218 protein-coding genes, 2 tRNA genes, 1 other RNA gene, 3 pseudogenes and 1 other annotated feature (2 of these 225 only partly in view) are annotated in these 230,686 nt (G+C 48.6%); of the genes and pseudogenes, 95 read left to right on the forward strand and 129 right to left on the reverse strand.

Annotated elements, in window-relative coordinates; genetic code table 11:
• The 3 genes from ompN to ttcA all read left to right on the forward strand — a co-directional run.
• Positions 1–561, forward strand: the 3' end of a protein-coding gene (gene ompN / locus EFER_RS08180) for a porin OmpN (RefSeq protein WP_000824339.1). It extends 573 nt beyond the left edge of the window; the window shows 561 of its 1,134 coding nt (coding positions 574–1,134); the start codon falls outside the window, past its left edge; the stop codon is at positions 559–561.
• 139 nt (positions 562–700) lie between these two features.
• The gene (gene uspF, locus EFER_RS08185) at positions 701–1,135 is read left to right on the forward strand and encodes a universal stress protein UspF (RefSeq protein WP_000091708.1); all 435 of its coding nucleotides are present in this window, start codon (positions 701–703) and stop codon (positions 1,133–1,135) included.
• A gap of 269 nt (positions 1,136–1,404) precedes the next feature.
• Positions 1,405–2,340, forward strand: coding sequence for a tRNA 2-thiocytidine(32) synthetase TtcA (ttcA, locus tag EFER_RS08190; RefSeq protein WP_000081411.1), 936 nt, complete (start codon positions 1,405–1,407; stop codon positions 2,338–2,340).
• A gap of 112 nt (positions 2,341–2,452) precedes the next feature.
• Here the strand turns inward: ttcA and dbpA are convergent, their stop codons facing one another.
• The 3 genes from dbpA to zntB all read right to left on the reverse strand — a co-directional run bounded on the left by dbpA (position 2,453) and on the right by zntB (position 5,287).
• Positions 2,453–3,826, reverse strand: a complete 1,374-nt coding sequence (gene dbpA / locus EFER_RS08195) for an ATP-dependent RNA helicase DbpA (RefSeq protein ID WP_000123664.1) — start codon at positions 3,824–3,826, stop codon at positions 2,453–2,455.
• A 28-nt stretch (positions 3,827–3,854) separates the two neighbouring features.
• Entirely contained in the window at positions 3,855–4,028 is a 174-nt protein-coding gene (gene ynaL, locus EFER_RS24425; RefSeq protein ID WP_015953424.1) for a proline-rich small protein YnaL, read from the reverse strand.
• A 275-nt stretch (positions 4,029–4,303) separates the two neighbouring features.
• Entirely contained in the window at positions 4,304–5,287 is a 984-nt protein-coding gene (gene zntB / locus EFER_RS08205) for a zinc transporter ZntB (RefSeq protein ID WP_000387363.1), read from the reverse strand.
• Between the two features lie 238 nt (positions 5,288–5,525).
• Here zntB and EFER_RS08210 point away from each other — a divergent pair, with 238 nt between their 5' ends.
• Complete coding sequence (locus EFER_RS08210) at positions 5,526–6,758, forward strand: GGDEF domain-containing protein (protein WP_024256445.1); 1,233 nt, start codon at positions 5,526–5,528, stop codon at positions 6,756–6,758.
• A gap of 50 nt (positions 6,759–6,808) precedes the next feature.
• Here the strand turns inward: EFER_RS08210 and pcaC are convergent, their stop codons facing one another.
• From pcaC to EFER_RS08240, 6 genes are read right to left on the reverse strand one after another with little or no spacing between them, the layout of a single operon-like run.
• Positions 6,809–7,195, reverse strand: a complete 387-nt coding sequence (pcaC, locus tag EFER_RS08215) for a 4-carboxymuconolactone decarboxylase (RefSeq protein ID WP_001204101.1) — start codon at positions 7,193–7,195, stop codon at positions 6,809–6,811.
• On the reverse strand, positions 7,185–7,949 hold the full coding sequence (pcaD, locus tag EFER_RS08220) for a 3-oxoadipate enol-lactonase (protein ID WP_000701084.1): 765 nt from the start codon (positions 7,947–7,949) through the stop codon (positions 7,185–7,187). Before pcaD ends, pcaC begins: the two co-directional genes overlap by 11 nt.
• Positions 7,939–9,291, reverse strand: a complete 1,353-nt coding sequence (locus EFER_RS08225; protein ID WP_000279884.1) for a 3-carboxy-cis,cis-muconate cycloisomerase — start codon at positions 9,289–9,291, stop codon at positions 7,939–7,941. The genes pcaD and EFER_RS08225 overlap by 11 nt, the downstream gene beginning before the upstream one ends.
• 9 nt (positions 9,292–9,300) lie before the next feature.
• Positions 9,301–10,503, reverse strand: a complete 1,203-nt coding sequence (pcaF, locus tag EFER_RS08230; RefSeq protein ID WP_001070521.1) for a 3-oxoadipyl-CoA thiolase — start codon at positions 10,501–10,503, stop codon at positions 9,301–9,303.
• A gap of 9 nt (positions 10,504–10,512) precedes the next feature.
• Positions 10,513–11,169: a 3-oxoacid CoA-transferase subunit B gene (locus EFER_RS08235; protein WP_000736635.1), complete on the reverse strand. Its 657-nt coding sequence runs from the start codon at positions 11,167–11,169 to the stop codon at positions 10,513–10,515.
• Positions 11,170–11,179: 10 nt separating this feature from the next.
• A complete protein-coding gene (locus EFER_RS08240) occupies positions 11,180–11,869 on the reverse strand; it encodes a 3-oxoacid CoA-transferase subunit A (protein ID WP_000565944.1) in 690 nt (229 codons plus the stop codon).
• A gap of 170 nt (positions 11,870–12,039) precedes the next feature.
• Here EFER_RS08240 and EFER_RS08245 point away from each other — a divergent pair, with 170 nt between their 5' ends.
• Entirely contained in the window at positions 12,040–12,846 is an 807-nt protein-coding gene (locus EFER_RS08245) for an IclR family transcriptional regulator domain-containing protein (RefSeq protein ID WP_000410929.1), read from the forward strand.
• On the opposite strand, the gene smrA is transcribed toward EFER_RS08245, so the two are convergent.
• Complete coding sequence (smrA, locus tag EFER_RS08250) at positions 12,847–13,410, reverse strand: DNA endonuclease SmrA (protein ID WP_001046843.1); 564 nt, start codon at positions 13,408–13,410, stop codon at positions 12,847–12,849.
• A gap of 194 nt (positions 13,411–13,604) precedes the next feature.
• Between smrA and ogt the strand changes: the two genes are divergently transcribed.
• Together ogt and fnr are read left to right on the forward strand one after the other, a co-directional pair.
• A complete protein-coding gene (gene ogt / locus EFER_RS08255; protein ID WP_000956793.1) occupies positions 13,605–14,120 on the forward strand; it encodes a methylated-DNA--[protein]-cysteine S-methyltransferase in 516 nt (171 codons plus the stop codon).
• Positions 14,121–14,314: 194 nt separating this feature from the next.
• Positions 14,315–15,067, forward strand: a complete 753-nt coding sequence (fnr, locus tag EFER_RS08260; RefSeq protein ID WP_002431524.1) for a fumarate/nitrate reduction transcriptional regulator Fnr — start codon at positions 14,315–14,317, stop codon at positions 15,065–15,067.
• Positions 15,068–15,187: 120 nt separating this feature from the next.
• Here the strand turns inward: fnr and EFER_RS08265 are convergent, their stop codons facing one another.
• Positions 15,188–18,193, reverse strand: coding sequence for a Tn3-like element Tn3 family transposase (locus tag EFER_RS08265; RefSeq protein ID WP_001143760.1), 3,006 nt, complete (start codon positions 18,191–18,193; stop codon positions 15,188–15,190).
• Between the two features lie 163 nt (positions 18,194–18,356).
• Between EFER_RS08265 and EFER_RS08270 the strand changes: the two genes are divergently transcribed.
• From EFER_RS08270 to uspE, 3 genes are all read left to right on the forward strand, one after another.
• Positions 18,357–18,914: a recombinase family protein gene (locus EFER_RS08270; protein WP_001235713.1), complete on the forward strand. Its 558-nt coding sequence runs from the start codon at positions 18,357–18,359 to the stop codon at positions 18,912–18,914.
• Between the two features lie 182 nt (positions 18,915–19,096).
• The gene (locus EFER_RS08275) at positions 19,097–19,957 is read left to right on the forward strand and encodes a broad-spectrum class A beta-lactamase TEM-1 (protein WP_000027057.1); all 861 of its coding nucleotides are present in this window, start codon (positions 19,097–19,099) and stop codon (positions 19,955–19,957) included.
• Positions 19,958–20,172: 215 nt separating this feature from the next.
• Positions 20,173–21,123: a universal stress protein UspE gene (gene uspE, locus EFER_RS08280; RefSeq protein ID WP_000035068.1), complete on the forward strand. Its 951-nt coding sequence runs from the start codon at positions 20,173–20,175 to the stop codon at positions 21,121–21,123.
• 51 nt (positions 21,124–21,174) lie between these two features.
• Here uspE and EFER_RS08285 read toward each other — a convergent pair whose 3' ends face one another.
• Positions 21,175–21,435 carry a DUF2534 family protein gene (locus EFER_RS08285; RefSeq protein WP_000638314.1) on the reverse strand — a complete coding sequence of 87 codons (261 nt, stop codon included), beginning with the start codon at positions 21,433–21,435 and terminating at the stop codon, positions 21,175–21,177.
• A gap of 238 nt (positions 21,436–21,673) precedes the next feature.
• On the opposite strand from EFER_RS08285, the gene EFER_RS08290 reads away from it, so the two are divergent.
• Positions 21,674–22,708: a mechanosensitive ion channel family protein gene (locus EFER_RS08290; protein ID WP_000632634.1), complete on the forward strand. Its 1,035-nt coding sequence runs from the start codon at positions 21,674–21,676 to the stop codon at positions 22,706–22,708.
• A 101-nt stretch (positions 22,709–22,809) separates the two neighbouring features.
• Here the strand turns inward: EFER_RS08290 and EFER_RS08295 are convergent, their stop codons facing one another.
• A complete protein-coding gene (locus tag EFER_RS08295) occupies positions 22,810–24,423 on the reverse strand; it encodes a peptide ABC transporter substrate-binding protein (RefSeq protein WP_001216570.1) in 1,614 nt (537 codons plus the stop codon).
• 184 nt (positions 24,424–24,607) lie between these two features.
• Here EFER_RS08295 and mpaA point away from each other — a divergent pair, with 184 nt between their 5' ends.
• Entirely contained in the window at positions 24,608–25,336 is a 729-nt protein-coding gene (gene mpaA / locus EFER_RS08300; protein ID WP_024256446.1) for a murein tripeptide amidase MpaA, read from the forward strand.
• Here mpaA and ycjG read toward each other — a convergent pair.
• Entirely contained in the window at positions 25,311–26,276 is a 966-nt protein-coding gene (ycjG, locus tag EFER_RS08305; RefSeq protein ID WP_001258055.1) for an L-Ala-D/L-Glu epimerase, read from the reverse strand. The two genes, mpaA and ycjG, sit on opposite strands and share 26 nt — an antisense overlap.
• A 113-nt stretch (positions 26,277–26,389) precedes the next feature.
• On the opposite strand from ycjG, the gene tpx reads away from it, so the two are divergent.
• The gene (tpx, locus tag EFER_RS08310; protein ID WP_000084377.1) at positions 26,390–26,896 is read left to right on the forward strand and encodes a thiol peroxidase; all 507 of its coding nucleotides are present in this window, start codon (positions 26,390–26,392) and stop codon (positions 26,894–26,896) included.
• A gap of 52 nt (positions 26,897–26,948) precedes the next feature.
• Here the strand turns inward: tpx and tyrR are convergent, their stop codons facing one another.
• From tyrR to pspA, 8 genes are all read right to left on the reverse strand, one after another.
• Positions 26,949–28,490 carry a transcriptional regulator TyrR gene (gene tyrR / locus EFER_RS08315; protein ID WP_001235477.1) on the reverse strand — a complete coding sequence of 514 codons (1,542 nt, stop codon included), beginning with the start codon at positions 28,488–28,490 and terminating at the stop codon, positions 26,949–26,951.
• 147 nt (positions 28,491–28,637) lie between these two features.
• Entirely contained in the window at positions 28,638–29,699 is a 1,062-nt protein-coding gene (locus EFER_RS08320; RefSeq protein WP_000138740.1) for a YcjF family protein, read from the reverse strand.
• Complete coding sequence (locus EFER_RS08325; protein ID WP_000825848.1) at positions 29,696–31,093, reverse strand: YcjX family GTP-binding protein; 1,398 nt, start codon at positions 31,091–31,093, stop codon at positions 29,696–29,698. The genes EFER_RS08320 and EFER_RS08325 overlap by 4 nt, the downstream gene beginning before the upstream one ends.
• A 124-nt stretch (positions 31,094–31,217) precedes the next feature.
• On the reverse strand, positions 31,218–31,535 hold the full coding sequence (pspE, locus tag EFER_RS08330; RefSeq protein WP_000276955.1) for a thiosulfate sulfurtransferase PspE: 318 nt from the start codon (positions 31,533–31,535) through the stop codon (positions 31,218–31,220).
• Positions 31,536–31,610: 75 nt separating this feature from the next.
• A complete protein-coding gene (pspD, locus tag EFER_RS08335; protein WP_001065407.1) occupies positions 31,611–31,832 on the reverse strand; it encodes a phage shock protein PspD in 222 nt (73 codons plus the stop codon).
• 8 nt (positions 31,833–31,840) lie between these two features.
• A complete protein-coding gene (pspC, locus tag EFER_RS08340; RefSeq protein WP_000146618.1) occupies positions 31,841–32,203 on the reverse strand; it encodes an envelope stress response membrane protein PspC in 363 nt (120 codons plus the stop codon).
• Positions 32,203–32,427 (reverse strand): envelope stress response membrane protein PspB, encoded by a 225-nt coding sequence (pspB, locus tag EFER_RS08345; RefSeq protein WP_001274967.1) that lies wholly within the window; start codon positions 32,425–32,427, stop codon positions 32,203–32,205. The genes pspC and pspB overlap by 1 nt, the downstream gene beginning before the upstream one ends.
• 54 nt (positions 32,428–32,481) lie before the next feature.
• Positions 32,482–33,150, reverse strand: coding sequence for a phage shock protein PspA (gene pspA / locus EFER_RS08350; protein ID WP_000511040.1), 669 nt, complete (start codon positions 33,148–33,150; stop codon positions 32,482–32,484).
• Between the two features lie 165 nt (positions 33,151–33,315).
• Here pspA and pspF point away from each other — a divergent pair, with 165 nt between their 5' ends.
• The 13 genes from pspF (at position 33,316) to osmB (ending at position 47,816) form a co-directional block, all read left to right on the forward strand.
• Entirely contained in the window at positions 33,316–34,290 is a 975-nt protein-coding gene (gene pspF, locus EFER_RS08355) for a phage shock protein operon transcriptional activator (RefSeq protein ID WP_024256448.1), read from the forward strand.
• A gap of 114 nt (positions 34,291–34,404) precedes the next feature.
• A complete protein-coding gene (gene sapA / locus EFER_RS08360) occupies positions 34,405–36,048 on the forward strand; it encodes an ABC transporter substrate-binding protein SapA (protein ID WP_015953432.1) in 1,644 nt (547 codons plus the stop codon).
• Entirely contained in the window at positions 36,045–37,010 is a 966-nt protein-coding gene (gene sapB, locus EFER_RS08365) for a putrescine export ABC transporter permease SapB (protein ID WP_000583290.1), read from the forward strand. Before sapA ends, sapB begins: the two co-directional genes overlap by 4 nt.
• Positions 36,997–37,887 carry a peptide ABC transporter permease SapC gene (sapC, locus tag EFER_RS08370; RefSeq protein ID WP_001146143.1) on the forward strand — a complete coding sequence of 297 codons (891 nt, stop codon included), beginning with the start codon at positions 36,997–36,999 and terminating at the stop codon, positions 37,885–37,887. Before sapB ends, sapC begins: the two co-directional genes overlap by 14 nt.
• Positions 37,887–38,879 carry a peptide ABC transporter ATP-binding protein SapD gene (sapD, locus tag EFER_RS08375; RefSeq protein WP_001128850.1) on the forward strand — a complete coding sequence of 331 codons (993 nt, stop codon included), beginning with the start codon at positions 37,887–37,889 and terminating at the stop codon, positions 38,877–38,879. Before sapC ends, sapD begins: the two co-directional genes overlap by 1 nt.
• Before the next feature lies 1 nt (position 38,880).
• Positions 38,881–39,687 (forward strand): peptide ABC transporter ATP-binding protein SapF, encoded by an 807-nt coding sequence (sapF, locus tag EFER_RS08380; protein ID WP_000230466.1) that lies wholly within the window; start codon positions 38,881–38,883, stop codon positions 39,685–39,687.
• Positions 39,688–39,808: 121 nt separating this feature from the next.
• On the forward strand, positions 39,809–40,597 hold the full coding sequence (gene fabI, locus EFER_RS08385) for an enoyl-ACP reductase FabI (protein ID WP_000506495.1): 789 nt from the start codon (positions 39,809–39,811) through the stop codon (positions 40,595–40,597).
• A gap of 221 nt (positions 40,598–40,818) precedes the next feature.
• Positions 40,819–41,973: a CMD domain-containing protein gene (locus EFER_RS08390; RefSeq protein ID WP_000437922.1), complete on the forward strand. Its 1,155-nt coding sequence runs from the start codon at positions 40,819–40,821 to the stop codon at positions 41,971–41,973.
• Between the two features lie 67 nt (positions 41,974–42,040).
• Positions 42,041–43,975 (forward strand): exoribonuclease II, encoded by a 1,935-nt coding sequence (locus EFER_RS08395; protein WP_000484962.1) that lies wholly within the window; start codon positions 42,041–42,043, stop codon positions 43,973–43,975.
• A 223-nt stretch (positions 43,976–44,198) separates the two neighbouring features.
• A complete protein-coding gene (pdeR, locus tag EFER_RS08400; RefSeq protein WP_000706843.1) occupies positions 44,199–46,190 on the forward strand; it encodes a cyclic di-GMP phosphodiesterase in 1,992 nt (663 codons plus the stop codon).
• 154 nt (positions 46,191–46,344) lie between these two features.
• On the forward strand, positions 46,345–46,521 hold the full coding sequence (locus EFER_RS22950) for a YciZ family protein (protein WP_000462225.1): 177 nt from the start codon (positions 46,345–46,347) through the stop codon (positions 46,519–46,521).
• A gap of 52 nt (positions 46,522–46,573) precedes the next feature.
• The gene (gene yciT, locus EFER_RS08405; protein WP_001088600.1) at positions 46,574–47,323 is read left to right on the forward strand and encodes a DNA-binding transcriptional regulator YciT; all 750 of its coding nucleotides are present in this window, start codon (positions 46,574–46,576) and stop codon (positions 47,321–47,323) included.
• A gap of 274 nt (positions 47,324–47,597) precedes the next feature.
• The gene (gene osmB / locus EFER_RS08410) at positions 47,598–47,816 is read left to right on the forward strand and encodes an osmotically-inducible lipoprotein OsmB (protein WP_000498252.1); all 219 of its coding nucleotides are present in this window, start codon (positions 47,598–47,600) and stop codon (positions 47,814–47,816) included.
• 121 nt (positions 47,817–47,937) lie between these two features.
• Here osmB and yciH read toward each other — a convergent pair whose 3' ends face one another.
• The 5 genes from yciH to pgpB form a co-directional block, all read right to left on the reverse strand.
• Positions 47,938–48,264: a stress response translation initiation inhibitor YciH gene (gene yciH / locus EFER_RS08415; RefSeq protein WP_001000060.1), complete on the reverse strand. Its 327-nt coding sequence runs from the start codon at positions 48,262–48,264 to the stop codon at positions 47,938–47,940.
• Positions 48,264–49,001 carry an orotidine-5'-phosphate decarboxylase gene (gene pyrF / locus EFER_RS08420; protein ID WP_000204706.1) on the reverse strand — a complete coding sequence of 246 codons (738 nt, stop codon included), beginning with the start codon at positions 48,999–49,001 and terminating at the stop codon, positions 48,264–48,266. The genes yciH and pyrF overlap by 1 nt, the downstream gene beginning before the upstream one ends.
• A gap of 190 nt (positions 49,002–49,191) precedes the next feature.
• A complete protein-coding gene (lapB, locus tag EFER_RS08425) occupies positions 49,192–50,361 on the reverse strand; it encodes a lipopolysaccharide assembly protein LapB (RefSeq protein ID WP_000891386.1) in 1,170 nt (389 codons plus the stop codon).
• A 6-nt stretch (positions 50,362–50,367) separates the two neighbouring features.
• On the reverse strand, positions 50,368–50,676 hold the full coding sequence (locus EFER_RS08430) for a LapA family protein (protein WP_000876276.1): 309 nt from the start codon (positions 50,674–50,676) through the stop codon (positions 50,368–50,370).
• 150 nt (positions 50,677–50,826) lie between these two features.
• Positions 50,827–51,591: a phosphatidylglycerophosphatase B gene (pgpB, locus tag EFER_RS08435; protein WP_000948638.1), complete on the reverse strand. Its 765-nt coding sequence runs from the start codon at positions 51,589–51,591 to the stop codon at positions 50,827–50,829.
• 188 nt (positions 51,592–51,779) lie between these two features.
• Between pgpB and ribA the strand changes: the two genes are divergently transcribed.
• Positions 51,780–52,376, forward strand: a complete 597-nt coding sequence (ribA, locus tag EFER_RS08440; protein WP_001176286.1) for a GTP cyclohydrolase II — start codon at positions 51,780–51,782, stop codon at positions 52,374–52,376.
• Between the two features lie 60 nt (positions 52,377–52,436).
• Here ribA and acnA read toward each other — a convergent pair whose 3' ends face one another.
• From acnA to topA, 6 genes are all read right to left on the reverse strand, one after another.
• Positions 52,437–55,112: an aconitate hydratase AcnA gene (acnA, locus tag EFER_RS08445; protein WP_000099441.1), complete on the reverse strand. Its 2,676-nt coding sequence runs from the start codon at positions 55,110–55,112 to the stop codon at positions 52,437–52,439.
• Positions 55,113–55,286: 174 nt separating this feature from the next.
• Positions 55,287–55,382 (reverse strand): small membrane protein YmiC, encoded by a 96-nt coding sequence (gene ymiC / locus EFER_RS24565; RefSeq protein ID WP_223663846.1) that lies wholly within the window; start codon positions 55,380–55,382, stop codon positions 55,287–55,289.
• 290 nt (positions 55,383–55,672) lie between these two features.
• Positions 55,673–55,840, reverse strand: a complete 168-nt coding sequence (locus EFER_RS24430; protein WP_000258625.1) for a hypothetical protein — start codon at positions 55,838–55,840, stop codon at positions 55,673–55,675.
• Between the two features lie 3 nt (positions 55,841–55,843).
• Positions 55,844–55,972 (reverse strand): YmiA family putative membrane protein, encoded by a 129-nt coding sequence (locus EFER_RS08450; protein ID WP_001139018.1) that lies wholly within the window; start codon positions 55,970–55,972, stop codon positions 55,844–55,846.
• A gap of 320 nt (positions 55,973–56,292) precedes the next feature.
• Positions 56,293–57,267 carry an HTH-type transcriptional regulator CysB gene (gene cysB, locus EFER_RS08455; RefSeq protein WP_000776238.1) on the reverse strand — a complete coding sequence of 325 codons (975 nt, stop codon included), beginning with the start codon at positions 57,265–57,267 and terminating at the stop codon, positions 56,293–56,295.
• A 208-nt stretch (positions 57,268–57,475) separates the two neighbouring features.
• On the reverse strand, positions 57,476–60,073 hold the full coding sequence (topA, locus tag EFER_RS08460; RefSeq protein WP_000513601.1) for a type I DNA topoisomerase: 2,598 nt from the start codon (positions 60,071–60,073) through the stop codon (positions 57,476–57,478).
• A gap of 381 nt (positions 60,074–60,454) precedes the next feature.
• Between topA and EFER_RS08465 the strand changes: the two genes are divergently transcribed.
• Complete coding sequence (locus EFER_RS08465; RefSeq protein WP_001224304.1) at positions 60,455–60,706, forward strand: YciN family protein; 252 nt, start codon at positions 60,455–60,457, stop codon at positions 60,704–60,706.
• 34 nt (positions 60,707–60,740) lie between these two features.
• Here EFER_RS08465 and sohB read toward each other — a convergent pair whose 3' ends face one another.
• Positions 60,741–61,790: a protease SohB gene (gene sohB, locus EFER_RS08470; protein WP_000422030.1), complete on the reverse strand. Its 1,050-nt coding sequence runs from the start codon at positions 61,788–61,790 to the stop codon at positions 60,741–60,743.
• 223 nt (positions 61,791–62,013) lie between these two features.
• On the opposite strand from sohB, the gene EFER_RS08475 reads away from it, so the two are divergent.
• Both EFER_RS08475 and cobO read left to right on the forward strand, forming a co-directional pair.
• Complete coding sequence (locus EFER_RS08475) at positions 62,014–62,772, forward strand: YciK family oxidoreductase (protein WP_000559252.1); 759 nt, start codon at positions 62,014–62,016, stop codon at positions 62,770–62,772.
• Entirely contained in the window at positions 62,769–63,359 is a 591-nt protein-coding gene (cobO, locus tag EFER_RS08480; RefSeq protein WP_001278875.1) for a cob(I)yrinic acid a,c-diamide adenosyltransferase, read from the forward strand. The genes EFER_RS08475 and cobO overlap by 4 nt, the downstream gene beginning before the upstream one ends.
• A 107-nt stretch (positions 63,360–63,466) precedes the next feature.
• Here the strand turns inward: cobO and rluB are convergent, their stop codons facing one another.
• From rluB to rnm, 4 genes are all read right to left on the reverse strand, one after another.
• Entirely contained in the window at positions 63,467–64,342 is an 876-nt protein-coding gene (gene rluB, locus EFER_RS08485) for a 23S rRNA pseudouridine(2605) synthase RluB (protein ID WP_001291206.1), read from the reverse strand.
• Positions 64,343–64,554: 212 nt separating this feature from the next.
• On the reverse strand, positions 64,555–66,450 hold the full coding sequence (locus EFER_RS08490) for a DUF2207 domain-containing protein (protein WP_015953438.1): 1,896 nt from the start codon (positions 66,448–66,450) through the stop codon (positions 64,555–64,557).
• Between the two features lie 27 nt (positions 66,451–66,477).
• Positions 66,478–67,098, reverse strand: coding sequence for an L-threonylcarbamoyladenylate synthase (locus EFER_RS08495; protein WP_001295575.1), 621 nt, complete (start codon positions 67,096–67,098; stop codon positions 66,478–66,480).
• Positions 67,095–67,976 (reverse strand): RNase RNM, encoded by an 882-nt coding sequence (gene rnm, locus EFER_RS08500; protein WP_015953439.1) that lies wholly within the window; start codon positions 67,974–67,976, stop codon positions 67,095–67,097. The genes EFER_RS08495 and rnm overlap by 4 nt, the downstream gene beginning before the upstream one ends.
• 136 nt (positions 67,977–68,112) lie before the next feature.
• Between rnm and trpL the strand changes: the two genes are divergently transcribed.
• The 6 genes from trpL to trpA all read left to right on the forward strand — a co-directional run bounded on the left by trpL (position 68,113) and on the right by trpA (position 74,779).
• Positions 68,113–68,157, forward strand: a complete 45-nt coding sequence (gene trpL, locus EFER_RS22955) for a trp operon leader peptide (protein WP_001700591.1) — start codon at positions 68,113–68,115, stop codon at positions 68,155–68,157.
• Positions 68,134–68,227: a sequence feature (Trp leader region), on the forward strand. (Overlaps the previous gene by 24 nt.)
• Before the next feature lie 21 nt (positions 68,228–68,248).
• Positions 68,249–69,811 (forward strand): anthranilate synthase component I, encoded by a 1,563-nt coding sequence (gene trpE, locus EFER_RS08505; RefSeq protein ID WP_001194573.1) that lies wholly within the window; start codon positions 68,249–68,251, stop codon positions 69,809–69,811.
• A complete protein-coding gene (gene trpD / locus EFER_RS08510) occupies positions 69,811–71,406 on the forward strand; it encodes a bifunctional anthranilate synthase glutamate amidotransferase component TrpG/anthranilate phosphoribosyltransferase TrpD (RefSeq protein ID WP_000763524.1) in 1,596 nt (531 codons plus the stop codon). Before trpE ends, trpD begins: the two co-directional genes overlap by 1 nt.
• The gene (gene trpCF, locus EFER_RS08515; RefSeq protein WP_000983876.1) at positions 71,407–72,768 is read left to right on the forward strand and encodes a bifunctional indole-3-glycerol-phosphate synthase TrpC/phosphoribosylanthranilate isomerase TrpF; all 1,362 of its coding nucleotides are present in this window, start codon (positions 71,407–71,409) and stop codon (positions 72,766–72,768) included.
• Positions 72,769–72,779: 11 nt separating this feature from the next.
• Complete coding sequence (gene trpB, locus EFER_RS08520) at positions 72,780–73,973, forward strand: tryptophan synthase subunit beta (RefSeq protein WP_000209509.1); 1,194 nt, start codon at positions 72,780–72,782, stop codon at positions 73,971–73,973.
• Complete coding sequence (trpA, locus tag EFER_RS08525; RefSeq protein WP_000443105.1) at positions 73,973–74,779, forward strand: tryptophan synthase subunit alpha; 807 nt, start codon at positions 73,973–73,975, stop codon at positions 74,777–74,779. The genes trpB and trpA overlap by 1 nt, the downstream gene beginning before the upstream one ends.
• A gap of 50 nt (positions 74,780–74,829) precedes the next feature.
• Here trpA and ompW read toward each other — a convergent pair whose 3' ends face one another.
• Positions 74,830–75,483, reverse strand: a complete 654-nt coding sequence (gene ompW, locus EFER_RS08530; protein WP_000737215.1) for an outer membrane protein OmpW — start codon at positions 75,481–75,483, stop codon at positions 74,830–74,832.
• 281 nt (positions 75,484–75,764) lie between these two features.
• Here ompW and EFER_RS08535 point away from each other — a divergent pair, with 281 nt between their 5' ends.
• The 4 genes from EFER_RS08535 to yciA all read left to right on the forward strand — a co-directional run bounded on the left by EFER_RS08535 (position 75,765) and on the right by yciA (position 78,015).
• Positions 75,765–76,169 carry a YkgJ family cysteine cluster protein gene (locus EFER_RS08535; RefSeq protein ID WP_002431519.1) on the forward strand — a complete coding sequence of 135 codons (405 nt, stop codon included), beginning with the start codon at positions 75,765–75,767 and terminating at the stop codon, positions 76,167–76,169.
• Positions 76,170–76,195: 26 nt separating this feature from the next.
• Positions 76,196–76,939: a YciC family protein gene (locus EFER_RS08540; RefSeq protein WP_000028520.1), complete on the forward strand. Its 744-nt coding sequence runs from the start codon at positions 76,196–76,198 to the stop codon at positions 76,937–76,939.
• Positions 76,940–76,969: 30 nt separating this feature from the next.
• Positions 76,970–77,509, forward strand: coding sequence for a septation protein A (locus tag EFER_RS08545; RefSeq protein ID WP_000808659.1), 540 nt, complete (start codon positions 76,970–76,972; stop codon positions 77,507–77,509).
• A 107-nt stretch (positions 77,510–77,616) separates the two neighbouring features.
• Positions 77,617–78,015: an acyl-CoA thioester hydrolase YciA gene (yciA, locus tag EFER_RS08550; RefSeq protein ID WP_000214055.1), complete on the forward strand. Its 399-nt coding sequence runs from the start codon at positions 77,617–77,619 to the stop codon at positions 78,013–78,015.
• Between the two features lie 44 nt (positions 78,016–78,059).
• Here the strand turns inward: yciA and tonB are convergent, their stop codons facing one another.
• Positions 78,060–78,785 (reverse strand): TonB system transport protein TonB, encoded by a 726-nt coding sequence (gene tonB, locus EFER_RS08555; protein ID WP_024256450.1) that lies wholly within the window; start codon positions 78,783–78,785, stop codon positions 78,060–78,062.
• Between the two features lie 223 nt (positions 78,786–79,008).
• On the opposite strand from tonB, the gene EFER_RS08560 reads away from it, so the two are divergent.
• On the forward strand, positions 79,009–79,305 hold the full coding sequence (locus EFER_RS08560; RefSeq protein WP_000967601.1) for a YciI family protein: 297 nt from the start codon (positions 79,009–79,011) through the stop codon (positions 79,303–79,305).
• Positions 79,306–79,344: 39 nt separating this feature from the next.
• Here the strand turns inward: EFER_RS08560 and EFER_RS08565 are convergent, their stop codons facing one another.
• A complete protein-coding gene (locus EFER_RS08565; RefSeq protein WP_032242938.1) occupies positions 79,345–79,518 on the reverse strand; it encodes a YciY family protein in 174 nt (57 codons plus the stop codon).
• A gap of 141 nt (positions 79,519–79,659) precedes the next feature.
• On the opposite strand from EFER_RS08565, the gene cls reads away from it, so the two are divergent.
• Together cls and EFER_RS08575 are read left to right on the forward strand one after the other, a co-directional pair.
• Positions 79,660–81,120, forward strand: a complete 1,461-nt coding sequence (gene cls, locus EFER_RS08570; protein ID WP_000206880.1) for a cardiolipin synthase — start codon at positions 79,660–79,662, stop codon at positions 81,118–81,120.
• Between the two features lie 33 nt (positions 81,121–81,153).
• On the forward strand, positions 81,154–81,483 hold the full coding sequence (locus EFER_RS08575) for an HI1450 family dsDNA-mimic protein (protein WP_000366965.1): 330 nt from the start codon (positions 81,154–81,156) through the stop codon (positions 81,481–81,483).
• A 182-nt stretch (positions 81,484–81,665) separates the two neighbouring features.
• Here the strand turns inward: EFER_RS08575 and EFER_RS08580 are convergent, their stop codons facing one another.
• The 7 genes from EFER_RS08580 to EFER_RS08610 all read right to left on the reverse strand — a co-directional run bounded on the left by EFER_RS08580 (position 81,666) and on the right by EFER_RS08610 (position 89,657).
• Positions 81,666–82,514 carry a potassium channel family protein gene (locus tag EFER_RS08580; protein ID WP_000919075.1) on the reverse strand — a complete coding sequence of 283 codons (849 nt, stop codon included), beginning with the start codon at positions 82,512–82,514 and terminating at the stop codon, positions 81,666–81,668.
• Positions 82,515–82,564: 50 nt separating this feature from the next.
• Positions 82,565–83,569, reverse strand: coding sequence for a murein tripeptide/oligopeptide ABC transporter ATP-binding protein OppF (gene oppF / locus EFER_RS08585; RefSeq protein ID WP_000994660.1), 1,005 nt, complete (start codon positions 83,567–83,569; stop codon positions 82,565–82,567).
• Positions 83,566–84,579, reverse strand: a complete 1,014-nt coding sequence (oppD, locus tag EFER_RS08590; RefSeq protein ID WP_000110929.1) for a murein tripeptide/oligopeptide ABC transporter ATP-binding protein OppD — start codon at positions 84,577–84,579, stop codon at positions 83,566–83,568. The genes oppF and oppD overlap by 4 nt, the downstream gene beginning before the upstream one ends.
• Before the next feature lie 11 nt (positions 84,580–84,590).
• Positions 84,591–85,499: an oligopeptide ABC transporter permease OppC gene (oppC, locus tag EFER_RS08595; RefSeq protein WP_000979647.1), complete on the reverse strand. Its 909-nt coding sequence runs from the start codon at positions 85,497–85,499 to the stop codon at positions 84,591–84,593.
• A gap of 14 nt (positions 85,500–85,513) precedes the next feature.
• Complete coding sequence (oppB, locus tag EFER_RS08600; RefSeq protein WP_000911078.1) at positions 85,514–86,434, reverse strand: oligopeptide ABC transporter permease OppB; 921 nt, start codon at positions 86,432–86,434, stop codon at positions 85,514–85,516.
• An 84-nt stretch (positions 86,435–86,518) separates the two neighbouring features.
• Entirely contained in the window at positions 86,519–88,150 is a 1,632-nt protein-coding gene (gene oppA / locus EFER_RS08605; RefSeq protein WP_000609319.1) for an oligopeptide ABC transporter substrate-binding protein OppA, read from the reverse strand.
• Between the two features lie 859 nt (positions 88,151–89,009).
• Positions 89,010–89,657, reverse strand: a complete 648-nt coding sequence (locus tag EFER_RS08610) for a YchE family NAAT transporter (protein WP_000616557.1) — start codon at positions 89,655–89,657, stop codon at positions 89,010–89,012.
• Between the two features lie 476 nt (positions 89,658–90,133).
• On the opposite strand from EFER_RS08610, the gene adhE reads away from it, so the two are divergent.
• Positions 90,134–92,809: a bifunctional acetaldehyde-CoA/alcohol dehydrogenase gene (adhE, locus tag EFER_RS08615; RefSeq protein WP_000301635.1), complete on the forward strand. Its 2,676-nt coding sequence runs from the start codon at positions 90,134–90,136 to the stop codon at positions 92,807–92,809.
• Between the two features lie 56 nt (positions 92,810–92,865).
• Here adhE and EFER_RS22960 read toward each other — a convergent pair.
• Positions 92,866–94,193 (reverse strand): annotated as a pseudogene (locus EFER_RS22960) (IS4-like element IS4 family transposase).
• 223 nt (positions 94,194–94,416) lie between these two features.
• Positions 94,417–95,037, reverse strand: coding sequence for a thymidine kinase (gene tdk, locus EFER_RS08630; RefSeq protein ID WP_002431517.1), 621 nt, complete (start codon positions 95,035–95,037; stop codon positions 94,417–94,419).
• Positions 95,038–95,728: 691 nt separating this feature from the next.
• Between tdk and hns the strand changes: the two genes are divergently transcribed.
• Positions 95,729–96,142 carry a histone-like nucleoid-structuring protein H-NS gene (gene hns, locus EFER_RS08635; RefSeq protein WP_001287376.1) on the forward strand — a complete coding sequence of 138 codons (414 nt, stop codon included), beginning with the start codon at positions 95,729–95,731 and terminating at the stop codon, positions 96,140–96,142.
• 132 nt (positions 96,143–96,274) lie between these two features.
• Here hns and galU read toward each other — a convergent pair whose 3' ends face one another.
• The 3 genes from galU to rssA form a co-directional block, all read right to left on the reverse strand.
• On the reverse strand, positions 96,275–97,183 hold the full coding sequence (galU, locus tag EFER_RS08640; RefSeq protein ID WP_000718984.1) for a UTP--glucose-1-phosphate uridylyltransferase GalU: 909 nt from the start codon (positions 97,181–97,183) through the stop codon (positions 96,275–96,277).
• A 202-nt stretch (positions 97,184–97,385) separates the two neighbouring features.
• The gene (gene rssB / locus EFER_RS08645; protein ID WP_000193436.1) at positions 97,386–98,399 is read right to left on the reverse strand and encodes a two-component system response regulator RssB; all 1,014 of its coding nucleotides are present in this window, start codon (positions 98,397–98,399) and stop codon (positions 97,386–97,388) included.
• Between the two features lie 91 nt (positions 98,400–98,490).
• Entirely contained in the window at positions 98,491–99,396 is a 906-nt protein-coding gene (rssA, locus tag EFER_RS08650; RefSeq protein WP_001226468.1) for a patatin-like phospholipase RssA, read from the reverse strand.
• Positions 99,397–99,509: 113 nt separating this feature from the next.
• On the opposite strand from rssA, the gene EFER_RS08655 reads away from it, so the two are divergent.
• The 5 genes from EFER_RS08655 to EFER_RS22495 all read left to right on the forward strand — a co-directional run bounded on the left by EFER_RS08655 (position 99,510) and on the right by EFER_RS22495 (position 101,405).
• On the forward strand, positions 99,510–99,968 hold the full coding sequence (locus tag EFER_RS08655) for a YchJ family protein (RefSeq protein WP_015953446.1): 459 nt from the start codon (positions 99,510–99,512) through the stop codon (positions 99,966–99,968).
• A 52-nt stretch (positions 99,969–100,020) separates the two neighbouring features.
• Positions 100,021–100,863 (forward strand): formyltetrahydrofolate deformylase, encoded by an 843-nt coding sequence (gene purU / locus EFER_RS08660; RefSeq protein ID WP_000555843.1) that lies wholly within the window; start codon positions 100,021–100,023, stop codon positions 100,861–100,863.
• Positions 100,864–101,023: 160 nt separating this feature from the next.
• Positions 101,024–101,108, forward strand: a tRNA-Tyr gene (locus EFER_RS08665).
• Positions 101,109–101,142: 34 nt separating this feature from the next.
• Positions 101,143–101,227: transfer RNA gene (locus EFER_RS08670), tRNA-Tyr, on the forward strand.
• A gap of 46 nt (positions 101,228–101,273) precedes the next feature.
• Positions 101,274–101,405: non-coding RNA, RtT sRNA (locus tag EFER_RS22495), on the forward strand.
• Positions 101,406–101,421: 16 nt separating this feature from the next.
• On the opposite strand, the gene EFER_RS08675 is transcribed toward EFER_RS22495, so the two are convergent.
• The 12 genes from EFER_RS08675 to narK form a co-directional block, all read right to left on the reverse strand.
• Positions 101,422–102,513: a fatty acid desaturase family protein gene (locus EFER_RS08675; RefSeq protein ID WP_001048205.1), complete on the reverse strand. Its 1,092-nt coding sequence runs from the start codon at positions 102,511–102,513 to the stop codon at positions 101,422–101,424.
• Entirely contained in the window at positions 102,500–103,624 is a 1,125-nt protein-coding gene (locus tag EFER_RS08680; protein WP_001281629.1) for a sterol desaturase family protein, read from the reverse strand. Before EFER_RS08680 ends, EFER_RS08675 begins: the two co-directional genes overlap by 14 nt.
• Positions 103,617–104,219 (reverse strand): phosphatase PAP2 family protein, encoded by a 603-nt coding sequence (locus tag EFER_RS08685; protein ID WP_024256456.1) that lies wholly within the window; start codon positions 104,217–104,219, stop codon positions 103,617–103,619. The genes EFER_RS08680 and EFER_RS08685 overlap by 8 nt, the downstream gene beginning before the upstream one ends.
• On the reverse strand, positions 104,216–105,502 hold the full coding sequence (locus EFER_RS08690) for a F390 synthetase-related protein (RefSeq protein ID WP_000612467.1): 1,287 nt from the start codon (positions 105,500–105,502) through the stop codon (positions 104,216–104,218). The genes EFER_RS08685 and EFER_RS08690 overlap by 4 nt, the downstream gene beginning before the upstream one ends.
• Entirely contained in the window at positions 105,499–106,305 is an 807-nt protein-coding gene (locus tag EFER_RS08695) for an MBL fold metallo-hydrolase (protein WP_001074299.1), read from the reverse strand. The genes EFER_RS08690 and EFER_RS08695 overlap by 4 nt, the downstream gene beginning before the upstream one ends.
• A complete protein-coding gene (locus tag EFER_RS08700) occupies positions 106,283–107,299 on the reverse strand; it encodes an NAD-dependent epimerase/dehydratase family protein (RefSeq protein ID WP_000699363.1) in 1,017 nt (338 codons plus the stop codon). Before EFER_RS08700 ends, EFER_RS08695 begins: the two co-directional genes overlap by 23 nt.
• Positions 107,296–108,303, reverse strand: coding sequence for a 3-oxoacyl-[acyl-carrier-protein] synthase III C-terminal domain-containing protein (locus EFER_RS08705; RefSeq protein WP_000375817.1), 1,008 nt, complete (start codon positions 108,301–108,303; stop codon positions 107,296–107,298). The genes EFER_RS08700 and EFER_RS08705 overlap by 4 nt, the downstream gene beginning before the upstream one ends.
• A gap of 111 nt (positions 108,304–108,414) precedes the next feature.
• A complete protein-coding gene (gene narI / locus EFER_RS08710; protein ID WP_001160119.1) occupies positions 108,415–109,092 on the reverse strand; it encodes a respiratory nitrate reductase subunit gamma in 678 nt (225 codons plus the stop codon).
• Positions 109,092–109,802, reverse strand: a complete 711-nt coding sequence (gene narJ / locus EFER_RS08715; RefSeq protein WP_000571676.1) for a nitrate reductase molybdenum cofactor assembly chaperone — start codon at positions 109,800–109,802, stop codon at positions 109,092–109,094. Before narJ ends, narI begins: the two co-directional genes overlap by 1 nt.
• Positions 109,799–111,337, reverse strand: coding sequence for a nitrate reductase subunit beta (gene narH / locus EFER_RS08720; RefSeq protein ID WP_000702650.1), 1,539 nt, complete (start codon positions 111,335–111,337; stop codon positions 109,799–109,801). Before narH ends, narJ begins: the two co-directional genes overlap by 4 nt.
• Positions 111,334–115,077, reverse strand: coding sequence for a nitrate reductase subunit alpha (locus tag EFER_RS08725; protein WP_000032951.1), 3,744 nt, complete (start codon positions 115,075–115,077; stop codon positions 111,334–111,336). The genes narH and EFER_RS08725 overlap by 4 nt, the downstream gene beginning before the upstream one ends.
• A 392-nt stretch (positions 115,078–115,469) precedes the next feature.
• Positions 115,470–116,861, reverse strand: coding sequence for a nitrate transporter NarK (gene narK, locus EFER_RS08730; protein WP_000019836.1), 1,392 nt, complete (start codon positions 116,859–116,861; stop codon positions 115,470–115,472).
• 338 nt (positions 116,862–117,199) lie between these two features.
• Here narK and narX point away from each other — a divergent pair, with 338 nt between their 5' ends.
• Positions 117,200–118,996 (forward strand): nitrate/nitrite two-component system sensor histidine kinase NarX, encoded by a 1,797-nt coding sequence (gene narX / locus EFER_RS08740; protein ID WP_000918085.1) that lies wholly within the window; start codon positions 117,200–117,202, stop codon positions 118,994–118,996.
• Complete coding sequence (gene narL / locus EFER_RS08745) at positions 118,989–119,639, forward strand: two-component system response regulator NarL (RefSeq protein WP_000070482.1); 651 nt, start codon at positions 118,989–118,991, stop codon at positions 119,637–119,639. Before narX ends, narL begins: the two co-directional genes overlap by 8 nt.
• On the opposite strand, the gene EFER_RS08750 is transcribed toward narL, so the two are convergent.
• Complete coding sequence (locus tag EFER_RS08750; RefSeq protein ID WP_000087117.1) at positions 119,640–121,031, reverse strand: YchO/YchP family invasin; 1,392 nt, start codon at positions 121,029–121,031, stop codon at positions 119,640–119,642.
• A 191-nt stretch (positions 121,032–121,222) separates the two neighbouring features.
• Here EFER_RS08750 and EFER_RS08755 point away from each other — a divergent pair, with 191 nt between their 5' ends.
• A complete protein-coding gene (locus EFER_RS08755; RefSeq protein WP_001169657.1) occupies positions 121,223–121,576 on the forward strand; it encodes a DsrE/DsrF/TusD sulfur relay family protein in 354 nt (117 codons plus the stop codon).
• Positions 121,577–121,628: 52 nt separating this feature from the next.
• On the opposite strand, the gene EFER_RS08760 is transcribed toward EFER_RS08755, so the two are convergent.
• Positions 121,629–122,324, reverse strand: coding sequence for a gamma-glutamylcyclotransferase (locus tag EFER_RS08760; protein ID WP_000957738.1), 696 nt, complete (start codon positions 122,322–122,324; stop codon positions 121,629–121,631).
• 157 nt (positions 122,325–122,481) lie between these two features.
• On the reverse strand, positions 122,482–122,712 hold the full coding sequence (gene chaB / locus EFER_RS08765; protein WP_001146439.1) for a putative cation transport regulator ChaB: 231 nt from the start codon (positions 122,710–122,712) through the stop codon (positions 122,482–122,484).
• A 270-nt stretch (positions 122,713–122,982) separates the two neighbouring features.
• Here chaB and chaA point away from each other — a divergent pair, with 270 nt between their 5' ends.
• On the forward strand, positions 122,983–124,083 hold the full coding sequence (chaA, locus tag EFER_RS08770) for a sodium-potassium/proton antiporter ChaA (RefSeq protein ID WP_000189418.1): 1,101 nt from the start codon (positions 122,983–122,985) through the stop codon (positions 124,081–124,083).
• Positions 124,084–124,117: 34 nt separating this feature from the next.
• On the opposite strand, the gene EFER_RS08775 is transcribed toward chaA, so the two are convergent.
• From EFER_RS08775 to hemA, 6 genes are all read right to left on the reverse strand, one after another.
• Positions 124,118–124,504, reverse strand: a complete 387-nt coding sequence (locus tag EFER_RS08775; protein ID WP_000118250.1) for a hypothetical protein — start codon at positions 124,502–124,504, stop codon at positions 124,118–124,120.
• 228 nt (positions 124,505–124,732) lie between these two features.
• The gene (kdsA, locus tag EFER_RS08780) at positions 124,733–125,587 is read right to left on the reverse strand and encodes a 3-deoxy-8-phosphooctulonate synthase (protein WP_000811059.1); all 855 of its coding nucleotides are present in this window, start codon (positions 125,585–125,587) and stop codon (positions 124,733–124,735) included.
• Positions 125,588–125,622: 35 nt separating this feature from the next.
• Positions 125,623–126,432, reverse strand: coding sequence for an invasion regulator SirB1 (gene sirB1 / locus EFER_RS08785; protein WP_000838070.1), 810 nt, complete (start codon positions 126,430–126,432; stop codon positions 125,623–125,625).
• 206 nt (positions 126,433–126,638) lie between these two features.
• Positions 126,639–127,469, reverse strand: a complete 831-nt coding sequence (prmC, locus tag EFER_RS08795) for a peptide chain release factor N(5)-glutamine methyltransferase (RefSeq protein ID WP_000456442.1) — start codon at positions 127,467–127,469, stop codon at positions 126,639–126,641.
• A complete protein-coding gene (prfA, locus tag EFER_RS08800) occupies positions 127,469–128,551 on the reverse strand; it encodes a peptide chain release factor 1 (RefSeq protein ID WP_000804726.1) in 1,083 nt (360 codons plus the stop codon). Before prfA ends, prmC begins: the two co-directional genes overlap by 1 nt.
• 41 nt (positions 128,552–128,592) lie before the next feature.
• Positions 128,593–129,849: a glutamyl-tRNA reductase gene (gene hemA, locus EFER_RS08805; RefSeq protein WP_002432222.1), complete on the reverse strand. Its 1,257-nt coding sequence runs from the start codon at positions 129,847–129,849 to the stop codon at positions 128,593–128,595.
• A gap of 213 nt (positions 129,850–130,062) precedes the next feature.
• On the opposite strand from hemA, the gene lolB reads away from it, so the two are divergent.
• The 4 genes from lolB to dauA all read left to right on the forward strand — a co-directional run bounded on the left by lolB (position 130,063) and on the right by dauA (position 134,457).
• The gene (lolB, locus tag EFER_RS08810) at positions 130,063–130,686 is read left to right on the forward strand and encodes a lipoprotein insertase outer membrane protein LolB (RefSeq protein ID WP_001130705.1); all 624 of its coding nucleotides are present in this window, start codon (positions 130,063–130,065) and stop codon (positions 130,684–130,686) included.
• Positions 130,686–131,537 (forward strand): 4-(cytidine 5'-diphospho)-2-C-methyl-D-erythritol kinase, encoded by an 852-nt coding sequence (ispE, locus tag EFER_RS08815; protein WP_001260316.1) that lies wholly within the window; start codon positions 130,686–130,688, stop codon positions 131,535–131,537. The genes lolB and ispE overlap by 1 nt, the downstream gene beginning before the upstream one ends.
• A gap of 150 nt (positions 131,538–131,687) precedes the next feature.
• Positions 131,688–132,635, forward strand: coding sequence for a ribose-phosphate diphosphokinase (gene prs, locus EFER_RS08820; RefSeq protein WP_001298109.1), 948 nt, complete (start codon positions 131,688–131,690; stop codon positions 132,633–132,635).
• A gap of 124 nt (positions 132,636–132,759) precedes the next feature.
• Positions 132,760–134,457 (forward strand): C4-dicarboxylic acid transporter DauA, encoded by a 1,698-nt coding sequence (gene dauA / locus EFER_RS08825; RefSeq protein ID WP_001033328.1) that lies wholly within the window; start codon positions 132,760–132,762, stop codon positions 134,455–134,457.
• 56 nt (positions 134,458–134,513) lie between these two features.
• Here the strand turns inward: dauA and ychH are convergent, their stop codons facing one another.
• Positions 134,514–134,792 carry a stress-induced protein YchH gene (gene ychH / locus EFER_RS08830; protein ID WP_000823881.1) on the reverse strand — a complete coding sequence of 93 codons (279 nt, stop codon included), beginning with the start codon at positions 134,790–134,792 and terminating at the stop codon, positions 134,514–134,516.
• A 273-nt stretch (positions 134,793–135,065) separates the two neighbouring features.
• On the opposite strand from ychH, the gene pth reads away from it, so the two are divergent.
• From pth to EFER_RS08845, 3 genes are all read left to right on the forward strand, one after another.
• On the forward strand, positions 135,066–135,650 hold the full coding sequence (gene pth, locus EFER_RS08835; RefSeq protein ID WP_000152953.1) for an aminoacyl-tRNA hydrolase: 585 nt from the start codon (positions 135,066–135,068) through the stop codon (positions 135,648–135,650).
• Positions 135,651–135,766: 116 nt separating this feature from the next.
• Positions 135,767–136,858, forward strand: coding sequence for a redox-regulated ATPase YchF (ychF, locus tag EFER_RS08840; RefSeq protein WP_000505847.1), 1,092 nt, complete (start codon positions 135,767–135,769; stop codon positions 136,856–136,858).
• Positions 136,859–137,053: 195 nt separating this feature from the next.
• Complete coding sequence (locus tag EFER_RS08845; protein WP_000856476.1) at positions 137,054–138,757, forward strand: alpha,alpha-trehalase; 1,704 nt, start codon at positions 137,054–137,056, stop codon at positions 138,755–138,757.
• Between the two features lie 37 nt (positions 138,758–138,794).
• On the opposite strand, the gene EFER_RS08850 is transcribed toward EFER_RS08845, so the two are convergent.
• Positions 138,795–139,049 carry a GlsB/YeaQ/YmgE family stress response membrane protein gene (locus tag EFER_RS08850; protein WP_002431512.1) on the reverse strand — a complete coding sequence of 85 codons (255 nt, stop codon included), beginning with the start codon at positions 139,047–139,049 and terminating at the stop codon, positions 138,795–138,797.
• Positions 139,050–139,396: 347 nt separating this feature from the next.
• On the opposite strand from EFER_RS08850, the gene ycgR reads away from it, so the two are divergent.
• Entirely contained in the window at positions 139,397–140,131 is a 735-nt protein-coding gene (ycgR, locus tag EFER_RS08855) for a flagellar brake protein YcgR (RefSeq protein WP_000020185.1), read from the forward strand.
• 11 nt (positions 140,132–140,142) lie between these two features.
• Here the strand turns inward: ycgR and emtA are convergent, their stop codons facing one another.
• Positions 140,143–140,754 carry a membrane-bound lytic murein transglycosylase EmtA gene (gene emtA, locus EFER_RS08860; protein WP_002431511.1) on the reverse strand — a complete coding sequence of 204 codons (612 nt, stop codon included), beginning with the start codon at positions 140,752–140,754 and terminating at the stop codon, positions 140,143–140,145.
• 98 nt (positions 140,755–140,852) lie between these two features.
• On the opposite strand from emtA, the gene ldcA reads away from it, so the two are divergent.
• Both ldcA and EFER_RS08870 read left to right on the forward strand, forming a co-directional pair.
• The gene (gene ldcA, locus EFER_RS08865; protein ID WP_000051593.1) at positions 140,853–141,767 is read left to right on the forward strand and encodes a muramoyltetrapeptide carboxypeptidase; all 915 of its coding nucleotides are present in this window, start codon (positions 140,853–140,855) and stop codon (positions 141,765–141,767) included.
• Between the two features lie 96 nt (positions 141,768–141,863).
• The gene (locus EFER_RS08870; protein WP_000340219.1) at positions 141,864–143,597 is read left to right on the forward strand and encodes a potassium/proton antiporter; all 1,734 of its coding nucleotides are present in this window, start codon (positions 141,864–141,866) and stop codon (positions 143,595–143,597) included.
• Positions 143,598–143,645: 48 nt separating this feature from the next.
• On the opposite strand, the gene dadX is transcribed toward EFER_RS08870, so the two are convergent.
• Together dadX and EFER_RS08880 are read right to left on the reverse strand one after the other, a co-directional pair.
• The gene (gene dadX / locus EFER_RS08875; protein WP_000197922.1) at positions 143,646–144,716 is read right to left on the reverse strand and encodes a catabolic alanine racemase DadX; all 1,071 of its coding nucleotides are present in this window, start codon (positions 144,714–144,716) and stop codon (positions 143,646–143,648) included.
• Between the two features lie 11 nt (positions 144,717–144,727).
• Positions 144,728–146,026 carry a D-amino acid dehydrogenase gene (locus tag EFER_RS08880; RefSeq protein ID WP_001266928.1) on the reverse strand — a complete coding sequence of 433 codons (1,299 nt, stop codon included), beginning with the start codon at positions 146,024–146,026 and terminating at the stop codon, positions 144,728–144,730.
• Between the two features lie 321 nt (positions 146,027–146,347).
• Between EFER_RS08880 and EFER_RS08885 the strand changes: the two genes are divergently transcribed.
• On the forward strand, positions 146,348–147,880 hold the full coding sequence (locus EFER_RS08885) for a SpoVR family protein (RefSeq protein ID WP_000190826.1): 1,533 nt from the start codon (positions 146,348–146,350) through the stop codon (positions 147,878–147,880).
• A 66-nt stretch (positions 147,881–147,946) separates the two neighbouring features.
• On the opposite strand, the gene fadR is transcribed toward EFER_RS08885, so the two are convergent.
• Positions 147,947–148,666, reverse strand: coding sequence for a fatty acid metabolism transcriptional regulator FadR (fadR, locus tag EFER_RS08890; RefSeq protein WP_002431510.1), 720 nt, complete (start codon positions 148,664–148,666; stop codon positions 147,947–147,949).
• 221 nt (positions 148,667–148,887) lie between these two features.
• Here fadR and nhaB point away from each other — a divergent pair, with 221 nt between their 5' ends.
• Both nhaB and dsbB read left to right on the forward strand, forming a co-directional pair.
• A complete protein-coding gene (gene nhaB, locus EFER_RS08895; RefSeq protein ID WP_000406421.1) occupies positions 148,888–150,432 on the forward strand; it encodes a Na(+)/H(+) antiporter NhaB in 1,545 nt (514 codons plus the stop codon).
• 141 nt (positions 150,433–150,573) lie between these two features.
• Complete coding sequence (dsbB, locus tag EFER_RS08900; protein ID WP_000943469.1) at positions 150,574–151,104, forward strand: disulfide bond formation protein DsbB; 531 nt, start codon at positions 150,574–150,576, stop codon at positions 151,102–151,104.
• Positions 151,105–151,168: 64 nt separating this feature from the next.
• Here the strand turns inward: dsbB and EFER_RS08905 are convergent, their stop codons facing one another.
• From EFER_RS08905 to EFER_RS08925, 4 genes are all read right to left on the reverse strand, one after another.
• Positions 151,169–154,726 (reverse strand): inverse autotransporter beta domain-containing protein, encoded by a 3,558-nt coding sequence (locus tag EFER_RS08905; protein WP_000180012.1) that lies wholly within the window; start codon positions 154,724–154,726, stop codon positions 151,169–151,171.
• Positions 154,727–155,192: 466 nt separating this feature from the next.
• Positions 155,193–155,639, reverse strand: a complete 447-nt coding sequence (locus EFER_RS08915) for a YcgN family cysteine cluster protein (RefSeq protein ID WP_001280223.1) — start codon at positions 155,637–155,639, stop codon at positions 155,193–155,195.
• A gap of 102 nt (positions 155,640–155,741) precedes the next feature.
• Positions 155,742–156,401, reverse strand: a complete 660-nt coding sequence (locus EFER_RS08920) for a fumarylacetoacetate hydrolase family protein (protein ID WP_000284290.1) — start codon at positions 156,399–156,401, stop codon at positions 155,742–155,744.
• 50 nt (positions 156,402–156,451) lie between these two features.
• Complete coding sequence (locus EFER_RS08925) at positions 156,452–156,745, reverse strand: YcgL domain-containing protein (RefSeq protein WP_000882814.1); 294 nt, start codon at positions 156,743–156,745, stop codon at positions 156,452–156,454.
• A 124-nt stretch (positions 156,746–156,869) separates the two neighbouring features.
• On the opposite strand from EFER_RS08925, the gene minC reads away from it, so the two are divergent.
• The 3 genes from minC to minE are packed head-to-tail and all read left to right on the forward strand — an operon-like array spanning position 156,870 to position 158,683.
• The gene (gene minC, locus EFER_RS08930; protein ID WP_000072530.1) at positions 156,870–157,577 is read left to right on the forward strand and encodes a septum site-determining protein MinC; all 708 of its coding nucleotides are present in this window, start codon (positions 156,870–156,872) and stop codon (positions 157,575–157,577) included.
• A gap of 23 nt (positions 157,578–157,600) precedes the next feature.
• Entirely contained in the window at positions 157,601–158,413 is an 813-nt protein-coding gene (gene minD / locus EFER_RS08935) for a septum site-determining protein MinD (RefSeq protein WP_000101046.1), read from the forward strand.
• Between the two features lie 3 nt (positions 158,414–158,416).
• Positions 158,417–158,683, forward strand: coding sequence for a cell division topological specificity factor MinE (minE, locus tag EFER_RS08940; protein WP_001185664.1), 267 nt, complete (start codon positions 158,417–158,419; stop codon positions 158,681–158,683).
• Positions 158,684–159,054: 371 nt separating this feature from the next.
• Here minE and EFER_RS08945 read toward each other — a convergent pair whose 3' ends face one another.
• The 8 genes from EFER_RS08945 to EFER_RS08980 form a co-directional block, all read right to left on the reverse strand.
• Positions 159,055–159,642 carry an ATP-binding cassette domain-containing protein gene (locus EFER_RS08945; protein WP_000947447.1) on the reverse strand — a complete coding sequence of 196 codons (588 nt, stop codon included), beginning with the start codon at positions 159,640–159,642 and terminating at the stop codon, positions 159,055–159,057.
• 13 nt (positions 159,643–159,655) lie between these two features.
• Entirely contained in the window at positions 159,656–160,429 is a 774-nt protein-coding gene (locus tag EFER_RS08950) for an ATP-binding cassette domain-containing protein (RefSeq protein WP_000950214.1), read from the reverse strand.
• On the reverse strand, positions 160,423–161,235 hold the full coding sequence (locus EFER_RS08955; RefSeq protein ID WP_000966652.1) for an ABC transporter permease: 813 nt from the start codon (positions 161,233–161,235) through the stop codon (positions 160,423–160,425). Before EFER_RS08955 ends, EFER_RS08950 begins: the two co-directional genes overlap by 7 nt.
• Positions 161,225–162,199 (reverse strand): ABC transporter permease, encoded by a 975-nt coding sequence (locus tag EFER_RS08960; RefSeq protein ID WP_000984493.1) that lies wholly within the window; start codon positions 162,197–162,199, stop codon positions 161,225–161,227. Before EFER_RS08960 ends, EFER_RS08955 begins: the two co-directional genes overlap by 11 nt.
• The gene (locus EFER_RS08965; protein ID WP_000626974.1) at positions 162,199–163,785 is read right to left on the reverse strand and encodes an ABC transporter substrate-binding protein; all 1,587 of its coding nucleotides are present in this window, start codon (positions 163,783–163,785) and stop codon (positions 162,199–162,201) included. The genes EFER_RS08960 and EFER_RS08965 overlap by 1 nt, the downstream gene beginning before the upstream one ends.
• Positions 163,786–163,918: 133 nt before the next feature.
• Positions 163,919–164,164, reverse strand: a complete 246-nt coding sequence (ymgF, locus tag EFER_RS08970; RefSeq protein ID WP_001038935.1) for a cell division-associated protein YmgF — start codon at positions 164,162–164,164, stop codon at positions 163,919–163,921.
• 185 nt (positions 164,165–164,349) lie between these two features.
• Positions 164,350–167,088: an autotransporter outer membrane beta-barrel domain-containing protein gene (locus EFER_RS08975; RefSeq protein WP_015953455.1), complete on the reverse strand. Its 2,739-nt coding sequence runs from the start codon at positions 167,086–167,088 to the stop codon at positions 164,350–164,352.
• Positions 167,089–167,475: 387 nt separating this feature from the next.
• Complete coding sequence (locus tag EFER_RS08980; protein WP_000773432.1) at positions 167,476–168,777, reverse strand: M20 metallopeptidase family protein; 1,302 nt, start codon at positions 168,775–168,777, stop codon at positions 167,476–167,478.
• A gap of 367 nt (positions 168,778–169,144) precedes the next feature.
• Here EFER_RS08980 and pliG point away from each other — a divergent pair, with 367 nt between their 5' ends.
• Positions 169,145–169,546 (forward strand): g-type lysoyme inhibitor PliG, encoded by a 402-nt coding sequence (gene pliG / locus EFER_RS08985; protein ID WP_000693754.1) that lies wholly within the window; start codon positions 169,145–169,147, stop codon positions 169,544–169,546.
• Positions 169,547–169,641: 95 nt separating this feature from the next.
• Here the strand turns inward: pliG and EFER_RS08990 are convergent, their stop codons facing one another.
• Both EFER_RS08990 and EFER_RS24570 read right to left on the reverse strand, forming a co-directional pair.
• Positions 169,642–170,358 (reverse strand): YebC/PmpR family DNA-binding transcriptional regulator, encoded by a 717-nt coding sequence (locus EFER_RS08990; RefSeq protein ID WP_000532934.1) that lies wholly within the window; start codon positions 170,356–170,358, stop codon positions 169,642–169,644.
• A gap of 625 nt (positions 170,359–170,983) precedes the next feature.
• A pseudogene (locus EFER_RS24570) lies at positions 170,984–171,127 on the reverse strand (RusA family crossover junction endodeoxyribonuclease); the annotation flags it as partial.
• A gap of 382 nt (positions 171,128–171,509) precedes the next feature.
• Here EFER_RS24570 and EFER_RS09000 point away from each other — a divergent pair.
• Positions 171,510–174,779 (forward strand): inverse autotransporter beta domain-containing protein, encoded by a 3,270-nt coding sequence (locus EFER_RS09000; protein WP_001005012.1) that lies wholly within the window; start codon positions 171,510–171,512, stop codon positions 174,777–174,779.
• 238 nt (positions 174,780–175,017) lie between these two features.
• A complete protein-coding gene (locus tag EFER_RS09005; RefSeq protein WP_024256458.1) occupies positions 175,018–175,614 on the forward strand; it encodes a glutathione S-transferase family protein in 597 nt (198 codons plus the stop codon).
• A gap of 337 nt (positions 175,615–175,951) precedes the next feature.
• Here EFER_RS09005 and EFER_RS09010 read toward each other — a convergent pair whose 3' ends face one another.
• Positions 175,952–176,743: a PhzF family phenazine biosynthesis protein gene (locus tag EFER_RS09010; protein ID WP_024256460.1), complete on the reverse strand. Its 792-nt coding sequence runs from the start codon at positions 176,741–176,743 to the stop codon at positions 175,952–175,954.
• Between the two features lie 92 nt (positions 176,744–176,835).
• Here EFER_RS09010 and EFER_RS09015 point away from each other — a divergent pair.
• A pseudogene (locus tag EFER_RS09015) lies at positions 176,836–177,432 on the forward strand (tyrosine-type recombinase/integrase); the annotation flags it as partial.
• Positions 177,433–177,545: 113 nt separating this feature from the next.
• Here the strand turns inward: EFER_RS09015 and icd are convergent.
• Positions 177,546–178,796: an NADP-dependent isocitrate dehydrogenase gene (gene icd, locus EFER_RS09020; RefSeq protein WP_000444487.1), complete on the reverse strand. Its 1,251-nt coding sequence runs from the start codon at positions 178,794–178,796 to the stop codon at positions 177,546–177,548.
• A 171-nt stretch (positions 178,797–178,967) separates the two neighbouring features.
• Here icd and rluE point away from each other — a divergent pair, with 171 nt between their 5' ends.
• The 8 genes from rluE (at position 178,968) to EFER_RS09060 (ending at position 186,811) form a co-directional block, all read left to right on the forward strand.
• Positions 178,968–179,621: a 23S rRNA pseudouridine(2457) synthase RluE gene (gene rluE / locus EFER_RS09025; protein WP_001248684.1), complete on the forward strand. Its 654-nt coding sequence runs from the start codon at positions 178,968–178,970 to the stop codon at positions 179,619–179,621.
• A 9-nt stretch (positions 179,622–179,630) separates the two neighbouring features.
• A complete protein-coding gene (gene nudJ, locus EFER_RS09030) occupies positions 179,631–180,092 on the forward strand; it encodes a phosphatase NudJ (RefSeq protein WP_000476093.1) in 462 nt (153 codons plus the stop codon).
• A 53-nt stretch (positions 180,093–180,145) separates the two neighbouring features.
• On the forward strand, positions 180,146–181,252 hold the full coding sequence (gene mnmA / locus EFER_RS09035; protein WP_001353282.1) for a tRNA 2-thiouridine(34) synthase MnmA: 1,107 nt from the start codon (positions 180,146–180,148) through the stop codon (positions 181,250–181,252).
• 35 nt (positions 181,253–181,287) lie between these two features.
• Complete coding sequence (gene hflD, locus EFER_RS09040; RefSeq protein WP_001297479.1) at positions 181,288–181,929, forward strand: high frequency lysogenization protein HflD; 642 nt, start codon at positions 181,288–181,290, stop codon at positions 181,927–181,929.
• 3 nt (positions 181,930–181,932) lie between these two features.
• Positions 181,933–183,303, forward strand: a complete 1,371-nt coding sequence (purB, locus tag EFER_RS09045) for an adenylosuccinate lyase (RefSeq protein ID WP_000423737.1) — start codon at positions 181,933–181,935, stop codon at positions 183,301–183,303.
• 165 nt (positions 183,304–183,468) lie between these two features.
• On the forward strand, positions 183,469–184,140 hold the full coding sequence (phoP, locus tag EFER_RS09050) for a two-component system response regulator PhoP (protein ID WP_001265485.1): 672 nt from the start codon (positions 183,469–183,471) through the stop codon (positions 184,138–184,140).
• Positions 184,140–185,600: a two-component system sensor histidine kinase PhoQ gene (gene phoQ / locus EFER_RS09055; protein ID WP_000735365.1), complete on the forward strand. Its 1,461-nt coding sequence runs from the start codon at positions 184,140–184,142 to the stop codon at positions 185,598–185,600. The genes phoP and phoQ overlap by 1 nt, the downstream gene beginning before the upstream one ends.
• Positions 185,601–185,689: 89 nt before the next feature.
• A complete protein-coding gene (locus EFER_RS09060; protein WP_002431504.1) occupies positions 185,690–186,811 on the forward strand; it encodes a ribosomal protein uL16 3-hydroxylase in 1,122 nt (373 codons plus the stop codon).
• A gap of 48 nt (positions 186,812–186,859) precedes the next feature.
• On the opposite strand, the gene EFER_RS09065 is transcribed toward EFER_RS09060, so the two are convergent.
• Both EFER_RS09065 and mipA read right to left on the reverse strand, forming a co-directional pair.
• Positions 186,860–187,714: an aldo/keto reductase gene (locus tag EFER_RS09065; protein WP_001170128.1), complete on the reverse strand. Its 855-nt coding sequence runs from the start codon at positions 187,712–187,714 to the stop codon at positions 186,860–186,862.
• Between the two features lie 89 nt (positions 187,715–187,803).
• A complete protein-coding gene (mipA, locus tag EFER_RS09070; protein WP_000163785.1) occupies positions 187,804–188,550 on the reverse strand; it encodes a scaffolding protein MipA in 747 nt (248 codons plus the stop codon).
• Positions 188,551–188,985: 435 nt separating this feature from the next.
• Between mipA and yeaG the strand changes: the two genes are divergently transcribed.
• The 5 genes from yeaG (at position 188,986) to EFER_RS09095 (ending at position 196,208) form a co-directional block, all read left to right on the forward strand.
• Positions 188,986–190,920 carry a protein kinase YeaG gene (yeaG, locus tag EFER_RS09075; protein ID WP_001019857.1) on the forward strand — a complete coding sequence of 645 codons (1,935 nt, stop codon included), beginning with the start codon at positions 188,986–188,988 and terminating at the stop codon, positions 190,918–190,920.
• A gap of 112 nt (positions 190,921–191,032) precedes the next feature.
• A complete protein-coding gene (locus EFER_RS09080; protein WP_000219701.1) occupies positions 191,033–192,316 on the forward strand; it encodes a YeaH/YhbH family protein in 1,284 nt (427 codons plus the stop codon).
• Between the two features lie 278 nt (positions 192,317–192,594).
• Positions 192,595–193,941: a sensor domain-containing diguanylate cyclase gene (locus EFER_RS09085; protein WP_015953457.1), complete on the forward strand. Its 1,347-nt coding sequence runs from the start codon at positions 192,595–192,597 to the stop codon at positions 193,939–193,941.
• 182 nt (positions 193,942–194,123) lie between these two features.
• Positions 194,124–195,614, forward strand: coding sequence for a diguanylate cyclase DgcJ (gene dgcJ, locus EFER_RS09090; protein WP_024256461.1), 1,491 nt, complete (start codon positions 194,124–194,126; stop codon positions 195,612–195,614).
• A gap of 42 nt (positions 195,615–195,656) precedes the next feature.
• Positions 195,657–196,208, forward strand: a complete 552-nt coding sequence (locus tag EFER_RS09095) for a YbaK/prolyl-tRNA synthetase associated domain-containing protein (protein WP_000141321.1) — start codon at positions 195,657–195,659, stop codon at positions 196,206–196,208.
• On the opposite strand, the gene yoaI is transcribed toward EFER_RS09095, so the two are convergent.
• Positions 196,168–196,272 (reverse strand): small membrane protein YoaI, encoded by a 105-nt coding sequence (gene yoaI, locus EFER_RS09100; RefSeq protein ID WP_032242820.1) that lies wholly within the window; start codon positions 196,270–196,272, stop codon positions 196,168–196,170. The two genes, EFER_RS09095 and yoaI, sit on opposite strands and share 41 nt — an antisense overlap.
• A 204-nt stretch (positions 196,273–196,476) precedes the next feature.
• Here yoaI and EFER_RS09105 point away from each other — a divergent pair, with 204 nt between their 5' ends.
• From EFER_RS09105 to EFER_RS09115, 3 genes are all read left to right on the forward strand, one after another.
• Positions 196,477–196,923, forward strand: a complete 447-nt coding sequence (locus EFER_RS09105) for a DUF441 domain-containing protein (protein ID WP_000460717.1) — start codon at positions 196,477–196,479, stop codon at positions 196,921–196,923.
• A 107-nt stretch (positions 196,924–197,030) separates the two neighbouring features.
• A complete protein-coding gene (locus tag EFER_RS09110; protein WP_000099315.1) occupies positions 197,031–198,218 on the forward strand; it encodes a CynX/NimT family MFS transporter in 1,188 nt (395 codons plus the stop codon).
• 54 nt (positions 198,219–198,272) lie between these two features.
• Positions 198,273–198,620: a DUF488 domain-containing protein gene (locus tag EFER_RS09115; RefSeq protein ID WP_001025382.1), complete on the forward strand. Its 348-nt coding sequence runs from the start codon at positions 198,273–198,275 to the stop codon at positions 198,618–198,620.
• 18 nt (positions 198,621–198,638) lie between these two features.
• On the opposite strand, the gene EFER_RS09120 is transcribed toward EFER_RS09115, so the two are convergent.
• On the reverse strand, positions 198,639–198,896 hold the full coding sequence (locus tag EFER_RS09120) for a putative hemolysin (protein ID WP_000761968.1): 258 nt from the start codon (positions 198,894–198,896) through the stop codon (positions 198,639–198,641).
• A gap of 195 nt (positions 198,897–199,091) precedes the next feature.
• Here EFER_RS09120 and EFER_RS09125 point away from each other — a divergent pair, with 195 nt between their 5' ends.
• The 3 genes from EFER_RS09125 to yoaJ are packed head-to-tail and all read left to right on the forward strand — an operon-like array spanning position 199,092 to position 200,338.
• Positions 199,092–200,132, forward strand: a complete 1,041-nt coding sequence (locus EFER_RS09125; protein WP_001280778.1) for a sensor domain-containing diguanylate cyclase — start codon at positions 199,092–199,094, stop codon at positions 200,130–200,132.
• A 30-nt stretch (positions 200,133–200,162) separates the two neighbouring features.
• Positions 200,163–200,261 carry a YoaK family small membrane protein gene (locus EFER_RS09130; RefSeq protein ID WP_001219351.1) on the forward strand — a complete coding sequence of 33 codons (99 nt, stop codon included), beginning with the start codon at positions 200,163–200,165 and terminating at the stop codon, positions 200,259–200,261.
• 2 nt (positions 200,262–200,263) lie between these two features.
• The gene (yoaJ, locus tag EFER_RS23725) at positions 200,264–200,338 is read left to right on the forward strand and encodes a protein YoaJ (protein WP_072271652.1); all 75 of its coding nucleotides are present in this window, start codon (positions 200,264–200,266) and stop codon (positions 200,336–200,338) included.
• 52 nt (positions 200,339–200,390) lie between these two features.
• Here the strand turns inward: yoaJ and EFER_RS09135 are convergent, their stop codons facing one another.
• The 24 genes from EFER_RS09135 to yceD form a co-directional block, all read right to left on the reverse strand.
• The gene (locus EFER_RS09135) at positions 200,391–200,639 is read right to left on the reverse strand and encodes a GlsB/YeaQ/YmgE family stress response membrane protein (RefSeq protein WP_000512150.1); all 249 of its coding nucleotides are present in this window, start codon (positions 200,637–200,639) and stop codon (positions 200,391–200,393) included.
• A 165-nt stretch (positions 200,640–200,804) separates the two neighbouring features.
• Positions 200,805–201,443 (reverse strand): leucine efflux protein LeuE, encoded by a 639-nt coding sequence (gene leuE, locus EFER_RS09140; protein ID WP_000457150.1) that lies wholly within the window; start codon positions 201,441–201,443, stop codon positions 200,805–200,807.
• A 202-nt stretch (positions 201,444–201,645) separates the two neighbouring features.
• A complete protein-coding gene (locus EFER_RS09145) occupies positions 201,646–202,185 on the reverse strand; it encodes a glycine zipper 2TM domain-containing protein (protein ID WP_001043461.1) in 540 nt (179 codons plus the stop codon).
• Positions 202,186–202,354: 169 nt separating this feature from the next.
• Positions 202,355–203,659, reverse strand: coding sequence for an NADH-quinone dehydrogenase (gene ndh / locus EFER_RS09150; RefSeq protein ID WP_002431502.1), 1,305 nt, complete (start codon positions 203,657–203,659; stop codon positions 202,355–202,357).
• A gap of 240 nt (positions 203,660–203,899) precedes the next feature.
• Positions 203,900–204,442 carry an alpha/beta hydrolase YcfP gene (ycfP, locus tag EFER_RS09155; RefSeq protein ID WP_000587924.1) on the reverse strand — a complete coding sequence of 181 codons (543 nt, stop codon included), beginning with the start codon at positions 204,440–204,442 and terminating at the stop codon, positions 203,900–203,902.
• A gap of 23 nt (positions 204,443–204,465) precedes the next feature.
• Positions 204,466–205,491 (reverse strand): beta-N-acetylhexosaminidase, encoded by a 1,026-nt coding sequence (nagZ, locus tag EFER_RS09160; protein ID WP_000529328.1) that lies wholly within the window; start codon positions 205,489–205,491, stop codon positions 204,466–204,468.
• Between the two features lie 21 nt (positions 205,492–205,512).
• Positions 205,513–206,325 carry a thiamine kinase gene (gene thiK, locus EFER_RS09165; protein ID WP_001200322.1) on the reverse strand — a complete coding sequence of 271 codons (813 nt, stop codon included), beginning with the start codon at positions 206,323–206,325 and terminating at the stop codon, positions 205,513–205,515.
• Entirely contained in the window at positions 206,306–206,947 is a 642-nt protein-coding gene (gene lpoB / locus EFER_RS09170) for a penicillin-binding protein activator LpoB (RefSeq protein WP_000590813.1), read from the reverse strand. The genes thiK and lpoB overlap by 20 nt, the downstream gene beginning before the upstream one ends.
• Before the next feature lie 13 nt (positions 206,948–206,960).
• A complete protein-coding gene (locus tag EFER_RS09175; protein ID WP_000086289.1) occupies positions 206,961–207,335 on the reverse strand; it encodes a YcfL family protein in 375 nt (124 codons plus the stop codon).
• A 2-nt stretch (positions 207,336–207,337) separates the two neighbouring features.
• Positions 207,338–207,697 (reverse strand): purine nucleoside phosphoramidase, encoded by a 360-nt coding sequence (gene hinT / locus EFER_RS09180; protein ID WP_002431499.1) that lies wholly within the window; start codon positions 207,695–207,697, stop codon positions 207,338–207,340.
• A 335-nt stretch (positions 207,698–208,032) separates the two neighbouring features.
• Entirely contained in the window at positions 208,033–209,466 is a 1,434-nt protein-coding gene (gene ptsG / locus EFER_RS09185; protein WP_000475694.1) for a PTS glucose transporter subunit IIBC, read from the reverse strand.
• Positions 209,467–209,759: 293 nt separating this feature from the next.
• A complete protein-coding gene (locus EFER_RS09190) occupies positions 209,760–210,557 on the reverse strand; it encodes a metal-dependent hydrolase (RefSeq protein WP_000480263.1) in 798 nt (265 codons plus the stop codon).
• Positions 210,558–210,567: 10 nt separating this feature from the next.
• Entirely contained in the window at positions 210,568–211,572 is a 1,005-nt protein-coding gene (gene holB, locus EFER_RS09195) for a DNA polymerase III subunit delta' (RefSeq protein WP_000872464.1), read from the reverse strand.
• Positions 211,569–212,210 carry a dTMP kinase gene (gene tmk, locus EFER_RS09200; protein WP_001257366.1) on the reverse strand — a complete coding sequence of 214 codons (642 nt, stop codon included), beginning with the start codon at positions 212,208–212,210 and terminating at the stop codon, positions 211,569–211,571. The genes holB and tmk overlap by 4 nt, the downstream gene beginning before the upstream one ends.
• Positions 212,200–213,222, reverse strand: a complete 1,023-nt coding sequence (yceG, locus tag EFER_RS09205) for a cell division protein YceG (RefSeq protein ID WP_000734596.1) — start codon at positions 213,220–213,222, stop codon at positions 212,200–212,202. Before yceG ends, tmk begins: the two co-directional genes overlap by 11 nt.
• Positions 213,219–214,034 (reverse strand): aminodeoxychorismate lyase, encoded by an 816-nt coding sequence (pabC, locus tag EFER_RS09210; protein WP_000478696.1) that lies wholly within the window; start codon positions 214,032–214,034, stop codon positions 213,219–213,221. Before pabC ends, yceG begins: the two co-directional genes overlap by 4 nt.
• Before the next feature lie 117 nt (positions 214,035–214,151).
• Complete coding sequence (gene fabF / locus EFER_RS09215) at positions 214,152–215,393, reverse strand: beta-ketoacyl-ACP synthase II (RefSeq protein ID WP_000044673.1); 1,242 nt, start codon at positions 215,391–215,393, stop codon at positions 214,152–214,154.
• 88 nt (positions 215,394–215,481) lie between these two features.
• Complete coding sequence (gene acpP, locus EFER_RS09220; RefSeq protein ID WP_000103754.1) at positions 215,482–215,718, reverse strand: acyl carrier protein; 237 nt, start codon at positions 215,716–215,718, stop codon at positions 215,482–215,484.
• Between the two features lie 275 nt (positions 215,719–215,993).
• Positions 215,994–216,728: a 3-oxoacyl-ACP reductase FabG gene (gene fabG, locus EFER_RS09225; RefSeq protein WP_001008545.1), complete on the reverse strand. Its 735-nt coding sequence runs from the start codon at positions 216,726–216,728 to the stop codon at positions 215,994–215,996.
• A gap of 11 nt (positions 216,729–216,739) precedes the next feature.
• Positions 216,740–217,669, reverse strand: a complete 930-nt coding sequence (gene fabD / locus EFER_RS09230) for an ACP S-malonyltransferase (RefSeq protein ID WP_000191394.1) — start codon at positions 217,667–217,669, stop codon at positions 216,740–216,742.
• Positions 217,670–217,684: 15 nt separating this feature from the next.
• A complete protein-coding gene (gene fabH, locus EFER_RS09235) occupies positions 217,685–218,638 on the reverse strand; it encodes a beta-ketoacyl-ACP synthase III (protein ID WP_000288144.1) in 954 nt (317 codons plus the stop codon).
• Positions 218,639–218,713: 75 nt separating this feature from the next.
• The gene (plsX, locus tag EFER_RS09240) at positions 218,714–219,790 is read right to left on the reverse strand and encodes a phosphate acyltransferase PlsX (RefSeq protein ID WP_015953459.1); all 1,077 of its coding nucleotides are present in this window, start codon (positions 219,788–219,790) and stop codon (positions 218,714–218,716) included.
• An 80-nt stretch (positions 219,791–219,870) separates the two neighbouring features.
• Complete coding sequence (gene rpmF, locus EFER_RS09245; protein ID WP_000290724.1) at positions 219,871–220,044, reverse strand: 50S ribosomal protein L32; 174 nt, start codon at positions 220,042–220,044, stop codon at positions 219,871–219,873.
• A gap of 51 nt (positions 220,045–220,095) precedes the next feature.
• A complete protein-coding gene (yceD, locus tag EFER_RS09250; RefSeq protein ID WP_001174474.1) occupies positions 220,096–220,617 on the reverse strand; it encodes a 23S rRNA accumulation protein YceD in 522 nt (173 codons plus the stop codon).
• Positions 220,618–220,814: 197 nt separating this feature from the next.
• Between yceD and EFER_RS09255 the strand changes: the two genes are divergently transcribed.
• Entirely contained in the window at positions 220,815–221,399 is a 585-nt protein-coding gene (locus tag EFER_RS09255) for a Maf family protein (RefSeq protein ID WP_000274293.1), read from the forward strand.
• Between the two features lie 108 nt (positions 221,400–221,507).
• On the opposite strand, the gene rluC is transcribed toward EFER_RS09255, so the two are convergent.
• Positions 221,508–222,461, reverse strand: a complete 954-nt coding sequence (rluC, locus tag EFER_RS09260) for a 23S rRNA pseudouridine(955/2504/2580) synthase RluC (RefSeq protein WP_002432246.1) — start codon at positions 222,459–222,461, stop codon at positions 221,508–221,510.
• 573 nt (positions 222,462–223,034) lie between these two features.
• On the opposite strand from rluC, the gene rne reads away from it, so the two are divergent.
• Positions 223,035–226,214 carry a ribonuclease E gene (gene rne, locus EFER_RS09270; RefSeq protein ID WP_000827435.1) on the forward strand — a complete coding sequence of 1,060 codons (3,180 nt, stop codon included), beginning with the start codon at positions 223,035–223,037 and terminating at the stop codon, positions 226,212–226,214.
• Positions 226,215–226,361: 147 nt separating this feature from the next.
• Here rne and flgL read toward each other — a convergent pair whose 3' ends face one another.
• The 4 genes from flgL to flgI form a co-directional block, all read right to left on the reverse strand.
• The gene (gene flgL / locus EFER_RS09275) at positions 226,362–227,315 is read right to left on the reverse strand and encodes a flagellar hook-associated protein FlgL (RefSeq protein WP_001223037.1); all 954 of its coding nucleotides are present in this window, start codon (positions 227,313–227,315) and stop codon (positions 226,362–226,364) included.
• Between the two features lie 15 nt (positions 227,316–227,330).
• Positions 227,331–228,977, reverse strand: coding sequence for a flagellar hook-associated protein FlgK (flgK, locus tag EFER_RS09280; protein WP_000096528.1), 1,647 nt, complete (start codon positions 228,975–228,977; stop codon positions 227,331–227,333).
• Between the two features lie 65 nt (positions 228,978–229,042).
• Positions 229,043–229,984, reverse strand: coding sequence for a flagellar assembly peptidoglycan hydrolase FlgJ (flgJ, locus tag EFER_RS09285; protein ID WP_015953460.1), 942 nt, complete (start codon positions 229,982–229,984; stop codon positions 229,043–229,045).
• Positions 229,984–230,686, reverse strand: the 3' portion of a protein-coding gene (flgI, locus tag EFER_RS09290) for a flagellar basal body P-ring protein FlgI (protein WP_002431495.1). The gene runs 395 nt beyond the window's last position; the window shows 703 of its 1,098 coding nt (coding positions 396–1,098); its start codon lies beyond the right edge, outside the window; it ends in the stop codon at positions 229,984–229,986. Before flgI ends, flgJ begins: the two co-directional genes overlap by 1 nt.

Here is a 230,686-nt window from a genome sequence, read left to right on the forward strand (position 1 = left end):
ATTCGTCATGAAAACGGTGATGGCTGGGGTCTTTCCACCACTTACGATTTAGGCATGGGCTTTAGTGCTGGTGCCGCTTATACCTCATCTGACCGTACCAATGACCAGGTGAATCATACTGCTGCTGGTGGCGATAAAGCTGATGCGTGGACCGCAGGTTTGAAATACGATGCCAACAATATCTATCTCGCAACTATGTATTCTGAAACACGCAATATGACTCCGTTTGGCGACAGCGATTATGCCGTGGCAAATAAAACTCAGAACTTTGAAGTAACCGCACAATACCAGTTCGATTTTGGTTTGCGTCCGGCTGTTTCATTCCTGATGTCCAAAGGCCGTGATTTGAATGCTGTTGGTGGTGCGGATAACCCGGCAGGTGTCGATGATAAAGATTTGGTGAAATATGCTGATATTGGCGCGACTTACTTTTTCAACAAAAATATGTTTACCTATGTTGATTATAAAATCAACCTGTTAGATGAAGATGATAGTTTTTACGCTGCTAATGGTATCAATACCGATGATATTGTAGCGTTGGGACTGGTTTACCAGTTTTAAACCTATAGCCCGCCGGCAACGGCGGGTTTTTTCCTGTTGCCTTTTCCTGTTGAATTAATGTGAAAATGTGACCGTGGTCATTGTACATAATGTCGGATAAGGCGTTACACTTTATACGGATTTGTAAACAGGAGGTTTTATGAGTAGAACGATTCTTGTCCCAATTGATATCTCTGATTCAGAATTAACTCAACGGGTGATAAGCCATGTTGAGAACGAAGCAAAAATAGATGATGCACAGGTTCACTTTCTGACTGTTATTCCATCTTTGCCCTATTACGCTTCTCTGGGGCTGGCCTATTCCGCTGAATTACCCGCAATGGATGATCTGAAAGCGGAAGGCAAATCGCAACTGGAAGATATTATTCAGAAGTTTAATATTCCCACCGACAGAATACATATCCATGTTGCAGAAGGTGCACCAAAAGACAAGATTCTTGAGCTGGCGAAAACCTTACCTGCCGATTTGATCATTATTGCTTCTCATCGTCCGGATATTACCACCTACCTGCTTGGTTCCAACGCAGCTGCCGTTGTGCGCCACGCCGAATGTTCGGTGCTGGTAGTGCGTTAATTATTCAGCCCGCCATTACGTGCGGGCTTACTCTCCGACAATTATTGCCTGCCCCGCCAACATTTTGGGCGCGTCCAGCGCATACGTAAGCTTCATTGGGGCAGAATGACAAATAAAAGAGCCTGATGGGACAGGTTCTAAATGTGCTGACATTTACTGCACTAATCCGTACCATACACGCCACAGTTTTATATCAGACTTCTTTTGCCGGATTTTCCGGCGTGATGCATACTCTTCTGATGCCACATAATGAATTGAGCCACTATTAAATGTCGCAAAATCAAGAATTTAGTAAGAAAGAAATCTACAACCTGAACAAATTGCAGAAACGTCTGCGCCGTAACGTGGGCGAAGCGATTGCTGACTTCAATATGATTGAGGATGGTGATCGCATTATGGTTTGCCTTTCCGGTGGCAAAGACAGTTACACCATGCTGGAGATCCTGCGCAATTTACAACAAAGCGCGCCGATCAGTTTTTCGCTGGTGGCGGTGAATCTTGATCAAAAACAACCAGGATTCCCTGAACATATTCTGCCGGAATATCTGGAAAAGCTTGGTGTTGAATACAAGATTGTCGAAGAAAATACCTACGGTATCGTTAAAGAGAAGATCCCGGAAGGTAAAACGACATGTTCTCTGTGTTCACGTCTGCGCCGTGGTATTTTGTACCGTACCGCTACCGAACTCGGTGCAACCAAAATCGCGCTGGGCCACCATCGCGACGATATCCTGCAAACGCTGTTTTTGAACATGTTCTATGGCGGTAAGATGAAAGGTATGCCGCCAAAACTAATGAGCGATGATGGTAAACATATTGTGATTCGCCCGCTGGCCTATTGTCGTGAGAAAGATATCCAGCGTTTTGCGGATGCCAAAGCATTCCCCATTATTCCATGCAACCTGTGTGGATCGCAGCCAAACCTGCAACGCCAGGTTATCGCAGATATGCTGCGCGACTGGGACAAACGCTATCCGGGGCGTATCGAGACCATGTTCAGCGCAATGCAAAACGTGGTGCCTTCACATTTGTGTGATACCAATTTGTTTGATTTCAAAGGCATTAAACACGGTTTTGAAGTGATTAATGGCGGCGATTTGGCATTTGACCGCGAAGAGCTCCCACTGCAACCTGCGGGATGGCAACCAGAAGATGATGAAAATCAACTTGATGAGTTGCGATTGAACGTGGTGGAAGTCAAATAACTGACCTGTCATTCATTGCCCGATGCGCAAGATTATCGGGCATGAATACCAGTATTAATCCAGTTATGTGTATGCCGGAGAAAATGCTTCTGTATTGCTTCCGGCATTCAGGTTACTTCAGCAATCGTACCCGGCAAGTCTTGCCTTTAATTTTCCCGTCCTGTAATTGCTTCCACGCTTTATGAGCCACTTCTTGTCGTACTGCGACATAAACATGCGCCGGATGCACGGTAATTTTACCAATATCGGCACCATCCAACCCGATATCCCCGGTTAATGCCCCAAGGACATCGCCAGGACGCATTTTGGCCTTTTTCCCACCATCGATACATAAGGTAGCCATTTCAGCAGCCAGTGGCACGATGGTAGTAACCGCAGGTGGCATTTGCCAGTTCAGTTTCAATTGCAACATATCGGAGATGATATTGGCACGCTGAGCCTCTTCCGGCGCGCAAAAGCTGATTGCCAGACCACTTTTCCCGGCTCGGGCAGTACGCCCGATGCGATGAACATGTACTTCTGGATCCCAGGCCAGCTCAAAATTAACGACCAGCTCGAGTGATTTAATATCCAGACCACGCGCGGCGACATCTGTGGCCACTAATATCCGTACACTCCCGTTAGCGAAACGCACCAGGGTTTGATCACGATCGCGTTGTTCTAAATCACCATGTAACGCTATTGCGCTTTGCCCCACGTCGTTTAGCGCATCACAAACCAACTGACAATCTTTTTTGGTATTACAGAACACCACACAAGATGACGGTTGATATACGCTCAGCAGACGTTGCAATAGTGAAATCTTTCCTGATGATGACGTCTCGTAAAAGTGCTGTTCAACCGGCGGTAATGCATCGGTGCTATCAATTTCAATGGTGAGTGGATCACGCTGTACACGCCCACTGATGGCGGCAATAGCTTCTGGCCAGGTAGCCGAGAATAACAGCGTCTGTCGTGACGCCGGGGCAAAGCGAATGACTTCATCGATGGCATCACTAAATCCCATATCAAGCATTCTGTCAGCTTCGTCCATAACCAGCGTATGCAGTGCTTCAAGCGAGACGGTGCCTTTTTGCAGGTGATCTAACAAACGCCCCGGCGTAGCTACAATAATATGCGGAGCGTGTTGTAATGAATCACGCTGAATGCCGAACGGTTGACCTCCACATAAGGTCAGGATTTTAGTATTGGGCAGAAAACGTGCCAGGCGACGCAGCTCCCCCGCAACCTGATCTGCCAGTTCACGCGTCGGACACAACACTAATGCCTGTGTCTGAAATAAAGTGGCATCGATATGCTGTAATAATCCGAGACCAAAGGCCGCCGTTTTGCCACTACCGGTTTTCGCTTGTACGCGAATATCTTTCCCGGCAAGAATTGCAGGTAGCGCCGCAGCTTGCACGGGTGTCATGGTTAAATAGCCCAACTCATTAAGATTTGTAAGTTGGGCGGCAGGCAAAACGTTAAGGGAGGAAAAAGCGGTCACAATTATTCTCTTGGTCATCGGCGCAAAGTTAGCAGGCGCGTATCCTCGCAGATCTGCGCTCACGATGCGACAATTTAATCGGTTCTTCATCTGGTGGTGGGTCCGGCATTGGCTGTGGACGTGGAATCGGATCAGGCACCGGAATGGGATCACCAGGAATAGGTTCAGGCGTTGGAATTTGCAAATGGATGAGTGTTGTCATCGTTACCCTCCGGTCAATGGTTGACTCTTAAAGGGTAGTCGCTGAAAAAATATCAGGTAAAAAAAAGCCGACTTATCTAAGTCGGCGTCGTACGAATCAATTGTGCTATGCAGTAATTCAAAAAAGGAAGTAAGACAATATGGAGCGCAACGCCCATCGCTTGACGTTGCATTCACCTGCGAGAGAGATATTGCCCTGAATAGGTAGAGAGTTTATTGACTTCGCTCAATTTTTCTGGCGTTTTCCTGTACAGAGCATCACAGAAATCGCTTTTGTTACAACCATTTACTACGATGCAACCATAAAGCAACACCACCAATAAGAACGACTAACAGTATACAAAACAGCGAGAAACCAAATCGCCAACCTCCACCTGGAATACCACCAAGGTTCACGCCGAATAACCCTGTCAGAAAAGTGCTGGGCAAAAACACCATTGCCATCAGTGACATGGTATAAGTCCGACGCGCCAGGTTTTCTTGCATCACCTGTGCAATCTCATCAGCCATCACCCCTGTACGAGCAATACAGGCATCTATTTCGTCTAAGCCCCGACCCAGGCGATCGGCAATATCCTGCATTCTCCGCCGCTGATCATCATTCATCCATGGTAATCGTTCACTGGAAAGTCGGGCGTAAACGTCACGCTGTGGTGCCATATATCGACGCATCACAATCAATTGTTTGCGCAGCAGTGCCAGAAATCCACGCGGAGGAATTTGCTGATCGAGCAGATTATCTTCAAGGTCGATAATTTTATCGTGTAGTTGCTCGATAAACTCGCTGGCATGATCGGTCAGCGCATCACAAACATCCACCAGCCATCCACCACAATCTTCAGGGCCAGTGCCCTCTTCCAGATCGCTGACAACGTCATCCAGCGCCAGCACTTTGCGCTGGCGAGTTGAAACAATCAGGCGCTCATCCATATACACCCGCATGGCCACTAACTGATCTGGTCGTTCGTCAGTGCTGCCATTGATACAACGAAGTGTAATGAGCGTTCCCTCCCCCATACGGTTCACTCGTGGGCGGGTACTTTCTCCAGCCAGCGCATCACGCACGTTGTTCGGCAATAAAGGCGTCGTTGCCAGCCACTGAGCGCTTTCAGGATGCGTGTAATTAAGATGTAACCAGCACGGATGTTCACTGTCGATAACATCATTGTCAGTAAGCGGTTTTACGCCGCCATTTCTGTCCAGTATCCAGGCGAAAACCGCATCAGGTACGTTTACGTCTGCTCCCTTAATTGCTTCCACAGAGCCTCCATATTCATCTGATTCTCTTGCTAGTCTAGTTCCCTGTCACGGTTACGCAATATTGTTTTCTGGCATCACCATGAATTAATTCAGAAAATTATATCTCAACTGACAGGCATTCAGACTTTTATGCCTGACAAAGAATTAACGTCTACTATTATCGGGATAGCCATTTCATACATTACTACTATTTCCCTTTTTCAAAACAATAATTGTTCATAAAAATAACGAGTTGCCAATGATTACACACAACTTCACTCCCCTGGATTTATTATCCATTCCAGTCTGGATTGTCTCGCCCGCTACGGAAGAATTATTGTTTGCAAACGCCGTAGCACGGAAGCTTTCCCAGAATCAATCTTTCAACCAGATGCGAAACAACATTTATTCCGTCGGCGCACAACAAACACTGACGCAATATCTTACTGATCTCTATCATCGCCATGACATTGTGGAACTACTGACGGTCTGGCGTGATGGGGAAAAAATACCCCTTTCCTGTCGTTTGTCATTAAATCACCTGGCTGATATTGGCGAAGTTATTGTTTTCGAAGGTATGGAGTTGCCTGCGACCCAGGGTCTGAAAGCCAGTCGCTCAGCGAATTACCAACGTAAAAAACAGGGTTTCTATGCTCGCTTTTTTCAAACCAACTCAGCGCCAATGTTACTGATTGATCCCGCTCGTGATGGACTAATCGTCGATGCAAATCTGGCTGCCCTCAATTTTTATGGTTATGACCATGAGAATATGTGCCAGCGACATACATGGGAAATCAATATGTTAGGCCGTGACGTATTACCAGTGATGCAAGAGATAGCCCGTCTACCTGGCGGACATAAGCCGCTTAATTTTGTGCATAAGCTTGCAGATGGTTCCACTCGTCATGTGCAAACATACGCAGGACCGATTGAGATATATGGCGACAAACTTATGCTCTGCATTATTCATGACATCACTGAACAAAAGCGGCTGGAGCAGGAGTTGGAACAAGCTGCCATGCGTGATGCCTTAACCGGGCTGCTTAATCGTCGGCAATTTTTTCTGCTCACTGAGCATAATTCTTCGCAGCCGGGATTAATGAGTCAGGATTACAGCTTGTTGTTGATCGATACAGATCGTTTTAAAAGTGTGAATGATCTCTACGGCCACCAGAAAGGAGATGATGTGCTGTGCGTGTTAGCACGTACGCTGGAAAGTTGTGCCCGTAAGGGCGATCTGGTTTTTCGCTGGGGAGGTGAAGAGTTTGTTTTATTACTGCCACGCACTACCCTCGATGACGCTCTGGCGCTGGCCGAAACAATCCGCGCTCAGGTGGCGAAAATTACCCTCACGGGTTTGCCACGATTCACGGTAAGTATTGGTGTAGCGCGTCACGAAATCGATGAAACAATCGATGCCTTGTTTAAGCGGGTTGATGATGCGTTGTATCGGGCAAAAAATGATGGTCGTAATCGGGTGTTAGCAGCCTGAAGTTTGCGCCAGGTGCTGATTACTGGCACCCTGGCGCGATAAAGTCATGCTTATTCGGCAGCCTCACGCTCAGCGAAAATTTGCTGAGCGAGATGCATTGAGGCGTTTGCCGCTGGCAGCCCGCAATAAAGAGCTGAGTGCATAATCAGTTCTTTCAACTCTTCTTTTGTCACGCCATTATTGAACGCTGCATTGAGATGCATTTTGAGTTCGGCTTCGCGGTTGAGTGCAATCAACATAGCAATAGTAATCATACTGCGGGTATGGCGCTCCAGACCCGGACGACTCCAGATATCACCCCATGCAAAGCGGGTAATAAAATCCTGAAACTCTTCGTTCAGCGAAGTGAGATTTTGCAATGTACGATCAACATGCTCATCACCCAGCACACCACGGCGGACTAACATCCCTTGCTGATAACGTTCTTCATCGCGCATTGTTGCCCCCACAAAACTCAATTAATAAAGCATTTACCACTTCCGGCGCTTCGATGGAGGACAAATGTGACGCTGTCACAATTTCCAGGCGAGAGCCGTCTATTTTCTGCTGCATGAACTGTGCGTCGGCTACGGTTGTCACCGGATCAAGCTCACCGGCGATCAACAATACCGGAAGATCGATAGCACTAAGTTCAGCGCGTAAGTCTGCATTTGCTAATGCTTCGCAACAGCTGGCATAGCCTTCAGGAGAAGATTCTGCTAATTGCTGACACAGAAATGCCACATGTGTAGCGGCTGTCAGGCGATAACTCTCACTGAACCAACGTTCTGGTGCTGTTGCGGCGATCGCCTGCATCCCCTTTTCTCGCACTGCTTGTGCACGGCTAAGCCAGCCTGTTGCTTCTCCAATCTTAGCCGCGCTATTGAGCACCGTTACGCTATGAAATCGTTGCGGTTTATAGCGTGCCAGCCAGAGTCCAGTCAGCCCGCCCATAGAAATCCCGCAAAAGTGAGCTTTTTCAATCGCAAGATGATCAAGCAATGCAACGACATCTTCACCTAATTGCGCCAGGGTAACCGTCTCGTTTTTTTCTGTTTTTCCATGGCCATGCGTGTCGTAGCGCAATACACGAAAATGCGAAGTCAGTGCGGATATTTGTGGTTGCCACATCGAAAGCGTGGTGCCCAGTGAATTCGACAGCACAATAACCGGCGCATTCTCCGGCCCTTCTATCTGGTAATTAATTTTCATTTTGTTGTTCCTTATAGCGAGCCAGCACCCGGTCGATAAAGACCTGTGCACTGCCGGTCGCTGCGGTAGGTTCCAGCAAATTTTTAATTTGGGTGGCGTTAAGCCATGAGGTAATACGCGTATCGTTTACCAGTACGTCGTACAAGGCGTGTTGCTGTTCGATTGCTTGCCGACAAAGCACTTCCACCAGATGATGGGCATCCTGTTTACCAATAAACTCCGCCAGCGCCAAAGTCACTGACTCCGCCATCAATAACCCGTGGGTAATATCGAGATTTTCACGCATCTTTTGTGGGTACACTTGCATTCCCTGCACCAGTTCCTGGCTTTGCGCGATAATATTCCCTGTCAACATAATCAGCTCTGGTAAGGTTTCCCACTCAGCTTGCCAGCCACCAAGTGCGCGTTCATGCTGTTGTAACTGGCTGGCATACAGGGTAGCCATTAAACCCGGGGTACGCTGTGCAGCGGTAAGAATAGAGGCACAAATGACAGGGTTACGCTTATGGGGCATTGCGGATGAACCGCCTCGTCCGGCAACGGCAGGTTCACTCACTTCTGCAACTTCCGTCTGCATTAACAGTGCAAAATCCTGCGCAAATTTTGCCAGTGTCGCCCCTGTGCCCGCATACCAGGCGGCAATTTCCAGTAAGCGATCCCGTTGCGTATGCCATGGCAAATCCGGCAGCGTCAATCCCAGGACTTTCGCCAGTTCGGCAGCCACCGGTAGTGCATCCTGCTTAAGCGAAGCCAGAGTTCCTGCCGCACCACCAAATTGCAGCACCAACACACGCGGCAGTAACTCCTCTAAACGCACCTGCCAGCGAAGTAATGCATCCAGCGTTCCGGCAAGTTTTAAGCCCAGGGTCACCGGGAGCGCTTGCTGCATCCATGTACGACCTGGCATTACCGTCTTCTGATAACGAAAAACCTGTTCCGCGAACGTAGCAAGCAACTGGTTTACACTCTGTTGGGTAAGTTGAAGTGCCTGGCGTAATTGCAGTATTAACCCGGTATCAATGACATCCTGGCTGGTTGCTCCCCAGTGAACGTAACGTGCCGCTGCGGCATTATTTTTCTTCACCTGCGCGGTTAATTGCTTCACCAGTGGGATAGCCAGATTCCCCGCCAGCGCCGCATCCCCCCCCAGCGCCTGAACGTCAATATTTTCAGCTCTGCATGCAGCCGCAATTGCCGCGACCGCAGATGGCGGGATCACCCCACAACGTGCCTGAGCCAGTGCCAGGGCTGCCTCGAAATCCAACATCCCCTGCAATAAGCACTCATCGGTAAAACAGTCCGTTAGCGCACTGCCACGCATCAGCGGAGTCAACACTGCCATCACTTCTCCTTACACTCGTTCAATAATCAGGGCGATCCCCTGCCCGACACCGATACACATAGTGCATAGCGCATAACGCCCCCCGGTACGTTGCAGTTGTCGGGCCGCTGTCATCGCCAGCCGCCCACCAGATGCACCCAACGGATGCCCCAGCGCAATCGCCCCGCCATTCGGATTCACATGTGTCGCGTCATCCGGTAACCCTAAATCACGCATTACCGCCAGCGCCTGAGCGGCAAAGGCTTCATTGAGTTCTATAACATCCATTTGATCCAGCGTTAACCCTGTCTGCGCCAGAACTTTGCGCACCGCAGGCGCGGGTCCAAACCCCATAATACGCGGTGCAACGCCTGCGGTTGCAATACCCACCACCCGAACTAACGGTTGCAAATCATGCTGCCGCATTGCTTGTTCACTGGCGAGCAATAATGCACATGCGCCATCGTTGACACCGGAGGCATTCCCCGCAGTGACGGAGCCACCTTCACGTACCACCGCCTTCAAACCTGCCAGCGCCTCCAGTGAGGTTGCACGGGGATGCTCATCGCGGATAAAGAGTTGCGCCGGGCCTTTACGCTGCGGCACGCTAACTTCCGTCAATTCTTCTTCAAACAGACCATCTTGCTGTGCCTGAGCAGTACGTTGCTGACTACGCAGGGCAAAAGCGTCTTGATCCGCACGACTGATGCTAAATTGCCCGGCGACGTTTTCGGCTGTTTCTGGCATTGAATCAACGCCATACCGCGCTTTCATCTGAGCGTTAATAAAGCGCCATCCAATGGTGGTATCTTCCATCTTCATGTTGCGATTCCATGCGGATTCCGCTTTCCCCATGACAAACGGCGCTCGCGACATGCTTTCCACGCCACCGGCGATCATCAAATGTGTTTCACCGCTTTTAATCGCCCGGGCAGCAACACCAATGGCATCAAGACTTGAACCACAAAGTCGATTTATAGTGCTTCCCGGCACGCTTTCCGGCAGCCCGGCTAACAGTAATGCCATTCGTGCCACATTACGGTTATCTTCCCCTGCCTGGTTGGCACAACCGTAAATCACATCGTCAATAAATGCCGGATCGAGTCCTGGATTGCGTGATAACAGCGCTTTAAGCGGAATTGCAGCCAGATCATCAGCCCGAACCGTTGCCAACGTGCCACCAAATCGACCAAAAGGAGTTCGCACTGCATCGCAGATAAATGCCTGATTCATATTAGTTCCTTATGCGCTTTCCGCCAGTTGTTCAAAGCTGAGCGTGACAGGCGTCAGACGTTGCAGTTCTTCAAACGACATGCCGTTAAAGATTTCTCGCACCACGGGACCGTTATTGGTGATATCAATGACTGCCAGGTCAGTATAAATACGGCTAACGCAGCCGATGCCCGTCAGTGGATAACTGCAACGCTCAACCAACTTGCTCTGCCCGTCACGGGTCAAATGATCCATCATCACAAAAACCTGACGAGCACCAATGGCTAAATCCATCGCACCGCCGACAGCGGGAATGGCGTCCGGTGCACCGGTGCTCCAGTTAGCTAAATCACCTGTTGCGGAAACCTGATAAGCCCCCAATACGCAAATATCCAGATGCCCACCGCGCATCATGGCGAAGGAATCCCCATGGTGGAAATAACAACCACCCTGTAACAATGTCACGTACTCTTTACCTGCGTTAATCAGTTCAGGATCTTCATTGCCTTCTTTCGGCTTCGGCCCCATTCCCAACAAACCATTTTCGCTATGCAGAAAAATTTCTTTATCGGCAGGCAGATAATTGGCGATACGGGTCGGCAGACCAATCCCAAGATTGACGTATGCGCCTTCCGGGATATCCTGGGCAACGCGTTTCGCCATTTCATCACGCGAAAGCTTTTTCATTATTGACTCCTTAGGCGCTCAGTGCGTTATCTTGCAGATTTTCAAGGGAAAAAACGCGTTGGACGAAGATGCCTGGCGTAATGATATGTTCTGGATCCAGTTCTCCCAGCTCAACAAACTGGCTGACTTCCACAACGGTGGTTTTCGCCGCAGTGGCCATAATCGGACCAAAATTACGTGCAGCTTTGCGATATACCAGATTTCCCCAACGGTCAGCCTGATGCGCTTTGATCAGGGCAAAGTCAGCTTTGATAGGGTATTCCAGTACATAGTCACGTCCGTCGATGTGGCGTGTTTCTTTACCTTCTGCAAGCGTAGTACCGTAACCTGTTGGGGTAAAAATCGCGCCCAGCCCTGCCCCCGCAGCCTGGATACGTGCCGCCAGGTTACCCTGTGGCACAAGTTCAAGCTCTATTTCTTTATTGCGGTATAAGGCGTCAAAAATTTGCGAGTCCACCTGACGGGGAAACGAGCAAATCATTTTCCTTACTCGTTTTGCTTTAAGTAGCGCCGCCAGTCCTACTTCACCGTTGCCGGCATTGTTGTTAATAATGGTGAGATCGCGTGCCCCTTGATCGATCAGGGCATCGATCAGATACGTGGGTTGTCCGGCGGTGCCAAATCCACCAATCATTATGGTGTCGCCATCCGCAATCCCGGCGATGGCCTCTTCGAGCGATGACACACGTTTATCAATCATCAGGTTGCTCCTTGTCGTGCGGATTTCGCACATTTATACGTTGTTCGCACAAAATGTGACCCACATAACGAATGCAATCAAGGGCGATAATCGAAATATGGTGCGATTATCGAACATCAGATATATTTGTTAGCAGAATGTGATCTAAGGCGAACAGTGAGGAAAAAACAGTGGAAAAACATCCTGATGATCGGCTGAACAGTGATGCCGATCCTTTTAAAGGCGATCCAAATTTTATGGCCTCGCTGGCGCGTGGACTGGACGTTATTCAGGCATTTACCCCGCAGCGACGGATGATGTCTATTTCACAAATTAGCCAGAAAACAGGCATCCCAAGAGCAGCTGTCAGGCGCTGCCTTTATACACTGGGGAAATTGGGATTTGTTTATGCGCAGGATGGTAAAAATTTCGAACTACGTCCGCGAATTCTGGCACTCGGTCATGCTTATCTTGCTTCAACACCACTGGCAAGAGCAGCACAACCGGTCCTTAAACACTTAAGCGAAATGCTTAATGAATCCTGCTCTATTGCCACACTGGATGGTGACGATATTTTGTATATTGCCAGAGCGTCCAGTTCACGCATAATGACCATCGACCTTGATATTGGCAGTCGTTTACCCGCATGGGCGACCTCGATGGGCCGCGTATTACTAAGCCATTTGCCCGAAGAAAATCTCAATGACTTACTGGGCAGAGTGACGATGATTCGCTACACCTCACAGACGGTGGATTCCGTTTCAGCGCTACGTGAAGAGCTGAAAAAAGTACAACAACAAGGTTACGCCCTGAACGATCAGGAACTGGAGATGGGCTTGCGATCTATTGCGGTGCCATTAAGCAATACCCGAGGGCAAGTGCTGGCAGCATTGAACGTTGGCGTACATGCCGGACAAGTCTCTGCTGATGAATTATTAAGCCGGGTACTGCCGGAGCTACAAAAAGCGGCGCAGGAACTCTCGCTCCTGCTGGATTAGTTACCGACTGCGTTTGGCGTGGCGCTCCCAGTTTTCCTGTTTTGCCTGGGCAGTTTTACGCAATGCAACATAACATGCCCCGCTGCCACCGTGATGTGGCAGTGCGGTGCAATACGCCTGAACGTCGTCAAATTCCGTCAACCAACGGGCAACATAGCTGCGCACGATATTGGCATGAGATTTATCCTCACGGCCTTTGCCATGGATAATCAGCACATTACGTAAGCCGTCAGCCAATGCCTGATGAATAAAACTAAACACCATTTTCCGGCACTCTTCTACCGGCTGGCGAAGCAGGTTTAAACTGGCTTGCTGCGGATATTTACCACTGCGTAATTTATCTATCACGCCGTGTTGTAACCCTTCGCGACGGAACTCCAATGGTTGGCTGAGGGGAATAATGTCCAGAAACCCGGTAGTGAGGAAATTATCAAGTTGCAGAGTATCAATACGTTGCGGTGCACGTTGATTACGTGTGGGATGCCAGAGAACATCCGTTGAGCGTTTCAGCGGCTGGACATCTTCCATGGCGTCAAGAAACAGCGATTTGTCGTCAAGGTTCATACTACATCCTCCCGCAATTAAAAGCGCATTATCATAACCACGTCACTGTCCACCAACAAGAACGTACTGCTGTGTGTATTGTAGAGTCTGCGGATGTCGACAGACTCGATTTTGTTATTCCACTTCGTAAGTATGGTGACGAATGCCCGCCGCGTGATATTTTGTAGCCCCCATTCTGCATACAGGGTTGAAAAATGCTGACATTACTCGAAGATAAAATTGCCACGCCGCTGGGAATGCTTGCGGTAATTTGTGATGAACAATTTCGCCTGCGTGCAGTTGAATGGGAAGAGTATCGTCACCGCATGATGCAATTGCTGGATATTCATTACCGGACTGAAGGGTATGAACTGCGTGAAGCTAACAATCCCGGCGGGCTCTGCCAGCATCTGACAGATTACTTTGAGGGCAATCTGTCGGTAATTGACAACCTGCCTACCGCCACGGCTGGAACACCGTTTCAACGCGAAGTATGGCAGGTATTGCGAACCATTCCCTGCGGACAAGTGATGCACTATGGACAACTAGCCGAGAAGTTAGGGCGTCCTGGTGCTGCCCGCGCAGTAGGCGCCGCCAACGGCTCCAACCCCATCAGTATTGTTGTACCTTGCCATCGGGTTATTGGACGAAACGGCACAATGACCGGCTATGCCGGCGGAGTGCAGCGAAAAGAGTGGTTATTGCGCCACGAAGGTTATCTCCTGCTGTAATGACCAGGCTATTTGTGCCTTCTTACATCCTTGTTAACGTAAAGTTACCGTTAACAATGTACGGTTATTCAACAAGATATCGTTATTTCTGAAGCAAATATAAGAATAATCCGCTATTGAAGGATTTGCGCCCTTACGTGCTCACCAAAAAGATGTTAAAATTGACAAATATCAATTACGGCTTGAGCAGACCTATGATCCCGGAAAAGCGAATTATACGGCGCATTCAGTCTGGCGGTTGTGCTATCCATTGCCAGGATTGCAGCATCAGCCAGCTTTGCATCCCGTTCACACTTAACGAGCATGAGCTTGATCAGCTTGATAACATCATCGAGCGTAAAAAGCCCATTCAGAAAGGCCAGACACTGTTTAAAGCTGGCGATGAACTGAAATCGCTCTACGCCATCCGATCCGGCACGATTAAAAGCTATACCATTACCGAACAAGGCGATGAACAGATCACCGGTTTCCATTTAGCAGGCGATCTGGTCGGTTTTGATGCCATCGGCACTGGACATCATCCGAGTTTCGCCCAGGCGCTGGAAACCTCGATGGTATGCGAAATCCCGTTTGAAACACTGGACGATCTGTCCGGGAAAATGCCGAATCTGCGTCAGCAGATGATGCGCCTGATGAGCGGTGAGATCAAAGGCGACCAGGATATGATCCTGTTGTTGTCGAAGAAAAATGCCGAAGAACGTCTGGCGGCGTTTATATACAATCTTTCCCGTCGTTTCGCCCAGCGTGGTTTCTCTCCTCGCGAATTCCGTTTGACGATGACGCGTGGTGATATCGGTAACTATCTGGGGCTGACCGTTGAAACTATCAGCCGTTTGCTGGGGCGTTTCCAGAAAAGTGGTATGCTGGCAGTAAAAGGCAAATACATCACCATTGAAAATAACGATGCGCTGGCACAACTTGCCGGTCATACACGCAACGTTGCCTGATTAATCCACAAACCTTCCGTTATGTTTCTGTCAGATCGATAAATTATTTGTATTTATTGATCTGACAGAAGATTCCCCCCTGTTTCAGGGGTCTGACGCTCAGTGGAACGAAAACTCACGTTAAGCAACGTTTTCTGCCTCTGACGCCTCTTTTAATGGTCTCAGATGTCCTTTGGTCACCAGTTCTGCCAGCGTGAAGGAATAATGGCCGAGCATATTGATATGTCCGTGGCAAAGCGGGGAGAGGCGTGCGATATCTTCATCATTCAGTGTTTCACCCTGCGCCCGGAGATGATCCAGGGCTGCCTGCATATAAATAGTGTTCCATAACACGACGGCGTTAGTGACCAGCCCCAGTGTGCCCAGTTGATCTTCCTGACCGTCGGTATATCGTTTTCTTATCTCACCTTTTTGACCGTGACAGATGGCTCTGGCAACGGCATGGCGACTTTCTCCCCGATTAAGCTGGGTCAGAATGCGCCGGCGGTAATCTTCATCATCAATATAATTAAGCAGATACAGCGTTTTGTTGATGCGCCCCACTTCAATGATTGCCTGAGTCAGTCCGGAAGGACGTTCACTTTTCAGCAATGAACGGACCAGCACTGAAACCTGTACTTTGCCCAGCTTCAGGGAGCCAGCGGTCCGGATCATTTCGTCCCACTGAAGGACTATTTTTCGGGGATCTGATTGCCCTCTGGCAATATCATTCAGCACGCCATAGTCGGCATCATGGTCCATTCGCCAGAAAACCGAAGCACCGGCATCAGCCAGGCGTGGAGAAAACTGGTATCCCAGCAGCCAGAAAAGGCCAAAGACAAGTTCGCTGGCACCTGCTGTATCGGTCATAATTTCGGTTGGATTCAGCCCGGTCTCCTGTTCCAGAAGACCTTCCAGCACAAAGATAGAGTCCCTCAGCGTCCCCGGTATAACGATGCCATGAAAGCCGGAATACTGATCGGACACAAAGTTGTACCAGGTGATCCCTCTGTTATTACCAAAGTATTTGCGGTTCGGTCCGGCATTGATTGTTCTGACTGGCGTAACAAAGCGCATTCCATCTGCAGATGCCACTTCTCCTCCACCCCATATCTGTGCCAGTGGCAGCGTTGCCTGAAAATCAACCAGTCTGGCATTAGCGCTGGTGATAGTTTCAGCCCGCAGATAGTTCGCTTTTGTCCAGTTCAGCCGGTGTCGGGTCAGTGCAGGAACATTTGATCTGATCAGTGGTTCCAGACCGATATTGCAGGCTTCAGCCATCAGCACGGCGCTGATGCTGACGGGCAGATCATCAACTCTGGCACTGGCTTCACTAGCATGGAAAAACTCATCAGCAAATCCGGTATGGGCGTTAATTTCGAGCAGCAACTCCGTTAAATCCACCGGAGGGAGTAGATCACTGATCATTTTGCTCAGTCGTTTCAGACTGTCCGGCTCATCAAGACTGGCGAGGGGAGAAATTGTCAACCGGGGCTTCGGGCCAGAAACATCGAGTTCGACAGCCTCATTTTCGCAAAGACGTGCAGCAACCTGTCTGTAACGACTATCAAGCTGATGACCCAGAGATTTTATTGCTTCCTGCGGGTCTGTCGGGTGCCCCAAAGAACGATAAACCTTAATCCGGTTTGCCTGCCAGTCAGCACCCTGTAGTAATCTTGCACGAGGATCTCCCCACCGGTTACTGCCGGTAACGTAGACATCCCTCCGCCTCAGACTATCCTGCAGTTTACTGAGAAAGCAGAGCGTGTATCCCCTGCGGGTGATATGTTTTTCCTTGTTAATCACCAGCCGTTTCCATGACCGACTGATAATTTCCGTTGGTGCGTCGTCAAAAAACTGCCGCCGTGAGCTGAACTCCCGGCTGAGGTAGTCACAGGCATTCAGAGTGGTAACCCCGGCAGGTGCGGATGAAAATTTAACGGTATTCAGCAGATGGGGCAGGAAACGACGAACGCGCCCGTACTGCTCCACCATTTCTTCATGAAAATTATCGTCTGAGGGCCGGGCAATTTCACGGACAAGCGTGATGATTTCAGCCAGCTTTTGCCTTGGGATGTAGCTGAACACCTCAGCACGAATCGATTCGTCCGGTGTTTCTTCTTTCAGCAGGTACGAACATGCGCTGGCGAGCGCCAATGCAGATTTATCCAGATCCTTCAGCGAGCGGAGCCGTTTTTTCTGCCCAATCTTTCTGGCGTCACGGATGATAACGGCCAGCATGGCGTCCAGAACGTCCAATGCATCATCCAGCGCCAGCGTTTCCCATGCAAGGACAAAGGCAACCAGAACCGCCATCCTTTTCTGCGGTGACATCCTGGCAATATTGAACACCGAAGTCATACCAGCATAACGTGCGAGATTTTTCAGGCGCACAGCCGGGAGTGTACTCAGGTTTTCAGCATGCAGGCCAAAATCGTTCAGAGTTTTCCAGCGTTCAATTGCTTCATTAAACGCCGGACCACTGATGGTCACAGGGCCCTTTTTCAGTGATTCCAGTAAAGACAGGCGGCTGCAATCAGTTGGCCCCAGCAGCATCTCCAGCTGTGAACGCTGTTCGGCTGACGGTATCAGTGCCAGTTTGTTCCACAGGCGCAACGTCGCCTTTTCCCTTACCTCTGAAATCAACCGGGTCAGCGTAGTGGCTCCGGGGAGAATAATACGATGTTGCATAAGCCACCCTGTCGCCAGATCGAAAAGCAGGCCAGGACGTTCGTTGCTTATCCAGCTCCGGGTATATAAAAGACGGGTAAGGCGAAATGTCCAGGGCCAGGCAAATTCACGATACTGATAGTGCTGACGTATCAGCGCTGCATGCTCACGGCGGGTATTTTCCCTCTGACCGTATTCTGCAAGAACGGTGATATCACGAATCCCGAGCTGTCTGGCGGTAAAATGCCGGACGCCGGAAGGAATATGATTCATATCGGTGAGGAAGGTGCCCAGAAAACGGACACATCCAATTTGCAGGGCAATGCCCAGACGGTTGTGATCACCTCTGCTTTTTCCGATAAATTCCTTGTCTGCTTCATCAAGGTGAAAATATCGTGCCAGCTGAAGCTCATCCGGTTCACCGGTGAATCTGCCATAGCTTTCAGTCTGCTCAGTGGTCAGAAAGTCAACGGGCATATCGGCCTCCCTGCCTGACGGGCATTTAGTAACATTTTTCCAACCGTACGAAATGTTATAAATTATCGGACATCGTAAAACTGTTACATTAATATGTCTATTAAATCGTAAATTTGTAATAATAGACATGAGTTGTCCGATATTCGATTTAAGGTACATTTTTATGCGACTTTTTGGTTACGCTCGGGTCTCAACCAGTCAGCAGTCTCTTGATCTTCAGGTCAGAGCACTCAAAGACGCAGGTGTGAAAGCAAACCGTATATTTACCGATAAGGCATCCGGCAGTTCAACAGACCGGGAAGGGCTGGATTTGCTGAGGATGAAGGTGGAGGAAGGTGATGTCATTCTGGTTAAGAAGCTCGACCGTCTTGGCCGCGACACTGCCGATATGATCCAACTGATAAAGGAATTTGACGCTCAGGGCGTGGCAGTCCGGTTCATTGATGACGGGATCAGTACCGACGGTGATATGGGGCAAATGGTGGTCACCATCCTGTCGGCTGTGGCACAGGCTGAACGCCGGAGGATCCTAGAACGCACGAATGAGGGCCGACAGGAAGCAAAGCTGAAAGGAATCAAATTTGGCCGCAGGCGTACCGTGGACAGGAACGTCGTGCTGACGCTTCATCAGAAGGGCACTGGTGCAACGGAAATTGCTCATCAGCTCAGTATTGCCCGCTCCACGGTTTATAAAATTCTTGAAGACGAAAGGGCCTCGTGATACGCCTATTTTTATAGGTTAATGTCATGATAATAATGGTTTCTTAGACGTCAGGTGGCACTTTTCGGGGAAATGTGCGCGGAACCCCTATTTGTTTATTTTTCTAAATACATTCAAATATGTATCCGCTCATGAGACAATAACCCTGGTAAATGCTTCAATAATATTGAAAAAGGAAGAGTATGAGTATTCAACATTTTCGTGTCGCCCTTATTCCCTTTTTTGCGGCATTTTGCCTTCCTGTTTTTGCTCACCCAGAAACGCTGGTGAAAGTAAAAGATGCTGAAGATCAGTTGGGTGCACGAGTGGGTTACATCGAACTGGATCTCAACAGCGGTAAGATCCTTGAGAGTTTTCGCCCCGAAGAACGTTTTCCAATGATGAGCACTTTTAAAGTTCTGCTATGTGGTGCGGTATTATCCCGTGTTGACGCCGGGCAAGAGCAACTCGGTCGCCGCATACACTATTCTCAGAATGACTTGGTTGAGTACTCACCAGTCACAGAAAAGCATCTTACGGATGGCATGACAGTAAGAGAATTATGCAGTGCTGCCATAACCATGAGTGATAACACTGCTGCCAACTTACTTCTGACAACGATCGGAGGACCGAAGGAGCTAACCGCTTTTTTGCACAACATGGGGGATCATGTAACTCGCCTTGATCGTTGGGAACCGGAGCTGAATGAAGCCATACCAAACGACGAGCGTGACACCACGATGCCTGCAGCAATGGCAACAACGTTGCGCAAACTATTAACTGGCGAACTACTTACTCTAGCTTCCCGGCAACAATTAATAGACTGGATGGAGGCGGATAAAGTTGCAGGACCACTTCTGCGCTCGGCCCTTCCGGCTGGCTGGTTTATTGCTGATAAATCTGGAGCCGGTGAGCGTGGGTCTCGCGGTATCATTGCAGCACTGGGGCCAGATGGTAAGCCCTCCCGTATCGTAGTTATCTACACGACGGGGAGTCAGGCAACTATGGATGAACGAAATAGACAGATCGCTGAGATAGGTGCCTCACTGATTAAGCATTGGTAACTGTCAGACCAAGTTTACTCATATATACTTTAGATTGATTTAAAACTTCATTTTTAATTTAAAAGGATCTAGGTGAAGATCCTTTTTGATAATCTCATGACCAAAATCCCTTAACGTGAGTTTTCGTTCCACTGAGCGTCAGACCCCTTTCATTCACCATATATAGGTTACTCTTTTAATTACAAACTGCGATGACAGTTGTAAGGAGACCCTGTATGGCTAACTATCAAAATATGCTTGTTGTTATCGATCCCAATCAGGACGATCAGCCAGCATTGCGGCGAGCTGTTTATTTGCATCAACGGATTGGTGGCAAAATTAAGGCATTCTTACCGATCTATGACTTTTCCTACGAGATGACTACCCTTCTCTCGCCTGATGAGCGAACAGCGATGCGTCAGGGTGTTATCAGTCAGCGAACTGCGTGGATTCGTGAGCAAGCAAAGTACTACATTGATGCAGGCGTTCCTATTGAAATCAAAGTGGTCTGGCACAACCGGCCTTTTGAAGCCGTGATTCAGGAAGTTATCAGCGGCGGTCACGATCTGGTTCTGAAAATGGCGCACCAACACGACCGTCTGGAAGCCGTAATTTTTACCCCGACCGACTGGCACTTGTTACGTAAATGCCCATGCCCAGTGTGGATGGTGAAAGACCAACCGTGGCCAGAAGGTGGTAAAGCGCTGGTGGCGGTGAATCTTGCCAGTGAAGAGCCATATCATAATGCGCTTAATGAAAAACTGGTGAAAGAAACCATACTTTTGGCTGAAAAGGTTAATCACACCGAAGTCCATCTGGTGGGCGCTTATCCGGTAACACCAATCAATATCGCTATTGAACTCCCCGAATTTGATCCAGGCGTGTACAACGACGCGATTCGTGGGCAGCATTTGTTGGCAATGAAGGCGTTGCGACAAAAATTCGGTATTGATGAAAAAGTCACGCATGTCGAAAAAGGACTACCAGAAGAGGTTATCCCGGATTTGGCTGAACATTTACAAGCTGGGATTGTAGTTCTCGGTACTGTTGGACGCACCGGTATTTCTGCGGCGTTTCTGGGTAATACCGCCGAGCAGGTTATTGACCATTTGCGCTGTGACCTGTTGGTGATTAAACCCGACCAGTATCAAACGCCTATCGAACTTGATGACGACGAAGACGATTAAACACTGAACTTACCGGATGGCGAGTTTCATCAGCCATCCGGTTTATCACGATTATGCTTTATCTTCCCCGCCAAGCAGATAAATCCCCAGGGGAATGGCCAGCAGAACAGTGAATACCAGGCTATAGACAAAAATCATAGAAGACTGGATAAAATACATTGAAGTCGTCCACTCGGAGAGCGGGATATTGTACTGCTCAATCACGCCACCAATGGTTGCGCGTGTCACTATCGACGCCGCAATGACAAATACCCCCAGCAGACACAATAGAAATTTTTTCCCTTTTGCGGTTTTCAGCGTTGTCCAGATCATTACCCTACCCTTTTCGATAAAACATATGCTACATGACGATAACAATATCATGGCATTCACTCTCTGTCTGCCATTAAAAATTGACATTTAATTTACACTTTAAAGGTTGTCCGTACTTTGAGCTAATCGCGCTATTTCCCGACCTTTCGATAGATGACCTGAATGTTTGCACACGGTAAAATATTCTCGCCCAGAGTATTTCGGCTAATTAGCCGAGCATGGAGGAACAGAGATAATAATGATTACTCAAATATTTATCGTTAACGCCCTGAATCTGGCGATTGTTTTCGGAAGCTGTGCAGCATTGGTGTTGATGAGCTTTTGGTTTCGCCATGGGCAGAAAAGAAGAAAAGGCTTTGTATTTCATGCCGCTCAATTCTTTATCTATGCGGTCATTATCGGCGCAATTGGTAACATTGTTAATTATGTGATTGCAACGTATAAAATTAATTTTATCTCTTCCGATGCAATCGATTTTATTTGTACATCATTAATTGCGCTTATTTTAACCGTTAAACTGTTTTTGTTGATCAATCAATTTGAACGCAAACAGATCAAAAAAGGTCGAGATGTGACCAGTGCGCGGATTCTTTCGCGCATAATTAAGATCACGATAATTATGGTGATTGTATTGCTCTATGGTGAGCATTTTGGCATGAGCCTTTCTGGTCTGTTGACCTTTGGTGGTATCGGTGGTCTTGCTGTTGGTATGGCAGGGAAAGATATTCTAAGTAATTTCTTTTCCGGGATTATGCTTTATTTTGACCGCCCTTTCAGTATCGGCGACTGGATCCGTTCTCCTGACAGAAATATTGAAGGTACGGTCACCGAAATTGGCTGGCGGATTACCAAAATTACGACATTTAATAACCGCCCACTCTACGTGCCCAACTCCTTGTTTTCTTCTATTAGTGTGGAAAACCCCGGCAGAATGACCAACCGACGGATAACCACAACCATTGGTTTACGTTATGAAGATGCCGCAAAGGTGGGAACAATTGTAGAAGCGGTGCGCCAGATGTTGCAGACACATGAAAGCATTGATCAACATCAGACGTTACTGGTGTATTTCAATGATTTTGGTGATTCGTCATTAAACATTATGGTTTATTGTTTTACTAAAACCACCGTCTGGGCCGAATGGCTGGCAGCGCAACAGGATGTTTTCCTGAAGATTATCGATATTGTCCAGGCGCATGGCGCAGATTTTGCGTTCCCAAGTCAGACGCTGTATCTGGATAACTCGACACCCCAGCAAATTAACGAGAAATAACGTTAATTTTGTCTAGAAAAACTGGCGCCCAAATGCGCCAGTTTTACTTTGAAAGATGTCTACACTAAATAATTCGAGTCGCAGCACCTGCAACGAGTATATCAGTGCTCAACAACATACATTGTGCGGCTGTAGGCAACATCTTCTGCATTGTTGATCGGATAACCTTTCAGCCACGGTTTAATTAATCGACCATTAGTGTACTGATAGATTGGTGCAATAGGTGCCTGCTCCATCAATATTTTTTCCGCAGAATTATAATCAGCATTCCTTGCCTTTTCTGTATTCTCCAGCGAAGCCTGATTAATTACCTTGTCATAAGCCGGATTATTAAACCGTGAAATATTGCCTGAGTGCATTGAGGTTAACAATGACAGGAAAGTTGACGGTTCATTATAATCGCCTACCCAAGAAGCGCGGATGACATCAAAATTGCCGGTATTACGGCTATCAATATAGGTTTTCCATTCCTGATTTTGCAGTTTAACATCAACGCCGAGATTCTTTTTCCACATTGACGCGACCGCAATCGCGATCTTCTGGTGATTCTCAGAAGTGTTATACAGCAGTGTCAGTTTGAGCGGTTTTTGAGGGCCATAACCTGCCGCACTCAGCAATGTTTTTGCCTGTGCATTGAGTTCTTCCTGGCTCATCTGCTCAAATGGCGAAGGTTCAGGTGTAAATCCTGCGGTAACATCAGGGGTAAAATGCCATGCCGGTTTTTCACCTGTACCCAGTACTTTTTCTGCAATCAGACGTCTGTCGATAGTCATACTCAGCGCCATACGGACACGTTGATCCGCAGTTGGCCCCTTCTGAGTATTAAACGCATAATAGTAAGTACCTAACTGCGGCGGTGTATAAACCTGCCCCGGAATATCCTTCAGCAATTTTTGGTAGAGATTTTTCGGGAACGACTCGGTGATATCAATATCACCGGCCAGATAACGTTTTGTTGCGGCAGACTCCTGATTGATTGGCAGGAAAGTGACTTTTTGCAGCACCGTTTTACCGTTATCCCAGTAGTGGCTATTAGGAACAACAACCAGTTTTTCGTTGACCACCCGCTCTTTTAACACAAACGCGCCATTACCAACTAAATTGCCAGGCTTTGTCCACTCTTTGCCACTTTCTACATTCGCTTTTTTTACCGGATAAAAAGCAAAACTGGCGGTTAAATTAGCAAACCACGGTAATGGCTTATCGAGATGCACTTTAAGTGTACGGGCATCAACGGCTGTTACCCCCAGTTTATCTGGTGTGGTTTTACCGTCGATTATCGCCTGAGCATTGTTAATTCCGGCAAGTGCAGCAAACCAGGCAAAGGGAGATAATGTCTTCGGGTCAACCAGTCGCTGCCAACTATAAACAAAATCTTCCGCAGTCACTGGCGTACCATCAGCCCATTTTGCGTCATCACGCAGGGTAAAAGTCCAGATACGGTTGTCGTTGCTTTTCCACTGAGTAGCAACACCGGGAACAATTTCCCCCTTCTCATTCTGATTAACCAGCCCTTCAAACAGGTCCCGGATAACCTGAATCTCGGGTAATCCTACCGCTTTCGCCGGGTCTAATGTCGCTGGCTCATCCTTGATATGGCGCACAATCTCTTGCTTCTTTGCGAGCACTGTTCCATCGGGAACATCTGCCGCCCAGGACAAAGAAATGCTGCTAACCAACAGCGCACAACACGTTACTGAAACAGAGTGCCTCATCTGGGTTCCCTCAATCCGGCTTTTATTTAGATGCGTAATTATTTGTTTCGCCTTAAAGAATTGCAAATACCTTGTAATAAAAAATTGATATGACACGTAACATTCGCGCTACGTGAAATCAATTTGCTTCCTGACAAATTTTGCACAACACTGCGAGTAAATAATTGCAATGGTTGAGACGATGATGACTGTTACTCGCCCGCGCGCCGAACGTGGCGCATTTCCTCCCGGAACTGAACACTATGGTCGTTCTTTATTAGGTGCACCACTCATCTGGTTTCCGGCTCCCGCCGCCAACAGTGAAAGCGGATTGATTCTGGCTGGCACTCACGGCGACGAAAACTCTTCCGTGGTTACCCTTTCCTGCGCATTACGCACTTTAACGCCTTCATTGCGCCGCCATCACGTGGTGCTCAATGTTAACCCTGACGGCAGCCAGTTAGGGCTGCGGGCGAATGCCAATGGAGTTGATCTCAACCGCAATTTCCCGGCAGCTAACTGGAAAGCGGGTGAAACTGTATATCGCTGGAATAGTGCTGCGCCAGAACGAGACGTGGTACTGCTCACGGGGGATGCACCAGGTTCAGAACCTGAAACTCAGGCACTTTGCCAACTTATTCATCGTATTCAGCCTGCGTGGGTTGTTTCTTTTCACGACCCGCTGGCCTGCATTGAAGATCCACGACAAAGCGAATTAGGCGAGTGGCTGGCCCAGGCATTTGAGCTGCCATTAGTGACCAGTGTCGGTTACGAAACACCAGGATCGTTTGGCAGTTGGTGTGCAGATCTCAATTTACCCTGTATCACCGCCGAGTTTCCGGCCATCTCATCAGATGAAGCCAGCGAGAAGTACCTGTTCGCGATGTCCAACCTACTACGCTGGCATCCTAAAGATGCACTTGTCCGGTCGTAAAATGCAGATGTGGCTCCACATCCATTGCCAGCCAGGTGGGGCCATCAAGATCAGCAAAACTGACCTGAGGAACAAGCGGCAAAGCGGCGCTAATCGCACGTGAAGTGCAGAGCATACAACCTAGCATCAGACTGAATCCCTGCGCCTTAGCTTCGGTGGCCAGTGCCAGTGCCTCAGTCAAACCGCCAGTTTTATCCAGCTTGATGTTGACCATTTCATAACGCCCTTTCAGCGCTTTAAGGTTGCTACGGGTATGGCAACTCTCATCAGCACAAATTGGCAGAGGATGAATGAAGTTCTCCAGTGCGGCGTCGTCCTGGGCAGGAAGCGGTTGTTCAAGCATTGCCACGCCCAGATCTGCCAGCAACTGGCAACGTGCCGCCAGTCCCTCAGCGCGCCAGGACTTATTGGCATCGACAATGATCGTGGCTTCAGGTGCTGCTGCACGTATTGCCACCATTCGCTCACTGATCAAATGACTATCAAGTTTCACCTTCAGTAACGTCGCGCCCTTATTCCACAAAGCGGCAGCACTGGTGGCCATCTGCTCGGGAGTACCAATCACGACAGTCTGTGCCGTAGTAATGGTTGAATTTAGTTCAATGCCCAGTAACTCTTCCAGTGTTTGCTGTTGCTGCCGGGCCTGAAGATCCCATAACGCACAATCGACAGCGTTGCGTGCGGCGCCTGCCGGTAACAACTGCTGTAGCGCTTCACGGGTTAATCCCTTTTCCAGTTGCGGAACGATCTCCATGATTTGCGCCAGTACCGAAGCATCGCTTTCGCCATAACGCAGATATGGCGTACATTCTCCTACGCCTTTTACGCCATCCTCCTCCAGTTCGACCACCACAACATGCGCTTCGCTGCGACTGCCACGGGCAATCACAAACGGGGTATGTAATGGCCAGGCTTCTTCATAAACCTTTACAGATCTCATCTCTTCTCCTTCATGCGATACCAAAAGATCAGGCGTAAATAGCGTTTGATGTGTTATAGACTGTTGGCATAAAATAGTGGTGACGTTAACTATATGTAAATAGGAAGATAACCATGTCACAAACCGTTCATTTCCAGGGCAACCCGGTTGCAGTCGCAAACTCCATTCCTCAGGCGGGTAGCAAAGCGCAGCCTTTTACTCTCGTGGCAAAAGATCTGTCTGACGTCACACTGAGTCAGTTTGCTGGCAAACGCAAAGTGTTAAATATTTTCCCAAGTATCGATACCGGCGTATGCGCAGCATCGGTACGTAAGTTTAATCAACTGGTAACAGAAATCGACAACACGGTTGTGCTGTGCGTTTCTGCTGACCTGCCGTTCGCTCAGTCTCGTTTTTGCGGTGCAGAAGGTTTAAATAACGTCATCACCCTCTCTACTTTCCGCAATGCTGAGTTCCTCAAAAATTATGGTGTAGAAATCACCGACGGCCCGCTGAAAGGTCTGGCAGCACGTGCAGTTGTCGTTATTGACGAAAATGACAATGTTGTTTTCAGCCAGTTGGTAAATGAAATCACCACCGAACCGGATTACGACACCGCACTCACTGTGCTGAAAGCGTAAGAAGCGAAAAGCCTGATAAGCAACTCTGCTATCCTGCTATCAGGCTTTAACATTACTCTTCGCTTTTTTTCTGATTCAGACCATATTCACGCAATTTATTGGCGATGGCGGTGTGCGAAACCCCCAGCCGTTTTGCCAGCTTACGTGTGCTGGGATAATTACGATACAGTTGTGTCAGCACCGAACGTTCAAAGCGGCTGGTGATCTCATCCAGCGAACCTTCCATCGCATCTTCACCGACAGCCACCGTGGCGACATCATAGTCTGGTAACAGAATATCCTGCGAGCGCAGCTCATAACCATCCAGTTGCGTTAATGCTCGATAGATCGCATTTTTTAACTGACGCACGTTTCCAGGCCAGGCATAACGGGTCAGTACGGTATTGAGATCGGCGGCCAGTTTTGGTCTCGGCACGCCTTGCTCATCAGCAAAACGGGCCACGAACAACTCCGTCAAAGGCATAATATCTTGCGGGCAATCGCGTAGTGGCGGCAGATTTAGTGTCAAAACGTTAAGGCGATAATAGAGATCTTCCCGGAACAGGCCTTTTTGTACCAACTCAACCAGGTTTTTCTGCGTCGCGCAAATCACCCGTACATCCACATGAACTTCGTGGTCCTCACCAACACGGCGGAAAGTACCGTCGTTAAGAAAACGCAGTAGTTTGGTCTGCATACGTGGTGACATCTCGCCAATTTCATCCAGCAGAACAGAGCCACCATTCGCCTGCTCGAAGAAGCCTTTTTTGCCTTCCGGTGCGTGACCAAACAGTTCACTTTCAACGGCGTCTTCCGGGATAGAAGCACAATTAAGCGCCAGATAAGGTTTCCCCGCTCGTGGACTGGCCTGGTGGCACGCGTGAGCAAAGAGATCTTTACCTGTGCCGGTATCACCGGTAATCAACAGTGGCGCACTCAGCATCGCCAGTTTGCGCGCCTGCTCAACTACATGTTTCATTTTCGGGCTAACGGCGACAATCTGACTGAAAGCGCTAACATCTTGAGAGGTGATGTTTTGCAGCTGACGCCCCATCCGAATGGTAGAACGCAACATCACCACCGCGCCTGTCAGCACGTGCTGATCGTTTTCATCCTGCAAATACACAGGCGTGATTTCCATCAGGAAGTTTTGCCCGTTAATCACCACATGTTCGTTATGTGATGTTTGCGGATTACCTTCCAGCCAGCGCAGAAAATTAAAACCATTAATCAATTGCGCGGCGGTATGGTTACGCAGGCGATCGAGATGTTGACCAAAAAGTTGACAACTTGCCGGGTTAGCAATCTCAACCTTACTTTTCATATCCAGCGATAAAACAGGTTCCGGAAGAGCTTCAAGTAATGCGCTGAGCGCCAGATGCTCACGCTCAGAAGGCATCCAGGGAACAGTGCGAACATCTGTAACGCCGGAGATACGGCGAATTTCAGCCATCAGGCTACTGAATGTATTGAACTCCAGTTCAGCGAAGTTAAGGTAAATTCGCCCGATGGGATCGATCTCAATACCGCGTAAATCAATGCCACGTAGCACAAGAATATCGAGCAGTTCGCGGGTCAGACCGAGCCGGTCTTCACAAAAGACTTCCAGACGCATGGGAACCTTCACCTGAATAATGAATCATTAGATAAGATGATAAGCCACTCTGAGGGAAGCAGGAAGAACTCTGTCAACAAATATTGACAGAATGACGGAAAAATGGGCGTTGTGGCGTAAAGTTATACGTTTAACGCCCATTCTTAATTAATTTTCGCGTCTGGTTGGTGCTTTCTGTAACGTCTCCTTGAGTTGACCAATCAATTGACGGCGGAAATCCCCCAATCGCGGTTTATCATCATCAAGCCACGGCAATGGACGACACAACTCCATGGCCTTAATGCCCAGACGCGCAGTTAATAAACCTGCACCAATACCTTGTGCTGCGCGCGTTGACAGTCGTGCAGCAAGATCTTGCGACATCCAGTCCATCCCTACTTCCCGCACCAGCTCACTGGCTCCGGCAAAAGCGATGTTCAACAAGACCAGGCGAAATAAGCGCAAACGACTGTAATACCCCAACTCAATGCCATACAGCGTTGCGATACGGTTGATAAGACGTAAATTGCGCCAGGCAATGAAGGCCATATCCACTAATGCCAGCGGACTTACTGCAATCATCAATGTAGACTCTGCTGCACTACGGCTGATCTCCCGCCGCGCCTGAGCATCCAGCACGGGCTGCACCAAATGTGCGTACAAAGTCACGACCTCACGGTCATTTTGTGTTTCGTGAATCGAGGCATACCAGCGTTGCAGCGCCGGATGTGACTGATCGATTCCCGCCTGCTGCGCCAGTTTTTCGCAAAACGCGCGCCCTTTCCCGGCGCCGTGACTGTGCAACAAATCGCGCGCTTCATCGCGTTCATGAGCACGCTGGCGCAAGCGCCATAAGCGTCGCCACTCTGTCACCACAGACCCTACGCCTGCACCAATAATCAATGCTCCTGCGGCACAGCCGCCCAGGGCCACCCAGTCCTGAGTTTGCCAGGCGTTCATCGTCCACTGCACACCCTGACCAACAACGCTTGCACCAAACAGCGCCAGTCCGCCCATCACCATTTTGCGCCACAGACTGCGTTTCGGACGTAGCGCCGCATCCATCACTGCTTCAACTTGCCCTTCTTCTTCCGGCGCTTCGTCGAGTGTGGCTGGGGCAAAATTTTGCGCCTGATTTTCGTCAAAGGTCTGCTGCGCCTTAAATTTAGGGCTCTGATCGACCTCCAGTGGACCGTCGAAATCAATACGTGGTTTTAACGGTTCGGTCATCGCAATTTATCTCCTATTAAAAATTCCAGCGCAGCATCAAGGCGAATATGCGGCAACGGTTTGTCGACATCCATCACCTGCGGGCGAAACGCCTCAAACTGGAAGCCTTGCTTATCCCAGAACGCCTGGCCAGGCAAACGTGCGGGAACTTCGCCAGGATACACAGTGAGCGGTGCACCATCACTGAGCCGATTACCGCGCAGCGCCGGGATTTTCTCACCGTTAACATCAATAATGCCGCTAGTGGTCGCCTGAACTGACGCCAGCCCCAGGCAGTCCATACTGATCCCTTCGAACGCCGCATTTTGCCAGGCATCCTGAATCAGTTGTTGCAGTAATGAAACCATATTGGCGTGTTGATCGATGGTCACATGATCCGCTTTAGTGGCAGCAAACAATAGCTTATCGATAACCGGCGAAAACAAGCGCCGGAACAAGGTACGCTGCCCATAGTGGAAGCTTTGCATCAGCTGCGTCAGCGCCAGACGCATATCATTAAATGCTTGTGGCCCACTGTTGAGCGGTTGCAGGCAGTCCACCAGCACAATCTGCCGATCAAAACGCAGGAAGTGATTTTTATAGAACCCCTTCACCACTTTCTCGCAGTAATAATTAAACCGCTCGCGCAGCATTCCGGCATTGGTATGCTTATCGGCCTGCGCCAGTTTGGACTCGCCCCAGACATCGACATCCGGCCACGGGAAGAATTGCAACGCGGGCGCACCTGCCATATCGCCCGGCAAGACAAAACGCCCAGGCTGAATAAAGTGCAGCCCCTGTTGTTTGCAGTGGTGGAGATAATCGGTCCATGCGGCAGCAATGTCTGCAAGACGGTTTTCGTCGGCAGGTGCTAGTGGGTCCAGCCCTTCGCACATCATTCGCCATTTTGCCGACCATTCGCCGCGCTGACCATTGAGTAAGCCCGTCATCTGGCGCGACCAGCTTAAATAGTCCTGCGCCAACATCGGCAAGTCGAGCAGCCATTCTCCTGGGTAATCAACAATCTCCAGGTAAAGAGTCGAGGTGTCTTTAAAATGGCGGAGTAATGAATCATTGGATTTGTAACGCAAGGCAAGACGAATCTCGCTCACCCCACGTGTAGGTGTCGGCCAACCTGGAGGTTCACCATAAAGTTGAGCGATCCCTTCATCGTAAGTAAACCGAGGAATACCAAAATCACGCTGAGGAATACGCTTTACACCCAACAAGCGTTCTTCCCGTACCGCACTTAATAACGGTAAACGAGCGCCAGCATGAATATTGAGTAATTGGTTAACCATAGCAGTGATAAACGCGGTTTTACCGCTGCGGCTAAGACCTGTCACCGCAAGGCGCAAATGCCGATCGACACTGCGATTGACCAACGCATTAAATTCTGTTTTGAGTCGCTTCATTGCTGTCCTGTTATTTTTTAATCAACCGCAGGCATTACTGAGAAACCGATTCGGGAATTATCTGACTTAATGATTTGATGAGACAGAGCGGCGTATTTTACGCCGCCTGTTAGATCTGCGGAAATTACTGTTCTTTCACTTTCGGCATATCAATACGATCAATGCCCCCCGCATTCTGGGCGTTAGTGTAGCCCATATCGATCAAAATCTGTTTTGCCTGGCCCGACTGACGGCCACCATTACAATAGAGTTTTACGGTGTCGTTCTTATCCGGGACGACTTCTGCAATACGTGTTTTAACATCTTTTAGCGGAATGTTGGTCGCCCCTTCGATATGTTCCTTTTGATACTGCTCAGGAATACGAACATCAATCCAGTGTTCAGCAGCAAAAGTGGGTACAGAAAACGCCAGAGCCAGTACAAATAACCCTTTTTTATACATCTCAGCATCCTTATGGTGAGTAAAAAACGGCAATCACTATACGCCTTTTTGTTAATGAATAATGCGAATCGGAACTCAACGCTTATAGCGACGTGCCACTTTATTCGCTGTACGGGTTAACAATGGTTCCAGCGCAAACGCCAGCAACATTTTCAGTGGACGGCGGGCGACAGATTTTACCGCCCAGCCCGCAATACCTGCGGAGCCGTAGCGCAGAGCAGTCAGTAAGAGCAGCTTGCCTGCTAATTTAAAACCAGGCTTGACCTTTTGCCCGACATGTTGCCAGCGATTATTCATTCGTTACCTCACAATTGACGAAAACGGCTGCGTAGTGTGAATGTATCTGATGTCACGTAGCGTTCCATATCTCGCAGTCGTTGTTCGCCTTCAGCCAGTTGACGATCTACTGCATCCAACAATTCACTACTGGTGGGTTGCACTTCACCGGAAGCCATATTGTCCGGCATCGGGTCAAGGACAAACGATAAGACGATATAACCGACCAAAGTAAACAGGGCCATACCAAAGAATATTGATAACACCACGACCAGAATACGTACCCACTTCACAGGGACGTCTAAATAGTTGGCGATCCCGGCGCAGACACCCTGTAGCATCCCCTGCTGCGGAATACGCCAAAGTTTTTTATTGAGGTTGATACTCGCCATTAGCGATCCCTCCAGTTCGGATGTTCAGCATCAAGAATATCTTCCAGGGCCTGAATACGTTCGCGCATCCGTTTTGCTTCATCGCTCAGTTGCGCTAATCGTTGCTGTTCACTTTGCGACAATTCACCACGGTTAGCGCGGTTGCTGTAATGCAGCCACAACCAGACCGGTAACACAAACAGCACAAAAATGGTTAATGGAATAGCCAGAAATAGCGCGCTCATAAGTACTCCTTACAGGTGATGAGCGGCGGCGCTTTCAGACGCCGCCTTAAGTTATTATTGATTATCTTGTTTCATTTTGGCTTTTAACTGCGCCAGCTGCTCGCTGATTTCATCGTCAGCTTTCAGATCAGCGAACTGCTGATCAAGCGACTTTTTCTTCCCAAAACTGTGGCTTTCTGCTTCAGCTTCCATCTGGTCGATGCGACGTTCAAACGATTCAAATCGCGCCATTGCTTCATCCAGTTTGCCGCTGTCCAGTTGGCGACGAACATCACGTGATGAACTGGCTGCCTGGTGACGCAACATCAAAGCTTGCTGGCGAGCACGTGTTTCACTGAGTTTATTCTCCAGCTCGCCAATCTCTTTTTTCATGCGCGTCAGCGTGTCCTCAACCAGGGTCACCTCATGCTCAAGCGTAGCGATCAGGTCCGTCAGTTTCTGTTTTTCAATTAATGCTGCGCGGGCCAGATCTTCTCTTTCTTTACGTAATGCCAGTTCTGCTTTCTCCTGCCATTCCGCCTGCTGTGCCGTTGCTTGCTCAATACGACGCGTTAACTGTTTCTTTTCAGCCAGAGCACGAGCTGAGTTGGAACGCACCTCAACCAGGGTGTCTTCCATTTCCTGAATCATCAGGCGAACCAGTTTTTGTGGATCTTCGGCTTTTTCCAGCAGTGAGTTGATGTTGGCATTCACGATGTCGGCAAAACGAGAAAAAATACCCATAACGTTATCCTCATAATTTCTGTCTTAAGCATTGTCTGCTGATGAGCTAATACAAATTGCGTGCCAGTTTTATATCTTATTGATTTTGCATAAGGTGATTGATAATTCATCACGGCCAGAGTAAGGTGAGTTAGCGAAATAGACCAACATGTGGTGATTTTCATCATGGCAGAATACAAAGATAATCTTTTAGGGGAAGCAAATAGCTTTCTTGAAGTTTTAGAGCAGGTTTCCCATCTGGCCCCGCTTGATAAACCGGTATTAATCATTGGTGAACGCGGCACAGGCAAAGAGTTAATTGCTAACCGTTTGCATTATCTTTCTACTCGCTGGCAAGGACCCTTTATCTCCCTGAATTGCGCGGCACTTAATGAGAATTTACTTGATTCAGAACTTTTTGGTCATGAGGCTGGTGCATTTACTGGCGCACAAAAACGCCACCCCGGACGCTTTGAGCGCGCAGACGGCGGCACATTGTTCCTCGATGAGCTCGCAACAGCCCCGATGCTGGTACAGGAAAAATTACTGCGTGTGATTGAATACGGTGAACTGGAACGTGTCGGTGGTAGCCAACCGTTGCAAGTCAACGTTCGACTGGTTTGCGCAACAAACGCGGATCTCCCAGCAATGGTTAACGAAGGCACATTTCGCGCTGACCTGCTCGACCGTCTGGCTTTTGATGTTGTTCAACTGCCACCACTGCGCGAGCGTGAAAGCGACATTATGTTGATGGCGGAACACTTTGCCATCCAGATGTGTCGGGAAATCAAACTGCCTCTGTTCCCGGGGTTTACTGAGCGCGCCAGAGATACGTTGCTAAACTATCGCTGGCCAGGAAATATTCGTGAATTGAAAAACGTGGTGGAACGTTCAGTGTATCGCCACGGCACCAGCGAGTATCCGCTGGATGAAATTATTATTGATCCCTTTAAACGTTCACCCGCTTTACAGGCTGTTCCACAGGCCCCCTCTTCTTTGCCTCAATTACCTCTGGATTTACGTGAGTTTCAGCATCAGCAGGAAAAAGAGTTACTGCAAACCAGCCTTGCTCAGGCAAAATTTAATCAAAAACGGGCTGCTGAATTACTTGGACTCACCTACCACCAACTCCGGGCATTGCTAAAAAAACATCAGATTTAGCCTGTCATATACGCAGTTTGCTGACATTTGCGCCAGTTATCGGTAGACATTTTTACCTGGCAGGCCATAGTGCGATACACTTTGCAGATCGAAACTAAAAACCTCAAAAAAATTATGCGCCTGGTTATATCGTCCCTGATCGTAATCGCTGGACTCCTGAGCGGAAACGCCGCAGCTGCGCCTGAACAGACTCCCCCTGCCGATATTCGTGACAGCGGTTTTGTCTATTGCGTTAGCGGGCAGGTCAACACGTTTAACCCATCAAAAGCGAGTAGCGGGTTGATTGTTGATACCCTCGCAGCTCAATTTTATGACCGTCTGCTGGATGTAGATCCCTATACTTATCGACTGATGCCTGAGCTGGCCGAAAGTTGGGATGTACTGGATAACGGTGCAACTTACCGCTTTCATCTGCGCCGTGATGTCCCGTTTCAGAAAACTAACTGGTTTACTCCAACACGTAATCTGAATGCCGATGACGTAGTGTTTACCTTTCAACGCATTTTTGACCGTAATAATCCGTGGCATAACGTTAACGGCAATAACTATCCCTACTTTGATAGCCTGCAATTTGCCGATAACGTTAAAAGTGTGCGCAAAATTGACAACCACACTGTTGAGTTTCGTCTTGCGCAACCAGACGCCTCTTTCTTATGGCACCTTGCGACACACTATGCTTCGGTGATGTCAGCAGAATACGCCACCGAACTGGCAAAAGAAGATCGTGAAGAGTTACTTGACCGCCAACCTGTGGGTACCGGGCCATACAAACTTTCTGAATATCGTGCCGGGCAGTATATTCGTCTGCAACGTCATGATGCATTCTGGCGCGGTAAACCGTTGACGCCACAAGTCGTTGTGGATCTGGGCTCCGGCGGTACGGGGCGTTTGTCTAAACTGCTCACTGGTGAATGTGATGTTCTCGCCTGGCCTGCTGCCAGTCAGTTAACTATTTTGCGTGACGATCCACGTTTGCGCTTGACGCTGCGCCCAGGAATGAATATCGCTTATCTGGCGTTTAATACCGCCAAGCCACCGCTCAATAATCCTGCTGTTCGTCACGCTCTTGCACTGGCGATCAATAACCAGCGTCTTATGCAGTCTATTTATTATGGAACGGCAGAAACGGCTGCATCTATTTTACCGCGTGCCTCCTGGGCCTATGACAACGAGGCTAAAATTACAGAATACAATCCGGCGAAGTCGCGTGAGCAATTAAAAGCGCTGGGGCTGGAAAAGTTATCGCTGAAGCTGTGGGTACCAACACGTTCCCAGGCCTGGAACCCAAGTCCGCTTAAAATGGCGGAGTTGATTCAGGCTGATATGGCACAAGTGGGTGTCAAAGTGACAATTGTTCCGGTTGAAGGTCGCTTTCAGGAGGCACGGTTAATGGATATGAACCATGATCTGACGTTGTCTGGTTGGGCGACAGACAGTAATGACCCTGACAGTTTCTTCCGGCCATTGCTCAGTTGCGCCGCCATTAAGTCGCAGACTAACTTTGCACACTGGTGCGATCCGCAATTTGATGAAGTGTTGCGTAAAGCGCTCTCTTCGCAACAATTGTCTGCGCGTATCGAAGCCTATGATGAAGCTCAGGCAATTTTGGCTAAGGAATTGCCGATTCTGCCATTGGCATCCTCATTGCGTTTACAGGCTTACCGCTACGATATTAAAGGACTAGTGTTAAGCCCTTTTGGTAATGCTTCATTTGCCGGGGTTTATCGTGAAAAAGCGAAAGAGGTGAAAAAACCATGATTATTTTCACCCTGCGACGCATTCTACTCTTGCTGGTCACTCTTTTCTTTCTGACCTTTGTGGGCTTTAGCCTTAATTACTTTACACCCCACGCACCGTTACAAGGTGCATCGCTGTGGAACGCCTGGGTTTTCTGGTTTGATGGTTTATTGCATTGGGATTTTGGCGTTTCCAGTATTAACGGGCAACTTATCTCGGAACAACTGAAAGAAGTGTTCCCGGCGACGATGGAGCTGTGCATCCTCGCTTTTGGTTTCGCCCTGATTGTTGGTATTCCCATCGGTATGGTTGCTGGAATCATGCGTGGAAAATGGCAGGATCAACTTATCAACGCTCTGGCGCTGTTAGGTTTTTCCATCCCTGTTTTCTGGCTGGCGCTGTTGCTGACGCTATTCTGTTCGCTCACGCTGGGCTGGCTGCCCGTTTCCGGGCGGTTTGATTTACTTTATGAAGTGAAAACCGTCACTGGATTCGCCCTGATCGATGCCTGGCTTTCCGATTCGCCATGGCGTGATGAAATGATGGTAAGCGCCATGCGTCATATGGTGTTGCCAGTGATCACGCTGGCAGTCGCGCCAACAACAGAAGTGATACGTCTGATGCGCATTAGCACCATCGAAGTATTCGATCAAAACTACATCAAAGCGGCAGCAACACGCGGGCTTTCGCGATTTACTATTTTGCGCCGCCATGTTTTGCATAACGCCCTGCCGCCAGTAATCCCACGTTTAGGTTTGCAATTTTCCACTATGCTGACACTGGCGATGATCACTGAAATGGTTTTTAGCTGGCCTGGTTTAGGTCGCTGGCTAATCAACGCTATTCGTCAGCAAGATTACGCGGCGATTTCTGCCGGTGTAATGGTGTGTGGTTCGCTGGTAATTATTGTTAACGTGATATCTGATATTTTGGGTGCAATGGCTAACCCGCTTAAACATAAGGAATTTTATGCCTTACGATAGCGTATACAGCGAAAAGCGCCCGCCTGGTACGCTGCGTACAGCCTGGCGCAAATTTTATGCTGATACTTCCGCAATGGTCGGTCTGTACGGTTGTGCAGGCCTCGCGATACTGTGTATTTTTGGTGGCTGGTTTGCGCCATACGGCATCGATCAGCAATTTCTTGGCTATCAGTTGCTACCACCGTCATGGTCGCGGTATGGCGAAGTCTCTTTCTTTCTGGGTACTGATGATCTCGGTCGCGATGTTTTAAGTCGTTTACTCAGTGGTGCAGCTCCCACTGTCGGAGGCGCATTTGTCGTCACTCTGGCTGCAACTCTTTGTGGCCTGGTATTAGGTGTGGTCGCTGGGGCAACTCATGGCTTACGTTCAGCGGTACTCAACCATATTCTCGATACCTTGCTGGCGATCCCTTCATTGTTGCTGGCTATTATTGTGGTGGCTTTTGCCGGGCCATCACTCGGTCATGCGATGTTTGCTGTCTGGCTGGCACTTTTGCCGCGTATCGTACGCTCGGTTTATAGCCTGGTGCATGATGAACTGGAAAAAGAGTATGTCATCGCCGCTCGTCTCGATGGCGCAACCACATTGAATATTCTCTGGTTTGCTGTTCTGCCCAACATTACCGCAGGTCTGGTCACTGAAATTACCCGCGCCCTTTCGATGGCGATTTTGGATATTGCCGCGCTGGGTTTTCTTGATCTCGGCGCGCAACTCCCCTCACCTGAATGGGGGGCCATGCTTGGCGATGCGCTGGAACTTATTTATGTTGCGCCATGGACCGTTATGCTGCCAGGTGCAGCAATTATGATCAGCGTTTTGTTAGTTAACTTACTCGGTGACGGAATACGCCGGGCCATTATTGCGGGGGTGGAATAATGCCGTTACTCGATATCCGCAATTTGACCATCGAATTCAAAACTGGCGATGAATGGGTTAAAGCCGTTGACCGTGTCAGCATGACCTTAAATGAAGGTGAAATACGCGGCCTGGTAGGAGAATCTGGTTCAGGTAAAAGTCTGATTGCTAAAGCGATCTGTGGCGTTGCCAAAGACAACTGGCGCGTGACGGCTGATCGTATGCGCTTTGATGACATTGATCTGCTTCGTCTTTCCGCACGCGAACGCCGAAAACTGGTTGGGCATAACGTGTCGATGATTTTCCAGGAGCCACAATCTTGTCTTGATCCTTCTGAACGAGTGGGTCGGCAACTGATGCAAAATATCCCGGCATGGACTTACAAAGGCCGTTGGTGGCAACGTCCAGGCTGGCGGAAACGTCGTGCTATTGAGTTGTTACACCGTGTAGGGATTAAAGATCACAAAGATGCAATGCGCAGTTTTCCTTACGAACTCACTGAAGGTGAATGCCAGAAGGTGATGATTGCCATCGCCCTGGCAAATCAACCGCGTTTGCTGATTGCGGATGAACCGACAAACTCGATGGAACCGACAACTCAGGCGCAGATATTCCGTCTGTTGACGCGTCTGAATCAAAATAGCAATACCACCATTTTGTTGATTAGCCATGACCTGCAAATGCTTAGCCAGTGGGCGGATAAAATCAACGTTCTTTACTGCGGGCAAACGGTGGAATCTGCCCCGAGTAAGGAGTTAGTGACGATGCCACATCACCCTTATACTCAGGCGTTGATCCGCGCAATTCCTGACTTTGGTAGCGCAATGCCGCATAAAAGCCGTCTGAATACGATGCCTGGCGCGATTCCCTTGCTGGAGCAATTACCTATAGGTTGTCGTCTTGGCCCACGTTGCCCCTATGCTCAACGAGAATGTATCGTGACACCACGTCTGACTGGTGCGAAAAATCATCTCTATGCCTGTCATTTTCCACTGAATATGGAGAGAGAGTGAGATGGTCGAAACCCTACTCGAAGTACGTAATCTGAGTAAAACGTTCCGCTACCGGACCGGCTGGTTTCGTCGTCAAACCGTAGAAGCAGTCAAACCGCTAAGTTTTACGCTACGTGAACGCCAGACGTTGGCGATTATTGGCGAGAACGGTTCTGGCAAATCGACGCTGGCAAAAATGCTGGCCGGAATGATAGAGCCTACCAGCGGTGAATTGTTGATCGACGATCATCCGCTACATTTTGGGGATTATTCATTCCGTAGCCAGCGTATTCGCATGATTTTTCAGGATCCCTCAACATCGTTGAATCCACGGCAACGTATTTCGCAGATTCTGGATTTCCCGCTCCGTTTGAATACCGATCTGGAACCAGAACAAAGGCAAAAGCAGATTATAGAAACTATGCGGATGGTCGGTTTGTTGCCCGACCACGTAAGTTACTATCCGCATATGCTGGCACCAGGGCAAAAGCAGCGTCTGGGGCTTGCCCGGGCGTTAATTTTACGCCCAAAGGTGATTATTGCCGACGAAGCACTGGCGTCTCTGGATATGTCGATGCGTTCGCAGTTAATCAACCTGATGCTGGAGTTACAGGAAAAACAAGGTATCTCTTATATCTATGTCACCCAGCACATTGGGATGATGAAGCATATCAGTGATCAGGTACTGGTCATGCATCAGGGAGAAGTAGTTGAGCGTGGGAGCACTGCCGATGTGCTCGCTTCGCCATTACATGAATTAACCAAACGACTTATCGCCGGTCATTTCGGCGAAGCACTAACTGCAGACGCATGGCGAAAAGATCGCTAGTATCTTGATGCAGTGGTCGGATTAACTCTCCTGTAGTCTCGTGATAGAATCGCCGCGTTTTAACGACGGTCGGTCAGGAAATCTGTCTGACCGCCACAACAATTACATAAGGATTAAAGCTATGGGTTTTCTTTCCGGTAAGCGCATTCTGGTAACCGGTGTTGCCAGCAAACTGTCCATCGCCTACGGTATCGCTCAGGCGATGCACCGCGAAGGAGCTGAACTGGCATTCACCTACCAGAACGATAAACTGAAAGGCCGCGTAGAAGAATTTGCAGCTCAATTGGGTTCAAACATCGTTCTGCAGTGTGATGTTGCAGAAGATGCCAGCATCGACACTATGTTCGCTGAACTGGGTAATGTTTGGCCGAAATTTGACGGTTTTGTTCATTCCATCGGTTTTGCCCCTGGCGACCAACTGGATGGCGACTATGTGAACGCCGTTACCCGTGAAGGCTTTAAAATCGCTCACGACATCAGCTCCTACAGCTTTGTAGCAATGGCTAAAGCGTGCCGTTCTATGCTGAATCCAGGTTCCGCCCTACTGACACTCTCTTATCTGGGTGCTGAGCGTGCTATCCCTAACTATAACGTTATGGGTCTGGCGAAAGCGTCTCTGGAAGCGAACGTGCGTTATATGGCAAATGCGATGGGGCCGGAAGGCGTACGTGTGAACGCTATTTCTGCAGGTCCGATTCGTACACTGGCAGCTTCTGGTATCAAAGATTTCCGTAAAATGCTGGCACATTGTGAAGCCGTTACGCCGATTCGCCGTACTGTTACCATCGAAGATGTAGGTAACTCTGCTGCATTCCTGTGCTCTGATCTCTCCGCGGGTATCTCCGGTGAAGTTGTTCACGTTGACGGCGGTTTCAGCATCGCTGCAATGAACGAGCTGGAACTGAAATAAGTTTTATACCCTAAATAATTCGGGTTGCAGGACAAAACGCCAGTGGCTCTGAAGGGGCGATAACCCGCTGGCGTAGCACACGCAACTTATATGCCGGGCGACGATTCCGTCGCCCACATTTTGTATATACCATTCTGATATTTCATATCTCTTATCAATCTTTTATCACTTTCTCACCTTGCGTCAGGATATTCATCCCGCTTTAAGACCAAGGAAAGCCCATGGAACAACGCCGTATTACAGGCAAAAGCCACTGGTATCATGAAACCCAATCCAGCACATCACCTCACGATCCGCTGCCACTGGTGCCCGAGGCCGCTAACTGTACGGATAAATTTTTGCTGGATTTGGCGCTAAGCGAGAATGAACAAATGCCCTTTCAGGCGTGGCTTTCCCCATCCCGGCAACTGGCAAACCAATTATTCCCACAGGCAATAACACTGAGCAAATTGCATAGCTTCAGCCTTTACGAGCGAATGAGTACCGCTCTGACTGTCGCTCAGGTATGTGGTGTGCAACGGCTGTGTAATCATTATGCTGCGCGGCTGGCCCCTCTTCCTGGCCCGGATTCATCCAGAGAAAGTAATCATCGCCTGGCGCAAATCACCCAATACGCCCGACAACTGGCCTCATCACCTGCGGTAATTAATACACGGTCACGCCAACAATTAAACGATGTGGGTCTGTCGGAAAAAGATATGTTGATCATCAATTTGATTATCGGCTTCGTGGGCTTTCAGGCACGTGTGATTGCTGCTTTTCAGGCGTATCTGTCACAACCTGCACGGTGGCTCCCTGGACAGGATACACAACAGTTTGCCGATACTTCGCTCTTTCAACAACAGCACACCCGGTGGCGCTCAGCATTCCCTCTTGTGGACGAATCTAATGCCAGTCAACAGCAGTTGGATTCTCTTGCATCCTGCGCGGACATCCCAGACTTACGCCACCTTGCACCGGTACTGGCAAGGGAACCAGAACTGCTTACGCTGTCTCGTCAAATCGTGAATGCACTGGCGCTATTATTCCCTGCTTCACCTTTGGCAGATTTCACCGCACTGCTGGTTTCGCGGATTAATGGCAGTGTTGATTGCTTTAATAGCAGGATAACTTTATCTGAACTGTCTGAATTTAGATCGGTATTACGCGCAGACGAAAAAGAAATAAAACAATGGATCAATGGGCGCCTTGAATTGCGAAATGGCCTTCAGGCGATTCAGCTATTGACCATAGCTCCTGACCGCTTTAGCACTGATCAATTCGAGCTCTTATGTCATCAGGAGTTGTCCTCGGCAAACGCTATTCATGTGTTAGCTTGCTGTGGGCTATACGGATGGATTAATCGATTAAAAATCGGCTTGGGTGAAACATATTAGCCTTGCCGCAACAGACAGAATCGCGTAAAACTGTCAGCCGCTCTTTTGGCCACGAAAATAGACGAATATGTTTCAGGACAACCCGCTGCTAGCGCAGCTAAAACAGCAACTTCATTCCCAGACGCCACGTGCTGAAGGGGTGGTAAAAGCCACCGAAAAAGGCTTTGGCTTCCTGGAAGTCGATGCACAAAAAAGTTATTTCATCCCACCGCCGCAAATGAAAAAAGTTATGCACGGCGATCGGATAATTGCAGTGATCCATAGCGAAAAAGATCGCGAATCTGCGGAGCCGGAAGAACTGGTCGAACCGTTCCTGACTCGCTTTGTGGGCAAAGTTCAGGGCAAAAATGATCGTTTGTCTATTGTGCCTGACCATCCGTTATTGAAAGATGCCATTCCTTGCCGTGCGGCACGTGGTGTTGATCATCAATTCAAAGAAGGCGACTGGGCAGTTGCGGAAATGCGCCGCCATCCGCTGAAAGGCGATCGCTCTTTCTACGCCGAATTAACCCAATTTATTACTTTTGGTGATGACCACTTTGTACCGTGGTGGGTCACCCTCGCCCGCCATAATCTTGAACGTGAAGCACCAAACGGCGTGGCAACCGAAATGCTTGATGAAGGTCTGGTGCGTCAGGATTTGACCGCCCTTAACTTTGTCACTATCGATAGCGCCAGCACTGAAGACATGGATGATGCGCTGTATGCTGAAGCACTACCTGATGGCAAACTGCAATTAACAGTCGCAATTGCAGATCCTACTGCCTGGATTGCTGAAGGCAGCAAGCTGGATAACGTGGCAAAAATTCGCGCGTTTACCAACTACTTGCCGGGCTTCAATATTCCCATGTTGCCGCGCGAATTGTCTGACGATCTTTGCTCACTGCGTGCATTTGAAGTTCGCCCGGCGCTGGCATGCCGGATGACTATCGCCGCAGATGGCACCATCGAAGACGATATTGAATTCTTTGCTGCAACTATCGAGTCTAAAGCGAAACTGGTCTATGACGAGGTTTCTGACTGGCTGGAAAACAGTGGGAATTGGCAACCGGAAAATGATGCCATTGCAGAACAAATCCGTCTGCTGGCGCAAATCTGCCAGCGTCGCGGTGAGTGGCGTCATAACCATGCACTCGTATTTAAAGATCGTCCTGATTATCGCTTTATCCTGGGTGAAAAAGGCGAAGTGCTGGATATCGTTGCAGAACCGCGTCGTATCGCCAACCGTATCGTTGAAGAAGCCATGATCGCAGCCAATATTTGTGCTGCTCGAGTACTTCGCGACAAAATCGGTTTTGGGATCTACAACGTTCATATGGGCTTTGATCCCGCTAATGCTGATGCTCTGGCTGCGCTGCTGAAAACTCACGGTCTGCACGTCGATGCGCAAGAAGTGCTGACTCTGGAAGGTTTTTGTAAACTGCGCCGCGAACTGGATGCCCAACCGTCAGGTTTTCTTGACAGCCGTATTCGCCGTTTCCAGTCATTTGCTGAAATTAGTACTCAACCAGGGCCACATTTTGGCCTGGGGCTTGAGGCTTACGCCACCTGGACGTCACCTATTCGTAAATATGGCGACATGATCAACCATCGTTTACTGAAAGCGGCAATTAAAGGCGAAACTGCCAGCCGCCCTCAGGATGAAACGACTGTCCAAATGACCGAACGCCGTCGCCTTAACCGCATGGCTGAGCGTGATGTCGGTGACTGGCTGTATGCGCGATTCCTGAAAGATAAAGCGGGCACAGACACTCGCTTCGCCGCAGAAATCATTGATATTAGCCGTGGTGGTATGCGTGTACGGTTGGTTGACAATGGTGCAGTTGCATTTATCCCTGCCCCTTTCCTGCACGCTGTTCGTGATGAACTGGTATGCAGTCAAGAGAACGGCACCGTGCAAATTAAAGGCGAGACAGTGTACAAAGTGACAGATGTCATTGATGTCACCATCGCCGAAGTACGTATGGAAACCCGCAGCATTATTGCCCGTCCGGTCGCCTGATATCATTACTGAACGGTCTTCTTCCAGTGGGAAGGCCGTTTAATTCCTCGTTCACTCCTCATTCCATAAGTTACACAAAACTATTTTTCCCCGTAACTATGCTTTTTCCCCAATCTGAATTACAACTAATTGTATAAATAAAACAATACGTTCTCTTTACATCACCTAATCTTAATCATCGCTGATAGCTGCGGTATGTGCTTGCAACAAGATGGTGTAGATCATGAAAATCGTTATGGAGCCTGCCACGTTGTATAACTATTTGGGTACTCACACTCCTTTCTGGCGTTTGTCAGATAACTGTAATGTTCTGCATCTTTCGACGATTGAAGCAGCAGAATCTGAACGCACCATTGAGTTATCTCCTGAACAAGCTAACCGTATTCGTGAAATGACGGTTATTACTTCCAGTATGATGATGACGCTACCGCTGGAAGAAAGTGATGTTTCAGTTCATCTGGTTGGACGCAAAATCAATAAGCGTGAATGGGCAGGCAGCGCATCCGCATGGCATGATACCCCTTCTGTTGCTCGTGACTTAATGCACGGGCTTTCTTTTGCTGAACAGGTTGTCTCCGAAGCGAACTCAGCCATTTTGATCCTCGACAGCCGGGGCAACATTCAACGATTTAATCGCTTATGCGAAGAATATACCGGTTTAAAAGAACATGAAGTCATTGGTCAAAGCGTATTCAAACTCTTTATGAGTCGTCGGGAAGCTGCAGCCTCCCGACGTAACATTGACGTTTTTTTCCGTAGTGGAAACGCATGGGAAGTTGAACGCTGGATCAAAACCCGTAAAGGACAACGCCTGTTCCTTTTTCGCAATAAATTCATTCATAGCGGCAGTGGTAAAAATGAAATTTATTTAATCTGTTCGGGGACTGATATCACTGAGGAGCGTGTGGCCCAGGAACGTCTGCGGGTACTCGCCAATACAGATACGATTACCGGGCTTCCTAATCGTAACGCTATTCATGAGTTGATCGATAATGCTATCGTTCAGACTACAAACGCTCAGGTCGGCATTGTTTATCTCGATCTCGATAATTTCAAAAAAGTGAACGATGCTTACGGCCATATGTTTGGTGACCAACTGCTGCAAGCCGTTGCATTGGCCATACTCAGTTGTCTCGATAACGATCAGACGCTGGCACGTCATGGTGGTGATGAGTTTATCGTCCTGGCACCAGACACTTCACAAGGTGCGCTTGAAGCCATGGCATCTCGTATTCTTACGCGCCTGCGCTTACCTTTTCGTATTGGTTTGATTGAAGTACAGACCGGCTGCTCGGTTGGCATTGCACTTTCACCTTTGCATGGTCATGACAGCGACAGTCTTATCCGGAGCGCCGATACGGCCATGTACACCGCTAAAGAAGGCGGTCGAGGTCAATTCTGTGTCTTTTCTCCCGAAATGAATCAGCGTGTTTTTGAGTATTTGTGGCTGGACACTAACTTACGTAAAGCTCTGGAGAATGATCAACTGCTGATTCACTATCAACCAAAGGTCACTTGGCGCGGAGAAGTGCGCAGTCTCGAAGCGCTGGTACGATGGCAGTCGCCTGAGCGTGGACTCATTCCTCCGGGTGAATTTATCTCTTATGCAGAAGAATCAGGATTAATTGTTCCGCTTGGTCGCTGGGTCATTCTTGATGTAGTGCGCCAGGTGGCAAAATGGCGAAGCAAAGGAATTAATTTACGTGTAGCGGTCAACATTTCTGCTCGCCAACTGGCAGACCAAACTATTTTTACCTATCTGAAACAAGTTTTGCATGAGCTTGATTTTGAATACTGCCCTATCGACGTAGAATTAACCGAACGCTGTCTGCTCGAAAATGAAGCACTGGCGTTGTCTGTCATTCAGCAATTTAGCCGCCTCGGGGCGCAGGTGCACCTGGATGATTTTGGTACGGGATATTCATCACTGTCACAACTGGCACGTTTTCCTATAGATGCCATAAAACTCGATCAGGCCTTTGTTCGCAATATACACAAGCAATCTGTTTCTCAGTCGTTAGTGAGGGCGATTGTGGCGGTTGCTCAGGCACTTAACCTGCAAGTCATTGCCGAAGGTGTTGAAAGCGTGAAAGAGGATGCTTTCCTGACGAAAAATGGCGTTAACGAACGACAAGGTTTTTTGTTTGCCAAACCCATGCCTGCTGTAGCCTTTGAGCGTTGGTATAAGCGTTATTTAAATAAAACAATGCGTTGAACTCGCTGGAGATGATTAACTACATGCAAAGAAAATGATGACGCAATACATAATTTTGCCAATTAACTATTATCCGGGCAATTTTCCACTTCTCTTTTAGTCGCATTTTTTGCATCATTAAATCTTGTAACTTTTTAGTCATAGGGATGACGATATGTTTGAACTTGATGCGCAACGCCTCGCCGAAAGAATTGACACAGTGCTGGATATCCTTGTGGCTGGAGATACCCATTCCGCCATTCATAATCTTGAGATTCTTAAGGCGGAATTATTAAGCAAAGTTAAAGATAACGCTCAGAGTGGCACGCCTAAATCTCCATGGGAAATTTAATGCGTACCCATGCGGTTCACTCCTGAATTACTCCGATATTAAAACTAAAACCATGAATTCTCGACAGCAAACAATATTACAGATGGTCATTGATAAGGGTCAGGTTAGCGTAGCAAAACTCGCCAAAGTGACGGGTGTTTCTGAGGTAACCATCCGACAAGATCTTAATGCCCTTGAAAAAATGAGCTTTTTACGCCGTGCCCACGGTTACGCCGTATCGCTGGACAGCGATGATGTCGAAACGCGGATGATGAGCAATTACACGCTCAAGCATAAGCTGGCACAGTACGCTGCTACGTTGGTGAACCCTGGCGAGTCCGTGTTTATCGAAAACGGCAGTTGCAATGCTCTGCTTGCCAGGGCGCTGGCAGAGCAGAAAGATGTCACCATCATCACTGTCAGTAGCTATATCGCCCATCTTCTGAAAGAAACACCTTGTGAAATTATTCTTCTCGGCGGCATCTACCAGAAAAAAAGCGAAAGTATGGTTGGGCCACTCACCCGCCAGTTCTTACAGCAGGTTCATTTTAGTAAGGCATTCATTGGCATAGACGGTTGGCAAGCAGAAACTGGTTTTACTGGCCGCGATATGATGCGTTCTGACGTGGTCAATGCGGTTCTGGAGAAAGGTGCTGAAGCCATTGTACTTACCGATAGTTCCAAGTTTGGTGCGTTACACCCTTATCCTCTCGGTCCAGTCCACAAATTTAACCGCGTCATCACCGATGCCAAAATATCTCCCGATGCCCAAAAGTATATGGAGGATTCAGGGTTGGCGGTTGATATCGTTGACATAAAATAAACGTGTTTCCCCGATATATCTTGATGATTTGCCTTCTGGCAAATCATCTACTCTCTGAGATTTATCTTATCCCTTAATTAAGACTTTTTACCTGTCTTTAACATACCAGCGTTGTAAAATTAATATTAGCGATATAACAGGAAGTTACTATCACCAGCGTGATTAAAGTACCCCTGCGCAACTCGGCTTCCCGGAATTCTCTTTATCTGCTGTCATATTTACTATAGTTAAAGGGAGCTTATTTCCGTGAATCTTTAATTCAGGAGAAAGTATTATGTTTGTAACGAGCAAAAAAATGACTGCCGCTGTTCTGGCTATTACTTTAGCGATGTCCCTGAGCGCCTGTTCTAACTGGTCCAAACGCGACCGTAATACGGCTATTGGTGCGGGTGCGGGTGCCCTTGGCGGCGCGGTATTAACTGATGGTAGCACACTGGGTACATTAGGTGGTGCCGCAGTTGGTGGTATTATCGGTCATCAGGTAGGTAAATAATCGTAAATAATTAGCGATTATTTAAATTGGTAATGAACGTTTTACAGTCATTATTTTTGTGAAACGAAATAATTGCATTATGAAATTTAAAGCCACGATGTTTAAACCGTGGCTTTAATTTTTAACCACCAGCCAGTTTAACCTTCATACCTTTGGCTTCCAGCAAAGTTTTAATTAAATCTCGCTTATCGCCTTGTATTTCAATTATACCGTCTTTAAGAGATCCACCACAGCCACATTTTTTCTTCAACTCTGCTGCCAACTTAGCCAGTTCTGCATCAGGGAGATCAACACCTGTAATCAAACAAACGCCCTTACCTTTTCGACCACTGGTTTGACGTTGAATACGTATAATCCCATCTCCTTTCGGGCGTTCAGCTACAACTTTGGGCTCATCAATACGCCCTGTCTCAGTTGAGTAAACAAGGCGGCTATTTGAATCATTCATCATCCATGTCCTTTTAAAGATGCATTGATGGTTTTCAGTGTCTGGGCAGGATCTTCAGATTGCGTTACCGGGCGTCCAATAACCATATAATCTACGCCTGCTGCCAGTGCCTGTTCTGGCGTCATAATACGGCGCTGATCTCCAGCAGCACTACCTTGTGGACGAATTCCCGGCGTAACAAGTTTAAAATCCTCACCGAATGCCTGTTTAAAACGCACTGCCTCCTGAGCTGAACAAACTACGCCATCGAGACCACATTTTTGGGTTAACCCAGCCAGACGTTCCGCATATTGTGCAGGTGACACTGTCACGCCAAGATCTGCTAAATCACTGGCTTCCATACTGGTCAGGACAGTCACGGCAATCAAAAGCGGTGCGTCTTTACCAAACGGGAGTAACGCTTCGCGGGCTGCGGTCATCATGCGCGCCCCACCCGATGCATGAACGTTCACCATCCATACCCCCAGGTCTGCAGCAGCAGCTACCGCATGTGCAGCAGTATTTGGGATATCATGAAATTTCAAATCGAGAAAGATGTCGAAACCACGTTGCTGTAATTCACGCACGAACTGTGGCCCGAAGAGGGTAAACATCTCTTTACCCACTTTCAGACGACAGTCGCGCGGATCAATTTTGTCGACAAATGCCAGTGCGTTCTCGCGATTATGATAATCAAGAGCAACAACAATGGGGGAATCAGTGACAATACGAGAAGAAGATGAAGCTGTAGACGTCATGACCAGACCTTCTTAATGATGGGCACCATCTGCGGCGCAAAATGGGTAAACGGCGTGCATTCTACCTGTAGTATCAAAAAATTAACAGGCACGTTTACCTGTAAGGACTGTTTACAGGTGATGATGCCAAAGTTTGTCTACATTATCATCTGCAAGGATGTTGTAACTAATATAATGGTTTTTTTATTAATTACAGACCATCAAGACCACGAATTGGTTTGATTGTTGACCATGCACGGCAGGATGGGCAATGCCAGTACAGCGTATAAGCTGTAAAGCCACATTTCTGACAGCGATAACGCGGTTTGCTACGTACCTGCTCACCCACCATATCACGCAGGACCATCAAACTCTCTTTCGCACGCCCTTCTTCTGCTTCATTAAGGTGATAGTCCATTAATTTGTGAAAAACACGCATTGTGGGATGACGCTGTAACTGGCGGGTTATATAAACCTGTGCGGTATCACGCCCTTCACGCGTCTCAAGAATATCGGCAAGCATAAGTTCTGCAGCAGCTCCCGTATTCTCCTCTACAGCCCGACGCAGGAACTCTTCCCACTCATCATTTTTACCCAGTTGCTGATAGCAGGTCTGCAGCATTTCCAGCGTTTCGCTAACCAACTCTTTATCCTGAGCAATGACGCGTTGCAGGCTTTCAACGGCTTTAGCAAACTCGCCTTTCGCCATAAAGATCCGTCCCATCATGATGGATACGCGAGCACTATTTTTATCTGCTGCAGCTCCTTTCTTCAGTAAAGCCATGGCCCGGTCCAGATCATCACTCGCCATCAGTTGCAGTGCCAACTCGCAATAAAAATGCGCAATTTCGATACGGTGTTTTTCTTTTCCCAGTTTTACCAGTCGTTCAGCAACATCAATCGCTTTTTGCCAGTCGCTGGTTGCCTGGTAAATTTGCAGTAATTGCTGCAATGCGCCAACACGAAAATCTGTTTCATCCGTCAACTGATTAAACATATCTTCCGCCCGGTCATATAACCCGGCAGCCATGTAATCACGGCCAAGTTGTTGCACCGCCAGCAATCGCTGTTCGTAGGTTAACGAGGCGCTTTCCATTAATGTCTGATGAATACGAATGGCACGGTCTACTTCACCGCGAGAGCGAAACAGGTTTCCGAGGGTGAGATGGGCTTCAACGGTACCGGTATCCTCTTTCAGCATGTCGAGGAACAGGTCCACCGCTTTATCTTGTTGGTTACTCAGAAGGAAGTTAACCCCGGCGACATAATCACGCGACAGGCGGTTAGCTTCCTCCTGTTTTGTTTGTTGCGCACTTCTGCGCCCCATATACCAGCCATAGGCAGCGGCAACAGGTAACAGCAGAAACAACAACTCCAGCATAGATAATTATTCCTTCACAACCGGCGTAGTATTCGTTACCGCAACGTCGGTCGCAGGCGAAAGCTGATTTTCCAGGCGTTTAATTTTACGTTCAGCACGAGCAAGAGAAACGCGAACACGCAGCCAGAAAAGGCCACAAATCAACCAACCAATAGCAAAACCAGCGGCAAACAATACAGCCAGTAAGGTTGAGATGCGAAACTCACCCTGTGCCAACAAATAATTAAACGTCACTATTTGGTCGTTTTGCGCACCCAATGTTACCGAAATCACAAAAATCGCTAACACCAGTAAGAAAATGAGTAAATATTTCACATTACTTCCCGTTATGTGGTTAGAGCGAATAAATTATGTTCAATTTAACGCAATTAGCCTTCTAAATTACCATTTTCAGGGCGTCTGCGAAATGGAAAACAATCAGTCTGGTTACTGATTTATAGGCTTAATGCGGAAAATCAACCACTGTTAGCTTTCTTCTTCCCGCTGAGCAATCTCATACTTCTCTTCCGGCGGTGGTGTTAATGGTCCACAAAGTCGCTGCGCAAGCCATGTTGCCAACGTCACCAGTAGCCAGGAAATCAATGTCGCGACGACCAGATCACGCGGCCAATGCATACCTAACAGTAGACGGCTCCCCATGACAGCCGTTGCCCAAACCAGCAAAATTGCGATTGTTAGTGTCCTTCTGCGTGGCCATAACAACCCAATTGCTAACAGTGCCCAGCTGGCCGCAAACATGGTATGCCCGGATGGAAACGCAAAGCCAGTTTCTTTTTGCCAGTGTTGACGTAAAAAAACAGGTATATGAAGTTGATCAGTGAGTTGTTTTTTGACCAACTCTCCTCTTTCCTTCCGCTTTAAAGTGTAGAACTCATCGACCGGGATATGATGCGTTTTTTCCAACCAGAGTACAAAGGGACGTGGCTCTTGCACACTATCTTTGATCAAGGATTTTACCCCTTGCCCGATCAAAATAGCCCCCGCCAGAATCACAAACAGCATCACCGCCGCTTTTAAACGAAAACGAAGACACCAGAGAAACCAGCCACAAAGTAGAGTATGGGTGATAATCCCCCAGGGTTGCGTCACCGTTTCTGTCACCCAAAAAAGGACTTTCAGCCAGCGACTCTCTTCTTCCGGTTGCCAATGCCAGCCAGAAATCCACGCGGCCAGCGGCATAACTAATAATAGCGCAGCCCCAACTGTTGTACGCTTTGCAATAGAAAGCATGAACACTCCTTTTGTCGGTAAGTTGCCCAATCATAACTGAAATTTCTGCTGGCCGGGAAAATTGACAGATTTGTGCCATTCTAGAATTGTTTTGTTGGCGGCAATTAGGAGAAGTCCTTAACATTATGGCAAAATAACAAAATTGAATAGCCAACAGGCGAAGACACCAGCTTTATCTGGAGATTTACATGCAGCTTAAACGAGTGGCAGAGGCCAAACTGCCTACCCCATGGGGCGATTTCCTGATGGTGGGATTTGAAGAACTGGCAACCGGACATGACCACGTCGCTTTGGTTTTTGGCGATATTTCAGGCCAGACGCCTGTACTGGCTCGCGTTCACTCTGAATGTCTGACCGGTGATGCATTATTCAGCTTGCGCTGTGATTGCGGTTTTCAACTGGAAGCTGCGCTAACGCATATTGCTGAAGAAGGACGCGGTATATTGCTTTATCACCGTCAGGAAGGTCGAAATATTGGTTTATTGAATAAGATTCGTGCCTATGCGTTGCAAGATCAGGGGTACGATACTGTCGAAGCTAATCATCAGTTAGGTTTCGCAGCAGACGAGCGCGATTTTACCCTCTGTGCTGATATGTTTAAGCTCCTTGGGGTCGATGCTGTTCGTCTCCTCACCAATAATCCCAAGAAAGTCGAAATTCTCACCGAAGCAGGGATTAATATCGTTGAGCGCGTTCCGTTAATTGTCGGACGGAATCCCAAAAACGCACATTATCTTGATACCAAAGCCGCAAAAATGGGACATCTGTTAGGTAAAACAGAATAACGCCCTGAATGTAGAGCTATTAATGCCCGCTGGTTATGTACCTGCGGGCATTTTTATTAGTTAACTCAACATATTACGTATCACATAGTGCAATATGCCATCGTTCTGGTAATAGGTAAGTTCCGTGCCTGTGTCGATTCGGCAGCGGCAAGGGATTACGTCTTGTTTGCCATCAGCTCGTGTCAATTTCACCTCAATTGTCGCACCTGACTGTAAATTTTGCAGGTCGGCAATGTCTATCATCTCTTCACCGGTCAACCCCAGGGTTTTGCGTGTCACACCTTGTGGAAACTCCAGTGGCAATATCCCCATACCGATCAAGTTAGAGCGATGAATGCGCTCAAAAGACTCCGCAATCACCACACGTATCCCCAGTAAACGAGGCCCTTTTGCCGCCCAGTCACGACTGGAGCCGGAGCCATACTCTTTACCCGCTATCACCGCCAGTGGCGTTTTTTCCTGCTGGTAGAGCATTGCCGCATCGTAAATAGGCATCACATTAGTTCCTGGTATATGACGCGTCATTCCCCCCTCCACGCCCGGCACCATTTCATTGCGAATACGAATATTGGCAAACGTTCCGCGCATCATCACTTCGTGATTACCACGTCGTGAACCATAGGAGTTGAAATCTTTACGCTCTACACCACGGCTTTGCAAATAACGTCCTGCTGGACTATCAGGTTTGATACTTCCCGCCGGAGAAATATGGTCAGTTGTTACAGAATCTCCCAGCATTGCCAGAATCCGTGCACCGTGAATATCCTGCACTGGCGCGGGAGTGGCCTCCATTTCGTCGAAGAACGGTGACAGACGAATGTAAGTGGAGTCAGGTTGCCATTCATAAGTTGCTGAACGTTCAACCTGGATAGCTTTCCAGTCCGGCGTGCCTTCAAACACTTCAGCGTACTCTTTGCGGAACATCTCAGAAGAAACCAGCGCGACAGCCCTGGCAATCTCTTGTGCTGAAGGCCAGATATCTTTCAGATAAACCGGATCGCCTTTGCGGTCATGCCCCAGCGGATCTTTCGCCAGGTTAATGTTCATATTTCCCGCCAGCGCATAAGCGACCACCAGAGGTGGTGAAGCCAACCAGTTGGTTTTAACCAGGGGGTGAATACGGCCTTCAAAGTTACGGTTACCGGAAAGCACCGCCCCCACAGTAAGATCGCCTTTTTTGATGGCACTTTCGATAGGTTCAGGCAATGGGCCAGAGTTACCAATACAAGTAGTACAACCGTAGCCCACCAGATTAAAGCCTAATTCGTCCAGATACGGCGTCAGCTTAGCTTTTGCCAGATAATCAGAGACAACTTTTGAGCCCGGTGCCAGGGAGGCTTTAACCCATGGCTGTCGCTTCAAACCAAGAGTGACGGCCTTTTTCGCCAGTAATCCTGCAGCCATCAGAACGCTGGGGTTGGAGGTATTAGTACAGGAAGTTATCGCCGAGATCACCACGGCGCCATCAGGTAACTGATAATGGTGACCATTCATCACATAATCGACTGGCTGACGATCTTTTTGTGCTGTATTCAACTCAAGTTCGCTACTGGCTGCAAAGGCTTTTGGTACATCGGCCAACGCAACTCGATCCTGAGGACGTTTGGGCCCCGCAAGACTGGCTTCGACATCATTCATATCCAGTTCTAATGTACTGGTAAATACCGGTTCATCACCGGTATTACGCCACATTCCTTGTGCTTTGGCATATGCTTCGACCAGTTGAATTTGATCTTCACTGCGACCGCTTAAGCGCATATATTCCAGCGTGACGCCATCAATAGGAAAAAAACCACATGTTGCACCATATTCTGGTGACATGTTGGCAATAGTTGCGCGATCTGCCAGCGGTAACGAATCCAGTCCATCACCATAAAATTCAACAAATTTACCCACAACACCATGCTTACGCAGCATTTGAGTGACCGTCAATACAAGGTCGGTTGCGGTTATTCCTTCACGTAATTTTCCGCTGAGTTTAAATCCCACAACATCGGGGATGAGCATTGAAACAGGTTGCCCTAACATCGCTGCTTCTGCTTCGATTCCTCCCACGCCCCATCCCAGTACACCAAGTCCATTAATCATGGTGGTATGGGAGTCGGTGCCTACCAGCGTGTCAGGATAGGCCACCCATTCTTTATCCTGTAATTCACTCCATACCGCTTTACCCAGGTATTCCAGATTCACCTGATGGCAAATACCTGTTCCCGGCGGCACAACGCTAAAGCGACTAAAGGCCTGTTGTCCCCACTTCAGAAAAACGTAACGCTCATGGTTGCGCTCCATTTCCAGGCGCACGTTTTCTTCAAATGCTTCATCATCACCAAAGTGGTCAACAGTTACAGAGTGGTCAATAACCAGATCAACAGGTGACAGTGGATTTACTTTTGCAGTATCACCACCTAAGCGTTTTACAGCTTCGCGCATGGCGGCCAGGTCTACCACCGCCGGAACACCTGTAAAATCTTGCATCAGAACTCGTGCCGGACGATACGCAATCTCACGGTCAGCATGGGCATTTTTCAACCATCCGGCCAATGCCTGGATATCTTCTTCTGTGACAGAATCGCCATCCTGCCAACGTAGCAGGTTTTCCAGCAGTACTTTGAGAGACTTGGGTAGACGGGAAATATCACCCACTGATTTTGCGGCCAGGGGCAGACTGTAGTAGTGGTAAGTTTTATCATTCGTCTGCAATGTATCCTTACAGGCTTCTCGTAGGGTTGACGACATAGCTCCTCCTTAATAACAGGGTTGCGATGCCCTGATTCTCCTCAGGGTAGTATTAAAGATAACACAAACTAAATGTAACGTTTTGATAACAACTCAAAAGGTTAAAAGAGGGAGAAACTGTCAGGAGTAAGCCCGATGGTTGATACACCATCGGGCGGCAGTATTTTGGAAGAATTAGCGAGAGACGTACCAGATTAATTCAGCCCAGAAAAGGAATGACAGCGAAAACGCTCCGATCCATGACCAGTACTTCATATTTGTCGTATTCATCGGCGACACCATGACAATTTTTAGGACCAGTATTGAGATATTCTCAACGTGTATTGCTGTGGTGTATGAGTAAAATCAGAAAACTGATGATATATACCCGCCATGCTTCAAGTTGTATGTGTTGTGGCTGTGGGTTATTCAGTCCATCCATGGGCTTCCTCTCTTACAGAGCCACTGCAAACAACGTTCGAATTCACTCATGCGACCCCTGATTCATTTACGGAAATCAAGCTCCTGCGAACTCACTCGCTTGCCACCCGAATTATTTAGGGTAAATCAGAACGAATTTATTATTGTTTTGGCAATTCATCTTCGTCGCACATTTCAATAAATGCACGCTGTTGTGGTGTTAACTCCCAGCTTTCGGGAATACAGGTAACCATGCCGTTCGGTATGTACTCTGAGGAGTCACATGTTTTAACTAATGGAGTTATCTGCTGTTGTTCCTGAGTAACCATCAATTATCCCCACACTTTCCAGACCAACAGAGCAACAACAACCCAGAACAGCGCAGAACCGAGGAATACGGCAAGCCATGCTTTGCGTTTAAGTTCAGGATCCCTGCGTGGTTGCTGGTTTCCGGATGGCATTACTGACCTCTCCAAATCGACATTACTTATCATTTCCGCACCAATTAATCGGTACAATTAATCATCCAATGAGACAAATCCTAAATAAACTTTAGTCAAAAATCCAGTCAATTTACGAATCGTTTCCAGTGAATAAATCAATCTTTTGAGCGGAATTAAATAAATGAGTGCCAAAATTTGCGAGAGGAGTATTTAACCACTATTTTGAGTCCAAAATTACCTTGTTAAATTCATGGTTTTATTTTTTTGCGATAAGAGTCATGAAAAAGGAAAATATTCGATATCTTTAAAAAAAAGATACCGAATAAAAATGGTAATGATTATTTTTCCGGTAATTTGATGTCTTTAAACATTGCTTCAATTTCTTCATTAGAACGCAATGCTACGGCAGCATCAACAACATCACGTGTTAAATGTGGCGCAAAACGCTGAATAAAATCATACATATAACTACGTAAAAAAGTACTACGACGGAAACCGATTTTGGTAGTGCTGTGACTGAATATATCGTGAGCATCAACACGCACCAGGTCTGGATCGGCAACATCATCCACTGCCATACTGGCGATCACCCCGACACCCAGTCCTAAACGAACATAAGTTTTAATAACATCTGCATCAGTGGCGGTAAAAACAATGCGCGGCGTTAACCCGGCACGATTGAAAGCGGTATCCAGCTCCGAACGACCGGTGAAGCCAAAGGTATAGGTTACCAGCGGGTATTGCGCCAGTTCTTCAATGGTTACGGAGCCTTTTGTGGCTAACGGGTGTTCTGGTGTCACCACAATCGAGCGATTCCAGTGATAACAAGGCAGCATAACCAAATCTTCATACAAGTGAAGAGCTTCCGTAGCAATAGCAAAATCTGCATTCCCTTTTGAAACCGCTTCAGCAATCTGCGTGGGCGAGCCCTGGTGCATATGCAAAGAAACGCGCGGATAGCGCTCGATAAAGCCCTTAATCACACCAGGTAATGCATATCGTGCCTGTGTGTGAGTGGTGGCTATATATAGCGAACCTTTATCAGGCCAGGTATGTTCACCTGCCACAGATTTAATGGCATCAACTTTCGACAGAACTTCACGAGCAATGCGGATAATTTCCTGCCCTGCAGGAGTGACCTGGGTAAGATGTTTACCGCTGCGGGCAAAAATCTGAATACCCAACTCATCTTCCAGCATTCTTACTTGTTTACTGATACCTGGTTGCGACGTGTAAAGCCCTTCAGCGGTTGAGGAGACATTAAGGTTGTGATTAACCACCTCAACTATGTAGCGAAGTTGCTGTAATTTCATGTTAAACCATCCAATTAGTGCCAGCGCTTCATCGTTTTTTAGCCGTCTCGCAGGAGACACTAATACGATTTAATAATAAGAAAAGTGATAACTATAACCACTATATCATTTATATCTTTGCTGTATAGATAGTATTAAAAAATAGTGAAATTACACGAAAAAGGGTCGCATCCGCGACCCTTTTGGAGGAGTTGGCTACCGTGGGTAATTATTTCTTACCTTCGACCCACTTACCATCAATGTAGAATGCGGACCATCCAGTAGCTTTACCCTCTTTTTCCGAAGAGACATATTGCTGCTTCGTTTTGCGGCTAAAGCGGACCATCGATTTATTACCAGCTGGGTCCTGCTGCGGTGCATCCGCCAGATAGCGCAGTTTTTCTGGCAGACGGTCGCGGAAGCGATAAAGTTCTTCCACCAGCGGCGCACGTGTTTCACGCGATTTCGGGAAGGTGTTAGCCGCAAGGAAGACGCCAGCAGCACCGTCACGCAGCACGAAATAAGCATCCGATTTTTCACACGGCAGCTCTGGCAGTGGAACTGGATCTTCTTTCGGCGGCGCAACTTCGCCATTACGTAAAATCTTACGCGTGTTTTTACACTCTTCGTTAGTGCAGGCCATGTACTTACCGAAGCGCCCCATTTTCAGGTGCATTTCAGAACCACATTTTTCACACTCAACGATCGGCCCGTCATAACCTTTAATGCGGAATTCGCCCTCTTCGATTTCGTAACCGTCGCAGGTTGGGTTATTACCACAGACATGCAATTTACGTTTCGGATCGATGAGATAGCTGTCCATCGCCGTGCCACATTTCGGGCAACGACGTTTGGCGCGCAAAGCGTTGGTTTCTGCGTCTTCGCCTTCCAGCACGTTAAGAACTTCGTTTTCCGGTACCAGGTTAATGGTTGTTTTGCAACGCTCTTTCGGTGGCAGCGCATAGCCGGAACAGCCCAGGAATACCCCCGTGCTGGCGGTACGAATCCCCATTTTGCGACCACAGGTCGGGCAGTCGATGCTGGTCAGAACCATCTGATTTGGGCGCATACCACCCTCTTCCGGATCTTTTTCAGCTTTATCAAGCTGCTGAGTGAAATCCGAGAAGAAGTGATCCAGTACAGCTTTCCACTCTGCTTCGTGATTTGCCACCTGGTCGAGGCTGTTTTCCATCTGTGCGGTGAAGTCGTAGTTCATTAACTCACGGAAATTCTCTTCCAGGCGATCGGTGACGATTTCGCCCATTTTTTCCGCATAGAAACGACGATTTTCTACTCGCACATAGCCACGATCCTGAATGGTCGAAATGATCGACGCGTAGGTAGACGGACGACCGATACCGCGTTTTTCCAGCTCTTTAACCAGCGATGCTTCACTGAAACGGGCTGGCGGCTTGGTAAAGTGCTGGGCTGGTGTCAGTTCAACGAGCGTCAGAGCATCGCCTTTATCGACTGCCGGTAAGATACGATCTTCATCGCCTTTACGCAGCGCAGGCATCACTTTCGTCCAGCCATCAAAGCGCAAAATACGACCGCGTGCTTTCAGGCGGAAATCGCCCGCACCAACGGTCAGCGTCGTGGAGTCATATTTCGCTGGGGTCATCTGGCAGGCAACGAACTGACGCCAGATTAACTGGTACAGTTTCTGCGCATCTGCTTCCATATCCTTCAGCGATTCCGCCATCACATTGACGTCAGAAGGACGAATCGCTTCGTGCGCTTCCTGTGAGTTTTCTTTGCTGGCGTACTGATTCGGACTTTCCGGCAGATATTTCTTACCAAAATTATCGCTGATATAACCGCGAACCATATTTACTGCGTCCTGACTCAGGTTGGTGGAGTCGGTACGCATGTAAGTGATATAGCCTGCTTCATACAAACGCTGCGCCATCATCATGGTTTTTTTCACGCCAAAACCAAGACGGGTGCTGGCAGCTTGTTGCAGCGTAGAGGTAATAAAAGGAGCGCCAGGTTTACTGGTTGTCGGTTTGTCTTCACGTTCCAGCACGCTGTAGCGCGCTTTTTCCAGCAGACTTACCGCAGCCTGAGTTTGTTCTTTGTTGACCGGGCGGAACGGTTTGTCGTTCTGATGAGTAACCTGTAATGCCAGTGCATCGCCAGAAGGCGTCGTGGTATTAGCGTCTACTTCCCAGAATTCTTCCGGGACGAAGGCTTTAATTTCACGCTCACGCTCCACCACCAGACGAACAGCAACGGACTGTACCCTTCCCGCGGAGAGACCGCGGGCGATCTTTTTCCACAGCAGTGGAGAGACCATATATCCCACCACGCGGTCCATAAAGCGACGCGCCTGCTGGGCATTTACACGATCAATATTTAACTCTCCAGGCTTTTCAAAGGCCTGACGAATCGCGTTTTTCGTGATTTCATTAAAGACAACGCGACTATAGCGCGCATCATCACCACCAATTACTTCCCGCAGGTGCCAGGCAATGGCTTCCCCTTCGCGGTCAAGGTCGGTTGCGAGATAGATGTGATCGGCTTTTTCAGCCAATTGTTTGAGTTCAGAGACAACTTTCTCTTTACCAGGCAGCACTTCATAGTGCGCCTCCCAGTTGTGCCATGGATCAACCCCCATACGGTTGACCAGAGCGCCACGTTCATCCTTTTTAGGCTTTTTAGCCGTTTTGGTGGAGGTAGAGTCGGCGCTCTTTTTAGCGGTTGAGCCACTGGTCGGCAAATCACGGATATGACCAACACTGGATTTCACCACATAGTCATTACCCAGATACTTGTTGATCGTTTTGGCTTTTGCCGGGGACTCAACGATGACGAGAGCTTTACCCATATTCACCTTTACCTAATTTGATTCTTCCAGGAATGCGTCGCACGTTGATTCACCTTCCGCTGGCGACGAAACGTCGATATGGTTTCGCAACTGGCGGATATCAACCCCTTATACTGACTTTGTGCTCTATAGAGTCAGGTGACTGAGTTAACAGGTCGGGTTTTCAAGCGCTATAGCACGACGGAAATTCGGTCGAATGTCAAGCAAATCTGTTACCAGTTTGCCGAAAGCGTCACACTGTACCTGATAAAATCCGTTACGCAACTGTATTAGCATTCAAAAGCAAATCTTGCCAGTGTTTAGACCCTGGGGTTAATACCGGAATATTTGCCCATCTCATCTCCCGAGCGTAGACTAATGTCCTTGTTTAAGGAGTAAATAATGCGCAAAGATACTCAACCCATCGATCGTGAAACACTGCTCAAGGAAGCCAATAAAATCATCCGTGAGCATGAGGATACACTGGCCGGAATTGAAGCTACTGATGTAACTGAACGCAATGGTGTTCTGGTTTTCAGTGGCGATTACTTTTTAGACGAGCAAGGATTACCTACTGCTAAAAGTACTGCCGTATTTAATATGTTTAAACATCTCGCGCACGTACTGTCTGAAAAATATCACCTTGTTGATTAAAGCAAAACGCGAGGCCTGAACCTCGCGTTTGTTTTTACATCAATGGTTTTTGCCCACGCTGCCACCAGCGTAGCAACAGACGGTCCGCACTTTCAGCTGCGCTTCCGGTGAATCTGTCCAGCAGCTTTTTGCGCTGCATATAACGAACATTGACCACTTCACGACCATCCATCAGGCCGAGAATTACGTCATCACTGGTATTAATTTCATCCACCAGACCTTTTTCCAGCGCCTGTTGACCATACCAGTGTTCACCTGTTGCCACCTGATCAATATCCAGAGACGGACGCATACGCTTCACAAAATCTTTAAAGAGCAGATGCGTTTCGTTCAGCTCTTCGCGGAATTTCTCGCGCCCTTCTTCGGTATTTTCACCCAGCAGCGTCAATGTGCGTTTATATTGCCCCGCAGTGTGAAGCTCAATATCAATATCTTTGCTTTTCAGGAAGCGATTAAAGTTAGGCAATTGCGCCACCACGCCAATGGAGCCAACAATAGCAAACGGTGCAGAGACAATTTTATCTGCCACGCAGGCCATCATATAACCACCGCTGGCGGCTACTTTATCAACAGTGACAGTCAAAGGAATATTGTGATCTCGCAACCGCTGTAACTGTGACGCTGCCAAACCATAACCGTGTACCACGCCGCCAGGGCTTTCCAGGCGAACCACCACTTGATCCTGCGGTTTATATACTGCCAGTACAGCCGTTATTTCTTCCCGTAAAGCGGTGACTTCATGGGCATCCATACTGCCTTTAAAGTCCAGAACCCATACTCGTGGTTTATCTGAACTAAGCGTCTCACCTTGTTTGGCTTTCGCTTTTGCCAGTTTGGCCTCTTGTTTATGTTTTTTCTTCTGCGCCTTGTGCCAGATTTTCTGTTGATGTGCATCCATCAACGCCGTAGCCAGCTCTTCCTTCATCTCCTCATATTGTTCGCTCAACCGGGTAATACGCAGCTCTCCACGCTGACGTTTATTCTTTTGCGCAACATTGACAATAATGGCGGCTATCGCGGCGATAGCCAGCACAACTGTCACGATTTTCGCTAAAAAAAGCCCATATTCAGACAACAATTCCACAAGTCCCACCTTGGTTTATCAACGCAATTTTCGCTCAGTTTACAACAGGTCTTTTTCATCGTCTCGCAGGGAATCTTCTCAAATCAAATAATGCCAAAATATTCATATTTCGCCTTATCTCCGTCCGCTGATTGAAAAAATAGAGGGTTTCAGGCATAACACCACAAAGTCGTAACAAAAAGCCAACTGGCAAAACGATCCGCTGGACCGTTAGGGAGTCGTGATGCATTACCAACCCAAACAAGATTTATTGCACGATCGTATTATTCTGGTCACCGGAGCAAGTGACGGTATTGGTCGTGAAGCAGCGCTAACATACGCGCGCTATGGTGCAACGGTTATTTTACTGGGAAGAAACGAAGATAAATTACGCCAGGTGGCAAAAGCCATAACCGAAGAAACAGATCGCAAGACCCAATGGTATATCCTCGACTTACTTACCTGTTCATCTGAGGATTGTTATCATCTGGCCGCCCAAATTTCTGAAAATTATCCACGACTGGACGGCGTGCTGCATAACGCCGGGTTGCTCGGCGATGTTTGCCCAATGAGCGAACAAAATCCGCAGGTCTGGCAGGACGTCATGCAGGTCAACGTTAATGCCACCTTTATGCTCACCCAGGCACTGCTTCCTTTATTACTCAAATCGGACGCTGGTTCACTGGTCTTTACTTCATCAAGCGTTGGACGTCAGGGGCGTGCAAACTGGGGCGCATATGCAGCATCGAAATTTGCCACCGAAGGGATGATGCAGGTACTGGCCGATGAATATCAGCAACGTCTGCGCGTTAACTGTATTAACCCAGGCGGTACGCGCACCGCAATGCGGGCCAGCGCCTTCCCGACCGAAGATCCACAGAAACTTAAAACACCCGCTGATATCATGCCGCTCTACCTCTGGCTGATGGGCGATGACAGCCGCCGTAAAACCGGCATGACCTTTGACGCCCAACCGGGCCGTAAACCAGGAATATCCCAATGAGTGATGAACGCTACCAACAGCGTCAGCAGCGTGTAAAAGATAAAGTGGATGCCCGTGTGGCCCAGGCCCAGGATGAACGCGGTATTATCATCGTCTTTACCGGCAATGGAAAAGGCAAAACCACCGCAGCATTTGGTACGGCAACACGCGCAGTTGGTCACGGAAAAAAAGTGGGCGTCGTGCAGTTTATTAAAGGCACCTGGCCTAATGGCGAACGAAATCTGCTGGAACCACACGGCGTTGAGTTTCAAGTGATGGCAACGGGCTTTACCTGGGATACGCAAAACCGCGAATCTGATACCGCGGCCTGCCGTGAAGTCTGGCAACATGCCAAACGAATGCTGGCAGATGCTTCACTGGATATGGTTTTGCTCGATGAGCTGACGTATATGGTGGCGTATGACTATTTACCACTGGATGAAGTGGTGCAGGCGTTAAATGAACGTCCACATCAACAGACGGTGATTATCACGGGTCGTGGTTGTCATCGGGATATTCTTGAACTGGCGGATACGGTAAGTGAATTACGCCCCGTCAAACATGCGTTTGATGCCGGTGTTAAGGCGCAAATCGGGATTGATTATTAAGTGAAAGCACCTCAAAAGTTCGCCTCTTGAGGTGCTAATTTTAGATACTGAATGGCTTCAAATGAAGAAAAGGCGCCGCAGGGCCTTTATTTAATACTTAACTTAAATTAACCGTTATTATTACGTCCACCAGAACGACGACCGCCGCTGACCTGGCTGTGACGTTTCACCGCACGACGAATTTGATTCGCCTTCATACGACGACGGTCTTTTTCTACAGCAACTTTAGAGCTGGTTTCTGGCGGTAGTTCCACCAGCTCACGCAGATAGTTAGTCTGGGCAAGATCCAGCTCAGTCCAGCCACCGCGTGGCAGACCTTTCGGCAGTGGGATATCACCGTAACGCACGCGGATCAGACGGCTCACCTGCACACCAACAGCTTCCCAAAGACGACGAACTTCACGGTTACGGCCTTCGGTCAGAGTAACGTTGTACCACTGGTTGATCCCTTCGCCGCCGCTGAACTTAATGGTTTTAAAGGCTGCCGGACCATCTTCCAGCTGCACGCCACGACTCAAATCACGCAGTTTCGCGTCGTCAACCTGACCAAATACACGCACGGCATATTCACGTTCAACTTCACGGCTTGGATGCATTAAACGGTTTGCCAGCTCACCGTCGGTGGTGAACAGCAGCAGACCACAGGTGTTAACGTCCAGACGACCTACGGCAATCCAGCGTGCGCCACGCAGCTTTGGCAGACGGTCAAATACCGTTGGACGCCCTTCCGGATCGTTACGGGTACACAACTCACCTTCCGGTTTGTAATAGGCCAGAACGCGACAAATTTGTTCAGCGGACTCACGTACCGAAATCAGGTGACCATCGATACGGATTTTCAATCCAGGGGTAATTTCAACACGATCGCCGAGTTTAGCAATTTTGCCATCAACACTCACACGACCGGCTTCAATAATAGATTCGATTTCACGGCGAGAACCGTGGCCGGCACGCGCCAGCACTTTCTGTAGCTTTTCGCTCATAGAGCTTCCTTTTGGTGTCGCCTTCCCAGGCGTCTGATATGCTTTTGTGCAACAATGAGTCAGAACTTACATCTGACTCACTGATAGTAAAGTCTGTTTGAACTCTCCAGGCCTTAAGTAAACGACTCGACGTTTTAACTGGCCTGGCTTTGAGGCGCAACATACTACACTATCTTTATGGTTAAAGCTTGTTTCGATTAACATAAGCTTTATTACCAGCCACCACCGCCTCCGCCACCCGCACCGCCGCCAGCACCACCACCGGAATAGCTTCGCCCCAACAAACTGGTATTGGCCCCCAGACTCAGGTGCATCTGTAATGAGAACAAAACGCCACTACGGGCAATTTCCGGAGCGCGAACAGCCGCTGTGAGTGATGGGGTGATACGTGCTGCCCATTCTCTGCCAAGGTTTGCCGAGACCGCCCAACCTAACAAAGCGTAATCCAGTTTCCGTGTTTCCCCTTTCCTCCGCCGCCCACTGTGTGTTGCTGCCTCTTTACGCGCAAGATAGTTAACGATAGCTTCACCGTGGGCATAACGTTGCTGCCCAGTTTGGGTAAACTTTGGCAGAAAAATATACCCCATGCCAGTGAGATAACCGGTCAGGAAAACAGCGCTAAAATAACCCGCAGGCATATACCAGTAAAAGAATACATCTCCGACATTGATGTAGAGAGAGTAAAAAGCCACACCTGAACAAATCAGTGGTAAAAACAAAGTGATGATTACACGATTTACGCAAGGCTTGTCATCATCGCGTGCAAACAAAAGATCAAGGGAACAAAATAAGAAAGGAAGAAGCCAGCAGATCATAATAAACATATCGCCTACCAGACTCATTCCTGCCCAGCCTACGGGACTCAGGTTACCGTAGAGAATGACCGCCAATATTGCCATTCCGCCCCATTGCAAAAACGCATCAGGTCGGTAAAACGAAGACTTTTTACGCGGCAGATAAAATTTCTGCATCCGTAAAAATGCACTGCGTAAGACTCTGTTACGCCCCCCCGTAAGAACGACCTTGTCACCTTTACGAAATAACGTTTCCAGTAATAACTGCTCTGCGGGCAGTAATACCGCATTATTTCTGGTCGCACCTTCATTAACACAGATCAGGGTTTGCTGATTTTTGTCATACTGATCTTCCAGATGAATTTTTCCTTTCACAATCAGATTTACAATATCGGCACAAAAACCTTTATCGTCGTAAACCAGCTTCGCATCGAGACGTAACATTCCGGGCGTGTAATCTGGCGGAATGACATCGGTTTCAATCACATCTACCGGCGTAAATTGCGGCCTGCGCTTCCAGAGATATAACCATCCACACGCCAGGAACAGACACGGAAACCAAATTAACAACGATGACGTAGAGGGTAAAAGAAGATGGCTGAAAATATTCGTCGTTTGTGGTGCCGGGGCATTACCAAGTAAAGCGTGAGGCCAGCGGTAGAGGACCGTGAAATCTTCACGATAAAACGGATCGCGGGATTCAATTCTTCCGTCCTCAAGGATGCGGCCATTTCGATATGTGTCGCCCTCTTCTCCGGTAAAGAGATCGATTTCGCTAAATGGATTACCCGCAATATTAGAGAACTGGAGAGAAAATCGGGTCTTATAAATTTCAAACGGCCAGTTGTTACCGGTCACGTTCCAGATTAGCAGATCAGAATCCCCCTCACGCAGGAAAGCATTTTTAACCTGATAATGAATTTGATAATGATAGTCGCCTTGAGGCAAGAAACGTTGTTTATCGCCCACGACAATGCTCATTAACCCGATATGCCAGTCAAGATGCCAGGGTTCAGGAACGCCGTCACGGGTGACGCCAACAATACGATAGTTCAGCAGTGCTGCGTCCCCATCAGGCTGCATCCATAGTCGTGGTAAATCACGATAAAATCCGTGCTTAATCTGCTGATTTCGCGCCTGAAAATGAATGTTCTCTTTGATGTCGAGCACCCCATCCGGTTGCAGGGTGGCTTCAACATCAAAAAGCGAGATCCCTTCTTCATAAGAAGGGATCTCCGTGTTTTTCGGATAACTCAACGAAGAGAAAAAAAGCCCAACTATCAACAGCAAAATGCAGCGAAACTTCCCTGCCATAGTCTTCCATCCGTGGAACGCAATTTGTTATAAGAAAGGCTTTACATCACCTACGCCTTCACGCACCACGACCGGCGTATCATCGGTGAGATCAATAACCGTTGTCGGTTTCTGCCCGAGATAGCCGCCGTGAATAATCAAATCCACCTGTTTTTCCAGACGGTCTTTAATTTCTTCCGGATCAGACTCGGTAAATTCGCTGCCAGGTAGCATCAGTGATGTGGAAAGCATCGGTTCGCCCAATGCTTCAAGCAACGCCTGCGCAATCGGGTTAGAAGGCACACGCATACCGATGGTTTTGCGTTTTTCCTGCAACAGACGGCGTGGCACTTCCTTCGTCCCTTTCAGGATGAAAGTGTAGTTACCCGGCGTATTGTTTTTCATCAAACGAAACGCAACGTTATCGACAAATGAATAGGTCGAGAGTTCAGAAAGATCGCGACACATCAGGGTAAAGTTGTGACCGTCCGGCAGCTGGCGAATACGACAAATACGCTCCATGGCGTTTTTATCTTCAATTTTACAGCCCAGCGCATAGCCGGAATCAGTTGGATAAACAATCACCCCGCCTTTACGCACGATCTCCACCGCCTGGTTGATCAGACGTTGCTGCGGGTTATCAGGATGAATATAAAAAAACTGGCTCATAATTCCCTCTCTGTGGTGTTCTGCGGCTGTTCCCATAGCTGCCAGACGCCTTCAACGCCTGCGGGCAGCCAGAGTTTACGACCCAGTTCGATCCACGGGCATGGCTGATGAAAATCAGATCCTTGTGATGCCCATAAATGGTGCTGGCGGGCAAGCGTCGCCAGTTGGGTGCGTTCATTGGGCGATTGCTGGCACTGCGCGACTTCCATCGCGTCGCCGTGGTGTTCGGCAAAATGCGCAACCAATCTTTTCAGCCATTTAGCACTAAGATTGTACCGCCCAGGATGAGCAAGCACCGCCTTACCGCCAGAATGATGAATGACATCAATAGCTTGTTCTATTGTACACCACTGTGGTGGAACGTATCCGGTTTTCCCGCGTGCCAGATATTTTTTAAAGACATCCGCTATTGAACTGGCTTTGCCACATTCAACCAAGAAACGCGCAAAATGACCGCGCGTCACCGCGCCGCCCTGCACCAGTCGTTGCGCGCCTTCCAGCGCCCCAGGTATTTGCGATTTTTCCAGTCTTTCGGCAATTAACTTCGCCCGCTGATTGCGCCGTTCTGTCTGCTGCGCGAGGAACTCACACATTAGCGGATGAGTAATATCAATATTCAGCCCGACAATATGAATTTCATGATTTTCCCAGACGGTGGATATTTCCACGCCAGGAATAAGATTCAGTGCCAGTCCTGAACGTGAAATTTCTTCTCTTGCTGGCGCGATTGCCGCTGTGGTGTCATGGTCGGTGATCGCCAGGGTGCCGACGCGCATCTCGACTGCACGGTGCACCAATGCTTCTGGCGTCAGGCAGCCATCGGAAGCTGTGGTATGGCTGTGCAGGTCATAAATCACTGCGTAATTCGTGTCGCTCAAGGCGCACTCCCGTTTTGGATAATGTTTTTGCGCCGACATCATAACGGTTCTGGCAAATATTCTGAAATGAGCTGTTGACAATTAATCATTGAACTAGTTAACTAGTACGCAAGTTCACGTAAAAAGGGTATCGACAATGAAAGCGATTTTCGTACTGAAAGGTTGGTGGCGCACTTCCTGAAACGGGCAGTGTATTCACCATGCGTAAAGCAACCAGATACCCAGCCCGCCTAATGAGCGGGCTTTTTTTTGAACAAAATTAGAGAATAACAATGCAAACACAAAAACCGACTCTCGAACTGTTAACCTGCGAAGGTGCTTATCGCGATAATCCGACCGCGCTTTTTCACCAGTTGTGTGGGGATCGTCCGGCAACGCTGCTGCTGGAATCCGCAGATATCGACAGCAAAGATGATTTAAAAAGTCTATTGCTAGTGGACAGTGCGCTGCGCATTACGGCATTAGGTGACACTGTCACAATTAAGGCGCTCTCCGGCAATGGCGAAGCCCTGTTGACACTACTGGATAACGCCCTGCCCGCTGGGGTCGATAATGAGCAATCGCCACAATGCCGCGTACTGCGCTTCCCCCCGGTCAGTCCACTGTTGGATGAAGACGCCCGCTTATGCTCCCTTTCGGTTTTTGACGCTTTCCGCTTATTACAGAATCTGTTGAATGTACCGAAGGAAGAACGGGAAGCGATGTTCTTTGGCGGCCTGTTCTCTTATGACCTTGTGGCGGGATTTGAAGATTTACCGCAACTGGCAGCGGAAAATAACTGCCCTGATTTCTGTTTTTATCTCGCTGAAACGCTGATGGTTATCGATCATCAGAAAAAAAGTACCCGTATTCAGGCCAGCCTGTTTGGTCAAAATGAAGAAGAAAAACAACGTCTCACTGCTCGCCTGAACGAACTTCGCCAGCAACTGACCGAAACCGCGCCACCGCTGCCGGTAGTTTCCGTGCCGCATATGCATTGTGAATGTAATCAGAGCGATGAAGAGTTCGGTGGCGTAGTGCGTTCGTTGCAAAAAGCGATTCGCGCCGGAGAAATTTTCCAGGTCGTACCATCTCGCCGTTTCTCACTGCCCTGCCCGTCATCGCTGGCGGCCTATTACGTGCTGAAAAAGAGTAATCCCAGCCCGTACATGTTTTTTATGCAGGATAATGATTTCACCCTGTTCGGCGCGTCACCGGAAAGTTCGCTCAAGTTTGACGCCTCCAGCCGCCAGATTGAGATCTACCCGATTGCCGGAACACGCCCACGAGGACGTCGCGCCGATGGTTCACTGGACAAAGACCTCGACAGCCGCATTGAACTGGAGATGCGTACCGACCATAAAGAGCTTTCTGAACATCTGATGCTGGTGGATCTCGCCCGTAATGATCTGGCACGCATTTGCACTCCTGGCAGCCGCTACGTAGCCGATCTCACCAAAGTTGACCGTTACTCTTACGTGATGCATCTCGTCTCCCGCGTGGTCGGTGAGCTGCGCCACGATCTTGACGCCCTGCACGCTTACCGCGCCTGTATGAACATGGGTACGTTAAGCGGTGCCCCGAAAGTGCGCGCCATGCAGTTAATTGCCGAGGCTGAAGGTCGCCGCCGCGGCAGCTATGGCGGTGCAGTAGGTTATTTCACCGCGCACGGCGATCTCGACACCTGCATTGTCATCCGTTCGGCGCTGGTGGAAAACGGTATCGCCACCGTGCAAGCCGGTGCTGGCGTAGTCCTTGATTCTGTTCCGCAGTCGGAAGCCGACGAAACCCGTAATAAAGCCCGCGCTGTACTGCGCGCTATCGCCACCGCGCATCATGCACAGGAGACTTTCTGATGGCTGACATTCTGCTGCTCGATAATATCGACTCTTTTACTTATAACCTGGCAGATCAGTTGCGCAGCAATGGGCATAACGTGGTGATTTACCGCAACCATATTCCGGCGCAAACCTTAATTGAACGTCTTGCGACCATGAGCAATCCGGTGCTGATGCTTTCTCCTGGCCCCGGAGTGCCGAGTGAAGCGGGTTGTATGCCGGAACTCCTCACCCGTTTGCGTGGCAAGCTGCCAATTATTGGCATTTGCCTCGGACATCAGGCGATTGTCGAAGCTTACGGGGGCTATGTCGGTCAGGCGGGCGAAATTCTTCACGGTAAAGCGTCGAGCATTGAACATGACGGTCAGGCGATGTTTGCCGGATTAACAAATCCATTGCCGGTAGCGCGTTATCACTCGTTGGTTGGCAGTAACATTCCGGCAGGTTTAACCATCAATGCCCATTTTAACGGCATGGTGATGGCGGTGCGTCATGATGCGGATCGTGTTTGCGGATTCCAGTTCCATCCGGAATCCATTCTCACCACCCAGGGGGCTCGCCTGCTGGAACAAACGCTGGCCTGGGCACAACAGAAACTGGAGCCGACTAATACGCTACAACCAATTCTGGAAAAACTGTATCAGGCGCAGACGCTTAGCCAACAAGAAAGCCACCAGCTGTTTTCAGCGGTGGTGCGTGGCGAGCTGAAACCGGAACAACTGGCGGCTGCATTGGTCAGCATGAAAATTCGCGGCGAGCACCCAAACGAAATCGCCGGAGCAGCAACGGCGCTACTGGAAAATGCCGCGCCGTTCCCACGCCCTGATTATCTGTTTGCCGATATCGTCGGCACCGGCGGTGACGGCAGCAACAGTATCAATATTTCTACCGCCAGTGCGTTTGTCGCCGCGGCCTGTGGGCTGAAAGTGGCGAAACACGGTAACCGCAGCGTCTCCAGTAAATCCGGCTCGTCGGATCTGCTGGCGGCATTCGGTATTAATCTTGATATGAACGCCGATAAATCGCGCCAGGCGCTGGATGAGTTAGGCGTCTGTTTCCTCTTTGCGCCGAAATATCACACCGGATTTCGCCATGCGATGCCGGTTCGCCAGCAACTGAAAACCCGCACCCTGTTCAACGTGCTGGGGCCACTGATTAACCCGGCGCATCCGCCGCTGGCGCTAATTGGTGTCTACAGCCCGGAACTGGTGCTGCCAATTGCCGAAACTTTGCGCGTGCTGGGGTATCAACGCGCAGCGGTGGTGCACAGCGGGGGGATGGATGAAGTTTCATTACACGCGCCGACAATCGTTGCCGAACTGCATGACGGCGAAATTAAGAGCTATCAGTTGACCGCTGAAGATTTTGGCCTGACACCCTACCATCAGGAGCAACTGGCAGGCGGAACACCGGAAGAAAACCGTGACATTTTAACACGCTTGTTACAAGGTAAAGGCGACGCCGCCCATGAAGCAGCCGTCGCGGCGAATGTCGCCATGTTAATGCGCCTGCATGGCCATGAAGATCTGCAAGCCAATGCGCAAACCGTTCTTGAGGTACTGCGCAGTGGTTCCGCTTACGACAGAGTCACCGCACTGGCGGCACGAGGGTAAATGATGCAAACCGTTTTAGCAAAAATCGTCGCAGACAAGGCGATTTGGGTAGAAGCCCGCAAACAGCAGCAACCGCTGGCCAGTTTTCAGAATAAGGTTCAGCCGAGCACGCGACATTTTTATGATGCGCTACAGGGTGCACGCACGGCGTTTATTCTGGAGTGCAAGAAAGCGTCGCCGTCAAAAGGCGTGATCCGTGATGATTTCGATCCGGCACGCATTGCCGCCATTTATAAGCATTACGCTTCGGCAATTTCTGTACTGACTGATGAGAAATATTTCCAGGGGCGCTTTGATTTCCTCCCCATCGTCAGCCAAATCGCCCCGCAACCGATTTTATGTAAAGACTTTATTATCGACCCTTACCAGATCTATCTGGCGCGCTATTACCAGGCCGATGCCTGTTTATTAATGCTGTCGGTGCTGGACGACGATCAGTATCGCCAGCTCGCTGCTGTAGCCCACAGTCTGGAGATGGGCGTGCTGACCGAAGTCAGTAATGAAGAGGAGCTGGAGCGCGCCATTGCATTGGGAGCAAAAGTCGTTGGCATCAACAACCGCGATCTGCGTGATTTGTCGATTGATCTTAACCGTACCCGCGAGCTTGCGCCGAAACTGGGGCACAACGTGACGGTAATCAGCGAATCCGGCATCAATACTTACGCCCAGGTGCGTGAGTTAAGCCACTTCGCTAACGGCTTTCTGATTGGTTCGGCGCTAATGGCCCATGATGATTTGAACGCCGCTGTGCGCCGGGTGTTGCTGGGTGAGAATAAAGTGTGTGGTCTGACGCGTGGGCAAGATGCTAAAGCAGCTTATGACGCGGGCGCGATTTACGGTGGATTGATATTTGTTACAACGTCACCGCGTTGCGTCAGCGTTGAACAGGCGCAGGAAGTGATGGCTGCGGCACCGTTGCAATACGTTGGCGTGTTCCGCAATCACGATATTGCCGATGTGGTGGACAAAGCTAAGGTGTTATCGCTGGCGGCAGTGCAACTGCATGGTAATGAAGATCAGCTGTATATCGATACGCTGCGTGAGGCTCTGCCAGCAAACGTCGCCATCTGGAAGGCTTTAAGTGTCGGTGAAACTCTTCCCGCGCGCGATTTTCAGCACATCGATAAATATGTATTCGACAACGGTCAGGGCGGGAGCGGACAACGTTTCGACTGGTCACTGTTAAACGGTCAATCGCTTGGCAACGTTCTGCTGGCGGGTGGCTTAGGCGCAGATAACTGCGTGGAAGCGGCACAAACCGGCTGCGCCGGGCTTGATTTTAATTCTGCTGTAGAGTCGCAACCGGGCATCAAAGACGCACGTCTTTTGGCCTCGGTTTTCCAGACGCTGCGCGCATATTAAGGAAAGGAACAATGACAACATTACTTAACCCGTATTTTGGTGAGTTTGGCGGCATGTACGTGCCACAAATCCTGATGCCTGCTCTGCGCCAGCTGGAAGAAGCTTTTGTCAGCGCGCAAAAAGATCCTGAATTTCAGGCCCAGTTTAACGACCTGCTGAAAAACTATGCTGGTCGCCCAACCGCGTTGACCAAATGCCAGAACATTACAGCCGGCACTAACACCACGCTGTATCTGAAGCGTGAAGATTTGCTGCACGGCGGCGCGCATAAAACTAACCAGGTTCTGGGCCAGGCTTTGCTGGCGAAGCGGATGGGTAAAACCGAAATCATCGCCGAAACCGGTGCAGGTCAGCATGGCGTGGCGTCGGCCCTTGCCAGCGCCCTGCTCGGCCTGAAATGCCGTATTTATATGGGGGCCAAAGACGTTGAACGCCAGTCGCCTAACGTTTTTCGTATGCGTTTAATGGGTGCGGAAGTGATCCCGGTGCATAGCGGTTCTGCGACGCTGAAAGATGCCTGTAACGAGGCGCTGCGCGACTGGTCCGGCAGTTATGAAACCGCGCACTATATGCTGGGCACCGCAGCTGGCCCACATCCTTATCCGACCATTGTCCGTGAGTTTCAGCGGATGATTGGCGAAGAAACCAAAGCACAGATTCTGGAAAGAGAAGGTCGTCTGCCGGATGCCGTCATCGCTTGTGTTGGCGGCGGTTCGAATGCCATCGGCATGTTTGCAGATTTCATCAACGAAACCGACGTCGGCCTGATTGGTGTAGAGCCAGGCGGTCATGGTATCGAAACTGGCGAGCACGGCGCACCGTTAAAACATGGTCGCGTGGGCATCTATTTCGGTATGAAAGCGCCAATGATGCAAACCGAAGACGGGCAAATTGAAGAGTCTTACTCGATTTCTGCCGGACTGGATTTCCCGTCAGTCGGCCCACAACACGCTTATCTCAACAGCATTGGACGCGCTGATTACGTGTCAATCACCGATGATGAAGCACTGGAAGCCTTTAAAACGCTGTGCCTGCACGAAGGGATTATTCCGGCGCTGGAATCCTCCCACGCGCTGGCCCACGCACTGAAAATGATGCGCGAAAACCCGGAAAAAGAGCAGCTGCTGGTCGTTAATCTTTCCGGTCGCGGCGATAAAGACATCTTCACCGTTCACGATATTTTGAAAGCTCGAGGGGAAATCTGATGGAACGCTATGAAACTCTGTTTGCCCGGTTGAAGGAGCGCAAAGAAGGCGCATTTGTTCCTTTCGTCACCCTCGGTGATCCGGGCATTGAGCAGTCGTTGAAAATTATCGATGCTTTAATCGAAGCTGGTGCTGACGCGCTGGAGTTAGGCATCCCCTTCTCCGACCCACTGGCGGATGGCCCGACGATTCAAAACGCCACACTGCGTGCCTTTGCGGCAGGTGTGACCCCGGCACAATGTTTTGAAATGCTGGGACTGATTCGCCAGAAACACCCGAACATTCCCATTGGCCTGCTGATGTATGCCAATCTGGTGTTTAACAAAGGCATTGATGAGTTTTACGCCCAGTGCGAGAAGGTCGGCGTCGATTCGGTGCTGGTTGCCGATGTGCCCGTGGAAGAGTCTGCGCCCTTCCGCCAGGCCGCGTTGCGCCATAATGTCGCACCTATCTTTATTTGCCCGCCGAATGCCGACGAGGATTTGCTGCGCCAGATTGCCTCTTATGGCCGTGGTTACACCTATTTATTGTCGCGTGCGGGCGTGACCGGAGCTGAAAACCGCGCCGCGTTACCTCTCAATCATCTGGTTGCGAAGCTGAAAGAGTACAACGCTGCGCCTCCATTGCAAGGATTTGGTATTTCCGCCCCGGATCAGGTAAAAGCAGCGATTGATGCAGGAGCTGCGGGCGCGATTTCTGGTTCGGCAATTGTTAAAATCATCGAGCAACATATTAATGAGCCAGAGAAAATGCTGGCGGTACTGAAAGCTTTTGTACAACCGATGAAAGCAGCGACGCGCAGTTAGTACGAGGCAAACCGCCAGAAAACATCTGGCGGTTTATTGATGGTAAAAAATTAGAAGCGGTAACCTGCAGAGAACATAAATACCCACGGGTCGAGGCGTACGTTGTCAGAATAGCGTCCTGCAGGCAGCACTGCGCCGTTGGATTTATATTTCACATCGGTATCGATATCCATGTACCAAACCGACATATTCAGCAGCCAGTCACGGTTGATGAGGTAATCCACACCGACTTGTCCTGCCACACCCCATGAATCTTTCAGACTAAGGTCGGATAAACCAAGACCTTCACCGGTGTCATTGAAGTCATTATTAAAAAAGGTGGTGTAATTAATACCCGCACCAATGTAAGGACGGAATTTACTGCCGGAATCGCCAAAATACCATTGTGCCATCAGCGTTGGCGGTAAATGGTGGACTGTTGCAATATCTCCAGTTGTGGCTGTGCCAACCTTATGACGAAACGGCGATGCCGCCAGCAATTCCACACCAATGTTATCGGTCGCCATATAAGTGAAGGTCAGCCCCAACTGAGTGTTATTAGTTACACTAAATCCCCCCAGACTTCCCAGTGTCCCGCCCGCACCTTCTGTCGGGCGCACAGTCGCCGAACCAGCACGCATAAAAAATTCGCCTGCTTCATGCGCAAAGGCACTGCCAGAGAGAAGAGTTGTTACTGCCAAAGCCGCCACTGTTAACTTTTTCATATCCGCTCCGTCGTTATGGTTATAAAAACGTGACGAATATACCCACATTGGAGTAACAAATGATCCTACATAGATCACATTACATTTGTTAATTCACCATTTTTTGATCCAGATTAATTTATAACTTGCATTGCAAGTCCTAGTTAAAATGATTTAAATCAAATTCGATATATTCCCCTTACGGAAATATTCTTTTGCTTCCCTCTTGCGCTTACCGAAAGAGATGACTAATTTATTTTCCCACGTTATTAATGAATCGTTTCATTGTTGCAGGTGAAATCATGAGCGATCTTAATCCATGTATGTCGTGTGGAGCGTGTTGTGCTTTTTTCCGTGTCTCTTTTTACTGGGCTGAAGGTAGTGATGCTGGAGGTTGCGTTCCGGTGGAATTGACTGAGCCCGTCAGTCCTTTTTTGCGTTGTATGGCAGGAACAAAGCAAAAACCCTGCCGCTGCATTGCCCTTGACGGAACGCCTGGGGAATCGGTGAGCTGCAAAATTTATCCAGACAGACCCTCAACCTGTCGGGAATTCAGCATTTCTGGCGAAGCAGGGGAAATCAACGAGGCCTGTAATCGTGCCCGAGCATGGTACGGATTACCACTGCTTTACAAAGATATGCCTTTCCATACAAGTGCAGATGCTGCCACTGAGGCATTAACCAGGGTACAATTGCCGGCTAATTAACACCTGCAAAAACTCAAGGAGAGTGCATGTCTATCACGGCGCAGTCCGTATACCGTGACACCGGAAACTTTTTCCGCAATCAATTTATGACCATCTTGTTGGTATCATTGCTTTGTGCGTTTATCACCGTGGTAATTGGGCATGTATTCTCACCCAGTGAAGCGCAGCTCGCATCGTTAGATAAGGTCGAGACATTGTCAGATAACGCCGGGCTGTTTGAGATTGTGCAAAATATGTCGCTGGAACAGAAGCAAGTCCTTGTTCAGGCATCAGCAGCTTCTACTTTTTCAGGATTAATCGGTAACGCTATTCTGGCAGGCGGCATGTTACTGTTAATTCAGTTGGTTTCTGCGGGACATCGCGTTAGCGCTTTACGTGCTATTGGTGCCAGTGCCCCGATCCTGCCTAAGTTGTTTATTCTGATCTTCCTGACCACACTTATGGTACAAATTGGCATTATGTTTGTGGTTGTACCGGGTATTTTGATGGCCATTGTGCTGGCACTTGCACCTGTCATGCTGGTGCAGGACAAAATGGGCGTTTTCGCCTCAATGCGCTCCAGTATTCGACTAACATGGGCAAATATGCGGCTTATCGCCCCGGCCGTTCTCAGTTGGTTGCTGGCAAAAACAGCATTGTTATTGCTCGCCTCCCGATTCGCTGCATTAACCCCGGAAGTTGGCGCCATACTGGCAAACACGTTGAGCAATCTTTTTTCTGCCGTTTTGCTCATTTATCTGTTCCGTCTGTATATGTTGATCCGCCAATAATCCTGAAGTATTTGATTACGGAATCGTAAAATGAAGCAGTTTCTTGATTTTCTACCGCTGGTTGTTTTTTTCGCGTTTTATAAGATTTATGACATCTATGCGGCCACTGCGGCGCTTATCGTCGCCACCGCTATAGTGTTGATCTACAGTTGGGTGCGTTTTCGCAAAGTCGAAAAAATGGCCCTTATAACCTTTGTGTTAGTGGTCGTCTTCGGAGGACTAACACTGTTCTTCCATAATGATGAATTTATTAAATGGAAGGTGACAGTGATTTACGCTCTGTTTGCTGGTGCTTTGCTGGTCAGCCAGTGGGTTATGAAAAAACCACTGATCCAACGTATGTTGGGTAAAGAACTATCGCTACCTCAACCGGTCTGGTCGAAACTAAATCTGGCCTGGGCCGTATTTTTCATCCTCTGTGGGCTGGCGAATATCTACATTGCATTCTGGCTACCACAAAACATTTGGGTGAATTTCAAAGTTTTTGGGCTGACAGCATTAACATTAATCTTTACGCTGCTGAGCGGTGTTTATATCTACCGCCATCTTCCTCAGGACGATAAATCCTGAGCAAAGCGCCAGTCCTGCAGGGCTGGCGCTTTCTTTTCACCTCTGTTCTCGTTTCGCAAATCATAGTAGCATCGCGCCTGTAATCTTTCTTTTAAGTCGGTTCTAGCATGACAACAACAAATAACGTCCCTCAGGGCGATCTGGTTTTACGCACTCTGGCAATGCCAGCTGATACCAATGCCAACGGTGATATTTTTGGTGGTTGGTTAATGTCACAAATGGATATTGGTGGCGCCATTCTGGCAAAAGAAATTGCGCACGGTCGTGTGGTGACTGTTCGCGTCGAAGGAATGACTTTTTTACGTCCAGTTGCGGTCGGTGATGTGGTGTGCTGCTACGCACGCTGTGTTAATAAAGGCACTACTTCGGTCAGCATTAATATTGAAGTTTGGGTGAAGAAAGTCGCTTCCGAACCGATTGGACAGCGCTATAAAGCCACTGAGGCGTTGTTTAAATATGTTGCAGTGGATCCCGATGGAAAACCTCGACCACTGCCCGTACCGTAATAGCAAAAGCCTCCTGTCCGGAGGCTTTTGTTTTTTATGGCTGATTATTGGATTTGGGTTGCTCCATTCATCCGGAACAAAATATTAACCACAATTCCACTTCCCGGTTTGCCGGGTTCGTAACGCCATTTGCGCATTGCAGTTTTTACATCTTTTTCAAACATATTTGCCGGTTTGGCCGAGAGGATCTGTACATTATCTACTCTACCATCAGGCGTTACGTCAAACTTTACTTTAACCTGCCCTTCAAGTCGTAATGCCTGAGCTCGTCTCGGATACTGCGGCGAGTTACGACTTAGCGCACGAGGTCCAGACGCAACACTCGCCACTGGTCTGGCATTTGCTGCCGTAGCAGTACTGCTAGTCGGACGTGCAGCGGCGTTATTATCAAAAGGTGATGCCGCACGAGGTTCTGCTGGTGGTACATCTCGCTTTGGTTGTTCCTGCACCTTTTTCACTGGCTTTGGTTTTGGCTTAGGCTTCGGTTTAGGTTTCTCAATCACCACTGGTGCTTCTTTTGGCGGTTCAGGAATGGGTTCTGGCTCCGGTTCAGGTTCCGGCTCAACCACGGGTTGCGGTGGCGGTTGTACAGCCTGCGGCGGCTCCAGATCGGCTGGTGCAACCATTGTTACTGAAATAGGCTGCGCAGGCGCAGGTAGCTCAATAACCTGATGTACCGAGGTATAAAGAATTCCCGCCACAAGTGCACCGTGAATGCAGACCGAAAGTAACGCTGGCCAGGGAAAGCGACGAGGTAAATCAAGCGTCATTGAAGTCATAATCGTTTCAGTTAAAAAACCAGGCCCTGATTTTAAATGCAAATAGCAATCATATTCAATAAGGCAACAGAGCTGAGCACGATGAAATGGCATTTTTATCCGAAAATAACCTTTCTAAAGGTATGGTTGTAACAAATCCACTATCTTTGCGTTGCAGTTGTGAGATGTTTCAAATAACGTACTTCACAACTTTACCGACCAAGGAGCTCTACCCGTGCTATATGTCATCTACGCTCAAGATAAAGCCAATTCACTGGAAAAGCGCCTGTCTGTGCGCCCTGCTCATCTGGCGCGTTTACAGGTTTTACATGATGAAGGCCGTCTGCTAACCGCAGGCCCAATGCCTGCTGTAGACAGCAACGATCCTGGTGTAGCCGGTTTTACTGGCTCTACAGTTATTGCTGAATTTGAATCACTGGAAGCAGCCCAGGCATGGGCAGATGCAGATCCGTACGTTGCGGCAGGCGTCTACGCACAGGTGTCGGTGAAACCTTATAAAAAAGTCTTTTGATAAATTCGAAGGGGCACCTGTTAACGGTGCCCTTTGTCATCAAATGTCGTATATCGCGAACAACAGCGAATTACGTTGATGATTGAGTAGACACTTCCTGATGGAGTGGATTCGCATATTGCGACGTGATTGCCCTTCAAGCCAACGCGCTTTACGACGACTCGCTTGTCGTTGCATCCGCCAGCGTCCCACTTCCGTTCGACTACGCTTCATGTTAATCACTCTTACAATACCAGAGTGCTTATTATACCCCCACATCATGAGCAAACCAGTTAATTTCCCCTGTTTTTATTTGCCAGATGAATCCTTATGCGTAAACTCATAACAATACGCTTTCAAAAGGATTTTTAATCTATGACAACCTTCTACACGGTGGTGAGTTGGCTGGTCATTCTGGGATACTGGTTACTCATCGCTGGCGTAACATTACGTATTCTAATGAAACGTCGTGCAGTTCCCTCCGCAATGGCCTGGTTGCTGATTATCTACATCCTGCCGCTGGTGGGCATTATTGCTTATCTCTCTTTTGGTGAACTTCATTTAGGTAAACGCCGTGCTGAACGAGCCAGGGCGATGTGGCCTTCAACCGCAAAATGGCTTAACGACCTGAAATCCTGCAAGCACATATTTGCAGAAGAGAACAGTAGTGTTGCTTCTTCTTTATTTAAGTTGTGTGAACGTCGCCAGGGGATCGCAGGAGTAAAAGGTAACCAATTACAACTGCTCACCGATTCTGATGATGTGATGCAAGCTCTAATCCGCGATATTCAGCTTGCCCGCCATAATATTGAGATGGTGTTTTATATCTGGCAGCCTGGTGGCATGGCCGATAAAGTCGCTGAGTCATTAATGGCTGCAGCTCGTCGTGGTATTCATTGTCGACTGATGCTTGATTCTGCTGGCAGTGTGGCTTTTTTCCGTAGCCCATGGGCAGCCATGATGCGAAATGCAGGTATTGAAGTAGTCGAGGCGCTGAAAGTTAACCTGATGCGTGTCTTTTTGCGACGCATGGACCTTCGCCAGCACCGCAAAATGATCATGATCGACAATTATATCGCTTACACTGGCAGCATGAATATGGTCGATCCGCGCTTCTTTAAACAAGATGCCGGTGTAGGCCAGTGGGTAGATGTCATGGCGCGCATGGAAGGCCCCATCGCGACAGCTATGGGCGTGATTTATTCCTGCGACTGGGAAATTGAAACCGGTAAACGCATTCTGCCACCGCCGCCTGACGTCAATATCATGCCATTTGAGCAAGCCAGCGGTCATACCATTCACACCATTGCTTCTGGCCCTGGCTTCCCGGAGGATTTGATTCACCAGGCCTTGCTGACTGCAACATATTCAGCTCGTGAATATTTAATTATGACGACACCCTACTTCGTGCCCAGTGATGACTTGCTACATGCAATTTGTACTGCTGCACAGCGTGGCGTGGACGTCAGCATTATCCTGCCACGTAAAAATGACTCTATGCTGGTTGGTTGGGCCAGTCGTGCTTTCTTCACCGAATTGCTGGCAGCCGGAGTTAAAATTTACCAGTTTGAAGGTGGTTTATTACATACCAAGAGCGTACTGGTTGATGGTGAGCTTAGTCTTGTCGGTACAGTTAATCTGGATATGCGCAGTTTGTGGCTTAATTTTGAAATCACACTCGCCATTGACGACAAAGGATTCGGCGCTGATCTCGCCGCAGTACAGGATGACTATATCTCCCGTTCCCGGCTTCTTGATGAACGGTTGTGGTTAAAACGACCACTCTGGCAGCGAGTCGCAGAGCGATTGTTTTACTTCTTCAGCCCGTTGCTGTAAAACGTGCCAAACGAAGTTAACCAGGTAGTCATTATGGATATGGATCTGAACAATCGCCTGACTGAAGATGAAACGCTTGAGCAGGCTTATGATATTTTTCTCGAGCTTGCTGCCGATAATCTCGACCCGGCAGATGTTCTATTATTTAATTTACAGTTTGAGGAGCGTGGTGGCGCGGAATTATTTGATCCGTCGGAAGACTGGCAGGAACATGTCGATTTTGACCTGAACCCTGACTTTTTTGCGGAAGTCGTGATTGGTTTGGCCGATAGCGAAGATGGCGAAATCAACGATATTTTTGCTCGCATTTTGTTATGCCGCGAAAAAGATCACAAACTTTGCCATATCCTCTGGCGTGAATAATGACAATGAGCAGCATATGCTGCTCATTCAGAGTGTTGACAAAATGCGCTTTGTTCATGCCGGACCCGGCTTGAAAGCCTTATCCAGGCTACAGAAACATGTAAATTCAGTATATTGCAGAGCTCACGTAGGCTGATAAGGCGTAGCGCATCAGGTAATTATGCCTTTGTCATCAGCCCCTATTATTCGCCTTTCTCTGGTAATAATTCACCGCCACAGAGGCGACAATATTTTGCATCAAGAGCGTGATCTGCCGTATGGCAATGCCAACATTGACGCCGTTTTCTTTTCTGTTGTAATTCAGTGGTAAGTTGCGCAGTGATGATCCCCGTTGGGATGGCAATAACTGAGTAGCCAATCAAAATCAAAATCGACGATACCCACCTTCCCGCTTCTGTGTGCGGTGTAATATCACCATACCCTACCGTAGTTACTGTTACGATTGCCCAATACACCGACGTACCCAGTGAATTAAAACCGTTGGTTGTCCCTTCAATGGCGTACATCAGTGCACCAGCAACAATCATGACAATGCCGATAAAGGTATAGAACAGAACCAACTGATGGCGGGCATTAATAATTGCCTGCCACAAACTGGTTAATGCAGGCATAAATCGTAAAAGACGTAATATCCTCAACGCCCTTATTGCACGCATCGCTCGCCAGGCAAACAGATAATTAAGGCCAATCTCCGGCCATAACCACATAACGTACAGCGGGAGGATTGTCGCCAAATCAATAAATCCCCAAAAACTGAATACATAACGAACAGGACTGGGCCAACTTAATACCCGCAGAAAATATTCAGTAGTAAAGATAAATGTGAAAAAAAACTCTGCCCAGACAAAGAGATGCCATTGTTCATAAGTTAGCTGGTATTCAGTACCAACGCCGGATTCGATAAAAATAACGATAACGCTCAGTAATGCCAGAAAACCGAGCAAGGCTTCGCAACGTCTGCCAGATTTGTGGTGCTGATCAAAAAGAAAGTGGTAAACCCGTTGGCGATATCCTGAAATGCTGCCTGCCATCTGCACCTCCCTTGTAAAAAGGGCCAGCAATTTGCCAGCCCTTTGACGCTTTATAACGGGTCTACTTTCAGACAAGAGACAGCGTGTCGGAAACTCCCCTCCAGTACTGGACGCGTTTTTGCGCACTCCGGTCCGGCAATCGGACAACGGGTACGGAAGACACAGCCAGAAGGTGGATTAATTGGTGAAGGCAGCTCCCCTTCCAACAACTGAATTGTTTTATTCTTTTCCAGATCAGGATCAGGAATCGGCACTGCCGACATCAATGCTTTGGTATAGGGATGTAATGGGTTGTGATATACCTCATCGTAAGTGCCCAGTTCGACAGCATGTCCGAGATACATCACTAACACACGATCAGAAATGTGTTTTACCACCGCCAAATCGTGCGCAATGAAGATTAAAGAAAGCCCCATTTCCCGCTGCAACTGTTGCAGCAAATTAACCACTTGCGCCTGAATAGACACATCCAGCGCCGACACTGGTTCGTCACAGATAATTAGCTTCGGTTCGAGAATCAGTGCCCGGGCAATACCAATCCTCTGACATTGACCGCCTGAAAACTCATGGGGATAGCGGTTAATCAGATTAGGCAACAACCCCACTTTCAGCATCATCCCTTTCACCCGCTCGCGCACTTCCTGACGTGGCATTTTCGGATGATAAGTTCGTAGTGGTTCGGCAATAATTTCGCCAATAGTCATACGCGGATTCAGTGAGGCCAGTGGGTCCTGGAAGATCATCTGAATATCGCTGCGCACCGCACGCCACTCATCAGGTTTCATCCCCAGTAACTCTTTGCCTAACCAGGCAACACGCCCATCTGTCGCTTTAACCAGGCCAATGATGGCGCGAGCAAAAGTGGATTTTCCACATCCAGACTCACCCACGACGCCCAGCGTTTCCCCTTCATACAGTCTGAGTGTTACCCCATCAACGGCTTTTAGTGTTTTTGCCGGTTGCCAGAACCATTGTTTGCCATCTTTGATATCAAAATGAACTTTGAGATCAGCTATTTCGAGGAGAACTTTTCTTCCTTCCGCTACAGCATTCATAAAAGTTCCTCCACCGGTTTATAACAAGCACGCAAGCGACCAGGACTGAATTCTTCTAACGGCGGAGCGCTACTACAAATCTCCATCGCATGTGGACAACGCGGCTGAAATGGGCACCCTTTAGGTAAACGCAGCAGGTTTGGCGGATTACCGGGGATGGTCAGCATCGTCTCACCTTCGGCATCCAGACGCGGTACAGCATTAAGCAGACCAATAGAATAAGGATGAACGGGTTGATAAAAGACATCGCGAGCGTTGCCATATTCCATCGTGCGCCCGGCATACATCACCAGTACCTTGTCACAAATCCCGGCAACCACACCGAGATCATGCGTAATCATAATAATGGCTGTGTTAAATTCCCTTTTCAGTTCATTTAACAAGGTCATGATTTGTGCCTGTACGGTCACGTCCAGTGCGGTGGTTGGTTCGTCGGCAATCAACAGTTTTGGTCTGCATAGCAGTGCCATCGCTATCATCACACGCTGACGCATTCCGCCAGAAAATTCATGGGGATACATTTTCATCCGCTTACGTGCTTCTGGCATTTTTACCGCATCAAGCATACGTACCGATTCTTCAAAGGCTTCGGCTTTGCGTAACCCTTTATGCAGCATCAATACTTCCATCAGTTGCTCGCCGACTCGCATATAAGGATTTAACGAGGTCATCGGGTCCTGGAAAATCATTGATATCTGTTCAGCACGCAGCTTATTCAGCTCGTTTTCTGGTAAGTTCAGGATCTGGCGCCCATTAAAGGTTGCACTTCCGCCGATACGACCGTTCGCTGCCAGTAACCCCATTAGCGCGAACGCGGTTTGTGATTTGCCGGAACCAGACTCCCCCACAATCCCCAATGTCTCACCGGCGCGCAGGGAAAAGTTGAGATCATTTACTGCTGTCACATCACCGTCCGGCGTACTAAAGGTGACACGTAAATCTTTCACGTTCAGCAGTGCATCAGCCTGTTGTTGCGCGAGTGGCGCAGTTGCGGTTTCAATTACGCTCATGGCTGCACTCCTTAACGGTCTTTCGGATCGAGGGCATCACGTAAGCCATCGCCGATAAAGTTGAAACAAAATAGTGTCACTACCAGGAAGCCAGCCGGGAACAGCAGCAACCACGGCGACACTTCCATGGAGTTCGCACCATCGCTGAGCAGCGCCCCCCAACTACTGAGCGGCTCTTGCGTACCGAGGCCAAGGAAACTCAGGAAGGATTCAAAGAGGATCATGCTTGGCACCAGCAGCGAAGCGTAAACCACAACTACCCCCAACACATTTGGCACGATGTGGCGAATTACAATACTGGCGGTAGAGACGCCCCCGACTTGCGCCGCTTCAATAAACTCTTTTCGTTTCAGGCTCAGAGTCTGTCCACGGACGATACGTGCCATATCCAGCCATGAAACCATGCCGATCGCGACAAAAATCAGCAGGATATTCTGCCCAAAGAACGTTACCAATAAAATTACAAAGAACATAAATGGGAAGGAGTTGAGGATTTCCAGCAGGCGCATCATGACAGAATCCACCTTGCCACCGAGATAGCCTGAAAGTGAACCGTATAATGTACCCACGAGCACTGCAACCAGGGCTGCAGCTATCCCCACCATCAGAGATATTCGCCCACCAATTGCCACGCGCACCAGCAGATCACGTCCGGAGGAATCGGTGCCAAAATAGTGACCAGATTCCATATCCGGTGCACTGGACATCATTCCCCAGTCGGTATCAAAGTAGGTAAACTGAGAAAGCATTGGTGCCAGGGTGACAAACAACGCAATGATCACCAACACAATAAGACTGGTGACGGCAGCACGGTTGTGCATAAAACGACGGCGCGCATCCTGCCATAGACTACGCCCTTCAACTTCCAGCTTGTCACTGAAATTTTCCAGCGCCTCGCTGTTTTTCTTACTTAACATCATCGCAGGCTCCAGTATCAGTAACGAATTTTTGGGTCGATAACTGCATACAGCACATCGACAATGGCGTTAAATACAATTGTCAGCGTTCCCACCAAAATGGTCAGACTGAGCACCAACGAGTAGTCGCGGTTAAGTGCGCCATTGACGAAAAGCTGACCAATACCTGGCAATCCGTAAATGGTTTCGATAACCATAGAACCAGTGATGATGCCGACAAAAGCAGGCCCCATATAGGAGAGCACCGGTAATAGAGCGGGTTTCAATGCATGGCGGAATATAATCCGACGCATTGGTAACCCCTTCGCCCTGGCAGTACGGATAAAGTTAGAGTGCAATACTTCAATCATTGAGCCACGCGTAATACGAGCGATGCTGGCGATATAGGCAAGCGATAATGCCACCATTGGCAAAATCATAAATTTCAAAGCCCCACCATTCCAGCCACCGCCAGGCAACCACTGGAGCGTAATCGCAAATATCATCACCAATAAGGGGGCAACAACAAAACTGGGGATAACGACCCCGGTCATCGCCACTCCCATAACCATATAATCCCATCGGGTGTTTTGTTTTAACGCAGCAATAACGCCCGCGCTAACGCCAAGAATAACGGCGAGTAAAAATGCCGCTGCGCCTAATTTCGCCGAAACCGGGAAACTGGTCGCCAGCAGATCGTTGACCGAGTAATCTTTATATTTAAAGGATGGTCCAAAATCGCCATGTGCCAGCTGTTTCAGGTAGCTGAAGTACTGGGTGGAGATCGGATCGTTTAAGTGATATTTCGCTTCAATATTCGCCATAACTTCAGGCGGCAGTGTACGCTCGCCAGTGAAAGGACTCCCTGGTGCAAGGCGCATCATAAAAAACGAAATGGTAATGAGTATAAATAGCGTCGGTATCGCTTCCAGAAAGCGACGTATAATAAATTTTAACATTGCCGTACCTTTTGGCCTGTGCCTTCAAAAATGCGAAAAAAACAGACACCGTGGAGCAGATATGACCTGCTCCACGTATTGCCATTAGTGCTTCACAATGTACATATTTTTGGTATAGGTATTATCTAACGGATCTTTACCGGTATAGCCGCCGACCCATGGTTTAACCAGGCGTGCGTTGACGTAGTAATAAACCGGAACAATGGCAGAATCTTTATCCAGTTGCTGCTCTGCTTTAGCGTACAACTCTGTACGCTGAGCCTCATTCGTGGCTTTAAGTGTTTCTCCCATCAGTTTGTCAAACGCCGGGCTCTTATAATGCGCGGTGTTATTTGAACTATCGGAAAGCATAGTATTCAGGAAAGATGTGGGTTCGTTGTAATCAGCACACCAGCCTGCGCGTGCAACATCAAAAGTACCCTGATGGCGGGTATCAAGGAAAGTTTTCCACTCCTGATTTTCCAGCTTAACGTTAGCGCCCAGATTTTTCTTCCAGATAGACGCTACGGCGATAGCCAGTTTTTTATGTAAATCAGAGGTGTTATACAACAGATCGAAGGTTAACGGTTTTTCTGACGTATAACCGGCTTCTGCCAACAGTTTTTTGGCTTCTTCATTACGTTTTTCCTGAGACCAACCAAACCACTCTGGCTCAACCAATTTTGCGCCATCGGTATAAGGCGGAGTGTAGCTGTAAGCTGGCAGGTCGCCCTGGTTTTTCACTTTATTAACGATAATATCGCGATCAAGTGCCAGTTTCAGTGCGGTACGTACACGAACATCGTTAAATGGAGCTTTCTGGTTATTAATTTCATAGTAGTAAGTGCAAAGATATGGATCGACATGCACTTCATTTGGGATCTCTTTTTTCAGTTTCTGGAACAGTTCAATCGGCATGTTGTTATAAGTCATGTCGATTTCGCCACTGCGGTAACGGTTGACATCTGTAACTTCAGAGGCAATCGGCAAGTAAGTGATTTGATTGATAATGGTCTTATCGTTATCCCAATAAGTTGGGCTACGCTCAAGTACCATACGCTCGTTGACAACCCAGTCTTTCAGTTTGTAGGCACCGTTAGTTACGATATTGGCAGGCTGAGTCCATTTTTCGCCAAATTTTTCAATTGCCGATTTAGGTACTGGAGAAACAGACGGGTGAACCAGCAGTTTATAGAAATAAGGAACTGGCTCGCTCAACGTAACTTCAAAGGTATTATCGTCAATGGCTTTGACACCCAGTTCAGATGTTGTTTTTTTACCAGCGATAATGTCATCAACATTCGCGATATGACCATATTGCAAATAACTGGCATAAGGTGACGCTGTTTTCGGATCAGCAAGACGCTGCCAGCTATAAACAAAATCCTGTGCAGTTACCGGAGTTCCATCAGACCATTTAGCATTTTTGCGTAGATGGAATGTCCAAACTTTAAAGTCTTTATTGTCCCATTTTTCTGCAACCCCAGCGACTGGGTGCCCTTCAAGGTCACTGACCAACAGCCCTTCAAACAGGTCGCGGCTTATGTTGGATTCAGGAACACCTTCAATTTTATGCGGATCAAGGGATTGCACTTCAGAACCGTTATTTCGCACCAGCGTTTGCTTTTCTGCCAGTTGTACACCTGCCGGAACCTCGGCAGCCAGGGCAGTATTACCCGCAATGAGCGCTGTCAAGACGGCGGCTGCCACCAGGCTTTTCTTTGTCATGTTGATCATTGTGTATGTGCTCCTTCGTTATAATTACTGGTTTTGTACCAGCATGTTTAATTCAGTAATAAACCAGCTCGGCTCAGGAGATGAGTACCGCCCGGTATTTCTTGCTTAGTTACATGCTCTTACAGATTACATCTGCTTATATTTCAGGGAGAGTTCTGCGTTCTCCCCTTTTGCAATACAAAATGTGTCACCCTGTCCGCAACACATTTTTTAATTCTTCAAAACGTAGTGAAAATAATTCTCATCAACTTAAAAATGATGGTTTGATAACTTGCGGAAAGTAACAAATGCGCCTCTTAATCGCTAATACATTTTACAGATTTGTTATGCGATTCTCTTTTTTCTAAATACACTCACGAACAAAAAACAAGCAAAATCCACAACAAATCAATTAAAACCATCAGGTTAGGCTACATTACAGTGCCTTTGTCGTTTTCTTTAGCTAATGGATGGGCAATGTACATATATTTAACAACTGATTATTTTTTAGCACGTTCGTCTACATAAACCGCAAAATTACTAATATCATTTCAATTATGCTTCATCAAGCACATGATAATAATGTGGGAAAAATAACATCAGATTTAAGATATCGGGAAGAAAGCATCCGTGGATTTCTCTGATAAATCAGAGAGAAAGAAAAATTAAAGAAGACATCAATTTTTATGATGATGTAAAAATGTCATGAGTTACTTATCAGCATAAAAGAGTCAGTAAACTGATGACAAACGTAAGATGCCCGGGGCAAGACGCTTACCAGGCTGGTAAATGCATTCATGCCGCATCCGGCTTGAACAATGCCACTTTATAAACGATCTGAAACGGAGCTAAAAGCGCTCCGTTTTTTTAGGTTGAAGTATTAAGTAAGAAGCCCTGGGAAAATAGCCTTTAGCCCGGTAACAATAAACTCAATACCCAGAGCCATCAGCAACAGCCCCATGATACGTGTGATCACGTTGATTCCCGTCTGCCCTAAAACACGTACTAACCAGGGTGCCATCCTGAATAGCCCCCAACAGCAAAGGGCGAATATCGCGATCGCCAACGAGAAACCAACAAAATACATGATGCTATGATAACGTGTGCCCCAAACGATAGTTGAACTTATCGCACCGGGGCCAGCCATCAGTGGTAATGCCAGCGGCACTACCCCCACACTTTCGCGAATAGCTGTTTCTGATTTTTCCTGTTTGTTCTGTTTGTCTTCGCCCAATTTGCCGCTAATCATCGACATGGCAATAGTCACCACCAGGATTCCACCGGCAATTCTGAACGAATCAATGGAAATGCCAAACAGTTGCAAAATGCCATCACCGAGAAACAATGCAGTCCACAAAATGATCGCGACGGAAAGATTGGCGGTCAGGTTTGTTTTGTTACGTGCAGCAGCTGTCTGATAGCTGGTCATGCTGATAAAGACGGGAATAATCCCAACCGGGTTTACAAGTGCAAATAACCCAATGAAAAACTTAAAATAAACGGGAAAGTCGAAAAAAGTTTGAATCACGGTTAGCTCCGAAGCCTCAGCCGCATGTTGTCAAAAGTAGTACTAATAAATAAACGCGCTGACAATACGCTTTTTTATAGCATTTTTCACCTGGGTATACGTAAATAAACTCCCATTTTTCAGCGTTATACATATGTATAAATTATGCTAACTTATAACGCATTCACATCAACAATTGATTAACACTTAACGTTTTGCGCTATCAGAGCTTGCTGAAAGGTGTCAGCTTTGAGATTTTTTGATTCAGATCACGAAATCGCTACCCAGAAGTGAGTAATCTTGCGTACGCCACCTGAAATAACGCGTTAGAGTTAAGTGGCGCTAACGTATAAGCTCTTTTAGTAAATCACAGCAAAAGCCGACGTTAAGTAACACATTGATTTAAATATAGTTCCACAAACTTTCGGCGTTCTGACTATACTCTCGTATCGAGCAGATGATTTACTAAAAAAGTTTAACATTATCAGGAGAGCATTATGGCTGTTACTAATGTCGCTGAACTTAACGCACTCGTAGAGCGTGTAAAAAAGGCCCAGCGTGAATATGCCAGTTTCACTCAAGAGCAAGTAGACAAAATCTTCCGTGCCGCCGCCCTGGCTGCCGCAGATGCTCGAATCCCTCTCGCTAAAATGGCCGTTGCCGAATCCGGCATGGGTATCGTTGAAGATAAAGTGATTAAAAACCACTTCGCTTCTGAATACATCTATAACGCGTATAAAGATGAAAAGACCTGTGGTGTTCTTTCTGAAGATGACACCTTTGGTACTATCACTATCGCAGAACCAATCGGCATTATCTGTGGTATTGTTCCGACCACTAACCCAACCTCCACGGCTATCTTCAAATCGCTGATCAGCCTGAAGACTCGTAACGCCATTATCTTCTCTCCACATCCGCGCGCAAAAGATGCAACCAACAAAGCTGCAGATATCGTTCTGCAGGCTGCTATCGCTGCTGGTGCGCCGAAAGACCTGATTGGCTGGATCGATCAACCTTCTGTTGAACTCTCCAACGCGCTGATGCACCACCCGGATATCAACCTGATCCTTGCAACTGGTGGCCCAGGCATGGTTAAGGCGGCGTATAGCTCCGGTAAACCTGCAATCGGTGTAGGTGCAGGTAACACCCCTGTTGTTATTGACGAAACTGCAGATATCAAACGAGCTGTTGCTTCTGTACTGATGTCTAAAACCTTCGATAACGGCGTTATTTGTGCTTCCGAGCAGTCAGTTGTTGTTGTTGATTCTGTCTATGATGCCGTTCGTGAACGTTTCGCAACTCATGGCGGTTATATCTTACAGGGCAAAGAACTGAAAGCTGTTCAGGATGTCATCCTGAAAAACGGTGCTCTGAACGCAGCAATCGTTGGTCAGCCGGCATATAAAATTGCTGAGCTGGCAGGTTTCACCGTTCCGCAAAACACGAAGATTCTGATCGGTGAAGTAACTGCTGTTGACGAAAGCGAACCGTTTGCACACGAGAAGCTGTCCCCTACTCTGGCTATGTATCGTGCGAAAGATTTCGAAGATGCAGTAGAAAAAGCAGAGAAACTGGTAGCGATGGGCGGTATCGGTCATACCTCCTGCCTGTACACCGATCAGGACAACCAACCGGCACGCGTGACCTACTTCGGTCAGAAAATGAAAACTGCCCGTATCCTGATCAACACCCCGGCTTCTCAGGGTGGTATCGGTGACCTGTACAACTTTAAACTCGCGCCTTCCCTGACTCTGGGTTGTGGTTCCTGGGGTGGTAACTCCATCTCTGAAAACGTTGGTCCGAAACACCTGATCAACAAGAAAACCGTTGCTAAGCGAGCTGAAAACATGTTGTGGCATAAACTTCCGAAATCGATCTACTTCCGTCGTGGCTCTCTGCCAATCGCACTGGATGAAGTGATTACTGATGGTCACAAACGTGCTCTGATCGTTACCGACCGCTTCCTGTTCAACAATGGTTATGCAGATCAGATCACCTCTGTGCTGAAAGCCGCTGGTGTTGAAACTGAAGTGTTCTTTGAAGTAGAAGCTGATCCTACCCTGAGCGTGGTACGTAAAGGTGCTGAGCTGGCAAACTCCTTCAAACCAGACGTTATTATCGCGCTGGGTGGTGGTTCCCCGATGGATGCCGCGAAAATCATGTGGGTAATGTACGAACATCCGGAAACTCACTTCGAAGAACTGGCGCTGCGCTTTATGGACATCCGTAAACGTATCTACAAGTTCCCGAAAATGGGCGTGAAAGCGAAAATGATCGCTGTTACTACTACTTCCGGTACTGGTTCTGAAGTAACTCCGTTTGCGGTTGTAACCGATGATGCAACTGGTCAGAAATATCCGCTGGCAGACTACGCACTGACTCCGGATATGGCGATTGTTGATGCTAACCTGGTTATGGACATGCCGAAGTCTCTGTGTGCCTTTGGTGGTCTGGATGCAGTAACCCACGCTCTGGAAGCTTACGTTTCTGTACTGGCTTCTGAGTTCTCTGACGGTCAGGCTCTGCAGGCACTGAAACTGCTGAAAGAAAACCTGCCAGCGTCTTACAACGAAGGTTCTAAAAACCCGGTTGCTCGTGAACGCGTTCACAGTGCTGCAACGATTGCCGGTATCGCGTTTGCGAACGCCTTCCTGGGTGTATGTCACTCTATGGCGCATAAACTGGGTTCTCAGTTCCACATTCCGCATGGTCTGGCGAACGCCCTGCTGATCTGTAACGTTATTCGTTACAACGCGAACGACAACCCGACCAAGCAGACTGCATTTAGCCAGTATGACCGTCCGCAGGCACGCCGTCGTTACGCTGAAATAGCAGATCATCTGGGTCTGAGCGCACCGGGTGACCGTACTGCAGCGAAGATTGAGAAACTGTTAGCATGGCTGGAAAGTCTGAAAGCTGAACTGGGTATTCCAAAATCTATCCGTGAAGCTGGCGTTCAGGAAGCAGACTTCCTGGCGAACGTAGATAAACTGTCTGAAGATGCATTCGATGATCAGTGCACCGGCGCTAACCCGCGTTACCCTCTGATCTCTGAACTGAAGCAGATTCTGCTGGATACTTACTACGGTCGTGATTTTGTTGAAGGTGCTGCAGTCAATCAAGAAGCTGCCCCGGCGCCAAAAGCAGAGAAAAAAGCGAAAAAATCCGCTTAATTTCTTCATCTGAGTAATCAAAAGTTAACGGCTCCTCTTGGGGTAATGCCAGTCAGTTAAGCAACTGACTGGCTCTTTTTCGGGGCTGTGGGGTATTTCCAGGGCCTCTCCTTTACCACTCTCGGGAAGGCCCTTTCCCTTCTTGTCGGTAATTTCACAAGTTGTCCCATACTTGCAAGATCGCGCATCAGCTCTGGTATACGTCCCGGTGACGCGCCCTGCAATGTCATCAGCATTCTCATCACCATTCCGCATGATTCTGAGAAACTCAGTTGATTCGGCCAGTAACCTTTCAGATGTTCCGCCATTTTAATCATCTGATATCTCACCAGATTATAAGCCAGTAAGACACCCCACAGCTCTTGCTCCACAAGCTCCGGCTTTTTACTTCTCAGCGTCAGCCTGCTCAGTTGCATCGTCTGTTTTATCTCCCTGTATCCCAGTTCGATTTCCCAGCGATGACTGTACAGATCCGCCATGTCTCCTCCGGGGAAGCGCATGGCGTCCGTCATCGACGTCAGCAGATGGCAGACTTTTCCTTTGCGCGTCACGGTCAGCAGGCGGGCTGTCACCTCATTTCCCAGTCCCGGCCACTTTTTTCGTGCCTGCGGGCTGGTTTTCAGCTTCACCAGATGATCGCCTTTACCCAGTTTTCTGATCTCTTCATATTGCGCTCCCTTTCTGAGAGGGATCATCCAGTGGCGGTGTTCTCCCGCCAGGCTCCAGGCATTTAACAGTCCCAGTGAGTAATAACCTTTATCCATTAACGTCAGAGTGTTATCGCCGGTTTGTTCTATAAGTTGCTCAGCAAGCTCATTTTCGCTGTTCTTCATCGTGCCGAAGGCTGCAGCCGTCAGCAGATGGCTGGTCAGTTCCATCTGGCAGACCATTTTGACCTGCGGGTAGAGCGCCGGGTTGCCGGCATGTGTCTGGCGGGGGAAGGCTGCATCGTTTTCTGGTGTATCCGGTGTGCGCCAGAACGCACCATCGATGGCCAGCAGGGTCAGGCCGCACCAGTGCGGATGCGGCGTGGCATTATGCCAGAGCTGCGCTGTTTTCGTGAACACGCGGCGGACAGCCTCACTTCCCAGGCGCTGGCGGCCTGAATAACGGCACTGGGGGCAACGAAGGGGCGATTGCCCGGCAGCATGATGTCCAGGCGATTCACAATCTGGTGAAGAGGTTCTTTACGCTCAAGCGCCATGCCAACAATACACCAGACCATCATTTCGAGGGGAAGACGGCGCTTGCGTAGCGTTACAGTACCTGATTCGGCAAGGTAACGAGAGATGAGTTCGGGGTCGAGGTAATCCCCCAGAGAAGTCAGTGGGTTACGCAGAGAATCGTAACGGGATACCAAATCAAGGGCCTGTCCAATGAGCATAAAAAAATCCGGAAACGAGTGAACGTTTCCGGATTCTTACACAGCCACTGGATCGGTCAACTGATCCTTAACTGATTGGCATTACTCCTCTTGGGGCCGTTTTTTTATGCTTTCAATGAAGCTGAATGGTGCCAGCGAAAATTCTATATTCGATAAAAAAGCTGATGTCCGCTGAAACAATGCTGTTCCTGCGTTACACCAGCTTTATCACGGTCAAAATAAATTATTCTGCTTGTCGGTGACGCTTCTGAATCGCAACCAGAGAGTCTGTAGCAAGCGCTTCTTTATAGTGCTTACGACATACGGAGACATAGCGTTCATTACCGCCTATCACCACCTGTTCGCCTTCATTATAGGGTCTCCCCTCCTGGTCGAGCCGCAACACCATGCTTGCTTTACGGCCACAGAAACAGATAGTTTTTAATTCGACAAGTTTGTCTGACCAGGCCAGCAGGTATTGGCTACCTCCGAAGAGTTCACCACGAAAATCTGTACGTAAGCCGTAACACAGTACTGGAATATCAAGTTGATCGACAACTTCGGATAAATCATAAACCTGTTGGCGGGTTAAAAATTGGCACTCATCAACCAAAACACAATCGACAGGTTGTTTCGCATTTTCTGCACGAATTTCTTCGAATAATGATGAGTTTTGGTTAAACAATCTGGCTGGTGATGAAAGCCCTATGCGGGAGCTTACTTTCCCGGCACCGAAACGGTCGTCAATTTCTGCCGTATAAACAACAGTACGCATTCCGCGTTCCTGATAATTGTAAGACGATTGCAGCAACGCCGTAGACTTACCCGCATTCATTGCTGAATAGTAAAAATATAGTTGTGCCATTGGCGACAAAACCCTCACCCAGGTGATATACAATTTGCCAGAAGTGTACCATATTTTGCCCGTTTTCCCGCTCGCAGAGCGTGTATGTCGGTGTATTTAGTCTGGGTGAACAATAGGCTGCTATAGTGCCGTTATAACGGTACGCACAGCTATATGTTTATCTATACTCGCCATACATCAAGTTGCATGTGTTCCCCGCTGTTACTTACTTGAGTAAACGCCCGGAGCGCCTCCCGTTTGCCGCCATCCTGCGCCTTGAATTATTCAGACTATATACACATTCTTTCACAAATGATGTGTGGTTAATTCATCCACCGGGATTATCAACGCCACACTATATGAAATTCCCGAGTTATTGTTACAGACTCTGTTACCTCTAATGTAGTATTTGTCAGGTCTTGTTAGTGGATCTAATACAGAAGGTTGAAATCACTGCAAAACGAAACTATTTCACTCTGATAAAATGTGACCTGTATCAGGAAGTTTAACCCTGTTTTCATCAGTATCCCCCCTGACAATAAGCTCATTTTTACCTCTTAAAAGCCGATAAATTCAGGATCAGTTATTTAATGGAAGAGCAAAATAAAGAACAAATTTTGAATTCCTTACATTCATGGCTATTGCACAACTGAATTTAACGCTCTATTATTAGCTCAACAAACCACCCCAATATAAGTTTGAGATTACTACAATGAGCGAAGCACTTAAAATTCTGAACAACATCCGTACTCTTCGTGCGCAGGCAAGAGAATGTTCCCTTGAAACGCTGGAAGAAATGCTGGAAAAATTAGAAGTAGTTGTAAACGAACGTCGCGAAGAAGAAAGCGCGGCAGCTGCTGAAGTTGAAGAACGTACTCGTAAACTGCAGCAATATCGTGAAATGCTGATTGCTGACGGTATTGACCCGAATGAATTACTGAATAGCATGGCTGCTGTTAAATCCGGCACCAAAGCTAAACGCGCTCAGCGTCCGGCTAAATATAGCTACGTTGATGAAAATGGTGAAACCAAAACTTGGACTGGCCAGGGCCGTACTCCAGCAGTAATCAAAAAAGCAATGGACGAGCAAGGCAAACAACTGGAAGACTTCCTGATCAAGGAATAATTCTTAAATTGAATGCTTAAAATCCCGCCACTGAGCGGGATTTTTTATTGTTCCTTTTCGGAAACCCCTTAGCTTCAGCCATAAAAAACGGCGCCTTTTCGACGCCGTACTTTTGACCACTACAAAGGTTGGTTACTTCTTAATACCAACTTCTTCTTCCAGCCAGGATTTAAATTCTGCGCCAAGAGTATTATGACGGATACCGTATTCCACAAATGCCTGCATATAGCCTAATTTATTACCACAGTCGTGGCTCTTGCCTTTCATATGGTAGGCTTCAACAGTTTCTTTTTCGATCAGCATATCAATTGCATCGGTAAGCTGAATTTCATCCCCTGCTCCCGGAGGAGTTTTAGCCAGCAGAGGCCAGATATCTGCGCTCAGAACGTAACGCCCTACAATAGCAAGATTAGAAGGTGCAACGTCGGCTTTTGGTTTTTCTACCACACCGACCATTGGTACGCTTTCACCCGGAGCTAAATCAACACCTTTGCAATCGACTACACCATATGCAGTAACGTCGTCTACAGGCTCAACCATGATTTGGCTATTTCCTGTTTCATCAAAACGACGAATCATTTCTGCCAGGTTATCCTGGGATAAATCGGACTCATATTCGTCAAGAATAACGTCAGGCAGAATAACTGCGACCGGTTCATCGCCTACCACCGGATGGGCACAAAGCACTGCGTGGCCAAGGCCTTTTGCCAGCCCCTGACGTACCTGCATAATAGTGACATGCGGCGGGCAAATAGATTGCACTTCATCAAGCAGCTGGCGTTTAACACGTTTTTCCAGCATCGCTTCCAGTTCAAAACTGGTATCAAAGTGGTTTTCGATGGAATTTTTTGAAGAGTGGGTTACCAGGACAATTTCCGTGATACCCGCTGCAATACATTCATTCACGACGTACTGAATTAATGGCTTATCTACCAGCGGAAGCATCTCTTTTGGGATAGCCTTCGTTGCCGGTAACATCCTGGTTCCTAATCCCGCTACCGGGATAACGGCTTTTTTGACTTTCGAATTAATGGCAGCCATTTAAATTCTCCTGGACTGTTCGTGTATAGAACGTGTTCATCAATATGTATCGCATCCGAGTATATCAGTACCCGTGTAACCGCCTGGTCTGAAAAGGATACGCATCAGCATAATTAAGACAAATACTTATATAACTGGTGACGATAGTATCACTGGCTGTGAAAAGCGGGGTATGGCAATTTTACTTCCCCCGCTCAATTGTTCATTCCGCAGACAACATAAGGCGTAATCTTCCACCCGCGCCCCAAATTTGGCACTGCCAGGCTTCGCTGTGCTGGCTTAATTGATTGAGGTACGCATTACCTAAAGTCCCCAACGGTACACCGCTACTGATTTGAACCTGATGCGTTCCAGTATTCAGCGTTGCGTTAAGACCAGCAGAAACCAGAATCAAATTTTTTAGTCCGCTATGGTAATACCCCACCAACAACGGAAATTGTCCGGGTAAATTCGCCTGGCGAAGCAAATGATTGACCTGCTTCAATAAGGCACCTAATTCTGGCAATCGCTGATTCTGATGCAGCAACTGTTCTTGTAATAAACTGTTAAATAATGCACGCAGTAATAGTGCCGCCAGGACACCATTATTCCCGGCTCTTGTTACATCCAGACAATAAAAAGCCAGATCCTGATCCGAAAGCGGCGCAATATCCAGAACTAAACCCGGTTGGTCGACGGCCACCAACTGCCGATAATTTATTCGACAGTGAGAGATCACTTGCTGAACGGGTGGTTGCAGTTCCTGTAAAAGTTTGGCGGCAGCCGGTGGATTTTCCACCAGCGCATCCCAGTCACGAAATAATCGCTCTTCCTCTTCTACCCTGGAATTAAACATATTTGGATACAAGCTGGCTAATACGGCTTCACGCAAGCGATTGAGATCTTTCACGGGCTTAAGCAATACATCATCAACGCCCAACCGCAACGCTTTGGCTATATCGGCCATATTTTCCGTCGCAGAGATGACCAGGATTGGTGTCTGATCACCACGATTACGGATTTGTTCAATGAACTTCAGGCCATTCATTCGCGGCATTGCAATATCACAGATGATGAGATCTGGGGTATAGCTTACCAACAAATCAAGTGCATCAAGTCCATCCATTGCCAGTGCCGTTGTCGCTCCCAATGAGGAAAACCACGAATCGAGAAGCGAGCGAAACACTGGCTCATCCTCCACAATAAGAATCTGTTTTCCGACCAATGGCTGCGTCATATTCTCCCCCCTGACTGGCTTTAAACAATAGTGGCACGGTATCGCCACATGCGCCTGTCAGAATTAACTTAAGTGTAGATAAAAATGTGCGTCAACCGTTGGCTCGCACAAGCGGTGAAAGCTCATCGAGTTTTTTTTCTACCGCGAGTTGCCCTGCCACAATGGCAGAACTGGCACGATGGAAATCCAACGTTGAGATTTGTGGACAGAAAGGCTGGATCAGAATATCAGGTGGATCGCCAGCCATACGGTTGCGTTTGAGACGGTTCTCCAGAACCTGAATGGAGGTGGTCATTATCTCCATTGCCGTTGGCGCAGTGACAACCCGACGAGTCGTAATATTACTTAGCCGCTCTTTCAGGCGTTGATGCCAGGGAAGCGAATCTTCGCTATCACTGATATCTTCACTCACATTTAACGAAAGGAGATCTTGTTGCATCAGATGTGCATCATGCTGTAAATCAACTGCTATAACAATATCAGCGCCCATCGCTCTGGTCAGTGAAACAGGCACCGGATTAACCACTGCCCCATCGACTAACCAATAGCCGTTGTGCGCAACTGGCGCCATCAACCCAGGGATACTGCAGGATGCACGCACTGCCAGATGAAGATCGCCTTCGGTAAACCATAACTCCCTGCCGGTACTCAGATTAGTCGCAACTGCACCAAAACGCCGTGTGCAATTTTCTATTTCTGCGATAGGCATAATATTACGATAGTAATTAAAAACGCGTTCGCCCCGTAACAAACCGCCTCGTCGCCAGGAGAGATCCATCAGTCGCAATACTTCCCAGTAACTAAACGAGCTCACCCAGTTTTCCAGGTCAGATAATTTATTACAGGCGTAAGCAGCTCCCACTAATGAACCTATGGAGCATCCGGCAACAATATCAATTTCAATACCTATTTGTTTTAGCGCTTTTATCACACCAATATGTGACCAACCGCGTGCAGCACCGGACCCCAGTGCCAGGCCTATTTTTATCTTTCTCATTGTACCGACGAACTTCCCCTGGTCTGCAGACATAGCAACATTGCCACTGCTCAGTTAACATAGCGCTACCCAGGGCGTCCATACGCCACTTTTTTATTTCAGGGAGATGATTTGTGTCTCAACTTTGTCCCTGCGGTAGCGCAGTCGAGTATAGCCTATGTTGTCAGCGTTATCTTTCCGGTAATCAACTTGCACCAGATCCGGTACAACTCATGCGTTCGCGTTACAGCGCGTTTGTTATGAAAGATGCAGATTATTTAATCAAGACATGGCATTCATCGTGTGGAGTTGCGCAGCTGCGCGACGATATTATTGCCGGATTTGCTCATACCGAGTGGTTGGGTTTGACTGTGTTTGACCATGCCCTTACCACTGATGGAAAGACAGGATATGTTAGTTTTGTCGCTCGTTATTCTGAGCGAGGTAGAGCTGGCGCAATTATTGAACGCTCGCGTTTTATAAAAGAAAATGGCCAGTGGTACTATATTGATGGTACACGTCCGCAGTTTGGTCGAAATGATCCCTGCCCTTGTGGTTCAGGTAAAAAATTTAAAAAGTGCTGCGGCCAATAACAGCTGACGGCATGTAACCATGCAAACACTCTCTTACAAGGTTTTACCAGCAATGCATTCACTACAACGAAAAGTTCTGCGTACTATTTGCCCTGATCAAAAAGGCCTTATCGCGCGTATTACCAATATTTGCTACAAGCACGAGTTAAATATCGTGCAGAACAATGAATTTGTTGATCACCGTACCGGGCGCTTTTTTATGCGCACGGAACTGGAAGGGATTTTTAATGATTCCACCCTGCTGGCGGATCTCGATAGCGCATTGCCAGAAGGCTCCGTGCGTGAACTGAATCCCGCCGGTCGTCGCCGGATAGTGATTCTGGTCACTAAAGAAGCGCATTGCCTGGGCGATCTGCTAATGAAAGCCAACTACGGTGGCCTGGATGTTGAAATCGCGGCGGTTATTGGTAACCACGATACCCTGCGTCCATTGGTGGAACGATTTGATATACCGTTTGAACTGGTAAGCCATGAAGGGTTAAGCCGCAACGAGCACGATCAGAAGATGGCGGATGCCATTGAAGCACATCAACCTGATTATGTCGTGCTGGCGAAATATATGCGGGTATTGACGCCGGAGTTTGTCGCTCGTTTCCCGAACAAAATTATCAATATTCACCATTCATTCCTGCCTGCGTTTATTGGTGCACGTCCCTATCATCAGGCTTATGAACGCGGCGTAAAGATTATTGGCGCAACGGCACACTACGTGAATGACAATCTGGATGAAGGCCCAATCATTATGCAGGACGTTATTCATGTAGATCACACTTACACTGCCGAAGATATGATGCGTGCGGGTCGTGATGTCGAGAAAAACGTATTAAGCCGCGCGCTTTACCAGGTTTTGGCGCAGCGTGTATTTGTTTACGGTAACCGGACGATTATTCTTTAATCGCTGGCAAAATAGAACTGGTTGCCTTTAATCCGTTACGGATGAAAATTACGCAACCAGTTCATTTTTCTCAACGTAACCCTTTACAGCGGCGTGTCATTTGATATGATGCGCCCCGCTTCCCCACAAGGGAGCAGGCCAGTAAAAAGCATTACCCCGTGGTGGGGTTCCCGAGCGGCCAAAGGGAGCAGACTGTAAATCTGCCGTCATCGACTTCGAAGGTTCGAATCCTTCCCCCACCACCATCTCAAGCATTACATCAAAATTTGAATTATCCCTGGTGGGGTTCCCGAGCGGCCAAAGGGAGCAGACTGTAAATCTGCCGTCATCGACTTCGAAGGTTCGAATCCTTCCCCCACCACCATCACTTTCAAAAACCCCTGTATTCTCCAACGAATCCGTAACTGAATATTCTGCTCATGCGGGGAAGGATGAGAAGCTTCGACTAAGGTTCGACTCGAGCGCCAGCGAGAGAGCGTTGCCGCAGGCAACGACCCGTAGGGCGAAGCGCGCAGCGCTGAGTAATCCTTCCCCCACCACCATCACTTGATTCCATTCTCAGTCTATCGGCTTCTCCCCCATTCGCCGTAAAAACTGCTGCTGTAGCCTCAACAAATCCGCTAACGTCAACAACTGATAATCCAGACCTTGCTGGCTGGCAATTTGAGCGATAATGCGGCTTAACGCTGGATAATGGCGATGATGCCAGTGAGGAAAAAGATGATGGGTAAGATGCAGATTAATCCCGCCCAGCCAGTAACCAAGCCATGCAGGTTGCGGCGTCCAGTCAAAGGTAGTAGCGAAGGTATGCGCCAGCCGGCCCACGGCCATTTTGCCCTCTTCTGGTGGTAACTGCGTATGTCCCTTCGCCCAGTGCGTTCCGATAATCAACATCACAAAGATCAATGACGCCAGCAGCTGGCTGAGCAGATAAGTCAGCAGGATGGTCATGAAATTAAATTCAGACAGAAGCCACGGGAGTATCAGACACAACACACAATGCGCCAGTTTCCCGGCTAAGAAATATCCCCAGCCAGCAAAGCCTCGCAGGGCCAGATGTCGTGTGACCGGAGTAAACCCGGCGCGATCGAACCAGTCCACTACCCAGATGTACCAGGGAAAGGTGAGCGCCGCGACCAGTGGCCAGTAGCGATGCTGCTGGCGCATAAAAGGTCGCCACCGTTGCCACGGCGTCTGGCGAAGAATGCCATTTTCTGCGGTGTCAGGATCGTAAAATTCAATATTGGTAAAGCCGTGATGAAAGCGAACATGGCGCACCCGCCAGCAGTCCGGATCAAGCCCCATCGGGAACGCAACCCACCGGTTTAGCCACGCATTGGCCTTTTTACCGCGCAAAAACGCATCGTGCGAAGCGTCATGCACCACATTGACCGCTAACAACATGGCGCAAAACATCATCGCCAGATACCACAACAGATACAGTCCCCACTGACTTTGAGATAACGCCAGTGAATAGCAGCATAAACAGGCAATAATCAATGCCGCCATTTTGGTGAATGCCCAGCCGTCGGCATACCGATGATCGCATGATTTCGCCAGATAGACTTTCGTATCGTTTTGCAGCTGCTTCACCAGTTGCGGATCATCAGCAGGAAAAGTGATTAACCTGTCGGGATTAAACAGGTTCATAGCGTTTCCTTAACGACTTACGTCCTACACCGATTAGGAATAACACACAATGGGCCAGCAAAATGCCCGCTAATCCCTTCCAGAGCAGAGTGCTCCACGAACACATATAAAGAATAAAATAGAGCAGTGACAACGTCACCGAACACCACAAAATCATTCCCCAACGCTGCCCGTCGCTCATGCCCCCCAGCGCAACGGAGCCTGCCACCAGCAGAACAAATAATACGGCTTGCTCACTGGTAATAAACTCAATGCCATAACCATATTGCTGGATGTAGCCAAGCACCAGCATAAACAGCAGGATCACCCCTGCCCCTACCGCCCACGCAGAACTCTGGTAGCGACGTTCAATCGCTTTGCCAAATGAGCGAAAGCCCATTAAGCGTAAAAATGGCAGGTTACTCTCGCGCATCGGGTTACAGGACAAGCGACTATTTTTTACGCCGTAGCCTACGTCGTGTTCCGGCCCGGCACTATACGAACCGAAAAGTTTATCCCACAACAAAAAGGTGCCACCGTAATTGGTATCGGCATATTGCTTTTCATTCAGATGATGGACGCGATGATGCGAAGGCGTGATCAGCACTTTTTCCAGCCAACCCAGTTTCGGCGCTAGCGCGTTATGGTTAAAAAATTGCCAACTATAGTGAATAATAGAAACCGCCAAAAAGACCTGCAACGGCACGCCAAGCATCGCCAGCAGCATAAAGAACGGGATTGAGGTTAACGAGGAGTACCACGAGTTCCGCACACCTAATGAGAGGTTGTAGTGTTCCCCCTGATGATGCACCACATGTACCGCCCACAGCGGGCGCATCTCGTGATGCCAGCGATGCAGCCAGTAAAAGCCGAAATCCCACGCAAGGATTGTAAATAGCCACAGCAGGATCCCTGGCGCATTATCAAACAGTCCAAGGCTGAAGTGATTGACCACCAGGCTATAGCAGAGCACTTCCAGGCAGCGAAATAACCACAGCATCATATGACCGGAGTTGATATTAAAAATAACGTCCAGCCAGTCCACTTTTTGCCGCCCGGTGAATTGCAACACGCCCGCTTCGGCTAACACTAACAGCACCATCGATATGATGGGAAACAGTAAATCACTCATATTGCGTCTTCCTTTTCTCGCATGTTGCGCATATCCAACCGCAAATCGACGCCAGCAACGCGCCGCCTACTAAATCGATAAATAAATGTCTGCGTAATTGCAGAATCGAAAAGGCGATAGCTATCGCCCAGACCACGCTCATTAGTGTTAGCCAACGGTTCCCCTTTTTAGCTATCGCCCATACAGCCAACAGCGTGAGCGCCGCATGTAAAGAGGGAAAACAGTTCTGACTTGAGTCAATCGCTATCAGCCTGTTGAGTGCGCCCGCGGATATCCCCATTTGATCAAACGAGGGATAATGCATTGTTGTGGGCCAGAGAAGATAAAACAGACCCGCAACCAGGGCCGAAAGTTGCATTGCGCGGGCAAGCCAGCGCAGGTGGCAAAGTGGCGTGGATAAATAACCTAACGGCACAATTAAAAAAAACGAGAGATACAGCCACACGGCAGAGGGTGAAAACGTAATCATGTTATCAATTATTGACGGTGTTAATTGATATCCCTCACCTTGCAGGTAGTCGCTAAAGTTGTAAATAACCCCAACGGTTCCCCAGCCAAGCAGTATCTGTTTCAGGCGTAGCAGTAGATTGCTCATTCCCGACCCCACTCACGCACAATTCGCCGCCGCTTGGCCGCAAAAGCGACTGCCACAGTTTGCGATTCCAGCGACCATATCAATTGCTCTACCGCGATATTCTGGCACAAAAACAAAGCATTCAATGCTTCCCGGCAATGCTCCAGCATCCCCGGTTCGCAATCTGCTATTAGCGTCAGCTGTGCTGCCCCGGTTTGTAGCAGGCGATAATCGGCCGTTAGCGGCAGCGTCATCGCCAGCACACGGCTACAGGAATCGGCAAAAACGGTCTGAATATCGCCAGATCTTGTCGGCAGTTGCAGTTGATCGTCCTGCCGCCCTTCGATACGCGCAATCACCATTGTTGCACTGCCACAGGGGCATGGCTGTCCACTTGCCACCAGTATGTCATCCAGTCGATAACGCACTATCGGCTGCGTGGTGCGAGTAAAGTCAGTGACAATCGGCACGAAACGGTGCTCATCCAGCCATTGCGGTTCAATGTTAATAAATTCTTCATTGAGATGTAAGCTGCCACAGCGGCAGGTGGAAGCGAGAAAGCCTTCTGTCGCCTGATAAATCTCGCCCACATTGTTGAACACGCTTCGCAGTAATTCCCGCTCCTGCGGCTCCAGAACTTCCGCCACCGAAATCACTTTTTTGACCTTTAGCGTTAGCTCTCCGGCAATCACCGCCAGAGCCAGTGCGCGTAATACCTGAGCTGGGGCGACAATAATCGTGGGTGCTCGCTGTTGCAGAAGTTTGAGTTGCGCCTGAAATGGCGCTAGCAGATCGTAAAAATCGAGACTTAACCAGCGATTGTTCACGCTTTGATAGAGGTTGTTGTCCGCACGCAGAAACAGCGCCACCCGCTCTTTGGCAAATAAACCGTCGGGCAGCACTTTTGCCAGCACACCCGCGGCCCACATCTGTTGTTCGTGCGGGCTAACAACAAAAAGTCCACGACGCCCCGATGTACCTGATGAAAGCCCAACGCTGAACTTGCCCACACAGGGTTTGAAATCACGGCTCTGCTCACTGCGCATTGCACAAGCGAGAAGTTCGTCGCGCTTTAAACCAGCGGTATTCATCTCATCGAAATGCGTCATCATTAACGCTTTGTCCATCAACGGCCACTGGTTAAAGGGCAACGCCAGATAACGCTGAAACCACGGGCTTTGAGATAAGACATTTTGCCGGAACTGATGCAGCCTTTTTGCCTGCCAGTTTTCCAGCGCCTGACGTTCGGTGAAATGCAGCCTGCGTGTACGGAAGTAGCGCCAGAGTAAAGCCAGCGGGATCATAAATCCCCCTCGTGGCACAATCGAATATCCACTGCGCCGTTTTGCCAAAGCTGATGGAGTTGCCCAAGCGTGCGGTAGTAGGCGTGGCTGTCGGACATAACCAGATGCGCCAGCGGTGAAGGACCTCGCAGTTCGCGGTAGTTAGCAGGCGCCCATGCGGCATCGCCAGCCAGTAATATCCAGCCATTGTCGGTCAACACAAATGCGCCAATATGTCCGACAGCATGTCCGGGAAGCGGTACGAGGATAATTTCACCATTGCTTTCTGGCAACAAATAGCCGCACTCAAACGGTGCCAGTTCAGAGGACAAACTCACCGATGCAAAGCTTTCAATAAAACGCAGTGAGGACTCAAAATTCTCAGGGATCAGTCCTGGCACAAAAGCCTGGCGCAGCGCAGCGACACCACGCAGAGTTCTTACCTGCCGCCAGCCTTCACCAGAACAGATGCAAGCGACATCAGGGAAATCGCGCAGACCGGCAATATGATCGGCATGAAAATGCGACAGAATAATCGCATCAACATCTTTAGCCGCCAGTCCGTGTGCGGAGAGTTGCCGCATCAGCGCCTGTTGCGGCTCGTAATAAACCGGCGTGACCTGGCGATAAAGACGAAATACACCGGATTGCGTGTAATGTTCAAACCACGAAGAATAACCGGTGTCCCACAGCCAGCGTTTCTCGCCCACTTCCAGCAGCCAGGCGCGGGCAGGGAACTTACACACTTTCAGCCCTGCCCCTTTTAGCGCAATGCAGCCAATATGGGTACACCAGCCCGTTTCAAATACGGTTATTTTTGCCATGTTCCCTCAGCCATTGTCCCGTGATTGCAATACCTTGCTCCATCGAAAAGCGCGGGTGATAGCCCAGCTCTGTAATGGCCTTTTGCGCACTCAGCGTCATATCAAAACAGAGTGTTCCGGCGCTGTAACGTGTGATAACGGGTTCCTGATTAACGCACTTCCCGTACAGCTCCAGGCCGCGTGCGACCAGAGAAAGCAACGGCCACGGAACGGTAGCAATTCGGTAGCTCAATCCCAATTGCTGGCGCAGCAAGGCGTCAAGCATTACAGATAATTTCTGCGGCTGATGATTGCTGATGTTGTAAATACTGCCCGAGCGTAATCCTTCAACCTGCGTTGCCAGTTGCATGGCATACACCACGTTTTGCACGAAAGTGAGATCCAGTAACGCTTCGCCCCCGCGCGGCAAACGTAAGCAACCGCCGTCCTGTTGCAATTGCTGCATCAGACGGGGAACGATCACATTGTCATGGGGACCAAAAAGTCCACGGGGGCGCAAAAGGATAAACCTCGTGGCAGGATATTGCGCTACAGCCCCGGCAATAACCTGCTCAGCGGCATATTTACTGCTCGCGTAATGGCTTGAGAAAGAGCGCGCAAGCCAGGTTTCTGGCAGGTCGTAGTGGTGTTGAAAATCAAAGTAAACCGCAGGCGTGGAGATATGGATAAACCGGGGAATATTCAGCCTGCCTGCCGCCTGTGCCAGAGTATGGGTTGCTTTGACATTGGCAAGCCAGAACGCCGTTTTGTCTCCCCAGGGTGAGGACTTTGCCGCACAGTGCCAGACGGCATCGCAGCCATCCATCAAACGGGCGCAGTCATCCTCAGTTACCTCGGTTAAATCGAGAGCCACAAACTGCGCGCCTGCGCTTATCAGGCTTTTACCAACCTCGCGATTGCGCCCTGTTGCCACAACCGACACTCCCGATTGCAACAAAGATTGCACAGCATTTCGCCCGAGGCCGCTGGTCGCCCCCGTCACGAGGATTTTCACGGTAAAAGCACCATACCTGCCAGCGTTAATCCCGCCGCCGTGCCAATCAACATCGCAGGCTTATCCTTAGTGAAACGACCGCTAATCACCGCTTCATGCAGCGCTGTGGGGACAGACGCCGCAACCTGATTGCCGTAGAAACGGTAGACATCAATGAGCGCAGACTCCGGCACTCGCAGCCGTTTACGCATATGTTCAAGGGAAAGATGACTGGCCTGATGCGGAACGACCGTACCGATATCAGCCAGTTGCAGACCGCTTTTTTGCAGTAAGCGCGAAAAATAATCTTCAATAAGCGAAGAAGCAAAACGAAACAGCGGTTTTCCCTGCATATGAAAAAGAAAGTCGCTGTCACTTACGCCAGAGCGAGGATTACACCGTGTGCCGCCAGCGCGAATTTCACACAGTTCGCTGCCTTCGGGATACATTTCGATCAGGCTGGCGATAATCCCGCTGCGACCATCGCCCCGCTCAACAATCGCGCACGCTGCACCATCACCAAAAATGAGTGACGACTCTTCATGATTCCAGTCGATACCGCGTGAAGCGATATCTGCCGAGACGATGGCAATGCGCCGGTATGCCCCACAGTTTAATAATCCTGCTGCAACTTCCAGAGCGGAAATAAAGCTCACACAGCTACTGTTGATATCAAACCCGGCAATGCCTGCGGGCATGGCTGCGGCTTTGAGAATATGAATTGCGCTACAGGGTAATGCCTGTATGGCTATGGCCGATGCACAAATTAGCAGATCAATATCAGAAGGTTTTAAGGCCGCCGCTGATAACGCATTATGCAATGCGTCTGCCGCCAGTTCGGCCTGACTGGCGTCGTTGCGGGCAAAATAGCGCCAGCAAATACCGGAACGTCGCTCAACATAGCCAACTGGTTTATTTAACTGAACATCCAGTTGTTGAGAAGTGATTTTATCAGGGGGTAAGGCGATCCCCGTGGCGATTATTTTTAACGCCGCGGAGATCGTCGGTTGATTAGGTCGATCCACGGTCAGTGCTCCTTCACTGCTCCATAGGTGGACCCATCATATAGATGAGGTACGTTTCCCTACAATCCGAAAAATCGGCAGTGTATAACCGCCGATGTTTGGTTTAGATAATTAGTGACGAGCGCGCACCAGCTGATACTTACGTGTCAGATACTCCACCGGTACGCTCCAGATGTGCACCAGACGCGAGAACGGGAACAGCAGGAATAACGTCATCCCCAGCACCAGGTGCAGACGGAAGATAAACGCCACACCATCAAGATGTTGGGACGCACCACCGTGGAAGGTCACCACCGACTGTGCCCAGCCAACCAGTTTCATCATCTCACTACCGTCCATATGTTGGGCAGAAAATGGAATGGTCAGCAGGCCCAGTGCGCACTGGATAACGAGTAGCGACAGGATCAGGATGTCCGCCCCAGTAGTCGTTGCTCGTACGCGTGGGCTGGTCAAACGACGCTTCAGCAACAGCACGCCGCCAATCAGGCACAGCAAGCCGCTGGCACCACCAGCAAACATCGCCATTTTCTGTTTCACTTCAATTGGCAGCCACGCTTCGTAAACCCAGTGCGGCGTTAACATACCGAGGAAGTGACCGACAAAAATCCCCAGAATACCGATATGGAACAGGTTCGACGCCAGGTTCATCCCTTTGCGATCCAGCATCTGGCTGGATGCCGCGCGCCAGGTGTACTGCCCGTAGTCATAGCGCAGCCAGCTACCAATCAGGAAGACGGCCCCGGCTATGTACGGGTAGATATCAAAGAAGAACATATTCAGGAATTGCATTAGTGCTGTCCTCCGGTGGTGATATTCAGATATTGCGGCGCGACGGCACCGGCAAAGCGACGCTGATGAGCAGTGATTGCTGAATCACCGCAACCTTTGTCAGCAAAGAACTTAACCTGCTCTTCTTCCCAGACAGCATCCAGCGCCTGTGGCGTATCGTCGCGCGCTTCGTCGGCAATTTTTTCCGCCACTTTGTCGCTGTCGATAGCGGTATTCGCCAGTTTCAGCAGCAGATCAAACAGCACGGCATAACGGCTTTCACGTTGTTGCAGACGCGCGCTCAGCAACGCCAGAATCGGCGCGATATCTTTCAAACCTTCCACGGCTTCGCTTTGCGGCAGCTGCGCCAGATACTCCAGATACAGCGGCAGATGATCCGGTAATTCACGACTGTTCAATTGCAAACCGTGCTGCTCATACTGTGCCAATAAGTCAACCATTGCCTGGCCGCGGTCACGGGATTCACCGTGAACATGTTCAAATAGCAACAGTGACGTGGCGCGGCCACGGTCGAACAGTTCGCTGTACTGGGCCTGAGCATCCAGCGGATCGAGCGCCGTTAAATCGCGCAGGAAAATACCCAGCGCATGGGCATCCTCTTTCGACAGATTTTCCGACGCAGCAATCGCCTCAAACATCTCTTGTTGATGCTGCCATAAGGCAGCATCCGGATATTCAAGGAGACGCGATACAATCACGAGTTCGATCATGGGTGCGGCTCCGTTTTACTGGTCACGTCGATGGCATCGATACGGCGGCTGTTGAACAGATTGAATTTGGTATCTGAACCGTGGCAGCCGTCACCAAAGGTAAAGCCACAGCCATTTTTCTCCGGGAAGGCTTCCCGCGCCAGTTCACGGTGACTGCTCGGCACCACAAAGCGATCTTCGTAGTTGGCAATTGCCAGATAACGGTACATCTCCTGTGCCTGAGCTTCGGTCAGACCGACCTCTTCCAGCGCACGGGTATCAACTTTACCGTCAACGGTTTCAGCACGTTTGTAATGACGCATCGCCAGCATACGTTTCAGCGCGCGCAGTACCGGTTTGGTATCACCGGCGGTCAGCAGATTCGCCAGATACTGTACCGGGATACGCAGGCTTTCGACGTCTGGCAAAATACCGTTGCTGCCCAGCTCGCCCGCATCTGCCGCAGACTGAATCGGCGATAGAGGCGGCACGTACCAGACCATCGGCAGTGTGCGATATTCCGGATGCAGCGGCAGCGCCAGTTTCCATTCCATCGCCATTTTATAAACCGGCGACTGCTGTGCGGCTTCAATAACGCTCAGCGGAATACCGTCCTTAATCGCCTGCTCGATGACTTTCGGATCGTTCGGATCGAGGAACACGTCCAGCTGACGCTGGTAGAGATCTTTCTCGTTCTCGGTGCTGGCCGCACGTTCAATCGCGTCGGCATCGTACAACAGCACGCCAAGATAACGGATACGACCGACACAGGTTTCAGAGCACACCGTCGGCTGACCCGCTTCAATACGCGGATAGCAGAAGATGCACTTCTCAGACTTACCGCTCTTCCAGTTGAAGTAGATTTTTTTGTACGGGCATCCGGTGATGCACATACGCCAGCCACGGCATTTGTCCTGGTCGATCAGGACGATGCCATCTTCTTCACGTTTGTAGATAGCCCCGCTTGGACAGGTCGCCACACATGCCGGGTTCAGGCAGTGTTCGCACAGGCGTGGCAAATACATCATGAAGGTGTTCTCGAACTGGCTATACATCGCCTTCTGGATGTTGTCGAAGTTCTTGTCTTTCGCCAGTTTGTCAAACTCACCGCCCAGGTCATCTTCCCAGTTCGGTCCTTTTTCGATTTTCGCCATCCGTTCGCCGGTAATCAGCGAACGTGGACGGGCAATCGGCTGCGATTTGCTGCCTTCCGGCGCGGTATGTAGGTTCTGATAGTCAAAATCGAACGGCTCGTAATAATCGTCGATCCCCGGCAGATGCGGGTTAGCGAAAATTTTACCCAGCAGCATGGCGCGGTTACCCATACGCGGCTGAAGTTTGCCGTTGATTTTACGGATCCAGCCACCTTTGTATTTTTCCTGGTTTTCCCAGTCAGTCGGGAAGCCCTGGCCTGGCTTGGTTTCCACGTTGTTGAACCACGCGTATTCCACGCCTTCACGGCTGGTCCAGACGTTTTTACAGGTCACTGAACAGGTGTGGCAACCGATGCACTTATCCAGATTCAGCACCATGCCGACTTGTGAACGAATTTTCATTTTACGCTCTCCTGTACCTGGTCATTGCCTTCGCCATCTAACCAGTCAATGTTCTTCATCTTACGCACTACAACAAACTCATCGCGGTTAGAACCTACAGTGCCGTAGTAGTTAAAGCCGTATGCCAGATGGGCATAGCCGCCGATCATATGCGTCGGTTTCGGCGTGATACGGGTGACCGAGTTATGAATACCACCGCGCTGGCTGGTGATTTCTGAACCCGGCAGGTTAACGATACGTTCCTGCGCGTGGTACATCATGGTCATCCCTGCCGGAACACGCTGGCTGACAACCGCACGGGCAGTCAGTGCACCGTTGCTGTTGAAGACTTCAATCCAGTCGTTGTCGGCGATACCCAGCTCTTTGGCATCGGCTTCACTCAACCAGACCACCGGACCACCGCGACCTAAAGTCAGCATCAGCAGGTTGTCGCTGTAGGTGGAGTGGATACCCCACTTCTGGTGCGGTGTCAGGAAGTTGAGCGCTTTTTCCGGATTACCGTTAGATTTCTGGCCCATCACTTCTTTCACCGAACGGGTGTCGATCGGCGGACGATAAACCAGCAGGCTTTCACCGAAATCACGCATCCACTGATGATCCTGATACAGTTGCTGACGGCCAGAGAGTGTGCGCCACGGGATCAGCTCGTGAACGTTGGTGTAACCGGCGTTGTAAGAAACGTGTTCATCTTCAAGGCCAGACCAGGTCGGGCTGGAGATGATTTTGCGCGGCTGCGCCTGAATGTCACGGAAGCGGATCTTCTCGTCTTCCTTATTCAGCGCCAGATGCGTATGGTCACGACCGGTAAACTCACTCAATGCCGCCCAGGCTTTCACGGCCACCTGGCCGTTGGTTTCTGGTGCCAGCGTCAGGATCATCTCTGCTGCATCAATTGCGGTGTTGAGCATCGGCTGGCCTTTCGCCGGACCTTCCGCTTTGGTGTAGTTGAGCTTACGCAGCAGATCCATCTCGCTCTGGGTGTTCCAGGCAATCCCTTTACCGCCGTTACCGATTTTCTCCATCAGCGGACCGATAGAGGTAAAGCGTTCGTAAGTTGCCGGATAATCGCGCTCTACGACCATAATGTGCGGTGCAGTTTTACCTGGGATCAGGTCGCATTCGCCTTTTTTCCAGTCTTTCACATCCAGCGGCTGCGCCAGTTCAGCGGCAGAGTCGTGCTGGATCGGCAGCGTAACGATGTCGGTTTCTTTGCCCAGATGACCAACGCACACTTCGGAGAATTTCTTCGCGATGGCTTTGTAGATTTCCCAGTCGCTTTTCGCTTCCCAGGCCGGATCGACCGCCGCAGACAGCGGGTGAATAAACGGATGCATATCCGAAGTATTCATGTCGTCTTTTTCGTACCAGGTCGCCGTCGGCAAAATGATGTCGGAATAGAGACAGGTGCTCGACAGACGGAAGTCCAGCGTCACCACCAGATCCAACTTGCCTTCCAGACCGTTGTCCTGCCAGTCCACTTCTTCCGGCTTCACGCCGCCCTGCTGCCCCAGATCTTTACCCTGGATACCGTGCTCCGTCCCCAGCAGATACTTGAGCATAAACTCATGGCCTTTACCGGAAGAACCGAGAAGGTTAGAACGCCAGATGAACAGGTTACGCGGGTGGTTTTTACCGTTTTCTGGTTGTTCTGCCGCAAAACGGATGGCCCCCTCTTTCAAGGATTTCACCGTATAGTCCACCGGATTCATCCCGGCTTTTTCTGCTTCGCGAGCGATAGTCAGCGGGTTAGTGCCTAACTGCGGCGCAGACGGCAGCCAGCCCATGCGTTCTGCACGGACGTTGAAGTCGATCAGATGTCCGGTATAGCGGGATTTATCCGCCATCGGCGACAGCAACTCTTCTGCGGTCACAGTTTCATAACGCCACTGGCTGGAGTGGTTATAGAAATAAGAGGTGCTGTTCATGTGACGCGCCGGACGCTGCCAGTCAAGGGCAAACGCCAGCGGCTGCCAGCCGGTTTGCGGACGCAGTTTTTCCTGACCTACATAGTGCGCCCAGCCGCCACCGCTCTGACCGACACAACCGCAGAAAATTAGCATGTTGATCAGACCGCGATAGTTCATATCAAGGTGATACCAGTGGTTCAGACCAGCACCAACGATGATCATTGAACGACCGTGCGTCTTATCAGCGTTGTCAGCAAATTCACGGGCAATGCGGATAATCTGGCTGCGAGAAACGCCAGTGATCTGCTCGGCCCATGCCGGGGTGTAAGCTTTCACGTCGTCATAGCTGGTTGCGCAGTTAACGTCGTTCAGGCCACGTTCCAGACCGTAGTTTGCCAGCGTCAGATCATAAACGGTGGTCACCAGAGCAGTGCTGCCATCAGCCAGTTGCAGACGTTTTACCGGCAGCTTGTGCAGCAGCACATTTTCCAGCTCCACTTTATTGAAGTGTTCCGTGCCGTCGCCACCAAAGTACGGGAAGCCCACTTCAGCGATCTCATCCTGGCTACCCAGCAGGCTCAGTTGCAGCTCGGTTTCTTCGCCAGTTTTGCCGTCGCGCTGCTCCAGATTCCATTTGCCCTTCTCGCCCCAGCGGAAGCCAATAGAACCGTTCGGCGCAACCATTTCGCCATTGGTATTAAAGGCGACTGTTTTCCATTCCGGATTGTTTTCCTGGCCCAGCGCATCCACCAGATCAGCAGCGCGCAGCATACGACCCGCAGCGTAGTAACCGTCGCGCTCTTCCAGCATCACCAGCATTGGCATGTCGGTATAACGACGCACATAGTCGGTGAAATACTGGCTTGGGTTGTCGAGGTGGAATTCACGCAGCATCACGTGGCCCATCGCCAGCGCCATTGCTGCGTCGGTGCCCTGCTTCGGTGCCAGCCACAGATCGCACAGTTTGGCGATTTCAGCGTAGTCCGGCGTGACGGCAACGGTTTTGGTGCCTTTGTAGCGCACTTCAGTAAAGAAGTGAGCATCCGGGGTACGCGTCTGCGGCACGTTAGAGCCCCAGGCGATGATGTAGCTGGAGTTGTACCAGTCAGCGGATTCCGGTACGTCAGTCTGCTCACCCCAGGTTTGTGGAGATGCAGGAGGCAGGTCGCAGTACCAGTCGTAGAAGCTTAAGCAAGTACCGCCAATCAGCGAAAGATAGCGAGCACCCGATGCGTAAGAAACCATCGACATTGCCGGAATTGGCGAGAAGCCAGCGACGCGGTCCGGGCCGTAGTTTTTGATGGTGTATACGTTAGAGGCGGCGATCAGTTCGTTCACTTCCTGCCAGGAAGAACGAACAAAACCACCGCGTCCACGCGCCTGCTTAAAGCTTTTCGCTTTATCGGCGTCTTCAATGATAGAAGCCCATGCCTCAACCGGATCGCTATGCAGCGCCTTCGCTTCACGCCACATTTTCATCAGGCGTTTGCGCATCATCGGGTATTTCAGACGGTTGGCGCTATAGAGATACCAGGAGTAGCTGGCACCACGCGGGCAGCCGCGAGGTTCATGGTTTGGTAGGTCCGGACGAGTACGCGGATAGTCAGTCTGTTGGGTTTCCCAGGTCACCAGACCGTTTTTAACGTAGATTTTCCAGCTGCAGGAGCCGGTGCAGTTTACCCCATGGGTAGAGCGGACGATTTTGTCATGCTGCCAACGCTGGCGATATCCATCCTCCCAGTCACGGTTAGTATTGAGAAGCTGACCATGCCCATCGGCAAAGGTTTCGCCCTTCTGTTTGAAGTAGCGAAACCGGTCCAGGAATTTACTCATCGGTTTTCTCCTGTGGGAGCCTGTCGGCTCTCTGATAAATCGACATTGCTAATGTTTAAAGGCAAGGTAACGCTCTGATACAGCGTGGGAATTGATAACGATCAAGAGTGATGGGGATGAAAAATAAAGTAAATTCCTAAGATACCCCTTTAGGATAATTAACACTCTTAGCATAACATTATGTAAATTAAGATGTTTTATACCTGTAGTTATTTAAACCATTAAGATTTTTATGCAGATGGGTATTAAGGAGTATTCCCCATGGGTAACATATTAATGGCTCTTAATGCAATCCGGCGAAATAAGCCACACCTCATAAGGATGTTGTAACTAAACGGCAGGTAAAAAAAGCGCGACATTATGTCGCGCAAAGGATAATCAAATATTACGATTTATTTTTTAGAATGCCGACCGTATACCGCCCAAGTAATCACCACGCAGGCGATATAGAAAATCAAAAATACTTTCATTGCACCGACCGGCGAACCCGTTAATGCCAGTGAGCTACCGAACGCTTTCGGGATAAAGAAGCCACCGATAGCACCGATGGCTGAGATAAAGCCCAGTGCCGCCGCCGTGTCGGTTGCCGCTTCACGCATGGCACGTTCGTCAGAACCTCCTTCTGCTTTCACGCGATCCATCGTCAGTTTACGGAAGATCACGGAAATCATCTGGAAGGTGGACCCGCTACCCAGCCCAGCTGTCAGGAACAGTGCCAGGAAGACAGCAAAGAACGCCATAAAGCTTCCGCCCTGCCCATCAGTCGGTAAGGTCAGGAACAGCAGGCCACTGAAAATCGCCATCAGGATAAAGTTCACCAGTGTGACACGAGTTCCGCCCAGACGGTCAGATAATGCACCACCAGCAGAACGCGCCAGCGCACCAATAAACGGCCCGAAGAATGCATATTGCAGAATCTGTACATCCGGGAACTGCGTTTTTGACAGCATCGCAAAGCCCGCGGAGAAGCCGATGAAGGAACCGAAGGTTGCCAGATACAGCAGGCTCATAATCCACAGATGACCCCGTTTGAGTACCGGCAACTGCTCCTTGATGGAGGCTTTTGAGGTAGCAAGATCGTTCATGCCAAACCATGCCGCAATGGTGAAGATGGCAAGGAACGGCACCCATACCCAGGACGCATTCGCCAGATACAGCTCTGTCCCATCCGGCTGTTTGACGCCCTGGCTACCAAATACAGCGAAAATCGACAGTGATACCACCAGCGGAGCAACCAGCTGCATGACACTGACGCCCATATTGCCCAGACCACCATTCAGGCCCAGCGCGCCACCCTGTTTCTGCTTCGGAAAGAAGAAACTGATGTTTGCCATACTGGATGCGAAGTTCGCGCCAGCAAAGCCGCACAGCAGAGAGATGATGATGAAGACGCTATAAGGCGTAGAGGTATCCTGCACGGCAAAACCCAGCCAGACGCAAGGAATAATCAGAATACCGGTGCTGAACGCCGTCCAGCGACGACCACCGAAGATAGGAACCATAAAGGAGTATGGAACACGTAACAACGCGCCAGAAACCGAAGGCAGCGCCGTCAACATAAATAGCTGATCGGTCGTAAAATTAAAACCGACTTTCGGTAAGTTCACCGCAACAGCACTGAATAACATCCATACGCAAAACGCCAGCAGCAGACAAGGAACGGAAATCCACAGGTTGCGGCTGGCAATACGTTGACCGCGTTGTTGCCAGAACGCAGGATCTTCCGGTCGCCAATCTGTAATGACAGCTCCAGTAGCCCTTTCGGGGGCGGATGAGTGACTCATAGACACCTCTGATACTCGTTTCGATGTCTGCCACCTTAGTGGTTGTAGCTAAAGGTAATTTGATGCAAATCAAACGATAAGATAACTTTATCTATCATTGATATTTATCATTACCCATAGTGAGTACAGCGATTTTATAAAAATTATGAGATTTTTCACGGTGCTGTAAAATCCCTACCCTCACTGATGTAAAACGACTAACCACACGGCAAATAAGGAGTAACTCTTTCCAGGTATGGGTATACTTCAGCCAATAGCCGAGAATACCGCCATTCCAGAATGTATCGTCACATTCATTAAGGTTATTGCTCATTTAAAGCCTGAAGGAAGAGGTTTACATGCTTAAACGTTGTCTCTCTCCGCTCACCCTGGTTAATCAGGTTGCGCTTATTGTGTTGCTTTCTACTGCTATTGGACTGGCAGGGATGGCAGTTTCTGGCTGGCTGGTGCAAGGCGTTCAGGGCAGCGCCCATGCGATCAACAAAGCGGGATCACTGCGCATGCAAAGCTATCGCCTGCTGGCTGCGGTGCCATTAAGCGAGAAAGACAAGCCTTTGCTCAAAGAGATGGAGCAGACGACTTTTAGCCCAGAATTAAGCCGCGCAGCCGAACGAGATGGGCAACAAGCGCAACTTGTAGGGTTACAGGATTACTGGCGTAATACCCTGGCACCAAGTCTGCTACGAGCGCAGGACCGGAAAACTGTAGCGGCGGATGTTAGCCAGTTTGTTGCCGGGCTTGATCACCTGGTCTCTGGTTTTGATCGCACCACGGAAATGCGCATTGAGACTGTCGTACTGGTTCATCGGGTAATGGCGGTATTTATGGCACTTTTACTGGTATTCACTATTATCTGGTTGCGAGCACGGCTACTACAGCCATGGCGGCAATTGCTGGCAATGGCGAGTGCAGTAAGTCATCGTGATTTTAGCAAGAGAGCGCATATTAGTGGCCGCAATGAAATGGCAATGTTAGGTACTGCTCTGAATGATATGTCTGCGGAGCTGGCACAAAGCTATGCCGTACTTGAGCAGCGGGTTCAGGAGAAAACCGCCGGGCTGGAGCATAAAAATCAGATCCTCTCTTTTTTATGGCAGGCCAACCGCCGTTTGCATTCCCGCGCCCCGCTGTGTGAACGCCTGTCACCTGTACTCAATGGCTTACAAAATTTAACCCTGCTACGTGATATCGAACTGCGGGTGTATGACACTGACGATGAAGATAATCACCAGGAATTTACCTGCCAGTCGGATATGACTTGCGATGATAAAGGCTGTCAGCTCTGCCCGCGCGGTGTACTCCCCGTTGGCGATCGCGGCACTACTCTGAAATGGCGACTGGCTGACACTCATACGCAGTACGGTATTTTGCTGGCGACCCTACCGCAGGGGCGTCATCTTAGCCATGATCAACAGCAACTGGTGGATACCCTGGTTGAACAACTCACCGCCACGTTGGCGTTGGATCGCCATCAGGAACGTCAGCAACAGTTGATTGTGATGGAAGAGCGTGCCACCATTGCGCGCGAACTGCATGATTCTATTGCCCAATCTCTCTCTTGCATGAAGATGCAGGTGAGTTGTTTACAGATGCAGGGCGATGCGCTGCCAGAAAGCAGCCGCGAACTGTTAAGTCAGATCCGTAACGAACTGAATGCGTCCTGGGCGCAGTTGCGTGAATTGCTCACCACATTCCGTTTGCAGCTCACCGAGCCAGGATTACGTCCTGCACTGGAAGCGAGTTGCGAAGAGTACAGCGCCAAATTTGGCTTCCCGGTGAAACTGGATTATCAATTGCCGCCTCGTCTGGTGCCTTCACATCAGGCAATCCACTTGTTGCAAATTGCCCGTGAGGCATTAAGTAACGCCCTCAAACATTCGCAAGCGAGTGAGGTCGTGGTGACGGTGGCGCAAAACGATAATCAGGTCAAACTGACCGTCCAGGATAACGGCTGCGGCGTGCCTGAAAATGCCATCCGCAGCAATCACTACGGCATGATAATAATGCGCGACCGCGCGCAAAGTTTACGAGGCGATTGCCGCGTCCGCCGTCGTGAATCAGGTGGCACCGAAGTAGTGGTCACCTTTATTCCCGAAAAAACTTTCACAGACGTCCAAGGAGATACCCATGAGTAATCAGGAACTGGCTACTATCCTGCTGATCGACGATCACCCGATGCTGCGAACTGGCGTAAAACAGCTTATCAGTATGGCACCAGATATTACCGTGGTTGGCGAAGCGAGTAATGGCGAACAGGGTATTGAACTGGCGGAATCTCTTGATCCCGATCTGATCCTGTTAGATCTCAATATGCCCGGCATGAACGGTCTGGAAACGCTGGATAAACTGCGCGAAAAGTCCCTCTCAGGGCGCATTGTGGTATTCAGCGTCTCTAATCATGAAGAAGATGTGGTCACCGCACTGAAACGCGGCGCGGATGGCTATCTGTTAAAAGATATGGAACCGGAAGATCTGCTGAAAGCATTGCATCAGGCAGCTGCTGGCGAAATGGTATTAAGCGAAGCATTAACTCCTGTTCTGGCCGCCAGCTTGCGCGCTAACCGTGCCACTACTGAGCGCGATGTTAACCAGTTAACCCCACGCGAGCGCGATATTCTCAAGCTGATTGCCCAGGGTTTGCCAAACAAGATGATTGCCCGCCGCCTGGACATAACCGAAAGCACAGTAAAAGTGCACGTCAAGCACATGCTGAAGAAAATGAAGCTCAAGTCTCGCGTGGAAGCAGCGGTATGGGTGCATCAGGAGCGCATTTTCTGATTACGGTTCCCAGCGCAGTTCGTCGTTTGACAATGCGTCGAACGGTTCGACAAGCGTTAGCGTGATCTCATTGGAGGAGACACGCTGCCCCTGGTTATCTTCCACCACCACCGACAATCGCCAGTGATTGCTTGCCCCTTCCCCGTTTTGCCAGTCAGGCATGATCAGCGTCCAGCCCTCCGCGCTATTGGCTTGTGCGCCCGGCGTCAAACTTAATATCTGCGTATCGCCCTGCCAAATCAGTTGTCGAATACCGTAACGACTACGGACCTGCACTTTCAGTGCTACTGTTTCGCCAGGTCTTAGATCCCATGGAGGTGTCGCCAGATAAACACTTAGTGTTTGGCGCTGGCGATATTCAACTGTCGGCAGATTATTCCGCTGTGGATTATCATAACGACTTCCCCGCAGCGACTGGCTTTCAGCAACTTCGCCTGCGGAAATTTGTTTTTTAAGTGGCACTCCAAAGCGGTAATTGAGATTTAATCCAAGGTTATTTTGACTTTCTCCACTTTCGCCTTGTTTATGCTGGGCTGTCACCGTTAATAATGGTACAGGTGTGTAATTCAACCCCAGACTCAGGGCGACGGGATTATGATAGCCGGAGCCAGAGTTAAACAGATCGACGCTATCGCCAAAATATTGTTCGACACTGAAGCTGGTATTGAGATGTTGATAAAACGGCATTCGCATCCGGGCGGTCAGGTCGTAACCGCGTGCCATTCGTTGCTCCAGCGTGGCGCTTTGTTCATGCCAGGAGGCAAACGGCTGGTAATAGTTTGCTGACAATCGCAAATATTCCCCCCACGCTTCGGCACCGAAGCCCGCTCGCTGGAGATTTTGATCCAGCAAGTTGTCATAAAAAGTGTTATATCCCACCAACCAGTTGCCGCGCGCCCAGCGTTGCCCCAGACCAAGATTGCTCACCAGTCCATCATCTTGCTGGGTAAGCCCTAACTGACTCCATGTCAGATAATGATCATTATCCTTTATGGGCACAAACCAACTCCCCCTGCTGCCACTAAAATTCCCTTCGTTATCCACTTTGACATCAACACTGGCGTTTCCCCACGGCGAAAGCCAGGTTTCTACATGTTGGTTAATCTGCTGACTAAGTGCATCCCGCACCTTACCCAGGGCAAAAGATTTAGCCTGCTCGCCGGTATCCAGGCCGTTATCAGTCATGCTGGTTTCGCCAAAATCTTTCACAATTTCAGCAAAGTGCTTTTCACCATCACGACTTTCTACCGCCATGCCTAAATCTGGTAAACCGTCAGCATTATTATCAAAGGGATTTTGTGCTTGCCGGATAAAGTTTGATTGCGCGTTTGCCATACCGCACGTCAGCAGCAGTAAATAAAGAGGGGTGAAACACGATGTAATACGGCTCAAATCGTTGTCACCTTTATACAAAAATTACGGGTTACAACCTTAAACCATAATAGTGACTTAAGAATTTTGCAGCCTTTTACTCTAAATTCGAGAATATGCTTAATTTTGAAGTAAGAAAGTGATTCATATATTGGTCACGATTATGCCGAAGAGTAATATAGCGAAACGACTAATCACGAGTGGGAGCGAAAATGCAAAAGATTGTGATCATCGCCAATGGTGCGGCTTATGGTAGCGAATCGTTGTTTAACAGCCTGCGTCTGGCAATAGCCATGCGTGAACAGGAAAGTGATCTTGATTTACGTCTGTTTTTAATGTCAGACGCCGTTACAGCGGGTCTGCGTGGGCAAAAACCTGCTGAAGGTTACAATATTCAGCAAATGCTGGAGATCCTCACCGCACAAAACGTTCCGGTAAAATTGTGCAAGACTTGTACCGATGGTCGCGGAATTACGAGTCTGCCATTAATCGATGGTGTCGAAGTTGGCACGCTGGTCGAACTGGCACAGTGGACACTGAATGCTGACAAAGTATTAACGTTTTAAATATTTACGGGGCTGAGCTACCTGGCAGCTGCCCCGTAAATGTGACGCTGCATCAGGCGAAACCAGGCCGTAGCACGCCATCCGGGAAATTATCCGCCACCAGTTTTCTCACCGACACCAGCAAATCATTGAGGCCATCGTCCTGCATTCCCAGCTTGTTCAACTCCTGCTCAAGGGCAAACAAATATTGCGCATTTGTGCCAAGGGGCCCACAGGCCGCAGCAATCAATGGGGCAATGACCTGAGCGCGAGTGTCCGACTCATACAGCGGATGTCGTGGGTCCATGATAAATACCAGTGCATTTACTGTTCTGCCGTCATCAAGGTCAAGTTGACACCAGGTTGGCAAATAACACCCGGTGATCATTTCGCGTTTCCATAACAGTGTCAGCTCTTGCTCCAGGGAATCCTCTGCTAACCGATAGGCAACACCGGTGGTGCGTCCGCCCTCTTTTAGCGCAAGCATCCGCCCAGGTTGGTGCGCAGTTCCCCGTCCGGCAGTTAACCGCAAACAAAAGGCACGATGCCAGCCAGGTAGTGTGCCTGTGCACGACTCTTCATATTCCAGAGCTGGATTCCACATCAATGATCCATAACCGAAGATCCACACAGCCCCCTCATCAGGGCGACAGGCAAGAGTTGCTGCCAGCGAGGCCGCACGTTGTTCCGCGGACCACAATAGTGATTCTTCAATAGTACCAAATGCCGTTTTGCAATCAGCATTGATTAGGAAATCACGCGTTAACACCTTACACCTCCGCCACTGCGGCTTCCCTGCACGACTTTTTTGACACTTTTTGGATATTTTTGCTGCTTTTCATGAAACCAGTAACAGGACAATATGCAATAAACAGACCCGTTGCAAGGCAACTGCGCACAAATCGTCCAGACGGGTGACAAGGCAATTACGATTTTTTATGCCATTTGTCATCTTCACCTTTTTCATAACTATTTTTCACTGCAGCCCAGGCGACTTTATGCGCGGTTTCTTCACGACTGGCATCATCACGACGGTCATCTTTATCTTTGTATTGGTCCCATGCGCTATTAAAAGCCTCTTTATAGATGTCTTGTGCATGGGCGGGTAATACATGTTTTACACTTTCAGGCAGGTCACTTTTCGTTTTATAAGGCATATCTGTTTCCTCATTAAGCTAAGCCTTAAGCCTGGTCAAGAATATCCAGCCTTGCCAATTATTATCCTCACCGGTGATTGTGTTCAGAAAATAAATCCGATGAAATTAAACCATCAGCAAACGAAATTGTGTTTTTAGCCATCTGAAGGTAAAAAACAAGCAGTGGGGTAAAATTTCGTAAAATGTTACCGATATCTTGCCATATTCTGTTATTTTCCTGCGCAGAAACTCACATTTACTCTAACATTCATCTGTATAGGGAGAACAATAATGACACAAGCCCATGAGGCGGTGAAAACCCGCCATAAGGAGACCTCTCTCATTTTCCCGGTAGTGGCACTGGCAGTGCTGATGCTATGGGGAAACAGTCAGTCACTACCAGTGGTTATCGGAATAAATGCGCTTGCCCTTATAGGTATTTTAAGCAGTGCATTTAGTGTTGTCCGTCATGCGGACGTATTAGCACACCGTCTTGGCGAGCCCTACGGCTCATTGATTCTGAGTCTTTCGGTTGTCATTCTGGAAGTCAGTTTAATCTCAGCATTAATGGCAACAGGTGATGCTGCCCCGACATTAATGCGCGACACACTTTATTCAATCATCATGATTGTAACCGGCGGTCTTGTCGGATTTTCATTATTGTTGGGCGGACGTAAATTCGCTACGCAATATATGAATTTGTTTGGCATTAAACAGTATCTGATTGCACTTTTTCCGCTGGCAATCATTGTGCTGGTATTTCCAATGGCTTTACCCGGCGCGAATTTCTCAACGGGCCAGGCACTGTTGGTTGCTTTAATTTCTGCGGCCATGTACGGCGTATTTTTGCTGATTCAAACGAAAACGCATCAAAGCCTGTTTGTTTATGAGCATGAAGATGACAGCGATGATGATGATCCGCATCATGGGAAACCGTCAGCACACAGCAGCCTCTGGCATGCTATTTGGCTGATCGTACATCTGATTGCTGTTATTGCCGTCACGAAAATGAATGCCAGTCCGCTGGAAACATTGCTTACCAGCATGAATGCTCCTGTCGCATTTACCGGTTTTTTGGTGGCATTGCTTATTCTTTCGCCTGAAGGGTTGGGCGCTTTAAAAGCAGTCTTGAATAACCAGGTACAACGAGCAATGAATCTGTTCTTTGGCTCCGTGCTGGCGACAATCTCACTGACAGTTCCGGTTGTGACATTAATTGCCTTCTTAACCGGTAATGAGTTGGTGTTTGGTCTGGGCGCACCGGAGATGGTGGTTATGGTGGCATCACTGGTGTTATGCCATATTTCATTCTCTACCGGGCGTACAAATGTGCTTAATGGCGCGGCGCATTTGGCATTGTTTGCTGCTTATTTAATGACAATTTTCGCCTGATAATTATTCTTCCCCGGTTGAAAATCCGGGGAGGTTACTGATAATCCTTAACTATTTCATTTCTCCAGTCATTCCATGTAGAAAACCTACTGCCACATGGCAAATCAAGGAACTCGCCACTACTGATATCGAAAGCTCTACAGGATAAAAGGTTGCATATTGCCGCAATAAACGGTTCAGGAGGAGTGTTCCCATGCAACATTAGCGTAATTGTTTCACACATCTCTTCATCACCCATATATATTTCTAGAGCAATTTCATCCTCCAACAATAAATACTGTTGATTGCTGACATTCAATTCGGGAAACAATGTGTGTAATTGCCTGATGGTTGAATCTCGCTCAAAAGGAACAAAATTGATATTAGCGTCTAAAGGCTCACTGTTTGTATGAGTTTTCATTAACACAATATCCCAGCTCATAACCCCCCTTCTTTCCTAAATAGATTAAAGACCATAATTCCCTTTTCGTTTACTCATCAATACGCGCTACAAAACGTAATCACAGGATAAGCACTTGTTTGCTGTCAGAATGGCTCGCCAATAACGGTATTTTGCCTGTACGCGCCAGGTTTAGCGTCACATGCAAAACTTGCAAATACGAAAAAGCCTTACCGCTGATCGATAAGGCTTTTTTGTTTACGCCAAAAATTACTTGCTGGTATCCAGTTCTTCGAAACCTTTCACCAGTTCATCAATTGCTTTCATCTGCTTGAGGAACGGCTCAAGTTTTGCCAACGGCAATGCGGATGGACCATCGCATTTCGCATGTTCCGGATCCGGGTGAGCTTCAATAAACAAACCTGCCAGTCCTACCGCCATACCTGCACGCGCCAGTTCAGTGACCTGCGCACGACGACCGCCAGAAGCAGCACCAAACGGATCACGGCATTGCAGAGCATGAGTAACGTCGAAGATGACCGGAGAATTACCGGAGACTTTCTTCATTACGCTGAAACCGAGCATGTCCACTACCAGGTTGTCATAACCAAAGTTAGCACCACGATCACAAAGAATAACTTTGTCGTTACCGCCTTCTTTGAATTTATCAACAATGTTACCCATCTGGCCTGGACTTACGAACTGCGGTTTTTTAACGTTAATGACAGCGCCGGTTTTCGCCATTGCTTCCACCAGATCGGTCTGGCGGGCAAGAAACGCCGGAAGCTGGATCACGTCAACCACATCAGCAACTGGCTGTGCCTGGCTTGGTTCGTGAACGTCGGTGATAATTTTCACGCCAAAAGTTTGTTTCAGTTCCTGGAAGATTTTCATCCCTTCTTCCAGACCGGGTCCACGATAAGAGTGAATCGAAGAACGGTTGGCTTTATCAAAAGAGGCCTTGAACACATAAGGAATACCGAGTTTTTGAGTCACGGTGACATAGTGTTCACAAATTCGCATTGCCAGATCACGGGATTCCAGCACATTCATACCACCAAACAGTACAAATGGCAGGTCATTCGCCACGTTAATATCGCCAATGCTAACCACTTTTTGTTTCATAGAATCGCCTTAAACTTAGGTAAAATGTCGATTAATTAGTGCAATACAATATGTTTATGCGCGATATTATTGATTTGCGCACGAATCATCTCACTGATTGGGTCTTCCGGACATTGTTCAATGAAATAATTTAAATCATTTAGCGCCACATGCTCACACTCAAGATGAACATAAATCAACCCTCGGTCACGAATTTCATACGGATCTTGCGGATTAAACTGTAATAACGCTTCACTGGTGCGCAGTGCCAGCTCCATCTGATCTTCTTCAATTAATGAAGATTTCAGCGTATCGAGCAATTTGCGAATGACTTCGCTGTTATCGGCTTCATCCAGATCCTCAAAAAACAGTTCTGAATCCGGGCTGATATTCCCCTTCAGCCACACCTCAAGCATGTGCTCATCCAGTGTTTCGCCGTTAAAAGGGTTGATTAACCACATTTCGCCATCCTGCGATTCAATCCGCAGAATCAACTGAGTAGGGAAAATCACCGGCACCAGCGGCAACCCCAAACGGTTAGCAATCCACAGCAAAATAGCACCTAAAGAGACTGCACTACCCTGACGTTTGTTCAGGACGTTATCAAGCCACAAAGCATCTGACAGACGATACACGCCCTGCGTTTGCCGGAATCCCCATTCGCCATAAAAAAGCGCCAACAGTTTTTCCAGTTGCGCATCCTGCGACAGAAATTCACCAATTTCTTCCTGCGCCAGACTGACCAGACGATTAAGCTCATCGTAGACATAGCAAGAAGGAAAGTCCTTGCGGATATTCTCCGACGCCAGGATCATCCCATCACACAGCGGCGCTTTATTAAATTCGAAATCAGCTAACGATTTCATCTCTTACCCCAGTTACGCAATTTTGCGGTGGCGAGTTTAATGATGATGTACAGCACCACCAGCACCGGTGGGGGCAATTAAGCATTTCCACTGGCTTTGCGCACGATGGTAATCATGCGCTTGTAAACCCAAAACTCTTTAAATGATAACCCCAAACTGCGTCTCAGTCAGCCATACAGAGGTTATGGAAATAACACTATGTGCGCTTAAAGCAAACGTCCGAGGGTAATTCGTTCATTACCGCCATAATCCCTGCAGGTTTCTACATTACTGTATCCTGCCTGGATAAATGCCTGTCTTACTGCCGCTCCCTGCTGCCAGCCGTGCTCCAGCAATAAATACCCCCCTTTCGCCAGAGCTGCACGGGAGTGCTCAATAATATGCACAATATCCGCCATCCCGTGATCACCTGCAACTAACGCCGTGAGTGGCTCAAAGCGCACGTCACCTTGTTGAAGATGCGGGTCCTGCTCGTCGATATACGGTGGGTTACTGACAATCATCGCAAACTGCTGCCCGGCTAGCGCGCTAAACCAGTCGCTTTGCAGAATGTGGATATTTTTGATTGCCAGATGCTGCGCATTACGTTGTGCCAGAGCGACAGCATCGGGCATGCGATCTACAGCGGTAATTTCGCAGTCCGGGCGCTCGCTGGCAAGCGCAAGCGCAATCGCCCCGGTGCCCGTACCGAGATCGAGAATGCGACAGGGTTGTTCAGGTAGGCGCTCCAGTGCCTGTTCCACCAGACATTCGGTGTCCGGGCGCGGAATCAAGGTGGCTGGCGATACAAATAACGGCAGTGACCAGAATTCACGCTGCCCCGTCAAATGGGCGACAGGTTCTCCAGCGCGACGACGCGCCAGTAGCGCGTCAAGTTGCTGAAGTTGTTCATCAGTCAGTTGCGTTTCGCCAAAGGCGAGAATAAAAGTTCGCCCCCTGCCAGTGACATACTCCAATAAGATTTCAGCGTCACGGCGTGGGCTTTCGCTTCCCTGTAATTGGTTAATGGCTTCACGCAGCCAGTGTTGATATTCCATTATTCCTGCTCGGACAACGCCGCCAGTTGGTCGGCCTGATGTTCCTGGATAATCGGTTCAATCAGCATATCCAGCTTACCTTCCATCACTTCATCCAGGCGGTAGAGCGTCAGGTTGATGCGGTGATCGGTAACGCGCCCCTGCGGGAAGTTGTAAGTACGGTTACGGTCGCTGCGATCGCCACTCCCCAGCAGGTTACGGCGAGTAGACGCTTCGGCCTGTTGGCGTTTTGCCATTTCTGCTGCGTGGATGCGAGCACCGAGTACTGAAAGTGCTTTAGCTTTGTTTTTATGTTGTGAACGTTCGTCCTGACATTCAACAACAATCCCGGTCGGCAAGTGGGTAATACGGATTGCCGAATCAGTGGTGTTAACGTGCTGACCACCCGCCCCTGAAGAGCGGAAAGTATCAATACGCAAATCTGCCGGGTTAATATCCGGCAGTTCTGCGTCAGGCAGTTCTGGCATTACCGCAACAGTACAAGCAGAAGTATGAATACGACCCTGTGATTCCGTGGCCGGAACTCGCTGCACGCGATGACCGCCGGATTCAAATTTCAAACGACCATACACACCATCACCGCTAATTTTTGCGATGATCTCTTTATAACCGCCATGTTCACCTTCGCTGGCGCTCATGATTTCTACACGCCAGCGGCGGGCTTCGGCGTAACGGCTGTACATACGGAACAGATCACCAGCGAACAGCGCCGCTTCGTCGCCGCCGGTTCCGGCACGGACTTCGAGGAAGGCGTTACGTTCGTCATCAGGATCTTTTGGCAGTAACAGAACCTGTAATTGCTGTTCCAGTTGCTCGCTTTTTTCTTTTGCTTCGCGCAGTTCATCCTGCGCCATCTCACGCATTTCAGGATCGTCGAGCATCATCTGTGCGGTTTCGATATCTTCCTGAACTTGTTGCCAGTCGGTGAAACAGCGCGAAACATCACTTAACTGCGCATATTCACGAGATAATGCGCGAAAACGTTCCTGGTCAGCGATGGTTTGCGCATCACCCAGCAGCGCCTGAACTTCTTCATGGCGTTCATGCAGGGCTTCCAGTTTGGCAACGATAGAAGGCTTCATAGGCGTAAATGCACCCTGTAAAAATAGAAAATGATGAACTGCTACTCCAGCCCGAGGCTGTCGCGCAGAATATTCAGGCGTTCGTTGTCCCCGTCACGGGCGGCCTGTTGAAGTGATTTCGTTGGCGCATGGATCAGGCGGTTAGTCAGTTTCCATGCCAGATCCTGCATTATGGCTTGCGCGTCGCCGCCCTGCTCAAGAGCGGCTAATGCTTTGGCGGTCAATTCATCACGGATATGCTCAGCCTGGCTGCGATATTCACGAATGGTTTCGCTGGCACTTTGTGCGCGTAACCAGGACATAAACTCGCTGGTTTCCTGAGCAACAATCGTTTCAGCTTCCACAGCTGCAGCTTTACGCTGCGCCAGGTTATGCGAAATAATGCTTTGCAGATCGTCAACGCTATAAAGATAAGCATTCGCCAGTTTACCTACTTCCGGCTCAACATCGCGTGGAACGGCAATATCCACCAGCAGCATCGGTTGGTTGCGACGGCTTTTTAATGCGCGCTCAACCATGCCTTTCCCGATAATCGGCAACGGGCTGGCGGTGGAACTGATGATTATATCGGCTTCGCGCAGACGCTCGTCGATATCGCTCAGGGCAATCACTTCCGCGCCGACTTCATCTGCCAGAATTTGGGCACGTTCGCGAGTGCGGTTGGCGATAATCATCTTCTGTACTTTGTGTTCGCGCAGATGACGAGCCACCAGCTCGATGGTTTCGCCCGCACCAACCAGCAGTACCGTCACCGTAGAGAGCGATTCAAAGATCTGCCGCGCCAGCGTACAAGCCGCAAAAGCGACAGACACAGCACTGGCACCGATATCTGTTTCAGTGCGAACGCGTTTCGCGACAGAGAAAGATTTCTGGAACATGCGTTCCAGTTCGCTGGCCTTCATATGACCTTTTTGCGAATCGGCAAACGCTTTTTTAACCTGACCGAGGATCTGCGGCTCCCCGAGAACCAGTGAATCCAGACCACTGGCAACACGCATTAAATGGCTGACAGCGTCGTTATCCTGATGCCAGTAGAGGCTTTTACGCAGATCTTCTTCATTAAGATTGTGATAATCGCAAAGCCAGCGGATTAACGCCTCTTGCAGGTTGTCCTGCTCTTCGACGCTAAGATAAAGCTCAGTGCGGTTACACGTCGACAGCACCACACCGCCCTGCACCATCGGCTGCGCGAGCAGGCTGTCCAGCGCCTGATCAAGTTTGTCCGGCGAAAACGATACACGTTCTCGCAGCGATACAGGTGCCGTTTTATGGTTAATACCGAGCGCTAAAAGGGTCATGTCTGCGGGAAATAATACCAACGTTGATAAGGTTAGTCTCGGCGCATCATACCGTATGCGCGAGATCAATAAAAGGGAGCGCCCCCTTTTGGAGTAATTGCCCGAACCCGTTAGATTTCTGCAATTAAGACAACTTGAACATAGACGATGACTAATGGTGACGCTAGCATTAAGGGTTATAACTGCAACGTATCTCAAGGATTTGTCATCATTATGCCCCTGCCTGATTTTCGCCTGATTCGCCTGCTGCCGCTGGCAAGCCTCGTCCTCACAGCTTGTACCATTACTTCCCCGAAAGGTCCTGGTAAAAGCCCGGATTCTCCCCAGTGGCGACAGCATCAGCAAGACGTGCGCAACCTCAATCAATATCAGACGCGCGGCGCGTTCGCTTATATTTCCGACCAGCAGAAAGTGTATGCTCGTTTCTTTTGGCAGCAAACTGGTCAGGATCGTTACCGCTTGTTATTAACGAACCCGCTGGGCAGCACTGAGCTGGAGTTGAATGCTCAGCCTGGCAATGTTCAGTTGGTGGATAATAAGGGTCAGCGCTATACCGCCGATGACGCCGAAGAGATGATTGGTAAACTGACCGGAATGCCCATTCCACTCAACAGCTTACGCCAGTGGATTTTAGGTTTGCCGGGTGATGCGACTGACTACAAACTGGACGACCAGTACCGCCTTAGCGAAATCACCTACAGCCAGAACGGCAAAAACTGGAAAGTTGTTTACGGTGGTTATGACACCAAAACGCAACCTGCGATGCCTGCCAACATGGAACTTACCGAAGGCGGTCAGCGTATCAAGTTAAAAATGGATAACTGGATAGTGAAATAATGCGGACACAGTGGCCCTCTCCGGCAAAACTTAATCTGTTTTTATACATTACCGGTCAGCGTGCGGACGGTTACCACACGCTGCAAACGCTGTTTCAGTTTCTTGATTACGGCGACACTATCAGCATTGAGCTTCGTGACGATGGGGATATTCGCCTGTTAACGCCTGTTGAAGGTGTGGAACACGAAGATAACCTGATCGTTCGCGCAGCACGGTTGCTGATGAAAACAGCAGCCGCCAGCGGGCGACTTCTAGCGGGAAGCGGTGCGAATATCAGTATTGACAAGCGCTTGCCGATGGGCGGCGGTCTTGGCGGTGGCTCATCCAATGCCGCGACGGTTCTGGTGGCGTTAAATAATCTCTGGCAATGCGGGCTAAGCATGGATGAGCTGGCGGAACTGGGGCTGACGCTGGGCGCAGATGTTCCGGTCTTTGTACGTGGTCATGCCGCGTTTGCAGAAGGTGTGGGTGAAATACTAACGCCGGTGGATCCGCCGGAGAAGTGGTATCTGGTGGCGCACCCTGGTGTAAGTATTCCGACTCCGGTGATTTTTAAAGATCCTGAACTCCCGCGCAATACGCCAAAAAGGTCAATAGAAACGTTGCTAAAATGTGAATTTAGCAATGATTGCGAGGTTATCGCAAGAAAACGTTTTCGCGAGGTTGATGCGGTGCTTTCCTGGCTGTTAGAATACGCCCCGTCGCGCCTGACTGGGACAGGAGCCTGTGTCTTTGCTGAATTTGATACAGAGTCTGAAGCCCGCCAGGTGCTAGAGCAAGCCCCGGAATGGCTCAATGGCTTTGTGGCGAAAGGTGTCAATCTTTCCCCATTGCACAGAGCCATGCTTTAAGCCGGGCAAGCTGAGTTACGGTGACAACGTCACCTTGTTCCAGACGTTGCATCGCGCTCTTTAATACACCGCCTGGAAAGAATATTGCCTGGCCCGCACAGTTTTCGGCAGATTCTTTCCACCAATGGACGCATGCCTGAGGTTCTTCTCGTGCCTGATATGAAGCTTTTTGCTGGTAACGCCACCCCGGAACTAGCACAACGTATTGCCAACCGCCTGTACACTTCACTCGGCGACGCCGCTGTAGGTCGCTTTAGCGACGGCGAAGTCAGTGTACAAATCAACGAAAATGTACGCGGTGGTGATATTTTCATCATCCAGTCCACTTGTGCCCCTACTAACGACAACCTGATGGAATTAGTCGTTATGGTTGATGCCCTGCGTCGTGCTTCCGCAGGTCGTATCACCGCTGTTATCCCCTACTTTGGCTATGCGCGCCAGGACCGTCGCGTCCGTTCCGCTCGTGTACCAATCACTGCGAAAGTGGTTGCAGACTTCCTCTCCAGCGTCGGTGTTGACCGTGTGCTGACAGTGGATCTGCACGCTGAACAGATTCAGGGTTTCTTCGACGTTCCGGTTGATAACGTATTTGGTAGCCCGATCCTGCTGGAAGACATGCTGCAGCTGAATCTGGATAACCCGATTGTGGTTTCTCCGGATATCGGCGGCGTTGTGCGTGCCCGCGCTATCGCTAAGCTGCTGAACGATACCGATATGGCAATCATCGACAAACGTCGTCCGCGTGCGAACGTTTCCCAGGTGATGCATATCATCGGTGACGTTGCAGGTCGTGACTGCGTACTGGTCGATGATATGATCGACACTGGCGGTACGCTGTGTAAAGCTGCAGAAGCTCTGAAAGAACGTGGTGCTAAACGTGTATTTGCGTACGCAACTCACCCGATCTTCTCTGGCAACGCAGCGAACAACCTGCGTAACTCTGTAATTGATGAAGTCGTTGTCTGCGATACCATTCCGCTGAGCGATGAAATCAAATCACTGCCGAACGTGCGTACTCTGACCCTGTCAGGTATGCTGGCCGAAGCGATTCGTCGTATCAGCAACGAAGAATCGATCTCTGCCATGTTCGAACATTAATCGAACCCGGCTCAAAGACCCGCTGCGGCGGGTTTTTTTGTCTGTAATAACCATTTGTATGACCTATGCCTCCTTCACCTGCCATTTAGTTGACAGATGATGCGCTCACGGATGAAACATTATTGTGAACAAAATATTCTCCTCACATGTGATGCCTTTCCGCGCTCTGATCGACGCTTGCTGGAAAGAAAAATATACTGCCGCACGGTTTACCCGTGACCTGATTGCCGGGATTACCGTCGGGATTATTGCGATCCCACTGGCAATGGCTCTGGCAATTGGTAGTGGTGTTGCACCGCAATACGGTTTGTATACCGCAGCTGTGGCTGGGATTGTCATTGCAATTACGGGCGGTTCACGCTTTAGCGTTTCTGGCCCGACAGCTGCATTTGTGGTGATCCTTTACCCGGTGTCGCAACAGTTTGGCCTTGCAGGATTGCTGGTCGCGACACTCATGTCAGGTGTCTTTTTGATCCTGATGGGGCTGGCACGTTTTGGACGCTTGATTGAATATATTCCGGTTTCCGTTACCTTAGGTTTTACTTCTGGTATCGGGATCACCATCGGTACAATGCAAATTAAAGACTTTCTTGGTCTGCAAATGGCTCATGTACCGGAACATTATCTGCAAAAAGTCGGCGCTCTTTTTATGGCGCTGCCGACCATTAATGTGGGTGATGCTGCCATTGGCATTGTGACGCTTGGCATTCTGGTTTTCTGGCCACGTCTGGGCATTCGTTTACCCGGTCACCTTCCGGCCTTGCTGGCTGGTTGCGCGGTGATGGGGATTGTTAACCTGCTCGGCGGACATGTTGCTACCATCGGTTCGCAATTCCACTACGTTCTGGCCGATGGTTCTCAGGGTAACGGTATTCCGCAACTGCTGCCGCAACTGGTACTGCCGTGGGACCTGCCCAATTCCGAATTTACCCTCACCTGGGACTCCATTCGCACTCTGCTTCCGGCAGCATTTTCGATGGCGATGTTAGGGGCAATTGAATCACTGCTCTGCGCCGTGGTACTGGATGGTATGACAGGAACGAAACACAAAGCGAATAGTGAACTGGTTGGTCAGGGACTGGGGAATATCATCGCCCCATTCTTTGGTGGTATTACCGCTACAGCTGCCATCGCGCGTTCTGCCGCTAACGTCCGTGCCGGGGCAACTTCCCCTATCTCGGCGGTGATTCACTCTATTCTGGTTATTCTTGCCCTGCTGGTACTGGCACCGCTGCTCTCCTGGCTACCACTTTCCGCTATGGCTGCCCTGTTATTGATGGTGGCGTGGAACATGAGTGAAGCGCATAAAGTGGTCGATTTGCTTCGTCATGCGCCAAAAGATGACATTATTGTCATGTTGATGTGTATGTCTCTCACTGTGCTGTTCGATATGGTGATCGCAATCAGCGTGGGAATTGTACTCGCATCACTGCTGTTTATGCGCCGCATTGCGCGTATGACACGTCTGGCTCCGGTTAACGTAGAAGTGCCTGATGATGTTCTGGTGTTACGTGTCATTGGTCCGCTGTTCTTTGCCGCAGCAGAAGGTCTGTTTACCGACCTTGAATCACGTATCGAAGGAAAACGTATCGTGGTTCTGAAGTGGGATGCCGTGCCGGTGTTAGATGCTGGCGGCCTTGATGCCTTCCAGCGTTTTGTAAAGCGTCTGCCTGAAGGTTGTGAATTGCGCGTGAGCAATGTGGAATTCCAGCCGTTACGTACTATGGCTCGTTCAGGTATCAAACCGATCCCTGGCCGTCTGACTTTTTATCCAAACCGTACTGCTGCACTGGCAGATTTAGACCTGCCTGACAATAAATAGGCATAAAAACGGCCAGTCAGCAATAAAGCGACTGGCCGTTTTTACAAATCAAGATGTTAGCTCGGGCGACGATTATCATTACGACGGCAACGTTTATCATAATGCCGTACCCACCAGTAACGGTCGCACACCTGTTCATGCCCGCCAACACGGGCACCCGCCAGCCAGAGAATGGCACCGACGAAAATACTTAATACCGCTCCATGGGCAAAAAATTGTGGCAGGTTAAATTGGGGAAGTTGGTTTAAAATTGAATAGCCTACTCCTCCTACCATTACCACCAGACCCAACCCCATAAGAACGTTACCGAGTAACGAAGCGTTTTTGCGTTTCATATGTCACCTCCGGAACTTTTGGGCTGCTAAAGGGATACCCCCAATCCTTATGTGTAAAGTATAGACAACACCCCAGGATATATGTGCGGGGATGATCACAAATACAACCGCTTTTTCAACAAATCTTTACAAATAACAGCATGAAGTGCTTAGCCTTTCAATTGTCCACTCATGCAATTATTCATTTGTAATGGTAAAGATGCTCTTTTTTGTCAACCGTGGCGACAGACAGTAAACTACGCGCCAGTTAGATAAACACTCAGGACAAATAACGTGACGATTAAATTGATTGTCGGTCTGGCGAACCCCGGCGCGGAATATGCGGCAACACGCCATAATGCAGGCGCATGGTACGTCGATTTTCTGGCTGAACGGTTGCGCGCACCTTTGCGTGAGGAGCCAAAATTTTTCGGTTATACCTCCAGAATTAATCTTGAAGGCGAAGATGTTCGCCTGTTAGTACCGACCACATTTATGAATCTGAGCGGTAAAGCTGTCGCCGCAATGGCCAGCTTCTATCGCATTAATCCTGATGAGATCCTGGTCGCACACGACGAGCTTGATTTGCCGCCGGGTGTGGCAAAATTTAAGCTTGGTGGCGGTCATGGTGGTCATAATGGCCTTAAAGATATCATCAGTAAATTAGGGAATAACCCCAATTTTCACCGTTTACGTATCGGAATCGGACACCCAGGGGATAAAAATAAAGTTGTTGGCTTTGTGTTGGGCAAACCGCCAGTAACAGAACAAAAGCTAATTGATGAGGCGATTGACGAAGCGGCTCGTTGCACGGAAGTGTGGTTTAAAGAGGGTTTAGCGAAAGCAACCAGTCGTCTGCACACCTTTAAAGCCCAATAAGCAGGGATCGGCGGCATTTTTGTCGTCTGCCGTGTATAATAGGCAGAGTTATTTCCATTTCTACAATCTGTTTTACATAACAGATTGATTATTAAGATATTAAGGTGATTTAAATCATGGGATTCAAATGCGGTATCGTCGGTTTGCCCAACGTCGGGAAATCCACCCTGTTCAACGCGCTGACCAAAGCCGGTATTGAAGCGGCCAACTTTCCATTCTGCACCATTGAGCCGAACACAGGCGTCGTGCCAATGCCCGATCCACGTCTGGACCAACTGGCTGAGATCGTAGAACCGCAGCGTACGCTTCCCACCACCATGGAGTTTGTTGATATTGCGGGTCTGGTGAAAGGCGCGTCGAAAGGTGAAGGTCTGGGTAACCAGTTCCTGACAAACATCCGTGAAACTGAAGCGATTGGCCACGTTGTGCGTTGCTTTGAAAATGACAACATCATCCACGTCTCCGGCAAAGTTAACCCGGCAGATGATATTGAGGTTATCAATACCGAACTGGCGCTGGCAGACCTTGACACCTGTGAGCGTGCAATTCATCGTGTGCAGAAGAAAGCCAAAGGTGGCGATAAAGACGCTAAAGCAGAACTGGCAGTGCTGGAAAAATGCCTGCCACAACTGGAAAACGCTGGCATGCTGCGCGCACTGGATCTGAGTGCGGAAGAAAAAGCCGCTATCCGCTATCTGAGCTTCCTGACGCTGAAACCAACAATGTACATTGCTAACGTCAATGAAGATGGTTTCGAAAACAACCCGTATCTCGATCAGGTTCGTGAAATTGCGGCTAAAGAAGGTTCTGTGGTTGTTCCGGTTTGTGCTGCTGTAGAAGCCGATATCGCAGAGCTTGACGACGAAGAGCGTGAAGAGTTTATGCAGGAACTGGGTCTGGAAGAACCGGGGCTAAACCGCGTGATCCGTGCCGGATACAAGCTGCTGAATCTGCAAACTTACTTTACCGCAGGTGTTAAGGAAGTGCGTGCATGGACCATTCCGGTGGGCGCGACGGCTCCGCAAGCAGCCGGTAAAATCCATACCGATTTTGAGAAAGGTTTTATCCGCGCACAGACGATCTCTTTTGAAGATTTCATCACCTATAAAGGTGAGCAGGGCGCGAAAGAAGCCGGGAAAATGCGTGCAGAAGGTAAAGATTACATCGTTAAAGATGGCGATGTAATGAACTTCCTGTTTAACGTTTAAACGTTCTCGCCTTTCAATCTACTGAAAAATCCACGCCAGGCGTGGATTTTTTTATATCTCATACTTGCCGAATTTCTTTTGGTTAATCACCCTGTCTCGCAAAATCGCAACTGATTAATACAAATAACCAGATCATGAACTAAGGTTTTCTGATTGATGCCGCTTTATTCGGTATTCCACGAAGGAGAATCATTCATGAAAACACCTGCACATCGCGCCCATGCCACACTACCCGGAGCTTTAAAAACGGTTACCACTGCCCTACTCCTGAGTCTTGCCAGCCAGGCCGCGAACGCAGAGGAACTCGCTGATACGCCTTTGCAACCACCAGATATTCTGTTAGGGCCGCTGTTCAACGATGTTCAGAGTGCAAAACTCTTCCCGGATCAGAAAACCTTTGCCGATGCAGTGCCAAAAAGCGATCCATTGATGATTCTGGCAGATTACCGGATGCAACGTAATCAAAGCGGTTTTGATTTACGCCATTTTGTCAGCGTTAACTTTATTCTGCCAAAAGAAGGCGAAAAATATGTTCCTCCTGCGGGCCAATCACTACGTGAGCATATTGATGGCTTGTGGCCTGTACTAACCCGCACTACAGAGCGCACTGATAAATGGGATTCGTTGTTACCGTTACCGGAACCTTATGTTGTGCCTGGTGGACGCTTTCGCGAGGTTTATTACTGGGACAGTTATTTCACCATGTTAGGGCTTGCCGAGAGTGGACACTGGGATAAAGTTGCAGACATGGTGGCGAATTTTGCCTGGGAAATCGATACCTTTGGTCATATCCCTAATGGCAACCGCAGTTATTACCTGAGCCGCTCACAACCACCCTTTTTCGCGTTTATGGTGGAGCTTCTGGCGCAAAACAAAGGGGATGATGCGCTGAAGCAATATCTGCCGCAGTTGCAAAAAGAGTATGCATACTGGATGGAAGGTACTGAGGATCTACAGCCAGGTGGACAAAATAAACGTGTAGTAAAACTGGAAGACGGCACTATTTTGAATCGATATTGGGATGATCGCGACACTCCACGCCCGGAATCCTGGAACGAAGATATTACGACCGCTAAAAGTAACCCTTCCCGCCCGGCCACTGAAGTTTATCGTGATCTGCGTTCAGCCGCAGCTTCCGGTTGGGATTTCAGTTCCCGCTGGATGGATAATCCACAACAACTGAGCACGATTCGTACTACCAGCATTGTTCCGGTCGATCTCAACGCCTTGTTATATAAGATGGAGAAGATACTTGCGCGTGCCAGCAAAGCTTCAGGTGATGAGGCGATGGCGAGCCAGTATGAAAATCTGGCAACGGCGCGTCAGAAAGCCATTGAGCACTATTTATGGAACGACAAAGAAGGTTGGTACGCCGACTACGATCTAAAAAGCCACAAAGTCCGTAATCAACTTACTGCGGCAGCTCTCTTTCCACTTTATGTCAACGCAGCGGGTAAAGACCGTGCAGTAAAAGTCGCTGAGGCGACCAGGGCCCATCTGTTACAGCCTGGTGGCCTTGCTACAACATCAGTAAAAAGTGGTCAACAGTGGGATGCGCCAAACGGCTGGGCGCCATTGCAATGGGTTGCTACTGAAGGTTTGCAAAATTACGGTCAGCAAGATGTAGCGATGGCAGTTACCTGGCGTTTTTTAACCAATGTTCAGCATACCTATGATCGTGATAAAAAACTGGTGGAAAAATATGATGTCAGTACCACCGGTACTGGCGGAGGGGGTGGGGAGTATCCATTACAAGATGGTTTTGGCTGGAGTAATGGTGTCACTCTGAAAATGCTCGATCTGGTATGCCCGAAAGAGAAGCCTTGCGATAACGTTCCCCCGGAACCGGTCACTGAATCAAACCTTCAACCGTCGCAAACTGGTACGACGGCTAACTAATTATTTGAACGGCCCCGCAGGGCCGTTTTCAGGTAAGTTATTCCCGTCGCAGGAGGCGAAATACGCCCAGCACCAGGATCGCGCCAACCACCGCGACGAGGAAACTATGCAGGTTAAATCCACTGATGCTGCCGCCAATACCAAACATGGTCGCCAGCCAGCCGCCGACCACCGCACCGACAATACCGAGAATACAGGTCAGGAAAAATCCCCCGCCATCGCGCCCCGGCATGATCAGCTTGGCGATAACCCCTGCAATCAAACCAAATATAATCCAGGCAATAATTCCCATGTTCAGACCCTCTTTCCAGTGAATCCGGCGCAAGAGGTTCTTGCGTCAGCATTCTAATTATAGGCAACGCCGTGATCTGCGTGGTTTAAGCACAAATCAAAATCAAAATTTCGGGACTGATGACAAACCTATAATGGCCTGATGCACTACATTTATCTGGCCAACTTATCAGATTCAACATATTGAATTTAAGAGATATTACAAACCAGGTAAGACGTTAACGCCGTATCCGTTATAAACATGCGCATTTGGTCACCAATCTTAAATTTCATTCATTGGTATTAACTTTTTCCCGCTGCTGCCGATAACCCAAGGACAGTCTGTCAGACAACCAGGAGTTTTTCCGCGTGAGTCATTACCATGAGCAGTTCCTGAAGAGTAATCCGTTAGCCGTTCTCGGTGTACTGCGTGATCTACACAAAGCCCAGGTACCGCTGCGTATTTCGTGGAACTCCGGGCAATTCATCAGCAAAATTCTACTGGTGACGCCTGATACGTTGATTATGGATTTTGGTAGTCAGGTGGCAGAAAATATCGCCGTTAAAAATGCGCAAAATATAACGATCACGGCGGAAACTCAGGGCGCTAAAGTAGAGTTTATGCTGGAAACATTACCTGACGGTGAATATCAGCAACTTCCCGCATTTATCAGTCCTTTGCCGCAATCATTATGGTTTGTCCAGCGAAGAAAATATTTCCGTATCTCCGCGCCTCTTCATCCTCCTTATTACTGCACAGCACAATTACCTGATAATTCGAAGTTACGTTGTCGACTGTACGATCTTTCGCTGGGGGGAATGGGCGTATTACTGGAGACTGCGCCACCCGAAAACTTGCAGGAAGGAATGCAATTTTCGCATATGGAGGTCAATATGGGGCAATGGGGTATTTTCCATTTTGACGCTCAGCTTTTGTCGATAAGTGAACGCGTTATCGTCGCCAGTAAAAATGAGACCGTCACCACTCCCCGCCTTAGCTTTCGTTTTCTCAACGTCGGCCCGGCGATGGAGCGGGAATTACAGCGGATTATATTTTCCCTTGAACGGGAAGAGCGCGAACGCGCCAGTAAAGTGCGTAACTAAGTACCAGGACGCTACATTTCATCCAGCGCGCGTTGCAGTTTCCAGATGTAACGCGGCGCCTGAGGTGCCGGATGATTTTTTGCCACATGGTCAAAAAACTCATCTGCGCTCAGATCATTGATTTTAGTGATCGCCTTTTTGCGATCAGATGAAAAGGTCCGTAGCAATGCCCCCGCACCGTTGGCATAGGAGACCACCAGCGCATATTGTAAAACCTGCGGATCTTTAATCCCGGCAAGGGGGCCGGTTTCCAGAATGTTCAAATAAGCTGCCCCCATGGAGATGTTTCGCTCCGGGTTTTTTAGCTCACTGGTCGTCGGTTCACCACTCCAGCCCATACGGCGATAAACATCACGACCGGATGTTGAGGCTTTGAGTTGCATCAGGCCAACAGCATTCGATTTACTGACTGCGTTAGGATTACCGCCAGACTCAATGGCAATAATCGCAGTAATTAACTGCGGATCGACATTCCAGGCCGCTCCGGCCTTTTGGCTTATCGGCATCCACTGCATTGCGCGCTGTACCGGGACTTTGGCATTCCATGGAGGATTTTCATAATCTCTCTTCGTCGCACAACCAGCGAGTAACACAACTAAAAAGGCAAACCATCTCAATTTCACTTCGTCTATCCTTATGCCGGAATTTGTCTCTGAGGTGACAACACAATACCTACGCGGCATGATATACATTTGCATTCAGTTGTCAGCAAGGAATTGCCATGTCTCTGTTTCATTTAATTGCTCCATCAGGTTATTGCATCAATCAAGAGGCCGCCTGGCGCGGTGTTCAACGCCTGACAGAAGCTGGTCATCAGGTGAATAATTCAGACGTTATTTACCGACGCTATCAACGTTTTGCTGGTACAGAGACAGAGCGGCTGGCAGATATCAATGCCCTCGCCCATCTTGATCTCCCCAATACCATCGTACTGGCCGTACGTGGTGGTTATGGTGCCAGTCGAATCCTGGCCGGGATCGACTGGTCGGCATTGATTGCACGGCAGTTGCATAACCCATTACTCATTTGTGGGCACAGTGATTTCACTGCAATTCAGTGTGGGTTACTGGCAAAAGGCAACGTGATTACTTTCAGCGGCCCCATGCTGGCAGCAAATTTTGGCGCAGAAACACTCAATGAGTTTACGGCTCACCATTTCTGGCTGGCATTGCGTAACAAAACATTCACCGTCGAGTGGCAAGGTGAAGGCCCTTCTTGTCAGACAGAAGGAACATTGTGGGGGGGAAATCTGGCAATGTTGATTTCATTAATAGGCACTCCGTGGATGCCAAATATCAGTAACGGCATTCTGGTTCTGGAGGATATTAATGAACATCCATTCCGGGTTGAGCGGATGCTATTACAGTTACTTGAAGCTGGAATATTAGATCGTCAAAAAGGGATTGTTCTCGGTAGTTTTAGCGGTAGTGCTCCCAATGATTACGATGCCGGTTATTCCCTGCAAAGTGTGTTTGATTTTCTGCGGTCACGCCTCTCTGTTCCACTGCTTACTGGGTTAGATTTCGGTCATGAGCAACGCACGGTCACTTTACCTTTGGGGGCTCACGCAGTACTGAGAAATAATCAAAATGGCACCCAGTTAATCCTTAGCGGTCATCCTGTTCTGAAATCTTAAAAAAAACGTGAATAAGCGTTAACTATCCCGCTGTTTCGGTCGTTAATATGGTAGTGTTGTTACTACGAAACAGCGTAATTTGGGAGAAACATAACGTTGGATGCCACGACGATCATCAGTCTGTTTATTTTAGGGTCAGTGCTTGTTACCTGCAGTATTCTCCTCAGTTCGTTTTCTTCACGTCTTGGCATTCCTATTCTGGTTATCTTTTTGGCGATCGGTATGCTCGCCGGGGTCGATGGTGTCGGCGGTATTCCATTCGATAATTATCCCTTCGCTTATATGGTCAGCAACCTCGCACTGGCGGTCATTTTACTTGATGGCGGAATGCGTACCCAGGCCAGCTCGTTTCGTGTTGCTCTCGGCCCGGCACTCTCCCTCGCGACCGTGGGTGTGCTGATCACCTCAGGCCTGACGGGCATGATGGCAGCCTGGTTATTTAATCTCGATTTGATCGAAGGATTATTAATTGGCGCAATTGTCGGTTCTACCGATGCTGCGGCAGTGTTTTCGCTGCTTGGTGGTAAAGGGCTTAACGAACGTGTTGGATCTACACTGGAAATAGAATCTGGCAGTAATGATCCGATGGCGGTGTTTTTAACCATTACGCTGATTGAAATGATCCAGCATCACGAAACAGGAGTCAGCTGGACCTTTGCATTGGATATTCTGCAACAGTTCGGCCTGGGTATCCTGTTGGGTCTGGGAGGTGGCTATTTACTTCAGCAGATGATTAACCGTATCGCCCTGCCTGCCGGGCTTTATCCAATGCTGGCATTAAGCGGCGGTATCCTGATTTTTGCGCTGACTACAGCACTTGAAGGCAGTGGCATTCTGGCAGTTTATCTATGTGGTTTCCTGCTCGGCAACCGACCGATTCGCAACCGCTACGGGATATTGCAAAACTTCGACGGTCTGGCGTGGCTGGCGCAAATCGCCATGTTCCTGGTGCTCGGTTTACTGGTTAATCCTTCTGATCTGCTACCGATTGCTATTCCAGCACTACTTCTTTCCGCGTGGATGATTTTCTTTGCCCGTCCACTGTCAGTCTTTGCCGGACTTCTGCCTTTCCGCGGTTTTAATCTACGGGAACGTATTTTTATCAGTTGGGTCGGCTTACGCGGAGCTGTACCTATTATTCTTGCGGTCTTTCCGATGATGGCCGGCCTGGATAATTCTCGTCTGTTCTTTAATGTGGCCTTCTTTGTGGTCTTAATTTCACTGTTGTTTCAGGGAACGTCTCTCTCCTGGGCAGCAAAAAAAGCGAAAGTCGTGGTGCCTGCCGTTGGTTGGCCCGTCTCCCGCGTTGGTCTGGATATTCACCCGGAAAACCCGTGGGAACAGTTTGTTTATCAATTGAGTGCCGATAAATGGTGTGTCGGTGCAGCATTACGCGATCTGCATATGCCCAAAGACACACGAATAGCGGCACTGTTTCGCGACAACGTGCTGTTGCATCCCTCGGGCAGTACCCGCCTGCGTGAAGGTGATGTACTTTGTGTGATTGGTCGTGAACGCGATCTTCCGGCGCTGGGCAAATTATTTAGTCAATCACCGCCTGTGGCCCTGGATCAGCGTTTCTTTGGTGATTTTATTCTTGAAGGGAGCGCCAAATTTGCTGATGTGGCGATTATTTATGGCCTCGATGCGGGCACTGAATATCGTGATAAACAACAGACGCTGGGCGAGATTGTACAGCAACTACTCGGGGCCGCCCCGGTTGTGGGTGACCAGGTAGAATTCGCGGGGATGATTTGGACGGTTGCTGAAAAAGAGGATAATCAGGTCATGAAAGTGGGCGTTCGTGTCGCCGATGAGATTGCCGAATAAACTCATCATTACCGGAGAGAGACGACTGTCTTCTCCGGTATGAATGCGTTACACTGTCACTACTGGCACACGCAGTGCCAGAGCACACATCAACTCATAGCCCACTGTACCCGCCGCGGCTGCCACGTCATCAATTTTGATCTCCTTACCCCACAGTTCTACTGGCGTACCTATTCCTGCCTGCGGACAAGGTGTTAAATCCACCGCCAGCATATCCATTGAAACGGTGCCAACGGTAATGGTTCGCACACCATCCACCAGTACCGGCGTACCCGTTGGGGCATGACGGGGGTAACCATCGGCATAGCCCGCAGCAACAATACCGATCCGTTGCTCACCGCTGGCGGTGTAACGCCCGCCATAGCCAACACGATCTCCAGCTTTTAATGTCTGAACTCCGATAATTTCACTGCTGAGCGTCATAACAGGTTTAAGCCCGGTATTGGCGATATCACACCAGTGTCCCGTAGGCGAAGCACCATACAAAATGATCCCCGGACGTACCCAGTCAAAATGCGCTTGCGGATGCCAAAGTGTTGCCGCGGAGTTAGCCAGCGAACGACGGCACTCCATCCCTTCACTGGCTTGTTCCACCTTTTCCAGTGCCTGAACAATACCTTCAGGATGTTCGGCATCAGCAAAATGCGACATCAGCGTCATTTCTCCGACATTGCTCATCCCCCGCAGTTGTTGCCAGACAGTGGGTATCTTTTCGGGAGGAAATCCCAGGCGGTTCATGCCACTGTTGACTTTCACATAGATATCAAGCGGGGCATTCAGACGGGCATTCTGCAATGCTTTAAGCTGCCAGTTGCTGTGAACACTCGTTGTGAGACGATACTTGTCATAGACTGCTAAATCATCAGCATGGAAAAAACCCTCAAGCATCAGAATGGGCCCTTTCCAGCCGCGTTCGCGCAGTGTCACCGCATCTTCAATGTTGAGTAATGCAAAGCCATCTGTCGAGGCAAGTGCATTCCATATACGTTCGATCCCATGTCCATAGGCATTGGCTTTTACCACTGACCAGACGCGCGCATCAGGCGCAGCCCGGCGGACAATCGCCAGATTTTGTTTCAACGCCTGTAAATCAACACTGGCCTGTATAGGTCGCGTCATTTCGTTTCCTTTTAGTTATGAACACCGTGCAAATGACGCGGTCTTGCCGGGCTAAAACCACTGCTGTAACGCGCCACGCTCAGATCATCGTAAGGAATAGCCGGGGTACGGCCAGAAAGAATGTCACTCAGTAATTGCCCGGAACCACAAGCCATTGTCCAGCCCAGTGTACCGTGCCCTGTGTTTAACCATAAATTTTTGAAACTTGTACGCCCCACCACAGGTGTACCATCTGGCGTCATTGGACGCAGGCCCGTCCAGAAAGTCGCCTGCTCAATATGCCCCCCCCGTGGGTAGAGATCACGTACCACCATTTCCAGCGTTTCGCGGCGCGGTTGCAGCAGTTCGGTATTAAAACCAACAATTTCCGCCATACCACCGACACGTATACGATTATCAAAGCGGGTAATCGCAATTTTGTAAGTTTCATCAAGAATAGTGGAAACTGGCGCGCCATCTTCGTTTGCAACCGGAATGGTTAAGGAATACCCCTTAAGCGGATAAACCGGAATATCGACGATTCCTTTCAACATTGCCGTAGAATAAGATCCAAAGGCCATCACGTAGGCATCAGCTTTAATGACCTCATCACCACATTTCACACCGTAAATTTGCTCACCTTCAAACAACAGTTTGTCTACTGGTGTATTAAAGCGGAACTTCACACCAGCCTGCTCCGCCATCTGCGCGAGTCGCTGGGTAAACAGTTGGCAGTCACCTGTTTCATCATTTGGTAAGCGCAATCCCCCAGTCAGTTTATGTGCGACAGCTGCCAGTGCCGGTTCAACTTCTGCCAGGCGATTTGATTCAAGCAACTGATATGGTACGCCTGCATCTTCCAGAACTGCGATATCACGAGTGGCGTTTTCAAACTGTTGTTCAGTCCGAAACAACTGCAATGTGCCACCCTGACGACCTTCATATTCAATTCCTGTCGCGGCACGCAACTCTTTCAGGCAATCACGACTGTACTCCGCCAGGCGCACCATGCGCCCTTTGTTTTCCATATAGTGGCTGGTATCGCAGTTACGCAGCATTTGCCACATCCATTTTAACTGGAACTGAGTACCGTCCAGACGCACTGCCAGTGGCGCATGGCGCTGGAACATCCATTTAATGGCTTTCAGTGGTACGCCTGGTGCCGCCCATGGTGCCGCATACCCCGGAGAAATTTGCCCGGCATTGGCAGCACTGGTTTCCAGTGCCGGGCCAGGCTCACGATCAATGACAGTGACGTCATGTCCTGCCTGACTCAAATACCAGGCGCTGGTCACGCCAACCACACCACTTCCCAGTATGACAACTCGCATAGCCACTCCGATAACGGTAAAAGAACAATAAACTAATTACATCTTGATAACTCAGATGAAAATATTATTCAACATATGGCTTTTTTATGGTGAGCTGGCTCACATCTCCCTGTAATCATGGGAATATCGCAACTTTGGTATCTCCTGCTGAAGGGGGATTTTATCCAGCATAAAATAGCGTATATACCCTCATCTCTGGCACTCCAGTTATGTGAAATCGCAAAGAAAAAATTTCTCATCGTCACGGTTTTTAACAAGGTGTTCTATGCTTGAAATGAGGTGCTCCACACAGAGAGCGCCGCCAACAATGAGGGTGCGCGTATGGCGACAATTGATTCAATGAACAAGGACACCACACGTTTAAGCGATGGACCCGACTGGACCTTTGACCTGCTGGATATTTACCTGGCAGAGATAGATCGTGTGGCGAAACTTTACCGACTGGACACTTACCCGCACCAAATAGAAGTCATCACGTCCGAGCAGATGATGGATGCTTACTCCAGTGTAGGGATGCCCATTAACTATCCCCACTGGTCTTTCGGTAAAAAATTTATTGAAACCGAACGTCTGTATAAGCATGGTCAGCAAGGACTGGCCTATGAGATCGTCATTAACTCAAATCCGTGTATCGCGTATCTGATGGAGGAGAACACCATTACAATGCAGGCGTTGGTAATGGCGCATGCCTGTTATGGTCACAACTCTTTCTTCAAAAACAATTACTTATTCCGTAGCTGGACCGATGCCAGTTCGATTGTTGATTACCTGATTTTTGCCCGTAAATATATTACTGAATGCGAAGAGCGTTACGGCGTGGATGAAGTCGAGAAGTTGTTGGACTCCTGCCATGCGCTGATGAACTACGGTGTCGATCGCTACAAACGCCCACAAAAGATCTCGTTGCAAGAAGAAAAAGCACGGCAAAAGAGCCGGGAAGAGTACCTGCAAAGTCAGGTAAATATGCTTTGGCGAACATTGCCGAAACGCGAAGAAGAGAAAACCGTTGCCGAAGCACGCCGATATCCTTCCGAACCACAGGAGAACTTGCTCTATTTTATGGAGAAAAACGCGCCATTACTGGAGTCATGGCAGCGTGAGATCCTGCGAATTGTCCGCAAAGTCAGTCAGTACTTTTACCCTCAGAAACAGACTCAGGTGATGAATGAAGGTTGGGCAACGTTCTGGCACTACACCATTCTTAATCATCTGTACGATGAAGGAAAAGTGACTGAGCGCTTTATGCTGGAATTCTTACATAGCCACACCAATGTCGTATTCCAGCCCCCCTACAACAGTCCGTGGTACAGCGGTATCAACCCTTATGCTCTGGGATTTGCGATGTTCCAGGATATCAAACGGATTTGTCAGTCTCCCACCGAGGAAGATAAATATTGGTTCCCGGACATCGCCGGTTCTGACTGGCTGGAAACACTGCATTTTGCAATGCGCGATTTTAAAGACGAAAGTTTTATCAGTCAGTTCCTGTCACCGAAGGTAATGCGAGATTTTCGCTTTTTCACCGTCCTGGATGATGACCGGCATAATTATCTGGAAATATCCGCGATTCACAATGAAGAAGGTTACCGGGAAATTCGTAATCGCCTTTCTTCGCAATATAACCTGAGCAATCTGGAGCCCAATATTCAGATCTGGAATGTTGACTTACGTGGCGACCGTTCACTGACTCTGCGTTATATTCCGCATAACCGTGCACCACTGGATAGAGGCCGCAAAGAAGTGCTGAAACATGTGCATCGCTTGTGGGGATTTGATGTGATGCTCGAGCAACAAAATGAGGATGGCAGCGTTGAGTTACTTGAACGTTGCCCACCGAGAATGGGCAATCTTTAACAGATAATTGAATACCTTTCTCGTTGATCAAAAACCCCCTCAGCTGAGGGGGTCTCTTTATCACTGTTACTGCCCCTGGATGGACAAGTCACCAGGCAGATTTTTTTGCATTCGATGCCAGATCTCGCCACTTTCATGACCGTAGCGACGCACCGTTTCATACACCTGATCATGAGCGCCCTGACGGCATAATTCAGACAGTTTGTGGTAAAAACCTAATGCCAGGCTGCGCGCTTCCGGGTTAGCAAAATAGTGACGCCCTGTACGGGTATATAATCCTTTCATCCCATTGATGATAAGCCCATAAATTGGGTTACCGGAGGCGAATGCCAGCCCACGGAAAATGCTGTAATCGAGTTCGGCAAAGGCGTCAGCGTGATCAGCCACTTCATTTGCCGCAGCCAGCACCTCTTGCGCTTTATCCGGATGTTGACGGAAAGCAGTACGAATAAAAATAGTGGATATATTGGTTCTGACAGACAGCAGATTATCAATTAACTGGGGTACACTTTCGTGATCGAGACGCGCAAGTGTTTCCAGAATATTCAGCCCGGACGTTTCCCAAAAATTATTCACCTTCGTAGGCTTGCCGTGTTGAATTGTCAGCCAACCGTCTCGCGCTAAACGTTGCAAGACTTCACGCAATGTCGTTCGTGTCACTCCAATAAGTTCAGAGAGTTCACGTTCAGCAGGCAAGATGGTGCCAGGTGGGAAGCGATTATTCCAGATGCTTTCGATGATGTACTCTTCCGCGAAACCTGCCGGGCTTTGCGCCTTAATGACCATAGTGAGATATCCATTACACAGCAAAACAAAATTGCACTCATCATACCAGACGGGTATCAAGGCCGATAGCGGACGCAATAAAGAAAAAGGGGATCGCCGTTGAAATTTCGCGATGTTATCAGCCTGCTGTAGTGAAGTTCTTGCCTGATTTCGTCACGATCGTTAAGCTTAGTTCGCTAAGATAAAAACACCATTTCATTTTTATAGGTAAGGGAAACCACATGGAAATCTCCTGGGGCCGCGCCTTATGGCGTAACTTTCTGGGTCAGTCACCAGACTGGTACAAACTTGCACTTTTGATCTTCTTAATCATTAATCCGCTGATTTTTTTAGTTAATCCATTCATAGCTGGTTGGTTATTAGTCGCCGAATTTATATTTACCCTCGCAATGGCGCTTAAATGTTATCCACTCTTACCCGGTGGATTGCTGGCAATTGAAGCGGTGATGATCGGCATGACCAGTCCATCACACGTACGTGCAGAGGTTGCGGCGAACCTTGAAGTATTACTGCTACTTATGTTTATGGTTGCAGGTATTTACTTTATGAAGCAATTGCTGCTGTTTATCTTCACCCGGTTGCTGCTCAGTATCCGTTCTAAGGCTTTACTCTCACTCTCTTTCTGCCTTGCTGCAGCCTTCCTTTCTGCCTTCCTTGACGCCCTGACCGTCGTGGCAGTCGTAATAAGTGTTGCCGTGGGCTTTTATGGTATCTATCACCGGGTGGCTTCTTCTCGTGGCGAAGATAACGATATTCTCGATGACAGCCATATTGATCAGCACTTTAAAGTTATTCTGGAGCAATTCCGTGGATTTCTGCGCAGCCTGATGATGCATGCTGGTGTGGGCACCGCGCTTGGCGGGGTAATGACCATGGTTGGTGAACCGCAGAACTTGATTATTGCCAAAGCCGCAGGCTGGAGTTTTGGCGACTTCTTCCTGCGTATGTCTCCCATTACTGTACCAGTGCTGGTTTGTGGTCTGTTGACTTGCTTGCTGGTAGAGAGGATGGGCTGGTTTGGCTATGGCGAGAAGCTGCCGGAGAAAGTGCGTCAGGTGCTGCAACAGTACGACGATCAAAGCCGCCTTCAGCGTACCCGTCAGGATAAAGTTCGCCTGATTGTCCAGGCACTGATTGGCATCTGGTTGGTTATCGCCCTCGCCCTGCATCTGGCTGAAGTTGGTTTAATTGGTTTGTCAGTAATTATTATGGCGACATCACTGACAGGGGTAACCGACGAACACGCTATCGGTAAAGCCTTCACTGAGTCACTACCGTTTACCGCACTGTTAACCGTCTTTTTCTCGATTGTCGCGGTGATCATTGATCAGAGTTTGTTCTCACCGATTATTCATTTTGTATTGCAGGCGTCGGAACATGCGCAGTTAACATTGTTCTATCTGTTTAATGGTCTGCTTTCTTCTATTTCCGATAACGTCTTCGTCGGTACGATCTATATCAACGAAGCTAAAGCGGCGATGGAAAACGGCACTATCTCCCTTAATCAGTTTGAACTGTTGGCAGCAGCAATTAATACCGGAACCAACCTGCCTTCAGTCGCCACACCAAATGGTCAGGCGGCCTTCTTGTTCCTGCTGACTTCCGCCCTTGCACCGCTGATTCGTCTCTCTTATGGTCGAATGGTATGGATGGCGCTGCCTTATACCATTGTCCTGACCTGTGTCGGTTTGCTTTGCGTGGAATTTACGCTGGCCCCCATGACAGAATGGATGACTCAACAAGGCTGGCTAGCTACACTTTCGTAACAACATACCGGGCTAATCACTGCCCGGTTTATTTTTTCGCCGATTAATTACCTAATTACACTTTATTTTATTTCGCGCTAGTGGCGTGACAAATGAATTGGTTTACACTGCGTGCTCTATGCATGTTGCAGGGAAATTATTATGTTGCGATTTTTAAACCAGTGCTCACGAGGACGCGGTGCGTGGTTGTTGATGGCCTTTACCGCCCTCGCCCTTGAATTGGTAGCGCTATGGTTCCAGCACGTTATGCTGCTAAAACCTTGTGTGCTATGCATTTACGAACGTTGTGCGCTTTTTGGCATTCTTGGGGCCGCATTAATTGGTGCCATTGCCCCTAAAACCCCGTTGCGATATGTCGCAATCATTATCTGGCTGTATAGTGCCTGGCGCGGTGTGCAGTTGACCTATGAACATACGATGCTGCAGCTTTACCCTTCACCCTTTGTAACCTGCGACTTTTTCGTTCGTTTCCCGAGTTGGTTGCCCCTGGATAAATGGATCCCACAAGTGTTTGTCGCTTCCGGGGATTGTGCAGAACGGCAGTGGGAATTTTTAGGACTGGAAATGCCACAATGGTTGCTGGGTATTTTTGTGGCCTATCTTATTGTTGCTATCCTGGTAGCGATTTCTCAGCCATTCAAAGCGAAAAAACGTGATCTGTTTGGTCGTTAATCACTGACCGCTTTTTGCTAAAGATCGAAATAAGGGGGCACAATGGCCCCCTTTTCATTATTGATTATTGCTGTGGATTTTTCGGTAACTCCGAAACCCAGGTTTCTTCGGTTTGCTCATAGGTTTTATCTCCGCGCGTCACCTTCACTTTGACCCAGGTTCGGCCAGGCAAATAGGTGCGGATTTCAGAATAAGCATGCCCCGTCCAACTTAAGGTTACTTTTGCGGGTGTCATTGTGATCTTATCGGCTGAATCCAGGTATTTTTCATTACCCGCAGTGAATTCTGCTTCCCCCGTCATTGGGTTACCAAACTTATCGGTAAGTCTGGCAATAAACCCAAATGGTTCACCGTCGTCCGTCACATAACCCGGTTCCATAGAGAGACTCAGAACACCATTGTTTTCATCTGCATACAGAGAGAAAGATTTCTCCGCACTGGTAGTAGCGCCAAGCTCATCCAGAGTCGCAGTTAATTTGTACGATCCGGCTGTTCTGCCATGTACACTTACCGTCGCCTTGCCACTTTCATCAGTCGTTACAGTTGATTGATCAACTACCAGTTCTCCATTTTTCGATGGCCCTGTGGTACTGATTTTCACAACACGACCACTTAACGCTTCACCAGATTTGCTTTTCAGTTGCAGCGTAAATTTCAGGTTGCTGGTATCGCTCACTACAGCCGAGCTCACATCAGATGTGATCTCCAGCACGGCATCCTTCACATCCGTCACTGCATCAATATTTTGGCTTGCGGTGATACGCTTCCCATTGAGCATATACTCGGCCTGAATCGTGTACTTGCCAGCTTTTGACGCAGTGAACTGCGTGGTTGCCTGTCCACGAGCATCCAGTTGCAGTTTGCTGCTGGTCAATGATGCTCCCGTTGACGGAGTAATGGTTAAGTTCACATCGCCAGCAAACGCATTGTTATTGGCATCAAGCATCTGAATATCCACAGTCGCGTTTTCATGACCGTCAGCCACAATCTGCTGTTTCGATGCGCCAATCGTCAGTTCTGCAGAGGCGGCATCTGGCACAAAAGTTAACTTAACACTGCCAGATTCCACACTATTGGAACCGTCAGTCACCCGTGCAGTCACTGTGTACTCTCCCGCTTTCACGGTAGTAAGGGGTACAGAAACACGACCTGCCGCGTCCGTGATGATATTTGCCGGAACAGACAAGCCCTCAGCGGATGTGATGAGTTCAACCTTCTGCCCATTCACCGACGCATTAGTGTTATTTGTCAGCTGCACATTCAGTACCGCTGCATCCTTACCGTTGGCAGGAATATTGGCTGTTGCACTACTGTTTTCAGGGGTCAGTGACAATGATGCCCCGGTCATATTCGATGCAAACGTCACCGTTAGCTCAGAAGAATCCTGAGGACCAGCATGGGCCTTAATGACATAAGATCCCGGTGTAGAGCTCACTAACGTGAAAACAGCGTTACCGTTTTCGTCAGTTGAAACTGCATGTTCACCACCAACTTGTGTTATCCCTGAAGGAAGTGACAACGTCACAGCATAGCCAGGAACCACATTGCCGAAACGGTCTGCAAGGCTTACCGTTACCGTATTCTGCTGCTTACCATCTGCCAATGCATTATTTTTGCTTGCCTCAAAACGAGAGAATGCAAACTGCATTCGATCTTCCGTAAAGGAGATTTCTTTCTCAATACCGGAGAAATCGTGGCTATCAGATTTAACACCTATCCGAATCTTGCCCGCTCGTTTTGCTGTTACAGTAGCGCTATAAACACCCTCTTTTTCTGTGACCGCCCCAAAATCAACACCTTCTGCCTGGTCAAGGGCATAAAAACGCAATGTTTTATCGCCTGTAATGGCATTTCCCTTGGCATCTTTCGCAACCAGTTGTAGATTGATGTTGTAACCAACCACCTGCTCAGCAGGTGCTGCGGTTAATACAGCGTCAGTTTCAGTTTCGCCTTCTTCAGCAACTGTCTGCTTAATATTCAGTGTGAAGGTTTTTCCCAGTACTTTTGCCGTTACACGCGCCGTCCCGGATTGTGAGCCTGCGGTAAGCATTGAGCGATATACACCCGCAGAGATCTCCTGAACTTTGCCTAATTGCGGTCCGCTGACACTTCTGCTGCGCTGAGTATTATTATCAGGCGTAAACTCAAGTGACATCTCAATGTCATTTTCAAGCCCCGTTAATGGCTTACCGTTACTGTCTTTCAGATTAAGCGTAACCGGGTAAGTAGATTGCCCATCAGCCGAGATCTGAGCATTATTATTTCCATCCAGAGTAAAGGAAGAATCGCCAGCAGAGACATTGCTACTGGTGACACTAATCGTTATTACTGCATGGTTAGAAGCATTACCTTTGCTATCACGCGCTGTCGCCCCAACAGTCCAGGTGTTAACACCGCCATTCTGATAAGCCGGTAAAGTAAACTGCCACGACGTACCACTTCCGGTAATCTTGCCACCAGCTGCCGCAAATGCGCTGTCAGACCACTGAACGGACTGGATACCATTGCTGGCATGAGAGACATTTAACGTGACAGGAATAGTTGCCCCACTTTCGCCTTCAATGGCATCAGGCAGACTAATACGCAAAGTACTCTTCTTTTTATACTCCAGAACAATGTTGTTATTACGTTCAACAAAATCGTAGCGACGATTCTGTACCTCTCGCATTGCAGCAACATTGTCGCTGTCCAGCTGTTTCGATAACGGAACACCCGGGCGGTAGTTGATTTCAACACCAAAACGCGTGTCATGGGTATTACTCTGCCCCTGCCTGTGCTGGGCAGAGAATTTCACCAACGGAACAGGGGTATAAGAAATCTCCCCCGTTACCGCGTAAGGGTTCTCCTGCAGATTGTCACTGCCAAACAAGCCAACATTCTTACCATAATATTTTTCGAACTGAACTGAGGCCCCTAACTGCGGGTATGCAGGCAACCAACCCTCAGCAGAAACATCCCAGCCATTCGCCGGACGCTCAAGATAGTCCGCCAAATCGCGGCTGTTTTTCCAGTCAGAGAGTCCGAAATAGGTGTTCGCACCAAAACGCAGATAATCCCGCCAGTATTCCACCCCAAAACCGGCACGGGAGTGACTACGCGTTAAGTCATAATCGTAAAAGATGTTCGCCCCCAACATGGCATTGTCCGGGGTAAAATGACGAACACCGATACCAATATTGGCCTGATTGCGATCATCTGTACGATGCAGTGACGTCTGACTGAACAGAACATAATCTTTGGTATCCATCCAGGGATATAAAAAATCAAACTCAGCGTCTTTCAAAGAGAAGGAGTCATCAACATTAAGTTTGATACGCGCATTGCCATATTGCTGTAGCCAGTCAACAACCTCTTTTGTCGCCTGAGCCGATAAAGTATTAACCGCAAAACTACTCGCATTATTATTCGTCAGGCTCTGACCAGCACTTGCTGCAAATGAAGCCAGTTTATTTGCGTGCTCATCATTAGCATAAGTTTGTGCAATATCTGCATTACCAGACGATGCAAAACTGTTTGCCGGAATCAGAGAAAGAGAAACTGGAGATAATATTTGCGTCGCAATAACCGACCATGTGATTGCGTCGGTAGCTTTTCGTTTGAATTTCTTATTCACCATAGTCATTTAAAATAGTAACTCATTGAAAATAACTAAAAAATCAACTGGTAAGACAAGAAGGCGAAGAAATATACTAAATTTTAAGTAAAAAGCAATAGGGTTAATGCCAAAGAGGTATACGCCAAATTTCGTGATATATATGCAAAATAGATGAAAATTTATTTATGCAGTTTATTATGCTCTAAATAATTCACGTTGCAGGACAGAACATCAGTGACATTTAAACAATGTTTTCGTTGGTCGTGAATGGGAGGAAGCCTAAGGCCAAATACTCTGCAGATACAGAAAATGCAACCTGATGCATGACAAATATAAGCAAGCTAATGATAAGCAGTTTATATTTCAACAACCAAAATATCATTAAGAAAAATATGTTTTTCAGAAAATAAAAATCTATTTCCACCATAAACCATCCCTGAAGTGAAAATAGATTTCTGATTATATCAAGAGAGGAAATAATGGACGGGCGAATTCACTGCGCCCAGTCAGGTTTATTTAAGATGTGGTCCTGCCAGTCGACAACTTCGCTTTCTTTTACTGCGATATGACGAACAGAAATACGCTCTGCGTGCATTGCTGCTTTCGAACCGACAATCAGCGGATGCCATTTCGGCAACGGTTTACCTTCTGCAAGCAGTCGGTAAGCACACGTCACAGGTAGCCATTCAAATGTTGGCAGGTTTTCCCGCGTTAATTTAATACAGTCTGGTTCATATTCGAAGCGACGTTCGTAGTTGCGGCACTGACAGGTTTTGATGTTCAACTGGCGGCAGGCGACGTTGGTGAAATAGATCTCGTCGGTATCTTCATCCATCAGTTTGTGCAGGCAACATTGACCACAGCCATCGCACAACGACTCCCATTCGGCATCAGTCATGTCTTCCAGGGTCTTAGTTTGCCAAAAAGGTATGTCGCTCATTAGGGTATCCACCATTGCTATAAAGGCGCTTCTTATAACCACTTCGTAAGATCGATGCAAGTATTGCCGCCCCAAAGAGCGGCAGAATCTGTATACAAGATATTACAATACGCGAGTGATCAAATAATGACCATTGACGTTGATTTCCAGCTCATCGCCACTCACCAGGGGACCTACGCCTTCTGGCGTTCCAGTCAGTACGACATCCCCCGCTCTCAGGGTGAAGAACTTACTCATATAAGCGATAAGCGGAACAATTTGATGAATCATATCAGCAGTAGTTCCCTGCTGCCGCACATGACCGTTCACCTTCAAACCTAATGATGTATTCTGGGGATCACCGTCAAATTCCCCAACAGGGATAAACCCCGAAATTGGGCAAGAATTATCAAAGGCTTTCGCTTTTTCCCACGGTTGCCCTGCTTTTTTCATTTTTCCCTGAATATCACGCAGCGTCAGATCTAACGCAACGCCATAACCCGCAATGGCTTTGCGTACATGCTCTTCTGTGGCCTGACGCAGGGTCGCACCAATCAGTACAGCCAGTTCAACTTCATGATGGACAGCACCAAGATCGCTCGGGATAGCCAGCGGCTGACGGAGATCGCACAATGCCGTTTCCGGTTTGATAAACAACACCGGTTCCTCTGGCGTCTCGCTGCCCATCTCCTTGATGTGTTTGGCATAATTACTGCCGACACAAACAACCTTACTTACCGGGTAATCGAGCAGCGCACCTTGCCAGTTATGATGTTGGTACATAGTTTTCCCCTACGCTAAGTGATATTCAGGAATGACCTGGAGACTACCCGTTATTGCTCACTCTCTGTACGGATATGCCCAGTCAAAGAAAGATGCTGTTTCAGTAAATCTTCTGGTGGTGGCGGTAACTGCAAATAATATCCCTGCTCGGTTAACGCCTTTTTCACTTTTTCAATATCAGCATTGACTAATTTTTTACGCCCGTCCAACGGCAGAATCATCGCCAGTTGTGGTTTACCGAATCCCTGCATCAGCTCTTCGGGAACACGTGAAAAATCGTCTTTTTTTTCGACATATAAATAGGTCTGATCACGTTTACTACTTCTATAGATCACACAAAGCATACATTTACTCTGAATTAATGGGATGGTGACTTGCCTGAATATAATAGTGACTATAACATGCCTTCTGGACTTCGGAATATCTCCCCATACCGGGAAGATAATTAGCTAATTGAGTAAGGCCAGGATGTCAAACACGCCAATCGAGCTTAAAGGCAGCAGCTTCACCTTATCAGTGGTTCATTTACATGAGGCTGAACCAGAGGTTATTCGTCAGGCGTTGGAAGACAAAATCGCGCAAGCTCCTGCTTTTTTACGACATGCACCAGTGGTTATCAATGTCGGTGACCTTGAAAACCCGGTTAACTGGTCTGCGCTACAAAAAGCAGTGTCATCCACAGGTTTGCGCATTATTGGCGTCAGCGGCTGTAAAGATGCCTCACTGAAAGCTGAAATTGATGAGATGGGGCTTCCCTTACTGACTGAAGGTAAAGAGAAAGTTGCGCGTTCCCGCCCTGCTGAGGTTATTACCCCAGCCACTCCGGTGCAAAACGCTAACCCCATCACAAAAACGCGATTAATAGATGTTCCCGTACGTTCCGGTCAGCGAATTTATGCTCCACAATGTGATCTAATAGTGACTAATCACGTCAGTGCTGGTGCAGAACTCATCGCCGATGGCAATATTCATGTGTATGGCATGATGCGTGGTCGTGCGCTTGCGGGAGCAGCGGGTGATCGTGAAGCACAAATATTTTGTACCAACCTGACGGCAGAACTAGTATCTATTGCAGGTGTTTACTGGCTGAGTGATAAAATCCCGGCAGAATTTTATGGCAAAGCGGCACGTCTGCGGCTGGCAGATAACGCTTTGTCAGTTCAACCGTTAAATTGATCCCTTTTTAACAAGGAATTTCTATGGCACGCATTATTGTTGTTACTTCGGGTAAAGGTGGCGTCGGCAAAACCACCTCCAGCGCGGCCATCGCTACTGGTTTGGCCCAGAAGGGAAAGAAAACTGTCGTTATCGATTTTGATATTGGCCTGCGTAATCTCGATCTGATTATGGGTTGTGAGCGCCGCGTCGTATACGACTTCGTTAACGTCATTCAGGGTGATGCTACATTAAATCAGGCGTTAATTAAGGACAAACGTACTGAGAACCTGTTTATTCTTCCTGCTTCGCAAACACGCGATAAAGACGCACTCACCCGCGAAGGTGTCGCCAAAGTTCTCGACGATCTTAAAGCGATGGACTTCGAATTTATTGTCTGTGACTCCCCTGCCGGTATCGAAACAGGTGCACTGATGGCGCTCTATTTCGCTGATGAAGCCATTATCACCACTAACCCGGAAGTTTCTTCAGTGCGCGACTCTGACCGAATTTTAGGTATTCTGGCCTCAAAATCACGCCGTGCTGAAAATGGTGAAGAACCGATTAAAGAGCACCTGCTGCTGACCCGTTATAATCCGGGCCGTGTGAGCAGAGGCGATATGCTGAGTATGGAAGATGTGCTGGAGATCCTGCGCATTAAATTGGTTGGTGTGATCCCTGAAGATCAGTCTGTGCTCCGCGCCTCTAACCAGGGTGAGCCAGTGATCCTCGACGCCACAGCCGATGCGGGTAAAGCGTATGCCGACACCGTTGAGCGCCTGTTAGGAGAAGAACGTCCTTTCCGCTTCATTGAAGAAGAAAAGAAAGGTTTCCTCAAACGCCTGTTCGGAGGATAAGTTATGGCCTTACTTGATTTCTTTCTCTCGCGGAAAAAGAACACAGCGAACATCGCTAAAGAACGCCTGCAGATTATTGTAGCTGAACGTCGCCGCAGCGATGCTGAGCCACATTACTTACCGCAATTGCGCAAAGATATTCTTGATGTGATCTGTAAATACGTACAAATCGATCCTGAAATGGTCACTGTACAGCTTGAGCAAAAAGATGGTGATATTTCCATCCTCGAACTTAACGTGACATTGCCGGAAGCCGAAGAGCTGAAATAACGTTCGATAAGAATATTCTCAAAGAAGGGCAGATTATTTCTGCCTTTTTTTGTGACTCAATTTTTATATTTTTAGCGCTTTTCAGCCAATAAAAAACCCAGACAAAATGCCTGGGCCTTAAAATTTGGACCGCCATCGAGGCCTCGAACCCCGTACCTTCCAACAATCCTTTTGTCGTTTGTCGTTTGCTCTTCCTGATGAGCTAATGGCGGTAATATTCGTCACCGGCAATTTGCCTGAGGGTAGCTAACTCATCCCCCTTGGGACCGGAGCGAATAATACACAAGACAGATTGTCCATGCAATAACTATAGTTTACATAAATACATCAGAAGGAATAATTGCCTGTTTTTTGCACTTAGCGCGCATAATTCACTCAACCAGTAATGATGAGCACACTTGCGCCACTAACGCTTTCTGGTGACTTATTACCACCATGCCCAATGCACGACGCTGACACAATTCCAGCAAGAACGTCCAGACATCACGCTGAGTTGCCGGATCTAGTTGTGCGGTAATTTCATCAGCAATAAGAAAGCGCGTACGTGGATCGAGTGCTCGTAACAACGCCAGTCGGGCAAGCTCACCGCCAGAAAGTTGACCCGGACGCCGCGTTAGCCATTCAGGTGCAATATGTAAGCGCGCCATCATTTCAGCATCCGGTGACCAGAAATCCTGTAAAGAGTCGGCAATGCTGCGCCAGGGATTAAACGTTAATTCCGGATGTTGTGGTACAAGTTGTACCGGGCAATAACCGCAGTTCGCAAGCGGCTTACCATCAACCAGGACCTCCCCTGACAACGGTTTTTGCCAGCCAGCCAGAACTCTGCCGAGTGTGGTTTTTCCGCTGCCGCTTGGAGTACTGAGCCCCAGCCGCTCGCCCGGTCTTAAGGAAAATGACAGATTCTGCCAAAGGACTTTCTCCCCCTGACGAATGAGCAGATCACGACAGCTAAGCATTCTTCTTCCCCATTCAGACAAAAAGTAGATTTTTTTCTGGCAATGCCTGCCACTGACGCTTTAATTGTTCGCTCATCTCGCCTTGCAGAAGTTGTTCCCGACTAAGGTTATCGCTGACTCGCCCCCGATGAAGCGAGACAATGCGGTCAGCATACTGCCCGGCCAGCATTAAATCGTGTGTCACCCATAGCACCCCATAACCTTGTTTGCACAAGTCCTGCAATTGTTGCATGAGCTGATGCGCCAGTGGTGCATCCAGCCATGCAGTAATTTCATCAGCCAGTATATACCGGCAATCGCTTAACGCTGCATGACAGGCCAGGACACGTTTCGCCATACCGCCAGAAAGCTGTCGTGGATAACGCCGAAGAACGGAGGATTCCAGTTGATTTTGTGCCAGCAGTTGCGTCACATGGTGGATATTCCAGTTTTTACCCGTTAATTGATACGCCCGTTGCAAATGTTTTTGCACATCCAACATCGGATTTAGCGCCTGCACGCCCTGCGGCACATAACTGAATGTTTTGCCACGCAGTTGTCGCAAACGATGATTATCCACAGGTGAGCCATTAAGGGATATCTTCCCCGTTAAGCGGATATTGTCTGGCAGCAAATCGAGTAGTGACTGCAATAACAGGCTTTTCCCTTCCCCACTGCCACCCACTAACGCCACCAACTCCCCTGGCGCGAGCTCAAAAGAAATATCCTCCAGTAAAGGAGACCAGCGTTTGGCACCAAACCAACGATAGCGTGCGACTTCCAGAGTCACTTGTTGCAAACTCAACATTTATCGTTCCTTAACCATAACTGCTGAACTGCTCTTGCCAGTTGATCAAATAACATCACCAGAATAAAGAGCATCAAACCAGGAAATAAAACCAGCCACCAGTTACCGTAGCTGATAAAACGCAATGCATCTGCCAGCAGTAAACCAAGCGAAGGTTCATGTGGTGCGAGGCCAAATCCCAGAAAACTCAGGGCTGCCGAATGCAAGACTGCGTGAGGAAACATAAGCAAAGTGCCTGTCAGCCACTGCGGCAGTAATGCGGGAAGATAGTGATGACGCCAGCAATACAACGCACGGCGACCTGCTCGTCGGGTTAACATCAGGTAATCACTCTGCGCCACCCGTTCTGCCTCCGCCCGCAGGATCAATGCCAGGCGCGGCCAGTGAGTAAACGCGACGGCCATAATCACACCGTTTTTCCCCCCTCCCAACGTAAAGCAAATTAGGATTAACAGCAGTAGATGCGGCATCGACAACATTGCATCAGTAAGCAGGCGAACGAGTGTATCGAAGTGTCGATTTATCCGCGAAATTGCCGCCATCATTAACGCAATGAATCCGCTACATAACGCAGCGCCAACACCAATTTGTAAGCTGGTTAATGCTCCCTGAAAGCATCGGATCCATAAATCACGCCCAAGGTTATCCGTTCCAAACCAGTGTTGTGTATCGGGAGGCAAATGGCGAGCCAACAGATTAACTGCCAGGGGGTCCTGTAATGCCAGCACGCCACAACAGGTTATGATGAGCAGCAAAGAGGCAGATACGAAGAGCCGAAGGAGAACTGGAGCTGGGTTATAAAGCATCTGGCCGCTCCAACGCATAATTCAGCCGATTCACCAGCCATGCAGACAGACTATTCCCCACAAAAACCAGCAACGTGCTAAAGAGTACAATGCCCAATAACAACGGCACATCACCACGCAATCCGGCATCGATAGTTGCCTGACCAAGGCCAGGATAAGCAAAAACCTTTTCAGCCAACAACGCTCCGCCAAGCAACTCCCCCAAAGAAGCAAATTGCAAACACAGAGCAGGCGTAATGGCATGACGCAGCACATGATGACCCAATAGTGACCAGCCAGCATCACCCTGTGCACGGGCAAAGCGGACAAATTCACTGCCCATTACACTGGCTATTTTTTCACGAGTATGTAGTGCGATCTGCCCCATACCCAAAAGGCTGAGAGCAGATACAGGTAAGATCAAATGGCGTATTCGTTCGGTAACAGTAGCGACATCGCCACTGTTACCAGGTTCCCAGGCACAGCAAACCGGCAAGACGGGCCAGCGAACGGCAAATAAGGCCAGCAGTAGCAGCCCTATCCAGAATGTAGGTAATGATGACAGGAGATAACTCGCTCGACAGATCAGTTTATCGGGCCAGCGGTGCAAATAGCGCCCGGCCAGAAATCCCGCTGAAATTCCCAGCAAGCCCGACAACAGCCATGCGCCGGCCAACAAGGCAAAGGAGGTAGCAAAACGCTCGCCGATCACTTTCGCAACCGGGGCGTTATACAGCATCGAATAACCTAAATCTCCCTGTAACAGACGGAAAAACCAGTGAGCAAAACGCTGCCATAATGGTTGATCAAGCCCCCAACGTGCGGCAATACGGGCATATTGTTCTGGTGGCACATGCAGCAGATCATTACCGATATAGGCACGGATGGGGTCAACGGGCGAGAAACTTAGCAGCATAAATGTACCTGCCGCCACCAGCATTAGCAGAGTTACCAACCGCAGCAAATGATGGGCAATACGCATCATTAACGACAAGTCCATTTCCAGTCAGACAAGTTATTTAGCAGTGACCAGCTACCATGAATTTCCGGTGCGCCTTTACCCAGGTCGATACATGGATTAGCAAGATAAGTGTGTTGAATATTGAGTAACCACGCCCACGCTGCATCCCCCTGTACCCCCGCACCGGTTTGACCATCCCATTCAACCTGCTGCCAGAATGGAACGGCTTTTTGCCAGTCCGGTGCATCCAGCGCCTGTTTTAAATGCTGTTCAACGGTGGTATTGCGGTAATAACCGGGGTTGTAATATTCGACACCCGCAGCCTGTCCACTATAGTGGTGAACCAGCTCCATAGGGTCGAGGCTTCCCCAGCCGAAAAGCGTCGGATTGGCATGCATATTCCGCTCTACCGTTTCCCAACTTCCTGACTGTAACGAAACCGCAATCCCCAGTGGTTGCAGCATTGCGCGGACGGCTTCCGCCAGATCCTGACGGGTACTGTCACCGCTGGCGTACCATAATGTAAGATTTGCTGCCTTCCCGTCTTTCTCTCGTACGCCGTTTTTACCCATTTTCCAGCCAGCCTGATCGAGAATTGCCCGGGCTTTATTGAGGTCGCCATCTTTGAATGTGCTGGCAGGATTCTGCCATGGTAGTCCCTGAACTGCGCTATAAGCCGGAATGGCATGACCTTCCATGACCTGCTGGGCGAGTTGCTTGCGGTCAATGGCGTAGTTAATCGCCCGACGGATGGCGACATCAGCGGTGATATCGTTACCAACAGGATAGCCATTCGCATCTTTTTTGCCGGCAGGCTCCATTGGAAAAACAATGCCACGGTTTTCTACACTATCACGTACCCAGAGTTTGAGATTTTTTTGCTGTGGCGAGGCAGCCATTGACGGGGCAATACGCACGAGGTCCAGTTGACCACTGCGTGCTGCAGCCCAGGCGTTATCTTCATCCAGGAAAACAAATACCAGTCGATTAAAGTCGTTTTTCTTTCCGGCATACCAGGGGTTGGCTTCAACAATCAATTGTTGTCCTGGCTGGAAACTTACGAGTCGATATGGGCCTGCACCAATAGGTTTCTGAGCGAACGTTTTCTCATCATATTCTTTTGCCGGAACAATGCCCAACGAACCCAGCACATTTACGAAGGTACTTTGCGGATGGCTAAGCGTGATTTCGACTGTGCGTTTATCGATCTGCCGGGCATTACTAAAGTTCCCCATATCGATTTTCCCACCGCTTTTCGCGGCTTTATTGTAGGTAAAAACAACGTCTTCGGCAGTGAGCGGAGAACCATCTGAGAAGCGAAGATCGGGCTTTAATGTCAGAGTCCAGGTTTTACCGTCATCACTGGTTGCAACTTTCTCAGTCAGTAAATTCCCCCAACTCATATCGGCATTCTGCTTTAACAACGGGCCATGAAGCAGAAAATAACTGCCGTGGCTCCAGCCAAGCATGGGATCAAAACCTTCGGTTGGTTCAGCACCAATCGCCAGTTTAAGAGTACGTCCATCTTGAGGTTGTTCTGCTGCGTAGAGTGAGGAAGTGAGTGCGAAAGTCAGCGCACATGCCACCAGTGCCCGTTTAGCCGTAATCATTTTTTTTCCCGATCAATCGTCAATTCATCCCCCTGACAACAGATGTCCGGGGCGCCTGGGAAGGCATTATGATTGACCCGGTCAATAGAAAATATGACACAGGACAGAAAAGTATGATCATTTTATAAAAACGTCATACCCTTCTGTCTGGTGTTTTCATCGACACTCTGTAGTCTTTGTGCGCTAATTTCATACGCAGCCGGTTAATAAGGTTAATTAAGAACCACATCACTGCGTTAATGAAATTGACCACAACCAGGAAATTGGCAAACCATGAGCCATGGGCGCCAAATAAAATCACCAGAAAGGTGAGGATAATAAAGAATGCCGAGATAATGGCGTAAAGTCTGACAATGTCTAACGGTTTGTTTTTGTTCATATTACTGCAATTCACAACCCTATCTTAAAGCTTGTTAATATTCTAGCAAGCAAATGTAAGAAGAATACAGACGGGAAATGTTACTGAATCTCTGAAATGATTCAGTATTGATTTATATTCGTTGAATATTTGATCAGCGACTTGTGCCGTGGTGTATTTTTCACCACGGCACAACCTTCTACAGGTTAGAATTTATATTTGAAACCAAGCATAACGGCGGTGTCATTATAACCATTGTCACCGAGCTGCACGCCGACGTTACCCCAGACACTGGCGGAAGGACTCAGATTACCGTTAACACCGAGTTTAATCTCACCCAGGTTTTTCGCCCCTTCCTGCTCAACTTTCACGCCATTCATGGAAACGGCGAAATCTTTGCTGTTATGGATCCAGTTCATCTCAACAAAAGGTTCGAAGTCATCACCATGCGGACCACTGTTTTTATCCTGCGTGCGGATAAAGGTGCGAAATCCCAATCGGGTCTGAAAGTTGTTGCTCGCTTCGTTTTCGACACGAGTACCATTGGCTTCAGTATGGGCGTTATGATCAACATCCATCCAGATAGCCTGAGCCTGGGGTTGGAAGATCCATTCATATTTCGCGTTTTCTAAACCTGAGTGTTTATTCAGGGAAAAACCGTATCCTGCTTCTATAGATGCGGTTGCCCCTTTCGAACTGTAACTTTCGTAGGCCAGCTCATCGCCTTTCACACTGTTTTTAAACCAACTGTACTGCGCCCAGGTGTCGAGGTAAGCCCCTTTTTTGCTGACCTCATCAGCAAACCATGTGGCGTACAGACCGGCACTGTAACCTCTAACGCTACCCTTTGAACGGTAACCGGAAATCGAGGAATGAGTTGAGTTATAGTCACGGGCATAGCCTCCCATCACACCAAAGCGCCAGCTATCTTTTTCGCAGAATGTACCGGTTAACAGATCCGCGCCAAGCTGTGTTACATAGCGATGTGAAGTGGTTTTCAATTGTCCACTACTATCACGCCATGCGTTATGCCCACCGATCTGGCGTAGCCATAATCTGCTTGTGCGTTCCTGTTCTCTGGCAGGATCGATATAACGCGTTTCACCTGCTCGATCATTCAGGCGCATCAAAAACAGATTGTTTGCCGCTGCCAGGTTGGCAACATAACTTCCCCCTTCCGGGCGCAAAACAGGAATGCTGTTTCCGGCTGGGTTGATGTTGTTACCGGAATCAGTGTCCGGGAGAACACTGTCGTCATTACCTTCGTCGGGATTTGGTATAGGATCACCACTGTCCGGCGGAGTAACATCTTCATCGTCGGAATCCGGTGGAGTAATGTCCTCATCGCCGGTATCTGGCGGAGTATCATCATCTGAGTCTGGCGGAGTTACATCATCATCACCTGATGGGGCGTCATCAATCAGGAAGTTTGTCAGATACCAGTTTTTATTGATTTTGTTTAACTCATATTCGTAAGCTCCGGCGGTGATCCTGCCAACCTGATTAAATACACCACTGGAATCACCGCCGACTGTGATCAGCTCAATACCATTGATTGTTGCTTCACCTGTACCGCCGGCATTTGTGACATAAACATTCGTTGAACCAGATGTATTTCCTTTGACCTCTAGTTTATCTGTTGGCGAATCATCTCCATTTAATACCGTTCGAAAATAGAGCGAACCATTATCACCATGATAGTCACCATTAACTATTAACTCACGACCTTTATCAAAGGTTTGACTCTCGTAGTTTGACAGATAGATTTTACTCTCAGAGTTTGTCAGATTGGTTACTGTAGAGGAATCTGACATATACCATCGAGTACCTGCAGAAAGTGAAAGATCAGTTTTAATCTCTGATGCCGTCTCATTATTTATTAACGCCGCACCATAGAGGGTCGAATCAGAAGCCTTAACTACCAGTTCACTTTCAGTGTTATTGATTAAAACATTATTAGCTGATGACAATATACTCTGATTTCCTATCTCAATCGAAGCTAAAGAATTATTAACTTCTATAACTTCTGAGGAACTGTTAAGCTGTGTATTTGACAGTGTGACATCAGCAGAATTTATATTTCCTGAGAATGACAACCCTGTTCCTTTATCTGTGGTTGCGATGACATTTGTTAAAGTCAACGTGCCACCATTATGGATTTTGGCAATGCTTGCGCTTTCTCCTTCCGTAGATATCAGGCTATTTTCAAACGTTATACTCCCCTGCCTGATAGCAATTGCATGACTTTCTTCACCATGAGTGGCAAGCATTACATCATCTAACTGGATAAAAGATTTTTCCCTGTTAGCATATGCACCATAGCTTCTATCTCCTGTGGTCTGTATTACCCCCCCTGTCATTTTTAAGTCTGCACGGCTAACAATTTCATGATCATTCTGCTCATCCTTAACATCATCCACTTCATCAACACAGGTTCGATTATCGCCAGGATTGGAGCAAGCCAAAACGCCTGACGCATTTTTTCCTTTTGTAATAATGATATTCAAGCCATTTGCTTTGATTATAGTGTTTTGATCAGCGACATCAGAGTTATCGAAATCTTTATCATTAACCTGGCTTAATAGTCCTGCTGAATAATCGCCTGATGTATATACAATATTAACCCCATCCATAGTGGTTGTTGCACCATACTCACTAACGACAGCGCTGGAGGTAATCCCATTTTCTCCTTGCCCCCCAGATGTTACTATTAATGAGTTCTCTATAGTTGCCTCAACTCCAACATCACTAACAGAAACCCCATAACTTGAATTACTATTAGTATAGACTATGGAATTTGACACCTTCTTATTGACGGTATCTGAATTTATTATCACTGCATGCTGATTATCATCTGAAGGCGTTATCACAATATCAGCATATGCACTATTCACAGCCAGAGCGATTAATCCCAGGCTAAACCCTGGTAATTTATTTTGTTTCATAGATTAGCCATCCATTCATTGGATAAAAACATTCCTGATTACGTAACCTATAAGCCCAGACTACCAAAACTGACTGTAAAGGCAAAAACAAAAAAACAAGAAATCTAAATACATTAATATACGTAAGAAATAATAATATAATCAGTAACACTTAATAATTTTTATTTCTTCTGACACTGTACATAACTGAATAACAGAGTTATGGATTATACTGAAATAAACAAACTTTACACACACTAATCATTTCACCATGAAACCATTATGCCAACATATTAAATATATTGTAATAACTATACTGTTGAAATATAAATCTCTGAGAGCTCTGAAAAGTAACCTGCCGAATTTCTCGGCAGGTATTACTGTATTTTAATGTAGTGTCAACAGATGTTACTCAAGCTCCGACGTTGCTGCTACCAGATGAGCCATCACCCCCGTGCGCATGGTGGTTTCATCTACGTTAAATTTATCACTGTGATTATTTTGTACATCAGACGTTCCGGCAGCATCAGCACCGAGAAACATAAACATACCCGGTGCTTTTTGGGCATAAAAACTGAAGTCTTCAGATGCGCCAGGATTCCAGTTGTTGATCTCAGCATCAATGCCCTGTTTTTGCAGCAACGGAACCATCGTCTCGACCAACTGCGGATTATTCATTGTCACTGGATATATTTTCACAATTTGCGTTATAGCTTTCGCTCCGGCCGCGTCCGCAATACCTTCGGCAACCTGAGGAATGCGCGTTAACAAGGTTTGACGAATATCGGCATTATTACTGCGAATTGTACCAACCATCTCCGCTTTCCCGCTCATCACATTTGCGGTTTCACCTGCGGTCAATTTGCCCACAGTGATTACGCCCATTCCCGAGGATAAATCAGCATTACGGCTGACAATCTGTTGTAACGCGACAACAATGTTTGCAGCTGTAAGCGTGGCATCACTTCCGGCCCACGGCATCGCACCATGAGACTGTTTACCTTCAACCTTAATAATGAAATCATCGACACTATTCAACGCCGGTCCTTGCGCAATCCACATTTTCCCTGCAGGTAGCCTTGCCATAACGTGAATACCAAACACGCGCTTAATGGCATATTTTTCCATTAAGCCATCCTGCACAAGAGCATTGGCCCCGCTTACAGGAAGATTCTCATCAAAAAGATCATGGATACTGTCGCCCTCTTCCGCTGGCTGGAAAATTAACACTACCCGGTTATTAAACTTGTCTTTGTTCTGTTGCAATATTTTTGCTGCAGAAAGCAACATTGCCATATGCACGTCGTGACCACACATATGTGATACCGGCACTTCTTGCCCCATAAATTGCCCGGTACTCTGACTCGCAAATGACAAACCGGTGTTTTCTTTAATCGGCAAAGCGTCAAGCTCACTACGCAGAGCAACTGTGTTCTTTTTATCAGGGTTAATGATGCCAATCACAGCGGTAGGTGCATTTTTCCAACCGGTTACGACCTCTATACCTTGTTGTTTAAGGTAATTAACCACTTTTTGTTGGGTATTTATTTCCTGATTACCCAACTCTGGATGCCGGTGTATATCTCTGCGCAACTGAACAGTTTCGGCGTAGTTTTTATTGATGCCCTCTTCCATCCATGTTGTTGATGCAAACGATAATCCCGTACAGAATAATAACGAGGTAAACAGTGTGGCTTTATTAAGTTTCACATAATCTCCAGATGGTTATTTTATTGTGCAATTGAGATTTGCGTAAAACCTGAAAATAGTCAATAAAAATCAAATTATTAAACACGACATGCAAATATCAACATTGATGATTATTAACTTTTTAATGACTTTATGACATATTTTAATAACGTATGAATTTAGTTGATTCAAGAGTTGTTAAAAGAAATTACCCGCGTTGTTTGCGATAAGCTTAGAGAGCGTAAACTCATCTGTAAGGTTGCTGAGATGATGGCTGGCTATTTGTTTGTTGAGAGAAGAATTTAGTTACTAAGAAATGAAACACATCCACCACAACTTATTATATTATAATAATTCATCGTTATAACCCTGACAAAGGAGAACACACATGAAAATCAAGGGCATTAGCAAAGCCGCTTTTCTTTTTGCACTGTTGACCTCAACGGGCTTTGCTTCAGGTAAGGATGTCAATGTCGAGTTCAGGAAAGGTCATAGCAGCGCCCAGTACTCAGGCGAAATAAAAGGATACGATTACGACACATATAACTTTTATGCCCATAAAGGTCAGAAAGTACACGTCAGTATTTCTAATGAGGGGGCTGATATTATCCTCTTCGGGTCAGGCATCAGCGACTCAGTTGATCTCTCAAGATATTCCACTGAACTTGATAACAATGGTCAATACACCCTTCCCGCAACGGGAAAATATGAACTGAGAGTGCTTCAAACACGTAATGATGCCCGTAAAGATAAAACTAAAAAATACAATATAAACATACAGATCAAATAAATCGAAACTGACGGGGACAGCCCCGTCATTATTTCTGCTAACTTTAATCAAAGATTCAGAAATCTGCCATAAAGACAGACTTCTTTAATTTATAATTAGAGATTTGCAACGTTATGATATACTTTTTGAACATCATCATCATCTTCAAGGGCATCAACAAGCCCTTCAAAGATTTCTAAATCTTCTGGTGAAAGTTCAACTTCTGATTGAGCAATCATTTCTAATTCTGTTGTTGAGAATTTAGTAATACCCGCTGCTTTTAGAGCTGCAATGCCTTTGTGAAGGTCTGTAGGTTCGGTATAAATAACGATGTTTCCTTCTTCTTCGGTCACATCACGAACATCAACTTCAGCATCAAGTAAAATTTCAAAAATATGGTCAGGATCTGTTCCTTCAAATACAATCATGCCAGTATTGTCAAACATATAACTGACAGAACCTGCCGCACCAATGTTCCCGCCTTTTTTATTGAAAATTGTGCGAACATTTGCAATCGTACGATTAACATTTGAAGTCAACGTTTCAGCGATAATCATTGAGCCATTTGGTCCAAAGCCTTCATAACGTCCTTGTACGAACGTTTCATCGCTACCACCTTTGGCTTTATCAATAGCTTTATCAATAACGTGTTTTGGGACTTGTGCCTGCTTCGCACGTTCAATAACGAATTTTAAAGATGTGTTTAATTCTGGGTCCGGTTCACCTTGTTTGGCAGCAGCATAGATTTCCACACCGAATTTTGCATATACTTTAGACGTTGCACCGTCTTTAGCCGTTTTTTTAGCAACAATATTGGCCCATTTACGTCCCACTGGAATAATCTCCTCGGAAATTTATTTACATTACTAACAGATTGATAACCTGCATTTTTTCAGCATATTATATCACAACATAAAAATTTTCGTCTATGAGAATTAAATATAAGTTAAATGTAAAGCGGCACTTTAATTTTTCATTAATTAATAATATTACCCGATTATTTTTCTGATTTGATTTTTGCTATTTATTCTTAATAATTGAAACGCTGTAATAATATCTAAGACAATAATAATGTGATAATCCCTACTAACCATCTGGAAAGCGTTTTAAAAACAGTTTTATTCTTAATCAACTGATATTTAATGATAAGTATCATTAAATTGTCCTTTTATTAGTTGAAATCATATTTTTACAACCATCTGATTTAATTGATATTTCCATTCATTTTTAGGGGGTTATACTATCATTTATATCAAAATAACGTTTCTTTTCACCAGCGATTAAGAAGAACTTTTAATGATTACGGTTGAGCAAGTAAAAATGAATTATCCAGGAGCAGATGCCTGGCAAACAGGTGACAGCCCGGAACTGGCTAGCAAGCTTGCAAATCTGATCAAAAAAGGGATCAAAAAGGCCACCTGCGGATCTTTTGCTTCTTATCTACACATCATTCGGTCAGAAACCGGCTTTGGTGAGTGCGTCGAAAGCAGCCTTTTGCAGATTGACCAGATCACGGCGACGGCGATCTGGCATATGGCACTCGATGCGGATTTTCACTGGCATAGCCCGGTCGATATCCAGCATTGAGTCTTTGGTAATTCGGAGGAGGCCAGTAAGCAGTATCGTCAAATCCACAGTAACGCCTTAACGGGCTGATTCTGTCATCTGCCTCCCATAATACAGGGGGATACGGTGTTTACCGGATTTTCAGCAGGCATAACGCCCGGCAGACTGGGATCCTCTTTCCTCTGATACGATGAGCCTGCTATGCATGGTACTTCCGGCAACCCGCCTCCCGGCCGACACATTTTTTTCCCGGCAGCACCTCTGCCCTGCCCTTACCCCTGCTGTCTGACCGTTTTTTATTGCCCCGTTTTTCTGCGCCGACTGCCGGACGCTCTTCCTGTGCCCCTTGTTAAGGGCAGAGGAAGACCGTCTGCCGGTGGCTGCGGGATATCAGAACAGATGACATGGAGAATGTTTTATGAATGAAAACACGTTTCGCCACAGACCGCTGACACGGGCGGTGGCTTTTTTGTGTATCGCCACCCAGGTGGCCTTTCCGGTGGCGGCGACAGCCACCGGGACTTTCCGGGTGACAGCACCGGTGGCAGACACCACCACCGCAGCGACTGCGGATGAGGATGCCCGGCTGGCCGGACTCGCCTCACAGGCCGGCAGTATGCTCACCAGCGGAGTCAGTGGCGACCAGGCGGCTGACATGGCCCGGGGTTATGCCACCGGCGCGGCACAGGCGGCCTTTCAGGAATGGCTGAGCCAGTGGGGGACTGCCCGGGTGACACTGAGCGCTGATGAGCACTTCACCCTCAAAGGCTCGGCCCTTGATTTGCTGCTGCCCTGGTACGACACCCCGGAAAATATCATCTTCACCCAGCACAGCATTCACCGCACTGATGACCGCAACCAGCTCAACACCGGCACCGGCTGGCGTCACTTTATGCCGGATTACATGACCGGGGTGAACCTGTTTTTCGACCACGACCTGACCCGTTACCACAGCCGGATGGGCCTCGGGGGTGAATACTGGCGCGATAACCTGAAGCTCGGGGCTAACGGTTACCTGCGTCTCACCGGCTGGCGGGATGCACCAGAGCTGGATTACGACTATGAAGCCCGTCCGGCGAACGGCTGGGATGTGCGGGCGGAAGGATATTTACCCGCGTACCCGCAGCTGGGGGCGAAGCTGATGTATGAACAGTACTACGGGGATGAGGTGGCGCTGTTTGGTCGTGACCACCGGCAGAAAGACCCGCATGCCTTCACCGCCGGGGTGAGTTACACCCCGGTGCCGCTGGTCTCCCTGAGTGCGGAGCAGCGTCAGGGCAAGGGGGGTGAGAACGACACCCGTTTTGGCCTGAACCTGAGCTACACGCCGGGGGTGAGCCTGGCCCGCCAGCTTGACCCGGACGCGGTGGCATACCGCCGCAGCCTCTCCGGCAGCCGCCATGACCTGGTGGAGCGTAACAACAACATTGTGCTGGAGTACCGCAAGAAGGAGCTGGTGAAGCTGCAGCTTAACGACCCGGTGACCGGTAAAGGCGGCGAGCAGAAACCTCTGGTGGCCTCGCTGCAGAGTAAGTATGCCCTGAAGACATTGCAGACCGATGCGGCAACATTAACGGCAGCCGGAGGTGTTATCAGTACCGCGGACAACCAAGTGACAGTGACCCTGCCGGCGTACCGTTACACAGCCACCCCGGACACCGATAACACCTACCGGGTGGCGGTGACGGCGGAGGATGTGAAAGGCAACCGCAGTAACCGGGAAGAGAGTACCGTGGTGGTGCAGGCGCCACAACTGAGCGCAGAGGACTCGGAAGTGACCAGTGACAAACCCATACTGAAGCCGGACGGGGTGGACACGGCACACCTGACCTTCCTCGCCCGGGACACGGACGGTAAGGCGGTCAGTGGTTTGAAGGTGACTGCCGGATTCACGGCGCCGGAGGGACTGAATTTCAGCCTGAGTGAGTTCTTCACGGAGACGAAAACCCCCGGTGAATACACCGCCGGGCTGAAAGGCAGCATGAAGGGGACGGTGAGCGTGATGCCCCTGGTGGACGGTAAACCTGCGACTAAAGCACCGGTCACAGTGACGCTCAGTGATGTTGTGCCAGTGGCAAAGTATTCAACAATAACCCTGTCATCAGCCGCCACCAGGGCAGACCAGGCCGGACAGAATTTCCACGCAGGGGAGCAGGTATTCGTGACGGTAATGCTGAAAGATACGCTGCAGCATCCTGTGAGTGACCAGAAAGCCCTGCTGCAGGGAGAAGTGGTGACTGTGGAAGGGATGTCATCAAAAGACGGTGCGGAGTGGCAGGAAGAGGAAGATGGTACTTACAAGATGCTTTATGTCGCGCAGGGAGCGAAGGAAGGTCACAGAGCGACGCTGAAGCTTACCGACGGAAACAAAACCACTGCCCCGTATACCATCCATCCAGGTGACGTTAATATCGATAAATCGACACTTGGCAGCGACAAGGAAGAGATTGCTGCAGATGGTCAGGAGGAAGCGATAATCACCTACAACGCGCAGGACAGCTATGGTAATGCGATAGACAACCTGGATGTAAAAGCAGCGATTGATATGCCTGTGGGAATGACTATAGCCCTGCAGGATTTCGTGAAAGGTGCGGAAAAAGGAGTCTATACAGCAACCCTGAAAGGGACATCGCAGGGTGAGGTGAGTATCATGCCGCAGGTTGGCGGAGAGAATGCGGCGCGTGACGCGGTGAAGGTGACGCTGAGCAGGACATTCGATGAGACAAAATCATCTTTTACTACCAATTACAGTGAGTACGAAGACGAAGAACCTATAATTCTGAAACTGTCACTGAAAGATAAGGATGGAAAGCCGATCAGTGGGATGGCAGGAAGCCTGAATAAAGATGCCCTGTTGTCTGTTGAACATGCCTTGCAGAAAAATAGCTGGACAGAAACCGGGGAAGCCGGTGAATACACAATAGAATATATAGCTGATAGTGTGGGCAATGGACTGATGGCATCACTAAAACTTATGTCATGGAAGAACGAGAAAACAGCCACATATAATATCACTGCGCAACCGAGAAACATGGATGGCTCTATAATTGTTGGAGGGGTGGGTTTTGCTAGTTCTCAAACGCCAAGGTTCCCAACCACAGGTTTCAGAGGGGCAACCTTTACAATAACTGGCAATAATTTCATTGTAGGTGTTAATAATTATAATCTACGAGTCACGTGTGGTGACAAAACAAAAGATTGTGATTGGGTCACAGTAAATAAACAGAGCGATTCTGCTATTGTTAAATTTATTTCAAATCCTACCTCCGGGTCTAAAGTTAGAATAACCGCAATCCCCACAGTCGAAGGAGCGTTAACACTTATGTACGAATTTCAAATTAGGAAATGGTTTAAACCGGACAGTAACTCTATTGGGAATCCTGTCGGACTCGTTGACTCCTGTATAACAGCCAACGGAAAAGTGCCAGAGAAATCTGAACTGAATAATGAAGCAAATATACCTAAGGTTGGGACGTTATGGGCAGAGTGGGGAAAAACATTAGTAAGCGAAGGTTTGGTTAGCCATCCAACCATATGGACCCCCAGTGCTCAAGCAGCGAGTGGCTGGGCGCTTCTTAGTATCGAAAACAATGTATTCCCTGGCATACAAGAAGGTAAGTTTAATGAGTTTGATGGCGAACTTACAAGTGCCAATATTTATGGTCGCGTGTGTGTTTTTGAACTTTAGAGGTAATAGTAAGTAGCTGAGGATAAAATGTAGGACTGAGGAACAGTACTTGTTACTCAGCCCTACGTATATAGTTGTACATATAGCACTTCAGTTAACTTGTACCCACTCAGACTCGAACTGACAGTATACGTAGCCAGAACTATCAACTCTGACAGTTCGCTTTGAGTCATGTATAGACTTTTTGACATCAACTAATCGTTTCTTTATACAAGTTGGTAAATAAAGGAGTATTGAAATAAAGATTTATACTTACCCTAAAAGTAGATCTCTCAGAGTACTTTGGGCACTTGAAGAAATTGGAATATCTTACGATACCGTAAGAGTTGATCTTTTTAATCCAGATTCTAAAGTGAAATCACCACACCCTTTTGGGAAAGTTCCTTTTTTGATAGACGAAGAAGTTTCAATAAGTGAGACTTTAGCCATATGTACCTACCTGTGTGAAAAACATCAAAATGTCACTCTTTACCCCGCAAACTTGGTTGAAAAAGCCTCTGTTAATTCCTGGTTAAGCTTCACCCTCACCGATTTAGAAGCTCCGGTATGGGGGTTGCTCAAACACATCACATTCACTCCAGAAAATCAACGCTCCACAAACTTAATGAATTATCTTAGAGAAGAAGCAGCCAAGGTTATCAACCAAATTCACTTCAACACGGCTCATACTTGGATCGCGGGAAATAATTTTACTCTAGCTGACATTTTTCTCTCACACACGTTGCAATGGGCAAAACTGTGCGGATTAGACGTTAACACAGAAACTAACTGCTATATAGTTAGAACCCAGAGCCGACCAACTTTCGTGAAAGCTTGTGAAAAGAATAATCTTTAATAAAGTTTGTAACATTATGGTATTTAAGCACAGTTGTATTCCCAAATTCCGTTCCTGGCACAGAGGGGACAAACTGTAGTAATTTACTGAATTTGCCCACCTGAACAGAGGTGATATGCGACCTCAGAACAATCCAGGTGCACAAATGAAAAGAAGAAATTTTAGTCCTGAATTCAAACGCAAATCCGCTCAACTATTACATTGGATCATTAACTTTTAGGACAATAAAAGTTGAAAAGCAACATCCGCTCCTGACACGGAGCGAACTGCCAGCCCCACCATCAGGTCTGCCATGATCAAACAGCAGACCTGACTTTCGAACAACATCCCGTATGTTCTAGCGCAACAGTATTTTACCCGCCAGGTACGTTGTTGCCTGCCCGCCGATGTGGACACGTTCCCCGACTTGCTGGCAGCGTAAATCCCCGCCGCGCTCGGCGCCCTGATACGCCATCATTTGTGTCTTATTAAGTTTTTCCGCCCAGTACGGAATGAGCATACTGTGCGCTGAACCTGTGACGGGGTCTTCCACTACGGCTTCACCCGGACAGAAGAAACGGCTGACAAAATCGTATTCCCCTTCCCCCGGAGCGGTGATACAAACCATTTTTCCCAGAGGCAGCATGGCATTAATATTCGGTCGTACTGCTTCAACCTGCTGTTGATTCTCCAGCACCACCATGTAATCACGCGCCACGCGCACTTCTATGTATTCTGTAATACCTAACGCTTCCAGCAGTAATGACGGTGGTGTGACGGGTTCAGTTTTCCAGGCAGGAAAATCAAGCGTCAGCCATTCACCGTTGCGTGTCACCGTCAATGGACCAACAAACCGGGTATCAAACTGGATAGTCTCGCCCGGATGGTTCAGATGTTCAAAGATGACGTGAGCAGCGGCCAATGTTGCATGTCCGCACAGATTGATTTCCGCCTGAGTGGTGAACCAGCGCAGCTCAAAACCTTTTTCAGTCGGGACAAAATAAGCGGTTTCTGATTGGTTATGCTGTTTAGACATTTTCAGTAATGTCTCATCGGGCAACCATTCTGTGAGAGGACAAACAGCTGCGGCATTACCTTCAAATGTGGAAGTAGCAAAAGCATCTACCATGTAAAAATCGATTTGTCGCATTACAAAAACCTCTGGATCGCCACCGGAATAGCCCATACCTTACCATGTGTTAACAACGTATTTTTTGAATTCTTTCAACGTCCGCAGAGAACGCGACAAAACAACCGCGAAATCGAGTAAACCGCCAAAGATTATCACTGCCCGAATGGCAGGCAATATTTGACAGCGTAAGCAGACGGCAGCCCTATTTAAAATGCGGGATGCTACTTGCTCTTGTTACTGGACAACGTTTAGGCGATATCTGCAATTTGAAATTCTCTGATATCTGGGACGACATGTTGCACATTACTCAGGAAAAAACCGGTTCAAAACTTGCTATTCCGCTTAACCTGAAATGCGATGCTCTGAATATTACCCTTCGTGAAGTTATATCTCAGTGCAGGGATGCTGTTGTTAGTAAATATCTGGTCCATTACCGTCACACTACCTCTCAAGCAAACAGAGGAGACCAGGTTTCTGCAAATACTCTGACAACGGCTTTTAAAAAGGCCAGGGAAAAATGTGGCATAAAATGGGAGCAAGGAACTGCGCCCACATTTCATGAGCAGCGATCTCTGTCAGAACGGTTATATCGGGAACAGGGTCTGGATACGCAAAAGTTACCAGGTCATAAATCCAGAGAAATGACCGACCGATACAATGATGATCGTGGTAAAGACTGGGTTATCGTAGATATCAAAACAGCATAGAAAATAGCCAGTTTTGGGGAAGGGTTTTGGGGAAAGTTTGGGGGAAAATTTTACATCATCATAAAACAACGGGCGTGTTATACGCCCGTTTCAATATTTAACACATGTAGAGATTACATGTTCTTGATGATCGCATCACCAAATTCTGAACATTTCAGCAACTTAGCGCCTTCCATCAGGCGTTCGAAATCATAGGTTACGGTCTTCGCATTGATTGCGCCTTCCATACCTTTAACAATCAGGTCAGCTGCTTCAGTCCAACCCATATGGCGCAGCATCATCTCAGCGGAGAGGATGATAGAGCCTGGGTTAACTTTGTCCTGACCAGCATACTTCGGCGCAGTACCGTGGGTGGCTTCAAACAGCGCGCATTCGTCACCGATGTTTGCGCCTGGGGCGATACCGATACCGCCAACCTGCGCTGCCAGAGCATCAGAAATGTAGTCACCGTTGAGGTTCATACAGGCGATAACGTCGTATTCAGCCGGACGCAGCAGGATCTGTTGCAGGAATGCGTCAGCAATCACGTCTTTAATGACGATCTCTTTGCCGGTGTTCGGGTTTTTGACTTTCAGCCACGGGCCGCCGTCGATCAGTTCACCGCCAAACTCTTCACGCGCCAGTTGGTAGCCCCAGTCTTTAAACGCGCCTTCGGTGAACTTCATGATGTTGCCTTTGTGCACCAGGGTCACAGAGTCACGATCGTTAGCAATTGCGTATTCGATCGCGGCACGAACCAGACGTTTGGTGCCTTCTTCAGAACACGGCTTAATACCAATACCGCAATGTTCCGGGAAGCGAATTTTCTTCACGCCCATCTCTTCACGCAGGAATTTAATTACTTTCTCGGCGTCGGCAGAGTCTGCTTTCCATTCGATACCCGCATAAATGTCTTCCGAGTTTTCACGGAAGATAACCATATCGGTCAGTTCAGGGTGTTTAACCGGGCTTGGGGTGCCCTGATAGTAACGTACCGGACGCAGGCAGATGTAGAGATCCAGTTCCTGGCGCAGGGCAACGTTGAGAGAACGAATACCGCCACCAACCGGAGTGGTCAGCGGGCCTTTAATGGCAACGCGATATTCACGAATCAGATCAAGGGTTTCAGCAGGCAGCCAGACATCCTGACCATAAACCTGTGTGGATTTTTCACCGGTGTAAATTTCCATCCAGGAGATTTTACGCTCGCCTTTATAGGCTTTCTCGACTGCAGCGTCGACCACTTTCAGCATGGCTGGGGTTACATCTACACCGATTCCATCACCTTCAATGTAAGGGATAATCGGATTTTCAGGAACGTTGAGTTTGCCGTTTTGCAGGGTGATCTTCTTGCCTTGTGCCGGAACAACTACTTTACTTTCCATTCACCTCTCCTTCGAGCGCTACTGGTTTGCTCGTCTGCCACCACGTTGCATATGCGTTTGCGTCCTGCGATACGGATGCGTTAGAGCAATTTTTTGTTAATGATTTGTAATTGGCTTGTCAATACTACCCTATTGTTTGCCGTCATGAAAGATGCGCGTTATTAGGCTATAATGCGGCAATTCATAATCTCTGAAAATACCATGCAAAAAACTTCTTTTAGAAATCACCAGGTTAAGCGATTCAGCTCGCAACGTTCTACCAGGCGAAAACCTGAAAACCAGCCCACGCGTGTGATCCTGTTCAATAAACCCTACGATGTTCTTCCGCAGTTCACCGATGAAGCCGGACGCAAAACATTAAAAGAATTCATCCCGATTCAGGGGGTGTATGCGGCAGGTCGTCTCGACCGCGACAGCGAAGGGTTACTGGTGCTGACCAATAACGGCGCTTTGCAGGCGCGTTTAACCCAGCCGGGTAAACGTACCGGGAAAATCTATTATGTACAGGTAGAAGGTATTCCCACGGAAGACGCCCTTGAAGCGTTGCGCAATGGCGTAACCTTAAATGATGGCCCTACCCTGCCCGCAGGTGCGGAGATGGTTGAGGAGCCGGAATGGTTATGGCCCCGTAATCCGCCAATTCGTGAACGAAAAAGTATTCCCACCAGCTGGCTTAAGATCACCTTATATGAAGGACGTAATCGCCAGGTGCGCCGCATGACCGCCCATGTTGGTTTCCCCACGCTGCGACTGATTCGCTATGCGATGGGTGATTACTCTTTGGATAATCTTGCCAATGGCGAATGGCGAGACGTGACAGATTAAGGATGCAAAATGTTTAAACCGCACGTTACCGTTGCTTGCGTGGTGCACGCAGAAGGCAAATTTTTAGTCGTTGAAGAGACGATTAATGGTAAAGCGTTATGGAACCAACCTGCCGGGCACCTGGAAGCCGATGAAACCTTAGTGGAAGCCGCCGCCCGTGAGCTGTGGGAAGAAACTGGCATTAGCGCGCAGCCGCAACACTTTATTCGTATGCATCAGTGGATTGCGCCTGATAAAACGCCGTTTTTGCGTTTCCTGTTTGCCATTGAGCTTGAGCAAATATGCCCGACGCAGCCTCATGACAGCGATATCGACTGCTGCCGTTGGGTCAGCGCCGAAGAAATTTTACAGGCCTCAAATCTTCGTTCGCCGCTGGTGGCGGAAAGTATTCGTTGTTATCAAAGTGGGCAACGCTATCCACTGGAGATGATTGGCGATTTTAACTGGCCTTTTACAAAGGGTGTCATCTAAAAGGCTGCGTGATAGAATACGCCGCCTTGAAGTTCAATGTCGTGAGTGATCCAATGTCTGAAACCGCAAAAAAAGTAATCGTCGGCATGTCCGGCGGTGTCGATTCCTCCGTTTCTGCCTGGCTGTTGCAACAACAGGGATATCAGGTCGAAGGCCTGTTTATGAAGAACTGGGAAGAAGACGACGGTGAGGAATATTGCACGGCGGCAGCGGATCTGGCTGATGCCCAGGCTGTCTGCGACAAGCTCGGCATTGAACTGCACACCGTCAACTTTGCTGCCGAGTACTGGGACAACGTCTTTGAACTGTTCCTTGCCGAATATAAAGCCGGTCGCACGCCGAACCCCGATATTCTGTGCAACAAAGAGATCAAATTTAAAGCCTTCCTCGAATTTGCCGCCGAAGATTTAGGTGCCGATTATATCGCTACCGGCCATTACGTACGTCGGGCAGATGTCGATGGCAAGAGCCGCCTGCTGCGTGGTCTGGACAGCAATAAAGACCAGAGCTACTTCCTTTATACGCTCAGCCATGAGCAGATTGCGCAAAGCCTGTTCCCGGTCGGCGAACTGGAAAAACCGCAGGTGCGTAAGATTGCTGAAGATCTCGGTCTGGTCACCGCGAAGAAAAAAGATTCTACCGGTATCTGTTTTATCGGCGAGCGTAAATTCCGCGAGTTCCTGGGCCGTTATCTCCCGGCGCAACCGGGCAAAATCATTACCGTCGATGGCGATGAAATCGGCGAGCACCAGGGGCTGATGTATCACACACTCGGTCAGCGTAAAGGTCTGGGTATCGGTGGCACCAAAGAAGGCACCGAAGAACCGTGGTATGTGGTCGATAAAGACGTCGAAAACAACATTCTGATTGTTGCGCAGGGCCATGAACACCCGCGTCTGATGTCTGTCGGTCTGATTGCCCAGCAGCTGCACTGGGTCGATCGCGAACCCTTCACCGGCACTATGCGTTGCACGGTAAAAACCCGCTATCGCCAGACAGACATCCCTTGCACCGTCAAGGCGCTGGACGATGATCGCATTGAAGTGATTTTTGATGAGCCGGTTGCCGCCGTGACGCCGGGACAGTCTGCCGTCTTCTATAACGGTGAAGTGTGCCTCGGTGGCGGTATTATTGAGCAGCGTCTGCCGCTGCCGGTCTGATTATTTTCTTTACTTAAAACAAGGAAGCAGTGAACGTGGCAAAGAATTACTATGACATCACCCTCGCCCTGGCCGGAATTTGTCAGTCGGCACGCCTGGTGCAACAACTCGCTCACCAGGGGCATTGTGATGCCGATGCGCTACACGTCTCACTCAACAGTATTATCGATATGAACCCCAGCTCCACGCTGGCGGTTTTTGGCGGCAGCGAAGCTAACCTGCGCGTCGGGCTGGAGACCTTGCTCGGCGTGCTCAATGCCAGCAGTCGCCAGGGCTTAAACGCGGAGTTAACCCGCTACACACTCAGCCTGATGGTGCTTGAGCGCAAACTCTCCTCAGCGAAAGGTGCGCTCGACACTCTGGGCAACCGCATCAACGGCCTGCAACGTCAGCTCGAACACTTCGATCTACAGTCCGAAACGCTGATGAGCGCGATGGCCGCTATTTATGTTGATGTGATTAGCCCGCTAGGCCCGCGCATTCAGGTCACCGGATCTCCTGCTGTACTGCAAAGCCCACAGGTGCAGGCGAAAGTCCGCGCCACCCTGCTGGCAGGCATTCGCGCCGCCGTGCTCTGGCACCAGGTCGGCGGCGGACGTCTGCAACTGATGTTTTCTCGTAATCGCCTGACCACTCAGGCAAAACAAATTCTTGCTCATTTAACCCCGGAGTTGTGATCTATGGAATTATCCTCACTGACCGCCGTTTCCCCTGTCGATGGACGCTACGGCGATAAAGTCAGCGCGCTGCGCGGGATTTTCAGCGAATATGGTTTGCTGAAATTCCGTGTACAAGTTGAAGTACGTTGGCTGCAAAAACTGGCCGCGCACGCAGCGATCAAGGAAGTTCCTGCTTTTGCTGCCGACGCAATCGGTTACCTTGATGCAATTGTCGCCAGTTTCAGCGAAGAGGATGCAGCACGCATCAAAACCATCGAGCGTACAACTAACCACGACGTTAAAGCGGTTGAGTATTTCCTGAAAGAAAAAGTGGCGGATATCCCGGAACTGCACGCAGTTTCTGAATTCATCCACTTTGCCTGTACTTCGGAAGATATCAATAACCTCTCCCACGCGTTGATGCTGAAAACCGCGCGTGATGAAGTGATCCTGCCATACTGGCGTCAACTGATTGATGGCATTAAAGATCTCGCCGTTCAGTATCGCGATATCCCGCTTCTGTCCCGTACCCACGGTCAGCCAGCCACGCCGTCAACCATCGGTAAAGAGATGGCAAACGTTGCCTACCGCATGGAACGTCAGTACCGCCAGCTTAATCAGGTGGAGATCCTCGGCAAAATCAACGGCGCTGTCGGCAACTATAATGCCCACATCGCGGCTTACCCGGAAGTTGACTGGCATCAGTTCAGCGAAGAGTTCGTCACCTCGCTGGGTATTCAGTGGAACCCGTACACTACCCAGATCGAACCGCACGACTACATTGCCGAACTGTTTGATTGCGTTGCGCGCTTCAACACTATTCTGATCGACTTTGACCGTGACGTCTGGGGTTATATCGCCCTTAACCACTTCAAACAGAAAACCATTGCTGGTGAGATTGGTTCTTCTACCATGCCGCATAAAGTTAACCCGATCGACTTCGAAAACTCCGAAGGTAATCTGGGGCTTTCCAACGCGGTATTGCAGCACCTGGCAAGCAAACTGCCGGTTTCCCGCTGGCAGCGTGACCTGACCGACTCTACCGTGCTGCGTAACCTCGGCGTGGGTATCGGTTATGCGCTGATTGCGTATCAATCCACCCTGAAAGGCGTGAGCAAACTGGAAGTGAACCGTGACCATCTGCTGGATGAGCTGGATCACAACTGGGAAGTGCTGGCTGAGCCAATCCAGACAGTTATGCGTCGCTATGGCATCGAAAAACCGTACGAGAAGTTGAAAGAGCTGACTCGCGGTAAGCGCGTTGACGCCGAAGGCATGAAGCAATTTATCGACGGTCTGGCGTTGCCGGAAGAAGAAAAAGCACGCCTGAAAGCGATGACGCCGGCTAACTATATTGGTCGCGCCATCACCATGGTTGATGAACTGAAATAAGCCTTAAATCAGTGCCGGATGGCGATGCTGTCCGGCCTGCTTATTAAAAATCCATTTTTTATTTTTTCACTTTACCTCCCTTCCCGCTGGTTTATTGAATGTTTACCCCCACAAACACATAATCGCGTTACACTAATTTCATAATTAAGACAGGGAGAAATAAAAATGCGTGTGTTGGTTGTCGAAGATAATCCATTGTTGCGTCATCACCTGAAAGTACAGCTTCAGGATGCCGGACATCAGGTCGACGATGCGGAGGATGCTAAAGAGGCTGATTATTTCCTTAATGAGCATGAACCAGATATCGCAATTATCGATCTTGGTCTTCCCGATGAAGATGGTCTTTCATTGATTCGTCGCTGGCGTAGTAATGATATTTCACTGCCTGTTCTGGTATTAACCGCCCGTGAAGGCTGGCAGGATAAAGTGGAAGTGTTGAGTGCCGGGGCAGATGATTACGTCACCAAACCGTTTCATATTGAAGAGGTGATTGCCCGTATGCAGGCATTACTGCGCCGTAATAGTGGTCTTGCCTCTCAGGTAATCTCCTTGCCACCATTCCAGGTTGATCTCTCCCGCCGGGAATTATCAATCAATAATGAGATCATTAAACTTACCGCTTTTGAATACACCATTATGGAAACGTTGATTCGTAATAATGGCAAAGTGGTGAGTAAAGACTCATTAATGTTGCAACTCTACCCGGATGCAGAATTACGTGAAAGCCACACTATTGATGTATTAATGGGGCGACTACGTAAAAAAATTCAGGCCCAGTATCCGGATGAGGTCATTACCACTGTGCGTGGTCAGGGATATTTATTCGAACTTCACTGATGAAAAAACTATTGCGTCATATTTTTCCCCTGTCGTTACGGCTGCGTTTTTTGCTGGCAACGGCAGCGGTTGTTCTGGTGCTTTCACTGGCTTATGGCATGGTGGCACTTATTGGCTATAGCGTCAGTTTCGATAAAACGACCTTCCGCCTGTTGCGCGGTGAAAGTAATCTTTTCTATACGCTTGCCAAATGGGACGACAACCAGTTGCATGTTGAGTTGCCGGAGAATATTGACCGGCAAAGTCCAACGATGTCGATCATTTATGATGAAAATGGCAAATTGCTTTGGGCGCAACGCAATGTACCGTGGTTAATTAAACAGATTCGACCGGAGTGGTTAAAAACAAACGGTTTTCATGAAATCGAAACGGATGTTAATTCCACCAGCAGTTTACTGACTAAAGATCACAGCGTTCAGGAGCAGCTTAATGAAGTACGGGAAGATGATAGTGACGCCGAAATGACGCATTCGGTGGCGGTAAATGTGTATCCGGCAACCGCGCAAATGCCGCAGTTGACGATTGTGGTGGTGGACACTGTTCCCGTAGAACTTAAACGTTCTTATATGGTGTGGAGCTGGTTTGTCTATGTGTTGATAGCAAACCTGTTACTGGTAATTCCTCTTCTTTGGGTCGCCGCATGGTGGAGTTTGCGTCCAATTGAAGCGCTGGCCCGTGAGGTGCATGAACTGGAAGAGCATCACCGCGAAATGCTCAATCCCGATACCACCCGTGAGCTCACCAGTCTGGTGCGCAATCTTAACCGCCTGTTAAAAAGCGAACGTGAACGTTATGACAAATACCGCACCACGCTCACAGACCTTACCCATAGCCTGAAAACGCCTCTCGCTGTTTTACAAAGCACCTTGCGCTCTCTGCGTAACGGAAAAATGACCGTCAATGATGCTGAACCCATAATGCTGGAACAAATCAGCCGTATTTCGCAGCAAATTGGTTATTATTTACACCGAGCGAATATGCGCGGCGGCGGATTACTCAGCCGGGAGCTACATCCTGTCGCGCCGCTGTTGGATAATCTCATTTGTGCATTAAATAAGGTTTATCAGCGTAAAGGGGTGACAATAACTGTCGATATTTCCCCAGAAATCAGTTTTGTGGGCGAGAAAAATGATTTTGTCGAAGTCATGGGAAATGTGCTCGATAACGCCTGCAAATATTGTCTTGAGTTTGTTGAGATTTCCGCCCGCCTGACTGATGATGCGTTGCATATCATTGTGGAAGATGATGGCCCTGGTATCCCACCTGAGAAACGAGAAATGGTGTTTGATCGCGGGCAACGAGTCGATACCCTTCGTCCTGGTCAGGGGGTTGGACTGGCTGTGGCACGCGAGATCACCGAACAGTATGATGGGCAAATCATAGCCGGAGAAAGCCTACCTGGCGGTGCCAGAATGGAGGTCATTTTTGGACGTCAGCAAGCAGGTCAGAAAAATGATTAACCTGCATGTAATAAATATGAGCAGATTGCCCTAATAAGGTTAAGCATCCGTTATAATCGCTGACAGATATCAGTCTGTGGATGCTCATTATGGAATACCAATTAACCCTCAACTGGCCCGATTTTCTGCAACATCACTGGCAAAAGCGCCCGGTGGTGATAAAACGCGGCTTTAATAACTTCATCGATCCTATCTCCCCGGACGAACTGGCTGGGCTGGCGATGGAAAGTGAAGTCGATAGCCGTCTTGTAAATAATCTCGATGGCAAATGGCAAGTCAGTCACGGTCCTTTTGAAAGCTATGATCATTTGGGTGAAACCAACTGGTCACTGCTGGTACAAGCCGTCAACCACTGGCATGAGCCTACAGCCGCGCTGATGCGGCCCTTCCGCGAGCTACCGGACTGGCGTATTGACGATCTCATGATCTCCTTTTCGGTGCCTGGCGGCGGTGTTGGCCCCCATCTCGATCAATATGATGTGTTTATCATTCAGGGCACGGGGCGTCGTCGTTGGCGTGTTGGCGAAAAACTGCCGATGAAGCAACATTGCCCACACCCTGACCTGCTGCAGGTGGAACCATTCGAAGCGATTATTGATGAAGAACTGGAACCAGGCGATATCCTGTACATTCCACCAGGATTTCCGCATGAAGGCTATGCGCTGGAAAACGCCATGAACTACTCTGTTGGTTTTCGTGCGCCAAATACCCGTGAGCTAATTAGCGGTTTTGCTGATTATGTACTGCAACGTGATCTTGGCGGTAATTACTACAGTGATCCTGATCTGCCTTCCCGTAGCCACCCTGCCGATATCCTGCCTCAGGAGATGGATAAACTGCGCGGAATGATGCTTGATCTCATCAATCAGCCGGAGCATTTCTCCCAGTGGTTTGGTGAGTTTATTTCTCAGTCACGTCATGAGTTGGATGTTGCACCGCCGGAACCGCCTTACCAACCCGATGAGATTTACGATGCGCTTTCCCAGGGCGAGTCATTAGTCCGTCTTGGTGGTCTGCGGGTATTACGTATTGGCGATGATGTCTTTGCCAATGGCGAGAAAATTGACACTCCACATCGCCAGGCACTGGATGCTCTGGCCAGTCATATTGTCCTGACAGCCGATAACTTCGGCGATGCGCTGGAAGATCCCTCTTTCCTTGCTATGCTGGCAGCACTGGTAAATAGCGGTTACTGGTTCTTCGAAGGGTAAAAAAATGCCTGAGCATCTTTACTGGGCTCAGGCATATCTTATCTCCAGTCACACCATATCCAGTGCCGTTTTGCCTTGCGGTGCTGGAAAAGCTTTATCTAATAACGTTAATTCTTCACTGGAAAGTGTCAAATCCAGTGCCGCAGCATTCTGTTTAACGTGGTCTACCGTTGCCGCTTTCGGAATAGCCATCACGCCCTGGTGGCTGATCACCCATGCCAGTAAAATTTGCGCCGCCGTGGCGCTATGCCTGTGGGCAATATCAATAACCACGGGGTGATTAAACAAGCCATTTCGTAGCCGTCCGGCTTGTGCTAATGGACTGTACGCCATTACTGGCATATGTTGCTGCTGGCACCATGGAAGGAGATCATATTCGATCCCGCGTGAACCGAGATGATAAAGCACCTGGTTAGTGGCGCATTGCTTACCCCCTGTGGTCTGCCACAACGCCTGCATATCAGCATAATCGAGATTAGAAACACCCCAACGACAGATTTTCCCTTGCGCGATAAGCGTTTCCATTGCATCCACAGTTTCTTCAAATGTGAAACTGCCTGACCAGTGCAGCAAATAAAGATCAAGATATTCGGTATTCAGACGATGCAGACTATTTTCACAAGCTGCAATGGCTTTTTTGCCACCCGCATTCCACGGATAAACTTTAGAAACGAGGAATACGTTATCACGCAGACCCGTCAGCGCTTCGCCAACCACCTTTTCGGCACCGCCGTCAGCATACATTTCTGCGGTATCAATCAGCGTTAACCCCAGCTCAATGCCCGCACGCAGTGCAGCGACTTCCTCTTTGCGCTTGCCTGCATCCTCGCCCATATACCAGGTTCCCTGACCCATTGCTGGCAAAGATGCTCCACCACTAAAAAGAATCGATTTCTTTTGCATCACATCCTCCTTGTTTATGCACCACCGTAATGCAAAACAGGGCATGACGCCCTGTTTTTATGCATAAAATGCGCTTTGGAGGAGCACAATCAGAATTTGTACGTGATCCCGGCAGAAATCAGACCAGTCCAGGATTTATCCACCATCGGGCTGTCGGTGACTTCGTCAGACAGGCGAGTGTAACGTGCTGAACCGTAAACGCTCCAGTCACCAGTGAAATTGTAGTTGGCGCTCAGTTCGAGGTACGGGCTCCAGCTATCGTTCGGGTTATAGCCGCGCAGACCACTGCGGGCAGACTCTTTGCGCGAAACACCGTAGTAGTATTCGTTCTGGTTTTCGCTGTTCCACTGAACACCGATACCCGGCGTCAGGGTCAGGCCACCGTTGGTGTAACGATAAAGCCAGGCAAGATCCCAGACCAGTCCATTGCTGTTATCCAGAGTGTCACCGGCAATGGTAGTACGCAGGTAACCATACTGGGTGAAGTGGGCATAAGAGAGACCTGCCATCATGGTGCTCTTACGATCTTCCAGACGACGCATTTGGTGATCACCACTGTCTTTCGCTTTGAAATAGAGCGGAGACCAGTAAGCAGTTACCGAGAGTTTATCCGTCGCGTCATTCCACAGGTAGTAACCACCACCTAAACCACGAAACCAGAAGTTATCGCCTTCGTAGTTAATGACCGGAACCGGGTACACGTCAGTGTCATAATCTTTATATGGGTGCTCAACCACACCTACCCCAGCGCCCAGAGAGAAGTTGCTTTCAGCCTGCGCCACACCAGCGGACGTTGCGATCAGCACACCAAGTGCCAGAAGTTTGAGTTTGGTCACAATCTATTATTCCTTAAACCAATGTTTACGGGCGGCAAAGTTTACCCGGCAATATGTTTAAACCCAACTATTTTGCGTATTCCTTTAACAAGGTAACTGTCTAATTTCCCTGACAGTGATAACGCGAACATGACAGCAGAATGTCAATAATGTGATCAACACCATTTTTCTGAATGTTAGTTATGCATTTTTTACGCTTGAATCGCGCCTATGCCATTGAAACGCATTTGCAAGTACAGGCAATTTTCTTAATTGCCATCTACGCTTAATTTTAGAAGGCGTATCCAGGAGCACGTTATTCTCTTCGTCATGAAAGTGGCACGAGAGTTGCTGTTGATTAGCATCAGACGTCGTTCAGTTTACCTCTTCCGGGAGCCTCTACTATTCATATGAACGGCTCTTAACCTGTGCTAAAAAACGAAAGGACGGCATACCATGAATATATTCGATCACTATCGCCAGCGTTATGAAGCTGCCAAGGACGAAGAGTTCACACTGCAGGAGTTTCTTACCATTTGCCGGCAAGATCGCAGTGCATATGCCAATGCGGCAGAGCGGCTACTGATGGCTATTGGTGAGCCAGTCATGGTCGATACGGCCCAGGAACCCAGACTTTCTCGGCTCTTCTCTAACCGGGTCATCGCACGTTATCCGGCCTTTGAAGAGTTTTACGGCATGGAAGACGCGATTGAACAGATTGTCTCTTATCTGAAACACGCGGCTCAGGGGCTGGAAGAGAAGAAACAAATCCTGTATCTGCTGGGGCCTGTGGGTGGGGGTAAGTCGTCACTTGCTGAACGACTGAAATCATTAATGCAACGCGTGCCTATTTATGTATTGAGCGCCAACGGTGAACGAAGCCCGGTGAACGATCATCCGTTCTGTCTGTTTAATCCACAGGAAGATGCGCAGATTCTTGAAAAAGAGTACGGTATTCCGCGTCGCTACCTTGGCACTATTATGTCGCCGTGGGCAGCTAAACGGCTGCATGAATTTGGCGGCGACATCACTAAATTCCGGGTGGTAAAAGTCTGGCCGTCCATCCTGCAGCAAATCGCCATCGCTAAAACTGAACCTGGCGATGAGAACAACCAGGATATTTCAGCGTTAGTGGGCAAAGTCGATATTCGTAAACTCGAACACTATGCGCAGAACGATCCAGACGCCTACGGCTATTCCGGTGCACTGTGTCGCGCCAACCAGGGGATTATGGAATTTGTCGAGATGTTTAAAGCACCGATTAAAGTGCTGCATCCACTGTTAACCGCCACTCAGGAAGGTAACTACAACGGGACGGAAGGTATCTCCGCCCTGCCGTTTAACGGGATTATTCTTGCCCACTCGAACGAATCCGAATGGGTCACTTTCCGTAATAACAAGAACAACGAAGCTTTCCTCGACCGCGTTTATATCGTGAAAGTACCGTATTGCTTGCGTATTTCCGAAGAGATCAAAATCTACGAGAAATTGCTTAATCATAGTGAACTGACTCACGCCCCGTGTGCGCCTGGCACACTCGAAACACTATCACGCTTTTCGATTCTTTCGCGCCTGAAAGAGCCAGAAAACTCCAGTATTTATTCAAAGATGCGGGTTTATGATGGCGAAAGTCTGAAAGACACTGATCCCAAAGCCAAGTCGTATCAGGAATATCGTGATTACGCAGGCGTTGATGAAGGGATGAACGGTCTGTCCACGCGTTTCGCGTTTAAGATCCTCTCCAGGGTGTTTAACTTTGACCATGTGGAAGTGGCGGCAAACCCTGTTCATCTGTTCTACGTACTGGAACAACAGATAGAACGCGAGCAGTTCCCCCAGGAGCAGGCAGAACGCTATCTGGAGTTCCTGAAAGGTTATCTGATTCCGAAATATGCCGAGTTTATCGGTAAAGAGATTCAGACTGCGTATCTTGAATCCTATTCTGAATATGGACAGAACATTTTTGACCGTTATGTCACTTATGCAGATTTCTGGATTCAGGATCAGGAGTATCGCGACCCGGATACCGGGCAGTTGTTTGACCGCGAATCTCTCAACGCTGAGCTGGAGAAAATCGAAAAACCGGCGGGGATCAGCAATCCGAAGGATTTCCGCAACGAGATCGTCAACTTTGTACTGCGCGCCAGAGCGAATAATAGCGGACGGAATCCAAACTGGACCAGTTACGAAAAACTGCGCACGGTTATTGAGAAAAAAATGTTCTCCAATACCGAGGAGCTGCTGCCGGTGATTTCGTTTAACGCCAAAACCTCGACAGATGAGCAGAAAAAACACGACGATTTTGTCGACCGTATGATGGAGAAAGGCTACACCCGTAAACAGGTACGTTTACTGTGCGAATGGTATTTGCGCGTACGTAAATCGTCTTAACAACCATGGCCCGGTACGCATGCTACCGGGCCTACAACGACAGCGAACCGTGGGCCAGAGAAGCGGCAACACAGGCGTAGCATAAAGTTGGCAAATGCAGTACGGGGGGCATATGACCTGGTTTATTGACCGGCGTCTTAACGGCAAAAATAAGAGCATGGTGAATCGCCAGCGCTTCTTACGCCGTTACAAAGCGCAAATTAAACAGTCGATCTCCGAGGCCATTAATAAGCGTTCGGTTACCGACGTAGATAGCGGCGAGTCCGTTTCTATTCCGACGGAAGACATTAGCGAACCGATGTTTCATCAGGGGCGTGGTGGTTTACGCCATCGTGTGCATCCAGGAAACGACCATTTTGTACAGAGCGACCGTATCGAACGTCCTCAGGGCGGTGGTGGTGGTTCAGGAAGCGGTCAGGGCCAGGCCAGTCAGGACGGTGAAGGTCAGGATGAGTTTGTTTTTCAGATCTCGAAAGATGAATATCTTGATCTGCTCTTTGAAGATTTGGCCTTACCTAATCTCAAGCGTAACCAGCAACGACAGTTAACAGAGTATAAAACGCATCGCGCAGGATATACCGCTAACGGTGTTCCGGCGAATATAAGTGTTGTGCGCTCGTTGCAGAACTCACTGGCACGTCGTACCGCTATGACCGCAGGTAAACGACGTGAGCTACATGCTTTGGAAGAAACACTGCAAATCATTAGCAACAGTGAACCCGCTCAGCTTCTGGAAGAAGAGCGGTTGCGTAAAGAAATTGCTGAACTGCGGGAGAAAATCTCTCGCGTACCATTTATCGATACTTTCGATCTTCGTTACAAAAACTACGAGAAGCGCCCTGACCCTTCCAGTCAGGCAGTCATGTTCTGCCTGATGGACGTTTCAGGATCGATGGACCAATCCACCAAAGATATGGCTAAGCGCTTCTATATCCTGCTATATCTGTTTTTAAGCCGTACCTATAAAAACGTGGAAGTGGTGTATATACGTCACCATACTCAGGCGAAGGAAGTTGATGAGCATGAGTTTTTCTACTCGCAAGAAACCGGCGGTACTATCGTTTCCAGCGCATTGAAGCTGATGGATGAAGTCGTCCAGGCGCGTTATGACCCGGCGCAATGGAATATTTATGCAGCACAAGCCTCAGATGGTGACAACTGGGCAGATGACTCGCCACTTTGCCATGAAATTCTGGCGAAAAAACTACTCCCCGTTGTGCGATATTACAGCTATATCGAAATAACCCGACGTGCTCATCAAACGTTATGGCGAGAATATGAGCATTTACAATCAACTTTCGAAAACTTTGCAATGCAGCATATTCGCGATCAGGACGATATTTATCCGGTATTCCGCGAATTGTTTCATAAGCAAAACGCTACTGTTAAAGATTAATGACTAATTTCAGCCAGCAATTGATCGCTGGCTGAATCATTAGCTTTTATGTAAATTCATACGTTATTATAAAGACAAATCATGACATACTGATATTATAAATTTCGTTATCTTTACAATTGATTGTTAAAACAATCATTCGGAAAAAACTTCATATACTCTCTGGTTTTCTCGCGCTATATTTTATTTATTAAAATAGCAGTAAGAAAAATTGATCTTCGTCAAAACTGCAAATTTGATGCATCAATAAAATCCAATCCTCACAGTCCCCCTTATTAATGGTATTTATGGGCACACAAAAAATTAAAGCGCAAAGCTTTTTTATATTCACGTTGTTATTGACACTCATCCTTTTTTGCATTACCACGTTATACAATGAAAATACAAATGTAAAACTCATTCCCCAAATGAATTACCTGATGGTTGTAGTGGCATTATTGTTTCTTAACACCATCATTTTCCTTTTCATGTTGATGAAGTATTTTACCAATAAGGATATTCTTCCCACGCTTATCTTAAGCCTGGCATTTTTAAGTGGATTAATCTATCTTATTGAAACTATTGTAGTTATTCAAAACCCAATCAATGAAAGCACACTCATTCAAACCAAATCGAATGATGTGTCTATTTTTTATGTTTTCCGTCAGTTAAGCTTTATCTTTCTGGTGGGATTAGCGCTCATTTGCTCAGATCAAAAAACTCAAGCACTAATTAATAATAAAAGAAAATTTTACATTCTGCTGGTAGCGATGGTGCCATTTTTAGTCTTCCCTTTTATAGCACACAATCTGAGTAGTTATAATCCCGATTACGCTTTATACGTGGTGGATTATTGCCCAAATAACCATACAGCGACATGGGGAATTAATTACACCAAAATTTTAGTATGCCTGTGGGCATTTTTACTTTTTTTTATCGTAGCACGTACTGGTTTGACTTCGGATGTTTGGCCATGCATTGCCCTATTATGCCTTGCATCACTTTGTTGTAACCTCTTATTATTAACCCTGGATGAATATAACTACACCATTTGGTATATAAGCCGTGGTATAGAAGTATCGAGTAAACTTTTTGTTGTTTCATTCCTGATTTACAATATTTTTCAGGAACTGCAATTATCCAGTAAATTAGCGATTAATGATGTATTAACAAATATTTATAACCGTCGTTATTTTTTTAATAAACTCGATAGATTATTAAACAGCCATCAACTGCCCGTAATTTGCATCATGATGATTGACATTGATCAGTTTAAAAAAATCAATAATCAATGGGGACATCAGGTTGGCGATAAAGTGCTGGTATCGGTCGTTGACATTATCCAGCAGAGCGTCCGGCCGGATGATATCTTTGCACGATTAGAAGGCGAAGTATTTGGCTTGATCTTCACCGACCTGAATCATGCACAGGCAAAAATCATTGCTGAACGTATACGAAAAAATGTGGAATTTCTTAGTGCCGCTGGCAATATTTACGATATACCTCAGCAAATGACTATCAGTATCGGTGCTGTCTATACCGAATGCCAAAATCTCACTGTCTCGCAAATTATGACAGCCAGTGATGCCGCCCTTTCTAATGCCAAACATAATGGTGGCAATCAGGTGATTATTCATCGGATATAAATGAGAATTTATTCACAACCACGTCATAACGACGTGGTTGTTGATACATTTTTTATCAAACTAACTCTAAATTTCCCTGTTTCTTGGCCGCGCGCTGAGTATAATTACCCGCCTTTGCGCCGTTCGCTTCGCGTATTTCATCTGATTTTCTCATTTCCCTGACAGGAGGAGTGCTAAATATCATGAAATTGCACCATAGAATGCTCCGGCATTTTATCGCCGCAAGTGTCATTATACTGACTTCTTCCTTCCTTATTTACGAACTCATTGCCAGCGACCGGGCAATGACCGCCTATCTGCACTACATTGTGCAGCGAGCTGATTCGTCTTTTTTGTATGATAAATATCAGAACCAGAGCATAGCCGCGCACCTGATGCGGGCCTTTGCTACGCCCAGAGAACCCATTAGTGATGAACAAAAACAGGATATTTGCCGTTCCTGGGAAAGCATGAACGGCATTTACGGTATGAACCTTGTGCGTCATACCTACCCAGGTTTGCACGGTACACTGCAATCGACTTCCGCAGATTGTAATGATCTGGCCGAGGATATTTCCTTGCTGCCTGCTTTTGACCAGGCCGTAAAAGCAAATCGCCATCAGGATGATTATGGTAAAGGCTTAGGTCTCACTGAAGAGAAGTTTCACTATTACCTCGATCTCAGTAATCGTTATGTCTATTTTTACGAGCAGATCGACTCCGAAAATTTCATCATGAACAACTGGTCCTTTTTACATCGGGGCACCATGGGGATCGACCATAAAATACTCGACAATGTCTTTACCGGCAGAACGGTGCTTTCCAGTATTTATAAGGATAATCTTACCGGGAAAAATATCATGAGTTTTTTAACCCCGGTTTATCGTGCCGGGCAGTTGAAAGGTATGGTGCTGGTCGATATTGACAACGAAAATCTTTATAACATTTTCTATACAAGAAACCGCCCACTGGCGTGGCAATATCTCAATGTCACACTGAGTGATTTGGATTCTGGCCAGGATATTGTCGTTCACAAAAGTGAAAGCAATCTCTTTTCCTACGTTAAATACGTCCAGGATTTACCTGGCGGTATGCGCATCACTTTATCGCTGGATATCCTCTATTTCTTTGCTTCTTCCTGGAAAGCCTTTGCTTTCTATTTAGTGGCGACTGCCCTGCTGCTAAATATGGTACGCATGCATTTTCGTCTCTACTTCAATGTTACGCGTGAAAATATCAGCGATGCGATGACGGGATTGTATAACCGCAAAATTCTGACCTCATCCCTTGAGCAGCGTTTGCAACGATTAGCTGAAACGGGAAAAGCCGTATTTTTTATCTCGCTGGATTTAGACAACCTGAAAGTGATTAATGACACGTTGGGTCATCATGAAGGGGATCTGGCTATTTCTCTGCTGGCAAAGGCAATAAAAAGCTCGGTGCGTAAGAGTGATTATGCAATTCGCCTCGGTGGTGATGAATTTTGCGTGATCTTGATCGATTCCACCGAAGAGACCGCCTCTGGCCTCGCTGACCGTATTGCGAAAAAAATGCATAGCATTGCGCCGGATAAAGATTTCCGCTTTTCTTCTGGCTATTACAGGATGAAACCAGGCGATACGCTTAATGATGCTTATAAAGCTTCCGATGCACAACTCTATATCAACAAACATCAACATCACATGTCTTCGTGATACCCTTGATGGTTGTTTTTGTAGGAAAATCGGGAGTTATCGATGACTGAAGTTGTAAAAGGCATGGCGACTCACCAACGGTTGATTGCCTTGCTGACACAAAAAGACGCGCAATACCGCGTGGTCAGCCATGAAGCAGTGGGTAAATGCGAAGCAGTTTCAGAAATTCGCGGCACTGCCCTTGGTCAGGGCGCAAAGGCACTGGTATGCAAAGTAAAAGGTAACGGTGTTAAGCAACATGTGCTGGCGATTCTGGCCGCTGACCAGCAAGCTGACCTCGACCAGCTTGCGAAACATATCGGTGGCCTACGGGCTTCTCTTGCCAGCCCGGCGGAAGTAGATGCGCTGACCGGATGTGTTTTTGGCGCAATTCCGCCTTTCAGTTTTCACCCGGAGCTTAAGCTGGTTGCCGATCCGTTGCTCTTCGAACGTTTTGACGAAATCGCTTTCAATGCAGGCGTTCTGACAAAATCGGTCATTCTCAACACCGCTGACTATCTACGGATCGCGCAACCAGAACTGATTACCTTTCGTAAGGTGCAGCAGTCTGACCTCAACTTCCCCGTTCAAGAATCAGCACCGAAAGCACAATAATTGCTGCAATGACAAAAAAGGATGATGTGATTATCAGTGTCTCAACAAACATTTGATCATTCATGGTGTCACCCCGTGATGACAATGAGAACAGCTCACTGAATATTCATAGCGCTGATTGATGGCACTTTGATGACAACTTGCTCGTCATGGTTATATTTTCACCACACATCATCCACCAAAAAACGGACAAAAGATAAAAAAATCTGAATAAGCCTGCCAACAGTTGTAAAGTAAGCAGGCTTATTATTTTGGCAAGGAAACCACGATGTTTGATGTCACCCTGCTGATCCTGTTGGGATTAGCTGCCCTTGGCTTTGTTAGCCATAACACCACTGTCGCAGTTTCAATTCTGGTTCTGATTATCGTTCGCGTAACGCCTCTGAGTACCTTCTTTCCGTGGATCGAAAAACAAGGCCTGACGATTGGGATAATTATTCTGACCATTGGCGTAATGGCACCTATCGCCAGTGGCTCACTGCCCCCCTCAACGTTAATTCACTCATTTTTTAACTGGAAATCACTGGTCGCAATTGCGGTTGGGGTGATTGTTTCCTGGCTGGGCGGTCGTGGCGTCACTCTTATGGGCAGCCAGCCACAACTGGTCGCCGGTCTGCTTGTGGGTACGGTTCTTGGCGTAGCACTGTTTCGTGGTGTTCCCGTTGGCCCGTTGATTGCTGCAGGACTGGTCTCGCTTATTGTCGGAAAACAGTAGCATTCGATTAGCCAAATCAAACCAATTATGTCATACCTCCGAAAACTCGCAGCAGGTCAGCCACTGCCGTAGTTAAGGTATGTCTCAACTGATTTCATGGGAAGACGATGTCCTCTTCATCAATACAACGTGGCAAAAACGGTTTTCTTTTGATTGCCGGAATGCTGATGATCGCCACAACTCTTCGCGTAACGTTTACTGGCGCAGCGCCTTTACTGGAGGCGATTCGTGCAGATTACGGTCTTACAACTGCCCAGACCGGCCTGTTGACTACCCTGCCTTTATTGGCATTTGCCCTGGTGTCTCCACTTGCCGCATCGATAGCACGTCGCTGGGGTATGGAGCGAAGTCTGTTTGCCGCCTTGCTGCTTATCTGCGCAGGTATTGCTATTCGTTCATTACCCTCTGCGGCATTGTTGTTTTGTGGCACAGCCATTATTGGCTGTGGAATTGCACTGGGGAATGTGCTCTTACCTGGCCTGATTAAACGTGATTTTTCCGGGTATGTTGCCAAATTGACAGGCGCTTATTCGCTCACTATGGGCGCAGCAGCGGCAATAGGATCTACACTGGTGGTTCCGCTGGCACTGCATGGTTTTGGCTGGCGTGGCGCATTGCTGATGCTGATGTTTTTTCCGTTAATGGCCTTTATCGTCTGGCTGCCGCAATGGAAAAGTCAGAACAACGCCTCGCTGGGAAATTCCCCGGCACTGCAACCACGTGGGATATGGCGTTCTCCACTTGCCTGGCAGGTTACACTTTTTCTCGGCATTAACTCACTCATCTATTACGTTATTATTGGCTGGCTTCCGGCAATTTTACTCAGTCAAGGATTCAGTGAGGCACAGGCTGGTTCAATCCATGGTTTGTTACAGCTGGCAACCGCAGCACCAGGTTTTCTGATCCCGCTTTTTCTTCACCATGTAAAGGATCAACGCGGCGTGGCGGTTATAGTCTCGTTAATGTGTGCCGTTGCCGCCGCTGGCCTGTGGTTTATCCCTGGGCAAGCTATCTTCTGGACGATTCTTTTTGGCTTTGGCTCCGGCGCAACCATGATCCTCGGCCTGACATTTATCGGCCTGCGTGCCAGTTCAGCACATCAGGCGGCGGCACTCTCGGGAATGGCGCAATCCGTTGGTTATCTGTTAGCCGCTTGTGGGCCGCCGCTAATGGGTAAAATTCATGACAGCAGTGGCGACTGGCATATCCCGTTGATCGCTGTCGCTGCGCTTTCAACCATTATGGCTATTTTTGGTCTGTATGCCGGGCGTGACAAGGAAATCCAGGCATCGTGAACATTCGCCATTGCTATAGTTTAGTCTGCCGTAAAAAGGTATCAGGAGTGACAAATGAATATTCAGTGCAAACGTGTCTATGACCCAAAATCAGAAAGCGACGGTTATCGGGTGCTGGTAGACAGACTTTGGCCTCGTGGAATCAAAAAGACGGATCTGGCTTTAGATGAGTGGGATAAAACCGTCTCGCCATCCACGGAGCTACGCAAATTATTTCACGCCGAACAGATCGATTTCGCTCATTTTAGTGAACTTTACCGGGAAGAACTGGCTAGCCATAAAGACGAAGGCGAACGACTGGCCAAAATCGCTCGCCAGCAAACGTTAACCTTGCTCTACTCCGCCAAAAATAGCCAGCAGAATCATGCGATTGTGCTGGCTCAATGGTTACGTACTCTGTAATTTTCGGTCGGTCATCAGTCATTCGTTTACTGATGACTGATGGTCCCGACGCCATAAATCCCATTCATCCAGAATTTCACCTGTGGGCAACTTGCAGTCTGCCCGTTCCCCTGCGGCTTCTTTGACGATAATCCGTGTACCACCTTTCTCATCACAATAAACCGATGCAGGATTCGCTATGCCAACAACGGGGGGTTTTGGTGCTTCAGGCTGATTCGCGGTTGAGCAGGCAGATAGTAGTAATGCACATGGCAATACCAGTGATGCTAATTTCATGGGTAATTCCTCTTCCTGATTTTTGATTGTCAGGGTATCGCGGCCTGATTCTTAGCACTATCAATTTTCAGCATAACGTCCAGATATAATTACCTTATGAATATTTTGCCAGGTATTATATTTGTTGCTTATGTTTTATCATGTCAGCAAAGCTGAAATTTTCAGCACAATCTTTGGCACCCTCTGGAGAGAATCGTGTCGGATAAAATCCTCGCTCGTGTATCGCAATCATTAGCCTCAGAACAATCACTTGAAAGCCTAGTCCGCCAGCTTCTTGAGATGCTTGAAATGGTTACCGATATGGAGTCAACGTATCTGACAAAAGTCGATGTTGATGCCCGCTTGCAGCATATTCTGTTTGCCCATAATAGCCAGCAGATGTGTATCCCGGAGGATTACTCTGTAATGTGGGATAACTCACTGTGTAAACGTGCGATTGATGAGAACTGCTTTTACAGCGATGAAGTTAATGTTCGCTGGAAGGATTGTATCGCCGCAACGACTTTGGGTATCACCACTTTTCTCAGCACGCCAATACATCTTCCAGATGGCTCTTTTTACGGTACTTTATGTGCCGCCAGTAGTGAGAAAAAGCCCTGGAGTGAACGCGCTGAGCAGGTCTTACAATTGTTTGCCGGTTTAATCGCACAGTACATTCAGAAAGAATCGCTGGTCACGCAACTGCGTGAAGCTAATACCGCACTGGTTCAGCAATCCTGTACGGATGCACTAACGGGTTTACCCAATCGTCGGGCGATTTTTGAGCATTTACCAACACTGTTTACACTGGCACAAAAACTTGGTCGCAACGTGTTGCTGGCTTACATCGATCTGGATAATTTCAAAAAAATAAATGATCGCTTTGGTCATAGTACAGGTGACCGATTTTTAATTGAGATCGGTGAACGTCTGAAGGCGATTCCCGATAAATACGATATCCTCGGACGTCTTGGTGGCGATGAGTTTTTGCTCGCCTGCCTGGCTGAAATTAAAAATGATGACTCACTGAATCTACGTCAACAGATGAAAATGCGCATTCAGCAACAGATTCGCGGTGAGTACTATCTTCCCGATGCCGCGTTTTATTATCCTGGCGCCAGTATGGGGGTGTTGGAAGTTGATCCATCCATAACAGATATAGATTCAGCACTGAATGCGGCTGATCGTGTTATGTATGAAGATAAAAAACAGCGGGCGAAAACTCCTTTTGTCGTTCACGAAGCCCTGCTATCCTGACGCGTCCTCAGTATCTCTTCAGGTGGAACCATGAGAATTGGTATAATGTTCCCCGTTGTCATATTCATCACGGCTATTGTATTTCTGGCGTGGTTTTTTATTGGCGGCTATGCAACTCCGGGAGCGTAAAGGTGAAAAAAACAACGATTATTATGATGGGCGTCGCGATGATCGTCGTCCTGGGTACTGAACTGGGTTGGTGGTGATCATCCCTGTTTTCTGAAAAAGGCTACACCTGGTAGCCTTTTTTCGTTTCTGTTAGCTTTTGATTTTCCTGTAAATCAACAGCACAACTATCGCGCCAATTACGGCGACCACGAAGCTGCCGAAGTTAAAGCCATCAACTTTCCCGTAGCCAAAGAAAGTACTAATCCAACCACCAACAACAGCACCTACAATCCCCAAAATGATGGTCATAAAGAAGCCACCACCATCTTTACCTGGCATGATCCATTTCGCCAGGATACCAGCAATCAAACCAAAAATAATCCATGACAGAATGCCCATAATTTCCTCACTTGTTGTTATCCATTAGCGGGTTAGTCGCCGTAAACAAGAATAGCACAAGGTTGAAAAAACAATATCTGTGATGAATATCACTTAAATAATTTATTTGTTTTACGAATGATGGATGACGGAACAACCGCCATCCTTTTCTAACGGAGATGAGAATTACGACTGCAAGGTTGCCAGGCGGGCGGCAAATCCGACGAAAATTAAGCCAATCAGCGAGTTTCCTACCTTCGCCAGTTTCTTCTTCGTGCGAATATACTGTGTAACGAAGGCACCGGAAATAATCAGGAAGCTCAGATAGCAGAAGCTAACCACTTCCAGCGTCGTTGCCAGAATAAAGAATGACAGCCCGGTATGTGGCGCATTGACATCAATAAACTGCACAAAGAACGACACATAAAAAAGGATCGCTTTCGGATTGGTCAGGCTGAGAACTAATGCACGTTTAAAAATAGCGCTAAAATGCACATCTTCGCTGGCTGTTTCTCCGCCTTTTGCTTTAAGGGTGGCATAGAGAATTTTTGCTCCCAGCCAGAGCAGATAAAATGCGCCCAAATAACGAACGATATTAAATAATAACGGTGTGGTTTTAATGAGTGTTGCGACGCCCGCATACGCCAGGAACATTAATATCGCATCGCCAATAAATACACCACACGCAGCGAGATAGCCACCTTTGATACCACTGCCGACACTATTTTTTAATACAAACAGCGTGTTAGGCCCCGGCACTAATACAATAAAAATTGCCCCAACCAGATAAGTCCAGTAATTCAGAACTCCGAATTCAGCGAACACGTTAACCTCTTCCTGAAAAAACCATGCGTAACTGCAGGGCGATATGCTAACCAATGCATACTCTGATAGAAAGAAAAATCAGGTGAATTACCCATGCAGCAACGCAATACGTAGCAGGAAGTATAGACACTCCAGGAAAAGGGATGAAAAAAAGCCCCTCAGCCTGAGCGAATGAGGGGCCAAATTGCAGAGTACAGCTTTTTTATACTTTGTTAGTCAAAATTAACTGTCCGTTACTATCGAGTGGAATTTGGCTGCCAGGATCTTTATCCATGCGAATTTTGCCCTGCTGATCACCTATTTTATAGGTCACGTCATAACCGAGCATTTTTTCCGATTTGTCATAAACCGTTTTACAGCGCTGTTGGGTGGTGGTGTAAGTATCACTATTCTGTAATGATCCCTGAATTTGGTTTCCGGCATATCCCCCACCTAATGCTCCGACAACAGTCGCGACATCTTTACCTCGCCCACCGCCAAATTGATGACCAATAACGCCACCTGCGACAGCCCCCAACACTGAACCTGCGATACGATTTTCATCCTGAACAGGACGCCGATGGGTGACCGTCACATTTCGGCACTCCTGACGCGGGGTTTTAATCGTCTCCTTAATAGGAGTGGCAGAAACAACCTGTGCATATTGCGGGCCACGCTCAAAGACATTAAGACTGGCTACCGCCGCCACGCCCAGCGCAGCAACTACGCCAATCCCTATCCCCGCCAACATTGATTTATTCACGGGATACCTCCTATTTTCTGGTTGTAACAATATTGCAACCAGAAATAACAGAAGCCAATGAGACAGAGGATGAAAAAAGATGAGCTGGTTAAAATCACCCGCAGTTTGAGATTCTTCTCAAGTGATGAGTCAGACGGTGATGCAGACTCATCACCGTCTGACCAGCAGATTAATGAAGTTTAAGTCGTGGGCGAATAACGCGGTTAATGCTACCCACCAGCATCATTAACCCGGTTTTGAAATAACCGTGAAGGGCAATCTGGTGCATACGATAAAGCGAGATATACACAAAGCGAGCAATTCGCCCCTCAATCATCATAGAACCTTTGGTCAGGTTGCCCATCAGGCTACCGACTGTCGAGAAGTTTGACAGCGAAACCAATGAACCATGATCTTTATAACGGTAACTTTTCAGGGGCTTACCGTTCATTTGTGCCAGAATATTCTGTAACGCACAGGTTGCCATTTGATGGGCCGCCTGAGCGCGTGGCGGTACAAAGCCTCCTTCCGGGCGAGCACAGGACGCGCAATCACCAATTGCATAAATATCTGCATCGCGCGTGGTTTGCAACGTCGGCTCAACCACCAGTTGGTTGATACGGTTTGTTTCCAGGCCACCAATATCTTTGAGGAAATCTGGTGCTTTGATGCCCGCTGCCCAAACCATCAGGTCTGCTTCGATATATTCGCCATCTTTGGTATGCAAGCCACCAGCATCCGCGCTGGTTACCATTGTTTGCGTCAACACTCGCACACCCAGTTTGGTCAGTTCGTTATGCGCGGCACTGGAGATTCGTGGCGGCAGAGCAGGCAGAATGCGCTCTCCTGCTTCAACCAGCGTGACGTTCAGGGCTTCGTTCGTTAGCCCTTTGTAGCCGTAACTATGTAACTGTTTTACTGCATTATGCAGTTCTGCGGATAACTCAACCCCGGTTGCCCCACCACCAACAATAGCAATATTAACTTTGCCGTTAGAGCCAAGGTTAGCGGAGTACTTCAGGAACAGATTCAGCATCTCCTGATGAAAGCGACGAGCCTGATGCGGGTTATCAAGGAATATGCAGTTCTCTTTAACACCTGGTGTGTTGAAATCGTTGGAGGTGCTTCCCAGTGCCATGACCAGTGTGTCATAAGCAATTTTGCGCTCCGGTACCAGCAATTCACCTTTTTCATCGCGCAGTTCGGCAATGGTAATGGTCTTCGCTTCACGATCGATATCTTTCACTGAGCCTAGCTGGAACTCAAACCCATGATTACGGGCATGAGCGAGGTAGCTCAGGGCATCTACTCCTTCATCCAGAGACCCCGTCGCCACTTCGTGCAGCAGCGGCTTCCACAAATGACTGTGGTTTCTGTCAACAAGCGTAACTTTCGCTTTTTTCTTGCGCCCCAGTTTATGACCCAACTGCGTTGCCAGTTCCAGTCCGCCAGCGCCTCCGCCGACAATCACGATTCTTTTCAATGGCGTAGTCAACGTGACCCCCTTAAAATGATTAACCAATTGTTAACTAAAGGTTATTAAAATAGCCTTTAATTAACAATAGGTTACGCTAATGAAAACGTTCCTCGCATTTGAGAATAACACGAATGGTGCATTGGTCATACCAAAATTGATATGAATCAAGTTTTCTTGCTGAAAAGATAGTCAAAGGTATGTGGTTAGATCAAAAAAACCAGTCCGAAGACTGGTTTCATAGCAACATTTTTGACTGTTTTAGCCGAGGGTTTTAAACGCTTTGATACGCTGCAAATGCGGTGAGATATTTTTGAACTTATGAGTCTGCTCTTCATCCCAGACAATTTCATAAAAGTGATGAAGTTCATCTGCCGAACGCTGGCTATTAAGGGCCTCATCATGACGTGACAGAATCACCAGGCAGCGATCGCGGTTTTTTTCACGGAAATTGGTCACGCACTTGGTGGCAATATCAGCATACTCTTCCGGGCGATCAATTTTGCCTTCCATATTTTCATAGGGGAACAGGTTAGGATTAAAGACTACCTGGCGGATATCACACAAAAAACCAATTCTTTCCGCCCAGTATCCCCCCAATCCGACACCACAAATCAGTGGCCGGTCATCCACATTTAACTGCAACATTTTATCCACCTCTTTCAGCAGATGTTGCATGTCATGTTTTGGATGACGGGTGCTGTAGCTTATCAACCTGACATCCGGGTCGATAAATTGCAGTTGCAAAACTTTTTCGTGGTTACCCGGACTGTTTGAGTCAAAACCGTGTAAATAAATTATCATCGCATCCTCACCTTGAGTCAGGGTTAGTGACCTGCTTTCTCTTCCTGCCAGCGTTCATGTAACTGATTTAATTGGGCGCTAATGTTTTTCCAGCGCGGCGAGTCCATCAGTTCCTGACGCGAAAATGAACCTTTATGATACAAACGTGTAACACGTGGCGCATTGATCGGCGACAGATTATCTAAAACACTGGTTGCTCCCTTACGATTATTGCAGACCAGGATCATATCGCAACCGGCATCAAGTGAAGCCTGCCCACGCTCGGCATAACTCCCCATAATTGCTGCCCCTTCCATCGACAGATCGTCTGAAAAAATCACACCATCAAATCCAAGCTCTCCGCGCAAAACGGTTTTAAGCCAGTGCGGTGAACCGCTTGCCGGGCGCGGATCAACCGAACTGTAAATTACGTGAGCGGGCATAATGGCATCGAGTTTATTTTCGCGGATTAACTGACTAAATACCGACATATCTTTATTACGGATATCCGCTTCTGGACGAGGATCACACGGCGTTTCTTTATGCGAGTCGGCCGTCACAGCACCATGTCCCGGGAAATGTTTGCCGGTCGTTTTCATCCCTGCTTCATGCATACCATCAATAAATTTACTCGCTATCGCCAGCGCTTTTTGCGGATCAGCATGATACGAACGCTCACCAATTGCCGCGCTGATGTGCCCGACATCCAACACTGGAGCAAAGCTGATATCAATATCCATGGCGATCATTTCGCTAGCCATCAGCCAACCGGCTTCTTGTGCCAGTTTGCCCCCTTCGTCCATCCCCAGCAGTGCAGCAAAAGATTGGGCCGCAGGTAATCGCGTAAAACCATCGCGAAAACGCTGTACACGACCGCCCTCCTGATCCACGGCAATCACCAAATGATTGCGTGATGCCGCGCGGATTTGCCGTACCAGTTCACGTAATTGCTGCGGATCGTGGTAATTACGCGTAAAGAGAATCAGCCCACCAACCAGTGGATGTGCCAATATTTCTCTCTCTTCCGCGTCCAGTTCATAACCTTCGACATCCAACATTACTGGACCCACACTGCTCTCCTTATTCTTCTATTAAAACTGATGCCAGGTTTCATCGGCCAGCCTGATAAAGTGTTCTTCGCCGGTCTGTTGCCAGCGGTACTCAAACCACCCTGCTTTCAGCATCTGTAGCCATGGTTGCCAGCGTCTAACCTGACGCCACAACTGCCCGGCGTCTATCCTGGCAAGGTGCGCATAATCGTTAACTAGTGCCCGTTGCTGTTGTTCGTTTTCAACCCAAACCGCAGCCAGCTCCAACGCCACATCACCATCACCAGCATACTCCCAGTCAATCAACCGCAGTCCTTTTGCAGTAATTACCAGATTTGCGGCATGAACATCCATATGCAATGGGCTTAATCGTAATGGTTGCGGTTCACGAACATGACGTAAACGTTTAAGCCAACGTAACCACAACGGCGTGCGACGTGCAGGATCACTTCCCTGCCAGTATTGTTCCAGAAGGGGTAACAGCAATATCCGCCAGCCAAAACACGGTTGTTGATGCAGATGATACAGTAAACACACAAGTTCGTTGGTATCTGGCAGGCAGGAAGGCACTTCTCCCACGAGATAATCGACTGCCATCCATCCAGGGCGATACAACCGAGGCCTTGGCGCCAGCGTTTCTGGCAGACGGGAAAGCACATGATACTGGCGCAGAAATATTGATTCAGCTGATGAGGGATCATGCGGACGGCGCAAAACTAAACGCTGCTCATCATTTTCAATAACAACACTACTGCCGCTAAGCCCACACTGGCAGGACTCCACAAGATAATATTGCGGGAAATAGCGCGACAGTATCTCGTCGCGCGTTAGCGAATTATTGCTGCTGTACTGCACCTTTACCTGACCAGATGATCTCGCCGGTCTGTACCAGCATCAGTTGCATTTGTAAGGTTGGTGCGTTGACATTGCCAGACGCACTAGAGTAAAGCACATAATGAGCACCTACATTGCGTGCAATACCTATCGCCTTGCTCCGGGTTCCAAGGCTGTCCTGAGGTGATAAACCAAGCTGCTGTTTTGCCATCGAAAGTTGCTGGGCAGACACTAAGGTGAATTTACCGTTATTCGCCAGAGCATTGCGTAAGGTCTCTGTAGCTTCACCCGCATTCAGCGTACCGTTAGTCCGGTTGTTGACGCTGTCCACCAACAGGACGCTACCGGCACTTACGCCATCAGCCTGCAGCATTTTACCAACCATTGGTTGCATCGCCCCATTCCAGTCGTAATGTCTGACATGCGGTGCTGGCGGAGCTGTTTGGTCTTCATGCTCTACCGGCCCTGGTTGTTGCGGGATCGTCGGCACAGATGGCACGGTGGTTACAGGTGGTTGTGGTTGCACTGGCTGCTCCGGTGTAGGTTTTACTTCTTCGACTGGTGCAGGTTCTCGTTGCAATGTACAACCGGCGAGGAACATCGCCAGCGCGGCAACTATGGCGTAGCGATTGATTTTTATCATCAAGTTTCACCCCTTATAAATAAAGATAAAGTCTGACTTTGTGCGCCCCAAGATATCTGGCGCTGCCGTACAACGTTACCGACGAACGTGCCGGTATAGTCACGCTGCGCGGCGCTTCCAGAGGATGCATCTCCAGTCCTCTGGCGTCATACCAGTAAAACCGATAATGGACGGTTACAGGTTCTTGCCGTTCGTTATAAAGTGTTGAGGATGCAGAAGGCTGGATATCCGACGTTTTTAGCTCTGGCTTTTGCGCCGTCACTCCTGCAGCCAGTAAAGTGGATTCCATTACCAGCGTCTGCTCGTCATTAACCGGAATTTCCGGATGCGATCGGCAGCCCGCCAGAAGCATAAAAATCACAGATAGCGCAATGCATCCTCTGGACATTATTACAGACCTTTATGTGCCAACATTGGGCCGAGGGCTCGTCCACCGAGCAGATGCATATGAATATGGTACACCTCTTGCCCGCCATGACGATTGGTATTCATGATTAAGCGATAACCATCCTCGGCAATACCTTCCTGTTCGGCAATTTTCGCTGCGACGGTAATCATGCGCCCCAACGCCTGTTCGTGCTCAGCGGTAACGTCATTAACCGTGGGGATCAGAATGTTAGGGATGATTAAAATATGGGTAGGAGCCTGCGGTGAGATATCGCGAAATGCGGTCACCAGATCGTCCTGATATACGATATCGGAGGGGATTTCACGACGAATAATTTTGCTGAATATTGTCTCTTCTGCCACGACATTTTCCTTCTTCAAAGAGTCACTGCGTTGCGCCATGCTACGCTAACCATAATGCGAGTATAGAGTATGAGCGACTTCTTCCCGCCCTTTCAACCTTAAGCCCCGATTTTTTAAGCAGAAAGTCTGTTCACCGGTGTTCTTATAACCATTTCTTTCGTTTAATTCGAACAGAACAAGGTAAATACGCTCTCTTCATGTGACCCAGTAAACAAAAACTTCTCTTTGCAAAGTATATGAACGACCTGTTCAGCCCACCGCGCAAATCTGGTAGATGCTCAAATATTAAAAAAGGCAGCCATTCGGCTGCCTTAGTCTCCCCAACGTCCTACTGCTTAGTTGTTACGGATGTATTCATCCATTTCAGTTTTCAGGTTATCGGATTTAGTACCGAAAATAGCCTGAACACCGGAACCAGCAACAACCACGCCAGCTGCGCCCAGTTTTTTCAGGCCTGCCTGATCAACTTTCGACACGTCAGCCACGCTTACACGCAAACGAGTAATACAAGCGTCAAGGTTGGTGATGTTTTCTTTACCACCGAATGCAGCAACCAGTGCTGGTGCCATTTCGCTGGTAGCACCTGCTTTCGCATCTTCAGTGGCATCCTCACGGCCCGGAGTTTTCAGATCCAGCGCTTTAATCAATACGCGGAAGATAGTGTAGTAAACAATCGCGTAACCGAGACCAACAATCGGGAACAGCCACAGTTTGCTGCTGTTACCAGAAAGTACGATAAAGTCGATCAGACCGTGAGAGAACGACGTACCATCACGCATACCCAGCAGGATACAGATTGGGAATGCCAGACCTGCAAGAATCGCGTGGATAATGTACAGGATCGGCGCCACGAACATGAAGGAGAACTCGATCGGCTCGGTGATACCGGTCAGGAACGAGGTCAACGCGGCGGAGATCATGATACCGCCCACTTTCGCGCGGTTTTCTGGTTTAGCTGAATGCCAGATGGCAATTGCAGCCGCTGGCAGGCCGTACATTTTGAACAGGAAGCCACCAGACAACATACCCGCAGTCGGGTCACCCGCCATATAACGCGGGATATCGCCGTGGAAAACCTGGCCTGCAGCGTTGGTGTATTCGCCGATCTGCATCTGGAAAGGTACGTTCCAGATGTGGTGCAGACCAAATGGCACCAGGCAGCGTTCAATAAAGCCATAAATACCGAACGCGACTACCGGGTTCTGGTAAGCAGCCCACTGAGAGAATGCCTGGATTGCAGAACCGATTGGTGGCCAAATGAAGGACAGCACCACACCGGTGAAAATAGCAGCCAGACCAGAGATAATCGGTACAAAACGTTTACCCGCGAAGAAGCCAAGATACTCAGGCAACTTGATACGGTAGAAACGATTGAACATGTACGCTGCAATCGCACCGGAAATAATCCCCCCAAGAACACCAGTATCTGCCAGGTGTTTTGCGGCAATTTCTTCAGCGGGTAAGTGCAGAACCAGCGGCGCAACCACAGCCATGGTTTTGACCATGATGCCATAGGCAACAACAGCGGCCAGCGCCGAAACGCCATCGTTATTGGTGAAGCCCAGGGCCACACCGATAGCGAAAATAAGCGGCATATTTGCAAAAACGGAACCGCCTGCTTCTGCCATGACATGTGACACAACTGCTGGCAGCCAGCTGAAGTTTGCCGAACCGACGCCAAGCAGAATACCTGCGATTGGCAGTACGGATACCGGCAGCATCAGCGATTTACCGACCTTTTGCAGGTTAGCAAATGCATTCTTAAACATAATTGAGAGTGCTCCTGAGTATTGGTGCTTTTCTACGTTCTCACGCATTGGCGAGGGGGGAGAACCTCGCCCTGTACAGGGCATCTAAGTACCCTTTATTTATTACACAGAGTAAAATAAATCAGTAAGATTTTGTTTGACGGCTATCACGTTTCAAATTCACGTAACCAGCAAAGATGCACAAACGGACAAAAAACATGTCTGAATGTTTCAGTGCGGTTATTCACCGCGCAAATTACGGCGGTGAACTTTACTCGTTTTATGTATTAATTACGAGGACTAAAATAAGTCAATTATTGGTCAGATTGCAGACGAGACGGTTCGATGTGAAACAGGCGGGCAAAGTTTTCAGTGGTGACCTGCGCCAGTTCATCCACAGAAACACCTTTCAATACGGCCATATATTCTGCAACGTCACGCACCATGGCTGGCTGGTTTTCTTTACCCCGGTGCGGTACCGGAGCAAGATACGGCGAGTCGGTTTCCACCAATAAGCGATCCAGCGGTACATAACGGGCAGCATCTCGTAGCTGCTCAGCATTACGGAAGGTCACAATACCGGAAAAAGAGATGTAAAAACCTAGATCCAGCAACTTACCTGCCGTTTCTCTGTCCTCTGTAAAACAGTGTAGTACGCCACCGCAATCCGTCACTTTTTCTTCGCGCAGAATTGTCAGCGTATCGGCTCTTGCATCTCGTGTATGCACAATAACGGGTTTGTTAAGCTCCCGACCGATCTGAATATGTTGAATAAATGACTCTTGCTGGCGAACTTTAGTTTCTGGAGTGTAGTAATAATCAAGGCCAGTTTCACCCAAAGCCACAACGCCCTCTTCTGCCGCCAGGCGACGTAAATCTTCAACATCATAAGGATCGTTCTGGTTGAGCGGATGTACTCCACAAGAAAAGACAACGTTATCGCGTTCGCCAACCAGATCTCGCATATGAAGGTAACCCGGTAATGTTGTGGCAACCGCAAGGCAAAATTTCACATCACGAGCAGCGGCTTTTGCCAGCACGTCATCCACGTCCTTATGCAAGGATTGATAATCCAGACCATCAAGATGACAGTGTGAGTCAACTAAAAACATAATATCTCGCTTAAAGATGGGGAACAGGCAGCACTGTGCCTGGTTGCAGGTAATTCTCAATACGAAGAAGGAGATCGGTTAACAACAGCTCGCGATTCAAACTGTTTACCGTTAATAACTGTTCGCGAGTCTGGCAGACGTCACGAAGGATCGCCTGAATTCGCGTTGCAGAAAGTTGCCGTGCGATAGTTGCAATCAGACTATACGCATCAGCATTGGTCATAGAAGACGCGCCATGCTGATATTTTAGAGCATCTGTTAACAACGTCGCCAGCCAGTGCAATCTGTCAGGAACGTGTTCATGATTCAGACTGGGTAACAATGAATACCAGTCACCATTTTGTACACTGCCGGACAACGCCTGGCATAAGGTGTCTCTTTGCGACCATGCTTCAGATTGCAGCAATGTCAATGCCGCTCCTGGCGCTCCTGAGCTTAAACGCAACGCAGCAAGTAACACTTCTTGTGACGCCGTCACTTCCCGGGCAAGCCAGGTAATCGCATACTGTTCTGGCGGTGGTGCCAGATGATGCACCAGACAGCGGCTACGTAAAGTTGCCAGTAAACGCGCAGGTTCTTTAGTGGCAAGGAAAAACCAGGTATCTGCCGGCGGCTCTTCCAGCGTTTTTAACAGTGCATTCGCTGCAGCATCTGTGAGCAAAGCGGCATCAGGTATCCAGACCACTTTTGCCCCCCCAAGCCGGGAATGCTCATAGAGTTTTTCGCTAACCTCACGCACTGCGTCAATGCCCTGCGCATTTTTGCCTTTTTCAGGAATGAGGGCATAGTAATCCGGATGCGTACCCGCTTGCATGAGTTGGCAGCCACGACAGTGCCCACAGCTTTTATTACCCTGGGGTTGTTGGCAAAGCAGGTAACGGCTGAGCGCATAAATTAATGCGTCATCGCCCATACCTGGCAGCGCCTGAATCAGTAGCGCATGGTGACCCCTTCCTGCCTGATAGTTCGCTACCAGTTTTTCGAAGTCTGGTCTTAACCATGGATACCATTTCATGCGCCCTGCTCCTTCACCCAGGTTGTCACAGTTTGTCGAATATCAGCCATGACACACTCAAGCGATTGCGTGGCATCGATAGTGCGGATGCTGGCATCCTGAGCTGCAAGTTCCAGATAACGCGCACGAGTACGGTTAAAGAAGTCGAAGGACTCCTGCTCAATACGGTCCAGTTCACCACGCGCTCGTGCACGTTTTAGACCTACTTCAGGCGTAACGTCGAGATACAGAGTCAGGTCCGGGCGAAAATCACCTAACACGGCATCACGTAGTGTTGCCAGCATGGTTTGATCAACACCACGACCGCCCCCCTGATAAGCCTGAGTCGATAAATCATGACGATCACCAATCACCCAGGTACCTTTCGCCAGTGCAGGCTTAATGACTGTCTCCACCAACTGGACGCGGGCTGCATAAAACATCAGAACTTCAGCCTTCTCAGTGATGACTTCATCACCGACGGATTTTATATCCAGCACCAGGCTCCTCAGTTTCTCAGCCAACTGCGTCCCTCCTGGTTCACGGGTAAAAATCATCTCACGAATGCCCAGTTGCTCAAGTGTCTCCACCACAACGTTACGCGCAGTGGTTTTACCTGCACCTTCCAGCCCTTCGATGACGATATAGTTACTGCGCATTTTTTTCCTTAAGCACTTTTAAATAGTCCTGCACTGACCGATTGTGGCTGGCAAGATTAGTGTTAAATGTATGACCACCTTTACCATCGGCGACAAAATAGAGATATGGCGTTTTCGCCGGATGTGCCGCAGCCTGTAATGAGTCTTCGCCAGGTGTGGCAATTGCCCCCGGCGGCAGGCCATTGATGGTATAGGTATTATAAGCCGTCGGCGTTTCAAGATCCGCGCGGGAAAGATTGCCATTATAGCGCTCTCCCATACCGTAAATCACGGTAGGATCGGTTTGTAAACGCATTCCCGTACGCAAGCGGTTAATAAACACCGAAGCAACACGATCACGTTCACTGGCTACCGCAGTCTCTTTCTCAATGATAGAGGCCATGGTGACCAGTTCATTTTTATCTTTATACGGCAACCCTTCTGCGCGCTTTTCCCAGATACCATCGACAACTTTCACCATTTTCTGGTGCGATCGCTTCAATAACGCCACATCGGTTGTGTTTGCGGTATACATCCAGGTATCTGGCCAAAACCAGCCTTCGATCCACTCAGGTTTTTCCAAATCTAACGCTTTAGCGACAGTTTCGTACTGATCATCGCTCAGGGTATGTTTGATATAAGGCGCTTCACGTAGTTGCTTGAGGTAATCGCGTAGACGCATTCCCTCGACCATTCGTAACGGAAACTGAGCTTCTTTACCGCTTTCCAGCAATTGCAGCATCTCGCGTACCGTCATTTGTGGCGTAAAGCGATACGTTCCGGCTTTGAAACGCGACAGATCAGGCTCGATACGTAACAACCACTGGAACACTCGCGGTCGATTGATAATTTTCGCCATGTAGAGCTGCTCACCGAGTGCCAATCTGCCAGTACCCGATTTAAGCGTAAATATTGCTTCGTTTTTAATTAACAATTTACTGTCAGCGAACTGACGAACTTTCCACATGCCCACGCCTGCGGCAATGCCCAGTACAATCAACAACAGCAAAAGGACAAATAACAATTTTTTCATAATGAATTCGGGTGCTCACAAAGTGGGGCTAAAAACTCAAATAATTGTCTCGAAGACAGCAACTTATCACCACAGGTGCGTACGGGAATGACGGGCATCAGCGCATTACAAAGCAAAATTTCATCTGCCGCCATTACCTCTTCCGGTCGAGCCTGAACTTCGACAACACGATAAGAAGATTGTGCCAATAAATGGATACAGAATTGTCGCATAATGCCCTTCACACCGGCATATTCAAGGCTCGGTGTATAAACCACATTTCCCTGTCGCCAGAATAAATTAGCTGCGCAGCATTCCGTAACCCATCCTTCGCTGTCAAGAACAAGTGCCTCGTCAGCAGTTGTCTGATCGAGATGTGTCCGGATCAACACTTGCTCCAGCCGATTAAGATGCTTAATTCCTGCAAGTAAGGGATTGCGGCCCAGGCGAACAGGGCTGAGAGTTAGCGTAATTCCCTTCTGTCGCCAGCGGGAATAATGCTCTGGATATGCAGAAACGGACAAAATTCGGCCTGGTGAGTGACAACTGCCAGGACTGTAACCACGACCACCACTACCACGAGTGATAATCACCTTAAGCACACCACTTTTATGTTCCCTTGCCAGAGTTTCCATTTCCAGTTGCAGTAACTCCCACTGCTCAAAGGTAATCATCAATTTAATGCAGGCATCCTGTAATCGCCGGATATGCTCTGTGAGCATAATTACATGTCCATCCTGAATACGTGCGGTGGTGAAACATCCATCACCAAACTGCGTCGCTCTGTCACTCGCGGCCAGCCATGTTTGTTTTTGACCATTTATTAAGAACATACTGGCTCCCTATCGTTTTGAATAAGTTTGGCAGTTTGAACACATCAGGACAAGTCTGTTGCATATACATGAAAAAAGGCCCGCAAGCGGACCTTTAATAGAAGAGTGATACGGATATTAGATCTTTTTAAAGATCAGCGAACCGTTAGTGCCACCAAAACCGAAAGAGTTACACAGCGTATACTCCATACCGCTTACCTGGCGCGCTTCGTGTGGTACGAAGTCCAGATCGCAACCTTCATCCGGATTATCCAGGTTAATGGTTGGCGGAACAGCCTGATCACGCAGCGCCAGGATAGAGTAGATTGACTCTACCGCGCCCGCTGCGCCTAACAGGTGACCGGTCATAGATTTGGTGGAACTAACCAGCACACGGCTTGCTGCATCACCAAATACAGACTTCACAGCCTGCGCCTCAGCTTTGTCGCCTGCCGGTGTGGATGTACCGTGAGCATTGATGTAACCAATCTGACCTGGTTCAATAGCTGCGTCACGCAATGCGTTAACCATCGCCAGAGCAGCACCTGCACCATTTTCTGGCGGTGACGTCATATGGTAAGCATCGCTGCTCATACCAAAACCAACGACTTCTGCGTAAATTTTTGCACCGCGAGCTTTAGCATGTTCGTACTCTTCCAGTACCAGCATGCCTGCGCCATCACCCAGTACAAAGCCATCGCGATCTTTATCCCATGGACGACTTGCCGCTTGAGGATTATCGTTACGGGTAGAAAGTGCACGTGCCGCGCCAAAGCCGCCAACACCTAGAGGTGTACTGGCTTTCTCTGCACCACCAGCAACCATTACGTCAGCATCGCCAAATGCGATGATACGCGCAGCATGACCGATGTTATGCACACCAGAAGTACAGGCGGTTGCAATGGAAATGCTAGGGCCACGCAGGCCATACATGATGGTCAAGTGACCAGCCACCATGTTTACAATCGTCGACGGAACGAAAAACGGGCTGATTTTACGTGGACCACCATTTACCAGAGAGGTATGGTTTTCTTCAATCAGGCCGAGACCACCGATACCAGAGCCAATCGCGGCACCAATACGGGTTGCGTTCTCTTCCGTTACTTCGAGGCCAGAATCCTGCATGGCCTGAACGCCAGCGACAATTCCATATTGAATGAAGGCATCCATCTTGCGCTGTTCTTTGCGCGAGATAATGTCATCACAGTTAAAATCCTTTACTAAGCCAGCAAATTTCGTTGCATAGGCGCTAGTATCGAAATGGTCGATTAGGCTGATGCCACTCTGACCGGCAAGGAGAGCTTTCCAGGTAGACTCTACGGTATTGCCGACAGGAGACAACATGCCCAGTCCGGTCACAACTACACGACGCTTAGACACGTTTGTCCTCCAGGGAGGGAAAAATAAAAAAACTAGTGGGACAAAAGAAAAAACTCAGGCGGTCGAATGACCGCCTGGAGATGTTCACTTACGCCTGGTGGCCGTTGATATAATCAATGGCAGCCTGAACGGTGGTGATTTTCTCAGCTTCTTCGTCCGGAATCTCAGTATCAAACTCTTCTTCCAGAGCCATTACCAGCTCAACGGTGTCAAGAGAATCCGCGCCCAGGTCTTCAACGAAAGAAGCATTGTTGGTCACTTCTTCCTGCTTAACGCCCAGCTGCTCGCCGATAATTTTCTTAACGCGTTCTTCGATAGTGCTCATACTCTTAAATTTCCTATCAAAACTCGCTTTCGCGATGGTTTTCGTAGTGTATAAAATGTTGAAAAATTTGCAACTAAATCCCGGCAGGTCTTACCACGATTTTGCGTTATTTTGAGGCCTTCCCCCCTATTAACGCAAATCTTTTTATACGCTTTTGCCTTCAAAATGCTTCTGCGTTGCTTTCGCCAGCAATTCCCGGTCACTTAGTAATCTATGCTCCCGGAGTATCGTGCTATGCTTCAGACGCAAACTGAATGATTATGCGTATAAAACGGTTAAACCATATACATTCCGCCGTTGACGTGCAGTGTTTCACCAGTGATGTAACCTGCTTCGTCAGAGGCTAAAAATGCAACCGCACTAGCGATTTCTTTCGGAGAGCCTAAGCGCCCCGCCGGAACTTGCGCCAGCGTACCCGCACGCTGTTCTTCAGTCAGCGCACGCGTCATGTCCGTTTCAATAAAGCCCGGAGCAACAACGTTGACAGTAATACCACGAGACGCGACTTCACGCGCCAGTGATTTACTAAAGCCAATCAGACCCGCTTTCGCCGCAGCGTAGTTGGCCTGACCCGCATTTCCCATGGTACCAACCACGGAACCAATAGTGATAATACGTCCATGACGCTTTTTCATCATAGCGCGCATTACCGCTTTTGACAGACGGAAAACAGACGACAGGTTGGTTTCGAGGATATCGTTCCACTCATCATCTTTCATTCGCATCAACAGATTATCACGAGTGATACCGGCATTATTGACCAGGATATCCACTTCACCAAATTCTGCGCGAATATTTTCCAGAACAGATTCAATAGATGCAGGATCGGTCACATTCAATACCAGACCTTTACCATTGGCACCTAAGTAATCGCTAATGGCCTGAGCACCGCTTTCACTGGTTGCTGTACCAATAACCTTTGCGCCTCGCTCAGCGAGAGTTTCCGCGATGGCACGACCAATGCCACGACTGGCTCCCGTTACCAGCGCAATTTTTCCTTCAAAATTCATGGTATTCCTCTTTAAAGCTCGAGCGCCGCTGACATTGCCGCTGGCTCATTCAGTGCAGATGCAGTCAGTGTGTCAACAATTCGTTTCGTCAAACCAGTAAGCACTTTACCCGGTCCGACTTCATACAGGTGCTCAACACCTTGTGCTGCCATGTATTCAACGGATTTAGTCCACTGTACCGGGTTATACAACTGACGTACCAGCGCATCACGAATAGCATCACCCTCGTTTTCGCACTTCACATCAACGTTATTCACCACGGGAACAGTCGGGGTGTTAAAAGTAATTTTAGCTAATTCTACAGCCAGTTTATCTGCAGCAGGTTTCATCAATGCACAGTGAGACGGTACACTCACAGGCAAGGGTAACGCACGTTTGGCCCCAGCCGCTTTACAGGCAGCACCTGCACGTTCTACGGCTTCTTTATGGCCAGCAATAACGACCTGCCCCGGAGAGTTAAAGTTTACCGGGGAAACCACCTGACCTTCTGCAGCTTCTTCACACGCTTTTGCGATGGAAGCATCATCCAGACCAATAATCGCCGCCATTGCGCCAGTTCCTTCTGGTACGGCTTCCTGCATGAACTTACCACGCATTTCAACCAAACGAACAGCATCAGCAAAATCAATCACCCCAGCACAAACCAGCGCAGAGTATTCGCCAAGGCTATGCCCGGCCATCATGGCTGGTGATTTACCGCCCTGCTGCTGCCAAACACGATATAAAGCAACGGAGGCTGTTAACAATGCTGGTTGAGTCTGCCAGGTTTTATTCAATTCTTCTGCCGGACCGTTTTGCGTAAGCGCCCATAAGTCATAACCGAGAGCTGCAGAGGCTTCAGCAAAGGTCTCTTCCACAATGGGATAAGTTGCGGCCATATCAGCCAGCATCCCGACAGTCTGGGAACCCTGGCCCGGAAACACAAATGCAAATTGCGTCATGTTTTAATCCTTATACTAAAAACGAATCAGCGCGGAGCCCCAGGTGAAGCCACCGCCAAAGGCCTCAAGCAGTACCAATTGCCCGGCTTTGATACGCCCGTCCCGCACCGCTTCATCCAGTGCGCACGGTACAGAGGCTGCGGAAGTATTGCCATGGCGGTCGAGAGTAACAACGACGTGATCCATTGACATACCTAGCTTTTTCGCAGTCGCGCTGATGATTCGCAGGTTTGCCTGGTGTGGCACCAACCAGTCAAGTTCAGAACGATCAAGATTATTTGCTTCCAGTGTCTCATCGACAATATGAGCAAGTTCAGTTACGGCAACTTTAAAGACTTCGTTACCTGCCATCGTCAGGTGAATCGGATTGTCCGGATTCACACGATCGGCATTCGGCAATGTGAGTAATTCACCGTAGCTGCCATCAGCGTGCAGATGAGTAGAAATAATACCAGGTTCTTCAGATGCTCCCAGTACTACCGCTCCGGCACCATCACCAAAAATAATGATGGTTCCACGATCAGTTGGATCGCAGGTTCGTGCCAGTACATCAGAGCCAACAACCAGTGCATATTTAACCGCACCAGATTTAACGTATTGATCAGCAATGCTCAGTGCATAAGTAAAACCAGCGCAGGCTGCTGCGACATCAAATGCCGGGCAACCTTTAATACCGAGCATGCTTTGAATCTGACACGCTGCACTGGGAAATGCATGAGTGGCAGAGGTCGTTGCAACCACGATCAGGCCGATCTCGTTTTTATCGATACCCGCCATCTCAAGCGCACGGTTAGCTGCTTCATATCCCATGGTCGAGACAGTTTCATTTGGTGCAGCAATATGGCGCTCACGAATCCCCGTACGAGTGACAATCCACTCATCGGAGGTATCTACCATTTTTTCCAGATCGGCGTTAGTCCGCACTTGTTCGGGCAGATAGCTGCCAGTACCAATAATCTTCGTATACATGTACGCTCAGTCACTTTTCGGTTATATACCGCCACTTACAAACTGCCGATGCGTTGGCTTCCTTACCACAAATTGTCATCTGTGGTTGGGCTTTTTGCCTCTTTCATCTTCCAGCAATTCGAAACCAGCCGGATATACAGATTTCAGGCGAGCGGCAATTCGCTGAGGAACTTGTCGCTGCACCGCCTGCACTGCCTGTTCAATCGCGACCGCAAAAGCTCGCTGATTGGCTGCACCATGACTCTTAATCACCGTGCCACGCAATCCTAACAGACAGGCGCCGTTATACTGGTCGGGGTTGAGGTGACTGAATCGCCTCGTCAGGCTTTTTTGTAGCCAACGCTTTAATAACAGTAGCCACCACGACCGTTTTTTCCCTTCCCCCTGAGATTTCAGCAGAGAAAGGAACATTCTGACAACACCTTCCATCGTCTTTAATGTGACATTGCCTGTAAAGCCATCACAGACCAGCACATCAGTTTTTCCAGTCAATAACTCATTGGCTTCAAGATAACCGATATAATTGACGGAAGAGATTGTTTTTAGCACTGCTGAGGCGTCCCGGATACTGTCGAGACCCTTAACTTCTTCTTCTCCAATATTAAGCAACGCGACACGAGGGTTGGGAATTCCCACCACTTCTTCCGCTAAAACGGAGCCCATAATCGCAAATTGCACTAACATGGTGCTGTCACAATCGACGTTAGCCCCCAAGTCCAGGACTACCGTTTTACCCTTTTGTTGGTGCGGTAGAACAGTAACCAACGCCGGGCGCTCAATCCCCTCAAGAGGTTTGAGCAGTAGTTTTGCCAGCCCCATCAGCGCCCCGGTATTTCCGGCGCTGACGCAAGCTTGCGCTCGACCTTCTTTTACAAGTTCCAGGGCCACACGCATTGAGCTACCACGACTGGCGCGAATAGCCTGCGAAGGCCGTGCATTACTGGCGATAACTGACTGTGCAGGAATTATCTGTAAACGCGAACGCTGTTCAAAGTCAGCTTTAGCAAGTAATGGCGTGATGGTGTCGGGGTTACCGACTAAAAGAAGAGTGAGTTGCGAATTAGAATTCAGTGCCTGCAAAGCCGCAGGCACTGTCACGGAGGGGCCGAAGTCGCCCCCCATGACATCTAACGCCAGGGTTAGACGTGTCAAGGTATCGTCGCCGCCCGGTTCGGTGTTTCCCCAGTTACCCGGGGAAAATCCTCACTAAGCTTCATCACGCAAACGCGCGATTACTTAGCGATGACCTTGCGGCCGCGGTAGAAACCGTCGGCAGTGATGTGGTGACGCAGGTGTTTTTCACCAGAAGTTTTATCTACAGACAGGCTGGTGACTGCGGTCAGCGCGTCATGGGAACGACGCATGCCACGTTTGGAACGGGTTGGTTTATTCTGTTGTACGGCCATGGACCTTACTCCTCAATTACGGTTTATCCCCGATCCAACGGGGAGCACCAATTACTTACGCTTTAAGCTGGCTAATACGGCAAATGGGTTTGGTTTTTGCGCTTCTTCAGGCAGTTCACCAAAGACCATGTCCGCTTCGGACACTTCACAGTGTTCAGAATCATGCACCGGAACTACTGGCAAGGCGAGGATGATTTCATCTTCTACCATTGCAAGCAGATCGATTTCACCGAATTCGTTAACCTCAATCGGTTCATACGCTTCCGGCAGTGCTTCAGCCTGTTCGTCTGAACGCACAGGACTAAAACAATACGTTGTGTAGACATGATGGGTAAACGGCTTCCCGCAACGCTGACATTCGAGCGTTACCGTTACCTTCGCATCACCAGTAATTACGGCGAGACGTTGGTTATCGATAGCGAACGACATGGAGCATTCCACATCACTGTCCACACTGACCACAGATTCGGCGACACGCTCAACCTGATCCGGAGTATAAATACCCTGGTAATCAAGTCGTTTTTGAGCCGTGCGAACCGGATCAAGAGTCAGGGGTAATTTTACCTTTTGCATAGGGCGCGCATATTAACTTCGTAACGTCGTATAGTCAAAGAAAAAGGCAGCCTGCGGTTGCCTTTTGCCAATAATTCGCACACATTGCGGGTTACAGCCTTATTTTCGTTCAGTGCTGGCAAAGTTGCCAGTCAGCAAAACGAAGCGCATAGTTTAAATTGGCTTACATCATTACGCTATATCTGGTGGAAAAAAATATGTATGGACTTATTTTAGCTTCGACATCGCCCTGGCGTCGCGCTCTGCTGGACAAACTGGCCGTTACGTTTGAGTGCGCAGCGCCAGAAGTCGATGAAACGCCACTGCCAGGTGAATCTCCGCGTCATTTAGTTTTACGCCTGGCACAAGCAAAAGCGCAATCTTTAGCCGAACGTTATCCGGCCCATTTAATAATTGGTTCCGATCAAGTTTGTGTGCTGGATGGTGAAATTACCGGCAAACCGTTAAGTGAAGAAAATGCTCGCCTGCAATTACGTAAAGCGAGCGGCAATATTGTCACTTTTTATACCGGGCTTGCGCTTTATAATTCAGCAACTGGCAATTTACAGACGGAAGTCGAGCCGTTTGATGTTCATTTCCGCCATCTCAGTGACGCGGAAATAGACAATTATGTGCGAAAAGAACATCCACTCCAGTGTGCTGGCAGTTTTAAAAGCGAAGGTTTGGGTATTGCACTCTTCGAGCGTTTAGAGGGGCGCGACCCGAACACACTGGTCGGTTTACCCTTAATCGCGCTCTGTCAGATGTTACGTCGCGAAGGGAATAACCCGCTAATGGAGTAACAACTGCCCGATAAGCCGGATAAGGCGTTTACGCCGCATCCGGCAATCGATGTTGACTGCCTGATGCGACGCTGCGTATTTTGGTGGAACTCAAGTGCGAGTTTTTTATTAACGTGTGGCACGCAGTTTCTGCAAACAGCGCTTCAACCCATCATCCATTGGCGCTTCGATACGCATCACTTCTCCCGTTCCTGGATGAGTGAATTTCAATGCTGCTGCATGCAGAAAAAGGCGTGACAACCCCGTGTTTGCCAGTTGTTGATCAAATTCACGGTCACCGTAACGATCATCGAAGGCAATTGGATGCCCGGCATATTGTGTATGCACACGAATCTGGTGCGTACGTCCGGTCACAGGGCTACAACGAACCAGCGTGGCAATTGCATAGCGCTCTTCAACTTTAAAACGCGTTTCCGACGGTTTACCTTCCTGGCTGACTCGCACAATACGTTCGCCGCTTTGTAGAATATTCTTTAATAAAGGTGCCTGGACGCTTTTAACGTGCGACTGCCACTGACCACGCACTAACGCCAGATAATCTTTTTGCATCCCCTTTTCACGCAACTGCTCGTGAAGCGAACGCAGTGCTGAGCGTTTTTTAGCCACCAGCAGAACACCTGACGTATCACGGTCCAGACGATGTACCAGTTCGAGGAAACGCGCTTCCGGGCGCAACGCCCGCAAACCTTCAATAACGCCGAAGCTTAAACCACTGCCACCGTGCACCGCAGTACCAGAAGGTTTATTGAGCACCAGGATATGATCATCTTCATATAAGATGACGTCTGCCAGCGCCGCCACCTTTTGCAGATGTGGCGAAACAGCATCTTCTTCCCGCTCAGCAACGCGGACCGGTGGAATGCGAACTTCATCACCTGCGGCCAGTTTATACTCGGGCTTGATACGTTTTTTATTCACCCGCACTTCGCCTTTACGCAAAATGCGATAGATCATGCTTTTTGGCACACCTTTTAACTGGGTACGCAAAAAGTTATCGATACGTTGCCCCGCTTCATCAGCGGTTATAGCAACAATTTTTACGGATGGAGTCTCTGTTTTCATGGTGGGCGATTCTAAATAGCCAACAAGATTCGCGCCACACATTTTTCTATGCTTATATTTAGTTTTGTACCTTATTACTTCACTACGTGAACACTTTATTGTTGGTTATTAAATCAATCGCCACCAGGAAGTGAAGAAACTGTGAGTAAGCGGGTGATAAATGGTAAAAGTCATCTTGCTATAACAAGGTGAGCAGTGGAATAATGAGAACGTTTCCGTGTTCTACCTTGTTAAAACAAGAATTTTTACGGAATAACCCATTTTGCCTGACCGATCATCAACGCAGCAATGGCGTAAGACGTATTGATCTTTCAGGCAGTTAGCGGGCTGCGGGTTGCAGTCCTTACCGGTAGATGGAATCTTCTCTGGAGAATATTTCCCAGGCTGTTTCCCCTGATAATTGCGCTGTTTTTCCATATGAAATACAGGCAACCGACACTCTGCGCCTCTTTGAGCTGACGATAACCGTGAGGTTGGCGACGCGACTAGACACGAGGCCATCGGTTCACACCCGGAAAGGTGATACTTTGCCCGCAGCTTAGTCGTCAATGTAAGAATAATGAGTAAGTTACGATGAAAAGAATGTTAATCAACGCAACTCAGCAGGAAGAGTTGCGCGTTGCCCTTGTAGATGGGCAGCGTCTGTATGACCTGGATATCGAAAGTCCAGGGCATGAGCAGAAAAAGGCAAACATCTACAAAGGTAAAATCACCCGCATTGAACCGAGTCTGGAAGCTGCTTTTGTTGATTACGGCGCTGAACGTCACGGTTTCCTCCCACTAAAAGAAATTGCCCGCGAATATTTCCCTGCTAACTACAGTGCTCATGGTCGTCCCAACATTAAAGATGTGTTGCGTGAAGGCCAGGAAGTCATTGTTCAGATCGATAAAGAAGAGCGAGGTAACAAAGGCGCGGCATTAACCACCTTTATCAGTCTGGCGGGTAGCTATCTGGTTCTGATGCCAAATAACCCGCGCGCGGGTGGCATTTCTCGCCGTATCGAAGGCGACGACCGTACCGAATTAAAAGAAGCACTGGCAAGCCTTGAACTGCCGGAAGGCATGGGGCTTATCGTGCGCACCGCTGGCGTCGGCAAATCTGCTGAGGCGCTGCAATGGGATTTAAGCTTCCGTCTGAAACACTGGGAAGCCATCAAAAAAGCTGCCGAAAGCCGCCCTGCTCCGTTCCTGATTCATCAGGAGAGCAACGTAATCGTTCGCGCCTTCCGCGATTACTTACGTCAGGATATCGGCGAAATCCTTATCGATAACCCGAAAGTGCTCGAACTGGCACGTCAGCATATCGCTGCATTAGGTCGCCCGGATTTCAGCAGCAAAATCAAGCTGTACACTGGTGAAATTCCGCTGTTCAGCCACTACCAGATCGAATCGCAGATTGAGTCCGCCTTCCAGCGTGAAGTCCGACTGCCGTCCGGCGGTTCCATTGTTATCGACAGCACCGAAGCGTTAACTGCCATCGATATCAACTCCGCACGCGCGACCCGCGGCGGCGACATCGAAGAAACCGCGTTTAACACCAACCTCGAAGCTGCCGATGAGATTGCTCGTCAGCTGCGCCTGCGTGACCTCGGCGGCCTGATTGTTATCGACTTTATCGATATGACACCAGTACGCCACCAGCGTGCGGTAGAAAACCGTCTGCGTGAAGCGGTGCGTCAGGACCGTGCGCGTATTCAAATCAGCCATATTTCTCGCTTTGGTCTGCTGGAAATGTCGCGTCAGCGCCTGAGTCCGTCTCTGGGCGAGTCCAGCCATCACGTCTGCCCGCGCTGCTCCGGTACCGGCACCGTGCGTGACAACGAATCTCTGTCGCTCTCAATTCTGCGTCTGATTGAAGAAGAAGCCCTGAAAGAGAACACTCAGGAAGTCCACGCTATTGTTCCTGTGCCTATCGCTTCTTACCTGCTGAACGAAAAACGTTCTGCGGTAAATGCCATTGAAACGCGTCAGGACGGCGTGCGTTGTGTGATTGTACCTAACGATCAGATGGAAACCCCGCACTACCATGTGCTGCGCGTACGCAAAGGGGAAGAAACTCCAACCTTAAGCTACATGCTGCCGAAGCTGCATGAAGAAGCGATGGCGCTGCCATCTGAAGAAGAATCTCCTGAACGTAAACGTCCTGAGCAACCCGCACTGGCAACCTTTGCGATGCCAGATGTCCCCCCTGTCCCACCAGCGCCTGCTGAACCGGTAGTTAAAGCTGCTCCGGCACCAAAAGCTGCTGAACCCGCTGCTACACCTGCTCAACCCGGTTTATTAAGCCGTTTCTTTGCTGCATTAAAATCTATTTTTAGTGGCAGTGATGACGCTAAACCAGCAGAGCAGCCAGCACCGAAAGCGGCAGAAAAACCAGAGCGTCAACAGGATCGCCGTAAACCGCGTCAGAACACACGTCGTGACCGCAATGAGCGTCGTGATACGCGTAGTGAACGCACTGAAAACAGTGATAATCGCGAAGAGAATCGCCGTAACCGCCGCCAGGCACAAGGTGCCGAATCGCGTGATAATCGTCAGCAAGTTAATGATATTGAAAAAACCAAGCCTACGGATGAACAGCAAACACCGCGCCGCGAACGTAGCCGTCGTCGTAACGATGACAAACGTCAGGCACAGGCTGAAGTTAAAGCGCTGAATGTTGATGAGCAAGCGACTCAGGAAGTCGAACAGGAAGAGCGTGTACGTCAGCCTCAGCCTCGTCGTAAACAGCGTCAACTGACACAAAAAGTTCGCTACACCAGTGAAAGCGCGGTTGAAACCGTCACCACTCCTGTTGCTGAAGAAGCCCCGGTAACTCAGCAAGCTGCGCCAGCAGCACCTGCTCAACGTACTGAACTGGTGAAAATTCCTCTGCCTGCCGTCACCGAAGTGGCACAAGAGCAGCAAGAGAGTTCCGACATTCCTGATAACCGTGACAGCAACGGTATGCCCCGTCGTTCACGCCGCTCGCCTCGCCATCTGCGTGTGAGTGGTCAACGTCGTCGTCGTTATCGTGATGAACGTTATCCGAATCAGTCACCAATGCCATTAACCGTTGCATGCGCTTCCCCGGAACTGGCTTCAGGTAAAGTTTGGATCCGCTATCCGGTAGTACGTCCGCAAGATGTTCAGGTTGAAGAACAACGTGAGCAAGATGCGGTGCAGACACAGCCAGCTGTTCATGATGCACCGGCCATTGCCGCTGTTGTACCAGCTGCTGTTGAACAGGTAACAGCCCCTGTCGTTCAGCAGGAGGCCTCTGAAGAAGTGAAGCCTGTCGTAGTGGAAACTACGCATCCTGAAGTGATTGCCGCTGCCGTAGATGAACAACCACAGGTAATCGCCGAGGCCGATGCGACTGTTGCCGAGGAAACGGCTCAGCAAGCTGAACCTGCTGTTGAAAGCGAACCAGAAGCACCAGTAGCTGAAAACACAGAAGTTAATGTGGTTGAACCAGAAGCGCTTTCTACACCTGTTGAAGCCGTACCGGAAGTTGCAAAGGTTGAGGTTGAGCAACCTGTTATCAAAACTGAGTCTCAGCCTGTTGAGACTGCCGAAATTGCAGCGGTATCACACAATCACGCTACTGCGCCAATGACCCGGGCTCCAGCACCGGAGTACGTTCCGGAAGCTCCGCGTCATAGCGACTGGCAACGTCCTGCCTTTGTTTTTGAAGGTAAAGGAGCAGCTGGTGGCCACGCAGCAACGCACCATGCTGTTGCAGGTCCGACTCGCCCACAACCGGTAGAGTAATCCATTTATCTGTTGTAAGCCGGCCGTTTGGCCGGCTTTTTTATTACGTACTTATCAACCCGCAAGAATAAAAAAATGCCTGTCGCGGTATTCACCGGGACAGGCAGAAAAACATATCCAGTTTCACGATATGTTTAAAGTGGTGGATTATCTGTTCAGTTGAAACAGCGACATACCCTGCATATCGGTAAACGCTTTATAAGATGCTTGCAGAGCAGCCTGTTGCATAACGTATGATGAAATTGCCGCATTCCAGTCAACATTGATCAGGTCGCTCATCTGTTGAGTCTGACCAAGTGCACGATCACTGCCCAGCGAATCCAGAGCATCAAGTTCGCTAAGCTGAGTGCCCAGTTCCGCACGCACCGTCAAAACGTTGTTGAGGCTATTTTTCAATCCGCGATTTGTTTTATCAATTATCCCAGCGGCCTTTTCCTTTTCAGTTTCATTCTCAGCAACAGGTGTTTTTAATGCGCCAATGGCGGAATCGAGCATTTTAAACAGATTTGTTTCCTGAGTACTGCCAGCAGGTTCAGGGATAGCATTGCTGGTAAAATGGTCAAAAATTTTATCTCCGGTATGCCCAATCACCATGCTTCTGGAAGCATCAACTTGCTGTGTTATGCTCTCTTTTCCACCGTTATATTCACCACTTGCCTGGTCAAACGGTGCAGCTTCCGTTTTATATCCGGCAAAAATATAGCGCCCATTGCCATCGGTACTATTTGCAAGGTTCATTAACTGGTCACGAATCCCCTGGAGATCCGTGGCAAGGGAAGCCCGGTCATCATCACTCAGCGTACCGTTTCCGGCATAAACAATTTTTTCCTGAGCATTTTGCAGTGCGGTAGTCACCTGGCTGAGCACATTCTCCTCAAGCGAAACTTTCTGCGTTGCAAACGTTCTTGCCAGTGCATACTGGTTGTTTTGCGCCTGTGCCTGAGACAGCACAACAGCCTGGGAGGCCGCAATGGGATCGTCAGAGGGATTAATCACTCGTTTACCGGTGGACATTTGCTCACCGTATTTCATCCATTCTGCCTGAGAATTGGTAATGCCCCGCATATTTTGCTGGTACATCATCTGGGTACTGATACGCATCGAATAGCCCCTTCCTTAACGAATATTAATCAGAGCGTCAAACAACGTATTCGCGGTCTGTAAGACTTGCGCATTTGCCAGGTAATACTGTTGAAAACGTTGTAAATTACCGTACTCTTCGTCGAGGTTAACGCCGGAGATTGACTGTTGTTGATTTGAAAGTTGGGTAACCACGTTATTTTGTGTGGTGCTACTGGTTTTCAGCGTAGCCGTTTTGTTACCAACATCACTGACCAGTGTGGCATATGCATCGTTAAACGATTTTGCCCCGCCCACTGTTTTACCATTACTCTGTAAATCCAGCAGTTTTTGACCATTACGATTATCGCTATCCCCGGCGCCTGCTTCCTGAGCTAATGCGATTTGTGATTCGTCTTTCACTTTGACATCCATGTTTACCACTGCATCGCTCACTGGTTTGAGGGTGAAACTGTTGTTATCTTTCGGTGTTCCACTGAAAGTCAGTTTCAGACCGTCAAACTCAACATTTCCGGCAGCATCCGGCTCGACAGTGAAGCTGGTATTACTCACCAGTCGTGTCACCTGCCATTTGCCTGCGCCCTGCCAGGTAATTGTGTAATCTGTAGCCAGCACTTGTGATCCGTTAATCACTTCAGCTTTTATTGCAGCATCACTGTTATTTTGTGTATTGCTCAAAACCAAAGGTTTGCCAATGGCAAAGAAGTCTTCACCTTTCGCCCCAGTCGCATCAAACCCTGCCTGGTGCTGCTTATTGAAAGCATCAGCAAAAGCCAACGCCAGTTGCCCCAGAGTATTACGCGATTGATCCAGGTCCTGCGAACGGAAAGTCAACATTCCACCTAACGTACCGCTGGTAAGCAACTTTTCAGGGATTTCGATCTCTCCGGCAGTTGCATCAACATACGCGACCGTCACACGAGAAGGATCAGCATGAGAAGGCACCGCAGCCAGTTGCCGTGCGCTGCTACCCTGTACCAGCGAATAGCCGTTAGCCATGGTGATGTTATAAGTACCACCATCCTGAACACTGACTTCAACACCAACAACTTTGTTGAGCTCGCTCACCAGTTGATCGCGTTGATCCAGCAAATCATTCGGTGATGCTCCTGCACCCACGCCTGTCAGCCGTGATATCTGATCATTCAGGCTGGCAATCTGTTTCGCGTAATTGTTGATCTGATCAACACTGGCACCTATCGCAATATTGACCTGTTTGTCTTGATCGCGAAGATACTGATCTGTGGTTTTAAACTGATTCACCAGGCCGTCCGCTTTACCAATCAGAGCCTGACGGGCAGCGGGATCTTCTGCATTGCTGACCAGCGTTTGCAGGCTGGTAAAGAAACCTTGTAATGAGGTCGATACGTTGTTGGTTTCGCTGGAGAGTAAATTGTCGATTTTCGACATCTGTTCATAACGCGTAGTCAGGCCGCTGCTTTGGGTCTGTGCCGCGCGTAACTGGTTGGTAATAAAAGCATCATACTCACGCTGTACGCCTGAAACGTAGACGCCATTACCAACCCAACCACCAGCACCCAGCGTGCTGTTAGCCTGCGCCATAATGGTGGTTTGCCGTGTATAGCCAGCAACGTTATAGCTGGAAATATTATTACTCGCCGTATTCAGCGCCGCCTGGGCCGCGCTAAGTCCGCTCATGGCGTTATTGATCAAGCTGGACATGGTAATTCCTTATAAGCGTTCAATTACAGAATATTATCGGCAGCTGCCCGCAGGACTTGAGTTATTCAAAACAGATTATCGATGCTCATACTGTAGGTTTTACTGACCTTATCGCTTATCGATTTCAGCTGCTGAATCATGCTGGTTAATTTACGGGCATAGTCAGGATCGGTAGCATAACCTGCGTCCTGTAGTGCCTGTGCCCCCTGCTCAGCACTGGTCGCTTTCGTGACTGCCGCGTAACGCGGATTTCGCGTTAAAAGTCCAACGTAATCCGACAATGCTTCGAGATAAGAGCTGTAAACACGAAACTTCGCCTTCACTTTCTTCGCTTCGCCGTTTTCATATTCGGTAGTGGTAATTTCAGTAACCGGTCCTTTCCAGTTGCCAGAAGCTTTGACGCCAAACAAGTTGTAGCTTGGCTCGCCGTTTTCGCGGCGAATTTGCCGTTGCCCCCAGCCAGATTCCAGTGCTGCCTGAGCGAGGATCAGATGATGCGGCACTCCACTTTGCTGGCTTGCCAGTTGTGCTGGCAACGAGAGTTGGGCAAGAAACGCTTTGCTGTCGCCAGGAAGCGAATCGCTGTAGTTGCGTGGTACCGCTTTTTGCACCAGTTGTGTGATCGCCTTATTTTGATAACTCATCACGGTTTCGAGCGGGAATTTCATCGGTACGGTGAGGGCCTCTTGTGCGGGTAATGGCTGCTCTGGCGTCATCTGTTTCACCATCATCTCAGCCAGCCCCAAACCTTTCCCTGCCGTCATCTGTTGGGCTATCTGCTGGTCATACATACTGGTGTAGAGGCGGGTTTGTTCGCTGCTGAATAAGCCGTCTTTTGGCAAGGCTTCGCGCATGCTCTTTAGCATCATCTGCACGAACATCCCCTCCACCTGGCGGGCAACCGGACGGATATTGGCCGCCGGATCTTTACCCGCTTTTGCTTTCAGTTCATTAAGCGATTGCGCATCCCAGGCTGCACTCGCCAGTAGTTTGCTATCGCTAATCATCAGATGATTTCCAGTTTTGCCCGCAGACATCCTGCACTTTGCATCGATTGCAGAATAGACATTAAATCCATTGGCGTAGCGCCTAACGCATTAAGCGCACGGACGACATTGTTAAGATTGGCGCTGGAGCGCACACTTTGCAGCGAACCGCCGCTCTGGCGTAAATCGATCTGCGTTTGTGGCGTAACCACAGTCTGCCCACCACCAAATGGTGTATCTGGCTGGCTGACATTGGCCTGACGATTGACTGTAACTGAGAGATTACCCTGGGCCACCGCGCAACTGTCCAGAGTCACTTCGCGATTCATCACCACCGAACCGGTGCGCGAGTTAATAACGACTTTAGCGTCCTGCGGAGTGACATTGACCTGCATATTCTGGATGTCGGCAAGGAAACGTACCTGGGAACTATTGCCACTCGGCACATTTACTTGAATAGTCCGCGAATCTAATGCCGTGGCGCTGCCATATCCACGCGCACGGTTGATGGTGTCCGCAATTTGCTGCGCCATGGCGAAATCTTCATCATTGAGTTGCAAATTGAGGGTATTGCCCGCGCCAAACTGGCTGGGCAATTCGCGCTCTATTATTGCGCCGTTGGTGATCCGCCCACCGTTCAGTTGGTTAACCTGGACACTACTCCCCCCCGCCGACGCACCTGCACCGCCCACCAGGATATTGCCCTGGGCCAGTGCGTACACC

This window comes from Escherichia fergusonii ATCC 35469 (assembly GCF_000026225.1).
GTDB classification, from domain to species: Bacteria; Pseudomonadota; Gammaproteobacteria; order Enterobacterales; family Enterobacteriaceae; genus Escherichia; species Escherichia fergusonii.

Coding starts and splice junctions, on each gene's coding strand:
- sapC (WP_001146143.1), top strand. CDS start 36,997: ATGCCTTACGATAGCGTATACAGCGAAAAGCGCCCGCCTGGTACGCTG.
- EFER_RS08545 (WP_000808659.1), top strand. CDS start 76,970: ATGAAGCAGTTTCTTGATTTTCTACCGCTGGTTGTTTTTTTCGCGTTT.
- ldcA (WP_000051593.1), top strand. CDS start 140,853: ATGTCTCTGTTTCATTTAATTGCTCCATCAGGTTATTGCATCAATCAA.
- sapD (WP_001128850.1), top strand. CDS start 37,887: ATGCCGTTACTCGATATCCGCAATTTGACCATCGAATTCAAAACTGGC.
- phoP (WP_001265485.1), top strand. CDS start 183,469: ATGCGTGTGTTGGTTGTCGAAGATAATCCATTGTTGCGTCATCACCTG.
- ogt (WP_000956793.1), top strand. CDS start 13,605: ATGCTGACATTACTCGAAGATAAAATTGCCACGCCGCTGGGAATGCTT.
- rluB (WP_001291206.1), bottom strand. CDS start 64,342: ATGAGCGAAAAGCTACAGAAAGTGCTGGCGCGTGCCGGCCACGGTTCT.
- pspC (WP_000146618.1), bottom strand. CDS start 32,203: ATGGCGAGTATCAACCTCAATAAAAAACTTTGGCGTATTCCGCAGCAG.
- EFER_RS08690 (WP_000612467.1), bottom strand. CDS start 105,502: ATGATCCCGCTGGCTTTACTCTGGCGCTACTTCCGTACACGCAGGCTG.
- lolB (WP_001130705.1), top strand. CDS start 130,063: ATGCCCCTGCCTGATTTTCGCCTGATTCGCCTGCTGCCGCTGGCAAGC.
- holB (WP_000872464.1), bottom strand. CDS start 211,572: ATGAAATGGTATCCATGGTTAAGACCAGACTTCGAAAAACTGGTAGCG.
- phoQ (WP_000735365.1), top strand. CDS start 184,140: ATGAAAAAACTATTGCGTCATATTTTTCCCCTGTCGTTACGGCTGCGT.
- pspE (WP_000276955.1), bottom strand. CDS start 31,535: ATGTATAAAAAAGGGTTATTTGTACTGGCTCTGGCGTTTTCTGTACCC.
- oppD (WP_000110929.1), bottom strand. CDS start 84,579: ATGAGCGTAATTGAAACCGCAACTGCGCCACTCGCGCAACAACAGGCT.
- fabI (WP_000506495.1), top strand. CDS start 39,809: ATGGGTTTTCTTTCCGGTAAGCGCATTCTGGTAACCGGTGTTGCCAGC.
- EFER_RS08975 (WP_015953455.1), bottom strand. CDS start 167,088: ATGAAACAAAATAAATTACCAGGGTTTAGCCTGGGATTAATCGCTCTG.
- EFER_RS08925 (WP_000882814.1), bottom strand. CDS start 156,745: ATGCTTTGTGTGATCTATAGAAGTAGTAAACGTGATCAGACCTATTTA.
- EFER_RS09135 (WP_000512150.1), bottom strand. CDS start 200,639: ATGGGCATTCTGTCATGGATTATTTTTGGTTTGATTGCTGGTATCCTG.
- narL (WP_000070482.1), top strand. CDS start 118,989: ATGAGTAATCAGGAACTGGCTACTATCCTGCTGATCGACGATCACCCG.
- icd (WP_000444487.1), bottom strand. CDS start 178,796: ATGGAAAGTAAAGTAGTTGTTCCGGCACAAGGCAAGAAGATCACCCTG.
- EFER_RS09130 (WP_001219351.1), top strand. CDS start 200,163: ATGAGAATTGGTATAATGTTCCCCGTTGTCATATTCATCACGGCTATT.
- EFER_RS08395 (WP_000484962.1), top strand. CDS start 42,041: ATGTTTCAGGACAACCCGCTGCTAGCGCAGCTAAAACAGCAACTTCAT.
- dadX (WP_000197922.1), bottom strand. CDS start 144,716: ATGACGCGACCTATACAGGCCAGTGTTGATTTACAGGCGTTGAAACAA.
- EFER_RS08755 (WP_001169657.1), top strand. CDS start 121,223: ATGCAAAAGATTGTGATCATCGCCAATGGTGCGGCTTATGGTAGCGAA.
- nudJ (WP_000476093.1), top strand. CDS start 179,631: ATGTTTAAACCGCACGTTACCGTTGCTTGCGTGGTGCACGCAGAAGGC.
- EFER_RS08955 (WP_000966652.1), bottom strand. CDS start 161,235: ATGCTTTATAACCCAGCTCCAGTTCTCCTTCGGCTCTTCGTATCTGCC.
- prfA (WP_000804726.1), bottom strand. CDS start 128,551: ATGAAGCCTTCTATCGTTGCCAAACTGGAAGCCCTGCATGAACGCCAT.
- EFER_RS08320 (WP_000138740.1), bottom strand. CDS start 29,699: ATGACCGAACCGTTAAAACCACGTATTGATTTCGACGGTCCACTGGAG.
- dgcJ (WP_024256461.1), top strand. CDS start 194,124: ATGAAATTGCACCATAGAATGCTCCGGCATTTTATCGCCGCAAGTGTC.
- nhaB (WP_000406421.1), top strand. CDS start 148,888: ATGGAAATCTCCTGGGGCCGCGCCTTATGGCGTAACTTTCTGGGTCAG.
- ompW (WP_000737215.1), bottom strand. CDS start 75,483: ATGAAAAAGTTAACAGTGGCGGCTTTGGCAGTAACAACTCTTCTCTCT.
- narH (WP_000702650.1), bottom strand. CDS start 111,337: ATGAAAATTCGTTCACAAGTCGGCATGGTGCTGAATCTGGATAAGTGC.
- EFER_RS08725 (WP_000032951.1), bottom strand. CDS start 115,077: ATGAGTAAATTCCTGGACCGGTTTCGCTACTTCAAACAGAAGGGCGAA.
- lapB (WP_000891386.1), bottom strand. CDS start 50,361: ATGCTGGAGTTGTTGTTTCTGCTGTTACCTGTTGCCGCTGCCTATGGC.
- EFER_RS08695 (WP_001074299.1), bottom strand. CDS start 106,305: ATGGCAAAAATAACCGTATTTGAAACGGGCTGGTGTACCCATATTGGC.
- ptsG (WP_000475694.1), bottom strand. CDS start 209,466: ATGTTTAAGAATGCATTTGCTAACCTGCAAAAGGTCGGTAAATCGCTG.
- EFER_RS08495 (WP_001295575.1), bottom strand. CDS start 67,098: ATGAGCCAGTTTTTTTATATTCATCCTGATAACCCGCAGCAACGTCTG.
- rssB (WP_000193436.1), bottom strand. CDS start 98,399: ATGACGCAGCCATTGGTCGGAAAACAGATTCTTATTGTGGAGGATGAG.
- tmk (WP_001257366.1), bottom strand. CDS start 212,210: ATGCGCAGTAACTATATCGTCATCGAAGGGCTGGAAGGTGCAGGTAAA.
- EFER_RS08675 (WP_001048205.1), bottom strand. CDS start 102,513: ATGAACCTGTTTAATCCCGACAGGTTAATCACTTTTCCTGCTGATGAT.
- ispE (WP_001260316.1), top strand. CDS start 130,686: ATGCGGACACAGTGGCCCTCTCCGGCAAAACTTAATCTGTTTTTATAC.
- EFER_RS08965 (WP_000626974.1), bottom strand. CDS start 163,785: ATGATTACGGCTAAACGGGCACTGGTGGCATGTGCGCTGACTTTCGCA.
- chaA (WP_000189418.1), top strand. CDS start 122,983: ATGACACAAGCCCATGAGGCGGTGAAAACCCGCCATAAGGAGACCTCT.
- EFER_RS09110 (WP_000099315.1), top strand. CDS start 197,031: ATGTCCTCTTCATCAATACAACGTGGCAAAAACGGTTTTCTTTTGATT.
- galU (WP_000718984.1), bottom strand. CDS start 97,183: ATGGCTGCCATTAATTCGAAAGTCAAAAAAGCCGTTATCCCGGTAGCG.
- EFER_RS09175 (WP_000086289.1), bottom strand. CDS start 207,335: ATGTCCAGAGGATGCATTGCGCTATCTGTGATTTTTATGCTTCTGGCG.
- EFER_RS08845 (WP_000856476.1), top strand. CDS start 137,054: ATGAAAACACCTGCACATCGCGCCCATGCCACACTACCCGGAGCTTTA.
- EFER_RS08775 (WP_000118250.1), bottom strand. CDS start 124,504: ATGAGCTGGGATATTGTGTTAATGAAAACTCATACAAACAGTGAGCCT.
- rluC (WP_002432246.1), bottom strand. CDS start 222,461: ATGAAAACAGAGACTCCATCCGTAAAAATTGTTGCTATAACCGCTGAT.
- acpP (WP_000103754.1), bottom strand. CDS start 215,718: ATGAGCACTATCGAAGAACGCGTTAAGAAAATTATCGGCGAGCAGCTG.
- hns (WP_001287376.1), top strand. CDS start 95,729: ATGAGCGAAGCACTTAAAATTCTGAACAACATCCGTACTCTTCGTGCG.
- EFER_RS08540 (WP_000028520.1), top strand. CDS start 76,196: ATGTCTATCACGGCGCAGTCCGTATACCGTGACACCGGAAACTTTTTC.
- oppA (WP_000609319.1), bottom strand. CDS start 88,150: ATGATCAACATGACAAAGAAAAGCCTGGTGGCAGCCGCCGTCTTGACA.
- EFER_RS08295 (WP_001216570.1), bottom strand. CDS start 24,423: ATGAGGCACTCTGTTTCAGTAACGTGTTGTGCGCTGTTGGTTAGCAGC.
- EFER_RS08920 (WP_000284290.1), bottom strand. CDS start 156,401: ATGTACCAACATCATAACTGGCAAGGTGCGCTGCTCGATTACCCGGTA.
- pgpB (WP_000948638.1), bottom strand. CDS start 51,591: ATGCTTTCTATTGCAAAGCGTACAACAGTTGGGGCTGCGCTATTATTA.
- yceD (WP_001174474.1), bottom strand. CDS start 220,617: ATGCAAAAGGTAAAATTACCCCTGACTCTTGATCCGGTTCGCACGGCT.
- tpx (WP_000084377.1), top strand. CDS start 26,390: ATGTCACAAACCGTTCATTTCCAGGGCAACCCGGTTGCAGTCGCAAAC.
- EFER_RS08905 (WP_000180012.1), bottom strand. CDS start 154,726: ATGACTATGGTGAATAAGAAATTCAAACGAAAAGCTACCGACGCAATC.
- fnr (WP_002431524.1), top strand. CDS start 14,315: ATGATCCCGGAAAAGCGAATTATACGGCGCATTCAGTCTGGCGGTTGT.
- EFER_RS09115 (WP_001025382.1), top strand. CDS start 198,273: ATGAATATTCAGTGCAAACGTGTCTATGACCCAAAATCAGAAAGCGAC.
- tyrR (WP_001235477.1), bottom strand. CDS start 28,490: ATGCGTCTGGAAGTCTTTTGTGAAGACCGGCTCGGTCTGACCCGCGAA.
- EFER_RS08475 (WP_000559252.1), top strand. CDS start 62,014: ATGCATTACCAACCCAAACAAGATTTATTGCACGATCGTATTATTCTG.
- EFER_RS08465 (WP_001224304.1), top strand. CDS start 60,455: ATGCGCAAAGATACTCAACCCATCGATCGTGAAACACTGCTCAAGGAA.
- oppC (WP_000979647.1), bottom strand. CDS start 85,499: ATGATGTTAAGTAAGAAAAACAGCGAGGCGCTGGAAAATTTCAGTGAC.
- pspF (WP_024256448.1), top strand. CDS start 33,316: ATGGCAGAATACAAAGATAATCTTTTAGGGGAAGCAAATAGCTTTCTT.
- trpE (WP_001194573.1), top strand. CDS start 68,249: ATGCAAACACAAAAACCGACTCTCGAACTGTTAACCTGCGAAGGTGCT.
- pspA (WP_000511040.1), bottom strand. CDS start 33,150: ATGGGTATTTTTTCTCGTTTTGCCGACATCGTGAATGCCAACATCAAC.
- sapB (WP_000583290.1), top strand. CDS start 36,045: ATGATTATTTTCACCCTGCGACGCATTCTACTCTTGCTGGTCACTCTT.
- pspD (WP_001065407.1), bottom strand. CDS start 31,832: ATGAATAATCGCTGGCAACATGTCGGGCAAAAGGTCAAGCCTGGTTTT.
- trpD (WP_000763524.1), top strand. CDS start 69,811: ATGGCTGACATTCTGCTGCTCGATAATATCGACTCTTTTACTTATAAC.
- EFER_RS08290 (WP_000632634.1), top strand. CDS start 21,674: ATGATTACTCAAATATTTATCGTTAACGCCCTGAATCTGGCGATTGTT.
- rne (WP_000827435.1), top strand. CDS start 223,035: ATGAAAAGAATGTTAATCAACGCAACTCAGCAGGAAGAGTTGCGCGTT.
- EFER_RS09120 (WP_000761968.1), bottom strand. CDS start 198,896: ATGAAATTAGCATCACTGGTATTGCCATGTGCATTACTACTATCTGCC.
- EFER_RS08685 (WP_024256456.1), bottom strand. CDS start 104,219: ATGAGCAATCTACTGCTACGCCTGAAACAGATACTGCTTGGCTGGGGA.
- yceG (WP_000734596.1), bottom strand. CDS start 213,222: ATGAAAAAATTGTTATTTGTCCTTTTGCTGTTGTTGATTGTACTGGGC.
- EFER_RS09255 (WP_000274293.1), top strand. CDS start 220,815: ATGTATGGACTTATTTTAGCTTCGACATCGCCCTGGCGTCGCGCTCTG.
- pcaC (WP_001204101.1), bottom strand. CDS start 7,195: ATGCGCGATGAAGAACGTTATCAGCAAGGGATGTTAGTCCGCCGTGGT.
- ymgF (WP_001038935.1), bottom strand. CDS start 164,164: ATGAACAAAAACAAACCGTTAGACATTGTCAGACTTTACGCCATTATC.
- trpB (WP_000209509.1), top strand. CDS start 72,780: ATGACAACATTACTTAACCCGTATTTTGGTGAGTTTGGCGGCATGTAC.
- ttcA (WP_000081411.1), top strand. CDS start 1,405: ATGTCGCAAAATCAAGAATTTAGTAAGAAAGAAATCTACAACCTGAAC.
- EFER_RS08240 (WP_000565944.1), bottom strand. CDS start 11,869: ATGATTGATAAACGTGTGTCATCGCTCGAAGAGGCCATCGCCGGGATT.
- EFER_RS08580 (WP_000919075.1), bottom strand. CDS start 82,514: ATGGCAGGCAGCATTTCAGGATATCGCCAACGGGTTTACCACTTTCTT.
- EFER_RS08565 (WP_032242938.1), bottom strand. CDS start 79,518: ATGAAGCGTAGTCGAACGGAAGTGGGACGCTGGCGGATGCAACGACAA.
- EFER_RS08680 (WP_001281629.1), bottom strand. CDS start 103,624: ATGAGTGATTTACTGTTTCCCATCATATCGATGGTGCTGTTAGTGTTA.
- EFER_RS09065 (WP_001170128.1), bottom strand. CDS start 187,714: ATGCAAAAGAAATCGATTCTTTTTAGTGGTGGAGCATCTTTGCCAGCA.
- fabH (WP_000288144.1), bottom strand. CDS start 218,638: ATGTATACGAAGATTATTGGTACTGGCAGCTATCTGCCCGAACAAGTG.
- EFER_RS08265 (WP_001143760.1), bottom strand. CDS start 18,193: ATGCCCGTTGACTTTCTGACCACTGAGCAGACTGAAAGCTATGGCAGA.
- narX (WP_000918085.1), top strand. CDS start 117,200: ATGCTTAAACGTTGTCTCTCTCCGCTCACCCTGGTTAATCAGGTTGCG.
- pspB (WP_001274967.1), bottom strand. CDS start 32,427: ATGAGCGCGCTATTTCTGGCTATTCCATTAACCATTTTTGTGCTGTTT.
- prmC (WP_000456442.1), bottom strand. CDS start 127,469: ATGGAATATCAACACTGGCTGCGTGAAGCCATTAACCAATTACAGGGA.
- EFER_RS08885 (WP_000190826.1), top strand. CDS start 146,348: ATGGCGACAATTGATTCAATGAACAAGGACACCACACGTTTAAGCGAT.
- cysB (WP_000776238.1), bottom strand. CDS start 57,267: ATGAAATTACAGCAACTTCGCTACATAGTTGAGGTGGTTAATCACAAC.
- oppF (WP_000994660.1), bottom strand. CDS start 83,569: ATGAATGCTGTAGCGGAAGGAAGAAAAGTTCTCCTCGAAATAGCTGAT.
- yoaI (WP_032242820.1), bottom strand. CDS start 196,272: ATGAATGATCAAATGTTTGTTGAGACACTGATAATCACATCATCCTTT.
- smrA (WP_001046843.1), bottom strand. CDS start 13,410: ATGAACCTTGACGACAAATCGCTGTTTCTTGACGCCATGGAAGATGTC.
- EFER_RS08225 (WP_000279884.1), bottom strand. CDS start 9,291: ATGGCAGTGTTGACTCCGCTGATGCGTGGCAGTGCGCTAACGGACTGT.
- hemA (WP_002432222.1), bottom strand. CDS start 129,849: ATGACCCTTTTAGCGCTCGGTATTAACCATAAAACGGCACCTGTATCG.
- EFER_RS08235 (WP_000736635.1), bottom strand. CDS start 11,169: ATGAAAAAGCTTTCGCGTGATGAAATGGCGAAACGCGTTGCCCAGGAT.
- EFER_RS09080 (WP_000219701.1), top strand. CDS start 191,033: ATGACCTGGTTTATTGACCGGCGTCTTAACGGCAAAAATAAGAGCATG.
- sapA (WP_015953432.1), top strand. CDS start 34,405: ATGCGCCTGGTTATATCGTCCCTGATCGTAATCGCTGGACTCCTGAGC.
- EFER_RS08450 (WP_001139018.1), bottom strand. CDS start 55,972: ATGCCATCCGGAAACCAGCAACCACGCAGGGATCCTGAACTTAAACGC.
- osmB (WP_000498252.1), top strand. CDS start 47,598: ATGTTTGTAACGAGCAAAAAAATGACTGCCGCTGTTCTGGCTATTACT.
- EFER_RS08210 (WP_024256445.1), top strand. CDS start 5,526: ATGATTACACACAACTTCACTCCCCTGGATTTATTATCCATTCCAGTC.
- EFER_RS08285 (WP_000638314.1), bottom strand. CDS start 21,435: ATGATCTGGACAACGCTGAAAACCGCAAAAGGGAAAAAATTTCTATTG.
- oppB (WP_000911078.1), bottom strand. CDS start 86,434: ATGTTAAAATTTATTATACGTCGCTTTCTGGAAGCGATACCGACGCTA.
- tdk (WP_002431517.1), bottom strand. CDS start 95,037: ATGGCACAACTATATTTTTACTATTCAGCAATGAATGCGGGTAAGTCT.
- minC (WP_000072530.1), top strand. CDS start 156,870: ATGTCAAACACGCCAATCGAGCTTAAAGGCAGCAGCTTCACCTTATCA.
- EFER_RS09190 (WP_000480263.1), bottom strand. CDS start 210,557: ATGTTTTTAGTTGACTCACACTGTCATCTTGATGGTCTGGATTATCAA.
- tonB (WP_024256450.1), bottom strand. CDS start 78,785: ATGACGCTTGATTTACCTCGTCGCTTTCCCTGGCCAGCGTTACTTTCG.
- EFER_RS09095 (WP_000141321.1), top strand. CDS start 195,657: ATGACTGAAGTTGTAAAAGGCATGGCGACTCACCAACGGTTGATTGCC.
- mnmA (WP_001353282.1), top strand. CDS start 180,146: ATGTCTGAAACCGCAAAAAAAGTAATCGTCGGCATGTCCGGCGGTGTC.
- yeaG (WP_001019857.1), top strand. CDS start 188,986: ATGAATATATTCGATCACTATCGCCAGCGTTATGAAGCTGCCAAGGAC.
- ychF (WP_000505847.1), top strand. CDS start 135,767: ATGGGATTCAAATGCGGTATCGTCGGTTTGCCCAACGTCGGGAAATCC.
- cobO (WP_001278875.1), top strand. CDS start 62,769: ATGAGTGATGAACGCTACCAACAGCGTCAGCAGCGTGTAAAAGATAAA.
- pabC (WP_000478696.1), bottom strand. CDS start 214,034: ATGTTCTTAATAAATGGTCAAAAACAAACATGGCTGGCCGCGAGTGAC.
- pliG (WP_000693754.1), top strand. CDS start 169,145: ATGAAAATCAAGGGCATTAGCAAAGCCGCTTTTCTTTTTGCACTGTTG.
- EFER_RS08950 (WP_000950214.1), bottom strand. CDS start 160,429: ATGTTGAGTTTGCAACAAGTGACTCTGGAAGTCGCACGCTATCGTTGG.
- EFER_RS08880 (WP_001266928.1), bottom strand. CDS start 146,026: ATGCGAGTTGTCATACTGGGAAGTGGTGTGGTTGGCGTGACCAGCGCC.
- yciH (WP_001000060.1), bottom strand. CDS start 48,264: ATGAATGATTCAAATAGCCGCCTTGTTTACTCAACTGAGACAGGGCGT.
- narK (WP_000019836.1), bottom strand. CDS start 116,861: ATGAGTCACTCATCCGCCCCCGAAAGGGCTACTGGAGCTGTCATTACA.
- EFER_RS08915 (WP_001280223.1), bottom strand. CDS start 155,639: ATGAGCGACATACCTTTTTGGCAAACTAAGACCCTGGAAGACATGACT.
- adhE (WP_000301635.1), top strand. CDS start 90,134: ATGGCTGTTACTAATGTCGCTGAACTTAACGCACTCGTAGAGCGTGTA.
- pyrF (WP_000204706.1), bottom strand. CDS start 49,001: ATGACGTCTACAGCTTCATCTTCTTCTCGTATTGTCACTGATTCCCCC.
- flgL (WP_001223037.1), bottom strand. CDS start 227,315: ATGCGTATCAGTACCCAGATGATGTACCAGCAAAATATGCGGGGCATT.
- fabG (WP_001008545.1), bottom strand. CDS start 216,728: ATGAATTTTGAAGGAAAAATTGCGCTGGTAACGGGAGCCAGTCGTGGC.
- purB (WP_000423737.1), top strand. CDS start 181,933: ATGGAATTATCCTCACTGACCGCCGTTTCCCCTGTCGATGGACGCTAC.
- rssA (WP_001226468.1), bottom strand. CDS start 99,396: ATGAGAAAGATAAAAATAGGCCTGGCACTGGGGTCCGGTGCTGCACGC.
- lpoB (WP_000590813.1), bottom strand. CDS start 206,947: ATGATAAAAATCAATCGCTACGCCATAGTTGCCGCGCTGGCGATGTTC.
- minE (WP_001185664.1), top strand. CDS start 158,417: ATGGCCTTACTTGATTTCTTTCTCTCGCGGAAAAAGAACACAGCGAAC.
- fadR (WP_002431510.1), bottom strand. CDS start 148,666: ATGGTCATTAAGGCGCAAAGCCCGGCAGGTTTCGCGGAAGAGTACATC.
- sapF (WP_000230466.1), top strand. CDS start 38,881: ATGGTCGAAACCCTACTCGAAGTACGTAATCTGAGTAAAACGTTCCGC.
- EFER_RS08960 (WP_000984493.1), bottom strand. CDS start 162,199: ATGATGCGTATTGCCCATCATTTGCTGCGGTTGGTAACTCTGCTAATG.
- ynaL (WP_015953424.1), bottom strand. CDS start 4,028: ATGACAACACTCATCCATTTGCAAATTCCAACGCCTGAACCTATTCCT.
- flgJ (WP_015953460.1), bottom strand. CDS start 229,984: ATGATTAGCGATAGCAAACTACTGGCGAGTGCAGCCTGGGATGCGCAA.
- EFER_RS08945 (WP_000947447.1), bottom strand. CDS start 159,642: ATGCTTAGCTGTCGTGATCTGCTCATTCGTCAGGGGGAGAAAGTCCTT.
- sirB1 (WP_000838070.1), bottom strand. CDS start 126,432: ATGAAATCGTTAGCTGATTTCGAATTTAATAAAGCGCCGCTGTGTGAT.
- kdsA (WP_000811059.1), bottom strand. CDS start 125,587: ATGAAACAAAAAGTGGTTAGCATTGGCGATATTAACGTGGCGAATGAC.
- ycfP (WP_000587924.1), bottom strand. CDS start 204,442: ATGATAATTTATTTACACGGTTTTGACTCAAACAGTCCGGGTAACCAC.
- EFER_RS08275 (WP_000027057.1), top strand. CDS start 19,097: ATGAGTATTCAACATTTTCGTGTCGCCCTTATTCCCTTTTTTGCGGCA.
- pcaF (WP_001070521.1), bottom strand. CDS start 10,503: ATGAATCAGGCATTTATCTGCGATGCAGTGCGAACTCCTTTTGGTCGA.
- rpmF (WP_000290724.1), bottom strand. CDS start 220,044: ATGGCCGTACAACAGAATAAACCAACCCGTTCCAAACGTGGCATGCGT.
- EFER_RS09010 (WP_024256460.1), bottom strand. CDS start 176,743: ATGCGACAAATCGATTTTTACATGGTAGATGCTTTTGCTACTTCCACA.
- yciT (WP_001088600.1), top strand. CDS start 46,574: ATGAATTCTCGACAGCAAACAATATTACAGATGGTCATTGATAAGGGT.
- narI (WP_001160119.1), bottom strand. CDS start 109,092: ATGCAATTCCTGAATATGTTCTTCTTTGATATCTACCCGTACATAGCC.
- trpA (WP_000443105.1), top strand. CDS start 73,973: ATGGAACGCTATGAAACTCTGTTTGCCCGGTTGAAGGAGCGCAAAGAA.
- EFER_RS08535 (WP_002431519.1), top strand. CDS start 75,765: ATGAGCGATCTTAATCCATGTATGTCGTGTGGAGCGTGTTGTGCTTTT.
- EFER_RS09000 (WP_001005012.1), top strand. CDS start 171,510: ATGAATGAAAACACGTTTCGCCACAGACCGCTGACACGGGCGGTGGCT.
- EFER_RS08390 (WP_000437922.1), top strand. CDS start 40,819: ATGGAACAACGCCGTATTACAGGCAAAAGCCACTGGTATCATGAAACC.
- EFER_RS08490 (WP_015953438.1), bottom strand. CDS start 66,450: ATGGCAGGGAAGTTTCGCTGCATTTTGCTGTTGATAGTTGGGCTTTTT.
- purU (WP_000555843.1), top strand. CDS start 100,021: ATGCATTCACTACAACGAAAAGTTCTGCGTACTATTTGCCCTGATCAA.
- EFER_RS09060 (WP_002431504.1), top strand. CDS start 185,690: ATGGAATACCAATTAACCCTCAACTGGCCCGATTTTCTGCAACATCAC.
- flgK (WP_000096528.1), bottom strand. CDS start 228,977: ATGTCCAGCTTGATCAATAACGCCATGAGCGGACTTAGCGCGGCCCAG.
- EFER_RS08270 (WP_001235713.1), top strand. CDS start 18,357: ATGCGACTTTTTGGTTACGCTCGGGTCTCAACCAGTCAGCAGTCTCTT.
- rluE (WP_001248684.1), top strand. CDS start 178,968: ATGCGGCAATTCATAATCTCTGAAAATACCATGCAAAAAACTTCTTTT.
- minD (WP_000101046.1), top strand. CDS start 157,601: ATGGCACGCATTATTGTTGTTACTTCGGGTAAAGGTGGCGTCGGCAAA.
- yciA (WP_000214055.1), top strand. CDS start 77,617: ATGACAACAACAAATAACGTCCCTCAGGGCGATCTGGTTTTACGCACT.
- ycjG (WP_001258055.1), bottom strand. CDS start 26,276: ATGAGATCTGTAAAGGTTTATGAAGAAGCCTGGCCATTACATACCCCG.
- pcaD (WP_000701084.1), bottom strand. CDS start 7,949: ATGAAAATTAATTACCAGATAGAAGGGCCGGAGAATGCGCCGGTTATT.
- mpaA (WP_024256446.1), top strand. CDS start 24,608: ATGACTGTTACTCGCCCGCGCGCCGAACGTGGCGCATTTCCTCCCGGA.
- EFER_RS24430 (WP_000258625.1), bottom strand. CDS start 55,840: ATGGTTACTCAGGAACAACAGCAGATAACTCCATTAGTTAAAACATGT.
- EFER_RS08325 (WP_000825848.1), bottom strand. CDS start 31,093: ATGAAGCGACTCAAAACAGAATTTAATGCGTTGGTCAATCGCAGTGTC.
- EFER_RS22950 (WP_000462225.1), top strand. CDS start 46,345: ATGTTTGAACTTGATGCGCAACGCCTCGCCGAAAGAATTGACACAGTG.
- cls (WP_000206880.1), top strand. CDS start 79,660: ATGACAACCTTCTACACGGTGGTGAGTTGGCTGGTCATTCTGGGATAC.
- EFER_RS09105 (WP_000460717.1), top strand. CDS start 196,477: ATGTTTGATGTCACCCTGCTGATCCTGTTGGGATTAGCTGCCCTTGGC.
- dsbB (WP_000943469.1), top strand. CDS start 150,574: ATGTTGCGATTTTTAAACCAGTGCTCACGAGGACGCGGTGCGTGGTTG.
- pdeR (WP_000706843.1), top strand. CDS start 44,199: ATGAAAATCGTTATGGAGCCTGCCACGTTGTATAACTATTTGGGTACT.
- uspE (WP_000035068.1), top strand. CDS start 20,173: ATGGCTAACTATCAAAATATGCTTGTTGTTATCGATCCCAATCAGGAC.
- trpCF (WP_000983876.1), top strand. CDS start 71,407: ATGATGCAAACCGTTTTAGCAAAAATCGTCGCAGACAAGGCGATTTGG.
- narJ (WP_000571676.1), bottom strand. CDS start 109,802: ATGATCGAACTCGTGATTGTATCGCGTCTCCTTGAATATCCGGATGCT.
- fabD (WP_000191394.1), bottom strand. CDS start 217,669: ATGACGCAATTTGCATTTGTGTTTCCGGGCCAGGGTTCCCAGACTGTC.
- EFER_RS08575 (WP_000366965.1), top strand. CDS start 81,154: ATGGATATGGATCTGAACAATCGCCTGACTGAAGATGAAACGCTTGAG.
- ymiC (WP_223663846.1), bottom strand. CDS start 55,382: ATGAATACGACAAATATGAAGTACTGGTCATGGATCGGAGCGTTTTCG.
- EFER_RS09085 (WP_015953457.1), top strand. CDS start 192,595: ATGGTATTTATGGGCACACAAAAAATTAAAGCGCAAAGCTTTTTTATA.
- acnA (WP_000099441.1), bottom strand. CDS start 55,112: ATGTCGTCAACCCTACGAGAAGCCTGTAAGGATACATTGCAGACGAAT.
- ribA (WP_001176286.1), top strand. CDS start 51,780: ATGCAGCTTAAACGAGTGGCAGAGGCCAAACTGCCTACCCCATGGGGC.
- chaB (WP_001146439.1), bottom strand. CDS start 122,712: ATGCCTTATAAAACGAAAAGTGACCTGCCTGAAAGTGTAAAACATGTA.
- EFER_RS08850 (WP_002431512.1), bottom strand. CDS start 139,049: ATGGGAATTATTGCCTGGATTATATTTGGTTTGATTGCAGGGGTTATC.
- uspF (WP_000091708.1), top strand. CDS start 701: ATGAGTAGAACGATTCTTGTCCCAATTGATATCTCTGATTCAGAATTA.
- ychH (WP_000823881.1), bottom strand. CDS start 134,792: ATGAAACGCAAAAACGCTTCGTTACTCGGTAACGTTCTTATGGGGTTG.
- topA (WP_000513601.1), bottom strand. CDS start 60,073: ATGGGTAAAGCTCTCGTCATCGTTGAGTCCCCGGCAAAAGCCAAAACG.